The organism is Paenibacillus xylanexedens (genome assembly GCF_007676705.1).
GTDB classification, from domain to species: Bacteria; Bacillota; Bacilli; order Paenibacillales; family Paenibacillaceae; genus Paenibacillus; species Paenibacillus xylanexedens_C.
On sequence record NZ_VEBF01000002.1, the window covers coordinates 1,557,127 to 1,787,812 of the forward strand.

Here is a 230,686-nt window from a genome sequence, read left to right on the forward strand (position 1 = left end):
GGTATTGATCTGCTGGATCACGTCCAGCGTATCCTGATCATAGAGATTAAAATTGAATACCGTCTCATCAATGCTGTTATCATCTGCGGCACTGATGACCGTTCCGTCCAGCCCTTTGCTTTGAAGGGAAGCGGCCACTTTCTTGATAATCTCGGCCTGTTTCTCATTCGTAAAATGACTGCCTTCCTGCATATTGCCCTTCTTCCACCAGTCGGAGGAAGGTTCATTGAGCGGATTCAGTGTGCGGAAGGTGATCCCCCATTCGTCCCGATAATGCTTCACGACTTCGGTCAGATAATCGGCAAACGCATCATACTGATCATCACGCAGATTATTACTGCCATCCACGGCTCCGGTAACCGATCCACTGATCGTCATCCAGTAAGGTGGTGAATTGGAGAATGCTTCAGCAATGTTCACACCTCGCTCCATCGAGCCTTGTAATACAGCCCGCTGACCTGCATCGGCATCCCAGTCCCACTCTCCAGGTTCAGGCTGGAAGCCAGGTACATCCCCGCCGGGACGAAGAGCTTTCATCTCCGGATTTTCCTCACCGCCAATATTGTAACGAACGATGTTCAGACCTAACCCTTTCTCCGGATCAAAGACCAGATCCATCACTTCACTAACCTTCGTCTGATCCTTCCATCCGCCAAGATCGTTGGCCCACCAGGCAAGTGACGTGCCCCAGCCTTCAAAATGATCATAGGACTGGTCCAGCTTCAGACGTACCGGCTCCCCTTGGAACTCAAGTGTTTTGGATGATTCATTGGCATAATGATTGATAACAATTCCTCCTCCTGCCAGCAGGGCAATCAGGGCGACACCCATGAGGATATAGCTCCGTTTGCCTCTGCTGCGTTGTTCTTTATGCGCCATGGGCTAAAACAATCCTTTCTCCATGTACGTTGATTACTCCGTTGTCCTTGAACGTCAGGTTCAATATATAAACACATTACAGACACCTTCTGTTACTTGATTCCACTGCTTCCGCCGCTAATGTTGGCCTCATAGACATAACGCTGTCCGAACAGGTATACCAGCACCATCGGAATGGTGAGGAACAGGGAAGCGATCATCACAAGGTTCCACGGTGGCATCTGACCGCCACCTACCGTAGTCAACAGCTGCACCCCGAGTGCCAGCGGCATTTTCTCCGGATCATTGATATAGATGAGCGGCCCCATGAAGTTCCCCCAGTTATAGGAGAAAGAGAAGATCGCAATGGCCGCAAGTATCGGATAAGTCAGTGGCATGATGATCTTCCAGTAGATTCCTGGATGTCCCATACCATCGATCATGGCGGCTTCATCCAGTGATTTGGGAATACTCATGACGAACTGCCGAATCAGGAATACGTTGAACGCTCCGGCGAAGAAGCTCGGTACGATCAGCGGGTAAAATGTATTAATCCAGTCCAGATGGCGGAAGATGATGAACTGCGGTACCATCGTCACCTCACCCGGAATCATCATCGTACTAAGCAACACAATAAACAGGAAACGGCTGCCTTTCGCCTTGATTCGGGCAAAGCCGTAGGACACGATCGAAGCTGACAATACCGATCCGACAATCGTAAAGACGGTAATGATGACCGAGTTTTTGAGATACGTGCCAAGATTGTTATTCGTAAAAATCGTATAAAAGTTCGACCATTGGAACTCCAGCGGTACGAAGGTAAAGGCTGACTTGACGGTTGTTGCGTCACTTGCCAGTGCAATGGAGATCATGTACAGGAAAGGCGAAGCAAGCAGCACCCCGACCAGAATCAGAAAAATATAGGATATCGTCTTCTCCACAGTCGATGGATTACTCATTGGCTTTTCCCTCCTCGTAGTGCACCCATAGCGCCGATGAACGGAATACAACCAGTGTCAACGCCATGATGATGATGAATAGTACCCAGGCAATCGCCGATGCATATCCCATTTTGTAGAATTGGAACGCATTCTGGAACAAGTAGGGCACAACCATCTGACTTGAATTGTCAGGTCCCCCGGCAGTAACAATGAATACCTGCGCGAAGGTCTGGAGCGCTCCAATCATGCCAGTCACGAGATTGAAGAAAATGACGGGCGTCAGCATTGGGAATGTAATATGGAAGAACGACTGTGTACTCTTCGCCCCATCGATGGCAGCGGCCTCGTACAGTTCCTGCGGTATTCCTTTCATACCTGCAAGCAGTAATACCACGCCACCACCCACACCCCATAGCGACATGAGGATCAATGCAGGCTTAACCCAGTTCGGATCAAGAAGCCAGGCAGGACCCTGAATTCCAAAGATCGCAAGTGCCTGGTTGATCAATCCTTCCGTCGGTGCAAGCAAGTGGATGAAGAGCAATGAACTCGCAACTACCGGAACGACGGAAGGCAGATAGAACAGAATACGGAAGAAAGTGATCCCTTTGATCTTCTTGTTCAGGTAATAGGCAATCCAGAGCGAGATCGACATGCCCAGCGGAATGGATATCAGCGCATAGAAGAATGTATTGCCGACGGACTTCCAGAAGATCGGATCATCGGTCAGTAGTGTTTTATAATTGTCGATGCCAATAAATTCAGGGGACTGGAACAGATCCCAATTCGTGAAGCTCATATAGATGGAAAACAGGATCGGCCCCAGGGTCAGCCCCAGAAACCCGATCAGCCAAGGCGAGATGAAGATGTAGAACCATTTCCCGTCCTTTTTTCTCACGTTAAGCCCTCCCATGACGCAGAGAGCAGATGGAACCCGCATTCACGCCGAATTCCACCTGTCCTCCTGTCGATGCTATTTGAACAACCTCTATTTGTAGAGTCTTTCCAGTCCACTCTGGATCTCAGTTACGGTATCATCAAGCGAAGCTTTGTTGTTGAAGTACACACCCAACTTATCGTTAATGAGCTTCATCATTTCGTTCCACTGCGGGTTGAACGGTTCTGCATAGATGGTCGATTCACTGAACGCAGCCATGTTGATTTTCTTGCCGCCATATTCGGCATTCAGGAATTCATCACTGGACAGACCTGCTTTGGTTGCAGGAGCATCCTGACCGGCTTTGACCATTGGCATCTGTGCTTCAGGTGTGGTCAATTCTTCAATCACTTTGAATGCTTCTTCCTTGTGTTTGGAAGCGTTGGTAATCGTTAACCCGTTGAAGAATGCGTTCGTTTCGCCCCATACCGGAGAGATATCCCAGTTAATGCCTTCCACCTTGGCAAGCGAACCAATGTTCCAGAACCCTGTCGTTTCCATGGCGATCTTGCCTTGAGCGAACAGCGGATCAGCTCCGATATTACCCATGTCGGCAATCTCGGTTGGCGTTGGTCCCGCACCGTGTGTGAAGGTCAAGTCGTTCATGAATTGCAATGCTTTACGCACAGGCTCTGTATTGAAGGTCGGTTTACCGCTCTCATCGAACAGTGAGCCACCGTTCTGGTAGATAAGCTGCATCCATTGCGGCCACCAGCTGCCTGGGTAGTAACCCCATTGCACCGTTTTGCCATTCTCCTTCACCGTCAGCTTCTGAGCTGCCGCCATCAGATCGTCTTGCGTCCAATCTTTGGTTGGATATTCCACTCCAGCCTTGTCGAACAGATCTTTGTTATAGAAGAGGACCATCGCTCCTGCACGATCCGGCAAACCGAATTGCTTGCCATCATACTTCATCAGGTTTGCAATATCATCGGAATAACGTTCGGACATGTTCACATTGTTAGCCTGAATCATGTCGTCCAGCGGTATTATCTGATTCTTGGAGGCGTAAGCCTGATAGTTCTCGGCAATCATCATGATATCCGGCGCTGTTCCCCCGGCGATCATCGTCTGTACCTTTTGGTCATAATCCCCTGCAACCACATTGAGCTTCACGTTAATATCGGGATACTTCTGCTTCACAATGTCGAGTCGCTCCTGATAAATCTTCTTCTCATCCTCTGAGCCCCAGATCGTCATGCTCAGATCAACCTTGCCACCGGACTCGCCGGAAGACCCGTTGTTACTCCCGCTGCTACAGGCTGTCAGACCCATTACCATGACCAGCATCAATAACGAAATGACCTTAAAACTTCTTCTCATACGTTACGCCCCCTTGAACTAATGAATGGATGACTACACTGAAACCCGTTTCATGAAATGGGTTTCATTAAGCTGAAACATAAAACCCGTTCCACTTTATGAAAGGGGTTTCATTCACGCACTCATTATATTTCACCCTTCAAGGAAATGTCAACGCTTTCTTTTCCAATTACAGGCCCCCTTATCTTGCAGCAGGTCCTGTACTTTGACGCACAATCAGCTCCGGTTGCAGAATGATCTGCTTCTTCGGTTTACCTTGGTTAATCAGCTCATGAAGTACATCCACAGCCTGTTTGCCAAGCTGATACGTGTTCTGGGATACGGTTGTCAGTTCCGGTATGACGGCACTGGCGAGCGGTGTGTCATCGAAACCCACAATGGAGATATCCTTCGGAATGGAGAGCCCATGCTCAATCGTCGACTTGATGGCACCAATCGCCGTGTTGTCATTAACGCAGATGACTGCGGTTGGTGGATTGTCACGATCCAGCAGTTTTGACATCTCGCGTTTGCCGTCGTCGATGGAGAAACTACCGAGGAGCTGACGATCTTTCGGGATTTCGAGCCCATGCTCGCGAAGTTTTTTCTGCACAGCTCTGACCTTGACCATGGTGGTGGACAACTCTTTCAGACCGCCGACAAAGGCGATATCGCGATGTCCCAGTTCAAGCAAATGCTCAGCTACCAGGGCTGCCCCTGCCCCTTCATCTGTGTACACCCGGTGGAACCCGCCTTTGGCAATATTGCCATTGACCAACACGATCGGCATACGTTTGCCCATATCAATCAATTCCTGAGCCATGTCATCCGGACAGACCTGCATATTGATTCGCCCGCCGAGAAAGATAATCCCGTCTACCCGCTTCTCTCTCAGGATGGACAAATATTCAGATTCCCTGTTATAGTCGCCTGCAGTATTGCAGAGAAAAAACGTGTACCCCAATCCGCGAGCCTCATTCTCCGCACCCCAGAAGACTTCCGGGAAGAAGGGGTTTGTAATGTCCGGCAGGATAATGGCAATGGTGCCCGTCTCTTTCTTGATCAGACTGCGCGCCTGCGCGTTGGGCTGAAACTGGTGTTTTTCAATGATGGACATAATCTTCTCCCTTGTGCTTGCACGCACAGGTGCCGTATCATTCAGCACCCGGGAGACTGTCGCGACAGATACATTTGCTTCCTTGGCGATGTCGTATATGGTGATCGGTGTCATAGCGGAACCTTCCTTTTTCTCTAATTTTCCCTAATTTCCCTGCTTATCATACCAGATAAGGAATGGCGATGAAATGGGTTTCATTGATGGGCGAATAATTTCACACTGGACCAACAGAAGTTCGGGTATGACATTCATACGTGAATTGTTCGATGCATTACTCATTAGTGTCATTATTTTCACAGGACATGTTTGCTTTTCTTTATTTCTCCTTCTAATCTGCGTTTATGGTCCATATATTAAATTGTAAGCGAATTCATTGGAGATTAGAGGAGTGTGAACGACGTCATGATCATTCAAGTCAGTCCGCTGGCAGAAGCAAGACTTACTGAAAAGCTGGGAGATCGACCGGGCTATTTCAAATTGTTTTATGATACCGATGGATGCGGTTGTGACGGAATTGCGGTACTTCTGATCTTGAACGACCTGGATAGCGATGATGTTACTGTAGAAGCAGGTTCGCTTCCGTTTGTAATCAACAAACAGCAGCAGATTTACTTTGAACCCTCTCTGCGTCTGCAATCCGAGCACAGTTTCCCCTCGTTCCGACTGAGCAGTGATTCCATGATCTATGGCAGCAACGTCAAAGTCCATGATTTACGAGATACCGCAGACTTAGCCCCTCAGCCCACCGGATGGTTTGTACGATAAACGTTGAATCAGCACTATAATCAAAACCTCCCAACCCCAGATATTATGCGGGACGGGAGGTTTTTTATCATTTCAATGTGTTCATTAGCCACTATTTTCTTAAACATTTCATTTGAGCTATCGTTTCTTTTATTTCAATTTTACTAAGATTACTTCACAAGAATTTCAATCGGATTCATGGTTATAGAGATATCCGCGGTCATATCCACAAAGAGATTTTGTTTCCCTTTTTTGGTTACTATAAACTCATCTTCAACCTCAACCACTTGACCTGACTTAAACTCAGTTACATATCCCACATCCGCATAATTACGCTCCTCGTTACTACCGGAGAAGAAAAAACGAATAATTGGTTCTCCATGAGATACTTCAACAGGTTTAATACCTGTATATTTTAGAGTTCCTTTTACTTTCAGTGCCTCGCCAGTATCTAAAACTGTTGGTGTTGTTACTTCAAGAACGAAATCAGATGCTACTACACGTTCAGTAATTGTATCTTCATTTTTTTCTTTTGGTGAACACCCCGCAAATATCATGGATACCGCTAACACCAACATTATGACACTACTACTCATTTTATTAATTTCATACCACCTCTTATACTCTAACGAATGATACATAGAAAGGGTTGCTCCATTTGTTCCTTGATTCCCCTGAACTATCGTTTACTGTTAGTTCAATCATGTATCACACGAATTCAATTAACCTCCTATCTATTTCTGCGATATCACCAATCTCCGATGTACCATCCCAAAGGATAATTGAAGAAGCTTCATCGTTTTCAACAAAATCATCAAGTTGGCACAGTTCACCCATGAACAGAGCTCCATATTCTGTCCGTTCAGGTCCATGAAAACTTGGCTGGAGTCTAAACTTCATTAGTCCTTTGAATTCCGCCGTATCCATATTTTGATTGGTTTCCTCAAACAATTCTCTAATTACACATTGCTCCGCATTCTCTCCAGCTTCAATAATACCACCTGGAAGTTCCCAGTTGTTTCTCCACTTATTCTGCATGAATAGATACTTTCCTTGGCACTTCACCACAATTAGAGCATGTGTTAGTGGAGCATCCAGTGTGCTTGTAATGACCTTATCGTACTCGATACGAATAAATTCCAAAAAAATGTTACCTCTTGAATCTGTCATGATTGCCACTTTTACTCCTCCATTTCTTTTGTAACCAAAATAAAAAAAGCGCTAGACCTAAGTCCTGCGCGTTCATATCTCACAGGATGGGGAGCCGAATAGCGTTAACCCACCCCAAATTTTTTAGGAATGGATTAACGCTTTTCATGATGGTGAGATTGTTTTAATTCTTGAATTAACATCGGCCATTCTCCTAATCATCAATATATGGAAATAATACCCACTATAGTACTTTAGAGTCAAGTATATAATTTTGCTCATTTACCAATAACGTAATCTTGCCGTTAGTTGAACAAAAACAGCCGATCACATTGATCAGCTGCTTTCTTTGTATTATTGAGCTATCGTTTCCCGTTAGCGTAATGAGCATAAAGCCTTTGAAGAAAATTTCGACTCAGCTACAAGAATTACTGGATAAAGTATGATAATAATTCCGGTGAAAAAAAACGATAGTTTAAAAGTATTCAAAAACAAATCATGAGACCAACCATCTTCACCTATTATCCAGTAAGCTATCTGGTTAGATATGGCTATTCCATCGTTAGCTACGGGAATTAAACTCTGAGTGTAGTTTTGGGCAAGACAAGCAACAGCTAACAAGGATATACCAGTAGCCAATGCGAATCCCTTAGAGAAAGGGTATAGCACACCAGCTTTTCTTAGAACGACGATCGCGATAGTAACGAATATTATGCAAATAGACAAAAATATCATCTTACAACCTCCGTACTCGTTTTTCTTTAGACGTTTCCAATAATTGTTATGTTGCGTAACCTGCCCGATAGTTGAACAAAAGCAGCTGATCACATTGGTCAGCTGCTTTGTTGGTTTTATTGAGCTATCTTTTCCCGTTAGTTGATTAATTATCTAACCCTTGCCCCAAATAAGTCTTTTGAGGTAAATCCATATTGTTGTATGATTTAGAAATTTCCAAACAAGAAATATCCTGTGTTTTAATAGTGAGTATATATCCATTTATTGTGTTAGCAATCATCTCAATTTCAGATGTATTGTATGAAGTCATATCCATTTTCGAAATGATCACTTGCTTACCCAGTACTTTGGATAAAGAAAAGATAATTTGTTTCTTTACATCGTCATTTAAACCTTCAAACAGGAGTACAAGGTTTTCAAGGTCATCTTTGCTACCTCTCATCAAACTGGGGGATTGTATAGAAATATGTCCAGGAGATGAAGACTTGATAGCATAAATCTCAATGATGTCATCCATTTCAATTTTTATGTTTATGCCTTCTTCTGTTTCAACAAATAGACAGCCCTCATTTAATTCTTTAGAAACACCACGGAAAAATTCATCTTGATTATTATCTTTAAATACTACTGAACGTTGTTCTTTAACTGTCATCTCAATAAATTGTCTCTTATTCAACATATTGTTCCCCTCCCTATTAGAAATAAAGTGTTCTATATGAGGTATGTAGTTCCCTTTTGTACTTAAAGTATCCTGCCCGTTGGCTGAAAAAAAGCAACCGATCACATTGGTCGGCTGCTCTTTGTTTCATATCGCTATCGTTTCCTGATAGTTTAATCCATGCTTGTTGAAGCTATTCAAGACTAAAGACAATCTTTGTTCCCGTCTCCTTTTCACTGAATGGCTTAAAATATTCTATGAACGTTAACTCAAGTCCTGGAGTTTTATCAGGTAATGGCGGTGATACTACATAATTAGTAAAAGCATGACCTGAATGACCACCACCTTTTAGCATTCGGCAATCATATTCTTCTCCAATTTGCAATTCAAAATGGTGGTGATTATTAGCAAATGAGGGTACCTCAGTCTCATCCCAATCAATATTAAAAGTCACTACACTTGCATTATTATATTGCTTTATTGAATTTAAAGTATAAAAGAAATTCCCTTTTTCGACTGATTTTAATACGGGTATATGTTTTCTGAAATCCGATGGATCAACCATTGGTTTATAATGCTCTTCACTTCTCAATGTTCCAAAAACGGCTTTCAGAAAATCCTCGTAAAGTTCAAAAGTTTCTGCCCATTTAGAGATATATTCAAATGGTGGGAAACCAGGATTGTTGTTTGAAAGCTGCTTCCGAAGTTTCAACATTTCACAAATTTGTTCGTCAATTTTATAAATTCGTTCGTCATAATGCTCCGTTGGGCGTTCAAAAGGCATTCGTTTCAACATTGATCTCCCCTCTACAATTGTAAAATTATAAAGTTACCTTGGCTTTGTTATCGAGTTCTATCAGATATTATTCTCCGCCTTCAATAAACTATCCTGCCCGTTAGTTGAACAAAAGCAGCCGATCACGATAGTCAGCTGCTTCCTTGGGTTTATTGAACTAACGTTTCCCGTTAGCTTAATACATCAGGTGCAAAGTTTCATTTATTATTGAACAGTTTCATTTACTAATTCATCATTCCAATGATTATCGCTATACCCACGGCTGTTGTTCCATTCTGCTAACATTTTTCTTTGTCTCAATTCTAAATCTCTGTAAGGGGCTGCAACAAACTGAATTTTTTAAATCACCTATATCCTTATCATTTGCAGCCCAAACCACTTTTCTAATCAAATACTGCTCTAAAAAACATATTCTCCAACCCCTTAGGATACCTTTGGATTTTACAGGAGAAGGAAATTCAAAATCAAAATAATATAGCTGACTTCTTTAAGGAGAGACTGAAAAATAATTAAAAACCAGAGTAGTTAATATACTATCCAATCACGCCAAGAGAATGTGTACTATTTGTCATCTTATTTACTGTTGATAAAAAGCTTATCACTTGTTGTCACCCATTTATCTTTTGTGAAATATTGAAAATAATGAAGAATAAAGAAGCCTAATTCCTCCTTCTTTTAGAGAGAAATTAGGCTTTCGTATCTGATCTGTAGATTTATAACTTTTTAAGTTTACATCCTTAAAAAGGGAAAGATTACTTATACGGAATATTAAATTCAATACGTGCCCCCGATAACACTAAGGGATCTACAACTTCAATATTTCCGTATAGTTCATCAACAAGTTTTTTAGTAATAAACAAACCTAAACCAGCGTTACCCAACGAATTAGATCTTGATCTATCTTCCCTAAATTGTTTGGAAAACACCAAATCACGGTGTTCCTTTTCTATTCCCACTCCCGAATCCTCAATGGCGAAATGAATGTTATTGCCTTTTTCCTTAACAAAAAAACGAATTTTACCATTTTCCGGCGTATATTGAATAGCATTGGCAAAAAGATTCTCTAAGATTCGATTGACCTTTAGGTAAGGAATTTCCACGTGATTATTTATTTTCAAATTATGCTCATATTGAATATTTTTCTTTTCCATTAAGTGAATAAAATCATTTTCCACGTCTTTGATTAATTCATCAATAGATGTAACATCATAAATCAATGTTGGATCCTTGATGTTACTTGCTTGTCCCATACTTTCTAATATATTATTTACCTTTAAGATGTTTCTATTTATAATGTCTATCTGTAATTGTTGATTAGGTGTTAAATCGTCCACATTATTTAACATTTCAGTACTTAAAGCAATGAGTGTAGCAGGTGTTTTTAGATCGTGTGACAAGCTAGACATCATAACTGCCCACTCTGAGTCGTGTTGCCAATTTTTATATAAAGACTTCTTTAGTTCTCCTTGCATTTGTCTAAATGACTGTGTTAATTCGCCAATTTCATTATTACTATTATAACTAAGGTTAAATTCCAAATTTTTATTTTTAATCATAATCGACGCATTTAATAACTCCTCCAAAGGAGCTTTTACGGAATAATAAAGCTTATTAATAAAGGATCTCGAAAATATAATGAAATAAATAATCGGTGATATTAAAGGGATAATTATTAACCCAAACATAATATAGCCAGAAACAGAATGCCGACTTTTTATCTGATAAGAATAAACCCAAAGTCCTTTAATTTGATTTTCAATTACTATTGGCTGGACGAGATGATAGTAATCTTTGTAAAAATGAGCACTATTAAACGTATTAACAACATTTACTCCCCGAAATAAACCACTGAATTTTTCACTACCATCAATGAACTCACCAATGGGGCTAAATTTGTTTAGGATGATATCATTCTTTTTCAGATTCCTTTTCATCTCATTGAATTTAGAAGACTTCATATATTCGGATGGATGATCCGTCATGCTTTTGCTCTGTTTATGGACTAGTTTTTCACTATGATTAGCCGTCCGTTCAATAGTTGCAAAAATAACCAAAATTGAAATAATAATTGTAAATACACTCATTATAATAGTCCATATTATGCTTTTGATATATAACCTTCTTATATCCTTGATTATTGACTGTTCCATTGGTACCCTATTCCCCAAACGGTTTGTAGATAATTTTCAGGAAAACCGGCAAACGATAATTTACTTCTTATATTTTTAATATGCTCCACTACAGAACTTGCATCTCCTTGTCCATCAATTCCACTTATACGCTCATATATATGTTCTTTGGTAAAAACCTGCTTTGGCGATGAAAGTAACAAGACCAATAAATCAAATTCTTTTTTAGTAAAGGGGATCACCTTTTTATTATACATAATCTCTCGTGAAGTTATATCAACAACTAGATCGTCAATCAATATTTTTTTTCGTTTACTTTCATCATGATTTTGCAGAAGACGTTCTCTCATTTTAAATAAGGCTTCAACCTTATATGTTAACAGCTTCAAGGAGAAAGGTTTAGATATAAAATCATCACCTCCTAAAGAAAATGCCTTCATCTTATTCATATAATCTGAAGCGGCACTAATGAATATTATTGGGCAAATTACTTGATTACGAATTTGTTTGCACACTTCTAATCCATCATACCCTGGCATCATGATATCCAGCAGAATTAAGTCAACATCTGCTTCTGCCTTATCAATCGCTTCTATGCCATCTTTTGCTTCCGAAACTATATACCCCTTGGAAGTCAGATGAAGCGAGAGTATCTGTCTCATATCTTCTTCGTCTTCCGCAATCAATATTTTCTTATTCACTAATTGTCCTCCCCTCCCATTTATTAAACCATATTACAAATGCTACGAATAAAATCACACTCACACTAGTGTATAGCCCCCACACCAAAGTGGAATATCCATAGTCACCAATGGTTAGCAGATGTAAATATCTTGTGCCATACAGTAAAGGAATGTACTGCCATATGGAATCCCCTAAACTGTTTGCACCAAAATAGATAAGAAATATACTGAAAAAGATTCCCATACCGAGACATACACTTGTATTTATTTTTAATGCTGTGAAACATAAAATAATTATAACGGGTAAAGAAAATATCGTTGTTAAAATAGAATATAATAAAATATCCCCTGTGAAATGATTACCAATAAGCATCCATAATGGTATGCAACTAACTAATGTACTGAACATAACTGAACCTAAACTTACCAAGATTAAATCCGTACTCCACTCTTTTCTGCTTCGCAACTGTAAAAGGTGATTGAAGTGTCCTATCTGTTCTTCGTATCTAACATACAGACTTATCATAAGCGAAATACCAAATGGTATTGCACTATTAAAATAGACCGTATAGTCAACGAATATATGCTTTAGAGAATCATACCTCTCAAGATATAAAAATAAGCTAACACCATATATAATAGGAGCTAAAATCATTATAAGAAACCAAAAGGATTTTGCCATTTTATAAAGCATAACATTTAAATATTTCATATATACATCTTCCTTTTAAAAATCTTATTGGATAACCACATTAAAATTAGGAAATATACCACACTAACTCCCATAGCTATAGCTAAAACATGAAAGTCTGGTACTAAATTGAAGTTTTCAATGGGGGTACCATTAGGATGGATTCCCATTGTTTCCGCTGGTACCCTTAACATACTTCCCCAAGGAAGAACCCAAAAATAAGATTTTAAAGCGATAAACACTGAGCCGACGGCACCAATCAGGTTTATTAAAGTCGTCATAAGTACACCGATATACTTGCTTACAATTAAACTGAAAGGAATTAATGGTAAAGCAACAATTACTATGAACGCTGTTGTCATAATTACTTGGGGTATGATTGGCAATTCATTATATATTAGCAATGAACCCAATATAGACGCAGCAGCTATCAATACTGCCGAGACACATTGGTAAATTAAAATTACAACAACTTTAGAAAAAAACATTTTGGATAAAGATATGTTGTTTGACAAAACGTTTTTATAATCACCAATTTTTTTCTCTTGATTAATATTCATCCCACATGCCATAGCCAAACCCACAGGCAGGAAAAATATAGGCCAAAGATTAAAAACAATTGTTAAAAAAACATTTGTAGACGACTGTTGCTCCGCATATATATTTGAAAAAATAGCAAAGGCTAGAAAGAAAATTGGAATAGCTAAAAGTAATTTCTTCGATAAAGATGATTTCATTTTTAATAATTCAGCTTGAATAAAATTAGACATACTTATACGTCCTTTCTATTGCCTGAAGTAATTTCAAAGAACAAGTCTTCAAGGCTATCTTGGTGATTAAATTTATTTTGATACTCCAACTTGCCATTATGAATAATACCAATGGTATCTGATAAGATTTGTATTTCATTTAAAATATGACTAGAAATCATGGTTGTAACACCATCTTTCTTTAACTCGTTCAAAAGGTTTCTTAATTCTCTTATTCCTGCCGGATCTAATCCATTTGCTGGTTCATCCAAAACTAGAAATATTGGTTTTTTTATTAAAGCTAGAGCAATTCCTAACCTTTGTTTCATTCCTAAAGAGAACTCTTTTGTCTTTTTCTTACCTGTATTAGAGAGATTTACTTTTTTTAAAACTTCATTAATTTCCTCAGAAGGAATACCTTCCTGTAAACAAAAGATTTTTAAATTGTCGTACGCACTTAGATTGCCATATATAGCAGGACCTTCTATGAGTGATCCAATCTTTTTTAAATCATCTCTTTTCCACTTATCACCCTCAAATAGCACTTCGCCATTTGTTTCTTGGAAAATTCCACTTATTATTTTCATTAGTGTGGATTTACCAGCTCCGTTTAGTCCGAGAAGACCATAAATTTCTCCATAATTCACATGCAGGTTTATGTCTGACAGCACTTTTCCGTTTTTGAATTTCTTTTCTAAATGTCTTGTTTCTAAAATGTAATTAGCCATTATTACAACCCCTTATCTTTATTTAATACAAGTATAGAAAATAAATATCAAGAAACTATAAGGAATGTATTTTTAATATGAACAAATAAGAATTGACTTATCATTTTTCAGTTAAACTTATATTTCAGCATGAAAAAAATCCATCTTGAAAAGATTGATCAAAATGGATTTTAATTCTGAAATTATATATGACTTTAAATAAGTTCTATTTTCGAGTATGTTATTCAGATTCTGCAATACAGAACGCATTTCTCAGATATCCGCCCTTTAACGGAATAAGCAACTCTATCCATTTGTTAAAATCACCTTGCCTTGATGTCCATCCGAAGATTCAACTGGCCTTGGCATCCATGATGGTGTGGCTTGCTTGAGTTTGAACATGCTTAAAAAACCGATATCCTTTAGCCTCTTTATCCAAACTCTTCTTTACGTCCACCTAACTTAATGTTAGATTTTATAACATATCAATATGAAAGTGAGTGGGTTGAAGATGGATCTGCAACAGTTATTGACTATCCCCATTCTCTCCAAAGCAAAGGTTATTGCTGGACATCGCGGACTAGATCGCTTGGTGCAATCGATTAATATTATGGATGCGCCAGATATTGTCCAATTCCTGAAGCCGGGAGATATGCTGCTGACTAACGGCTATATCCTGAAAGACCGCCCCGATGCTCATCTTGCATTCATTACAGATATGCACGCGATTGGTTGTGCGGCCCTTGCTGTCAAGACACAGCGCTTCTCTCTTGAATTATCCCCGCAACTGCTCGAGACAGCCGATAAGCTGGGGTTCCCCATCATCGAACTATCTGAGATAGACAATACACTCGGTGAAATATTTCAACAATCGATCAGCGCCATTCTTCAGAATAAAACCCATGAGCTCCACTACGCCTTATCTATTCACAAACAATTTTCCACGATGGTTATGCAGGGAAAAGGTATACCCTCCATCGTAGATACGCTGTCTCAGTTGCTATCCTCACCTGTACTTCTGCTTGGTTCGAAGAAGCAGATTACGGCAAGCTCCCATTATGCACAACAGATGGATCGCCAGTCTCTCGCCGCGCCCATACTGACATTTATAGATGATCACCCTTCCTTCCATACCGCAATCTCGATCTGCCTGCTTACTGCCGATAAATATCGACATGCTGAGCTACATCCCATCTTTACTGATCGGCACGAGGGCTATTTGATCGCACTATTCGACGATTCCGCAAACTTTAAGCTCTCCACTCTGGCACTGGAACAAGCCGTCAATGTGATCGGTCTGGAGTTAACCAAGAAGCAAGCGGTCAAGGAACGTTCCCGCCGTTACAAAAATGAATATTTCTCCGATCTCATTCAGGGTTTCATTCGTTCTGAACAAGAAGCGCTGCATCGTGGCAAGAAATATGGGCTGCAAGCAAAAGGGAGTTCCGTTCTCATCATTGCTAAAAAGGATGAATCCTTATCGAGCATGCCTAACCAGAGCCTCACTCCCACTGGAGAAGAGCGGTTCATCTCGGAACGAGACGCTTATTACGAACTGATTAAACAGGAGTTCGCCAGACTGGATCTCTCCTTTGTCATGTTCACAAAGAACGACCAGTTCGGCATACTCGTCTTTTTGGCCGAATCGTCTTGGGACGAACATACCGTTGTTCAGCAACTTGAGCGGATCGCGAGCAATCTGTATAAGGAGTCACAACTCAGCCTATCCTTCGGAATAGGTAATCCCTACACGAATGTATTGGATATCGGACTCTCCTATAAGGAGGCAGTCAAGGCCCTCCAATCCGGCTATCAGATGCGAAAAACCCGCTTCGCTCACTCCTATCAAACCATGGATATAAGCCGTCTGCTGCGTATGATTCCTTACGATGAGATGCTGCAATTCCATCAAGAAACCTTTAAACCCTTCGAAGGCCGAGATCAGACCGAGCGCAGTGAACTTATGAAAACCCTGTCCTCTTTCTATGAGAATCATTGCCAGATCGTCGATACAGCGAAAGAGCTGTTCGTACATCGCAATACAGTGATCTATAGGTTGGAGAAATGCGAGAAACTAACCGGCAGGAACATCAAGGATCCGAGTGAGAGTCTGCGCTTCCGCCTCGCCTTCGCACTGGAGTCGCTGCTGAATGTCAATCCAGCCCCTAGCGAAGCTAATCATACGCCTTAAACCGAGAACGTGTCATGTATAATGACACGTTCTTTTATTTTCTTTTCCAAACCCTATCTCTTTTGTACATTTTAACTGATTCATTTCTATTTTTATGTTCATAGTAACTAATGACAATTGGGCAAACAGTCTATATGATTAGGAATATAATCATCAATGTCATATTAATTAACACAAACTCACACCAAGAAACAACAACCAACAGGCTGTAGGAAAGGGGCTACTTATCATGGCTATACAGATACAAGGCGTATCCAAATCATTTGTCAGTGCAACCGGAGAAGATATTCAGGTCCTGGCTGAGGTTTCGATGCAAATCAAGAAGCAGGAATTCTTCAGTATCGTGGGACCGAGCGGTTGCGGCAAGAGTACGATCTTCAATATTATCGCGGGTCTGCTTAAGCCAACGAATGGCAAAGTTATCGTCTGTGGCGAAGAGATCGACCAGACTACCGGGCATGTTGGCTATATGATGCAGAAGGATCTACTGCTTCCTTGGAGAAGCATCCTGGATAATGTCACGTTAGGCTTGGAAGTGAAGGGCATGTCCAAAAAGGATCGCGGCGATATTGCCATGGATTATCTGGATCGCTACGGTCTGGCTTCATTCGCAGAAGCCTATCCCTCCACACTATCAGGCGGTATGCGCCAACGTGTAGCCCTCATTCGTACCCTCGTTACCCAGCCCGATATTATATTACTGGATGAACCCTTCTCAGCACTTGATTATCAGACCAGACTCATTCTGGAAGATGAAATCTTATCCATTCTAAAATCCGAGGGCAAGACAGGCGTCCTGATCACGCATGACATCGAGGAAGCGATTGCCATCTCCGACCGCATTGCCGTTATGAGCAAAAGACCAACAACCGTGAAGCAGGTGTATGACATTGGTCTCGCCTCGCAATATGGCTCAGCACTGAAAGCCCGCTCCGACCAGAAGTTCAAGCAGTATTTTGAATCGATCTGGGCAGAGCTTGATATCCAGATGGGGAGGATCAGCTAATGAAGAGCACATCACCTAAAATCACCCTTACCGGGAAGCCTGCTGGAGTTACGAAGAGCAAGAGCAGACGTAGACAGTCTACCTTCTCCAAAGAATGGCTGGTAACGATGCTGTGGCGGTTCATTATCGTTGCAGTCATCCTAGTGATATGGGAATCCGCCGTACGCTTGAAACTGGTTAACGGTTTCCTCATGGGGTCACCGAGCGCCATTTTCGATGCCGCCATCACAATGGCCAGCTCAGGGCAACTGCTTACAGACGCGTTTGCAACGGTGAATGCCACCGTTATCGGCTTTGTAGCCGGAAGCTTAATCGGCTCATTGGCAGGACTGCTCATGTGGTATTCCAAGTCCGTTGCCCGTGTGCTCGATCCATTCATCGTAGCGCTGAACGGCATTCCGAAAATTGCGCTCGCTCCCATGATTATCATCTGGTTCGGTTCAGGCATCTTCTCCAAGATTGCTCTTGCCTCCGTGGCAACATTTATCGTAGCGCTGTTATCCGCCTACCAAGCGACTCATCAGATCGACGAATCCCAGATTAATCTGATGAAATCCTTCGGTGCGAAGAAGTCACAAATTTTCCGCAAAATTATCGTTCCATCCTCTCTGCCATGGATTATCTCGGCCTTCCGTATCAATATCGGATTAGCATTGGTGTCTGTCGTAGGCGGAGAATTCATCTCTTCAGATAAAGGGCTCGGACATATGGTATTCGTCGAAGGTAACCTGTTCAACCTTCCGGCCGTATGGGTTGGCGTGTTCATGCTTATGCTGGTCGCCATGCTCCTCTACACCTGTGTCGGGTATATCGAATCCCGTCTCCTCCCATGGAATGACAACAAGACCAGCAGCAAATCCACTTCTGTATAGCTGACCTACAACCATAAAAGGGGCCTGATGACTAATGCGTACATTCAAAAAGATAGCTATTCTAGCAGCGATGACACTTCTATTGACTACACTGCTCAGCGGGTGTGGCGGCAATGCCACAACACCTGTTAACGGCGCAGGTGCATCTAATAGCGAGGGGCAAGAAAATACACAGGTAGACAAAATTATGGTGTCTGAGGTTTATCACAATCTGCTCTACCTTCCCTTGTATGTAGCGAACAACCAAGGTTTTCTAAAAGAGAATCGCATTGAGCTATCTTCCATCCGTGCTGCCGGAAGCGGGCCAACAGCATTGTCGTCGGTCATCTCAGGTGAGTCCGCATTCTCCTTCCATGGTCCTGAACATGTCGCATTCGCTAATGCGAAGGGCGGAGATGCTCGCTCACTGGTCCTTCTATCCGGCAGCGCTCCAGTATGGGCAGTCGCGAGAGAAGGAGTAACGGTAAACACCACAGAGGACTTCAAGGGGAAGACCATCGTAGTGGGCTTGGCGCCTACAAGCTCCAACAGTTTACTACGGAAGTTGTTCGCTGATAATAACATCGATATCGACAAGGATGTGACGATCACTGAGGTTCAAAATGGCTCCGAGCTTGGTGCTGTATTAGCCGGCAAAGCCGACATTGCTATCGTTTACGAACCTCAACTGGATCAAGGCATTGCAGAGGGGCTGCATATTGTCCATGATTTCACGAAGGATTATCCAGACTTCGCCTTTGCAACGATGAACACAACCGCAAGCTTCATTGAGAAGAATCCCGATCTCACCCAGCGCTTCGTGACCTCAATCGAGCAAGCCCTGGACTACATTCAATCGAATCCTGAAGGCGCCAAAGCAGTCGCAGTGAAGGAATTCCCGAATCTAGACAAGAACGTCGTGGAGCAAGCGGTACAACGCATGATCGACAGCAAGGTATATCCTGCAGAGGGACTCATCAATGAATCAGCATTCGAGACCGCAATTGGCATGCAGCGCTTCATCGGCAACCTGAAGGAAGACCTCGCTTACGAGGACATTATCGATTCAAGCTTCACCAAATAGAGAGAGAAAGGTTGATTACTCTGAAGCAGGACGACTATCTCACACACCGACGTACAGAAAGTGCCAGATATGCGAACGGAGTTATTACCAGCGAGGAGCTTGCCCTATTTACAGCCGACTTGAAGCTGATTCGAAGCTTCAAGCTGCCAGAAGAAGTAGGGCCCAATCCCCCGCATAGGAGAGTGCCTCTGCGATGATTACGAAACCACTTAACGAGCTGACGATTGCTGAAGCCGCAAAACTGATCAAAAACAAGACGGTATCTCCTGTCGAGCTTACGAAATCCTATTTGGATCGCATTGAGAAAGTAGAACCTGCTGTGCAAGCCTTCGTTACAGTCACCGCAGAACAAGCCTTGCAGGCTGCAAAAGAGTCTGAGCGCAAACTGATGAATGGCGAATATCTCGGTCCTCTGCATGGCATTCCATATGGAGCCAAAGACATTATCCATACCGCTGGCATACGCACCTCGGCAGGATCAAGTACCTATCCTGACTTTGTACCCGAGACGAATGCTACTGTAATTCATAAGTTGCAGGCAGCAGGTGCTATCCTGCTCGGCAAGACGACAACGACGGAATATGCCTTCCAGGGAGGAGAACCGCCAACCCGCAATCCGTGGAATCTAGAGCATACCCCGGGCGGTTCCAGTTCCGGCTCCGCCGCCGCAGTAGCGGCTGGCATGGCTTCCTTCACACTCGGAACACAGACCTTCGGATCTCTGCTAAGACCCGCAGCTTACAACGGATTAACCTGTATGAAGCCCACTTACGGCAGGGTTAGCCGTAACGGTGTCATCACAGCCAGCTGGAGCCTGGATCATATTGGCGCCTTCACTCGATCCGCACAAGATAACGCGATCGTTCTTGAAGCGATGGCCGGGCAAGATGAGATGGACTCCTTCACGCTTCCTCACGGCAAGCCAGACTTAACAAGCGCTCTTGAGCATCCTATCTCAGGAATGGTCATCGGTCTGCCGAGCAACTTCTTCCAGACTGATGAACCAGCGATCTTGTTAGCCGTAGAGTCGGCAATCACCGTACTCGAGAAGCTGGGCATGCAATGGAAGAAGGTAGACCTGCCTTCTTATATGGAAGAGACATTTGCTGCTCATCGTATGGTAATGCGGGCAGAAGCTGCCGCCTTCCATCAAGAACGCTTCGCAGAAGCCTCTGATCGTTACGGACATACGATGCGGGAGCAGCTTGAGCTTGGCTACCAGACGAGTGCCGTTGATTACTTGCAGGCACAGCGCATCCGAACGATATTCCGGAGTGAGATGATGATGTTGTTCGATGAAGTGGATGTGTTATTGACTCCATCAACACCATATGCGGCCCCATATGGCTACAAGACAGGTAGCCCTATTTTCAACGGACCCTTTACCAATACAGGACTACCTTCCATCACCGTTCCCATCGGATTCGATACCACCTCAGGGAAGCCATTGCCTATCGGCATGCAGCTTGCTGGTCCACTTATGCGAGAAGACCGCTTATTGTCCATCGCTCATCATTATCAGCAGGCTACGATCTGGCATCAGTTAACAACAAACATTCACACTCATTAGGAAAGGAATGACAACCACTATGTCTACCATCATACACGCAAGTGCTGCACCCCAATTTCCGCTTCCTTTCTCCCATGCTGTCCGTGCAGGAGATATGGTCTACGTCGCAGGTCAAGTAGGTGTCGATCCACAGACGCTTGAGCCCATTGGCGGCATTAAGGAACAGACCGAACAGTGCATTCGCAATATTGAGGTTATTCTGCAAGAAGCCGGACTTACACTTGATCATATTGTGAAGGTAACCACGCATCTGGCCCGAGTAGAGGATCAGCCCGAATACAACGAAGTATATGCGCGAATGATTAAGCAACCATACCCTGCCCGTATTACTGTATTCAGCGGTTTAGGCCCTTATTTAATTGAGATGGAAGTGCTGGCGTATGCACCATCCGTTCGTGGAGAGTAGCACATCACACAAAAACACCTGTACCCGTAGATGGGTACAGATGCTCACATTTTCGAGAAATCCGGTCTCTTTGGAGAAGCGGGTTTCTTCGTGTTTCTATTTTGTTTTGAAGCGGGATGATTCTTCGGCAAGTTGCTTGGATAATCCATCGATTCTTTGAACCATATCTGCCAAATGTTCTGTCATGCCGGATTGCTCCTGCATTGTTGCTGTGACTTCCTCTACAGAAGCAGACACCTCTTCACCTGAAGCAGACAAGTTCTGTGCAGCTCCAATGACGTCATCCTTATCACGTTCAATGGATTGGATCTCCGTGGCAATGGCCTGCACCTGGTTCATCATCTCATTCATATTCTCGGTGACAAAATTGAATGTCTCCTTGGTCTGGCTAACACTGCTCTTATGCTGTGCCGCAATCTTCTCAATGGCTTGTACACTTCGGTTATTTTGCTCCACATGTTCAATCGTCTGCGTCACAATTCGGTTGATGTCCTCTGATTGCGCCGTTGTCTGCTCAGCCAGCTTGCGGATCTCGGAAGCAACGACTGCGAAGCCACGTCCCTGATCACCAGCTCTCGCCGCCTCGATCGAAGCATTCAATGCCAGTAACTTCGTCTGATTTGCGATTTCAGCAATCGTACCCGTGATTTGGTGAATACCAGATGAACTCTCAGCGAGTTGCACCGTAGTTTTGGAGATGTTACCAACTTCAATCTCGTTCCGTCCGTTCACCGCAATAAGTGCATCAATAACTTCATGATTATTCTTGAATGCATCCGTAATCTCATCTGCCTTGAACCTCACCGCCTGCGACATTCCATTCACGTTAGCAATCTTATTACCAACATTCATGAATTTGTCCACAATGGCTTCCGTATCGTTTGCCTGGGATTCCATGGCTCTTGAAATCTCAAATGCTGTTGTCGTTGTTTCGGCAATCGTGGTCGAGGTTTGCTGAGTGGACTTTTCCAGCTCAGATGTACTAGTTTTCAAGATGCCGATGGAATGGTTCATGCTGGAGATCAGTTGCTTGTTCCCTTCGGCCATCGTGTTGAAGCTGTCTGCAAGCTCCTTGAATTCCCCGCTGTACTTGCCTTGTGCCTGAACGGTCAGATCTCCGCCGGCCAACTGTTTGAACAACAGCGTTATTCGGCTAATCGGTCTGGTAACCAGCAAAGATATCAGAATACCGGCTATGACGGAAACCGCAATAGCACTAAACAGAACAATATACATCTGTTTTGCCATCGCACGTAAAGGCTTCTGCACATCGCTCAGTTTATCTTCAACAACGACGGTCCAGTCGGATCTTGGGATTTTGGAGTAATACGCCACTTTCTCATCTGTGCTAACATCCCCTTGCTGCAGTTCAGCACTTGGTGCAAGATCAATCAATGATTGGTATTCACCGGACTCCATCTTCTGGCCTGCCATCTTCTCATCCGCTGAGTCGTAGATGACCGTACCTACACGGTCCAGAATGATAACTTTTCCCTCATCATTAATATTGATGTTTTGTAGCTGATTAACGAAGAACGAGGTGGATGCCGCAGATACGAGCACTCCCTGTACTTCTTGATTCTCATTGTAGATCGGCATGGCGAAAGCTGTACCGAGTTGTCCGGAGGACTTGGCTACAATCCCTTCACTGATCACGTCTTTACCCTGAATCGCTTCTTGGAAGTATGCCCGATCCCCACGTTCCGCCTTGATAACTGCCGGATCATTCGCTGCAACAATAATGCCATTCCGATCCAACAAAATTAGACTGTTGTTACCTTCCATACCTGCCAGACTGTCCACCAGTATGCCATTTGCCTTATCTAGCAGTTCATTGTTTTCCGAGAAAAAGTTCTCACCTTCCTGTCCATCCGTATTCCGAATCTCTAGCAGATCCCGGAAGGTCCGATGTGTCGTAATGAGAAAGGTAGATTGTTCTTCCAAACTTAGTGAAGCATACAACCCTGCACCCACCCGGTCCGAGGTTGCCTTAATTTCATCTTTGCTTTTGTCGAGCGTAATGACTGCTGCTACGCTGTAACATACTACCGCAGTTGCCGCCAGTACGATACACACCAGCAGACTGATCATAAGCGGCAATTTGATTCTGAACGACATGTTGAGCATGCGTTCTCTAGCCTTGCTAAATACCATAATTACATCCACCATCCATTTTCATTTTCGTCATTATAAGTCCAATTCTATGTATCTACTTTATATCGGTCGATATCAAATAATCTGTAAGCTGTTGCCCAGTTATTCTAGGCCAAAGGCCACTGCAGACAATTGGAAAATGTAGACTTTGGGTTAATACAAAATATGACATCAACATCGTATAATGTATGAAATACATATCGTGCAGGAAGAGGGACGACTTATTGAATACAAAAATGCCCACTTTATTAAACGTCATCCGTGCCCTGTTAGGGGTACAATCCATCTTCATTGGGATTTCCATGACATTCCTTATTGCAGATCTATTCCGTAATAGTGCGGATTACTCCGCGTTTCCGCTATCTGATCAGGTCGCCTATTTTACAAGTATCGGGTTCCGGGTCCTCATGGTTCTGGTTCCGCCGATTCTGACCATCGTATTTATCTCAAGACGAAGCTATAAACTAACAATTACATTCATGAGCCTGGCCCTATTTTTTGGCGTTGTGTTCTTTCAGAACTTCCTCGTCTTGCTGCACATCTTCATGTTGCTCTGTCTGTTGCTTCATAAGCCCAGCAAGGTGTATCTTAAGCAGGAAGGCCCTCCGCGAGAATACAACCAGGAGAATCTGCGGTTATAGATTCGAAGTAGAATAGGAGAAGTGGTATGGTAAAAACAGCATTACCCACGCTATTAAATGTCGTGCGCATTTTATTGAGTGTAAAACTGATCTACGTGATCGTGTCCTTTATCGTGTTCCTCATTGACTTCAACCCGAACATGGAGGCCTATCTTGCTTTCTCACGCAAAGGAAATGATCTGGCTTATGCCTCTGGCGTAATCATAGCCAGAATGTTGTTTATCATCGGTCCCAGCCTGCTCGCTGTTATATTCATCACCAAGAGAAAGTTCAAGCTCACCGTGACGTTTCTGAGTCTGGCGCTATTCGTTGCCATTCCGAATGAGAGTAACCTGTTCACCCTGATTCATCTCTTCGCCCTGCTCGTCGTACTCTTGCACCGTCCAAGCAAGTTGTATCTGAAACGAAACGATACCCGTGTCAATGAAGCAGTAGTTGAAGCGAAGGCTTAACTCGAAAACGTGATAAAATGATATTGAAGTCCAGAAAAAACGTGACGTTGATAACTACGACTGTCATTGTGATCATTGCAGCACCCTTGCTGTACTCGCAAGATATGATCTGGAATAAACAGATGAGCGCACAAGAAATTATGTAATAATAAAAAAACAAGGACGTTCCTTAGTATTACAGGAAGGTCCTTGTTTGATAGGATTCACTATACAAAGTGAATGTGAAATTTACACTTACAGTGCAGCTTGATAAATTTGTACTACATCTTCACGCTGCAATTTTTTGAAGAATCCGAACGGACCGAATCGCATCGCTTTATCAGCCATCGCATCAATCTGACTGTCGTCGATGTCATAGTCAGCCAAACGGCTAGGGGCACCAATCGAAGTCCAGAAGTTGCGCAAGGCTTCAATGCCTTCTTCAGCGACTTGTTTGTCCGACTTTCCAGTAGGATTAATATCAAATACATTGACGGCCATACGTTTGAATCGATCTACATCCACATCCAGATTATGCTTCATCCAGTGTGGGAAGAGGATTGCAAGACCTCCCCCATGAGGAATGTCATACACAGCCGATACGGCATGTTCTATATTGTGAGAAGCCCAATCTCCGGCAAGGCCCATATTCAGCACATCGTTAAGCGCCATTGTTCCACAGTAGAGAATGGTTTCACGCAGTTCATAGTTTTCTGGATCTTTAATCAGACGATGGGCCGTATCAATAACGGTACGAAGAATCGTCTCACAGAATCCAAGCTGAACCGGTGTATTCGTATCCAGATGGAAATAATGTTCAAACACATGAGACATCATGTCCACCATGCCGTATACAGTCTGATCCAGAGGTACGGTGTATGTGTACACCGGGTCGAGAATGGAGAACGCTGGGAAAGAATACTCGCTGAACCATGCCCATTTTTCCTGCGTGTCCTGATTGGTTATTACTGAACCGTTGTTCATCTCGGAGCCTGTCGCTGCCATCGTCAGAATTGTACCCAGTGGAAGTCCGCCTTCCGGGGTTGCTTCGCGCACAACAACATCCCACATGTCTCCATCGTATTTGGCTCCTACTGCGATGGCTTTCCCGCAGTCAAGTACACTGCCACCGCCAACCGCAAGAACCAGATCAATGTTATGTGTTCTGCATAGTTCTACACCCTTATGAACCGTAGACAGACGAGGGTTCGGTTCCACACCTGCCAGTTCCGTAACCTCTGCTCCGATTTCATTCAACTGGCTGATTACTTGATCGTACAGCCCGCTACGTTTGATGCTTCCACCACCATATACAAGCAAAATACGCTTTCCGTATTTTGGAACTTCGGTTTGTAGTGCTTGAAGTTGCCCTTTGCCAAAAATCAGCCGGGTCGGATTATAAAACTGAAAAGATCTCATAACGTATGTTCCTCCAAAGAAGTCTGAAATTTTGTGCATCCATCATTATAGTTCTCTTTATTCGTAAAAACAAATACAGGCAAGAAGGAGATAACAGATGAGTATGGAGTCTAACACATTACAACAATTATTAAAACAAACCATTAATCAATATGTATCCTCGGATATTCACATTCTAAGTATCAAAAGTAACCCTATGGGTGCGGGATCTCAAGCCGTTGAATTGCTTCGACATCATATTGAATACCTTATAAATGGAGTGAAAAGAGATATTTCTTTCGTAACAAAGAAGGCCACATTCATTGAACACTCTGCCTTGTCCAGATTATTTTTACAGGGAGCCAATGTACCCTATAGTCTATCAAATGAAGTTCATACTCAAGATCGCAGTTTGATCTGCATTCAGGATGTGGACTACCAAACCGATTATAGTCATCTGGATATAGACTTGCTTCAGAATAAAGAATTACGAGCACTGGCTTACATACATGGAACGAATATGGGGTCGAAAAAAGAACTGCCATGGATACCTATTGTGGATCGATCTCATATCATCGAAATGATGGAAAGACGCTGGAGACCTTTGTGGAACACCGCCATAGAAAGTCCATCATTCATTGAGGAATTCGGATCACCGCTCATTTCGGAAATTGAAACTGTAGCAAGTAATATTGTAGATGATCTTGAAATTCTCATCGAGGATGAAAACTCACATACGATGATTCATAATGATCTGAATCCTGGCAATGTATTGGTACACAACAATGAGGATGTTTATTTTATCGATTGGGAGGAAGCAAGGTATGGCTCCCTGTTCTTCGATATCCCTCTGCGCTGTACACATTTGAAACAAGTTGAGATCTATCGGGAGTCCCTAAGTTCTCACGGATACGATATTCCACAACATCAATTCGAAAAGTACTTCTCTCTGGCATCCCGCTATCTCGGGATCCGTTATATGAGTTGGAACCTTGGGGTTTGGGAACAATACCCACATGCAAAAGACGACTTAAAAAAGTATATGAAAATGGTTATTCAACCTTTGTTCTCCTGATCCCTCATTCCACATAGTAAGACGAATTCACTGTTCTCCTGAACAAAAAAAGCTCCTGCCAGCAAAGCGGCAGGAGCGTACATCACAGGGATTCAATATAACCATCGCATGCTTCCATAACATCCCTGGTATACATCCCCTCAGATATTATTAATTCGGGACTTAGGTTCTACCCCAGATCGGCAATACGCTGTCCAATACGTGGAAACAGCCCAAAAGCATTCTCGTAGAACACTTTATCATGATGCTGCTCCGGTACAAGCCGGCGGACGAATTCGGCGTACAGATCGATGGGCGCAAGCGGCCAGTCAGTGCCAAACAGCATTTTCTCGTAATGATCCGAATAGACCAAGGCCCGGCGGAAATGATCCATGAACAAAGGCTCGTTCATGAACCGTTCAAAATGAGGCCGATCCCCCACCACAAGACCAGACAAATCCGCATACACGTTAGGATTCTTCGCCACCACTTCAGCTGCATCCATCACCCAGGGATCACCCAAATGACAGATCATGAAGTTCACACCGCGTTGCTGCAAGGCTAATTCATCCACCGTCAGTGGATGCGAGTACTTAAGCAACCCGTTCATGGAGTACGTGTCTCCTGTATGAATCACGACAGGCAAGTTATACTTGGCTGCGAGTTCATAGACCGGAGTATAGATTTTGTCATACACATAGTGATGATAGTATCCGGCATAGAGTTTAATTCCGGCTACCTCCGGGGATTGCAGTCTTGCTTCAATCCGGTCAAGCTCGTCCTGAGCGTGTTTACCGTCTAGCGCATTAGGATTGATGCCCACGCATTCCATGAGGAATGATGGAACCTTCTCTTCCAAATCAAGTCCCATCGGATTAGGGGAACTGGAATCCGGGAACGCTCCCTTCGTCTGCTCCGTAACCCCCATTCCAATGCCAAGAATGACGTCGTTCTTATCAAACTCCGCTTTAAGACCAGCGGCAGAGTAATCCACTTTAGACAGATCGATTGCTGTTCGGTGAAAGCTGTCGATGTCCGACAGATGAATGTGAATATCAATGATCGGCATGTGAAGCCTCCTTTTCATCGGTAGAAGTTGCAAAATTCAGTTTGAGAAGGTCATGCACATCCGCTGAACTCAGCGGGATTGGTCCCAGAACCAGATATGTCGGCTCCGTCCAGACCGTTTCCCCCTGATGGATTGTCAGATGATGATTCACGGTCAGACCTGTCACCTGATTATTGGCAAACCCCCATGCACTCTGATTCGGGTAACGATGGACCGCATGCAGCATGTTCTCACGTGAAACCGATCCTACTCGCAAAAGGTCTTCAAGTGGCAGGCCCACATCCACTTTGCCCAGCGGGAATCGATCTTTACCCGGTTGCTCTATCCAACCTTCCGCAAATACAGATGAAGGCTGGAGGAAACGTTCCTCCGCAAGCGAGTAATTCGTCAACGTCAGGCCGCTCTCGTTTGTCACGGCAAGCAGCGTGCATAGCACAGGAACACCCGGCAGCATCAGATAATGCTGGTGGACCGTGATTCCCCGATTCGCTTCATGCTTCTCAATCCGGGTGGTCAGTTTCACACCCTTCCAGACGTTACCGTATTGATCCTTCTGCTCTGTCCAGGAAGCGGCTCTCTGTTCCAACTGACGGCTGAAACCATTCATGCCCGGAATCCCGATACCCAGTCCGCCGTACCACGGATTCCACCACGAGCGTGGAGCCGGTTCAGGGTACGAGCTATCCAGCCATTCTTCTCCTGCGTACTTCAGAGAGTGTACTACACTCCCGAATTCAGGAGCAACGGAGATCGACAATACTCCATTGTCTACGGTGTACACTGGTCCAGACGAACCTTCTTCAATCTTCTGCTTCACCTCTGTTCCGCTCTGCGGGAACCAAAGGGCCGTTCGCTCCTGAACCCGATCTTCGCCCCGGTATAGCCCACGAACTTTCCAACCACTCACGTGTTGGTCAAGGCGGTCCGCTTCGTCTGGTGAAAATGTCAGCTTGGCGGAGTTTAGATTCTGCTCCGGATTGAATTCCTTCACATTTGCCATAACCTCCGGTTCTCCACCCTGCTGTACATACAGCTCCAGCTTGCCCGCAAGCGGAACCAGTTTATGCTCAGTCAACGCTGCTTGCAGCACATCCGGGGCAAATGGATTCCCCTCACTCAGTGTCAGATCCAGATGACTGTCCAGCAACGGAATAATTGGGTTACGCTGTTTCCGGGCAAACGCACGGAAATCCGACCATTTGGCAAACGTGTTCAGGGCAAACACCGTTTCCTTGGTTCGTGCTACAGCCCCTGCCTCCAAACGTCCAAGCTCATGCTGCAACCCCAGCGTGTATTCCGGACGAAGCAGCTTCAGAGAAGGGTCCCAATAGATGCCGCACGCACCATACTCTTCCTTGCAAAACAGCCAGTTTTCCGTAATCTGCGCACTGTCCCAATGGTTCGGATCACCTGCATAATCATCGCCCATATCCACAAAACGGTCTTGGTACGGAAGAATTAGCCCATTTCCGTAGAAACCGAAGTTATTCATCAGAAACAGGTCTTCTTCCCAGGCGGTGTCTCGTGTATTCTCAACCTCGTGGTGGAATTCGGCGATTCCATTCGCAGACAGCTTGACCACGGACTTGATCTGCAAGCCAGGGAAATCCTCCGAGTCATACAGTGCTTCAAGAACCTGACGTTCCCCTTCGGGATAGATCTTCACTTCTTTTGCTTGTTTCTTGGATAACTCTTCGGCAAACGGCTTACCCAGCTTCGGATAAGTCCACCAGAACGAATGACGGGAGCCCGGGTATTCAATCCACATGATGTTATCCTGCTTGCTCATATGAAGGGAAAACGCGCCATTGACAGACACCCATTGATCCTCAATCTGCCCGCCATATCTCCCTTCGATTCCCTTCATCAGTACAGAAATTTTGCTTGTAAAAGAAATCGCATGGTTCCCCACTGGGACAGCCGTCACTTCTACTTCTTCGGAATAGAGACCATATGAACGCAAGGTGAAAGGCACTGGCACAGACACTTTGCCTTTGGCAGGTACCGTAAAGCGCACCGAACGCTCCACCCATTCAAGGAATTCATCCTCAGGCAGGTCCAAGCTGAACTCCGTTTCTGCATCCACATTATTTTCCACGTTCAGAACCAACTCCGCCGGAATGCCTGGATAGAGCTCCTTCACCGGCAAGACGGTCTTGATCTTGGCCGGGAATTTCGGGGCGATACCCAACCTGAACTCCGCTTTCTTACCGCCGATCAACCAGGTGCTGGCAACCACGGGATGGGTCTTATTGTTATTCTGTTCCTCTGTAATCGGATCAAGGTGAAACTCACTTTCCACGATGATGGTTTCTCCCGGAGCGACTGCTCGTGCAACGTCCAGCGCAAATCGAATGTTTTTGTTATCTTCACCCTTGATCTCGACTGCCAATTCGGACGCAGAAGTGTTTTTAATACGATAGCGAACCTTATAGCTGGAACCGAATACCAGATCATGATCATCGACTTCTGTAGAGATTTCGTAATCCGGTGTTTCGAGGGCAGTCAGCCCGCGACCCGACTTTTCAAATTCAGCCCGCAGGGAGATATCTCCCTTTTTCCACGTGTAGTCAAAGAAATCAAAACCACGCTCCCGTCGGCCATCCGGCTCGATCACGAGTTCACGCGTGCTGTCTGCATACCAATCCAACTCCTCAAAATAAGGAGCAAGTGCTTCGGTCTGCAAGATCGTGGGGATGAAATTCATCAGATGCACATGTTCATCTTTTTTCTCCCAGAAGAATCCACATTTCTTGTACATCGGTACAGCCTTTGTATTGCCTGCCCACGTGAACAGATCCAGGCGGGGCCATCCGGCCTCTACGGTCTTGCGCACAGCATTCAGGATCAGATTACGTCCCACCTTGTAACCGTGATAGTCAGGGCGTACGTTAAGCAAAGGTACATATAGCGCTCTCTCGTCATAGCGGTAATGAGCAAAACTGCAGAAGCCAACCACCTCTTTCTCATGAACAGCTAGAAATGCATGAAGATTGGACGAATTCTCTATCTCCCGGCGAACCGTTTCCTCTGTTCTAAGGTTGGTGCCACCTCCCCAGCTTTCATTACTACGGTTCCACATATCCGCGAGTGCGGCAGCGTAAGAGGGATCGTATTCAATAATATGAATTTGTTCGATAATCGAAGTTACGGTCATGTGCTGATCTCCTTCTCTTTATGTATAGGATGGTGAAGAAGCTAGTGATAGTCTTATCATACTATATTTGGAAACATTTTCAGAGAGTTATATCCTTGCTTCGGTACGAAGTTCTGTATTAGCCATCCGTTGAATCCATGTCAAACCTTATGTACAGGTAAACATATTGCCTCAGTGTGTCCTGAAATGGAGATACATGTGAACTTTGACAAGCTCTATTGGCTATTGTTACTCTTTGTACAGGAGTGTTTCTTTTATATATAAAAAAGATAGATTCATGGAGGGAAAGCATGACAGAATGGATCACGCAATTTATACTCTTTTTTAAAGATTTGTCATACGCAGGTCTGGTCATTGCCTTGTCGTTTGAATTTGTACCCGCTGAACTTGTGCTGCCCATGGCAGGATACTGGGTGTATCTTGGAGATATGAAGCTTTGGCTGGCGATTCTGGCTGGTACCGTAGGTGGAACGTTTGGGCCTCTGACGTTGTATGCCCTGGGACGATACGGCGGCAGACCGATGGTTGAAAAATACGGAAAGTATTTCTTGATTCGCCCCCACCATCTGGACGCTTCCGATAAGTTCTTCGAGAAATATGGCAGCGGGGTAGCTTTCTATGGACGTTTTGTACCCGGCATTCGGACCGTGATCTCCATCCCATGTGGTATGGCGAAGATGAATGTGTTTAAATTCAGTATCTTTACATTCTTGGCCATGCTTCCGATCACCTCATTGTACATCTACTTAGGCTTCAAATTGGGCTCTCAATGGGAGCACGTGGATGAGATTGTTAAGCCTTATATCATTCCGGCAGCGGTGATTTTCTTAGGCGCTTTTGGATTGTACGTGCTTTTGAAACGTTGGAAAAGAAGAGTGGCTTTAAACAAGTCATAGACTTGCTGAGGAAATGCAGACTGTATAGTAGAGTAGCTGGTATATGATGAAAAAAAGTCCTTACTCTACATGACCTGTGGTTATGATTTGTTAAGATTCTAGTGATAGATGATATACCGTACTAATCTACTCGTATATTCATATGCAAAGCCCCACCGATCATGGCGATCAGTGGGGCTTTATCGTTTCAATTGATTTCTAAATCAGTTCCTGCCTTCTTTTCAAATACACATACAACACTACTCCCGATGCCGCACAGATCACAGCACATAAACCGATGAATCCATATCCCGCCTGAAGTCCGCGCAGCAGTCCCAACTGAGTCGTTGAACCGTACAAATTCTTCACGCCCTCAATCACCCAGCCAATCACATAGTTACCAATGACACTACCAACCCCCATCAGGGTAACCGTGAATGTAATCGCGGTGTCACTGCCGTTCGGATATCTGCGTGCGATAAACGCCATTACTGTTGGATAGATCATCGCTATTCCCGCGCCAGATATTGCAAAGAAAATCGCAAGACGCTCTCCCCCTGCAAGCGCTACGAACGTACATACTCCCGAGAACGCCGAGAACAGAATCAGTGACAATACAAATCCGATCCGGTCCGTCAATGGTCCAAGCAGCAGGCGTCCCAGCGAGAACGTGAGGAAGAACGCAGATAACAGCCCGGATGCTTTGACCGTGTCCCACGTGTAGGCTTTTTCCAGGAAATTAACCAGCCAACCCCCAACCGCCAGCTCCGATACCACGCCAAAAGAAAGAATAAGCACCATCAGCCATAGGGCTGGATCACGTGTTAACGTCTTCAGTGATGTCCGATCTTCATGCGGAAGATCGTCCCCCGGGAATTTGCTTCGTAGCGCCGCAATGATCGGCAGCAGACAGAGTGACAACATGACCAGATACATGCCGCGCCAGTCCAGTTCGTGTCCAAACACCTTCAAGGACATGACACCCGTCGCCAGCAAAGGTGCTACCGTTGAGCTCAGTCCATAGAAGAAATGGGACAGGTTCATCATCGTACCTGTGTTTTTCACAAAAATCCGCGCACCCAGAATCGCCAAAGCAATCTCCAGCATGCCGTTACCGATGTACATGAAGAAGTACGATGAAGCAAAAAGTGGATAGGTATGAGACACATAAATGAACACACCCGAGAGGATCATCGATGCAAATGATATGATGCTAACCGCCCGGATGCCCCATTTACGAACCAGAATAGCTGTGAACGAGCAGGCGATCAGGTACCCCAGTGCATTCAGGGACAATAACGTCCCAAGCTGTTTCTCATCCAGATTGAAGTCGAATTGAATGCGCGGAATGGCTGGTCCCTTAATATTTTCCGATATGCCAAATACGATAAATCCAAGAAAGATCGTTGCCAGCTGCATCGCGTACAGCTTGTTAAACTTTCGTTTGTTCCCTTGTGTACCTGCTTGCTCATTCAAAATAAGTTCCTCCATTGTGTCTATATAAGTTGAAACAAGGGTCATAAACTGGACTCTCCAATGACAGAATAACCTTCCAATCGCTGTTATCCCCAGATTTTTTGAATTCCCTTCTCCAAAGGGAAAATCCGGTGATAAGCGTATGCTTCCGATGTAGCTTTCTTTCAGAAAGCTTTTAGGCGACCGCTTTGCTTTTTTAGGTTTTTTCTGTCCTCTCCGTCCTGTTTAATCGATTAGTTCATTTTATATAAAAGGATTGTTAGCTTACTGATCTGTTGAGAGATCCTTTTGATCATTGTTCATTTACCACTGCTTCTCAATCACCTGGATTCGATAGGTCAGGCTCTCCAGCGTCACCGCGACCAGCCCAGTCACATATTCGTGTCGGGTGTCTCTCTGGATAATCAACTCAGGCATATGCTCCAGTGGAATCATTCGATCCAGACAACCTTGCGTCAGACCATCCCGCATGGCCGGGTCCATCGTATCCCCTGTAACCACAATCGTCGCCGGGTTAATGATCGCAATAATGGATGCCAGCGTCTGTACCACCAGTTCCTGCAACCCTTCAGTCGTTTTCAACATCCGCAGCTGCTCTTCTCGTGACACGCCAAAAGGTAAGAAGGACACCTCACCTCCAAATTGCGTATTCCCCGTCAGCGGACGACCATCAATGATAAAGCCCGCACCCGGAAAATGGTTCTCGGGAAATGTCACGACTGCGAAATTCTTCTCTTCTTCAAATTGCTGCTGGTTATATAGTCCGTACACCGTCAGATTCATGTCATTGCCAATGACCACTTCCACGTCATCATATTGCTCCTTGAGCCTTAGCCCTAAAGGTTGACCCGCCAGTTCGGGTACGTCACAAATGCCAATAACACCGTTGTGTGCTACACCAGGTATACCGATACCAATCGCCTGCACATTGTGGTGTTGTTCGATCAGGTTTGCAATTAGATCCTCTACCACCGGGACATTGATCTCATCCAAAATGAGTGTCTGTTCGTCCGCCATCTCTCCGTTCAGATTGGCATATGTATGTGTGATCGAGTGAATGCCGCCCTCCGTTCGAATAATCAGGCACAGTACACTGGCGTAGTCCGCATTGAATTGATATCGACTCGCCGGTCTTCCCCCACTCGATTCATCCGGGCCCAGATCAATAATCTCACCAGTTTGGAGTAATTCGTTAAGGATCGTGCCGCATGTCGCTACGCTGAGTTTTGTTAGGTTTGCAATGGAAGCCTTGGTGCCTACGCCCATTGATCGGAGCGTATTCTTCACAAGTTCAACGTTAATGCGCTTCACCTGTTGGGTGTTGTGTGATGTGGGTAACATAGTTAGTTGTATGCCTCCTTTCGTTCATTATGAACCATTCAACGAATGTTTTTAAAAGTATTTTAATAATTGAAGTGTAGGGGGATTTGGAAGGAAAGTCAATGCTAAATTGGGAGTGGGAAACGTTCGGATGGAAACGCAAAAGACAGTGCAAGATCATCTTGTATGATCCTGCACTGTCTTTTAGTGAAGGTGACTTTATGTAGACTGGCTCATTTGATTTGCCAAGATGCTCTTCTCCAGTCGGACTTTAAATAACTTTCGGTTCAGATCCTGTTCCATGGCGTGAAGGTGATATGCTGCTTGTTTCACTGTATCCATGTGCAACACACCTGCCCGCCTCGCGATAATGTCCATGGCGTCCAGAATGAGTTTGTTACATGTGACCAGTTGGTTAACGTAATCATCTTCCTGTTGGACTAGTTGTGCGTACTGCGAAGAGAGTTCTTCGCTGTTGGTACTTGTCATGTCACCACCCCTAAAATTGGTACGCATAAGGGTACCGGATATACAAAAAGTATATGGTACGCTCATGCGTAACGTAAAGACCATATGGAAAATTTAGGAGTGATACTCATGGCTAAGAAAGTCGTTGTCAATATTCATAAACTCACGGAAAAACATAATATCTCGCTGCGCGAACTGGCAAGATTGTCTGATATCCGACACGCTGCGTTAAGTGAGTTGCAGTCTGGGAAACGTGAGAATATCAACTTTGCTCATATTGAGCGGATTGCAGAAGCATTGGATATTGATGATATTAGAGAAATTATTGAGATTCGGGATATTTAAAATATCTTATCATTACATTTTCTTTTGGATGGTAAACGAAAAATTCCTTCTCAATTTTCTTCACATCGTTTTCTTTAGCTAGTATATGTCTTTCATTATCGTACATGAACAGAAAATAAAGCCTCTCTAATTCTTCAATGATTCTATCATTAGTAATCTTTTCGATCTTATATTGTTGTTTAATAGGTTTCTTAAAATAACGAAGAATAGAAAGCCACATTTTCAGAACGATAAAATTATAAAAAATAAGAGACATTAAAATTGCGACAGTCATCAAGTAGTTCTGATTGATATAATTAGGTATTATTTGTTTAACTGAATCTAAATAAACATATGGAATTACTAACATAACCAAATAGGACGTAAGTATGATATTAGTTAAATATCGGTTCCCTACACCTCTGAATATTTGATTTTAACCAGAAATATAACAATGTCAGAAAGCAGAAAATGGACAAACCCAACCAAAACAAAATAAAAAATATATTTGAGATAATGTGTATATCAAATAGAAATATAATTAACATAATTGCCATCATCATAATAGATGAAAGAAAGATTGTACTTTGAAAACGATCCCACAGGTTAATTACTCTTAAATCTAACAGCTCATCTATCAAGGTTCTGCTCTCTGATTTAATAAACCATTTTACAATATAATAAATAATGTGATAAGCGGAACTATACCAACTATGGTTGGTATGCCTTTATCAACAAAATTGTTCATTCCTGTTGCCCTCCACGCGATAATTTAAATAAACTAAGATGATTATTTCAACTTCACCTGAATATATCTTTCCTTTAAATACTTAATCATTCGATCTTCTGTAACAAGACAACTGATTTCGTCCCGTTTATGCTTGCCAAGCTTAGAAAGCCAGTTATGTGATCCGAGGAAGAGATAACAATCATCAACCAATAAAATCTTGGAATGAATTGGAGGGATATAATTAAGGGATTCTCCCATCACGTCTTTAAGAGCGGAAACGGATTTGATATTTTCATCATTATTCCCATAAGAGTTATCTCGTTTCACAATTCCAGGGATATTGTTAAGGTCAATTCCTTTTCCACCTTGAAATCCAAAACCAATTCTTACTTCCACTTGTCTGTTCATCGCAGCTTGAACTAAACTCACAAATTCTTCATTGACTATATACGACATAATCCACGGTGAAAAAATAACAACTGACTTAGTAGCGTGACGTAAAGCTTCAAGCAACAATAAGTAATGATCTCTCGGATTGAGAATAAGACGTTCAGGCAAGTGCTCACGAATGTACATCGTAAACGGATCAAGCACCTCTTTAGAATCTTCTGAAGCATCGACATATAGACTAAAAGCCAGCGCATCCATATCTTCGGCAACCGTATGATACTTCTCCTCGAGTGGACTTATACATGCTCCGTTTTCTCTGATAATATCTAACACATGCTTAAGGTTGTTCTGTTTGAGCTCAGAAATGACTTCAAGATTACCTACTAACACAAATTGTTCTTTGGCCCGAGACAGTGCAACATTAAGCAAATTAGTTCTCCCACCGACAAATGAAGCAATTCCCGCTTGCTTGGAATGATCAATAACCGAGCTGAAAATAATAATCTTTTTTTCCTGTCCCTGAAACGCATGAACTGTTCCTATATCTACATCAGTAATTTCTCTCTGCAACTTATCTTTTTGCTTCGAAAAAGGTGTAATAATGCCTATATCCTTCTTGATGTCTAACCCAAATTGCTGTACATAAGTCTCAACCAACCTCTGACAGACATTAACTTCCGACATATTAATATGTGTCCTGTTGTTCTTTAAGCCCCTTACATCTACCGCAACTAGATTTTTGCCGAACAGTTTCTCGTGGTTATCCTGACTAACAATAGTCAGAATTCCCCCATATACATGTTGATTAGAAAATTGCATAATGCTTTTTTCGCATCTGCGATGTTCCGTAAGGATTAATCCTTTTCTCGTGCCACGATGATCCCACTCATAAATATCTGAATTTCGATCAATGTAACTCTGTGCACTATTACGCTGTACACATACTTCCTCATGATATTTCTCTGGAACTGCTGGTATTTCTTCAATTACGTTGGTTTTCAGAATCCTCACTGGTTCTAATTGTTCAATATCGCCTACAATCACAGCTCTTTGAGATCGATATAGAGGACTGCTTAAATAATGCGGCATAATTTGACCTGCCTCATCCACAAGTAGTGTATCTATTAATCCAGGTAACAATTGAAACGTTCTTTCACCAAATGAATGTAGCGTTGACGTAACCACCGGAAAACACAAAAACACCGTATTCCATAGTGCCTTGATCCCTTTGCTGAATTCCCTGTCCCTCTTATTTCCTTCATTATAAAATGGTTGAAACCACGTCGTTGGACAGACCATTTTAAGATTGTGCAAAACTTCTTCCGCATGTAACTTCACGTACTGCTCAGTTACTTTCAACGAGTACTGAAAGAGTTCGTGTCTTTTCTCCAGAACAACTCGATCCGATGCAAAATCAAACATGCTATATTTTGAAACATCCTGAAATCCCCATTGAATAGCAAACTCTCGCTCCAACGACAAAAATTCATCCAGTTTTCCTATGAACTCACCAAGAAGCTGGATCTTTTGTTTACATATTAGTCGTTGTTGCTCCAGTTCTTGTAATTCCCCCTTCAGGACTAAGATCTCTGCTGTCTGGTAATCTTGCTCTGATTGTTTGAGACGTAATGTTGTTCTTAGCTCCTCTTCTTCTTTCTCATTCTTCTTAATTAATTGGTCCTCAATATAACTCTCGGAAACATGCTCTTTGAGAAACGCTCTACGTTTAGGTAAAAACCATCTTAGCCAAGCATTCTTGTTCCATGATCGAAACTTTTCCAACGTCTGATATCCTTCTTTAATCCATGTAACATGTTCAGTTAGGTCCGACTCTGTAGCTTCAATCTGAACGTTCAAGTCTCTAATTGTATGGTTTCGTTCATGAACCGTCTTTCTTAAATTATCCATAGTATTGACAAGATCGTTTAATTTTCCATTTGTAGTTTCTATGTCCATGATATATACAGACAGTTCACTCTCTGGGTCATTTAATACTCTGCCCTGATCTGCAAAATAACGATTTAATTCCTCTTTAGCCGCGCCCCACTTCTCAATATGTTTATGTAGGTGTTCCAATTCTTGATACGCTGCGATAAAATGCTCTTTTGCAGTCACATCCATTGTCCAAGCTTCAGCCGCTTCTAACCCTTCAACGAAATCGGGAATAAATTCTTTCATGAATGCCGTCTTATTCGTGGTGTTGCCTAACCTTGCACAAAAGAAGCCTTTTGTTTCTTCGTCATCCGTTTTCTTTTTAACAAACTCTTCAAAGTAGGACACTTCCTTAAGCAACTCTAGTCCAATATTATCTACAGCTTTATTATTGGTACTTGTGAGCACCATAGAGAATGTTCTATCATCTATCTCAAATGGAATCCGATATAGCTCTTTACTTCTCTCTTTGAACTTCTCCCATGGCTTTTCCCACAGATCTGTCAGCGTTTTTGCCTTCATCACCATATTATTTGCAAATATTTCTTTAAGTAATGTACTTTTCCCAGTCCCCGGTGGTCCGTTCACTGATAACAAAGTGTGGTTATTAGCAGCCTCAATAATATGCCACTGTTTCTCGTTAATTGAATAGGTCTTCGTGTAACTACCGCGATGGAAATATCGACCTGTTTTTTCTTTAAGGTATGCTGTGGTGCTCTGTCCACCAGTTAAATATGTATTAAGAAGTTCAGGCAGTGGAGATTCGTTTGTTGTAAGTTCAAGAATACGTTCTATTTCTTTTTGGAAGATCGGTCTGATCATTTCCTCCAACATCTCAAATGTAATAAAGGCTTGATTGAGCATCTGCCAACCTTCATAACTTTTAAAGTCTCTTAGGTTTTTATAATATCTTTCGTATAGCTCATCATTTAAAATCTTAATAATTTCATGTATGTCTTGTTGTTGATTGTACGTATTTGCGTCCATTAACTCCATTAAATTTTCTTTCTCGATTTCCTCTACCTCAAATGCAGAACTGTTTGTCAATTTTGCAACAATAATCCCCAAGCTTTCACGATTAATATAAAATTGATCTACCTTTAATTTCTGTTCTTCTATACGTCCAATAAACGTGATTAAGGGTTTGGTTGAAGTCTCTTTGTATGTCGCCTTTTTCAAAAGTGGATAACAAATCGTTATAGAGCTATCTAACAAGTTAGAAATAAAATTTTCCGTATTTGTCCTGTTATCCTTATATTTAAAAGGGACGCCTGACAGAAACTCCTCTACGGGCTTCGTACCAGAAACAGCAAGTTCAATCTCACTGTTCAGCTCATCTTCTGTATATGTTCCTTTATTCAAATGATCTTTAATATCAGGGTAAGATGATATTTTTTTAAATATATCTCCCTTCCGTTTATCCTGAACAATTTGCTCCATTCGGTCAGAATCATTGAGAATCTCACTGCTGAATAGTTCTCCTTCTACTTGGCTCAATGAGTTTCCCATCAGCGCTGTTTTCTTTTCATATTCAACAAAATACCGAAGTACATTCCTACTATCTAACACTTAATCGCCTCCATCAATAACCATATACCTTCATTACCTCACTTATTATATACGATTTGTTAAATATAGGACATAAGACTCTTATCTTTTCTGGATTACATCTAATATATCTATATTACACGTCTTTTTGAGCCTTATATTATCCAAGACAAATACCTAATTAGATGTTACGCATTCATACTCTATAACGTATTTCATCCTTAGTTAATTAAGTAATTAATGAGCGACTATGATACGAGGATTTTAAATGGAAACGTACTCTTGTTATTTTCATGTTTTTTGATAAAGTAACATTCAGGGAAGGAGGATATTAAAATTAGGGATCAATGTATCTCAGTAACACTAAATTAGGAGTGAACAACTTGAATATCAAAAAATTAGTAAGCTTCGTCAGCTTAAGTATTTTATTTATTCTTTTTTTTAATCCAGTACAAGCAGCAGCAAAGCCTTATGTCATTCCTGAAAATGCTTATGTAGGGTTCGAATACTCTATTTTTGTAGATGGAAAGCTGATCGTATTGCGTGAGAAAAGTTATACTATTGACAAGATTAAAAATCCTGATCTGTATGTGCCACTTAAGTTATTAAGTAAGCTGAAAGACGTCAAGATTAATTATAATGCTCCCATCACTGTTAGCTCGGATCATGGTACCTTTAAGATCGACTCAACAAACTCTGTTCTCTACGAAAACAATACATATTTAAGTCTAGCAAATTTCCAGAAACTAACCGGATACGAAGCAAAGAGTGATTTTGAATCACAATCTCTTTTTCTCTGGAGTGGATCTGAAGGAGAAAAAGAATCAAAACGGTTAATGCAACAATTAGACAAAGTCACTTATGATTTGAAATCCTTTATGGGGAAAAAGGTCTATATTTACGAAGGTGAAAAAATCGGCTGGGTAAAGGAACTATCTAACTATTCATCTAGCAGTACTATCGTGAAAGCTGTTATTCAATTAAATAACGGTACCATATATGAAGAACTTATACTCAATGGTACTCCAGATTCCTTTATAGATTATTGGCATTATGAAACAATAGGTTATAACTATACTGGAAAATATTATTGGGCAGACAAAAATTATTTACCATCTTCAAACCCTCTAGGACATTTAGAGAAAGTATACTTCACTTCAGTAAAATTAAAAGGAAAAAACCTGATTATTAAAGCTAAGCGTTCTAGTGGAGCCAATCAGACTTTTAAACTGTCTTTCTATGATGACTATACATCAACAATACAAAATGGATTCTATACAGTTAATCCTAAAACTACTTACCCTGGTTGGTCATCTAACATCTGGAATAAGATAATACAACAGAAAATATCCATTGGAATGAACACACAACAGGCTCGATTATCTTGGGGATCACCAGAAAGGATAAACTCTTATAACAGTAATAACTTAAGAATTGAACAATGGGTGTACGGAAGAACATACCTATACTTCTACAATGGCAAATTAGAATCTTGGACTGATTGATTAATTTAAAAATCTCCATGGTTATTTTCTAATATCTTTGGTCCATGAAGCCCCGCTATCAGTTGAATGATATATAATTATCTGTTGCCCGCTCAAACCTTGAGTGGGCTTTCATTTACACTAATTAAAGAAGGATTAATTTATAATCTTTAAGCTCTTAATATTGACAAACTCTAAAAAAAACTCTAACCTAATAACGAATAACCCATTCACTATTAAGGAGTCGTTCCCGATGGTGCAAGCCAAGAAAGACGAAGTCAGGAAAGAGATTGAATATGCGGCGCTCAAGGTCTTTTTTGAAAAAGGCTATGTGGATGCCAAGATGAGCGATATCGCGGATGAGATCAATATTTCCGTGGGCAATATCTATACTTATTTTAAGAACAAGAAAGAACTATTCTACGCCGTCGTGCCTCCAGATCTGGTGGATTATTTGAAAAATGTGCTGGTGGAGACCATTCACTTCGACAACCAGACCTTGTTCGAGGAAACGGATAGCGAGCGAAAGTCGGCGCTGTTGCAGGAACAGGTGGATGTGTTACGTAAATACCGGAATCAAATCGTCATCATATTTGAAAAAAATAAAGGCACCATCTACACCAACGCCAAGAATGAGCTTGTTGAGCTGATGATCGAAACCAAGAAGGCCTATCTAAAGAATCAATATAAACGATATGAGATCGGAACCGAAGAGAATTTGATCTTACTGAACATCCTCGCGCATAATGTGATCGACATGAACCTGGATCTATTGAAGCGGGATATGAGTGAGGACAGTCGGAAGCAAATATTCGAAGCGTTGTATGTCTACAGACTATACGGTATGAAGAGTCTCAACGAATAACGCTCCATCTCATCACTAATGCCGTGTTAACAAAGCGTGCAGATCAGATCAAATTGGTTTGCACGCAAAAAAACTTCATCATAGATCAGCCTATTTTTTTAACCTAAAAATGAATTGATTATTCATTATTTAAAAAAGCATCATTTTTACCCTAACCACTTACCTCACCCATATCCTAAGGAGGAACACAAAATGAACACCGCTTACGCATTGAAAAACGTCAATCTGATCCACGGCGACTCAAGCCGCAATCTGCAAAAAAACATGACCATTCTCATCAATGAGCAAGGCCTCATTCAGGATATCGGCCAAGATAACGAACTGCTTATCCCTAGTCACTACACAACAATTGACCTCTCAGGAAAATACGTAATGCCTGGATTGATCAATGCCCACGTGCACCTCTTTGCAGACGGTAAACCGTTCAGTCTCTCGGTCAGTGAAGGATTGTTGCAGTTTGCCTATGATCGGATATTGAACACGAAATTCGGCAGAAACATTTTGAAAAAACGTATGAAACGCAACGCGCTGACCGCACTCCATGCGGGTGTAACCACGATGCGCAGTGTGGGGGAATTCTTTTACACGGACGTCCAGCTGCGGGATGAGATTAATAACGGCGACTTTGTCGGACCTAATCTGCTTGTCTCTGGGTTTTTCCTAAGTGTCACGGGCGGACATGGTGCCCCATTCCTCGCTCTGGTGGGCGATTCGCCGTGGGAAGCACGAAAAAATGTACGGATCAATGTGAAACACGGCGTGGATCTGATCAAAATCTGTGTGACGGGTGGCGTGACGGATGCGAAAATGGTGGGCGAAGCTGGCCGTTTACAGATGACGGTGGACGAAGTTGCAGCGATCTGCGATGAAGCGCATAAGATTGGTTTGCGGGTGGCAGCACATGTTGAGAGCACGGAAGGCGTACGGGTTGCGTTACAAGGTGGCGTCGATACCATCGAGCACGGTTCGGAGATGGATGACGAAATCATTCGTTTGTACAAGAATAATCCCAATGCCCTGAATGGCTACACCGCACTCATCCCCACCCTGCAAGCCGCTTATCCCTCCGCTTCACTGGATACGAGCGTAACGAAGGTAAGTGCAACGGTAAAAGAGAATTCCAGACTCGTCTACGATTCAATGCTCAAGGGCGTAATACAAGCGATCGAAAACGACATCACCATCGGGATTGGCACCGATGCCGCTATGCCTTACGTGACTCACTATGATATGTGGAGAGAGATGGACCACTACATGAGACAGGCCAACCTGAACAACAAACAGGTCATCGACATGGTGACTCGAACCAATGCGAAGATCCTCGGCGTTGACGATGTTACAGGGACGGTGGATATCGGGAAACATGCCGATCTGATTATCATGAAGCAAAATCCGCTGGAACATATCGAGGCCTTGTCAGACATCTCTATGGTCATGGTCAAAGGAAATCTAATTCAAACGCCATCTGTCACAAGAATCAAAGAAGTCGACGATGTTCTAAACTCAGTTTGGTGAATTCAGGAGTTAATATTAATGAACAAAATCATTCTTCCAGTATAACAAAAGCACCTACGAAGGCAGGATACCCTGAAACCGTAGGTACTTTTGGTTAAGCATAACTTCAATTTATCCCTCTTCATGCTTACTTTTGTGAACGGAAGGTGAGTTCTTCGTTAAATGTAGTGTATGTGGAGTTCAAATCATTTCAAGCTCTGTCTTTTTCTTACCCACATGTACACTACTATTGAGCCTACTAAAGCAATAACCAAACTTATTATTGTTATACTCATATAATTATTCGCAGATGTACCGGAGTTAATGACCGGATAGCCACCCGCACCGTCTACTTCTGGATCAACTCTTTGGGATTGCACATCTTTTAAGAAATCAATCGTCTTGGAGGAATCCCATAGCTGATTATTATCCATACCACCCATAAGTGATTTTTTCTCAGTAGGTACATCTGGTATATTTACTTCTTTACCATCGATCTTCACGGCCAAATAACGGATATTTCCGTCCTTGATTAATACCGGATTAAGCGTGTCTACGTCAGTAGATAAGGATTTTGTCATCGTATTTAAGGACGCATCCAACCTTGAGGCATCTCCTCCTGCAAGAACTACTCTGAACTCACCTTCAAATTGTTCTATACTAAGAAATGACTTTCCAACACCGCCCGATTGCACAATAAAGTCATACTGTCCTGTCGGCTTAGACACATCAATCAGACTGTCAGATACTTTTTCAAATTTCTCAGAGTCAAATAAGTATACTTCGAAGCCAGGGCCTAAAGTGACAGACTTAACTTCTTCTTCATTCTCATAGCCATATCCCACAGGATCGTCTAATACCATTTTTTTGAATTCATCCAATCCTTGTCCTTTGGCAAAGGTCTGTACATCTTCAGGTACATTGCTGGCATAACTACTTGGAGCCATAATGTAACTGACCATTAGACCTATCCCTATCATCATTAAAATTCTAATATATTTCATGATTATAGACCTCCTCAGCTAATCCTTATTGATAATGCCAAAAGTCTTTAAGTCCCCATCTCCACGTTCTTTCTGCTCCCGTACCTCCGTTAAATTTCGAGAATTCCATTGAAGTTTTCACACCATCCCAAGGATCTAGATAATGCATATAATAAGTATAGGTTGGAGTATTACTATAGCCATAAATAGCAACTGCATGACCAATAAGAGCCGTAGGACTATTCCATTTCCAGCTTACATACACGGGGCGTCCTCCATCAATCTGACTTTTTACTTGGGCAACATTCAGATTACCTGAGTAATAATTAGAAGATACTCCATAGTCATGCATTCCACTTTGGGCTTCTACTGTGGATGCCGATACATTAGCACAAGAACTGGTTGACTTCACTTTCTTAACGAAATCGCATTGATAGACATTTTTGTTAGCCATGAATTTAAGAACACTTGAACTAACTGCTGCCCAACACCATTCACTCTTCTCTTGCTTTGCAATAGGATATGATGGCAAATCAGTAGAAGCAGCATATGCTTGTGACACAAAAGAGAGTGTGAATATTAGTGCAAATACGGAGAATAAAAAAGTTCTTCGAGATTTCATTTTAAACCTGCCCCCTCATTTCATTAGATTTGAATAAATTTGTTAAACTGCGCTTATCTACCTCAATCTTTTTTTGTTTCCCTCCAATCCAAACCTTCCATATTCATGTCACCCACACTGTATACAACGAGTAATTTATCATAAATGTTTCCTTTTTTTAAAATACTTTAATCTAAGTCCAAAAAAAAGTAGCGCAAAGCATATCCACCATTTGAGGCTTGTTGCAGTGTGCCTATGATCGGATATTGGATACCAAGTTCGGAAAAAAAAGAGTGAAACGCACTGACCGTACTCCATGCAGGTGTGACGACGAGGCGTCGTGTGGGAGAATTCTTTTACACTGACGTGCAGCTGCGGGATGAGATTAACAACGATGATTTGTCAGACCCAATCTGCTCGTCTCCGGTTTTTTCCTAAATGTACGGATGGACATGGGGCTCCTTATCTGGCACTGGTGAGCAACTTCCCATGGGAAGCATGAAGAATAAGGGTCGCTTTACAAGGTGGTGTGGATACCATTGGGTACGGTTCCGAAATGGACGACGAAATCATTCGTTGGTACCAAATTAAACCTAACGTCGTTCTTCTTCCTGACGATAGGCGGGATAATTGGGCAACTCATTGATTTCGAGAACATCTTGTCCAACATCAGGACCAAATTCTCGTCCAATGGTTTAAATGAAGGATTAACGGTTGCCATCTCATTGTTGTGCGTGGGATCGATCCCGATTCTAGGGCCACTACAAAGTGCGTTACAGGGGGATAATACCTTTTTGCAAATTAATACGATTTTCTCGGGCATTACGTCATTAATTCTGGCATCCACCTTTGGGATCGGCATCATCTTCTCAGCATTCATTTTATTGGTCATCGAAGTCCTGGTCTTCTTCTCAGCTGATTTCTTATCCGTCTTCATAACAACGAACATAATGAACGAAATTACCCTGATTGGTGGCATCCTGGCACTTTGTACGGGGTTAAATATTTTGAAGATTACGAAGATCAAGGTATTGAATCTGCTGCCTGCTTTATTTATTCCGATCTTTCTGCTGTAGCTTCAGCATACTGAGGTCTTTTCATAAACATAAAAAGATAGTTAAGCGGCGGCCTTGGTCCTGAATTCTTCAGGACTGAGGTCTTTTATGTCCAACCTGAGACTGAGAACAAATTCAATCTGGCGTACGATTTGAATCAATGACGAGTAACGTAAGATAGAATTATGAGTTTATGAACAATAATTACATCAAGACATTGAACCAGAGGAGACATATCCTATGAACAAAATGAAGAAAACAGGTTTGTGGCTAGGCGTCACGACCCTAACACTATCACTCGCAGTTCTTTACTTTCCAACATGGACGCCAAAAATAAAAGGCACAAACCCTATTCATGTATTGGAACAAGTTAAAATCAACGGCACGGGACATGAAATCATGATCAGAGGACAGGATCTGGACAACCCAGTTATCCTTTATTTACACGGTGGACCGGGTGCATCTGAACTTCCGTACGCGAAAAAGTACCAAGATTTATTAGAATCTCAGTTTACGATTGTGAACTATGATCAGAGAGCAAGCGGCAAATCCTATCATTTTTTCGAGGACTATTCCAATCTCTCAGCTGATGTGCTGGTTGAGGATGCACTGGCCGTCACCGATTATATTACTCAACGTCTGGGGAAGAAAAAGGTAATATTAATTGGTCATTCATATGGAACATACATAGGAACTCTTGCTGCGCATCGAGCACCCGATAAATATGAAGCCTACATTGGAATCGGGCAGATGGCAGATACACAACTGAGCGAGATCGACGGATGGAATTACGTTATGGAGCAAGCCCAACTGGCCGATAATCATGAAGACATAAACCAGTTGGAGCAGATCTATGAACCGATCAAACAAGGACAGGCATTCACGCCGCGAGATCTCGTTAAACGTTATGGTGGCGCATCAAGGTTGATGGACAGCCCTGACACCAGCTTTCTGGGAATGACGTTCAGCCAAGAATATAATATGCTGGATGCCATTCGTTTTAATAAAGGGATCATTTATTCGCAAGAAATACTGATAAGTGAAGCCCTGAGCCGTCCTTTGCCATCCTTGATTACGAAGCTGGACCTCCCCTTTTATTTTGTCATGGGAGATTACGACTTAATGACTTCATCCCATGCCGCCAAGGTGTTTTTTGACCAGATTGAAGGAAATCAAAAGGAATTCATTGCCTATAAGAACTCGGCTCATTACCCACATTATGAAGAGAAACAAAGATTCTTTGATTGGATGGTAGATACCTTTATCAAGCAAACACCTTAATCATTCAAACCTTTGCCCTCCAGGATCGGCTGCATGTACTTCTCGATTCGTGACACTTTTGTTTTGGATTGCTTCGGTTGTGAGAAATAATAGAGATATGCCCGCTGCCGTCCGGGTGTCAGTGCTTCAAATGCATCTCGGAAAGCAGGATTTTCATTGAACTGCTGCTGAAGTTCCTCGGGAACGCTATATTCGGCAGTTTTTTTCATTTCCACTTGCAATCCAGCCTGTTCCACTTCAATCGCTTGCTGGATATAGGCTTTGATCATAGACTCCTGCTCCACAATCTGCTCCAGACTGGTGAAGCGAAGCTGGCGTTCTGCCTGTACATTCTCCGTTTGCTGGACTAAAATGCCGTGTGTATCCTTCAGCAGAGCACCTTTGAAGAACAGAATGGCCACGTATTCTTTGAATCCATGAATTAGTACGATGTTTTTCCCATCGAGCATGTAACAAGGATGCATCCACTTCATATCCTCTGTCAGTTCAAAATCCCGAATAATCTCTCTCAGCTTTGTGGACTCTTCCTTCCACGTTTTGAGTTTCTTTAGATAGCCGTCAACTTTGCGATTCCCACTTGTATCGGTCATGGAGAAATACCTCTCTTTATCTCATGGTTTTATAGGTTCAATTGTACTGGTTTTCTGTGGATTGTACAGCGCTTGCTTACAGAGCTTTTATTGACTTTTCCACTACGAATTAAACCTTACCAGCAACTAAGACAAGCGTCTTAATAAATGTAATATCAACGTTGGCGGATATGATTAACCGTAAAACCAAAAGACCCATAGACATTCTATGGGTTTTTGGTTTGGTTAACATTTCTGACTTAAGCTAATATCCAGTAGTGACTGTGTCTCTTCTTCCAACATGGAGGAAGCTATCATCATGAAGTCTTCAACCCCTATCTCAAAATGGCCTTTACGAAATGGAAACCCCCAATTGCGATTTCCGCGCGTAAAACTGAGTTGGTCTAACAATGTTGCAATCTTTACTTCTCGACATGGAATATAACGAAGGTCTCGGCGAAAGGGTACAAATGATTCCGACATCTGATATTGGTATATCCTATCGTCGGTAATTTGACCAATAGCGGTAAACGCCTGAAGTGGCTTGCCAGTTGATAAGTCTGTGCGTGGAGAATAGTATATCAGCCAATCACCCGCGGACATCTGTCGCAACAGTGCTGACTTGCCATGACACAGCTGCGCAAACCCTCCCTCTACGGCTACATTCACATGAGAAGCAGATACAACGCCAATCCAATATCTGCTGTCCTGATTTGGTTTCATGGATACATCCCATTCCCTTCTCTCATTTACATTTCCAGATTCGATTTCAATCGGTCTAATTGCAAAAAATGATGTCTGTAGTGCATCTCTATCAACAAAAACCACTCCTGAGCGTTTAGAGCGCCAAGCCTTGGATGACGTATTTTGTTGTTTACGGACGCTTGGTGTAGAACAGCTGCCGTGCTTCTCATCCGGTCCACTACCTCGTGAAGCCCATCGATCAAGGACTCCATGCTCTCGGGTGGTTGCGGGGTGTACTGCGGGGAAGCAGGAACCTTAATTGGAACGGGAGGGAATTGTCCTAATTCGAACACTTTCCTACCCGGTTCTGTTTTTTCCTCACCCGAGTTTAACGTTGAATCCCCGCTGCTCAAACACTGCTCAATATTATGCAGATGCAAGAAAAGCGCTGATTGAATCAAATGTACATACATCTGTCCAATGGACCAATCCTCTTCACTCTGTTTTTTATGTAAGCTAGACTGATCCAAATTTTTCAGTTCTGCCAAATATCGTTCTACTGCCGTTTCAAATGATTTCAACACTTCCGTTGTACTTCTCATCCTTCAACCCACTCCTCTTGATCTGTGATATACCAAAGTATAAAAAAACACTACTGACAGGTGTATGTCAGTAGTGTTTTAAGATGTTTTTGGCTACTTCCTGCATTCGGAAGCGCAAAGACTCCGGTTCCAAGACCTCGATATCTCCACCCCAGCCAAGTAAATAATGCAAGATTTCCTCCGGATAGCGGACACGAAATTGAAAAATGATACCTTCCTCTCGCTCCTCAAATGCATCCATATAAAAATGAAGTGCCTCCATAATTTTGTCAGCAATTTCCGGTTCCGCCCTAATTAATACCTGTTCGTTACGGTCTTCAGGAGGTCGATAACTGTTCAGATCAAAATCCAGCGGCAACAGGAATTGATCCTCCAGCACGGAAAGTTCAGTCATGCGTGACAAACGAAAATGACGAATGTCTTGCCGCATATCACAACGTGCGATCAACACCCAATTCTCCTGAACAAGTGAAAGCCCATAAGGAGAAACTTCTCTCATGTTATACCGATTACCATCCGTTCCCGGCATTTTTTTCAGGTACATAAAGCTGATTTTACGTTGTTCCAAAATGGCATTACGTATTTGGTTAAGGTATGTTTTCACTCTAGCTTTAGTTAAAGGTTCCACCGTATGAAGCAGTCGCATCGTTTCCCGAACACGTGTTGATTCGTTACGAACGGATTCTGGTAAAATCGCTTCAATTTTTCGTTGAGCCGACTTAGCCTGCATCGCGTATTCTGTATCCAATCTCTGTTCGATAAAATCAGCTCCCATGAGCAGGGATACGGCTTCTTCTGCTGTGAAGCTTACCGGGGGCAGGAAATATCCTTCCATGAGGGAATAACCATGACCCGGAGCTCCCATAATTGGAACGCCAGCTTCACTTAAGGCCTGAATATCTCGATATATCGTCCGTACACTTGTCTCAAATTGAGCAGCTAAATCTTCTGCTCTTAGCATCTTTCTTCGCTGCAATTCAAGCGTAATCGCAAGCTGCCGCTCCGTTTTGTTCATTTTCCAAGCCCCCACCGTTTCATCGTTCAAACCTAACTCATTCTATCACAGTAACTTGCCCTTTCGTTTCGTGAATTAGATCAATGGAACGTCTTACATTCCATCTGAAGATGAGAATGTTTTAATCCAAAAAAACTGATACCCAAAAGGATATCAGTTTTTTATCTACTTTATATCTACTTTATATGCGGTTATTTCTCTTCTTTACTTCTTACACGTACATGGCGAGCAACAAGTTATAGATCATCGTCGCAGCTTCCGCTCGTGTCGTTTCACTTCCTGCACGAACGGTATGGTCTGTATATCCGCTCACAATCTTGGCCTGCACCGCTACATCCAGTGCCTCTTGTGCCCATGATGGCGTCTGTGATGCATCGGTGAAACTTGGTTTAACGGATGTATTACCAGACATTCCGGCTTGTGCATCTGAACTTACTTTCAGCGCATTCGCCATCATGACAGCCATCTCGGCACGCGTAATCGTCCGATCGGGCTTAAATGTGTTATCACCGTAGCCTTTCACAATTCCGGCTTGCACGGCTGCGGCAATATCACCTTTTGCCCAGTCTGGCAGACTACCTTGATCTGCAAATGTCAGATCCGACTCCACGGACTTCAATGCCAGCGCCTTACTGAGCAACGTAACAAACTCTGCCCGTGTGATCTTCTTCGATGGTTGGAACGTACCATCTGTGTAACCTTGAATCACGTTCATGCCCAACAAACGATCTGCGTAGTCGGAAGCCCAGTGTCCATTCAGGTCAGACAGATTCACCGGTGTGTAACTGGACACAACGAATGTACCCAGATGATTCACATTGGCCGTTATGCTTCCTGTTGCATTCATCTTGCCACCGATAAATATCCAGCTCTGACGAGCTTCATTATAATAGTAAATCGCAGGTTGGGTGCCGTTAGGCAGATCTGCCGAATCCACATTCAGGCTCAATGCCGCCTGATCATTCAACGTTCTTCCGCCACTGCGGCTGATCTGTACAGCTTGTCCAAGTACATTCAGTGAAGCTGTATTCAGCAACTTGTCCTTGGCAACCACAGACACTTGCAGTGTATCCTTGGAACCAATGGCTCCCGATGGAACATTGAATTGCACGATGTCTTTCAAACCCGTTTGGACCGGCTGATTCGCTTCCACCTCAACCTTCACTTCAGTGGATGAATCTGACCCCGTTTCCGGGTTGGTTGGTGTGGTTGGAACGGTAGGCTTTGTTGGCACACTTGGTGTACTTCCTCCAGAATTCCCACCAGAGTTGCCTCCATTACCTCCACCTGAACCCCCGCCACCATTGTCTGAGCGGGCTTGTACAATAACGGTACGGATAACTTCCTGAGCTTCATTACCAGCGATATCCTTTACGTTATACCGAAGGGTGTAGATCCCTGCTGCTTGTGTGTTCACCGTGCCATCCACCTGCACGGAACCACGGATGCCGACATTATCGGAAGCCTGTGTTCCAGGCTCGTTGTATGTGTCTCCCACATTCAGCGTCATCTGGCTGCTACCTTGCAGGGTAATGACGGGAATCTCACGGTCTATTTTAATGACCAGAGGTAAAGTATACGTTTGTTCCAGATCATCTGTTGCTCGGAATAAAAGGTTGTGCTCTCCCGGCTCCGTTATCTCCAAAGGTGTATTCTCTGTATATAGTTCGTACGCCTGCCCTCCATCACGAGACAACTCGATGATCGCGGAAGTAGCAGGCGCGTATACTGCGCTGGTTACACTAACCGTTACGGACTGGTTCGTCCATGTATCCGTGTGATACGGCTGGCCGTCAGCGGTAGTTATGTTGCTTTTTAACACCAGCGCCTGATTATTCTTGCCTTCCACAATGACAGTGAACGTTTTGGGTTGTGACTCCGTGCCACGTTGCACAGTTGCCGTCAGTTCCAATCGCTCATTATTGTCCGGTTGGGCTAGCAGCTTGCCCTCGTTATTCATTAGTTCCAGGTTGGAGCTGGACCAGCTAATGGTTGCACCATGCTTCCCTTCAACAGGAAGGGTAAGATCGGAATGGACCGCGCTCAGATCGCCCAGATCGATTGCTTGAAGCGTATCGGTTACCGCCTGTGCATCACTGTAAGGTGTGGCACTCACGAAGATTGGGTTGGAGTAGAACCACAGATCGCGATAGTTGCTATCGTTAATTTGATTAAAACGGGTCGTTGCATCAGCTGTCGTATTTTTCGGATCAAGCTGTGGTTCACCATTTACAGTCTCACCTGTCACGTTCATGCCCAGATTCGTACCGCGCAGGCGGAAATACTTGTCCTGGTCTGTGGCTTTGATCTTGTACGTGATGACATTATAGCCCTCGGCATCTGTCGTCCAATCGTTGGATGTGAAGGTAGCCAGTACTTTGGTAGAGTCGTTGGTGTCTTTGGTATATGCGGCTGTACCCTTCTGGGCCTTGGCTGTCACATCCCCGGCGATGAGATCGACGTGATCCACCACGGGTACTTGTCCAGCGGACGTGCCGCTGTTGATTGGATTTTCATAGTTATTGCTCGTCGTTGGACTCTTGAAGCGAATCTTCAACTCTACTTCATCGCCTTGGGTCACATGAAGGTCTCCGCCCATCTCAACCTGAGCACCCGCACCGGAAGCTGTGAAGTCCAGTGCGTTGATCAGATCACCGAATACGGAAAATGATTTCCCTGAACGCAGTCCATCCAGAACAGCCTGCATGCCTGTGCCCTCAACCCACGAATAGGTCTTAGCATATTCGCCAGGAAAATAACCACTGGAATTCGTGCCAATCGTCTTGAAGTGGTAGTCCGAATTGCCATAGTTCCAGAAGTGACGTCCTTCTCCCAGCAATGCATCCCACAGACCGCCCACTTTGGCAACCATATAGTCTACACCGCCGTATGTACGGTATTTGTATCCATCATCTGCGGTTGGATTAGCTACATTGTAACTTGTGTTGTAACCTCCACGATCCGGTTCCATCTGGTTACCCAGCATGCCTTCGATACCAAATACCACTTGTGGAGCCAGATCGTTAAACTCACGGAAGTCCGCGACAGTATATTTGTTTTTGCCCCGTGAAGGATGATTGATCATCGCATAGCTTGTCGTTGGATAGTTCGTTGCGAGCCAGTTGATGGCGGTCAGCGCATCCTGATGATTCGTGTACGCACGCCCTCCGTTCTGATCCCATTTCGTTACGTCTGCCGCATTAAACAGGTTCGCTGCTCGATTCGTGAAACGGTATTCGAACTCCTTGGCAGCGTTCAGCGCTTCGGTTGAATTCGGCTCATCCGTGAGAATTCCTACCCCAACGTGTTCATGTGTAGGCATGTCCCATTCAAAACCGGAGAAGATCGTTTTACCTTCGTATTTGCCTGCATCCTGAAGTTTCTTGATCTGTGGTACCTGATATTCATTCATCCCTTGGGACATGGGTATTGGTCCACCCGAAATCTCGTTCCCGTTGTGATCTCGCTTGGATAACCGCAAGTGATCCGTAAGGGCGATCCAGTCCAACCCATATTTCGTTAAACCCGCGTCAAGCACGTTCTCCAGTGAAACCTGTGCATCATCGGACTCAAACGTATGTACATGCAAATCTCCCGTTTGCCAAGAACCTGTTGCCGAGCTGTTGATCGATGTGTTATCCCCCGCATCTGCATACGTTATCGCAGCAGGGAAAGCCCCCATGACCATCCCTGTAGCCAAGGGTATAAGTGTAAGCATAGCGAGCATTTTCTTGCCTTTATTATTGAACAAAATCATCCCACCACCCGTTCTGAGTTGTTGTGTCGGGAGTAAATATAAGAGACTTTCGGGGGCAGGGTCAACGGCCTGGAAGCATGTATTTAAAATTTTACATATACCTGCATTCTTTCATATTCCGTTAAAGGTTTCTCAAGCTTTTTCTAACAGAGTCATGCTCTGTACTGCTCCATATTGGGGGAGTGAATCTAGGGATAACGCTGCAAATAGGAGGTGATACAAAATTCAGAGATTGTTCACGATTCAGGAAAGTTCCACCACTGCTGTGGATCATTAGGAGGAGAACTGGCGTAGGAGAAATGATGAAGCGGAGTAAATAGTGGGGTTTGTAAAAAGATCAGGATCACGTATACGCTGAGTATAAAAAAAGTACCCACGAACTACAGACATAATATGCCATGAAGCCACAGGTACTTTGGGTTGAGCGGGATTTTGCTTCAGCATTTACATCTTTACTTTTGTGAACTGGGGACGAGTTGTTTGTGAAATCAAACCTATCTCCACTTTATATTCAAACTGGAAAAGTACGATATATAAACCGATAATGTTGAAGATAGCTAACAACGCAAAGATCATTCTCATTGAAGGAGTTGCAACTTTTGAAAAGATTCTATCTAGGTTTTGGATTAACGATCACCATTATCATTGTACTATTATCAAGCTCTACTCCAACAGAAGCAGCATCGAAGAAAGTAAACTTAAAATTGTCAGATGGAGCGACGTACTATGGTGAAGTTTTAAACGGGAAACCTCATGGTAAAGGAACCGCGAGATGGGGAGAAACCGAAGTTTACTCTGGAGATTGGGTGAGTGGTAAGCGGCAAGGAAAAGGCAAGTATACATATACATTAGTTGAAGGTGGAGGTGTCCCCTTTGAGGATTACGATGAATCTAATATGGGCCATGGTACAGGTGAATTCACTACAAAAACCTACACCGGATCGTGGAATAATGATACATATCATGGTAAAGGAAAAGAAATTACGCAATGGTTAGAAGTACAGTATCTGACTTCTTCTGATGGCAAGGTTCACCCTATACTTGGCAGCTACATCAACACCATTAACGATGGAACATTCAATCAGGGCAAGATGTCTCAGGGATATTACGCAATCCACTCTTCAGATACTGTCTCACTAGGATATACTGATCATACGACTACGATTGCTCTCAAAAATGATTATTTCAACGAAAAGTTAACCGGGGATAAGGACTTTTTTGACACGATTATCAATTATAAAAAGAAACACGGTTCTTCTGAAAAATATATTGGGGTTAAACCATCCGAATTCTCCAAAGGTACATTAACTAGTGGCAAATTCTCGGGGGTTACGCATCTAATCGATTATAGTAATTCAGTTAGTTATTCTAAACAAGTCATAATGAAAGATAACGTATTAAAAGAGAATCACATAACATCTGCCGTCTTTGATAAGGATCGCAAGAAAATCATTCATGAATTCCTTCAAGCTATTAAGTCCTATTCAGTCAAAATCAATACCATCTCTGACGAGATTATGTCATTGAAAGACATTAACTATGAGGAAATGATTCCCTAGGTAGTGGAGGTCACAAAATGAGAAAAAAGCGATGGATTGTGAGCATAGTCATTTTGATTATCATACTTTTCATGAGCGAATTGATGATGTTGTCCTCAGGAAAGGTTGGAGTTCTCAACATAACGCAGAGAATCATATCAGGTGCACCTCATGTTATCGTTCAAGGGCAGACACTGTCTTACCAAGGTAAGGTTCATTGGGAGGATATCCAAAGTAGTATCGAAGAATATTCCGCAAGCGATGAAGGAACGGTCTTGTATAAAGCACTAGGCACCCCTGTCCCACCACCTTGGATATATGTGAGAAAAGGAAACCATCAGGGTTTCCGATATAAAATCCCACAGCTTCCCTGGAAACTATAAAATGATCTGGGAACTTCACGAGCGGACATCACCAGATGTCCGCTTTTGCTATGAATTTATAGTCTCACTCGCTCAATGGTGACATGTCCTAGGGTTCGTGTATCGAATACAATCCACAATATAGGACCTCTCACTTACCATCCAATCCGTTAAACTGCCGGAGCATGACGGTGAAACGCTCCAGTTCCTTATCATCCCATCTGGATATACGGTCATAAAAAGCTGACTCCTTCTCCTTGAGGGCAGCGATCGTCGATTGTTGACCAAGTTCCGTAAGAGATAGTAACACCCCGCGCCGATCCTTGGGGTCTTGCTCTTTGCTAACATATCCTGACTTTTCGAGTTGTTTGATTAATCGGCTGACCGAGCTGCGGTCCATTGCATTCGCTTCTGCCAAAGCCGCGGCGCTTGTTGGGCCATAGGAGTAGAGCCACCGTACCAGTTGAAAAGCGGCAGGTTGCAGGTTCGCATCAAAACGCTCGGCAGAGCGAACGTTAAGCGCATGCGAAGCACTGATCAGTGCATGAATCTGCTCACCCAACGCTAGCTCCAAGGTTGCTCTATCTTTGGTTTTGACTGGATTTTCACTCATTATTGTTAACTCCCTCTCCTCGATACATGAAAGTAGGCTTCCAGAAATATAGTTGACAAATATCAATTAATATTTATAGTTGATTTATGTCCATTATATATTTTCGAATCTATTCGTGTCAAAAGGAGATCTTCTTATGAAAACTCAACATCCCAATATTGTAATTACCGGAGCAACAAGCGGTTTAGGGCAGCTTGCAGCCATGGAACTCGCCAAACGCGGGGCACATCTTATACTCACAGCCCGAAGCAAGGAACGTGCAGAGGCTACCAGGTACAAAATCAAGGAAATCATACCTTCTGCCAAAATCGAATTTTTCTATGGAGACTTGTCCTTACTGAGTGATGTAAAACGTGTTGGGCTTGAGATTGCAGCCGCTTATCCGCGTATAGACGTACTTTTGAATAATGCCGGACTTCATGCTTTTGAACAGAGAGTCACGTCCGAAGGATATGCCGAGATGATTGCCGTCAACTATTTGGCACCTTGGCTGTTAACGCACACATTGCAATCTTCCCTGATTCAGTCGGGCCATGCCCGTGTCGTCAATGTTGCATCTGAAGCTTCGCGGAATCACGGCACATTGGTGTTGCCAGATGACTTAACGGATATCACTCCTTTTACTGCACGCGGTTCCTCTCCAATCTATGGCAAAACCAAACTGCTCAATATTATGTTTACTGGTGAACTAGCCAGACAATGGCGCGGAACCGGAATTCGCGTAAATGCCTTGAACCCTGGCTTTAATGTTACGGGTCTTGGACGAGAGCTATGGTTTGCAAGTGTGCTTGAACGCTTGTTAACCTTTTTGCACATCGGCGACCCGCGCCGGGGTGCGGATATCATTACTCGGTTGGCTGTGGAATCGAGGTATGGCGAGGTTTCGGGAGGATATTTCAATGTGGGAACTGGAGCATCTATTGTTCCTATACATCCTGGCGGAGATGAGGCCATGCAAAACAGACTGTGGTTCGTTACGACACAAATAATGAAAGATCACGGATTGCTGGATTAATCAAAAAAAAGAACAGGGGTGTTCCATAAGCCATAAACACAGCTAGGAACCCCCCCCTCTTTTTTTCAGTAACTTAGATTGTGGCAAATACCTTGTCGAAACCTGCTTTCGACTTAGCCAATATTTCACTCGAACTCAGAGTTGGCGCTGGAGCCAGTACTTCCTGAGCCACCACACCATTATAACCAATCGCCTGCAGATTTCTCAGAAATCCACCCAGATCAATGACCCCTTCGCCGGGATACAAACGCTCATAATCCAGCAATTCTTCAATGGGCAGATCATAAGCATCATTAATATGAACATGAACAACCTGTTCTTTCTTCAGCTTCAACAGATCTTCCATCGGTAGACCATTCGTATGCCAGTGATAGGAATCTACGAGCAGGCCAACATTGGGCGCATGGATGGTCTCGATCCAGTCCAGCGTATCCTCCACACGCCAGATAAACGGATTCTTCCATTGCGTCCGCAAGTGATGGCAGCCCACAAACTCCAGACCCAACTTAATCCCGTAAGCATCCAAGATATCTGCGCAGAGTCTCAAGCGTTTCGTAGCCGCCGCCATAAATTGTGCTGCCGGTTGATCCGTTGAGGGTAAAATATACGTGCAACAGCTGTAACAGTCCAGCGAAGCAGAAGCTTCTGCCATAGCGACCAACGATTGCAATCCCTCACGGAATTGTTCATCTGTCGTCCGCCATTCCACCGTCAGACCCGATGAACCGATGATCACCTGATTACTCTCTAGCAGATGTTGTGCCTGTTCCTTGCCATACGTTTCAATCAATGAGAGCGGATTCAAATCTACAGATCCGAATCCGTGCTTGGCCGCTTCTGTGATATATTGTTCATCAGACTCGATATTGCCCAGTCCCGCATTCGTTAACCCTCTAATCATCCCAATCTCCTCCTGTGACTCGTCTGGAATTACAGATTGTCCAACACTTTCTTGTCCCCTTAACCAACACTCTGGCTTGAACAGGACATATTTTTATAATAACAGTACTCTCTCAAAAAGAAACCATAATGTCCCATTCTTGATAACACTAGTGCAAGCAGCTGCAACTTATGTCCAACTTTCACGTATTAAAATTAACATCTAATTAAGGAAGGGATTGGTAATCTTAAAAATGAACTCCATACCCAAAAAACATGTCCCTACCCTAATCTTTCTGGTATGCGTTGTCGTCGTGTCCTTACTTGTTGGGATATTATCCAGACCCTATTTTACTGAGCCCATATTCTATGTAGATCAGCATAAATACACTTACGATCACGAGCAAGGCAATCAAATTACGTATGAGAGCAGTACAGCAGACCCCATTCAGGTCACCGTCAATCAGCAGAAGCGTACGGTCAGCATCGACCAGCAGAACTATGTCATTACCCATATCGCATCCACCCCTATTGCAACGTATAACGTGGCATACCCTAACGACCACCAATATACAGTTGAACAACAATCCGAGCAATTATTAAGCTACGATGAAACCGGGAAGATGCTCTCTCCGGTCAACATGTATGTAGACAGCCAACGCGTCATGGAGGATGACGAAGAGCACTATACACCTGCCACGCTCGTGACCGCTGCCTATCCGGAGTATCATCATACGCCAGGTACACCTGTTCTCCTGTTCATTGCGCTTGCCGGACTCATCTATGGATGGTGCAGCTTCTATTATCCAAAGTTTCAGAAGTTTCAATTCCTGCTCTCCCTCCGCTGGATATGGTTAAAAGATCCCGAACCTAGCGAATTTTATTACCTCATGTGCAAAATTGGCGGTATAGCTTGCATGATCGTAGCCATCTGGGCCGCGTTTCAGGCATTTTAAGATATCTTCTTCTGAGTGGAGTATGCTCAGAAATGCTCTGCATCAGAAAAACGGTAATCACGTCCAATCCATGGATGTGATTACCGTTTTGTTTAATTTTATAAGGCTCTCATTTAAAATATATCTATCTCACACGCTCTAACGTATATCGATTACGCGGAATTTCAAGACCCAGATTACCACGGAGCGTATCCTGTTCATATTCAGTACGGAACAGCCCTCGTTCTTGCAGAACCGGGACAACCAGTTCCACGAAATCTTCCAGTCCATTGGGCACCACGGTACGAACATTGAATCCGTCTGCCGCTTCGCCTTCATACCACTCCTGAATCTGATCTGCGATCTGATCCGGTGTACCAATAAACGATGTGCGTGGAGTCGATGCCAGCAACGCCACTTGGCGCAGGGTCAGCCCCTGTTCCCGTGCCTGCTGCTTAATCTTGTCTGTTGTACTGCGGAAGCTGTTGCTGCCGATCTCCCCTATCTCGGGAAAAGGTTCGTCCAGCGGGAACTGGGAGAAGTCATAATGGTCGAAGTAACGCCCCAGATAATTCAGCGCTTGGTCAATGCTGACCAATTCAGCAATCTCCTGATACTTCCGCTCAGCCTCTTCCGCTGTTCTACCCACAATGGGACCGATGCCTGGGAAGATCAGAATATCCTCTGCCTGACGTCCATATGCCACTGCTCTTGCCTTCACATCCCGGTAGAACTCCCTTGCTTCCTCCAGCGTCTCATGTCCTGTGTATACGGCATCCGCCGATCGGGCAGCCAGATCTTTACCAGATTCGGACGAGCCCGCCTGGAAAATCACCGGATGACCCTGCTTCGAACGTCCCACATTAAGCGGACCCTGTACGGAGAAGTGCGCCCCCTTGTGATTCAGCGTATGCAGCTTTGCAGGATCGAAGAATATGCCCTGCTCCTTATCTCCGATAAAGGCATCGTCCTCCCAGGAATCCCACAGGCCTTTGACCACATTCAGATGTTCTTCCGCAATTTCGTAGCGCAGAGCATGGTTCGGATGTTCGCCTTTGCCGAAGTTCAGTGCCGAGCCTTCCAGAGGTGAAGTGACCACATTCCACCCGGCCCTCCCACCGCTTAATTGATCCAGTGAGGCAAATTGCCGCGCAACCGTGAAGGGTTCACTATATGAAGTAGACAATGTAGCAACCAACCCAATGTGAGAAGTTACACCGGCGAGTGCGGACAGAAGCGTCAGAGGTTCAAAGCGATTGAGAAAATGAGGATTGGACTTCTCGTTAATGAAGAGACCATCTGCAATAAAAAGCAGATCGAACTTCCCTTTCTCCGCGATACGTGCCTGCTTCTGGTAGAATTCCAGACTAACACTCGCGTTAACGGGAATGTCGGGGTGACGCCAAAAGGAAATGCTGTTCCCTACACCGTTCAGATTGGCTCCCAGTTTCAATCGTCGTTGTGACATATATATTCCTCCCTATGCTGTGGTGATGACCATTCAGTTCGATATCCTATTATCTCTGAGAGTCGTTTCGTCATTTCATCATTTCTTTATGCTGTTTCCGCTAACTTCAGCTGTTGCCATGCCTAATCCCGGTTTACCCGCCTGTTTCACATCACTTACGCGGACTGCCCAAGCCGCTCCCAGGAGTACAATCCCTGTAAATAGAAAAATAAACGGAATGCCGATCCATCCACCAAGAAAACCGCCGATTAACGGTCCCAGCACAATGCCGAACTGACTCGCCGTCTGACTCAAACTGACAGCCCTCCCGCGGAAATCGTGATCAGCATACTTGATGATGAGCGCATTGAGCGCCGGATAAACCGCGGCAAAGAACAGACCATAGACAAATCGCAGGCTGCCAAAATAAATCAGATTCGTTGCTGTCATCTGCAGCAGACTGCCAATTCCACCACCAATCAGTCCAATAAACAGTGTTTTCTCGTATCCGATCCTGCCACCAATCTTCCCCCACCGGGGCCCCATAATAACCGTTGCCACACCAATGGCTGAGAAGACGATACCAGCACTAAGTGTTGCACTGCCGATATCTCCGCCAATCTGTACGACATAGAGCGTCAGCACCGGTTCGATAATGAGCACTGACGTTGAAACCAGCAAAATCAGACCGTAGATTCGCATCAACCCTGGAGTAGAAGCGGCTCTCTTCAAATCCCCCATGATTCTTGTTGGAACCACCGTACGAGTAAGCCGTGACTCCTTCACACCCAGAACCATCAGAGCCGCGAGAAACGTAATCACAGCCGATGCAATGAAGCATCCCCGCAGTCCGATCCAGTGACTCAGCACCCCTCCGGCAAGAGGACCCAGTATCCCGCCCGCGGCGCTGGCCGTGGAGATCACGCCAAGTGCATAACCCACATGTTTCTCCGGAGTATTGGTGCCGATCAGTGTAATTGAGGCGGGATGAAAACCAGCCATGAGTCCCTGAAAGACCCTTACCGCGATAAACGTATACGGATCGTAAACAAAGAAATTAGCCAGATGCGCAATGCCTAGCCCAACGCCTGAACGGACCAGCATCAATTTGCTTCCATATCGATCAGCCAGCGATCCCCAGAAGGGTGCGCATAATCCACTGATCAGAAAGCTGATGGAGATGGAGATACCGGACCAGGCTTCCAGACCGGTATGGATCCCGAGATCATTTTGCAGGAATATAGGAAAGAACGGAACGGATAGCGAGTACGCCATATGATTGAAAAACAGACCGAACCACAGAATATACAGATTTCGTTTCCATTGTGGCATCTTGGGTTCTCCATACTATATAATTCCTATATAAAAAGTAGGTTATCACCCATATTAGGGTACGACCACTGGAAAGTATAATAGAAAAGTTCAATAGACCCATTCAAGAATTAAATGAATGGGTCTATGACTTTGTTTCATGTGGGTTTTCGATATGATTGGTGCATAGACAAAAATCCTCTGTTAAGTGGTACGTTTTTCACTTTCCTTCTGGTGAAACATTTTTGTGGAATTAGGATGTTTGGTACCAACATGGAAAATTTATGTTGAAACAACAAATAAGTTCGTATAATATAAAATCAATTACTTGTTCTATAAATATAGAACTAACTCAGAAAGGAACTATACTCTTATGAGCTACACAGTAGAAGTTGATTTTGCGCCAATTTATGAATGTGTAAGCACCCTGAACGCTTTTTTGAGTAAACAAAATCATACTAACCTGGATGCCGGGAAACGGTGGGTTCGTGATGTACAGGATCGATTCTCACCAGCCAAACTTCAACAAATGCGAGATACGATGAAAGCCACAGACAACTTCAGCCTTGCGCCATATATATGGAGCTGTTCAGGGGAACGTTCGGTGAATGGCTTTTTGAATTGGCTTGAAGAGTTGTCCTCGGGCCAATTGTATGACATCGCCGCGCGCTTTAAGTTATCTGTCCCCTCCAATCTGCCCGAATTGCGCAGTCGGACATCCGAAGTGCTACGAGAATGGGATGCTCAGTATTTTGGGCAGATCGATCCGACAATTATTGAGGGACTCTTTTTGGAAGCTGAATCGAGACGTTCCAGTCTGAACGGGATGAATGACCAAGAAGTCTACGAACATGCTACACAGGGCATGAGGATATATCCCAACAATACGTTAAAACAAATAATCCTCATCCCTCAATATCATGCACGTCCATTTGTCACCTCAGCAATCTTTGACGAGATGATTTTCACTAATTACTCTTGCGATATTCTTCCAACAGAACCGGGACGACCAGACCCTGGGTTACTGCGTCTAACGCGGGCACTCTCCGATGAAACCAGACTGTTCATCTTACGACTACTGGCTGGTAAACAGCTGACCTTCACTGAAATTGTCCGTGAGGTTGGACTGTCCAAGAGCACGGTGCATTACCATCTAATAGCCTTGCGAGCAGCCGGGCTGATTATCGTGCATTATGATTACAAAAACACCGAATATAGCCTGCGCTTGGAAGCTCTGAACAACTTTCCACGGCAGATTGGAGCTTATATTGAAGGTTGAGTTCAAGCATTTGCTTCTCCACAAAGTGCACTATTCAAACATACGGAGGAACCTTAATGCTGAAGCGAAGTTACTACGGTTTATTGGCTACTGTTACTCTTAGTTCTCTCGGTGATGTGTTTGGTCTTTTGGCCATGGAATGGCTTGTTTATGAATTAACTGCCTCTAAGCTAGCCATGGGTGCTATGGCACTAAGCTTCAGCATTCCTGAAGTAGCCTTCCGCCTACTTGGATCACCGCTGTCCGACCGACTGCATCGTGGACAGTTCATGGCCGGACTGGCTGCAGTACGACTGTTGGCTCTTTTGTTGCCACTGAGTATGGGTATCGCGGGCCAATTACAGCTTTGGCACCTATTTCTCGCCGCAGCACTCAGCGGAGCCTGCTCCGCCCTCTTCATGCCAACGGCCATAGCTGTTGTACCAGGCGTAGCTGGCAAACATAAACTACTGCGGGCATTCGCAGTGATTGATGGTTGTCGAAATGCCGCTGCTTTGCTGGGACCTGCCTTTGCCGGAGCTCTAACGGCTGCATCCGGAACGTTACCAACACTTGGAATAAATGCTATTTGTTACATTGCAGCCATCGCCGCACTGCTCTATCTGCCCACAATGCAGAAACCAGTAGCACAAACATCTTTTTCTCTTAAAGCTTATATCCGAGATATTGGAGAGGGCTTCTCTTTTTATCGGCGATTCCCAGCCATGCTCTCGATTATGATAATGGTTTCGATCAGCAATATGTCCTCTGTAGCTATCTGGAGCATGATGATTCCTTTTGTCCGCGAAGTGCTGCACCGGGATGCCGCCGCCATGGGCACTCTGACCACGGCTTCGGCATTTGGCACACTAGCAGGACTAGCTATTATCTCGTGGATGGGTGAAATCAAGAGAAGACGCAAGGTCATGCTGTGCAGCTTAGCTGTGATTGGGCTTTTCAACGCTTTATTGGGACTATTTCCGAGTTACCCATTTGCACTTATTGCCTTATGTGCTGCAGGAGCAGCCGGACCTTTCTTCGGTTCTCTAAGCTCTTCGTTACATGGTACGCTTGTGCCCAGTGCTCTACAAGGCCGGGTTAATTCGATCCGATTCCTGATTGGTGGAGGATTACAGCCCGTAGGCGCTTTTGCAGGTGCAGCGGTTGCAGAAGTCTATGGCCTTCCCTTCCTCTTTCTGTCTTTAGGTCTTCTTCCTTTCATCTGTTCGATAGCTGCTTCATTTCTCCCGAACCTGAGAGATTTGAATGGCGATCTCGATACTCTACTACATAAGCCATCCAATAAAGTTCGTATTACAAGCAGTTAATAACACTAAAAGCGCCGTCCTTTTTTATAGGAACGACGCTTTTGACGTGTGACAACGATAGCAGTTTACCTCAAACATGCCAGAATACAACATCTGTCCCCCACTTCCCAAACATACGGGATCGGTATCCTGACATAGGTAATCCGGAGATAAAAGCCAAATCTTCGCTTCTAAAGATTTTTCTATACTCTCCATTATCGTGTAAGTATGAAATCAACTTTACACTACATATCGCGATCATACTATTCCTTCAATTGAACTGACATAAACACATCGACCTCATCTTCAGTGTCCAGGATAAACCCAAACCGTTCATACAATCGGCGAGCAGGACTTCCCTGCAACACATTTAAAATAACCCGTTTCCCCTGAACTTCATCCTGTTCCAGCAGCAATTTCAGTACCTGAGTTCCTATTTTCTGGCCATGATAATCGGGATGTATGTAGAAATGTTCCAATAGAAATGCCTCAGACTTGGGCTTCAAGGCGACACAACCTACCATTGAACCCTCCACTTCAATAATATGGGTGTGGGCAGGGTCGAATGTATTCCGGAAACGTTCACGTACCTTCACATCATCGTACCTTCCCAGTCTGGTTAAATCATCGTATAATACCAACGCTCGCAAATCGGCCAGTTGCTCTTGGTCTGTCTGTACGGCTTGACGCATCGTTATTTGGTTCATTGGTTGGATTCCTTTCATTTTGAGACACGTTAAATTTAAATTTGGAATGTCTTATCGCACGATAGGGATAGGACACTAAAAATCATACCTTTGGCAGCTCACTTGAGCAACATCGAATTTTAGAACGTACTATATTTTCAAACTACTTAACTCTTCAAAAAAATAAAAAAGCCCAAAAAGGACAGTGCGTCGTTGGCTTATACCAATAAGCGAACCCGCGGCCGTCCCTTCTGGGATGTATATTATTTTAGAGAACTACGAAGCATGTGAAGCTTGAGCCGCTTGTTGCAATGCTTCCAGACCCAAAGCGAGTGCACCACACAGGCCTGCATGCTGGCCCAATCCGGGTTGGACAATATATTGATCGATATGTTGCGTAATTGAAGCTGCATTCACATAACCATTGAGATTCCGTACTACCTGTTCCCGGATCATAGGAAACAGATGATCTTGCTGCATCACACCACCGCCCAAGATGATCTTCTGCGGCGAATGAATCAGAATGGCAGTTGTAATCGACTCCGCAATGTAAAAGGATTCAATCTCCCACGCCAGATGGTCTGCCGGCAGTTCACTGCCAGGGCTCTGCCACCGTGCTTCTATGGCTGGTCCTGCAGCCATCCCCTCCAGGCAATCACCATGGTACGGGCATAATCCGGCAAAGTGATCATCCGGATGGCGTCTTGTGCGAATATGTCCACCCTCGGGATGCAACAATCCGTGTACTCGTTGGCCCCCTGCCACGAGTCCAACACCAACGCCTGTGCCAATCGTGTAATATACACAGTTGTCCAGTCCTTGCGCTGCTCCCCACGTCACTTCACCGAGCGCAGCAGCATTCACATCCGTATCCCATCCAAAGGGAACCGGAAATTCATGCTTCAAAGTTCCAATCACATTACAGTTTTCCCACCCAGGCTTAGGCGTGGTCGTAATATACCCATAAGTGGGACTATCCGGTTGCAGATCAATCGGACCAAAAGAGCCTATCCCGATTGCTTCCACACCTTTATCCTTGAAATAGTCGATCACCTTGGAAAGTGTTGTCTCAGGATGCTCTGTTGGAAAACTGATCCGATCTTCAATCTGTCCATGCTCATTACCTACACCACATACAAACTTCGTTCCCCCTGCTTCAATGGCTCCAATACGCATCGTTCTGCACTCCTTCCCTTCATTACAATTGACCTTTAGCATTGGTCGGTGATATTTCATAGATATGAAGTGAAGAGAATGCCAGATCGGTATTTTCAGCATGAACAGAGATGCCTTGGCAATCCGCATCCGGATAGATCAGATCCGTAATAACCGCCTGACCATCATTTGCGAATACCTCCACAGATGAATGATCTACGAAGATACGCAACCGTTGATTCCCATTCACCTCTTTTAACTCAGCTGTATGACGACTCAGGAAAAGTTCATGAAAATGGCCGATGCCTGATCGACTACGATCAACATATACCTCACTTCGGGTCGAGTCTACGCCAACGACCGTCTCGTGATCTGCGCCGCTTCTTAGCGCAAAATGGAACGACTGATCCTGAGCCCACTCTGCATGGATCTCATAGCTCACTAGTTGCAAAGCGTTCAACTGCTCACTCACTTGCTGAATCGAAGCATCCTGTAGGGACAATATCGGCGTACGGGCTTGCTCAAGTTCACGTGCAGGACGTTGAATCAGTATAACTTCTCCCGCTCTTGTCTCCAGTGTCAACTCCCGGGCAATCGTCATTGCTCCACGGTAATTATTGGTTGGCGTCTGGTTGGCATACATCCAGTTGCTCATCCAGCCGATAATGAGGCGTCTTCCATCTTCCTCAGGAACGTCAGACCAACTAACTCCTGCGTAGTTATCCCGACCATGATCAATCCAGCGAACCGTATGGGATGCCTCGTCTGGGACAAATGTAGTTCCATCAAAATCTCCGGTAAAATATTGTGTTCTGGAGCCTTCAATAAAAGCAGGATCTGCACCGATGCTAACGAGCATCACCCATTTCTCCTGCCCTGAATCTCCATCCACTGCAAGGGGGAACAGGTCGGGGCATTCCCACACGCCATCGTGTGAACCAATCCCGGCGCCGAATTCACTACCTAGCGTCCAATCCTTCAGATTGGGAGAACGATACAGACATACCGTCTGACCACAAGCGATAATCATAATCCACTCCTTGGATTGCTCATGCCAGAACACTTTGGGATCACGGAAATCAACAAAGGACTCATGCTTTAATACCGGATTACCCTCGTACTTAGTCCAAGTTCTGCCGCTGTCTTTGCTATACGCCAGACTCTGGGTTTGTATGGCATTATGGTTTTTAACTTCAAGATGATGGGTGAAAATAGCAACCAATCCTGGCTCACCCTCAAAGAATCCGGTCGTATTATTCCAATCCACTACGGCGCTTCCCGAGAATATAGTGCCATTCTCATCGGGGAGTAAGGCTATCGGAAGTTCCTCCCAGGAGATCAGGTCCCTGCTCACTGCATGGCCCCAATGCATGGGGCCCCATGTGGTTCCATGTGGATGATGCTGATAGAACAAGTGATACTCCCCATTGAAAAACACCATGCCGTTCGGGTCGTTCATCCACTTCTCTTTCGGTGAAAAATGGTATTCATTTCTGTAATCTTGTTTAAGAATTGTCGACATTATGGTTTCTCCTCCGTACTTTTCTTTATTTGTTATTACGGTCATATCCCGCTTGTTTAATCTGTAGCCATTCTTGCAGCCCAAGGCGATCCAGCTCTTTCAAGTAAGCATCCCATTCCTGATCTATTTTCCCGTTCTGATACCATTCTGTACGCAGACGTAACACGTAGGCGAAGAGATCGGTCTGAATCGTGGACAATCGATCCAGTTCATCAATGGAGAAGAACACACTTGGATATACGTTCTCCGCTTTCATATGCGGAACCATAACCTTGTCGAGAAGTTCCATCCGCCAAGCCGCATCTTCCGGTTTGGTTGTGTATTTGTCATAATAACTGTCGAGAATGGCCAATGGTCCTGCGATACTGGTTTTTTGTCTAAGTTCCACAGGTGCAGAGCCTTCCAGTGGAAGATGCTTCAGCATCCCTTTGGCTTCATCGAATTCAAAAATATTTTGCTGACTCTCATCTCCATAGGTACCCCAGTTGTTTTGTACGGATTGGAGCGGATCGTACAATTGGTCTACCCACTTGGCTGTGGATTCCAGGTTTTTATTGCTGCTGGTAATGACCATGCGACCACGATCAAGTCCTATTCCGTTTGTTCTTGTGACATTGACCTCTCCGTTAGGCCCGGCAACCGGAGGCAGAACATCATACGTATCATTCATGCCTGTAATGTTAGCCTTATCCCAGGTGAAGTACATGCCGTACTTATTATCCTTGCCTTTCGCCAGGTACGTGTTCCAATCCTGCTGGTACGATTCGACATCCACGAGACCTTCCTGAACCAACTCATGAATGTATTTAACCGCTTCCTTGTAGCCTTCATCAGCTGCCGTGAAGACCACTTTCCCATCATTGGTTACCACGGTATGATCCCAGTTCTCCCCGAGTCCAAATGCCGCAAAAAGAAATGTCAGATCTTCTCCGCCCGGCTTGTTAATGAAAGAAAGCGGAATTTCGTCAGCCTTGCCATTACCGTTCGGGTCTTGAGTTTTGAACGCGATCAGTACTTCTTTTAATTCCTCGGTTGTCTTCGGCATCTCCAGCCCGAGCTTGTTCAGCCATTCCACATTAATCCATGGCAAGTTATCCACCGACTGAATGCGTTGTTTGCCACTGCCGAGTTCTTCAATCCACGGGAATGAATATATATGTCCGTCTGGAGCCGTGATCATACTCTTGTATTCGGGAGCTTCCTCCAGTACTTTTTGCAGATTCGGCATGTACTGTTCAATCATGTCTTCGAGCGGAATAATCGCCCCATCCTTCGCCAGTTTCAGAAGATCATAATCCCCGTAACCTGCATCAAAAATGGCATCCGGTAAATCACCGCTAGCTACCGCCAGATTTCTTTTTTCCGCAAACACATCACTCGTATAGTTCTTCCAGTTGATATGCACATTGGTTTTCTCTTCGAGCCGCTTGTTGATCAGCTTGTCGTTCGGATCAGCAGGAGCCAGAGGGGAACTCTGTGTGATAAAATTCAATGTCACTTTACCATCAGGTGATTGCGCTTCACTTGCTGCTCCGCCTCCACCCCCTCCACAAGCAGTTAGAAGGAGCACCGCAGACAGCATGGAAATGGACGCCGTTGTAACGGCTTTTCTGGACTTATTCACTTTTTTCATAATCATGACCTCCATGAGTTGGATTGGACCGAACTTGCTGTATCGCAGGCTGTTCACTATTTGAGGGAACCGACCATGACACCTTTTTCGAAATACTTCTGGAAGAACGGGTACATAATGATGAGTGGCAGACTCGAAATGACAATCGCTGAGTATTTAATCATCTCGGAGAGCCGTTTCAGTTCTGCCATCGCAAGCTGATCACTGATCATGCCTGGTGCAGCCTGATTCTGAATCAGAATGGAACGCAGAACGAGCTGTAACGGATGCAGGTTTGGATTATCGAGATAGATCATTGCATCAAAATAGGAATTCCATTGCCCAACGAAAGCATAGAGTGCGAGTACAAAAATGATCGGTTTCGACAACGGAATGACGATCTGGAAGAAAATCTTCATCTCGGAGGCGCCATCCACATTTGCAGCTTCTTTCAGTTCCCGAGGGACTCCTTTGAAAAAGGTTCTGGAGAGAATAATGTTCCAGACGTTGACGGCTCCAGGAATGATGATCGCCCACACCGTATCCAACATGCCGAGATTACGTATGAGTAGATACGTAGGGATTAATCCCCCGCCGAAGAACATCGTAATGATAAAGATAATCATGAAAAATCCGCGTCCCGCTAGCCTATCATCTGACAATGCATAGCCTGCAAATATGGAAACGGTCACGGTGATCAGTGCAAAGGAAACCGAGTACAATACCGCATTCGCAAAACCTCGGATCATGGCTGGATTGGATAATATCATCTGATAACCATCCAGACTCCAGTCGGATACATTGAAGGATAGTCCACGGTTCAATAGCACTGTGGGGTCCATGAATGAGGCGATAACAATGTAAATCAAGGGAACAACGACAACCAGTACAGCGCAGGTGAGAAAGATGGCATTGAGTGTGAGAATCAATCGATCCATCCCCGTATGTTTAACAACCATGGGTAATACTCCTTTCCTAGTAGAGGCCTTCGCCTTCATTCAATTTCTTCACGATCAGATTCACCGTCACCAGCAGAATCACATTGATAACCGAGTTGAACAATCCGACTGCCGCTGAATAAGCGTAATCTCCCGATTGCAGTCCCACCTTGTAAACATACGTGGCAATGATCTCAGAGGATGGCAGATTCATGGATGTCTGCATCAGATAGGCCTTCTCAAATCCAATGGACATAATGCCACCAGCTGCCAGGATAAAGACGATAGCCATAATCGGACGAATGGTTGGAAGGTCGATGTGCCGAATACGTTGAAGGAGGTTCGCTCCATCCAGATTGGCCGCATTGTGAAGCTCTGGATCAACATTGGCCAACGCCGCGACGTATATGATGGAAGCCCAACCCGCTCCGGTCCAGATATCGGACAAAATGTAGATCCAGCGGAAATATTCCGGTTCAGACATGAACATGATCGGCTGACCTGTAATCCATGTGGCTAATTGATTAATTGGCCCTGTCGGTGAGAGGAAGATGAACAGCATTCCCACAACGACAACAACGGATATGAAGTTGGGTGCGTACAGAAACAATTGAATATTTTTCTTGACGCCAGCTTTACGTACCTGATTCAGCATCAGTGCCAATATAATGGGCACCGGGAAACTGAATATCAATCCCAAAAAGCTGAGTTTAAGCGTATTCATTAAAATGATATCGAAATTGGGTGAAGCTATAAATTTCTCAAAATGCTTCAGACCTACCCAATCACTGCCCATGATGCCTTTGATCGGACTGAAATCCTTAAATGCAATGATGGCTCCGTACATTGGGATGTACTTGAAGATAAGAGTCAAGATCAAGGCTGGTGCAAGCAACATATATAAAAAGTAATTTTTTTTGAGCTGCTGCAACTTATGACCGCTGGTCGTCCTCACTTTCAGTACCCTTCCTCTGCCCTTTTTGCTGTCTGCTATGTTATCCAACATGCTACCCCCGTTTCATTCTTGAAGTTGACAATTGTTTTCAGTAAGGGCTTTCATTTTTTTTACAATTGCCTATTTAATAATTTACAATTTATCAGGTTTCAAAGGATTTAGTCAATACGTTTTGTAAAAATAATTTGTGCATTTGAAATATATTTCTGTGCATCAATGTGACTACACATTACTGAAGTTGCATATAGACAGTATTGATTTTATAAATTAAACCCAGGAATTCCCACGTTATCACCGTAATTGGTCTATCATTATTACTAATGAGAAAAGAACCTTATGAATAAAACCAAAAAACAGGGTACTTATTCCAGAATGTAAACAGAATTGTGCATTTGTAAAATTAAGATTGCTATTTCTCCCGTTCTATTATACATTTGACGTAGAGAAGAATATGGATGACTATTGATTAATTAGAGGTGAGGTATTAGATGGCAAAGGAAAAAGTCACGATACAAGACATCGCTGATGCTTTGGGGATCTCCAGGAATACGGCTTCCAAAGCATTGAACGATAGCGGAAACATTCCGGATGAGACTAGAAACCGTGTAATTAAAAAAGCAATTGAACTTAAATATAAACAATTCGCCTATATGGAAAATGAGCATGTTCTAACCAAGGCTCCAAGCAATATTGCCTTGTTAACTGAAAACTTGCCTAGTACATCTCACTTTGGATCATTGCTGATTAGTGGGTTGGAGAAAAGAATTAGTGCGGAGGGATACAATCTCTCGATTCATATCGTACGTGAAGACGATCAAGATGCGCTTACACTGCCCAATAATTTTGATATTGCCAAAGTCGACGGTATCATTTGCATTGAATTATTTGATCTGGAATACACTCGGCTTATTACTGATCTCGGCATCCCAACGATCTTTATCGACTGCGCTTCCAACATATGTTATCCCGAATTCCAAGCAGATTTGTTACTTATGGAGAATGAACATAGCATCTACCAGTTAACCAAAAAGTTAATTGAGAGCGGCTACACAAGTATCGGATTTGCGGGAGATTACAATCATTGCAAGAGCTTTAATGAGCGATGGACTGGATATCACCGTGCTATGCTGGAAGCGGGCTTGCAGATCGACCTGTCCCATTGCATCGTAGATAATGATCGCTTGTTCTTCTCCAAGCCAGGATGGTTGAACCAGCGAGTGGCAGAGATGACATCCTTACCTTCCGCTTACGTATGTGCTAATGATTTTATTGCGGTCGATCTGATGCGGGCTTTGAAAGCCAGAAATGTCGCTGTTCCACAGGATGTTGCGATATGCGGATTCGATAACGCACCCCAATCGCGAATTATTGAACCACCGCTAACGACGGTTCATATTTACAGCAATGAAATGGGCATTAAGGCTGCAGAGATGCTATTATCCCGAATTAAAAACCCGACACAGCCCTATCAGGTCTCGCATATAGTGACCAAACCCATCATCAGAGAGTCCACGCCAGCAATCATGGCCGCTAATTCTCAGATGATTCATAGTTCTGTAAAATAAAAAAACCGTATGTCTCACGAGTGACAGCTCGTGAAGCATACGGTTATTTCAGTTTTCGACTGGCTTGTATGGAAATTCTATACTTCACGCTTCTCCTCAGGTGCATATAGGATACGCTGATAATCCGCGTCTCTGGTGTCCATATCGCCCAAGTACATTCGTTGATGTTCAGGCACACGTTCATAAGCCTCTTTTAGTCGGGTTCGATTGAACTCACTCGGGTCCTCCAGGCGATTAGATCTCTTTCAAGATGCCTTTTACCAGCCCGATAAAGGTTGTTTTCACTTGGGCAGCCACTTCAATGACTTCATCATGACTTAACGGCTGATCCAGAATGCCACAGGCCATGTTCGTCAGACAGGAAATACCCAGCACCTTCATCCCGCCATGAATAGCGACAATGGCTTCAGGTACCGTGGACATACCTACAGCATCCGCACCCATCGTACGAATCATGCGTATCTCGGCTGGTGTCTCATATGCCGGACCACTCCACCACGCATAGACACCTTGCTGCAGGCCAACGTTCTGCTCTTCTGCAACCTTCAGAGCGATGCTGCGCAGTTCGCGATTGTACACCTGGGACACATCAGGGAAGCGTACTCCCAGTTCAGCGTTATTCGGTCCCATCAACGGGTTATTGCCTACCAGGTTAATATGATCTGTAATGAGCATCAGTTGGCCCGGCTCAAAGCTTGTGTTGATCGCTCCGCAGGCATTCGTGATGAGTAATTGTTCAACACCCAGTGCCTTCATGATGCGAACCGGGAACGTCACTTCATCCAGTGTGAAACCTTCATAATAGTGAAGGCGTCCCTTCATTGCTACAACCGTTTTGCCCATCAGTTCACCAATCACCAGTTCATTGGCATGGCCGATGGCCTCGGATTGCGCAAAATACGGAATTTCTGTGTAGGGAATAACGGTGGCATTTTCGATCTCGTCCGCGAGTGCTCCCAGCCCCGAACCCAGAATCATGCCTACGGCAGGCTTGGTATGGATTCGGTTTAATATGTAATCTCTTGCTTCCTGAATATATGCGGATTGATGCATAATGATATCCTCCTGATGATCTGAATTGAATTAACGAGGTACTACCAATCAAGTGTAATGAACAATGGTCATGATGTAAATGGAAGCTGTTCTATATACAATAAAAAAAAACGACCCTATGCTCCAGAATCGTTTAAAAACATGGACATACCCTAATCCAATGTATATTTGTTTCTACTTTTCATGTAATCGATTGTCATGATCAGCAACAGCATGAATGTAGCAAACATCAGCGGTTTGGCAAAAGTACCTTCTTCAAAGATATAATAGGCAGCGACCAAGTTTCCTGCAAATATCAACAGGTAATTGCGGGTGCGATCCATCTTCTCAACTCATTTCGGAAAAAAATATTGTTTCGAGATTGCCTTTCTTTTACCTTATCACAATTTTCCATAAAAATCCATATACCTACACACATACAAGCGTAGTGTTCAATCATGCACCGAGATAGCCGTACTGTATAATCTATATTGAGTACAGCAAAAAATCGGCCACATCGTGACCGATTCTCTCCACTTCCCTGATGTTCAGGACATAGGGTTAATGATACGCCAAAATGATTCCTTTGGCTGCAACTGCTGATCAAAAACAAAGGGCCAATTTTTGCGTCCACGAACCGGGAAATGGTCCAGCCATGTATAATTGTCCGCTACTCCCCAGAACGTCACAGAGGTAATGGATGATTTATACTCACGGAACAAATTAAAGATTTCTTCATATCGACGCTCCTGTAGCTCAGCCATCTCCGAAGTTGGCGCGGTGAGGTCCGTTCGACGATCCTCATAACGAAACACGGACATATCCAGCTCCGTAACATGCAACTGCACATCCAGTAAAGCATAACACTCAATAGCCATTCGGATCTCCTCAATCGAAGGACCATGAATATTCCAATGCCCCTGCAACCCAATCCCGTGTACAGGTGCTCCCTTGTCCAGCAAAGACCGAACCAGATTGTAGATCTTCTCCCGTTTGACCGGATCCGTCTCATTGTAGTCATTATAGAAAAGAAGGGCATTTGGATCAGCTTCATGAGCCATACTGAACGCTTGCAGCAAATAATCTTCTCCCACCAGCTCTAACCACTTCGTGTCCCGCATGAACAGATCGGTCTTATCTTCAACAGCTTCATTGACGACATCCCACGCATATATTTGCCCCTTATACCGACCTACTACCGTATCAATATGTTGCTTCAAGCGAGATAATAGCAACTCTCTGGAAGCGGGAGCACCTGAGGTATCCTCAAAGACCCATTTCGATGTTTGATTATGCCAGACCAAAGTATGTCCGCGAACCCCAATCCCTCGGGCAACAGCAAAATCAACAATTTTATCCGCCGCCTCAAAAGTATAACGATTCTCTTCTGGGTGGATTTCTTCGAATTTCATCTGATTTTCAGCGGTGATGCTATTGAAGTGCTTGGCGATAAACTCCCCTTCGGACTGCAACATTCGGGTATGTACAGCAGCACCTATTTTGAACTTGTTGGCATAAGCAGCATGTAGTGATGGAATTTCTGATGACATTTACAATTCCTCCCTGCCTGTTTTTATCCATCATACCGCTTTATGAATGCGCTTACCATGAACAGATTAAACATCTTTCCCCTCATATTTAACTATTATTGGTCCCTATCCCTGTTCGTAAAACAAAAACACCCCCATGTTCCACTGCCCAGGGCAACAGAACTATTTTCATGGAAGGTGCTTTGTAATAGTGATATTCCGTTGATTCAACTCAGGTTTGGAAATGGTATTAAGCGTTATAGCTTGTCGACCTGTAATAAAGTCACCTGTTTCAGTGTACATGCCGGGTTAATCTGCTCCTCGGACAGAATGTTAAGCTTGATCAGACTTTTCAGCTTATGGCTGTCCACCTTGGACAACAATCGCCAGATATCTGGGTCAGGCAGAGCAGCATACAACTTCTGATCATCGTATTCTTTACGTTGCTGAAGCACCGTCTTCACCGTGTAATTCCCAACCTGTGTCTCATAGACACCTTGTTCCGCGCAATACGCGACAATCTCATCTCGTAGCACAGACAACTGTTGCTCAATATTTTTTTGCTGTTGCTTTAATTCAAAGTAGGTTTGCACTTTCTCTTCCATAACGATCACGCTCCTCTACTACCATAGGTATGCAAGGAACGCTGGTTTAGGACAGGCTGTTTATTTTATTTGCAAAAATGTCGTCTTACTATTCCTAATCACAGCAGATATTCATTCAAATATGGATTATGGACAGCCATGCTGTGAACCCGTTCCATTACATTTGGCCCCATGGGTACATCCACAACGCGCTTTAACAGAATCCAGCGAAGACAAGCTACAGCTTCAAAAACCTGCTCCTCTTCCAGCGTGTACGTATAACTTGCAGAACGTGCAAATTGAGCGCGATATATCTCGCCGTAACTTCCCCCATTATAGATGGTGATCAGAAAAACAGACCATGCCATATCGTACCTCGGATCGCCGTATTGCCCATTGGTCCAATCGATAATAGTGTAATAGTCGTCCATTTCAAGAATATTTCCCAGATTATAATCGCCATGAATCAAATGGTCCTGCCTGATCTGAACAAGCTGGATCAAGTTTGCGAGAAGATCATGAATATCTTTATGTAATTCAATTTGAGGAAAAAAGTATTCAACAAAATTATATCTGGATATGTATTCTCCATCTTCTCCAGCACACACTTTGTTCACCGGATAACGGTGGACATCCATTAATCGCTCAGCCAACCGTGTCAGTTTAACTTGCGTTAATTGGGTAACCGGCTCGCCATCATAGCTTGTTAACAGCACTGGATTTTGTTGTTCGTCTAATCCCCAACCGTAGGGCTTGGAAACACGAATTCCACTTTGATGAAGCTTGGATAATAACCGATATTGTTTGGCGATATCCGGTTTTGAATCCCTGTTCCATACCTTCAACGCGTACCGATGATCACCCATTTCGATTCTCATCACACTCGCTTCCAGTCCAGGTACCAAGGGGATGATCCGATGCTCCTGTTCAATCACCTGCTGGACACGTTCATCCAGTTGCATCCAATCTATCTGGTTAAGTTGAATGGTCATCGTTCTCCTCCGTTCATTCATGCCATACCCCTCTCTCCCTGTTAGTCAGGTATAATCAGGCCTTTGCCAATGACATTGGCGGATACCGGCTGCTTGCCCAATTCTCTGGACCATACGGACAGCTGTCCCATATGGTGAATCTCATGGGCGATCACATGTCGCATGACTTCTCCCCATGAATCTGTACCGACCTTGCCAGCTGAGCGATGATCAATATAAGCTCTTTTTTCCATACTCGGCTCCCAAGCTGTAACAAATGCCTCCACATCAGGACGTAACTTGCGATCCAATCGCCTTACCGCCTCAAGATTCTGATAGTTTGCAAAATCTTCTGCATCATCCGGTTTGCCCTGAAGCAACTGAAGCCAGCTCCACTCTACATCAATGATATGAAAAAACGTTTGTAATATGTTGCCTACTCCGCCTGTGCGAGGCCGAATCAATTCTTCAAGCGATACATCTTCACACCACGCATACCATTGCTCACGTACCATCCAGTTATAACGAAAGAATGTTTCCATTGGTATATTCCCCTTATCGGCTATATTTTTCAGAGAGCTTTGATCAATTCTGTATTGGCAAAGGTTTCATCCGAATGTTCAAGATCACCATAAATTCCGCTGACCTGATTGAATCCGGATTTGATCCAAAAGCGTAAAGCAGGCCAATTTTTGAGCGCTACGTTGATTCGAATTTCCTTGTAACCAAGTTCGGAAAAGTAACGAGTCAACGCCTGAATTAATTCTTGTCCATACCCCTGCTTCTGGATCTCGCTCTGGATATATAGAAATTCAAGATAGATTGATTCTTCCGAGGGGTAACCATGATATATACTTAACAAACCAATATAGCGGTCATCCTCATTCGTGCGAATGGATTGAATTCGATAATTCTCCAGCCTCCCTCCCGGCGGAAGGTGGCCTTCTTCAAAACATTCTTTCACATAATTCCGATCATGCTCTTGTCCATCCCATTGATGTAAGTACCGACTGGTCTCATATATGGACTCAAGTTCAGGAATATCGGATTCTTCCACATTCGAGATAATAAGTCGGTCTGACTTCCATTCTACTGGAAGTTGTTTCATCGTAATCACTCCATTTTTACGTTCTATATAAGTTAAACTATTGAATATTTACACTGGACTCTCCGATGACAGAACAACCTTCCGATCGCTGTTATCCCCAGATTTTTTTGATTCCTTTTCTAAAGGAAAAATCCGGGGATAAAGGCGAGGTATATGCTTCCGAAGTAGCTTTCTTGCAGAAAGCTTTTAGCTCCGCTTCTTCAGGTCCTTTCTGTCCTCTTCGTTACGTGTAAATATTCAGTTCAATTTATTTAGTTAATTTCTTTTTTATATACAAGATTACATGAATCCCCGCATAAATAAACAGGACATTGAACAAGTATAGAAGTACGTTTAAATGGATGCCAGATATAAACCAGATTGTTCCATCCGAGTTGGCATAATGATAATCCGTAAAGAATCGGATCGGGAAACCATACTCTGTTCGAAGCGGTCCATCTTCAGTATGTAAGGTGCCAGGAATACATATGATGGCTAACACAGCAAGCCAGGCTGATAGATTCATTATTCTTTTGTTTATTGTCAAAACATCTCCCCCTTATTCAACACTAACGGTATCTTTACCAAAATACGTCCCTTCCAACTTTTGATCCATAAAGTCTCTTAAGTCCTTCTGATCAAGTATATATTTCGAATCTCTATTAAATCTGCTTTTTCTGGATACAATGATCTGTTTCCGATTGTATTGAATTGTAACTTCAGCGTTATGCTTTAATCTCAAAGCAATTCCTGCACTAATGCTTCCTGTGACATCATCTACTGGTATTTTGGCTGATTCCGGGGCTGCATTCAGCCAGCCGACTATACGGCTAATGTCTTCTTTACTTAACGTAACATTGTCAATACTAACGTGTCCTCCACCGTCGCCTGTCCTGGTGTACACGACTATGCTCATCTCTGAGCTTATCACTTGATTTCTCGAAATCGGCTTATTTGGATCAGGGTTACTCGTGATTAGAAAATACAAAAACATGATTGCCGCACCTATGAAAAACCAGAATCGCCTACGTTTTCCTAGCATTACAGCGCATTCTCCGAATCCACCACGTTGGCAAACAGTCTCAGTACCGTATTGTGATGTTCAATAATCTGCTCCGCTTGAAGCGTCTTTGAATTCCATGTGCTGTGCGCATCTTGAACCAGATTGACCGTGTAACCCAGACTGTACGCTCTGCGGCAAGTCGTGTCTACACATACCTCGGTCTGTATACCCGCGAGAATCAACTCCGTCACGCCATCTTCTTGCAATTTCAGATGCAGATTGGTTTCGTGAAACGAATCCGGTGTCTTTTTTTCGATAACGAGGTCACCAGCTATAGGTGCAATGGACGGATGGATGTCCCACCCCGGTGTTCCTCGTTCCAGTGGACTGCCTGCCCCTTCGCTGTGCTGGATATATATGATGGAATGCCCTGCTTCACGGGCCTTGGCCATTAACATCTGGATCTTTTGAAGCAATCGTTCCCCTTGATATACGGGATCTGCTTCATCAAACATCGCTACCTGTACGTCAATAATTAGAAGTGCACAATGCGTTGTCATCTTTCTTTCCTCCTGACCAATCAATTTAATTCAGCTCTTTCTTCTTTGCATTTTTAACAAAACTTCCATTCCCATATCAATCAGTACAAATAGGATAGCAGCAAGAACGCCAAATAAGGTCAGAACTAACGTCTCTTTGAAATCCAAGATTGCTTCTCCTGCGCCCATGACCACGTAATAAATATACATGCCTAAAACTCCAGCACATGCATAACTCAATATCCTAGTACTTAGATACAATACATGATTGTCGAATTGTATTCGGCTGAGCAGATAGTCCACCAGTATCGATAAAGGTAGCCCGATCAATACGATCAGGGGAGTCGCGTATACCAAATAAATAACAATGTAAAAATCAAAACTGTAGGATTCATTCATCGATATGATACTTGCAGCCAAAGTAAAACAAATAATGGTTAGAACGGATGTCATCAGCTTTCTTCCCATGTTCATCTCATCACTCCAAGTAAGTTATCTCTATTCATTGGATGTGCTCATGCGTCAGATTTTGCCGGTTGCCATCCGATTTCTTGAGACCAACTATGTGCTCTCTGTAATATGCTCCACACCGTTGGCCCTTTTCCTTCAACATATTTGGGACGCTCATCTTTATACAATGACATGAGTCTGTGCTTTTCTTCCGCATAGTTCAAACAATCTTCTGGATGCTCCCTTAAATAGTCTCTGAACAGCAAGGTCATCTGCTCGGAGAAACTGCCTGCCTGTCTAACGTGTATATGTATCCTTCTGCTTCCGGGCTCTTCACGAAAGTAACGTTTAGTCTTGTCCGGATTTTCTGCTCTGAATACAAATCCGACTGTTTCGATCTCACGTTTGTAGTCCAACAAATTTTCATACTGGGAAACAGAAATTTGTATATCTATGATGGGTTTGGCATCTATTCCAACAATTGAAGTGGACCCAACATGGTCAATCCGCACGGCCTTTTCTCCCAACGCTTCTCTTAATTTCGAACCCGTTTCGAGAAACAAAATAGGCCATGCCGGATCATACTTTGCGATTCTCCATTGATCCTCCATGCAACTCCTCCTTGGTTATTCAATCAAGCTATATAATTAATAACAAGTTCTTTTAACCTTTTGTTACATATAAATTATTTAAGGGATGCCATAAAGATAACAGGGGCACCTTCCGAATCTAAATACCTCTCTTCTATTGGCGTGTATTAATATATCTATATTTTGACACAAATCAAAAAAAAGAGAAGGACCATTAGGCCCTCCCCTTCACTTCTTAATGATATTCACATTTGAAATTTGTAAACTCAGCGGAAGCATCTTGCCCACTCGCGTACAAACCAATAAGTACGCCTGTAAAACCTCCTGCCACCTCCGAGGAAAGGTATCTCGTCTGTGCCGTGCCCAGCAGAATCTCTTCACCATCTGCTTGAAGCAGGAAGCTGTAGCGTTCCTGATTTGAACGGATGACTAGCGTTGCATGCTGTTTATTTCCCAGATCCACTTCATGTTCAATCGATTTGATATCACCGATATTCAGACGCTCGATCACCTTATAGTCGTTCTGCTCCTGACGAATTGCCACTTCATAATGATGATTCTCATCCATGTAGATCGTGATACCAGCTTCGCCGTTCGTTAGACTGACATCGACAGAGATTGTAGCATTAAAGTCTTTTTGACGTAACCCAATGAACGTCGGGGATGCCGGAACGTCCAGCGTCACTTCAGTTCCTCTTAGCGTAAGTTTGTCTGACTCAAGTTGATAATGCTCTGTATTCGGATGACGAAGATAACACCAGTCGAGGTTCCAATCGGTATTTTCAAACGTATAATTCTTCTTATCCTGCTGGATCACCGTGCCCGGGATACGATTGGTCTCAAAACTCGTCAGCGTCGTGCCTTCATGCCCAGCTGTAAACCATCCGTCTTCACCAAACGTAATCGGAGTCAGGAACACCTCCCGGCCCAGATGATGGTACGTAGCCCATCTGCCAATCTGTCGGAATCCCAAGTGAAAGAGCCACCAGTTCCCCAGATCATCCTCAACCAAGTCACCATGACCCACACCCTGTAACTCATATCCACCCAGATTGCGGTTGGTTAGAACCGGATTGCGCGCATAGGCTTCGAACGGTCCCGAAGAAGAAGTTCCCCGAGCATACGTAACCATGTGACCATACTCCGTGCCACCCTCAGCAGCAAGCAGGTAGTAGTATCCGTTTATTTTATACAGATGTGGGCTTTCCAGATATCGCCCACCTGTTCCGTTCCATATCGAACGACTCGGGGTCAGTTTGCGGCCAGTTTCAATCTCAAGCTCACACTGAACAATTCCGCCAACGCCTTCATCATCCACCCCGTTACTCATAAACAAGGTCTTTCCATCTTCAAAATACAAATCCGGATCAATCCCGCCTTGATCCACATAGATAGGCTCAGACCATTCTCCGTAGATATCGTCCGTCCAGACATAGAAATTCTGATGTGTCGTATCATTCGTTGTCACCATATAAAAACGTCCGTCATTGTGCCTGATAGTGGGGGCAAATACGCCACCGGAACTGTTCACGGTTTCCAAATCAATCTGACTTTTACGAGTGAGGCAATGACCAATCTGCTTCCAATTCAGCAGATCCTTGCTTTCAAAGAGCGGTACGCCGGGAAAGTATTGAAAAGAACTGCACACCATATAGTACGTATCATTGACTTTGATTACACTAGGGTCTGGATAGAAACCTTTAACAACAGGATTATTGTATTTCACTATACTCCACCTCTTATGCTAAAATTCATAAATATAAGAATCCAACTTCGTAGCAACTAAAAAAATTAAACACCATTGGATATAAACTTGCAATGAATCTGGATTGTATCTTGGATCTAATTTTATTAAATTAATATATATATGATTTTAGAAGAGTGAAGGTAGGGAGTTGTACAGATGATCAAAGCAAATGGAGAACCTCAGTTCCTTCCTTTATATGAGGCGCTGGCAAGCGAAGTCAGATGGAGAATCATGGATATGATTGCAGATCGCGAAAAGAATGTGAAGGATATTGCAGCAAAGCTAGAGCTTAGCCCCTCCATTGTCACGATGCATATTCGCAAACTGGAGGATGCGGGTCTAATTGGGAGCAGACGAGTTCGGATCAACGGAGGAACACACAAATTATGTTACCTCAAGCAAAATCACATTGAGATCGAGCTGCCATCCGCAAGCCAAACTTCACGAACCAAAGAGCAGACGATAGCCGTCGGACACTACACTGCTTTTGATATTCACCCAACCTGTGGGCTAGGAACTCTTGAGAAGGAAATCGGCGTATGGGACGATCCCCGTTACTTCCTTGATCCCGAACGTGTACACGCTGCTATCTTGTGGTTTGGGAAGGGCTATGTTGAATATAAAACACCAAATTTTGTCCTTCCTGACCAGACAACCGATGCTATTGAAATTTCGATGGAACTGGCGTCTGAAGCTCCGGGATTGAGAGATCATTGGCCTTCCGATATTCGTTTCACCTTCAATGGGGTTTCTCTCGGAACGTGGACAAGCCCTGCCGACTTTGGAAGAGCAGCGCGCGGCAAATATACACCAGAATGGTGGCATCGCAATGTGAATCAGTATGGATTATTGAAGACCATCCGTATTGATGCGTCCGGTACGTATATGGATGGTGAGCGGATGTCGGACATCACACTCGCGGATATTAAGCTTAGCGAGCCGTTCTGGACGCTACGTTTCACAGTTGACGAGGAAAGCCCCAACGTTGGGGGATTAACGATCTATGGTGCCGGTTTCGGTAACCATGATCAGGATATTGTCATCCGTGTGTTAGGTTAATTTTTAGTTACAATAGGATATAACTCTCATACTAGAGAGGCGAAAATCCAGAGCTAGCCTATACAACAAAATGTAGCACATACTTTTATCACCGACCAACTAGACACCTCAATACGGCTGTCTAGTTGGTCACTATGGAACCAATCGCTGTACTATCTCGGCTAGATTCTCTAGTTAGACTTAATTTCGTCGTAAAATAGATTAAATTCCTCCAACGTATTTATTAGAAAAAGCTTTGGAGCAATCTCTTCAAGGGTTTGTTTGCTATATCCTTCGAATATTTTTCCTATATTTGAAGACTTCTCAAATCTTTTTTCAATGTATAGTAGCAACATATCTCTGATAGCCCTTGCCTCGGATTGATATCTCGTAATTTCAGTCGTTATATCTGTGAAGGATAAGATGTCTGTGTAAAAACCATTAACGTTCATATTGACGTATTTTTTAACCTGCTCCAGATCGTTAATTGTATGCAGTACAACTTCCACACCGAGTGATTTTAATTTTAACCCAAAATCAGAACTGTATCGCTCTGGATATGTAGTCACTACACCAATGGATTTGTCTTGAACAAATTGAATCACCTGTTCATCAGTAGAGTTCGTTGCATATAGTGTGTATATATAACTTGAAAATGGGAATAACTCCTCCAGAATTGAATACATTTCTTCCGAGTAGATCTGCGGCACGATGCGCATAAGTAAATCATAACCATAAGGTTCAACTGCTGTTATGATTCTCTTGAATTGAGCCTTTATAATGTCAGCTTCCAGATATTTAGTATCCGTTACGATATATAAATCGGGATAATTAGCCATCAGCTCGTAGATATCTGTAATTGTAAGTGGTGTATACCTATTTAAAACTCTAAGTTCCTTAAATTGCTCCAGAGAAAGAGGCTCATCTTCTTCTATTTCTTCGGGGCGTTTCTGCTGTAAGTGATCATACAGATATTCTTGCCAACTGTGCCTAGCAACCATTTCGCCATCAGAGGTTAACTCAAAATCGATTTCAAAAATACGATGCCCTTTGACCCTGTAATTCCATTCAATCGCTTCTCTACAGTTCGTATAATTAACACCCTGAAACATACCAGCAGCATGACTAACTACACTAAACTGGACGTCATCACCTATTAAGGAAGAAGGTGTAGCCTTGAATAAACTTCCTTGAATATAAATTGTAGAGAAAGTGTCAAAATTAGTTGTGTTTACCTGATGGGATTCTGTCCAACTTACAATGTTCATCCCTCGGGAATTTAGACTTCTCTCAACACCACTCAGTATTACGCTACTATAATTCCCCGAAGTGGCTCCGCTACTTTTTATGAGTAAATGATTACCGTCTAAATATCCTTCCCAACTTAATTCTTTAACTGAACAATCTTGATGTATCACTTCATAACTATTTTCATCTGTTTTGCGTGCCAGCCAAATATAACTATAACGGAGTTTACTTCTATCCAACATTGTAATACCGAGATTCTTGACTGCTCCCAAGATGTCATCCTTGATTTGTTGACTTCCATCATCTTTAATGGAGATCACAACATAAGATCCTACTTCCATTTCCACAAGATACTGATCCAGCGATTCCCCCTGTGCAAGTTCCACAGTATAATTATATCTACTAAATTGAGGAATATAGATGCTCGGATGAAAATATACTATTCTTCGATTTAATTCTAAGTTCAGCTTAGTAAAGTCTCCAATTCGTACCTTGTTTTCTCGATAAAAATTACTGCAATAAGCAGCATAAGCCAAGCCAATCTGACTTTTAGGAAAACTAGAAAGCGGAATGTAAATTGCTCCACGATCCAATAGTGTGAGATCTAGTTCGGCATTCACATTTGTTCCTCCTCAGGATATGCACAATATATTGTATTATCTTCAAAAATACTCACAAACGTATCCACTCTGTGGACACTTTTCACTTTTGATTCCATTAAATCATACAGCACAATATTCATGCCTCGTAAATTAGGAGAATATTCTTCTCCTCCTATTTTCACACTCGAAATATTGCCACTGTTATAGCCTGCGCTCTTCATTTCCAGATGAATGGGCATGACAAAATCATTAATTTTATAACCCGATTTAATCTCCTTAGATAACGCTTTGTCAGAAACGTCTTCATACAGGCTAATATACTCTCGTTGCCCCTTTTTCCAAATTACATTCATGTAACTTGAACGCAAATATTCACGAGTCAACTTCTGCACACCATAATCTGCAAGTTTCTCTTGCCATTTATGATTTAGTGCTTGAGAACCATCATCCTTCACAGAAAGAAAAATTAATGTAAATGGATTGACTTCATTTAATAAATCCGCAAAACTTTTCCCTTGTACAACTTTGATATTGTATCCTTTGTTCCATAATAATGGCATGAGGAGCGGATCATCAAAATGTACTACAGGTCGTTCTACTTGAAAATCAAGATTTCGTTCCTTAACCAAAGTTACAGCTTTACTTCTATAAAAGTCCTTGAATTTATTGTACTCCTCCGATGCTCGATACCACTGTGGGTTATAGACAATCTTAATAGGCGTCTCCAGATCATTTTCCAATAATTTGTACCACTCCGAAAAAATAACAGAATTGGATTGCTCAGGTTTGTCTTGCACAATGAACGACTTTACCACTTCTACTTCTTCTTCCTCTGACTGTATCTTAATATGCCCTTGTTCTCTCTTTAGTGAAAAAGAAGAAAGTATGGAAATCCACAAGAGAGCAAGTGTTGTTGCAGCTATATTTAAACTAAGCACAAACACAGTACTTACCCCCCATTTATAGCATCACTTTTTACAGCTTTATACATTCCATTATTGACAATTGTACTAATATACGTATCTGTCCAAGCCGATTGCAATACCTTTGATGTCTTCATATCGACGACAACAATATTAAGCCCACGATGATTTAAACTATGGGAAGAATCATTAATATTGATCTCAGAGTGATTCCCGACAAGTGCACCCATGCTCATCGCACTGAGTTTAAACGGAATGTACACTCCATTAAAGAACTGGTTTTTGTCCAAGTGAAGTTCGATCGGCTCAGTTGAAACCATTTCATAAAATGAAGCAAATCCCTTATTTTTATAAATTAAATTAATATAACTACAGCGGTAATTAGATCCTGCCTTCAGTTGGCTAAATCCATACGTTTGAATTATATTATAGTATAAATCGTCAATCTTGCTTGACGCATCGTCCTTGGCAGTAACTACAATACATACATCATCTGGCAAACGATTCAGGAAATTTTCTAGTGAGTCAGCTATCGCATCAGAAACAAGATAGCCTCTATCACGAATACCATCGATATATTGTGGATCTTCAAAATAAATCATTTGTTGATTCATATCAAAATCAATTAAAGAATAAAATTGGATATTCCGGTTCGTCTGCAAACAATAGAATCTCTGAAGATTTTCTAAAATCAAAGGATTATTAAGTGTCTGTTTCCTATACACCTCTTCAAAACTCTTCCCTATTGGTATGATGATAGCATCATGTTCAGCAACAGAAATGAGTTCTTCCAACTTTGGATTAATATTTATTAGTTCGGGGTAGTTATTTGCTTTCTCTTCTCTACTATTGATAAGATGATTACCTGTAATTAAATACTCCGATTTAGTAATTTGTTGCTTGCTGTAATTAAAACGGTGCTTGTTTTCTCCAGATATGGGTAGTATAATCCTGTTTTTTTCGCGATCGAAAAAAGTACTCTCGCTATAATTCCCCGTCACAGAGGCATAACAAAACATATCATTGGACACAAATGAACCTGATGGATACTGCGTTAGAGGTACAGTTCTATTCGGAGAGGATGTAAATAAACTTTCCCCCATCGCATAAGAAACACCTGGAATACCCATTAAATGCAGTAAAGTTTCACTTATATCTAATGTACTGCCAACATGAGACGAGGAGAAATGAACAGCCTGTTCCCCATCAGCCGCAGCCAAAATAAATGGAATTTTTGCTACTCTCTGCTGATTAATGGATTTGAGAATATTGGCTTGTTCAAGACCTAAAGTATCGAACAACTTCGGCAGATTCTCCAGTGTGACTCCTTCATGATCTCCGTAGAATGCAAGAACCGTGTTTTGGTGCAAACCTTCTTCTACCAATTGGTTATAAAAGTACTCCAGTGCACGGTCAGTATAGTTAGCACTTTGATAATACCCAGACATAAAGTCAGTCTGTTCCTTCTCTAAGTCCAGCCCCCAGTGCTTCTGTTCCAATTCAAATGGAAAGTGCGATGTCAGGGTTATCATAAATGAGAAAAACGGCTCTTTCATATTTTTAATTTTTTTAATAGCTTGCTCGAAGAAGGATCGATCTGACATCCAGTTGGAAGCCCGCTCGGAGGAATTGAAATCTTCCTCTGCATAGAAGGAATCGAATCCGTGAGACTTCATCATGATTCTCCGATTATAGAAATCACCTTTAAACCCGTGAAATGCTGCGGTCTCATAATTATTCTCTTTGAAAATATGTGCTAAACCACGAAAATGCTTATCAAAATGTTTAAAATTGATAATTTCATTCTTTAATGGATACAGCGAATGTAATGCCGCAAACTCTGCATCGACAGTATGTCCCATAGCGAACTGGCTATAAATTTCTGTAAATTCAATATTTTCACGAGCCATACGATTAAGAAACGGCGTCACCTCTTGACCGTTAACTTTGTGTCCAATTAGAAATTGTTGGAATGACTCTAATTGAATAAGAATCACATTCTTACCCTTCCATTTCTCGAAAAACTCATCGTTTGGTCTACTCTTTTTGTCAGACTCTTCTCTTTCTTTATTGTCACTCAGTTCTTCCTCAAGTCGTTCAAATAGTTCTTTATTTTGTTTTTTTCTCAACAGATCACTCATATATATAAAATAATAAGAAATGAAAATTCCAAATAAATAAGGGTTGGCACTGCCTGCTTTGATCGCATTATACTTTATGCATGTGACGAGGATTAGTGAAACCAACACCAAATTTAGTAGTATACTAGCCATCGCTACATTAGGCTCCTCTACTTTAACAAGCAGGATACCTGCAGAAGTGAACATGTAAATGAATAAAAGAATTAAATCAGCAGGTCTAACTAGTCCCTTAAGCGCCTGCATTAACATATCTCCGCCTGCGGCAGTAGTCTTCTTCTTCGAGAAAAATTCTTTGATCTGTACCCAAGGTACCAAATATCCGAAAAATCGAATATGAATTAAACTGATATAATAAAGTAAACTAAAAAATGTAATCATCATAACAAGAAACACCGTATTTAGATGATATAGCTTTTCAGATAAAAGCCCTACCAACAGGCTCATAAGTAGTATATGAGCCATAGGTAGAGTTTTGCCACCAAACGCTTTATTTATCGCTATGTTCCATGAAAAGTGCCAAATCAATACAAAAACAGAAATGATCAAAGAGGACATATGCATTCCCTTTCTTTAAACAAACTTCTTCACTGTGTCCGGGGCAAAATAAACTTCTGCATCTAATGACAACCACTGAACTCTTGCAAAACTAAGATCAATATCTGGTTCTTGTTCCGATCTTATAAAGATTGTCATGCCTTTCTTCAGGCAACTTGATACATAAGGTAACCATTTACTTTTTTCTGCATTTGACCCAACTATAATTTCAATGGTCTCCGTTTTTGAGTGGTGTACAGAATTAGGATTGCTTACCCCTGCAATTCCTTGTTCCTGAAGCAACGTTTTGATGACATGTTTCCATCTTTCTTTCCAAATATTTTTATTGAATGCCTTAGAGACTTCGATCGCATTCTCACCAAACTTCTTCATCAGTTCCGGATCATTCAAGCAAGTTCTTACCGCTTTCTCTAGTGAAGCTTCATCCGGGTGGATTAACAATCCATTGTGATTGTCAATGATGATATCAGTAAGTCCACCTACCCGGGTGGCAATTACAGCATTTCCCGTAGCACAAGCTTCTAAACAAGAGAGACTGGTGCCTTCACTGTAAAGTGTTGGAATCAGTACGATATCTGCATTTTTATACACAGCGTGCATATCTTCTGGCTCACTGTGGTAACAATATATTCTTCCTTTCCATTTCTCCATCTTGTCATAAATGGCTTGCAGATCCTCTGGGAATCCCTTTCCCACGAAATGGAATTCTGCATTAGGATAATCATTTAATATGCTATCAACTATTGCAAGAGTAATATATAATCCCCGAGGCCTATACAATCTTCGCGGGTACACAATTCTTATTTTTCCGTCTTCTTCTCTCTTCACTGGGAAAAATTCAGTCCCATCCACATAATTAGGAATAGTTTCTATTTTTAATGATGTACTATAGGATACGGTTTGAAACCAATTGGCGGTGTTCGTGTCTACGGATACAACCCTTTGGAGATCATTTGCACTCTGGATGTATCTCTCGTTAACATTCCAGAACTGATCACCATTCTCAAACTGACTATGTGGCGAATCCCATGCTACTCCATGACTTATTCCTATACTAGGGTGTGCTACATTAGGATAGGATTGGAAAAATGCAGAATAGATATTCAGCATAGAGTGCCCTTTAACCATGTAATCAAACCTCCGACTAAAAGATAAGAGATTCTCCATGGTGAATTCTTCCATATCAAGTTTCTCATGACCTAAACTGTAGACATCTATATCTCTATATTTGCGATACCAGGAATAATGACCGTATTGGTAAATATTCAGGTTCATCCCCAAGTCCGCACATACCTCATGAAGATCTACAAGATAGCGCTCTGCACCACCAGAATAATAATTCTCCCCTTTATAATCTAAGAAGGTAGCTGCAAATACATTGACTTGTGTTTGATCATGAGCTTTATTAGCAAGAACAGGTAAAAATGAAGGGATACTCTCAGAAAGTTCCAGAATGGTAGATGTTCTACGACTCCACTGATTTTCATTAGCAATTTTATGAAGATGTTGAGTTGCTCTAGTATCCATTCGCCAAAACGATGAATCTAAGGATGTAAACTCATCAGTATTGACTAAAGTGATACCAGGACCGCTATACTTCAACACTTCTGCTATACGAGTAGTTATAATTGGTTTACCTATTGCACAGTATTCAAAGAACTTTACAGGAGAAACTGCGTTTGTTAGATCATTTACCAAAAAAGGTATAATCATAGCATCAAAAAATGCAGTATAATTCTTCAACTCTGAATATGGTTTAGGTCCTAACAAATGTACATTTTCTGGAAATTTTATATCAGTAAGACCACAATGGCCTATCAAAATAATTATTATACCTTTCTGATTTGCCAATTTTGTAATAAGTTCCACGTCGAACCATTCTTCAATCGCTCCATAGTACCCAATCGTCTTGTTGCCTCGCTTTATGAAAGGAGATAGATCCTCTGGCATACTGATTTTTTGGTTATTCAAATCAAAATCTTCAATTTTCACAGCGTTCGGCAAGTACACTGCATCTTTACGTTTTGAGACATATTCTGATAATGCTTGTGCGGAATACGTAACAAGATCGGCTTCATATAAATTTTGATAATGTGCCGCTAACATACCTTTATCATAGAACGAGAAAAAATCAACTCGATCTAGAACATCATACCAAATTGTTTTATGTGGTAAGTGTTCAATCCAGGCATTTTGCATTAACCAAGAATTCAGAACTAACACATGATACGTCTGAAGTGCTTGGAGTAGATGACTCTGATTGGATATGACATACATTCGATCTTGTTCCTTATGTATATTCATACTTTGTGATGTATCGCAAAAGAAACAAAGGTATCCTCTTTTAGCCAAATCTAACATCATTTGTTGGGGCCTTTGTACTGGATTCCAATGTACAGCATTTGGATACACTACAATCCCAATATATTCATTTTCCTGAATAATGTTCACAATACGGATTGCTTCTTCAGTGATAGGAGACTCCACAACCATTTTATAATATTTATTCTGGGCGCTATACTCTGTAAAATATAACAAATCATATTTAGCTAACTCATAGTTTTGAGTAACCACTCTTTCATTAAGCTGCTTTATAGCTTCATTTTTTTCGATAGCCACTATCTCACGGTTAGAAAATTCTGCATTCAAGCTCTCCAACTTCATTTGCAAATCTTCTTTAATCAGTTGTATCTGATTTGTTGCCGCTCGTATATTTTTAATTTCCTGAGGAACAATTGAATATGATTTAGATGTGTTGTTAGTTATCGTCATTGAGAGACTCCCCAAAAATCATTTTAATTAATGCTTCATAACATCCTTCATAGGGTTTCCATATCATTGAATCATGTCTTAAAAGCGTATACCTCTTCCACTTCCGATCGGAATAAGTAACTAGATCCGCAGCTTCGAGCAACTCAAAATGCTTTAATTTTGAGGCTGCCTGCTCTCCCCACAGTAGGTCGCTATTATTGCACACATCATACCAAATATACTTTTCTTCAATTAAATCTAGAAGTGCTGTTTGTTGTACAGAATTCACCAATATTAGAGGTACGATATTTACAGACTTTAACCAACTTAATAGTTGAACTTCGCTTTTATACACATAGTTGTTTTCTGAAATACACTCAACATCTTTTTCTATATCCCTTTCAAAATGAAAACATACATAATCTCTATTAGCCAAATCACCCAATAATTCATTAGCCCGCTTAATTTGAAAATCCATCCCATCTAATGAGATGATCACCTGCTTGAGTTGTCCGTTTTCTAATGGGATACGACGAAAGCATTGAGTATCAACAGAATCATACGTTGCTTGGTAATAATGTTTCCTATTTGTATAATCATTTTCATAAGGAACCTGTAATCTAGCATTATTCAAAGATATTTCCAAACTCTCAACCTGAATTTGTAATATTTGTAAGTTTTCCGCACGATCATTAATTTGAAGATCCATATTTGTTAATTTCTTTAAGATGGTTTCTGTTTCTTTTTCTAAGTTAATAATTTCAAGTGTCTTTTTTTTATATACCGACTTCAACTTATCTAATTGAATTTCCAAATGTTCCTGATCTAAACGTTTATCTCCGCTGGAATCCATATTTATTTGATTAATCAAGCTACCCTACCCCCTGGTTAAACAAAACTTAAATACATCCATTTTTTCTTCAATTTCCCATGCAACTCATTCCAACCACCATGACTGCCCAACTCAATTTTTGACGAAAGTGATTTTTCATGAATCCGATAGTAATAGAGAGGTTCCGAATGATAAACGATCTTACCTTGCAGTGCAATCCGAATGGCAAAATCTCTATCCTCTATTCCAAATAATGATTCGTCAAATGCTCCCGATTTACGCAATATGTTCGTTCTCCAAAAAAATGAAGGTCCACTGTTCTGTAATCCATTAAGTTTGTAGTTGAGTTCTTTTTTTGTACCTATGATAATCCCGTCTTCATCCACATGATAATATGATGAATATGCAGCTACCGCTGTTGGGTCACTTTCCAGTTTCAAAACCATTTTCTCTATCCATTTGGAGTGAGTAAAATTGTCGGCTGATGTCCAGGCCATAATGGACCCTGTAGCTTTAGTAATCCCAAAATTCAATGCACTAGGAATCCCCGAATTTTCCTTGGTTCTAAAATATTTAATTCTACTATCAAATTTGTATCTATCCACATATTGCTTGATATCAACGGTTGAACCATCATCAATAATGATTAATTCCAAATTAACATAACTTTGCGCGAGGATACTTCTAATACTCTCAGACAAATATTGGGTATCATTGTAGACAGGTAGAATGATACTCACCAAGTTATCTTTTTCTACAGCGGAGATTTCCAGATCAGCTGTAATATCCTCCCTCTTAAACAATAAAGCCCAATCTTGTAGATTCAAATGTTCAAACATCAGACCCAAAATTGATTTACCATTAGGTGAATCCTGGAATATACTCAGTATGGTACGTATTACCTTATCTACACCCTCATCTTTGTATTGAGCCTGAATGATCTCAACTAAACGAAAAGCACATTCCAAATTTTTATATGAAGATACTTCCAGACTTTGACGCATACTTCTAATAGCTTGATCCGCATCCCCTAGTTGCCACTGTAACTCTCCGATCTGCGCCCACCAGTGAGTCTCCAGAATTTTCAGGTGCTTTGTTTCAATAATTGGATTTGCTTCAAGCACTTCGTTCAATAATTGTATGGACTCGTTTTTCATTTCATCAACAGTTACATTCTGTGCAAGCTTGCTGTGTACGTAAATAAAATCAAAAATATCTTTGTCAGTTAAATCACTATCTATCATGTCATAAACAATATTAGCTGCTTCGTCAATTTTCTCGAGGCAAATATAAGCAAGTGCTTTGAAAAATTGAGATGTTTGCCAGAAGGTATCTTCAATCGAAGTCGATTGTTTAATTACTTCTTCATATCTCTGACACCCAAAATTCGTTAACATCTTATTGAACTCTGGAAAAAATGAGATTCTCTTCATATGATCCTTCTGTCGCTCATTCGGAACCATAAGAGGTTTTTCTAACGTAATCATGTTCTCTTGATAGTTATCACCACTGTTCAAGTAGTTAATTTCCATCTTGGAATCATTATATGCTGCATGTCGTACATCCCAAATCCGTGTTTCATGCCACGAATAGCCCACCCGTTCAGAAAATCTGTTAATAACAATTTCATTTTGGAAATGATTAATAAAATTAGTGAACGTGTCCACACCAAATTCTGAAGTTAAACGTTCGTTAGCTTCCCATTTCCATAGGTAATCGGTTTTATTTTGCTTTGTGAAACTGAGAGCTGCTTTTTGCCAATCTGCTTCATAAATAGGTTGTATTTTATTTTTTTTCCACAATATTTTAAGCTGTTGCTCAACTGGAAAGTTCTTGTCACACCATACTCCAATATTGTAGTTTATATCTTTTAAGTTCTCTTTAATGTGAAGGACTAACTCTTCCCAATCAGATTCAAGATCAGGATAAGTAACCAGAATTGCCAGATTCATCTCTTTTACCTCTTTCATTGAAATGTTCCCATGTAAATTTTTATATGATTCTTGTCTTCGATTATAAATTTGTTTCCTTGAGGATATGAAATAATCAGGAAAGAATCCATTTTCCTTCCTTAATGAATCAAACCATGCATCAAACCATCTTAGCGATTCTTCCCAAAGCGATTGACTAAAGCATAATTCCCCAGCGATGCAATATGGATCTGAGTAATAAGGTAATTCTGCCACAGAACGCTGTATCAGTGATTGAGCCGCATCGATTTTTTCCAGTTGTACATTGGACATGATGCTATAATAATAAGATTGCGCCCTACTATATCTTCCAGTCAATGGTATATTCTCCAAGGCTTTCACAGCGTTCAGGAGACTCTCATTGTAATCACCACAATTGTAAGCCTCATTGGCTATGTATCTGAAAGTTAATGGGTTAGAGGGGGTCACCGTTAATTCCTTAGTTAAAAGTTCCATGTTTCTTCGATGCTTGTGTTCTTGAAATTCGGGGGAGTATCCAGAATGTATTATCCAAGCAAATGGACAGCTTTGAATTGTTTTCTGAAAATCACTAGTAGAAGAATCACTTAAAGTCTCATGAACGATTCCTGTGTATCGAAAAAATTTAGGGGTAAACAATCTTTCCGCATGTGTAAGAGCGATCAGTTCCTTGGGCTCTCCAGTTCTTATATGTCTTACTTCAAGCATAAGCACATCGGTATGATTAAAGTTTTTTTTCTGTAACCAGTCTCTAAAACTAACTTCATTTGACCAAACAAACGCTTCATCGGAGTCCAACCACAAGACCCAGTTGTCATTTTGAACGATTTCAAGACAAAAATTTCTCGCCTTCGAAAAATCGTCACACCAAGAAAATGAATGAATCTCTGCTCCCAACTCTGAAGCAATTAAAACCGTAGAGTCATCTGATCCTGTATCTACGACAATTACTCTGTCTACATGATTTTTCAAACTACTTATAGCTAAGCCTATTGTATCTTCGTTATTTTTCGTAAGTATACACGCAGAAATAAACATCTGTTCCCCCTAAATTTCAGGACACCCCAAAGTCACTACATGTTGTAGCAACTTTGGGGTGGATTAAATTAAATAGACGGGTCACTATTGGAGATTTTTTCACCTTTGTCGAGTAAATTATTAGCCGCTTGTTTGAAAGTTTCATATTTTTCATTTTTAATGAAACTATCTGTAACTATTGCTACTTCTTTACGAGTCACCTGATTTTTCGGGTTGAATTGACCATTATCTGAAGACAGCAATTTAGCATCGATTGCTGCTTGAACGTATGGTTTTGCCCAAGCGCTGACACTATCTTTATCCGAGATCGTCAGATTGTCTCCTTTACCAATAATGCTTGTTTGAGTAACACGAACCAAAATTACTGCAAGTTCTTCTTTGGTAATTACATCATTTGGTCTGAACTTACCAGCAGAACCTGTAATTACTCCTAGTTTTTCCAGAGCATCGATATACTTCAATCCCCAACTATCAGTACTTACATCCTTGAAATTAACGCTGGGGTTATCCGCCAATTTAAGATTTAAAGATCTAGCTAAAATCGCTGCTACCTGAATCCGTGTCAGTTTGCCATCCAGATTCATATCTCCATTTTGGTTACCTGTTAAAACACCCTTCTCCATGAGTTCCTTAACTATAGCCTGAGTTGCATCAGGTGTTACTTTCTCATCTGCAGCATATACAGATGCTTGCCCGGCGAGAGAAGTCGCCAAAAGAGTTGATGATAGTACATATTTAGTGATTTTATCCTTTTTTCTTTCCAAAATGCCATCCTCCTAGTATTTACTATGTATGCTTATTGAAACACCTTCAACATATTATCATACTAATCCAATTAATTCCTGTAAATTAAGATTATAAAAATATATTTATTTCCATATTTTAAAAAGAAAATGATTTATCAAGTCAAGTGCTACATTTTCTCTGTAAAAGAATCGTGAACGGCTCTGAAATGAACGTGCAGCAAACTAGGACGTGTCTGAGAACTAAAAGGTTTGCCATGTGATATGATTTGAGAAAAAACGATTGGAGCATGAGTCATGATTCAAAGACGGTATTAACTAAGCGATGAACAATGGTTGTTCTGCTTGGCGTGACCTACCATAAGAACGTTATGGTTCGTGGAGAACGGCCTACAGTCGTTTCTGCAAATGGAGAGATACAGAATTAATTACTGGTCACTATCTTCCAAACGCTTCAACTATTATAGTAATAGTATAAGGAAACACTATATTTGAAATGGTACACGAGTCATAAGTAATTCACTCCCTTCCTGAACAAGAGAACGCGACCTAGATCGCCACTCTCATCCAGATTCCTTTTCCAACTGATTTCCATGGAATGCCTTCAAAATAAAAGCCCGATCTGGAACGTTCAATCGTTCATACGATTTCAGATACTCCCTATTGTCATATGGAACGCCAATGAATTTCACATCCAGTTTGCCCTCTTGGAGATCTACGATCCCATATCTGGCAATGGAAAGATCGTTACAGCCTAAAGCGCCCGGATTCAGATAAATTCGTTGATCTGTCTTATAATAATGAAGAATGTGATGATGACCAAAACAAACCAAATCATAGTTCGTATCCTGATACCTTGCATCCAATTTGGTTCCGGATGATTCTTTATCGATAACATCCAGCTTGTCGTTGTTCATATGATAGTGAGTCAAAAGGAACTGATGTCCTTCTACCTCTTTTTCAACGAATTTTGGTAGAGCTTGTATTCTCTTGATCGATTCTGCACTCAAATGCTGACCAATCCATTCGTGATGCTCGGCCATGCCTTTGTGCCCTTCTAATGGACCCTTATTTTGAAGCAAACTCAATACGGCCTCTTCGTGATTCCCTGAGATCGCTATCATATTTTCACGGCTGTATAACATCTCAATCACTTCATTGGAGTAAGGGCCAATACCGATCATATCCCCCAAACAAAATGTATGCTCAACATCCACTCTGGAATCGATATCAGCCAATACCGCTTGAAGCGCAGGAACATTCCCATGAATATCGGTTAAGATGGCAACCTTCATTGTGATTCCTCCTCTGGAATATACATTGTCTGAATCTCCTGTACGCCCGGAATAAATCCCATATTCAGATATACGGACTCGGCATCATTGCCCTGCATCACATACAATCGCAGAACGGGATACTCACCCTTAAGCGCATTCAATGCTCTCTGTAACATCTGTGTAGCAAGCCCTCTTCCTCTATATGCCGGGCGAACACCTATGCTATATACGGCAGCCTGATTATCTTGCAGACAAAGACGACAGTTGGCAATAAGCTGTCCCGTTTCCTTGTCATATACAAGCGTGGACGCTTGGGTCAGAATTTCATTGGTATAATTAGGGTCATCGCTTGGTATGAAATCTGTAAGCGTTGTATGTTTTCTTCGTGTAGCTTCAAGACTTCCTGCAAAACTATCCAGATCACATTGAGCAATCTCAGCCTCATTCACATACTTTCGAGTACCCGCTTCATCTTCGATAATTTCCAGACTCTTTACAGTTACCCTGCTGTCCCACTCGATCTCAAAATGATCTGTAGGCCGCTGCATCCAGCGACATCTAAACTCCACTGGCCAGAATCCTGCTCTTGCGTATAGATCGACTTGGTCTGGAAGAATCTCAAAGGTCAGAATGCGTTTCGTGCGATCCGACCACTGTAATAATTTATGCTTCAGAAGCTTCAATACCTCAAAGCACTGCTGGAATGGCGGGATAAAAAACAAATGATACATCCGGTTAGGCTCCATTCTCACGCCACCTATTTTGCTTTCCCCTTTGTAAATCCAGTACGCACTGATCTTGGAAGAACTGAACTCTTCTTCCCTGAAAAATCCGACATAACGCATATCATAATAAACCGTGCAATATAATCCCCATTCGGCAAAATCAGCTTTGCGAATCGAATATTCATCCGACAGATCATATTGAAGAATATCTGTAGACCACTCAGTTAAACCCATACGTAATTCCTCCTCAGTTTTAATTAAATGGCAAGCAAGCAAATCATTTTTCTATACGCCACCCCGTGAACATGAATTAACACATGCTGTGCCTCCATACGTTCGAAGAAATCCAACATGTCCTTAAACGGATTCTCGAAATACGAAGTCAGGTATGCAAGCTCTGGCGTTGTTTTTATAAAATTGTAAAAAAAGTAGGGATCCATGTTGCCCACATCCGCTGGACTACCAAGGAAAACCTCTAATGTCTGCCCTGTTTCTGTATTCTTGAACATACAGTGCTCGCCGTGAACATCAAAATACCAGTTTCCCGTTAATTCTTCTTCTCCGTGGATTACATCCGCATTGATCAGCAGATGGTACGCACCTGCGAGAATTGCCGTCCGATCAGGCTGATCGGTTTCCAATATCAATTGGTCGATCAATTGCCGCGCGATTCTTTGGTACATATCCATCACAGCCAACAATTCTTCCGTAATTTCCTGCGTTATCGCCTTCATAATTTCAGATCCTTTGCCCTTTCAAATGAAGATGAACTGCTAGACCTTGAGGTTAGCAAAGATAAAATAACGTATCCAAAAAGTTGAACCGCAAATACAATGGCGACAAACTCAACCATTATGCTGTTCGTTGCATTAAAATCATTCACAAGATCCACGAAGATCTTCCCAGGTCGGGATAATACATCCCACGAATTCCACCGATTAAATCTACCAATGTAGACCCCTATACTGCTCAATAGCAAAATAACACCAACAACCATCATACTAATGTACTTATTTACTAATTTGTTTAACATGCAGTGGATTTGAATGATCGAACAAGTCGAGAGCAGCAATCCAATGATCGCTACGGCAAACGTCAGGGTGAGTCCATACCAAAAATCAATATTAACCCAAAATCTAACCTCCCCTTGAGCATCAAAATATCTGAATGAATGCAGAATCTCCGTAAAAAGGTAGGCCGCATTGGGCAGAAAAAAGAGCCATACTCCACACATCAGCCCCATACATATCATGCTCGTTGTGGTTAATTTCTTATTGAATATGTATCTAATGCAGGATGAGATGATGAATGGTACCCATGCCAGGAACATGTCCCAACTTAAAAATCGATACATATTCCTATCTGTTTGGGCACGTAAATACATCACAACACCTAGACAACAAAGAGTAGCCACGAGCAATGTACCGATAAGTCGGAGATCTTGAACCGGATGTTTGTTATCTTTCATTTCTTTGCTTCTACTTCCTTTTCCTTGATGAATGTCATAAGTTATAAATACTTTTTAAATGCCTTGCTGGATTCTCCGTTGTACCCCAATTTCGTATAAAAGTGATGTGCTTCATGTCTGGATGATCCGCTCGTTAGAAACACCTTTACACAATTTTTCTGCACACATACATGCTCTATATGTTTCATCAATTCAGATCCATATCCCTTGCTCTGCACATGTTCCGTAATGATAACCCGCTCAACTACGCCGAATGGTCTATTTTCCACCAAAGCATCCAGACAAATATGTAAATGAGCCGTGCCGATCACCTGATCACCCATTTCATACACAAACAAGAAACTGTTTGGGTTATTCCGAACCTCTTCAATCCGTTCTGCCAGTACCTTCGTGTTTAAGTTGTTCGGCAATAATTCTTTATACAGTCTTTCGATAACCGCTGCATCTCTAGCTTCTGCCTCTCTTATCATCAAGCTTCCCCTCCTTGAGGTTTATCCACTAGATTTTCTTGATCAATATAATCTCCAAAGGCTGTGTATCCAGCAACAGAGCCCCTGCATCAACATACCCCAGCTTTCGATAGAAATGTTGGGCATGTTCGTCTGATTGCGTTGAAGTCATCACTGTATCAAAGCCTTGTTGCTTCATTAAATTTTCCCAGTGATGCACGACTTTTTTGCCATATCCGCCGTTTCGATAGGGTTCATCAATCCAGATCATATTCATGAAGGGAAGGTTGTCCCAAAAGTAACCGTACCTCATCCATCCAACTCTTGATCCCTCTTCCTCGTCCCATAGGATGAATATTTCTTTCTCACTCATCTTCGTTTTCACAAGTGGCTGATGGATATGCCGATCTCTTTCAATGATATAGTCGTAGTCAGCTTCCGTTGCATATTCAATCTTCATTTGTATTACTCCCTTCATTAACTACGTCCATCATAACCCAAAATGTGGTATATGCGAACAGTTCTTTCCTCTTTTTCTCCCATGCAAAAAAACCACGGTTTCCCGTGGCTACAGCCTCTCTACTTTCCTCAATCCGATGTCGATCCGCTGACCATTTGCCCCTTGTACCATACGGCCTGCCGCGCAGATCGTCTCGCAACGGCTTCCGCTGAACAACTCGCATGCACCAATACAAAGTTCGCGGTATCTCCTACCTTCGGCCATACCTGCTGCCCTTGTGAATCCAGCGGTGTGATACCACCTGTTACCCATGCCAAAGATTGAGACAAGGACCATTCGTCACTATATCCGTACAGTTCTGCGAAGCGTCCTGCTTTCTCTAACAGATCTCCATTGCCAAAAGGAGACCAATGATCCGTCAGGCTGTCTGTTGCCAGCTTCACGTTCACGCCTATACGGTGGAGCATGGGAAGAGGCATCATCGTTCTGCCCATGGGCACCGTGGAAGCAATGCTCATCCCAAGCGAGGCCATTCGCTGCGCCATATCTTCTGCTTCCTGCTGCTCCGCGCGGGCGAACCAGAACGCATGACTTACCGTAACTTTACCCTGAAGCCCTGCTGCTTCGGTCAGATTCGCGAGTTCCAGCAGCGTTTGTTTGCCAGCCTGCCCTCCATCATGCAGATGTATGTCTATACCCGCCTGGTGCTGAACAGCCAGTTCAACCATGGCGTTCAGTGATTTCTCAATCTGTTCATCCACCGTATGAGGATCAAGTCCGCCCACATGCGTTGCACCTTCCTGCATAGCTTGGCCCATAAGCTCAACTGAATTCGAGCGAAGCAGTCCATGCTGCGGAAAAGCCACGATCTCCGAAGAGGTTTTACCCGAAAATGAATCCAGAGCCTGCCTTGTCGCTTCCAGTCTTTTCAATCCACTGACAGGTTCTATATTACAATGACTACGTACATGAGTGGAGCCGTATCCCTGGATCAAGGTCAGAATACTCTCCGCTTGACGCTTGGCATCTGGTAACAACTTGGGCAACAGAACCTTCTCTTCTTCAATACGTTCGAAAATACTGGAGATACGTTTAACGGCTGTCCATGGCCCATCGTAGTAGGTTTTATCCAGATGAATATGTGCCTCCTCGAACGAAGGCAACAGCAGAAGTCCCTTGCCATCTACTTGTGGTAGATCGCTAGACAGCCGGTTGTTTCCTTCCACAATCTCCGCGATCACTCCATCTTCAATCCGCAGATGACCAAGGCTTGTCCGTGTCCCCGTCACCTGTTCTCCCTCCCGAACATACCCCCGCTCCACAGTCACGTTTGTTAACCAATAAGCCTGCTTCATCATATCATCCCTCTTTTCTTACCCGGCATTACGTCCCCCGGATACCGATTAATCTATGATCCATGGTACCATACGGTTTCACAAGGCAAAAATACGTAAAACGTTGGTGTTCCATATGCGGAACGTTTGTATTACGCTACATTAATACATGCAAAAAAACAGGCACAATAAAGTGCCTGCCCTGTCCAATCACCTTAATCTTCTTGATTACGCGAGTCTATTAAAAATGAAATCGAGCATGCCCTCCATCGGTCACACCTTCAATCCGTTCGATATCCAGTAGTCTGCGCTTCATCTCCAGGCCTCCACGGAATCCGGTCAGCTTGCGATTCGCCCCGATAATACGGTGGCATGGTAACAGAACCGGAATCGGATTGGCTCCATTTGCAGCACCAACTGCTCGCACAGCCGAAGGTCTTCCAATCGCAGTGGCGATGTCACCATAGGTCCGAATTTCACCGTAAGGCACACGCCCTAGCTCTCTCCATACCTCCTGCTGGAAGTTCGTTCCGATCAAGTCCAGTGGGACTGCATCTGTATAAGCCATGGGTTCTCCTGCAAAATAGGACTGCAGCCAGTCCATCATACCTGTTCGTTTCAGAGCATCCTCGTTCTCTTCCAGTTCCACACCAGGTGCAACTTTTTGTATCCAGCCGCTCCAGTCCTCCATCGTTTCATTGGGCATGACCACTCGGCACAATCCTTGTTCCGTAGCGAGCAGCACCCATGGACGACCGTCCAACTGCATCGTGGTGTACATCAACTTTTTTCTCATCCGTTTATCGCCCTCTCCCCGGTGGAATGCTTAATGCTAGGATGTAGCCCGCTTCTTCACCTTTCGTTTCATACTGCGGATGATCTGCTTGTTCTCCAGATCCACGCGATAAGATTCCGTGATTTTCTGAAGTGCCTTATTATACGTAAAATCATCCAGGGTATTATGCTTCAGATAACGCATGGTCACTTCAGGTTGTTTCACATAAGCCATCGAGATGGCCCAGGCGACTGCCATTTTCACATAATACGCCTCGTGCCGGATCTGATCCAATGCAGTTAGAACCTGATCGATATATCGCTCATCCAGATAAAAATTCAACAGCATCACCACGCCAAACCGGATTTCATATTCCTGATCTGATCTCAGATAGGGCTGCAAGAATGCCCAGATTGACTCCGAATGCACCTTCGTATATTTCAGTCCTGCACAGAAGCTGTCGCACACCGACCAATTGTCGATCTTCGGTACAAATGCTTCAATGGCCTTCAGCAGCTCGTCCAGATCGGCCTGTACATGTCCAATCACCATCGCTTGCAGCATCACTTCTTCAAAGTATTCATCGTCTGCCGTCTCCAGATACGTGCGCCAGTCCCCGGCAGCAATCTGTTTGGCAATCTTCCGTAAAGCTGGCAATCTCACACCTAGTACATTGGTGATATTGGGAATGAGCGCAGCTGAAAATTTCTGATATTCCGGCTCAGCCAGACTGAGCAATTGTGATCTGATATCTGCTTCCACTCGCACATGTCCTCCTCTTTTGTTGCTGTACAACAAGTATATCCTTGCAGCGACTGTTTGTAAGCCCATATCGAATGTTTGAGCAAGATTACAATATCATTTTTGATACTCTCTTTCCCCTTCATTGTTTAACCGCCAACCCATTCCGTTTAAAAATATGAAGCTAACCGTTTAGAAAGGAGTGTCAATATGAACGGACCTCATACCAAGAAAGATTTCTCTGTTGAAGAGATCAGCGAACAACTCGTACAACATGTGCAATCGCGGAACCTGCCCGATTTCTATAAATTGGTGAAAGAACTGCATCCCTACGACCTATCACTTGTATATAAAAAGTTCCCTGAAGAAGAAACCAATCGGTTTCTTCTCCTGTTCAAACCCGATGCCCTTGCAGATCTCGCCGAGACCTTGAAGCTGCACGAACAGATTCAGCTGTTTGAACGACTCGGGCCGGAACGAACACTTGAAGTCATGCAGCAGATGGACAAAAGTGATCTGATCCGATTCATGCACGATTTGCCTGCCAAACGCAGAGAAGAATTACTGTCCAATATGAACCTGGATCACTCTGCCATTATCCGATCCGTGCTTAGTTATCCACCAGAGACAGCAGGGCGCATCATGACAGATCGGTACCGGACCCTGCTCTCCCACGAGACAGCAAAGGAAGCCCTACGGCAATCGCAAGGCACCATGCATATCTCCCCCTCCAGTTACCTCTATGTGACCGATGATGAAGGCAAACTGGTCGGTGTCGTGAGTTATCGATCTCTTGCCTTGGCTGACGACAAGACCCAGGTTGAAGAACTGATGACCCGGCGGGTAATCCATGCAACAGTGGATATGGACCAGGAAGAAGCGGCACAGCTTCTGCAGCGTTATGAGTTCATTGCGCTTCCGGTAGTGGATGAGAATCACAGGCTATGCGGTATCATTCAGATGGATGATGTCATTGATATTATTATGGATGAAGCCAGTGAAGATTTGGCCAAGATGGGTGGTGGCGGTAAAGATATCGACTTTGATACCAAACCACTCGTTGCCGTCAGACGCAGGCTTCCCTGGCTCATATTGCTACTATTGATTGGATTAATCTCGGGAAGTATCGTGGATTTTTTCGAAGATACATTGAATCAGGTTGTAGCACTGGCATTCTTCATGCCGATGATTGCGGGTATGACGGGGAACACAGGGACGCAGTCTCTGGCTGTTGTGGTACGTGGATTAATCGGGCGCAAGCTCGACAAAGCCACCGTACTCGCACTGATTGGTCGGGAGATCAAAGTAGGCACGATGATTGGCTTGGTATGCGGATTACTGATCACCGTCATTGCTTATTTCTGGCAAGGGGACTGGCTGCTGGGTGCCATTATTGGGGTATCTCTGTTCCTCACTCTTGTCATTGGTACACTGACCGGTACATGCATCCCGCTTCTACTTAGTCGTTTCAAAGTCGACCCGGCTGTCGCCTCTGGCCCGTTAATCACTACATTGAATGATATCTTGTCCCTGTTTATCTATTTTGGCATCGCCACACGTTTCCTCGATGCCTTGATGTAAATAAGCTATGCATACAGCAAAACAGACCTGATCCTGAGATCATGGTCTGTTTTTTCATTTTATTAAGTGTTACGCCGATCTTTTATTTTTATTATAGATATCAAATGCTACAGCCAGCAGCAAAACCAATCCCTTAATCCCCTGCTGCCAGTCTATGCCGAGACCAATCAAGGACATCCCGTTATTCAGCACACCCATTACCAAACCACCGATAATAGCACCAAATACCGTACCTATACCCCCTGAAGCGGAAGCACCACCGATGAAACAGGCCGCAATGGCATCCAACTCGAAGTTGGTACCCGCCCTTGGCGTAGCCGCATTCAGACGTGCGGCGAAGATCAAACCGGATACTGCGGCAAGCGTACCCATGTTAACGAACACCCAGAAGGTTACCTTTTTCGTTTTGACTCCGGACAGACCAGCAGCCTTCTCATTACCTCCAAGCGCATACACATGACGTCCCATGACGGTACGATTCATCACGAAGGAGTACACAACGATCAAGACAAACAGCAGGACCAGGATATTCGGAATACCCGCATAACTTGCGAGGACAAACGTAAACAGATTCGTCACGACAGCTACCACAATCAGCTTGAGTAGAAACAGTCCCTGTGAAACGACCTCAAACCCATATTTTCGCTGGGAGCGGCGTTCCCGCAGTTCATTAACGATGTACCAGACGGTGAGCACAAGACCCACAATAATGGATACCAGACCGAAACCTGAGAATTGAATGTCTGCCAGGAAGCCCGAGCTTATTTTCTGGAATCCACCCGGAAAAGGAGAGATGGACTGCCCCTCCAGCACGATCATCGTCAAGCCGCGGAACAGCAACATCCCTGCCAGCGTCACGATAAATGCCGGAATTCGCACATAGGCGATCCAGAAGCCTTGCCATGCACCGATCAAAGCGCCAACCAGCAAGGAAGCGATGACCGCAAGCCAAGCCGGAAGCTGCCAATCAACCATCATAATCGCGGCAACGGCACCGACAAAGGCTGCAATGGAACCGACAGATAGGTCAATATGCCCGGTAATGATGACCAGCACCATTCCGATCGCCAGCACCAAAATGTAGCTGTTCTGCAAGATCAGATTCGTAATATTAATCGGCTTGAGCAACAGCCCGCCTGTCAGTACCTCGAACAAGAGCATAATCACTACCAAGGCAATAATCATGCCGTATTGACGGATATTATTTTTGAACAGTTTTGTTATCATTTCCATGCTTGCCGCCTCCAGACTTGGTCATATATCTCATCAACGTTTCCTGCGATGCTTGCTCCCGGCTGACTTCACCGGTGATTCGCCCGGCATTCATCACATAGATCCGGTCACACAGGCCAAGAACCTCCGGAAGCTCGGATGAGATTACCAGTACGCCCTTGCCCTCAGCAGCAAGCCGATGAATGATCGTATAGATTTCGAATTTCGCTCCCACATCAATACCGCGGGTGGGTTCATCCAGGATAAGAATATCCGGTCCGGCAAAAATCCATTTGCTGAGCACCACTTTTTGCTGGTTACCCCCACTCAGATTGCCGGTCTTCTGCAAAATACTTGGTGCTTTGATATTCATGCTTTTCTTCATCTCTTCCGCTACCAGCACTTCTTCGCGCTCGTTCACTACTGCATTTCGCGTCAGCTTGCTCAGACCCGTTAAGGAAATATTGCGCTTGATGTCATCCATCAGAATGAGTCCGTATTCCTTGCGGTCTTCTGTCACATAAGCAAACCCGTTCTGAATAGCCTCTGTGACGGTATTGTTGTGGATCGGTTTACCATCCTTAATGAGCTGTCCCGAAATATTCCGGCCATAGGATTTACCAAAGATACTCATGGCAAGCTCGGTACGCCCAGCGCCCATCAGCCCGGCAATGCCTACAATCTCACCACGTCTGATATTCATGTGGATCTGATCCAGTACTTTTCGCTCGGCATGATGTTCGTGATATACCGTCCAGTCCTTTACCTCAAGGATGACTTCCCCTATGGTGGCATGACGCTCCGGATAACGGCTGGTGAGATCACGTCCTACCATTCCGCTAATAATCCGGTCCTCCGTCACTTTTTCCTTCTTCATATCCAACGTCTCAATCGTCTTGCCATCCCGTAAAATGGTCACCGAATCGGATACCTTGGATACCTCATTCAGCTTGTGTGAGATCAGGATACAGGCGATGCCCTGTTTCTTGAATTCCAGCATCAATTGCAGCAGATTTTCACTGTCGTCCTCATTCAGCGCAGCGGTTGGCTCATCCAGAATAAGCAGCCGTACCTTTTTGGAGAGCGCTTTCGCAATTTCGACCAGTTGCTGCTTGCCTACCCCGATGCTGGATACCAGCGTGTTCGGATTTTCGCTCAGTCCCACCTTCAAGAGTAGCTCCCGTGTACCCACAAAAGTTTCCTTCCAGTCGATGATTCCTCTGCTGGCACGTTCATTACCCAGGTATATATTTTCCGCGATTGAAAGGTAGGGAATCAGCGCCAGCTCCTGATGGATAATGACGATTCCCAGATCCTCGCTCTGCTTAATATCCTTGAACTCACAATTTTTGCCCTGAAATAAAATGTCGCCTTCATACGTGCCATGTGGATATACACCACTCAGTACCTTCATCAACGTAGATTTACCTGCGCCATTTTCACCGCATATGGAATGAATTTCGCCTTCACGGACTTTCAGATTGACATTTTCCAGCGCTTTGACGCCAGGAAAGGTTTTGGTGATGTTTTTCATTTCCAGAATGATTCCGGCCATGGGATGTGCTCCTTTCATTTATTATTTCAGTCCGATTTCTTCCTTCGTGTAATACTGTGTACCAACGATATCCTGCTCCACATTTGTACGGTCCACCGAGATGGGATCCAAGAGATACGCCGAAACAACCTCAATTCCGTTGTTATATGATGTTTTATCATTGACTTCCGCCTGTTTTCCTTGCAAAATACTATTGGCCATCTCTACCGTCTTCTCGGCTAGCTTCCGTGTATCCTTGAACACCGTCTGCGTCTGTTCCCCGGCCACAATGGACTTGATCGAGGCAAGTTCGGCATCCTGTCCTGTAATAACGGGCAGCGGTTTGTTCGAAGTACCGTAACCAATCCCTTTCAAGGATGAGATGATACCAATACTGATTCCATCATAAGGAGATAATACTGCATCCAGATTATCACTCGAGTAATACGCACTCAGCAGGTTATCCATCCGTGACTGGGCCAGTGCTCCGTCCCAGCGCAAGGTCGCAATCTGAGCCATCGTCATCTGCTTGCTCCGTACCACCAGTTTGCCGGAATCGATGTACGGCTTCAGCACAGACATCGCACCGTCGAAGAAGAAATAGGCGTTATTATCATCAGGAGAGCCACCAAACAGCTCAATGTTATACGGTCCTTTTCCATCCTTGAGTCCAAGTTTTTGTTCGATGTAGGAGGCTTGAAGCACACCCACCTTAAAATTGTCGAACGTGGCGTAATAGGTTAGATATGGCGTATTGCGAATGAGCCGGTCATACGAGATTACTTGTATCCCTTCGTCATGCGCTTTCTTGATTACATCCGTTAATGTGTTGCCATCCACGGACGCGATGACCATCACATCCACGCCTTTGGTGATCATGTTCTCAATCTGGGAAATCTGATTTTCGACCACATCCTCAGCATACTGAAGATCGGTTTTGTACCCCTGCTCCTGAAACAGACGGACCATGTTCTCCCCGTCGCCTACCCATCGCTCTGATGATTTGGTTGGCATCGAGATACCGACATATCCCTTCTCCTTGCTGCCTGGACCACTCTCTGCCAGATTGCAGGCCGAGAGCATCAAAGTCATCACCAGAAATAAGATGAGCATTGCTCCTTTTTTCATATGAAGTTCCCCTTTCCTCACGTCATACGGTTCTGAATGAGTTTTAAGATAACGCTTACAATGCATGTAGTGCATCCTGTTGCTTGCCTTTCCTATCTGAGACCAATGGTAGCATTCGAGATGCTGCAAGGTCTTTGCACGTTTTGAACCTTTTTTATAAAAATTTAACTTTTGATGGAAACATAATTATGAGGGTAATCCGTAAGGGATCATTTCAGGACAAAAAAAGGACATGCTCCGCTTCGCTTCACACGAAGTAGAACACATCCATCTCATTCATCACACGTCTTAATAATCAAGTGTAATACTATATTCGATTCGCTGAAGGATGATGAGCCGTCCCTCCGTTCTTTCGATACTGCGCAGGCGAAATGCCCATTGTTTTTTTGAACGCGGTGCTGAAATAATGCTGGGTGTCATAACCTACACGCTCGGATATGGTGTGAATTGGCAGTGTTGTTGAGTCCAGCAACTGTATAGCCTTTCGAATACGAGCATGTGTGACGAGCGTGACGAAGGAATCGTTCAGCTCCTTCTTCAGTACACGGCTAAGGTATACGGCTGATACTTGTAGACGGGAAGCGAGCGATTCCAAGGTGAGTTCCCGCTCGGTATACTCTTCGTGAATAAGTTGTCTTGCCCGCCGAACCAGAGGGGACAACTGCACTTCCCCGTATACCAGTTCACGACAATGACGGTACGTATCCGGCGTTTCCTCCAGTGTTCCCGCATGTGTCTCCACATGAGCATGAATGGCAATATTCAGGCAAGAACTGATCTGCTGTTCCAGAAGGGACTCTATTTCTTCGGGGGCTTCCTGCCACAGACACATGCCAATCAATCCGCTTGCGTCCCGAAACAGGACATGCGGCAGGTCTCCCAGCAGTTCACTGATTATATTTTCCACTGCAAACAGAAATAATTGACGATCATTCTCTCTCATAATCGTCTGACGTGCTTCAGCGGCAGGCCAGCGCACGATCCCAATCTGCACAGGTGGGATGGTGGGCAAACGCAAAAACACAAGCTGCTCGGTCAGATTTCTCCCCTCAGCCTGCCCTTCCAGCCACTCCAGCATAAATCGCTGGCGAAGCAGCGGGATATTGCGCTCAATCTGATGAGCAGCCTGTTGTACATATGACATCCTCTGATGCTCTTCAGTAAGCCGCTGATGCAATCGTTCAAGCGCAGCATATAATTGATCTGCTTGTACAGGCTTTAAGATGTAATCTTCTACGCCAAGACGAACCGCCTCCTGCGCATATGCAAATTCATCATGTCCCGAAATGATCAGGTAACGACAGCCCGGGCACTTCTGCTGCAGAGCACGAATTAGTTCAATTCCGTTCAGGAATGGCATATTCATATCGACGAGAACAATATCCACACCCAAGTCAGCAGCCCGTTCCAGTGCTTCTTCACCATCTTCTGCTTCACCCGCAACCTCCATCCCAAGAGCCTCCCAGTCGATTGCATCCCGAATTCCCTCACGAATGATAGGCTCATCATCGGCGATGAGTACGCGGTACTTCTTGGCCATATGGCTATCAGGAGAAATTTCAATTACGTTGGTTGATGCGGATATATCATCTGTTTCAGTGAAAGTCATCGCTGTCGGTTTTATGAATTTTTCCATTCACTCTCCTCCTGTCTCTCTTCGTTATTGACTTGCTGCGTTGGCGGAAGCTCTCGCATCAACGGATGAATGACGGTTACACTAGTTCCTTCACCTTCGTCGCTCTCCAGCACAATACCGTACTCATCGCCAAAGGACAGTCGGATACGGGCCTGCACGTTCAACATTCCATAGCTTTTGCCTGTTATACCAGGCGAGGACGCTTCCAGACTTGCCAAAGGAGCTTCGAGCAGATGCTGCATCTCGGCAAGCCGTTCTTTGGACATCCCCGCTCCATCATCCTGAACGGTCAGCAGCAGTCTGCTATGTTCTAATCTGGCCTCCACACGAATGTGTCCCGGCCCACGCCTGCCCTTGATTCCATGATAGATTGCATTCTCTACCAGAGGCTGAAGCAGCAGCTTTAACACGAAAAGATCCCGCAGCTCCTCTGGAATATTCAATGTATACTGAAGACGATCACGGTATCGTGTCTGCTGAATTTGCAGATAGCTGGTCATATGCTCAATCTCGGAGTGCAGCGGAATGTAATCCTGTCCTTTACTAAGCCCTATGCGAAATAATCGAGATAACGCACTAACCATGCCGGATACATCTTCTGCACCCTCTTTGCGTGCCATCCAATGAATCGTATCCAGGGTATTGTACAAAAAGTGAGGTTTGATATGCTCCTGCAAACTTCGCATTTCAGCGTCGCGCTTCTGCCGCTCCCGCAATTCATTTAGTGATATCAGCTGTCGAATCTGTGCCAGCATTCGGTTATAACTGTTGCCAAGCATGCCAATCTCATCAGCGCGATCACTCCATCGTCCTGCTCTGAGATTACCAGTCTCCGCCCTGCGCATATAGGACATGAGCCGAAAAATGGGCTGAGCAATGGAACGCGAGAACCATAACGAAGCGCTCAGGCCGAACAAACACACTACAAATACAAAGCTAACCACGTAAAACTGGATTTGACGCACTTCGGATATCGATTCTCTTGTGGGAAATACCCCTACCGTTCTCCACCCCGTAAACGTTGAAGACTGGTACATGAATAATAAAGCTCCACCCTCTGTTTCGGCGGTAAACGTTCCACGCTCACCGGAGGGGAACCAGTCTGTGGGAATGTGTTCTATTAGCGGATGTTCCGGCTTGTATACACTTTGGCCCTCTGCATCTGTCACCATGACATAACCAGATTTCCCCAAGGTTACATTACGGGCAGCCTGAGAGACAGATCTTAGTTTAAGATCAATCATAATAACTCCACGTACACGTCCTGACGCTTCATCCGTTATGGAACGCGCAACCGATACAATCTCATCATCCTTGTAACGTACATGTGTCGTGAGATTACGCTCTTTTGGCTGACCCAATACCATGAAAATGCCCGGGTTGGCCGAAGCTGTTTGGTACCAACTTTCCTGGATAAGACTCTGTTCATCTCGGGGATACATCTCGTTGCTAATATAATCACCATTTCCATTGACGAGAACAATTCCGGCGATTTCAGGATACAACGTTGTGAACCCCTGCAAGGTTTGCTTGATGCCATATAACCGATTTTGCTCCGTTTCGGCATTTGCGTCCATGGTCATCGGCTGGATGCCTGCATCATCATTCGGCGGCATTTTGTCGTCCATAAAAGCATCAACTTCCGGGTCAAATGCAATCAGGTACGTCATGTTTTGCAAATTCTCCATCTTGCTGTTCAGAGCTTCATTCACTTTGCCAATCAGTTGCATGGTATGCCCCTCAACCTGCCGCTCAACTACCCGCTCCACCGTCCAGTTCACAAGCAACCCGAGTCCTACGGAAGGTACAATGGCGAATAGCAGAAAAAGCAGCATCAGCTGGTAGCGAAGGGGCATATTACGCAAGCGTAAACGCCGAATCCTGTTCCTGAAAGTTGAGCGAATAGCTCTCCTGCTCCAAGGCCTTGGACTCTTGAAATATTCCTTGTTATTTGGCATAGTAATCATCCACATCCGAGCGTGTCACCACAGAGATCCCTGTGTCCACCATCACGGGAAGCGGTGCATTTTCACCGGAGGAGGATGGGGCAGGAACCGTTAACTGGTGATGCAGATGGAACAAATATTGGAGTGACCAATATCCCATATTCCAGGTTCCCTGTGCAATCGTAGCCGAGATCGTACCGTTCTTGATCATATCCAATGTAGCCTTATTCGTATCAAACGAAATAATCTGCAATGGATGTCTGTCCCCTGCAGTTTGAACGGCTTCACCCGCTCCTGCTCCCCCGGTGGCTTCAGTCACAAAAATGCCCGCCAGCTCCGGACGTTCCTTCATCATTCTCTGTGTTTCGTCTCTGGATACCATCGCATCACCATGTCCGTCTGCAACTTCAACGACCTGCATAGAGGGGTATCTCTCCTCAATCGTATCGCGGAAGCCCTTCGTCCGTTCTTCATGATTTTGTTGTCCAGGCAAGGTTAATACCGCGACCTCTCCCTCACGTCCCAGCAGTTCAGCCATTTTATCGGCAGCCATTACACCCGACTTATAATTATCTGTCCCAAGAAAAGAATAGGCCTGGCTACCAGGTGCATCCGCGTCGAATAATACAACAGGGACATCTGCGTCGATTGCCTTGTTAATCGCTGGAATTAGCGATTGGGGATCGATCGCAGATATGGCAATGCCTGCGGGTTTACGAGCGATGGCCTGCTCAATCACCATGGTCTGTTCCTTCGCATCATACCGGGTAGCCCCGCGATATTCTACGGTCACGCCAAGCGCATCCGCGGCATCTTCGAAGCCTTTGAGCGGGCTCTTCCAATACTCCAGCCCGGACTGGAATGTAATCATGATATACGTCTCCCCGATATCGCCGCGCAGCCCCCGGTCCTCCCATGAACTGTTTACCTGGCTGGTGTATTCGAATCTCAATACATACAGCGCAAATGCTGAGATTAGCAAAATATAAACCAGCAGCATTTTTTTCATTCTGTTCACTTCCTCAAGTCGTCTGATCACCTTGTACTTCGTTTAAATTGTAAACGCAATCATTCAAAAAGAAAACTCCCCCTTATCTTTTAAAAGGAAGCTCCTGTTGCTAACCGTGTACCTGCTGCAATAATGTACTATATGGTTTCTCCCTCTGGACGTATGATCATGGAACTAAACTACAACCTGAGGAGAGCATCATCATTATGAATCTTGCATCTTTTTTAATCTACTGCATCGTCGTTACATTCACCCCCGGCCCCAGCAATATCGTAATTCTTTCTTCCGTACAACATGTTGGAGCACGTCAAACGATGCAATATGTATGGGGAGCTACGCTGGCATTTGGTCTGCTGCTCACCGCTTCAGCTTTTCTTAATCAGCTTCTTGCCGGAGTGTTGCCCGGAATCCTGAAGGTGATGCAGATTGTCGGCGGCCTGTACATGGTGTATCTGGCGTACCAGATCTACAAGATGGGTACCACCGAGGATGCACCGAAACAAGTTACCGGATTCTGGAATGGTTTCATCATGCAATTTGTGAATCCAAAGGTCGTCTTGTTTACTTTCACTGTCATTCCAAGCTACGTATTGCCCTTTTATCAAAGTTCATTTTCTTCGTTCCTGTTCGTGCTGCTCATTACCTTCATTGGTTTTCTGGCCTATTCCAGTTGGGTTGTGTTTGGTACGGTCTTCAAGACATTACTGAATCGCCACCAGAAAATACTAAGTATTCTCATGGCCCTTTTTTTGTTATACTCAGCCATTATAGTATCCGGATTAATCTAAAGCTTGGGAGGTGTGCTGCATGGAACGGTTTAACTATAAAAAGTCGCAAGACGTGCTGGCACTATCCGCCAGCTTTACTGATTTTGCATACAAAAAACATTGCCACGAAGAGTATGCGGTTGGCGTAACGCTGCGCGGCATTCAACAATACAACCTGGACGGACAATATCAGGCTTCACACCAAAATGGTGTCATGTTGTTCAACCGTGAACAGTCTCATGATGGAAGCTCCTATGATAAGGCTGGCATTGACTATGTGATGCTGTATTTGAAGCCGGATTTGGTAGAGGAGATTATAGGCAAAAAGGAATTGCGTTTTGTAAACCCCATCGTCTATGATCCCGAGCTTGCACGTCACATCCTGATGCTGAACGACGCTGTTCAACTCAGACAGGACGAAGCCGAGTGCAGCGAACGGCTCTTCGATCTGGTTCATCTTCTGGCTCAGAAGGAGATGGATACCAAGCTCTGGTTGCCTCAGGACAGCCTGGTTAGAAAAGCGAAGGAAATCATGTTTTGCAGTACCGAAGATGTGCTCAAGCTGGACAACCTGAGCTCCGAGTTTGGCATGTCCAAGTTTCAATTTATCCGTGAATTCAAGTCACATGCGGGCATATCCCCCTACCAGTTTTTCTTGAACTGCAAGGTTGAGCGTGCCCGTCAATCTATCGAAAAGCAGAAGGACGTCTATGCTGCTGTTGCCGATTGCGGATTTGTCGATCTGACCCATCTGAACCGACATTTCAAACGGGTATTCGGTATCACGGCTTATGAATACATGTTGCAGCTGAACTAGTTCCATCGGATCGATAATCTCGACTCCAATCAGATAAAATATGTCGCCAATCCTGAAAATCCCCGTACAGAACGTTAATGTACCTTAACGCTCTGTACGGGGATTGGCTTCTTTTTTCGTTGTGCAATCAGATTCTTTTCTTTCGTTTCCATATCCAAACGATTGCCAACGCTGCCAATAGAATGACTGTGCCGTATAAGATGAGTTGGAAATATTCACCTCTCCCATCGGTGATTTCTCCAAAATCTTCTTTACTTACAACCTTGCCCGCGCCCAGTAATTTCAGATCATCTCCGGCTTGTTCGACAGGAACATTGCCACTGCACAGATTCGTATGCAGCCTGTTGTCTCGTTCATCCAGACTGGCAAAGATCAGGTAGGACTGATTCTTTTCAAATTGAATGCCACAGGAGTCAGACCCTCCGTCCTTCCCCACAATTTTCATCTTTTTGGCACTGACTCCCTTCCATGCAGTATCTACATCAAAGGTATACTCTCTTAAGATGCCATCATGCTTCGATTGCTGAGAATCGCCTTTCTTCACTACTTTTCCTGTAAATACCGTGGTATACGTTTCCAATCTCTCTTGAACATCACTCTCGACACAACTGCAAGCATACACTTTCTCTCCGGGAAATAGAGCTAACCCTGACATAACCAACAGTAAGACCAACATGCACATCATCAACCGTCGTTTCATTCCGCCCACTCCCCTATAAGATTCTCTGCTCGAACAACCGTGTTAAGGTTATATATTTTTATTGCTGCAATATTTATTGTAAAATTATAGCACAATACCAATATGGCTATGATCGCATTCGCAGACACAACCTACAAAATCAAACATCGCGGAGGAACTGAACATTTGATGCAAAACTGGAAAAGGAACATCTCATTCCCGCTGCTCGTGGCAGCGTTATGCATGATCGCTTTTGTAAGCATCGCCCTGTCCATCAGTGATAACCAGATTCATCGATTTGATGATACCCTAATTGGATGGATTCAGGGTTTGGAATCCGCCAGTATGACGCAATTCATGCAGTTGTTCACCTGGATTGGCGGCGGGAAACCCGTGGTTATCATTACAATCATCGCCATGATTGTGTTATACGTGTGCCTTCGACACAAACGCGAACTGCTTTTCCTGGCTTGCGTACTCGTCGGTTCAACCCTGTTAAATGCATTGCTCAAGCTGGTATTCCAACGTGCCAGACCTACCATTAACCGGATTATCGAAGTGAGTGGATACAGTTTCCCCAGCGGACATTCCATGGCAGCGTTCAGCCTATATGGTGGACTGGCCTTTCTGATCTGGAAACATGTACCCACCGTCACCGGTCGTGTGCTGATGATCATTGCCAGTGCCGTCTTTATAGTGACCATCGGGATAAGTCGTATTTACTTGGGTGTTCACTATCCAAGTGATATCGTTGGCGGATACTTCTTAAGTGGTTGCTGGCTCTCCACATGCATATGGTTTTATCAGCGTCATTTGGAGCGCATGTCCCCATTGCATTCCAGAAGACTGGCATAGGCTAGCTATTGTACTGCACAAAGAAATACCCGGCTTTCCTTAACTGAAGGATCGCCGGGTATTTCTACATTCATATATCGTAGTTCTGAACTCGTTCAGGACCATATGAACCCGCCTGTCCCATTTAAGGGAACAGGCATGTCTTGTATTTTTACGCCAAATTATAATTCTTCACCATTGGATTCAATGACTTTTTTGTACCAGTGGAAACTCTTCTTCGGTGTTCTGCTAAGGTCCCCATTACCGTCGTTGTCCTTATTGACATGAATGAAGCCATAACGCTTCTTCATCTCTCCAGTTGAAGCACTAACCAGGTCGATACATCCCCACATCGTGTAGGCAATGAGATCTACGCCGTCAGCTACCGCTTCTTTCATCTGTTCAATGTGACCTTTCAGATAATCAATGCGATAGTCATCCTGAATGGAGCCGTCTTCCTCTACCACATCAACAGCACCCAGACCGTTCTCAACCACCATCAATGGAATCTGATAACGATCATACAGATGATTCAACGTGTAACGCAGTCCTTTCGGATCGATCTGCCAACCCCAGTCGGAGGCTTCGAGATATGGATTTTTGATACCGCCAAGCAGATTACCTTCTGCTCTCTCGAGGGACTCGTCTGCACTTTCAACCAAAGACATGTAATAACTGAAGGAGTAAAAGTCTACGCAACCTTCACGCAGAGTCTTCTCGTCTCCCGGTTGCATCTCGATCTGGATACCCTGCTCCGCGAAGAAACGTTTGGCGAATCCAGGGTATGCACCACGAACCTGAACATCACCGCAGATCATATTGGAGATTTGGTCTTTTTTCTGTGCGAGCAACATGTCGTCCGGGTTACATGTGTTTGGATAGGTTGTCATGAAAGCGACCATACAGCCGATCTGGAAATCAGGGTTGATCTCATGTCCCAGCTTCACTGCTTTGGCACTCGCGACGAATTGATGATGCAATGCCTGGAAACGAGTCTGTGGATCATCTACTCCGTCAACCAGCGTCTCTTTGCCTTCAAATAGAATACCTGCCGCCATATAAGCACCCATCGGCATTGTCAGACAGTTGATCTCGTTGAATGTCAGCCAGTATTTCACTTGATCCTTGTAACGGTTGAAAAGGGTTGTACAGTAACGGATATAACAGTCGATGACTTCACGGGAAGCCCAACCGTTATACTTCTGTGTCAGACCGAATGGCGTTTCATAATGGGAGATCGTTACGAGCGGCTCAATATTGTACTTTTTCAACTCGGCAAAAACATTATCGTAGAACTGCAATCCCTCTTCGTTTGGTTCCAGATCGTAACCATTTGGATAGATACGGGACCAGTTGATGGACATGCGGAACATTTTGAAACCCATCTCTGCCATCATGGCAATATCTTCTTTGTAATGTCCGTAAAAATCAACCGCCTCATGGCTCGGATAATACGTGCCCTCTTCCAATACAGGCGTAATCCGGCGTGGGATCGTGTGGGTCCCCCCTGTCATCATGTCAGACGTGCTTGGCCCTTTGCCACCTTGATTCCATCCACCCTCGAATTGATTGGCAGCCGTTGCGCCACCCCAGTAAAATCCTTCTTTCATTGTCATGATCAGTTCCTCCTTCTTATCTCAACAAAGACTATGTAACCAGTGTACCATCCATACCCTGACACCTATTGTCATGGTATAATCATGGCATGGAAAATAACCGATTATTTCGAATGTTGCTTTTGTTATTGGAGAAAAAGAAAGCTACTGCCCCCGAACTCGCCCGTTTGTTCGAGATTTCTGTACGCACGGTATACCGTGATATCGACCGGCTGAGCGCTGCGGGTATTCCCGTCTATACCACGACCGGCAAGCATGGCGGTATTCATCTGATGGACAACTATGTCATGGACAAGTCGCTGCTGTCGGAAGAAGACCAAAATGAAATTTTGATGGGTCTCTATAGCGTCAGTGCGATTCCCCATCTGAACAGTGCCCATATGCTTCAACGGTTAACCGCCTTGTTTGATCACAAACTGGATTGGATCGAATTCAATTTCTCACCATGGGGCAGCATCCCCCTGCAAGAGAGAGAACTGTTCAATCAGGTGAAACAGGCTATATTAACGAATCAACTGATTACGTTTCATTATGTTAATTCGGATGGTGAGAAAAGCATCCCGACTGTGGAGCCACAAAAGCTTATATTCAAGAATAGTACGTGGTACTTCAAAGGATATATTCATGATGATCCTGATCGGAGAGAATTCGAGACATTCAAGATGAAACGGATCACCCAGTTGACTTTTCTGACGCGAAAACATGATCATCCCGTCACTGCAGAATCAACCCATCCTGAATCAGAGGCTGCCACCGCCATGACGCCTCTGACACTCTCATTCTCTAGCACTATCGCATACCGAGTTCATGATTTTTTTGAACCGTCTCTCATTACAAATGAGCCGGATGGCAGACTGCGTGTGTCTCTCGAACTGAATGTAGGGGAATGGCTATACTCCTTTCTGCTATCGTTTGGTTCCGAGTTGACCGTAATCGAGCCCGCTCATGTTGGACAAGAGTTGCTCAGGCGCCACATCAAAGCCGTTGAACATTTGCAGAACGTCATGAACAAACAACCCGACAATGAATGATATAATATAGGCCTATACAACTTTTGATATCAGGTGACTCTCAATCTACATCTGACCGAAGGAGGTTTATCCATGCAAGACATCAGACGCAACAATGTGGAACGTTTCAAAGGTTTCGGTACGTTATACGATCAGAATCGACCCGCCGCTCCCACTGAAGTGGTGGATATTCTAACGACATATCTTGGCAGAACACCACGTATGGTCGCAGATGTTGGCTGTGGCACCGGCTTATCCTCGTGGATTTGGCTTAATAAGGCAGAACGCATTATTGGCTTCGAACCCAGCGATGACATGAGGTCTGTAGCGGAGTCCAAGTGGGAATCTGCGGGCAAGCCGGATAACCTCCGGTTTGTGTCCGGCTTGTCTCATGACCTCGGGCTTCCGGATGGCAGTGTCGATGTGTTGACCTGCTCCCAATCGTTTCACTGGATGGAACCCCAACCCACACTGCGCGAGTTCGCCCGTGTGTTGCGACCAGGAGGCATCTTCGCCGCTTATGACTGTGACTGGCCTCCAATGCTGAATTGGCAGCTTGAACAAGCCTACCAACAATTAGTCTCTATAGCAGATGACCGTGCTTCACAACTTTCTAGCCAAGAGAACCAGGCACATAAATGGAGCAAGGATGGACATCTGCAGCAGATTCAGCAATCTGGCTTGTTCCGCTATGTTCGGGAAATTGTGTTTCATCACCACGAGACATTCACGGCCGATCGTTACGTCAATCTGGCCTTGAGTCAAGGCGGGCTGCAAACGGCATTGAAGCTCGGAGCTGACGATCTATTAACAGCTGCCGACGAGTTCAGAGCGCTGGCTAATCGTGTATTTGACGGAGAATCCAGAACAGTACTCTTTTCTTATCGAATGCGCCTAGGCATTGTCTGATTGCTTGCTAACGCCCCCAAGAAGCCGACTCCTCCAGGAATCGGCTTCTTTAGAGTTAACTTCCTCAAAATACAAGGCTTTCGGGTTCACAGGTTCAAGGCTTCATTTCTACTGGAATTCCACTAATTGCGGTCTAGTTGTTTAAGTAATCATCATCTGGCTGATGAGTAGGTCTTTTAAAATAAGAGTATATTTGTACGAATACTACAGCAAATCCTACAATCAGTAGTCCCAACACTTCAACAACCGAAAAATTACGATGTAAAATGAGAATATCCAATGCAGCTACCTCCAATAGCATCAAATTGTTGATTAGACTGTTTTCATAGGCTCGCAAGTGCTTTTGACTCCAAGTCCATAAGGAGAATGCAAATGAACCATTAATGATCCCTAACCAAAGTATGATCCCGACAAGTGGCCAAGAGAAGCTTGGTAAACCTTCAAAAATCAGACCGATTGCTAACATCCCAAAGGCACCAATCGCCATGGGCATGAGAACTAAATCACCTGGACTTGCTTTTCCGTTTTTAAGTAAGTGCCTTGTTAGTCCCAGATGGATAGCATATCCAGCACAAGAAGCGAGTATTAGAACAATTCCAGTAAAATGGCTTCCCCCAAAATCCCAAGGAAAATAGAAAATGATAACACCAGCCATTGCTGCCAATATCCCTAAAAATGATGAGCGACAACGTAACTCTCTGAGCCAACAAACGTCTAGTACAATTAAAGCTGCAGTGTTACCAACGGAGAGCATCATGCTCGTTTGTGTTGGTGTAATTAGTATCTGTCCTGCGTACTGCAGTCCCTGTGCCATTAGATACCCAGTTACTCCTAGAACAATTATATAATATGGTCGTAATTGGATACGTACTCTTTCCTTCTGAACATGCTTGTTTGGTGCTATACTATTTCGATTTACCAGAATCAACCGAACGAGCACCAATGTTACTGCTGAAACGCTGTATCGTAATCCAGCTAGTGTAAAAGGTCCAATATGATGTTGAAATGCAATCTTGTTTAGGATGTAAGAAGTCGACCACAGCAAGGTGACTAATACGGCTGCACCAATGGCGAGGAAATAATGATCTTTGACTTTACCAAAATGACTTACTCTATCCTTAGTCAAGAGAATCACCTCTTGCTTCGTGAGCAATGATCCATTCTTTAATACGCTCCGTTGCCATTGCTAAAGCCTGCGAATGATGATCATTGACTTCAACTCCATTTTCAGCGATGGTTAGCCCGTTGGGTAACTCAAAGATGCGAGAATACCCGCTCGCTAGTTTACCACGTTGACTGAACGCAATTCTTCCTTCTAACTCTCCATATGTAAAAGAACTACTACCATCCGGAAAACGGATTGCGATTACACTTTTAAATCGTGCTGCACGAAGTAAAGGGTTGGTTACATGTTTTAACTCCTCAAGCAATTTTAAACTTCGATCATCATCCGTACCTGGAGCCCACCGGGCAGTACGAACACCTGGGTCTCCGTCTAAAACATGTACACATAATCCTGAGTCTTCCGCAACGATTATCCTATTTAATGCTATCTGAACTGCGTTGGCTTTTAAAAGTGCATTTTCCTCAAAGGTATTTCCATTCTCATCAACTTCGTCCACTTCACCTGCAAACAACGCCCTTATTGGAATCGGTAATTTCAATAGTCCTTCCTTTATCCATTGAGTTTTTCTTGGATTCCAAGTGGCAAAAATAATTTCCATAATATGAGCCTCCCATCCAGCTAAGTTTATGGTTCGTATGCTATGATTGTAGTTGAAAAAAGGGATATAAAAAGAGTATACTTTTCGATTTAAAACTTCCCCTTTTATTTGGAGGTGAATCTTCTGCAGTTATCGGAGCATTTCTTCAATCTCAAAAAATTATTTGGCAAGCTAGAACCACAGATTTCACAGAAGACGACTTTACAAGAGCTGGGCACAGTATGGAACTGTACACCACGTAATGTAAAGTGGATCGTACGTCGTTTGTCTACGATTGGGTGGATCGCTTGGTCCCCAGGGCGCGGAAGAGGTAATCGTTCAACACTGACGATATTAACTTCTGAAGCGGAGGTAGTGCTTACACTCGCCCAGGAAGCAACGAGTAAAGGAAGGTTTCATGATGGAATAAGATTACTTGAAGAGCATGACGCGGATGATATAACACGTGGTCGTTTTGTACATTGGCTAGAGGGACAGTATGGTTACCGAGTCGATAAGACTGAGAATTATCAACTAGACACCCTGCGTCTGCCCTTTTACCGAAGTATGCCTAATCTAGATCCTATATTTACCCTTCGACGCACAGAGTGGCATATGGCTAGGCAACTCTTTGATACGCTTCTTACTATGAGTGATGACAACAACGAAATCATTCCTCATGTGGCTTATTACTGGGAAACGGATAACATGGAAACCACATGGACTTTTTACATACGAAAAGGGATACTCTTTCACGATAATTCCGAATTGCATGCGAAGGATGTTGTCTATACCCTTAAGCGTTTAACATCTACTGATTTTGGACGAACGGAATGGACTGAGCTTCCATTGGATCGTATTCGAGCATTAGGCCCTTACTGTGTAGAGATTAAGCTTAAACGACCTTATCATCTTCTTCCCCAACTGTTTGCTTCTCCGCGTGCTTCAATCCTTCCCCTTTCTTCCTCAAAACTATCGCCTGGGGAATTTGCACGTTTTCCTATTGGAAGTGGCCCGTTCCGGGTGATTGAGAACGATAACTTCCAGATTATCCTTGAGGCCTTCCCTGCTTATTTTTCGGGACGAGCTCAGCTCGACCGAGTGGAACTGTGGATCATACCGGAAACTCGTTATCGTCCATTGCCGATAAAGGAAATGGCAGGGGATACGCTCCCTTATATTCATCCTTTTCAACTTCACACACGAAACAATCGTCCACCTGACATTGAAAAAGTTGAAGCGGGATGCACGTATATGACATTTCAGTTGAACAAGCCAGGACCTCTCAAATCTAGCGATTTTCGTCGCTGGCTTTGTCTTGCAGCTAATCCGCAACGCATGAATGCTGGTCTCAACGATCATACCTATAGTGCAGCGTACAGTTTTCTCCCAGAATGGAGCCTAATAGCGGACCGAATGCTAGAGCATGAATGTATGAATGATGATCATAGCTACTTGAAAACAGAACCTACTTTTCTAGTGCCACCTCCCTTTCAACCAGAACAATCACTATCGCTTCTGACCTATCATATCTTGGGGGATTCCTTGGAGCGTAATGCTCGCTGGTTTAGCGAACAATGCGCTGAATATGGAATAAAAATCAACGTAGAGGTTCGAGATTATGAAGAGTTTATACGGCCAGAGATAATCGATGCCGCAGACCTTGTATTAGCTAACGCTGTTGTTGATGATAATTCAGTTATTTCTTTCTTACGTCTTATGTTTGATGATCGTCACGTCGTACGTAGGCACCTATCCCCTGAGATTTATGAGCATCTACACATTAGATTACGTATGATCGAAAGCGAGCCCGATGTGAACAAACGGATCCAAAAGACCCAGGAAACGGAACAATGGCTCAGAAATACACGGGCTGTATTCTTTTTGTACCACCTAAACCAGACCACATACTACGACAATCGACTAATAGGAATGCAAACAAACGCTTATGGTTGGGCGGATTTTTATAGACTTGCCTTACGACCGTACTTAATTTGAACAAGTTCTCATCACAGTCGTGATAGAAGCATGTTCAAATAGCTTAACGAAAGGTGGTCGGAAATGTACTGTTCTAATCTTAATCGGTACCAGTCCTTATACTTGACTCGACTCGGGAAAAACTTCTACCGAAAAACCAAAAAAGTCGCTATTTTAGCGACTTTAAGAGGTACTATGTTTTCTGGGCCCATGATATCAATAATGACAACCATAAACTATGCAAATCCATTAAACAATTGCTTAATCCAATTGGGTTCGTTATGACTGCATGTAGTCAAGCAGACTCTGCTTCACAAAAAAGAGGGTAGCCAATACGATTGCCGAAATAGCACCAACATTTCCCGCTTTGAATTGGACTTCTGATTATATAGGTTCTTATCCTCGTTTTCTTTCCTGCTTTTCGACAATATTTCATCTTTGTTGATGTGAAATTCCTCCCAACGAATTGCCAAGTTTTCTTGTCAATGATCTTGTCAGTATTGGTGTGTAATACGGCACCCCAAAGAAAAGAAGGTTACAAATCTAGCTAAGTAATATTGCGAGTCAATGTTCAGTTGAGCTTAAAAATAACTGTGTAGGCTTTGATAAATTTCAATACTTCAAGGTCTTTTTGTTTGACTAAAGATAAAATGATCATCAGTATCCCAAACGTGCAGATGATCAGCACGTATCCACGCAGCCACAACACGCCCTTAATCAGTCTAAGGCAAAACCAAGATCGATTACTTCGACAATGACGAAGTTGCATTTCTACAAAAAGCATTACCGAATCAGAAGAAGGCTACAACATTGCCTGTGAGTTAATAAAGTTATAACGCCACCCTTCCGGCAAAATCAACCGAAACAGTTTCCGTTTCCCAGATAATTGTTTTACAATAAGAAAGTATGTGTAAGAGCATTTTATCGAAATGCTGAAACATGAGCTGAATATGAAAGGATGCAAATAAATGATTATTAAACCAAGAACACGTGGTTTTATTTGTACCACTTCCCACCCTGTAGGTTGCGCTGCGCAAGTGCAGGAACAGATTGATTATGTAAAATCCCAGCCGGAGCTGAAAGGCCCCCGTAATGTGCTCGTCATCGGTGCTTCCACCGGATACGGACTGGCGTCACGCGTTGTTTCTGCTTTTGGAGCAGGAGCGAATACGGTCGGCATTTATCGTCCAAGCAGTTCCACAGAGAAACGTACGGCTTCTGCAGGCTGGTACAACTCCGCTGCATTTGAAAAAGCCGCTGAAGAAGCAGGTCTGAAATCGTACAGCATTACAGGTGATGCATTCGCAAACGAAACAAGAGACAAAGCCGTTGAACTGATTCGCAGTGAACTCGGTCAGGTGGATCTGGTCGTATACAGCGTAGCCTCGGCACGCCGTACCGATCCGAACACGGGTGAAGTATTCAACTCTGTGCTGAAGCCAATCGGACAATCCTATACGAACAAAACGGTAAACTTCCACACAGGCGAAATCAGCTCCGTTACTCTGGAACCGGCAAACGAAGAAGAAATTCGTCAGACGGTAACCGTAATGGGTGGAGACGATTGGGAACTATGGATGGATGCCCTGCAACAAGGCGGCGTGCTTGCTGATGATGCAACAACGATCGCTTTCTCCTACATCGGTCCTGAACTTACCCATGCCATCTATCGTGATGGTTCCATCGGTCAGGCCAAGAATCATCTGGAAGCGACTGCACACAAGCTGAATGATCGTCTGAGTGCAAAAGGTGGACGTGCATACGTAACTGTAGCCAAAGCGCTGGTGACTCAATCCAGCTCCGCGATTCCAGTTGTACCGCTGTACATCTCAGCATTGTACAAAGTCATGAAAGAAAAAGGCTTGCACGAAGGCTGCATTGAGCAATTGCAACGTCTGTTCGCTGATCGCCTGTATGCGGGGGGAGAAGTTCCAACCGATGCAGAAGGTCGCATTCGCATTGACGATTGGGAGATGAGAGCTGACGTTCAGGAAGAAGTGGCGAAGCTCTGGAATGAATTGACCACAGAAAACATCTACGATCTGTCCGATCTTGAAGGTTACCGGCGCGAATTCTTCCAGCTGTTTGGTTTTGAAACCGATGGTGTGGATTATGAAGCAGACGTTGATCCGAACGTTGAAGTGCCCCATCTGGTGAATTAGAGAATTCTTGTGCGGTCATGAGCTTAGGCTCTCTTTAGCACTGCGGATGTATTGCTAAAGATATGATTTTAAAATCATTGAAGGAGGAGCCGTCTGGCTCCCCCTTTTTTTTTGCCCTTCTTAGATCCTTTTATCCATTATAATTCCAATTCCCATGCCCTTACTGTCCTCGCATATTCCCTAATCAAATTGATTTAAGCAGCTTTTTCAGCTCTTTTGGTACCGTCTTCTCGATAGTAATGGAACGTGCTCCATGCATGGACGCAAAGAATTGAAGTCCCTCCCGAAAATCCGTGATCCATTCCTCCACAGGTGGAGCAGTCTCTTCCATCGATAACAAACGAACGGTAAGTACTCCAGTTTTGCGATCCAGTCTGGGGTCCATACGTCCAATCAACCGATCACCGTGAAGAATAGGCATGGCATAATAACCGTAGGTTCTTTTCACCTCTGGCGTATAAATCTCCCATTTATAATGAAAATCAAATAAATCCACGATTCGTTCTCTTCTCCATAACAGGTTGTCCAGCGGCGGCAAGAATCGTACCGGACCTGACGGATCATAGTGTGGCTCTTCCCTTTCCATATGCAGTAGCAAATCCTCATCTTCAGCACGAATATAATAAGGCGTCGCCACATCCTCCACCTCAAGCGGGATCATTCGCCCATCTGACACACGGGCAGCGATATCAGCCCGACGTTCAGCCGCTGTAGATTTGAGCCAGCCCAGACGGGGATCACGGGCATCTACAACCCGATATGCATGAATGTATTTATCCAGCAGAGCCTGTCTCTGGGCAAACACATCCATGTCTTCTTTCATCGGAAGTCCCTGTTGCTGCAATTCGGATTCGGTAATATGAAAATAACGTTCATTCCCCTGCCTCGCCACCACACGAATCACAGCGGAGTCCAACAGTAGATTCAGAGCAAGTGTTGTATCCTTGGTCTTTGGCACATCCGCACTGTCCCAATAACCACTTACCCTTTCTACAGCACGAAAAGCTCTTGAAGGCAAAGGACCCTCTTCCTTCAAACGCTGTAACACATGCTGCACTGTTTTCTCCAGACCTTGTAAGGACGGAGCCAGACGCTCCCTTAACCGAGCACGCACAGGTTCAAAAAGAGCATAGTCTTCGATTGGAATGACACAGGCGGCATTTGCAAAATATTCAAACACTTTGTGATCACTCAGCAGCGCATTTAAACTGTTAGAAGTATAACCAGGGTCGCGAGCACCCAGCACCAAATGCTGGTTCCCGGTTACAGCAGCCACAGGATCGATCTGCACACAGCCAAGGGAGCGGATCAGACTCATCACTTGGTCGGGTCCCGAAGGTGAGGAAACTGCGGGCCAACGTCCCAGTAAAGCTTGTGTGCGCAGCAAAAAACGCCGAACGATTTTCTTATTCATGTGCAGCGCTGTTGTCATATGTATAGGTTCTTCCCTTCATTTATATATCCAAGGATTAATAGTCCAATTCATAACGATACATTGATTTTAACAGTCCACATCATTACTTTCCAACCAAAGAAAGAATTCTATCGTATCGTATTACTTATCCCGCAACCTCATAGACAAAATAAAAAGAAGCACCACCATCCTGGATGATCTGCTTCTTGTGTTTGACCTTTTGCAATTTTTCCTGCTTTGTAGGCATGAGGCGTACATGCTGGGATAGTGCACCATAATCTCCGTTGACTCTCCGACTCTGTTCTGTGCACCACTTACCTGACCGTTCTGCTTTGCGTAATGCTTTTTGTGTTTGTGTACGTGCCATAATGGATTACACACTCCTTTGGTTGATATACACTCAATATATCATGTGCAGCTACGCAAGTGAAGGTGCATCCTACTGGAATGGGCATATACACCATTAAAAAGGCTTCCACCCAAGTACTTAGCGGGATTGCCGCTTTCGCCTGGACTGCCACGTCTCAATCGGTTCGTGATCATCTTCCTCAATCAGTTCCAGTGCTTCTGCCATTCTTTTCGCTTTGAATAACAGAATTAACTCCATCAGGTCTTCCCGGTCCAGCAACTTCACTCCATTGACCGCTGCAAGTGTCCGGCAGGCTTCGGTGTAACGGGCAGACGTCAATACAATCGATCGGTCGGCTTCATAATAACGCATGGATGTATAGATTTCCTGCACAGCACTCAACCCTACGGGATGGTTCGCACCATATCGCTTTGCTTGTACAACACTTCGTCTGCCGAGTCGATCAACAAATACAAGATCAGCCCCGAAGTCCCGGCTGCTTGTCGTTTTATGAACCTCATCGTACCCGAGCTCTTCAAATAGATGATAGAGATATAATTCAAATTCCGAACCGTCCTCCATCTTGTCGATGTCCTTTATCGTAATCTTACGAGGATTGGCTTCACTTCGGATCCGCTGCCCGCGCCCGATAACACGCCGAATAATCCAGGTCAATATCAACAATATGATGATACATCCAATGACCCATAGGGTCACATTTTCACTCCAATTCATAGCTCTTCTCCTTGTTCATTCCTATGTTGTATCCAACGTCTTATGCAGATATGGCTTGTCACCGCACTAAATATATCAGACTTCCACCTTCATCGAAAGAAGATGAAATCCCTGTAACCGTCCCACTTCATCAAACAAAGTTAATACGATATATGAATGATAAAAGGTTACAGTACGTTCGGTTGAATTCAATGTGACATCAATGGTAAAATTCAACAATCGGTTCTATTTTGAACCGAAGAAGAAAGGTGGTTTATCACTTGCATACATTGACCAAACACAAGTCCAAAACATGGGCTGCCCTCATTCTTAGCGGCATGCTCCTCTTCACCATGAATACAACGAGTTACGCTGCCGCCTCACCCGAATCCATGCCCAAACCGGCGTGGACATCATCTTCTCTGTTGCTGTCTGAGGCCAATACAGAGAAAGATGTTTTGATCAAGGAAATCTATGCCGTGCCTTCGAAAAATCTCGTATATGTGCATGCTGCCCAGCCTGTGACCAAAACAAGCAGCAAAACGACACTGGACTGGCAACTGGACTCCCTTCAGGCATTCGATGCTACAACTGGACAATTGAAGTGGAATACGATATTCCATGAGAAAAGCGGCCCTTACACAACCTACTCCGATTCGGTATATGCAAGCAACGGTACAGCATATGTGTATATAGAGTATTCGGACAAAACCAAAAAATTGTACTCATTCAATACATCGGGCAAGACCAACTGGGTCAAAACGGTGAATTCACCTGCAAGCATTTCCCTACTGGATAACGATACGCTGATGGTTGCTTCAAGTCAGGGTGTACAATCGAATGGTTCGGTTCGCTCAGCCATCTCGTTATATGACAAGAAGGGCAAGCTGATTACCGAAAAGACGATTAACGGTGCTGTGCTTAAGGCTGATCATGGTCGAATTGTAGTGGATGCCAGTAAACAAACCAAGGTAGGCAACTTCTGGCAACAAGCCGCGAATCCCAAAGTGGAGATCTATGATCGTACGTTGAATCGTCTGTCCTTCTACCAATTCCCTTCCAGTGCGAATACACTAGGAGATGGCGGCGGTGAATCACTGGCTATTCTGAGCGATGGTTCTATTATTATGCGCGCCAATTTCGAGAACACGGGTAACCGACTGATTGGCTTTGGCATCGATGGCAAGCTCGCTTGGGGACGTGCCATTGCTGGTGATGCCTACATTCAGACAGCTGGTAACAGCTATACAGTCCTGACAGGGCAGAAGCTGGAACTGTACACGATGAAAGGTAAAGTGACCGAGCGTACATTCAAGGACGCACAGCCTGCACTTATGCGTGTGGACCAGACACAGGATGGACAGTACCAGCTTGATTTTGCCAAAACAGGATACATTCTTGATCCACAGAAGCTGGAAGATGTACATGTCTACACCACTAGTGCTTCAGTTCCTTCATTAGAAGGTATCTCTACTTATATGGATGATATCATCTATTCCATGAACAAAGAGACATTGTCCAAATATGTACTGAAGCCCACTCCTGCAAAATAAAAAAGAGTCTTTCTGGCTCTTTATCGTATGCCTATGATTCTAGTTCCATACACTAGCCAAAAAGCCGGAAAAGTTCTATAAAGAACTCTCCGGCTTTTCACATGTCAGGATATACTTATCCTATTTCCAATTCTCTTCTATAAACTCGTCCCGTCCGGATAACGCACGGTCTTCCTTATAGTGTTTCTCGTTTTTCTTGTGATAATCCTGATGATAGTCTTCAGCCGGATAAAATACGACAGCATCACGAATTTCCGTAACAATGGGTTGATCGAATCGTCCACTAGCTGCAAGGTCCTGCTTGGACTGTTCAGCAAGCTCACGCTGACGTTCATTATGCACAAAGATCGCTGTACGATACTGTGTACCCCGATCCTGGAACTGGCCTCCGTCATCCGTCGGATCAATCTGGGGCCAGTACAGCTCCAGCAGTCGTTCATAAGGGAATACATCTGGATCAAATGTAATTTCAACGACTTCGATATGACCAGTCTCTCCGGTTTTGACCTGCTCATATGTTGGATTCTCGACGTGACCGCCGGCATAACCCGATACAATACCATGAATGCCCGGTTGTTCTTCAAACGGTGTAACCATACACCAGAAACATCCGCCGGCGAATGTAGCTTTTTCCATTCCGTTCATCCCCTCTTATCGAAACTACCCTTTACACTTACCACTCCGATGACAGAACAACCCTCTGATCGCTGTTATCCCCAGATTTTTTATATTTGGCTTTACAAGGGGAAATCTGGTGATAAAGGCGAGTGTATGCTTTCGAAGCAGCTTTCTTGCAGAAAGCTTTTAGCTCCACTTCTTCAGGTTATTTCTGTCCTCTACTTTCTCGTGTAAAAGTTAGTTCAATTTATATAGATAGCTTAATATGCATATCTTCATATATTTTAAAACAACAAGAGGTTGATTGAAAGCCATCGTTATGGCTCTCAATCAACCTCTTCATTTTGTAATGCATATGGCTGACAACTTATTCAAAAATTATTTTGAATACGTTACCCGCGACTACGACCCATCGAACGGAAGATCAAGCTTACGATCGCTACAAGAACAATCGCACCAATCAATGCAGGTACAATGTGGAATCCGCCCATCTCAGGACCCATATCTCCCAAGATGACTCCACCTAACCATCCACCGATGAAACCAGCAATGATGTTACCAATAACACCACCCGGAATGTCACGACCAACGATCAGACCTGCCAACCAACCAATGATACCACCGATAATTAATGACCATAACCAACCCATATCATTCACCTCTAATTAAAGTTTTTGTTGTTGTCTGTCTACTATTAACCGCTACAGAAGCATTTAAACAATTGGCATAAAAATTTTTGCATATTCCCGTTTGTCCCTATGCATCCTTCTCTGCAAAACAGGCCTTGGCCCAGTATGGAAACAGATCGCGTCACTTTCCGGCATCTCACCAGCTCAGGGCTGCGTTATGTACCTCCCGAAAGTCATTGTATGTTAGAGCAGACAAGGTTAGTATCACCAATTGAGGTAGGATTATTTATAGTCTCATACTAAAAGTTACTGTACGTCACAGTGGCCATGTTCCGATTACGAAGCGGTCTTACCCATCAATAAAATCCTGCACGTCCCTTACCTGGCTGCGCTAGCCAGGTATGTTTGTGGCTCTTGTCGAATTCGCCACGCATCGACTGAATGACTTTCACAATGTCTGTCTGACCATTCTGATGCCATTCCAGCGCAGCGCTGACATACAACTCACCCAGCTGCGCAAGAGAGAAGGTGTCGGTCAGGCGAGCTGCCTCTACCGTGCCATCTTCACCCGCGAATATGGTGAAGCCTCTTTGCCGCAAATATTGCAGGCGAAGCTCTTCATCTGGCAAAGGGATTTCATAAGCCCGGTCGAACCGTCCAGCACGGTTCATCAGGCCTGGGTCTATTTTCTCCGGATAATTCGTTGTCCCGATCAGGAAAATGCCTTCTTTCGACGTAGCTCCATCCAGTGTATTCAGGAAAAAGGAACGGACTTCATCCGGCATCGAATCGATGTCCTCAATGATCAGTACCATCGGTGCAAGCCGTTTGGCAGCCTCGAACACTTCACGCACCGATTCACTATTGGTATACTCCGTAATCTGCCAATACGCTGCCGGTCCCGGGATACTTCCAGCAATGGATTTCACCAATGTGGTCTTGCCGTTTCCAGGGTGTCCATACAATAGAATTCCCCGTTTGTACGGGATATCATAATCTCGGTAAAAGGAACGATCCGCTTCGAAGAACTGATCCAGCGAGCGGAAAATATCCTGTTTGATCTGGGCCGAGAGAACGACATCTTCTCTTCCCACGGAACGAGTGATGGATTCGACATGTCGATCGCTGCCATTTCGGGCATCGGTATAAACCGTCACTTTTTTCATATTTTGCTGACGTTCCCGTTCACGGACACTTCCAAGAAACTGCTTCATCTCCTCATCACCGACAGCAAAGACAAAGTCTTCACTGTAGATTCCGTTCTCTCGGAAAAATGGAACACGCACAAGCGCAACGCCCCATTTCGGATAGGCAAATACGTTATTACGAATGGAGTAGTGCACACCATAAGTAGGCACATCTCCATCATCGTCGTAATGCAACGTCTGAAGCTCCAGATCCTCGAATATGCGGGCTACCAATTCCACTTCGTCACTACCATTCTGCAAGTCTTCCCGGAGCAACTCCCAATATTCATTGTTCGGGTCAGAACTGGCATAGAGCTTGTATTCAACCCCATAGCGCTGATGGAGCGCCTCACTGATACCACGGATCAGCCTTGAATAGATGGCATACCCTTCCACTCGAATTCGTGTATCATGTTGTTCGTCATAGGTATAGATCGCTTGGGTTGGATCCGTTTGTTTTTCGTTTATTGTCATTATTTCGCTCCCTTGACCGCTACAAGCGGTTTGCATTTGGCTACAACTTCAGCCAGGCCTGCGCCGGTGACACTGTCTATAATTTCATCTACATTTTTATAAGCCTGAGGTGACTCATCAATAATGGATTCAAGCGATCGCTGGTTTACTACAATCTCCTCTTCTGTCCCCACGCCCAGTGCCGAAGCAAAATCTTCCACCGAAACCAGTCGTTTCGTTGCTGTCCGTGAACGGATCCGACCCGCACCGTGACATATTGAATAATAATTATCGGCACCTTGCGGCTGACCCACCATGATATACGAAGCAGTTCCCATGGAACCGGGAATAAGCGCCGGATGTCCTGTTGCCAGATAAGGCTTCGGATTATCCGGGTGCCCTGCTGGCAACGCACGTGTCGCACCTTTCCGATGCACAAAAACGGAACCCTGGTCTGCGTGGGATTCCTCCCAAGCATAGTTGTGCATCAGATCGTACAATGTACGAAATTCACATTTGGAGCCAAACACATCCCGGAAAGCCTCGCGAATAGCATACGCAATCAGATGACGATTGACAACGGCGTAATTCAAAGCAGAATACATCATATTCACATAATGACGACCTTCCGCATGCTCAAGTGGGGCAAAGACCAGTCTCGGATCGGATGTTCCCAGGTTAAGGCGCTTCATGACTTTAGCAATGGCCGACGAACTCGTCTGACTTACATAACCACCCCATGCACGCGAGCCGGAATGAATCATGACCACGACCTGTCCATCGTACAATCCCCAAGCTTCTGCGATTTCGCGATTCTCTTCTGCAATTTCGATCGCCTGGATCTCGGCAAAATGATTTCCCCCACCCAGTGTACCGAGCTGACGATGCGAACGATGCCACGTCATATCAGGGATGTGGTTTAACACATCCTCATCGTAACTGAACTTACTACTCTCCACATGTGTCATTGAGGTTGATTTTTTCGGGGTATAGCTGTCCGGAATATACTTTTTCGGTAACCCATGCAGCCCTTTACGAACAATATGTTCCAGTCTGATATCTGAGTAATGGCCTCGCTGGTTTGCCTCCATCGGTAGTACTTTCTCAATGGCCTTAACGAGTTTGCGGCGAAGTTTGATATCTTTCAATTCGTCTTTGTGCAGGTTCGTCATATGCACTCGCATACCACAGCCAATATCACTGCCTACGATCGAGGGAGATACATATCCACTCTGCGCATCCCACACAGCTGTCGTTCCAATGCAGGTACCTACACCGACATGTACGTCTGGTGTGTAACTCATATAAGAGATTCCCGGAATCTGCAGATTATTGTTCGCCATCTCGAACACCTTGTAATCCAGCGAGGAGAAGAGCTGTTGCGCCGCATATACGGTCAGATCGCCTGCAGGCAATTTCACTTCATGCCGATAGTCACCTGCGAATTCGTTCTGCTTGGTCAATAAATTAAACTCTGTATTCATAAATGTGTTTTATTCCTTCCTGTACGTTCAGCAAATTCGGTTTGCTGATTCCTTGTATAAAATAAACATAAAAAAGCCATAGGCTATTCGCCCATGACTTCTACTGAATGACAATAACGGAGAACAGAGCAGCATGAATATGCTGTGTCTGTCATCCATCGCTATAATATAAGCGAAGAACGCATATCGATTATAAACCTGCTAAACGATATGCCTATCTCCTATGTCGACCGTATGAGGCCAATGAAACGATGAGCCGGATATGCTATTGTGTCTACATTGCGCCCTGTTTGAATCAAATCATAACCAAGCATCATGTCTCTCGGCCTCCCTTCGTTAATGTTAGTCTTATATTAAGGGGACTAGAATTCATGTGTCAACCCTTTTCTTGGAAAATGGACCATGCGCATATTTCATATTCAAACAAAAACAGGAGACTGTCCTAGGACAGTCTCCTGTTTTGCAGCTAATAATGATGTTGTTAGCGTAACATGATTATTACAATCCTGCTTGTTTTTCCAATTCTTCAACCGGATTTTCGTCTTCTTTTTCAGGAGCTTTGGAAGACAGGAACCAACCACATACCGCAATGGTGATCAGTACAATATAGAATCCGAATTTCCAAATTTTATTTTCCGGGAAATGCTCATCCAGAACACCCAACGAAGGGTGTGCAAGTGTTATAACTGCCAGCTTAACCCCTACCCAACCTACGATGACAAAAGCCGCAACTTCAAGCCCTGGACGGGCATGAAGCAATTTCACAAAGTATGTGGCTGCAAAACGCATAATCACAAGCCCGATGAATCCACCGAGGAAGATAACGATAAACTGTCCACCGTCAAGTCCCCCAATTGGAGGCAATCCACTTGGTGGCAACGCCACGGCCAAAGCAACAGCAGCCAGAATGGAATCGACTGCAAACGCGATATCCGCTACTTCGACTTTGAATACAGTCATCCAGAAACCGGATTGTTTTTTCGGTTTCTTCGGAGTCGAATCAGCTGCTTCATCTGTTTTATTTCGACTGCCAAGTATCTTTTTAACGATGTGGTTAATTGAAATATACAGGAGATACAGGGCACCAATCGCTTGTACCTGCCATACATCGACCAGGAAAGAGATCAGGAACAACGAACCTAAACGGAAAACAAATGCACCCATCAGACCATAGAACAACGCTTTTTTGCGCTTATCTTCAGGCAAGTGTTTAACCATAATTGCGAGTACCAATGCATTATCTGCTGCGAGTAATCCTTCAAGGACCACTAAGACAGCCAGCACCCACCCATATTCTAATAATAATGAAACATCCAAAATTGACTCCTCCTTAATATTCTTATGATGTACAAAAAAAAGGACCTTTACCATCGCTGGTAAGATCCTTTTATATCCACAAAAAGAGACCTTTACCGAGCATGAAAACTTGGTAAAGGTCTCGCTAACAACAAAATTGCTGCCAATAAAGCCGGGGATATGATCCCGAATTGACGACTTTACTGTAAAAGCTACTCCCCTTTAACAGGAATATGTAGTTTTAGTTGGAACGGGTTGTTTAACCTGTACTCATCATATTTCATAACGTTAAATAAAGTCAAGCTTTATTTAGTTGACGAGACAACTTACGGAATACAACTACATCGTAGATCATGTTCCCCAGTGGAATGAAGGAAACGAAGAACAGAGCAATTGGACGGCGCAAACGCCATTTCTGTGAAGTGTACAAACTCACCATAAACAACAAGTACATTAAAAACAAAAAACCGTACAAATTTCCAAACCATGTGACAGCCTGCGGCATAATCCCGGCATCTCTCAACGGAAAAGCAACAAACAGAAGCAACACATACGAAATGCCCTGCAACCACAACATCAGCCGGAAGCGCCCCAGCATAGAATGTAACATCATTTTCCTCCTGCTTCTATACATGTAACGAACTCAATAGTTCCCGTACAGTATATCACAAAAGCCGCAGATTTCCGCTCCAATACATGCAGCAGATTATTCCTGCACACTCATATGGGTGATTCACCAGCCTGTTCACAGGAGCCAAATGCTTCAGCTGCTCATAGGATATATGACGAAGATTGTTACAGATGTCGGACAAGGAGGAGCCTGATCATGAAAATAGCTATGGTTGCACCCGAAAAATTGCCTTTGCCCGGTAATGGTTCAGTGGAAATCTGCATTCTGGGCATCGCTCGCGAACTTGCCCATCGCCATCAGGTGACCATCATAAGTCGTCAAATGGCAGGTCTCGCCGTCATGGAGCAGATCGACGGCATCACCATTCAGCGTGTTCCTGCATCGAGTACTGTCGGGTACATCAAAGCAGTAATACGTCTGTTATCCAAACAACCTTACGATGTGATTCAAGTGGATAACAGGCCCCGAAGCATGGCTGCCATTAAACAAGCTTTTCCACACACGCCCGTTGTACTCTATCTCCACTCGTTGACGTTCGCGCAACCCGGACCATCCAGACTCGCATTGATGAAAAAGGCCGATTGGATTGCCGTCAACAGCCAATCCTTGAGACAAAGGCTGGGCCGCAGATTTCCGCTTGTAAAACGCCGGATGAGTGTTGTTCCACTTGGTGCGGATCTGAGTCGCTTCAGGCCTGCTGAGTCCAGTGAAGAACAGCTTCGTCTGCGTACACAATTTGGAATCACTAAACCATTCTCTATTCTATATGTCGGTAGGCTCATCCCCGGCAAAGGCGTAGACATATTAATTCGGGCAACTGCTCTCCTTCAGCAACAGATGCCTGTTCAACTGGTTGTGGCAGGCAAAGGGCCTCCACTCTACGTGCGTAAACTTCGCGAACTTGCCCGAAAACAAAAAATCCACATCTCTTTTCGGGGCCAGATCAACCATGAGCATATCGATCAGTTATACCGGGCAGTCGATTGTCTCGTCTGTCCATCCCAAGAACATGAAGCCTTTGGCTTGGTTAATGTGGAGGCCATGGCTTCGGGATTGCCTGTTATTGCTTCTGATAACGGAGGTATTCGTGAGATTATTGAATCAGGTATCAATGGATACCTTGTGACGTCTTATAAGCGCCCTCAACGTTTTGCCTCTTGCCTGTATAAACTTGCAAGCAGTCCGAATTCTGCCGAAATATTGGGGAAGGCTGGTCGGGATAGCGCAGTAGCACATTTCAGTTGGACCCGAACAGCCATGCATCTGGAAGCCACCTATACCAGGCTCATCCGTGAATGAGCCTCCTTCTGTTTTGATAATCATCTTGACCCCTAATAGAGGCAGATATCATTTAAGAAGATCAAGCTTTTTCACGAGATTGCCATCCGGTAATAAAAGAATCCATCTGCGGAACGGGAATATGGCTCATTTCAATCAACTCCATAATCACCATATCTTTCATCATGAATCGTACTTTGGCACACGTTAGTTGATGAAATACATCATAGAATGCCGCCCCTGTCCAACAGCCATGAGGAACCACAACCGGATCATTAACGATATAACCTACGGCTCCAATGGGGGGAATGACAACCTTAATGGCTTGGTGATCCAAGCGATTATCTGGATCTTTGACGAGGTACACGGTATCCCCCACATGTAAAACCTGTACTCCATGGTAATGGTCCATCCCATACATAGCTGCGAATAATTTGGTACTCATATCACCTGCTCCTTTTCCTGCATTCTCCATGATTAACATTACAAAGATTCATTGTTGTCATAATGCTCCAACCACGCCACGAGTTGCTTCCGTATCTCTCTACGAAACTCAAGAGGTTCAAGTACTTCTGCCTCGGGCCCAAATTGATACAACCATTTCAAAAATTCTCGGCCGCTATTCAGTGTCACTTCAAATAACAATCCCCCATCCGACATATCTGTCATTCGCGGGCGAACAAACATCTCTTCTTCTTTTATGTAGGGGGCCACTTTCTCAGAGAATCTTACTTTGAAATGGATATTTTCATCGCCACGGTCAATGGACCATGTGTTCTTCATGTACTGCGTTATGTTGAAATCACCCTTGTCGAATTCGACATGTGTTCTCTCCACATCCAGAAAACGGCTAATCCGAAACAATCGGACTTTTTGCAGCAAATGACAGTATCCAATCAGATAAAAACGTTGATCCCGCGGAATGAGATAATAAGGATCAATATCCCGGACCGTGATCTCATTTTTGGTCAGCGTATGATATTGAGTACGAATCGTTTGCCGACTTAGGATCGCTTCAATGATGGGAATGAGCAAATTGGGGTCTTTTCCTTCCTCCCGATAAGCCGGCGTACCCATCCGAATAATTCCCGCAATGTTCTCTACAATGTCACTGTTTCTTGATTTTAATTTGGTATGAGCCGACATGACCTTGTCAAAAGCTGAGTCAAATTCAGCAGGTAACTTAGAAGTATCGACTACGGATGGAAGCATGGAGAAGACCATGGCTTCCTGTTCAGTAAAGTCTAACGGATACATCGCAAACTCACCAATAAATCGGTAACCCTTGCCATATCCTTCGTTCATAATAGGGGCGACCCTGTCCAAAATCCGGAGATCACGATATATTGTGCGTACAGTCGTACCGCATTTCATCGCCAACTCCTTGGCCGAAATTCCGGGATTTGCTTGTATAGCTTGAAGTATACGCAGCAGACGAATTAATTTCTCTGTCATGTAGTTTCTCCCCTTCGATATTTTATCGGCAAGGAAAACTAGTTCCTTTAGTACAGAACTAAATCTTTAGTCCCAATATTATTTTCGCAATTTCACGTTTGTATATAGTTCAATTGCACTTTCTCCCTTCTTTTAATATACATTCTCTTACTTGCTTGCGTAAATTATTAACCATAAATCCCTTGTACCTAAGTCTGAAAGCCTATACAAATTTCTAAAATTAATACAAAAAAAGCCTAATCTCTTCAAAGAGACAAGGCTTTTCCTGGGAATTACTGGTTATTGAACTGTATTCAGTTGCTTCATCACATTCGCCATATGCTCACAGAGTTCAGGAATATCTCCCATCTGGTCTTCATTCACACTGCGGTCAAAATATACGTGTGCCGTAACGTTATACGTAATTGGCTGTTCATCAAAGATATACTGGATAGTCTGGCATATCCGCTGCTCAGGCCAGCTTTGTTGCAATATCGAACGAATAGCTGGGCACTGCCTCTCAGGCTCTTTCATAACCATGCCAAACCGGATTTCCAAACGGCAACCTGGATGAGCGCCAGGCGTCTCCAGAATCTCCCCTGCGAGCTCCTCAAGGGAACTGCTTAATATAACTTCCCCTGTTACTTCCAGGCGATCACTGAGACAGAATTGTAATGTGAACTCTCTGGACATCACTGCCATCTCCAGCCGATCTTTACGCCCCGTAATCTGAATACGTTCATCCAGGTTATCCATATCATAGAGATAATTCTCAAACCCGACTTTCAGATTGTCATACACCGTTGGATCAAACATTGAAATAAACCTACTTTCTTACCCTTTAACATGTATTGTAGTACATTCTCATTTTTCATGCGAACGATGTGCCTATTGAACTTTCTTGCCTGGAAAATAAAAAAAGCCCAGTCACTAGGACTGGGCTTTGGTTAAGCATGCGATCTGATGAGATCCCTGAGCTTCGCTTATTCTTCTGTAGCTTTTTCTTCAGCTGCCGGTTCAGCTTCCTCAGCAGAAGCCGTTGGCTCTTCCTCAGCAGCTTGTGGCGGCATGACGGAAGCGATGATGGACTCAGGTGATGTTATGAGTGTCAAACCTTTATCCAGTTTGATATCCGCAGCAGTCAAGCGATCGCCAATATCCAATCCGCTAACATCCACTTCAATGGAAGTTGGCAGATCCGCAGGCAATCCTTCTACTTCCAGCTGTGTCTCCTGTGTCTGGAATACACCGCCAGCTTTCGAGCCGGCCGCTGTACCCTGGAAGTCGATCGATACACTTACGCTGATCGGCTTGTTCTTGGAAATTTGCAAAAAGTCTACGTGCAGCAAACGTCCGTTACGCTCTTGCTGATCCTTGATCAGCACCGGAACCGTTTTACCGCCCTCCACATTCAGGTTGAACATTTCGGAGCGGCCTGTGCGCGCCACTTTCAGCATTTCTTTTTCATCTACATGTATTGAAGCACCTTCAAGTCCCGGGCCGTAAACGACTGCGGGAACTCGTCCGCCTTGTCTTAACAGGCGCAGTGCTGCACCTTTCTTTTCCGTTCTTGGCGTTGCTGTAAGTTGAGCCATTTTTCCGTTGGATTTCATGATTGAACATCCTCCTTCAAGGGATCACTACATTATATTTGTTGGAAAGCGCTGAGGCTTATCTCATAGACCATGATGGTCTTTTTTCCTTTGGCCGAATCGTGGGCCATATCTATATTTACCCCAATGATAGAGGATCTCAAACACACAACAGGACAATTCTTTTTTGGAATCAACCAGCGCTTCATGTAATCAGACCCAAAAAAGCAGTCGGAATCTCTTCCAACTGCTGGTGTATCAAGCGTTAACCGAACGTCTATATGAGATTATAAAAAAAGAAATTATGCGCTGTTACGATCCTCTCTCAGATCGCTTTCGCGAATGACCTGCATCTCATCGGACCCACTGCGAACAATAATGTGCACATCACCGTCTTCAGGTACAATATCCACGTAACGGTCTCCACATGTGTCTTTGGCTTCCCACTCGTTCAATCGAATGATCAATCCCAAGTGATGCAGACCCGGAGCAACACGGAAGCGGGCTTCAGCGGCATTTCCGACTTGTTCCAGCGGGACTGCTCCATCCTCCATGCCAGTGCCCCAGACCCAGACATCCCAGCCTTCATAGTGCTGGTCCTCCCGTTCATATCGAAGCGTGACGGTTCGCGAAACCTGTTTAAGAATGGTTACGACAAGTGTTGCCCGGATTCCTCCAGCTTCAGCAATGATCTGCGTTGCTCCAGGTGATATAGCCCGCACGATCCCCGCTGAACTTACGGCTGCCATTTCCGAATGAGACGAGCTCCAACGTATAGTAGAATCCTGAAGCGGCTGACCGAATTGATCCAGAACCAAAGCACGGAAACGGCTGATTCGAGTCATATACATGACAGGTTCGCCCACAATTTCAATTCGCTCGGCATGACGATGATCCACCTGTAACATACAAGTTGCCGTTATGTCCCCACAGTGGACTGTAATTGAGGTTTCTCCGCGTTCCAGTGCATGGATTGTTCCATCAGGCTGTATCCGAATAATATCCGGCTCAGAAGAAGTCCAGGTAACAGGGGCATTCTCTACGACATTGCCAATGCTGTCCCTTACGATCGCTCGGAGTTGAACGGTCTCTTTCGGACTATATACCTGTCTTGGAAAACTAATCTCCAGGGTGGCCGGATCAGCGCCTCCAGCACGCTCTGTATCGTACAAAACCATCAATGACCACCGTTCTACCCGAACAGTGCCACGAACGGTCTCAATCAGATCCGTACCTGCCTGATGATCATTGACCACGACATGCCAGTCACCTTCCCCCAGGTCCACATGCTGCTGATGTTCGGTTCCGTTATAGATCACCATAATCTGATTCCAGGTGTCCTGATTCGCGCCATCCTGAAGCATAAATACAACTACATTGCCTTCGGCACGAATTATACGAAGGTGATTCCGTACCTGTTCGGCATCTATCATACGAAAGGCGGGATGTGTACGTCGCAGATGGATCAGACCACGATAGTAGTCAAACACCGGTCTGAACCGCGATTTGTTGGCCCATGTGATGGTATTCACCGCATCGCCGCTCCGATAGCTGTTATGATCACCGGCTTTGGATCTAAGCATCTCATCACCTGCATGCAGAAACGGAATGCCTTGGGAGGTGAGCAAAATACCGGACGACAGTAACGAACGACGAACCATCTCATGATCCAGTACATCATCTGCATCTACATACCGATATGGATCTGCTGCTTTTACCGCCGACTCAGCACTTCCGCCTCCCACCGGCTGTCCGTCCTTCCATACGGGAAAACCTAATTCATGTCTGAGATTCATCGTTGTTGCGATTTTATCCCACAGATTCAGATTGTCATGGGCAGTTACATAATTGACGGTTTCCACAGGTGAAGATGTAAAATCATCCAGTGCCCCGGCTAATCCCCTAGAGAGCTCATATTCCTGCCCCCCGGCACCTGTGACAAACCCTTTTCCATCCCCATCACTGTCTCCCTTGATTGCACTGCGAAAATGATCATTAAATACAGCAAATCCCTGACCTCGCTGTGTTCCTTTTAACGTTTTGCGGTCCAATGGCGAATCTCCACCCGTCCAGGGTTCCCCATAGACCAGAAACGCCGGATCGATCTGTTCCCGTAGTTCGCGCGTTAATTCATTCATCGTTTCCGTATCAATCAGGGCCATGAGGTCAAATCGAAATCCGTCCACATGATATTCTTCTGCCCAGTATCGGAGAGAATCGAGAATATATTTTCGCACCATTGGGCGTTCTGTCGCCAATTCATTGCCTACACCAGAACCATTACTGAGGGTGCCATCCTCCCGATAACGGTAATAATACCCTGGTACAATTCGATCAAAAGGTCCTTCTTCCACGCTATACGTATGATTATAGACAACGTCAAGCACAACACGAATGCCTTGTCTGTGCAGTGATAGAACAAGTGATTTGAACTCCCGAATGCGAACCGCAGGATCACGAGGATCAGTCGCATACGAACCCTCGGGAACGTTATAATGCTGGGGATCATACCCCCAGTTGTATGGTACTCTGACATTTGAACCCACATCCGCCGCAGCGAGTTCATTCACTGTCTGATAATCCGCTACAGGCAAAAGATGCACATGAGTAACTCCCAGTTCGGCAAGATGGTCTACCCCAATGCTATTCCCCGCTCTATCGGTGAGTCCAGATGCTGTGAACGCCAAATATTTTCCCTTATACGGAATGTCCGCATGGGGGTCGGAGGAGAAATCACGTACATGCAACTCATATAGGACAGCATCCACCGGACGCAGAAAAGCAGGTTTGACATCCAGGTCCCAATCGACCGGATGGGTCGTTTCAGGATCTATAATGGCCGTTCGTTGCCCATTAGCTGTGACCGCTCTGGCATAAGGGTCAGCAACCACTTCCATTCGCTGTTCATCATGTATAATTCGGTACATATAAAAGTGTCCTGCCCAATCGCCGTTAAGCTCCAGACTCCATATCCCGTCCGCATCGCGCGTCAGAGAATATTCCTGCCCACCTTCGTGATCCTGTACTTTGCCACTATCGTTGTAATGCCCTTCATCTTCAAAAACCAATATATAAACCTGTTGTGCCGTAGGTGCCCACAATTTAAAAGTACTTGCTGCACGAGTATATGTTAAGCCAAGATCGTTGCCTTCGTAACGAAAAGAAGTCCATTCCGGCATCGTTCCCACCGCCTTTATATCCATTGATTTCGTGTTGTCCCGATGTTACGGAGCGGGACGTTGTTTGTCAACCCGGGGTTGTCTGTACTCATCATATCGGTTCGATTCGAATATTCAATTAGCAATCGCTTTCAAAATATAGATATGTAAACAAGCGCCATAGATTGACAGCATTTGTACCTGTCCCGACAAAAAAAGTTTGAAATATATAGGAATAATTGCAGGATGAACGTGGTTTGAACAAAAATCATACTAAATTACGCACTAAACTGGCGGGCATTATATTAAAGGTCCAGCATGACGAAGTCCTCCTGCGACAAAGACACTGCCTTTTCACCTCAACACAAAATCCCCCTTTCCGAACGGAAAGGAGGATTAGTTTTATTTTTTGTGACAATCAGGACTTCGAATACATCACCGTCATGGATAGAGCATTCACAGTTACCTGTCCGTCCTGTATCACACGGATCGCATCAACACCGGCCTGCCCTTCCTCTACGACCACATTCCATGTGCCTGTGGGAACAGAGACGGAACAGTTTTCTTTTCCAGCATTATAGATGACGACAATGCGTTCCCATGAATCGCTGACGGCCGCACCTTCCAATTCATAGGCTAACATACCATTACCTTTTTCAAGAAGACGAATATGCTTCTCGATCTCTTCCCGTGTACGAAGCCGAAAGGCCGGATGCTCTCGCCGAAGACGGATCAGCCCGCAATAATAGTCAAACACCGGCTTGAACCGCTGCTTTTGCCCCCAATGAATGGCATTGACCACGTCTCCACTCTGATGGCTGTTGGCATCCCCATATTTGGTGCGAAGCAGTTCATCTCCGGCTGCAATCAGGGGGACACCCTGGGAGGTGAGAACAATACCATTGGCAAGCAGACAACGCCTAACCGTCTCGTTCTCCAGGATATGATTCGGATCAATCTGTAAGTAAGGCTTAGCCTTCTCTACAGCCTCTTCCACACTTTGGCATCCCCGAATGCTTCCATCCTCGTTATAGGTGAGGAAATTCAGCATATCGTGTAGTCCTTGTGTCCGTGCGACTTTGTCCCACAGGTTGAGATTATCATGTACCGTCACATAATTAATGGTTTCGGATGGACTATTGGTAAAATCATGGATGGCTCCCCGGACGCCTGTCCACAACTCGTCTTCTTTCCCGTCCGCGCCCGTCGCAAAACCCGTGCCCATCCCATCACTGTCTCCCTTAATCACCCCACGGAAATTATCGTTAAACACGGCAAATCCCGCTCCGCGCTGTGCTCCTTTTAGGGTCATATCATCCCCAAGCGGTGAATCCAGTGCACCCCATGGCTCACCATATAGCAATATGGATGGGGATACTTCGACGTGCAACTCCGCTGCAAGCTGCTTCATCGTAGTTGTGTCGATCAGGCCCATCAGGTCAAATCGAAAACCATCCACATGATACTCCTCTGCCCAGTAACGGACCGAGTCGATGATAAACTTACGTACCATGGTACGTTCCGTAGCCACCTCATTGCCTGTACCTGAACCATTGCTATACGTCCCATCGGCATTCTGGCGATAGTAGTACCCGGGTACAATTTTTTCAAACGAGCTGCCCGCCGTATCAAACGTATGATTATATACCACATCCATAATGACACCTATGCCCTTGTTATGGAGAGCAAGTACCATCGATTTGAATTCACGAATTCGTGTCTTCGGTTCATCCGCACGTGAGGCATAGGAACCTTCCGGGACATTGTAATGAAGTGGATCATATCCCCAGTTATAGTTGGAGGCATCAGACGTATCCCCATCCACCCCGGACTCATCCACTGTCGCAAAATCAAATACAGGCAGCAGATGCACATGGGTGATCCCCAGTTCAACCAAATGATCGATTCCCAGCGTGTTGCCCTCTGAATCCCGCAGCCCGGTCTCGGTAAAAGCCAGGTATTTTCCTTTATGCGTGATTCCAGATGATGGGTGTATGGAAAAATCACGTACATGCAGTTCGTACAAAACCGCATCTACAGGACTAGTCAATTCAGGGCGAATATCCTCACTCCACCCATGGGGATGCGTCTGCCCCAGTCTGATGATTACACCCATTTCTCCGTTCATGGTGACTGCTCGTGCGAATGGATCAACAGCAGTCGTTGATTGTCCATCTTCGAAAGTAGGCTTGTACATGTATCGGTAGTTATCTAACTCCCCTTCCAACTCCAGAGCCCAAATGCCTTGTTCTTTCTTGTGCATGGGTAACGCCCTCTGTTTCAATTGATTGGGCTCTTCCTCCGGGCTCCCACCTGTCAAAGGCGGGTACAGGAGTAGTTCCATCTGAACGGCTAACGGTGACCAGACTTTGAAGTGACAGGCATGTAATTCTACTGTGACACCCAGATCTCTTCCTTCGTATGTATCTTCTGAAATGAATAGTTCCTGCTTATCCTCTTCAATCATGTCTGTTGTTCCCCTCTCGTTGAGAAATTAATGAATACAGATGTAACGAGTACTCCTTACCCTTTATACCCGTTCTGTTGACCAACCATAATCCGAATTAAGCAAAAGAAGACAAACGCCATGTGGATTCACATCACGCCTGCCTTCTTTAAGGGTAAAACGATGTCTATCTAATGCGGTACCTGGGATTGGAAATCATTGCGGCTAGATTGATCGGCGTGGTAGAAAACCACATCTCCATCTTGCATCGCCCAACTTCTACCCTGACCATCTACCGGGCTATTATCAAAACCCTCCATCTGCCATTGGTTCATCAACGGGGCATGAATATATTGCAGGTGCGGCGCATCTGTATTGCCGCTGCGCAATGTTTCAATATTGAAGTTAACCACGATATAACCGTCTCTCAGGAATACGGTTGCCTTCTCATCCAACTGGTTTTGTCTGGAAAGCAATTCGAGATCGGTTCCTTTGGACACAGCATATACATCCGCTGGCAAGCTATATTCGCCATACCAGCGCTGAATCGCTGCATTTGCCCGATCTACATTAACACCGGAAGGTATATCTGTTTTTGGACCAATGAGTGTACGGATCTGTGAAGGAAGAATCATCCAGTTATAACGACCTACCCACGTTTTATGATGAGAGGTCTGATCCACGAAACGAACCATATGTTCCGCCAGTGTACCCTGATTGCGTTCCTCCTCAGACAGTTCATAAGTGTACTGATAACGTGCTGTATCACCTAATTCCGTACCGGGTACATTCCTCAATCGTGAGTTCAGGACAACAAAGCGTTTTTCTAAGTCTTGAGCCGATCCGATACGAATGAGTCGTTCCTGTCCTCGGTGGTAGTATAGATCCACTTCTTGCCGGGTGGTGCCATCTTTACTCACAAAAGAGAACATCGGGGTGATTCGGATACCATCCTGTTTCCCAAACATATTACCCTTGGTCTTGAGATCGAACTTGAAATGGTACCCTGTTTTCACCGCTGCATTTCGGAAACCCTGTACCGGATGACTGCCGGGACGTATAGGCAGTACATAGGGTGCCAGATTACCTCGGGGATCTCCGTCTATACTGTTTCCCCCGGTCCAATAGCTCACACCCGTTGGTTCCGGGCTGCCCATCCGCTTGCGGAATACATTCTCCCAGTTGTAGTCTGAAATATCGGTGATGTGAAAATCATACAATCGTCCGATGACCTCCACAGCAACGGTATCTGCTGCGACATGATGGGTCAGATTTGTATTGGCATCCTGTTGTTCCGTAAAATTTACGGGTGCATTCTCTGCAATATTACGGAACTCGATCTGGTAATTCCCTTCATCTACCCATACAGGGAGATAAAAAGGGGTGTCCAACTGATTTACCGGAATATCAACCCATGTCATAGCCGGTATAAACTGACTTCTGGCACCGTTATAGACATCGAATGGGAAACGAACCTGTTTGATCCGAAAATATTTTGCGTAATCACGGTTTCCATAACCAGGGTAACTCGCTACATCCAGATGTTGACCTGAGGTTGGTATCCGCACAAGGAATGGACGCTCTAGAATAAGTGCAGCTCTGGTCGGATCAGGCGTGGTCTTCTGGTTATGCGGCTGATCATCTGACACCCAGGCATAGTTCACAACCGGAGTATGTACTGTCACCGAGTTGATGCCCGGAATGGGGAACTTCTGATCCTGGCCACCGTTAACATTGCCAGGGATCAGTCCATACGTAATCTCACCCGTGGTTGGCTGGTTAGCTTTGTTCATCAATGTGTTCTTGATTGTCAGTCGGTTCTGGTATAGAATATCGTCTCCGATCATGCCAGGCTGCGGGATCGTCCCAGGTCTTGGAGCTGTTTTCTCCACGGGAGCAGGGTCCATAATCGTCGCTCCATTAAAGGTTACCTTGTCATTATTGACGGTATTCTCTCTAACCTCCGCTTCAGCTTTGGATTGAAACAATGATGTTTCATCTGGCGTAGGCGGTTCAACCGAACCACCCGGAACCCCTTCGGTGCCAAGATCAATCTCTCGGCATGGCGCAGGTTTTACATGAGTAGTAACCGCAGGATCCATAGCCGATTGCAAAGTCGGTGGTGTATATGCATTGGGCGTCAAGGTCACGGTGTCACCATAACCACCTAGCGCATAGTTAGATACCTTGGCTTCATTTAACTTGTATACCTCCAGGTTATCGATCTGCCAATAGCTATAAGTCCTTGTTACTTGCATAGTCTTGTCTCCAGGAACATCAAGTTCTCTCGGCTCAGGAGGTGTTCCTGGATCACCCTCACCACTAGAGGGTCTTCCCGGGATCGTCCAGGTTTTATGGTAAACCTTCTTCACATTCACAGTATAAGTTACCGTTCCAGTCATATTAACCCACCGGTGCTGGAACAAATACTCTTTAGCTAAGACATTGGCATAAAGGTCTTCTGAAGTTGGAATGCCGCGAGTGACATCAAACTTCTCAGCTCCTCGATCGTCTGCCTTCAGCACGCCTTGAACAGCTGGGCCCATGACCGCTGCTTCAATAACTGTACCTCTACTAGGCGGGCTGATGGTCACAGGGCATGCGTTCGCAGGGTCTCCACCCGGATCACCACCATTACCGCCTCCTCCATTATCTGTGCAGTCCTTCACTTCCAGCACCTGAGTCCCTTGTTCATCCAACTGCTGGGTTGGATCAAGAAAATGAGCTTTTATAGTCGTGCTACCCACGAGACCTTTGGTCGTGATTTTGCCATCTGCGCCGATCGTGGCCACAGCCGGATTCGAGCTCTGCCACGTCAATTTAGGATGAGCTGTCAGTTTATGAACAGATCGATCAGGTTTGGTTAGAACCGCTTCTGCCTGTAGTGGTGTTGTATTGGCTTTACAAGCGTTCGGCAAATTCACCACGAGTCCTGGCTCAGACGTAACGGTTATGGTGGCTGTATCCGAGATGAGATATGTACCATTGTTCCAGATGGCACGCACAGTGACCGTGCCTGGACTTTCGGCCTTTAACATTCCTGTTTTCAGTTCAATGCTCGCGATCGTCTCGTCAGAGGAAAACCATTTGATCTCCGCTTCTCTTCGCGATACATCGATGCCCTCATTAAAATCTGTTTCGCCATAGTTTTTGGTCTTCACCTTGGCTATCATCTGCTGAGTTTGACCTAGGGTAAGGGTAGAATCCTCTTCGACAGTTATCTCTTTTTCTTCTTCCAAATCACCTTCCCAGATGATGTCCATGGGCGTAAAATAAGAGACATTGTATTTAGGACAACCCGCCGTTGTTTGCCCACCATTTGCGAATGGACTCTTGTCGGTTGGTGTGTGGTACCCTCCAGTAATCGTTCTTATTGCAACAATTGTTGAAGGAAAAGGTGGGGTAGGGTCTCCCACACCAGTATATGAATCTTGATCTGCTCTCCCCTGATAATTAACATCATGGATTCGGACATTAAGGATGCTTGAGACTTCGACTCGTCTTGAATTATAATCAGGCCAGTTTTCTGCAGGCCATCTACTGAAATCTACACTATCCGGAACTTCTGTAGCAGCAGGAAATGGACTGGAGCAACTCCCTGCATTATTCGCATAAGTTGGTCCTCCAGCATGATCAGCTCTAAATTGTCCGCTATCCACTTGGTACCAATAAACCCCTGGCCTCCCTACAGTAGGAGTGGCTAGTATTGTTACCTTCCGAGGGTTTTTCATAGATTTAGGTCCATACTCATCTGTAGCAGCATGAACAACGTTCAGAGGTAGGTATAATACTAACAATAATAAAATTTGTAAAATAAATATACTCACTAAAATAATAGCAGAAAAATATTTAAGCTTTTTCATTACAACTTGCTCACCATCCTGATAAGGCTACTTTTGAATTTTAAATTCTCCTTCTGTATCTGATTTCAAAAAATAAGACCAAGATTTATTCCTTAAAGTCGATGTAGTCCAAAATCTTTTCTGTAATCCTTTTTTTATAAGCTCGCCTGAGTCCATAGGAATTGTCACATTACTTTGTTTCTTAGCCAAGTCTAAATCAAGACGATTGAATTGTATTAACGAATCCGAAAGCCCCTGGTTAAATGTAATTAAATTCGAGGTTTCTAAGTTAGATGTAAATGACACATCTGCAAAAGTTCTATAGGAGCCACTTGCGTACTTATCCGGAAGAAAAAGCTTCGCGTAAATACCCTTCGGCTTATTTTGAGTAGCGTCTACAACGATAAAACGATGAATTTTTAATACACCCGATTTATTACTTAAATTGATATTCCCTTTCGATAAATCAGATATCATGACCGAACCTGAACTATATTTATAATTACTAATCGTCGTTAAATTCGTCCCTGTCGTGCCGACCTCTCTCATCTCATTCAGGTCACTATACTTCCCGGCATCCGTGCCCTCCACGTCCATATAACGTAGCAAAATGGCTGACACTTCTGCACGAGTGGTGGAATCTGCAGGTTTCAATGTGCCATCCTGAAATCCACCGACAATGCCTGTCCCCCGAACGAGAGCAAGATACGGAATCTGCTCGGCACGAATGGTACCCCGGTTCACTTCCGGTGTGGGAAGCAGCGTATTTTTTGTATCATTAAAAGCATCCTGGAAGCTGGTTCCGGACTTGATCAGTCCATTGGCAATCCATTTCATCATCTCGTAACGCGTTAGCTCCGCATTCGGATTGAACCCTTTGGCGTAATCGCTAGTGTTAATGAATCCTTGTCCTACAAGCTGGCTAACCGCCGCTTCAGACCAATGTCCCTTGAGATCAGCAAAGGGATTCTGCCCCTCTACCTTCTCCAGTCCAGTCGCACGGGCAAGTATGGTTGCATATTCCCCACGCGTGATTTTGCCATTGGGACGAAACGTTCCGTCCTGGTAACCGGAGATTAATTTTTTTTCATAAGCTTTGGCAATCGTTGCTTGAGCCCAGTGGCCTTTAATATCCTTGAACTTGCTAAGGGCAGTGTCACTCGTCCCCGATGCAGCACTCGCTGTTGACGTCAAATGTACCGGACCAACAGGTAATATTGTTCCTGCCAATGCAGTTGTCAACAACCCGATGATCCAAGCGTTCCTTTTTTTCTTCTTCTCGTGTCCTTTGATCTGCTTCTTCAATCTACTCACGCTCCTATGTACCTTAGTATGGGGGTGCTTTGCTTGGTCAGCCTACATTACTTCTCTTCATAACAAAAACCTAAATTTGCCATAATAATCAATATTCTACCATGTTGTACTAGGTTATTGGTATTAATTTTCGTCCTTCCCCATTACTTTAAGGCATGCGTCCCTCCTTCCATAGACCCACTTCATTCGCTTAGAACACAAAAAAAGGCCATGAATCCGCAGATTCATAGCCTTATGCTTTAAGGGTGTGGTCTTTCTTATGATATTGGAGAAATAAATCTACTCCTAGAATAAACCATATCATTCCATTTAATCAACCACTTTTTTACTCGAGAGCTCTTTATTTTCCGTTGAGCTCCTTGTAGGATGCTTCCAGTTCCGTGATCAATTGATCACCACCGGCTTTTCTCCAGCTTGCGATTTCCTGCTCCCAACCATCATCATCGATTTTACCCATAATGTACTTGGTCTGCGCATCCCATATCATCTGATCCAGCTCCTGACCACGCTCGGTATAGATTGCCGAAGACAACGTGAGTGCCGGATTGGCAATGGCGTACTGCTCATTCTCACGTGCCATTTTCGTTCCTTTCATGCCGATCGGAACATCGACCAGTTCAGCTACGTTATACCCTTCGATACTTAACAGGTTATCACGATATGGCTTCACTTCACGCTGATAGGCGTCAAAATCCTTAAGTTCGGTTTTGCCATCCGCAGTCTTGGTGTAGTGCACATCAAGCAATCCACGGAGCTGCAACGTACTCAATTCCTCATCCATTAACTGATCCAGGAATGTGAGAACCTGCTTCAATTGCTCCTCGTCCGGTACGGACGCCTTCGGGATGACCAACATTCCGTAGTTCCCCGGTTCCCCGGCGATTCGAATGCCATCGGTTCCCTGGAACGGAGCCACGTCAATCTCTCCATCTGGAGCGTTAGGTGTAAGCCGCTGCTGAGACGACTTTCCGTTCTGAGCCACACCGTTAAGCTTCATGCCAACCAAGCCGGAATCCATTTTTTTGTCCGCATCGGAAGGATCAAGAGCTGGGAAATCACTGTTAATCAGTCCCTCGCTAAACAGACGCTTGAAGAGCTTCATCGTATCCACATATTCAGTGGTCAGGAACTCCGGGGTCAATTTCCCGGCATCGTCCACTCCCCATTTATTAACACCACCGATACTTACAGCGATCCGAGTCAGAGGGGAAGAAACACCTTCGTTATATTTTTTGAATAACAATGCACCATACGTATCCTCTTTGCCATTCCCGTCCGGATCGTTCTTGCGTATGGAGCGCATCACTTCATACCAATCATCCAGCGTTTTGGGTATATCCACCTTTAATGTATCAAACCAGTCCTTACGATATACAATAGCGGTTCGTCCAATATCCCTGAAGTTGGGAATGCCGTAGACCTTACCTTCAATTTTGATATTGTTAAAATAAGCCTCGGATTGGGCAGACAGGTTCTTATAATCCTTCAGGTACGGCCCCAGTTCCCAGAACAGTCCCGTTTTGGCAGCATTAAACGTTGTCGGCACATAATTCACACGCATAATGGTAGGCATCTCGCCTGAAGCAACCATAACGTTCACTTTATCATCAAAAGCAGACTGTGGAATCCACTGTACGTTGACATCCGTATTCGTGTATTCTTCAATCTTCTGTTCAATCCCGTTCTCCTTGGCGGGTATATCACCTACCTGCATTAAAGAGATGGAAATGGGAAGTTTACCTTCCCCTGCAGCAGGTGCTTTCTCTCCCCCGCAACCTGCAAGCAGCCCAGCGGACATTGCACCAATTACAACGATTCCGCCTAAACGGGACATTGGACCTTTTGGACTCATGAACCATCTCTCCTTTGGATGAGGTTATGTACACAGATCACTCCGATGACAGAACAACCTTCCGACCGCTGTTATCCCCAGATTTTTTGATTCCCTTCTAAAAAAGGGGACAATCCGGGGATAAAGGCGAACGCTTCGCTTCCTCAAGTTATTTCTGCCCTCTCCGTTCTCGTGTACATGTTAGTTGGACTTGTAAAGTTCAATCTCCACTCCTGCCAAAATGAACGGAGCAACCGATTTCGGATCATTGATCCGAATGGACTCGGTAACATAATACTCGTATGACCCATCACGATACGGGCTTCCTCCGAGGCCGGCTCCGCCGTTACACTGCGTCAGGGACAGTACGCCTTCACGATCCGTTTGCAGCAGATTCTGCAGCAGGCCCTGATATCCTTTTTCCGCTACCGCTTTGAACTTGCCACTCAGATATCCTTTACGCACACCTTTGGCCAATGCATAGACAAACATTGAAGTACCGGAAGCTTCCAGATAGTTCCGCTCACGTCCCGGCTGATCTAACAGATGTGGCCATAGTCCAGTCTGTTGATCCTGCACATGTACAAGCGCATTCGCCACCCGTTCGAAGATGCCCACAATTTGTCCGCGCTGCGGATGATCTACCGGAAGGTAATCCAATGTGTCCACAACCGCCATCACATACCAGCCCATTGCCCGGCTCCACACATGTGGAGAACATCCCGTTTCTCCGGAACTCCAGCGTTGCTCTTTGCTCTCATCCCAGGCATGGTACAAGAGACCGCTACGCGGATCACGCGTGCGCTGTTCCACCAGCAAGAGCTGCAGGGCAGCCTTGTCGAACCACTTCTCTTCTCCTGTCACTGCGCCATACTGGGTCAGGTACGGAGTCGCCATGTACAACCCATCCAGCCACATCTGGAAGGGGTAAATCTTCTTGTGCCAGAACCCGCCTTCACTCGTGTGTGGCTGTCCCTTAAGCTGAGTGATAAGCAACTCCGCAGCTTTGCGGTATTTCTCTTCCCCTGTTTTCTCGAGCAATAGGAATAGCGACTTCCCCTGATTAATCTGATCCAGATTATATTCCTCAACCGTATAGGAGCGAATGGAGCCATCTTCCTGAACAAAATGATCCATCAGCTCACGGATGTAGTCAAAATACTTCTGCTCCCCTGTGTGCGTGTACAGCTCCTCCAGTGCTTTCAGGAAGCAGCCGTTCTCATAATGCCAAGTGGAGTACAACTCATGGTTGCGATAACTTTCCATGAACTGCTGTGCCATGCGCACCGATGTGAATTGTAATGTTTCCTTCATGATCAAGCCTCCGCTTCCGGCTCTTTATTGAGCCTGTTTTTTGTAATCTTCGGCATATTCCTCACGAATCTTGTTTCCACCAGCATTGCCCCAATTCTCGATTTCCTTTTCCCAGCCACTTTGATCGATTTTGCCCATGATGTATTTGGTCTGCGCATCGGCAATCATCTGATCCAGATCCGCCCCACGGTCACCATACGTTGGAGAATATAACGTCAGCGCAGGGTTTGGCACAGCGTGCTCCGCCAGTTCCTTAGCAAGTGCCGTACCTTTTTCACCCAGTTCAGTATCCTTCAATTTCGGTACGTTATATCCTTCCACATAAGGAAGGTTATCACGGTAAGGCTTCACTTCACGCTGGAATGCATCGAAGTCACTCATCTCCACCTGATCTTCGCCCACTTTGGTGTAATGTTTATCTTCCATACCACGCATCAACAGAGTAGCCATCTCAGGGTCCATCAGTTTATCCAGGAAAGAGAGCAGATTCTTGAGTTCTTCTTCCGATTTCACCGTCGATTTAGGGAATGCCAGAATTCCGGAGTTACCCGTCTGTCCTGCAACACGATCTCCGTTCGGTCCAAGCAAACCAGCGATGTCTACCACACCATCCGGATTGTTTTTGGACAGACGCTCTTGCTGACTTTTTCCGTTCTGAGCAACACCAACACGTATACCGACAACACCAGAATCATACTTTTTCTCCGCTTCTGTAGAGTCGAATACGGCAAAGTCCTGGTTCAGCAGTTTCTCATCGTACAAACGTTTCAGCAGATCCAGCACCTGCATATATTCCGGTGTCATGAATTCCGGCGTGAAGCTGCCATCATCCTCGACCTTCCATTTGTTAGGTGCACCAAAACTTACGCCAAGGCGAGTCGTGAAGGAATATTGGTCCTCATTGTATTTTTTGAAAAGCATCAGTCCAAACGTATTATCCTGACCATCTCCATCCGGATCGGAGGTTGCCAGTGTTTTGATCGTTTCATACCATTCATCCGGTGTCGTTGGCACCTTCAGATTCAGCTTCTCGAACCAGTCCTTGCGATAGATCACTGTAGCCCGCGCAATATCCGAGAATACGGGAACCCCATAGATTTTGCCCTCGACCTTGATGTTGTCAAAGAAACGCTCGTTCTGTGCCGAAAGATTTTTGTAATCTTTCAGCAAAGGCCCCACTTCCCAGAACACGTCATTACGCATTGCGCTGGTCACCGTTGGATTATATTGCACCTTCACAATTTTCGGCATATCGCTTGAAGCGATCATCACGTTAATTTTGTCATTGTAGGCCGAAGCCGGAATCCACTGGATATCCAGTTTGGTATTGGTATACGCTTCAATCTTCTGCTGAACTTCATTGCCTTTGCTTGGCACATCACCCACCTGTGCAATGGCTATGGACACATTTTGTACGCCGCCCTCGGCAGCCTGACCCTCATCTGATCCGCATCCTGCCAGCAAACCTGTCACCAGTGCCAGTGTGCTCAAGACAGCTACGGCTTTCTTTTTTGTTGCTTTCATAACATGAAAACCTCCCTTTTTTATGCAGTCATACTGAACTGACTTTGAACCATCTGCCGACTCAACCTTTCACCGAACCCAGCATCACTCCTTTGGCAAAGTGCTTTTGCAGGAATGGGTACACCAGCATAATCGGGATCGTGGAGAATACGATGACCGCCATGCGAATGGTAAGCGGCTGGATCTCGGTCTCTTCAATACTCGTGTCTCCGATTCGGCTCTGTGCCAGAATGACAATCTCACGCAGCCAGACCTGGACAGGCCACTTCTCACTATCGTTGATATAGATAACAGCGCTGAAGAAACTGTTCCAGTGGGCCACCGCATAAAAGAGTGAAAATGTCGCCATCGCTGGCATGGACAACGGTAATACAATCCGGAACAATACGCTGACATCGTTACATCCATCAATTTTGGCTGCATCCTCCAATTCATCGGGAATGGCCTGGAAGAAGTTTTTGAGTACGATCAAGTTAAATGCACTAATAGCGGTAGGTAACATCAGTGACCACAACGTATCCGTCAGGTGCAAGGATTTCACGACAAAGTAGGTTGGAATCATCCCGCCACTGAAGAGCATCGTGAACAATACACCCAGCAAAATGGGCTGGCGTCCACGCAAATATCTTCTGGAGAGCGGATACGCCATAAGTGACGTAAACAGCAGGTTAATGAAGGTACCAATCACCGTAATATAGATCGATACGCCCAGACTGCGAATCAAGGTATCTGTCGAGAAAATGTAACGATACGCAGCCAGCGAGAACTCTTTAGGAAAAAGAATGAATCCTCCCTTAGCCACTTCATGCGGACTGGTAAACGAAACCGCCAAAATATAAATGAACGGAATGACCGTCACGATTCCAATCAACAGCAGCAAGCCATGATTGATAAAATCAAAGATCCGGTTGCCCCACGTTTTATCCTGTTGCATTTTAATGTTCACTCCTGTCTGGTGAAGAACGTCTGCTCCCAAAGGTTAGTAGACGCCTTCCTCCCCGAATTTTTTGGCCATCGTATTGGCACCAAGAACAAGCGCCAGCCCGACAACCGATTTGAACAACCCGACAGCAGCACTATAACTGTACTGTGCCTGAGTAAGACCCTTCGTGTACACGTAGGTATCGAATACCTCGCCCACATCCCGGTTCGTCGGAGTCAGCATCAGGAAGATCTGTTCAAAGCCTGTATCCAGGAAATTGCCCAGACGCAGAATGAGCAAAATGACGATTGTACTGCGAATGGCAGGCAACGTAATATGCCAGGTTTGACGCCAGCGGTTGGCACCATCAATCCGTGCAGCTTCGTAGAGTTGTGTATCTACACCCGAAAGTGCCGCCAGGAAGATAATCGTGCCCCAACCGACCTCTTTCCAGATGGATTGTCCGACAATCATGGTTCGGAACCATCCCGGTTCAAGCAAGAAAGCCACCTTTTGCCCCGTCAGGTTATAGAGCAATTCGTTAATGGCGCCGCCCTCGGTTGTAAACAACATGTAGAACACACCGACAACAACAACCCAGGATACAAAGTGTGGAACATAGACTAGCGTTTGTACAAATCGTTTGAAGCGTTCACGCCGAACCTCATTCATCATGAGGGCCAATACAATCGGCAGTGGGAAAAAGAACACAATGTTATAAATGGCAAGCAAAAACGTATTTCGAAATAATGTCCAGAACTGCGGTTCTCCGAAGAAACGCTGGAAATGTTTGAACCCTACCCACTCACTCCCCAAGATGCCCTTGTAAGGCGTGTAATCCTGAAAAGCCATTGTGATGCCATACATGGGTATGTATTTGAAGATAACAAAGTAAAGCACACCCGGTATTAACATGATATACAGCCACCGGTTTTTGATAATGTCCCTCCACAGCAGGTTTTTGTCACTGCGGGTAGCGGGCCGTGTCCGAGCCGCCGTTTCGGCTTTCATATTGTCTTCCTCCCCACATTGGAAACGATTACAAAATATCACTTCCTGAATTCATGTCTTCATTGTGGCGGATAAACCAATGACTGGCTATCGTCTCCTTTTAGCCTCTTGTTTTCCCTTGTGTAGCAAGGGATCAGGCCATTTTTGTCACAGAATTAAAAGGCGTAATGAACTGCTTTCAACCTCAATATTCCTGTCTTAACTCCATGGTTTGAATCGGCCTGCTTCCTTCATCCGGACATGAAAAAGCCTGCCTGCCATGGCAGGCAGAGCAGGTTTGTTTTATCGCTGCTGCTCCCGGTATTTGCCGGGGGTCGTTCCTGTGATTTTGCGAAACGTACGGATAAATGCAGTTGGATTGGTATAGTTTAATTTCTCGGCAATCTCCGATATTTTGAGATTCGTCGTTTGCAGCCATGTTTTGGCTTTTTCCATACGGTACTCTGCGAGATATTCAGTAAAATTAACTCCAGCTTCCTTCTTGAATACCCGACTTAGGTAGACAGGATGGAAATTAAGCTCTGCGGCACAGGCCTCCAGCGACAATTCACGATCATAACGTTCCTCGATTAATCGAATCATGCGCCTTGCAATGTTCATGTATTGGGATTCTTCCTGTTCTCGCCAGAAACGGATGACGGGCAGGAACAGCCGCTTGCGGAACCAATTGGTCATTTCATCCAACGTGGACAACTTCAGCAAATGTGCCATGGATGCTTTTTCACCCAATACTTCAGCCACATCTCCACCTTGCTCCTGCACAAGCTGATATACACGAGACAATAACTGAACCATAATGACAGGGTATTCACTGAAATGAAGCTTCTTGTCTGCAAGCAGCCCCAAATATTGCTTGAAGTACGCATCCGTCTTCTCCTCATCTCCTTGCTTGAGGGCAGAAGCGAGCTGATCTTCAATCATGCGCAGTTGGGTATACAATGCGGCCTCCATCTGACCACGCGGCTGAATATCCTCGTAATGCAAAATTATACGGCTGCCCAGACTTACCCGGCCTTGCAGAGCCTCTCGACTCTCCTGAACCGCTCTTGGGGTATCTCCAATGCAGGAATATGAACGACTGATGCCGATGCTTACAGGCAGATTCAGATAAGTCACGACACGTTCCCGAATCCAGTCTGCCTGTGTATGCATCCATTCCTTCAGCTTCACCTCATCCGTCAGTTCGGAAGCAAGTACGGTGACCTGAGCATCATCCAGCATAACGGGGGTGAACCGAACTGACGAAGGAAGAAGCTCACCTACCATATTGTTGACAGCAAACAGCAGCAGGTCCCGATCCTGTTCCTCATATCTGGTCCCTTCCAATGTATCAATCTGGAGCATAAGCACGCCAAGACTGGCCCACCCCGTCGGAAAATCGTACAATTCTCCCTGATATCTGAAATCTTCTTCCGAGATTTTGCCTGTTAACAGTTTGGTCATAAAAAACTCCTGGAGGTGCACATGCTGCCCCTTCATCTGCTCACGCATCGTTTTCTCTGAACTGAACAACGTTGACAACTGTTCCTCGATATAGATAAATTCATCCTGACGACGTCCTGACGGAGCCACTGGAGCATCCAGTCCCTTTGTAAACTGCAGCAATCTCGAGATCGGTGAATACATCCGCCGACTGCCGTATATGGCGACAAGTCCCGTTACACATAACATCACCAGTGTAGCAACGCCGGTAACCAGGGCAATTTTCTGCGACTGGGCCGTGATCTGCCCTAGAGATACGACAGATACGTACAACCAACCATTGAGCGGAGATTGCCTGTAACTGACTGCTACCTGGTTACCCTCCACCTCTGCACTGAAGAATCCCTCTGGCTCCCCCGTCGTCTGAACAATCTCATGGATTTCCTTATTTAAAGCGTCATATTTCGCACCTTGCCTTGTATCATTCAAAAAATATTTCTGATCCCTATCCAAGACGTACAGGTCACCTGAATTCGGATTGCGACTCAGAAATGTACTTAGCTCCGTATCGGCAATATCGATAACCAGAAAACCTTTTGGTTTCACATTGGTGGGTACCATCGGAATCTTGAATACCATGCTGACCACATTATCAGATGATATAAGCGTAGGTGCCTGTTCGGGTGTTAGTTCACCCATACCAGCTGATACGGGTACACTTTCTTTGGCTGAACTGGCATTCTGGGTGACCCAGAACAAGCTGTTGGTATAGGTGAGATACGAACCAATCCGGTCTCGTATACTGAAATCATCCAATTTGCCAAAAGAACGCATCGACACGACCCAATCTTCGTCCAGATTAACCAGATAGGCTTGGTCAATGTTCGTAACCGCTTGCAAGTTGTTAAAGCCGGATGTCAGATCACGAATCTCCTGGAATTCGCTACTGTCCAGTGGTTTCTTCATCGCTTGTAATACCAAAGGCGAATTCACATACTGGATGGATGACAATTGCAGACTGCGTAGTACTTGCTCTACCCGCATTTGGGTCTGATGCAATATCTGAAGATTACTCTCACGCACTTTCTGTTCAATGTCACGCGAAGCAATCGTATACGATACGGAACCAATAACAATAACCGGAAGGGCTCCGAGGATCAGGGTAAAGCAAAGCAAACGCAATAAATATTTAGGCAAGAAGAGCATCCTCCTTCTCATAAAATCGCTTTCATTGGATTATTTTACTATTGTTATTTTAAAACCCATTCTTATTCAAGTCCACTCATTTATTCTTAAGGTTGACTTCAAACCAATTTCCAGTTTATATTGGTTGCATATTCCTCAATCAAAGGAGAGATTTTTAATGTCGGTGAATGTTCTTAACTAACCAAGTTTCATATTCAGGAGTTTGGCCTTTCATTGCGCTTGTGCCCTTATGGCATACGTGTATTTCATGATGCGCCAGATCCCTGTACTTAGTTAAGAACAGCGGATATCATAAATCGCCTCCGGGATTGTAGTTGTCCGGGTCTATTTCCGCGCTGTGTTCAGCGCGGATTTTTTAATATAGACCTGTAGTGGACTCTGCTTTCCCATACGTTTAGGGCGGAGAATGACGTTTGTTCATTCTCTGCCCTTTTTGCGTTTTCAGGAATACGTTGTACCGCTTTAACTGAAATTCCATTTGAAATCCAAGGAGAGATTACGCATGAATGAAAACACATTACACAGTTTGGGCTATCCACAAATTCAAAAAAACGTTGCAGACTGCGCCCTTTCTTATCTGGGCAAGCGTTATGCCAGAGAACTGAAACCAATGGTTGACGCTCACCTGATTCAGATTCGCCTAGAGGAAACTGCCGAAGCAGCTGCATTGATTCGTTTTGGCGCCAGTATCCCCCTCCCTTCACTGGATGGAATGGAAACCATTATGGATCTGCTCGGTACCGGTTATCTATTCAGTGAACGTGACTTCAGTCATCTCGCTCAGTTCCTGCGGAGCTGTGCGCAACTTATGAAATACATGGAGGGTAAATCTGGGGCAGCTCCCACCGTCAGTCGTTATGCAGCATCCATGATTATGATCGAACCTTTGCTGAGTGAGATCGAGCGTTGCATCCATAGTGGACGCATTCAGGATCAGGCAAGCAAGGAACTGATTCGAATTCGTAAAAAAATGACCGTAAATGAGGAGCGAATGAAACGAAAGCTTGATTCTCTGGTAAGCAAACATCGCTCCATTATGCAGGAACATGTCATCAGTCAACGCGGAGGAAGAACGGTTCTGCCCATTAAGAAAGAGTTCCGCAAACAGGTGAAAGGCAGTGTGCTGGATGAATCCGGGAGCGGGCAAACCGTATATATTGAACCTGTTGAGTTAGTGGGCCTGCAGATGGAGTTGGCCGCTCTGCAAGCGGAGGAGTCCCGAGAGGAGATGAGAATTCTCGGTGATTTAACCTCCCTGGCCGAATCGTACAGCCGTGAAATCGCCCTGAATACCGAAACGGTAGGCGTGTTGGACTTCCTGTTTGCCAAAGCAAAATATGCGGCCACCATGGACGGACGTACCGTTCGAGTCAATACACAGGGCCACATCAGCCTTCAACGTGCACGTCATCCCTTCATGGGTTCTTCCATGGTCCCACTTGATTTTGCTATCGGCAGAACGTACTCGTCGCTCATTATTACCGGCCCGAATACCGGTGGTAAAACGGTCGCACTCAAAACGCTAGGTTTGCTCACCCTGATGATGCAATCCGGTTTGCTTATTCCGGTGGAGGAAGGTGGCGAGATGGCTGTTTATAACGAGGTAGCGGTCGATATTGGTGACGGACAGAGTATGGAACAAGCACTCAGTACATTCTCTGCACACATTCGCAATATGATCGGCATACTGGAACAGGCCAATACTTCGACTCTGGTGCTCATTGATGAGATGGCTTCCGGCACAGATCCCGGTGAAGGTGTTGGACTTTCTATCGCCATGCTGGAGGAACTTCACAGCCGCGGAGCAACCGTTGTAGCGACAACGCATTTCGGTGAGATCAAACATTTTGCAGCTGCCACGCCAGGATTTGAAAATGCCCGTATGGAATTTGATACCTTATCTCTCCAGCCTCTTTATCGATTGCGTATCGGTGAAGCCGGCGAAAGTTACGCCTATTCCATTGCATTGAAGCTAGGCATGCCACAGCGTATTATCGAGCGTTCCAAGTCTCTGTCGGATCAAAGTAGCTCGAGAGATCGTACATTCGTGTTTACGTCACCTCCTTTGGAAACTCCGGTCCTAAAGCCTGATCGTCCCGTTACAGAAGCAAGCGACCCAGCAGAGTTGTCCAAGCGGAATACGTCTAACCAATCAAAGGATTCCGCCAGTTTCCACAAAAAGACAACAACCAGAGCGTCAGATTCTCCTGCCCCTGCCAAACCTTTTCGCAAAGGGGATCGGGTGTATGCGGCCTATCTTAATCAGTCGGGCATCGTCTGTGATGTGGAGGATAGCCGTGGAAATATCGGAGTCATGTTGAGAGGGCGCAAGGTCAAAATCCATAAAAAACGCCTGACCCTGCATATATCTGCTGATGAACTTTATCCGGGCGACGACTACGATCTGGACATCGTGTTTGAGACAAAAGAAAACCGCAAGAAGCGTAAACTAATGGGACGCAAGCATGTGGAAGGCCTACAGATCGAATTACCGCCTGAAGAATAGCCAAGTGGAAAAAACAGATATAGTGAAATGGAATTCATATGTACATTTAAGCACAGTGAATTCCATAATCCCCAGCACAGTTCTGTTATACTGAGATCAGTGTGTTCGTCTTCAACTCGCAGCTATTCCACAGGGAGGGAAGAACCGAATGTCTGTAGAACAAGACGATCAAGAGCGCATCCATATCGATGTTCTTGTCTGCCCTTTATGCGGGGAAGCTAATCGCTGTTCCTATGCCGCAGGGCATCCTCATTCGGAATGCTGGTGTAACCGGGCTACTTTCCCCGAAGGTGTATTTGACCGCATTCCGCCAGAGCAGCGCCGAAAATCGTGTATATGTCAACGCTGTTTGGATGACTATGCCGATAAACTCCAACAAAAAGAAGAGCCACACAGTTAACAACTGTATGGCTCTTCTTCTATTGTGCATTATCTAAGACCGTTAGCCACGCTACCACTGCTCTTACATTTGGTTATACTGAGCAACAGCCTGTTGAAGCACCGGATGATGCTCATCCATGGACGTATAATGATGCAGTGCAGCCGCAATCCCCTTCTGGCGGATCATGTCCTGCAGTTCAACTGCTTCCGGATCATCGGAGACATCGAATTTGCAGGCAGCTGCCATGCCCATAGCCAGATAGGTCGTTTCAGTTCCATCCGCATAGGCCTGAAGAGCCGGGCGAACCAGACGATCATTCGGAGACAGCTTGCGCAGCGGAGAACGACCCACACGAGTGACCTCATCGGTGAGATACGGGTTGACGAACCGTCCCAGTATTTTGACAATATACTGCTCATGCTCGTCAGGATTAAATCCAAACCGTTTCACCAGAACTGCCCCGGTTTCCTGCAAAGCGCTGTATACAATGGATTTTACCTTTTCGTCGGCAATAGCCTTCTGAATCGTGTCATACCCATGCACATTACCGATATACGCTGCAACACAATGCCCTGTATTTACAGTGAACAGCTTCCGTTCAATATACGGCTCCAGATCATCGACATATACAATGCCCTCAACCGGTTTGAATGCAGGAGCCATCTGGGAGCGATCCACCACCCACTCGTAAAAAGGCTCTACCTGTACATGCAGAGGATCTTCATGATGCTGAATAGGCACAATCCGGTCTACTGCTGAATCGGGGAAATAAATGTACTGATCCGCAAGGGAACGTACGTCTTCATTGAGCAGAGCATATACATGCTCTTTCAATTGCGTACTGGCTCCAATTGCGTTCTCACAAGCAATAATGTGGAGAGGGTTTTGAGCAGGACCTGAATTCAGTCTCTTCTCAAGTCCTTTCGCAATGCCCGGTGCAATATGCTTTAGTACGCCTACACCCACTGCGGTTGTAATCAGATCCGCTTCCACCACAGTTTGGGCAACCTTTTCTAACTGAGTCCCATCGATTGCGTTTACACCCATGACGGTCTCCTGATCCTTGCTCTCGTTAGCCAGTTCTACCGTGTACTGTCCCCGTTGCTGGAGAGCCGTTACCAAGTCCTGATTCACGTCGGAGAAAATCACCTCATACCCTGCACGGGAGAGAATCAATCCAATGAACCCGCGTCCAATGTTACCTGCGCCAAAGTGTAGGGCCTTCATAGTTCCATTTCACTTTCCAGAATAGCAATAACTTCTTCGGCTGTTTTCGCCAGTCGCAGTGCCTCCATATTCTCATCTTCAGCACAGATCACCGCGATGCTAGTCAAGATCTCCATATGCTCCCCGCCTTGAGCCGCGATACCAATCACCATATAGGCTTTTTCTTCGCCAAAATCAACACCCTGTGGATACTGAATGACAGAGATACCTGTGGATAAAATGAAAGATTTGGATTCCTTCGTACCGTGCGGGATCGCAAGTCCGTTCCCTACATAGGTCGACACAATCTCTTCGCGTTCAATCATCTTCTCAATGTAATCAGCAGTAATATGTCCCGCATCCTTCAGAATCTGTCCTGCCATACGAATCGCTTCATATTTGTCCTGAGCCGTCGCATTCAAGATGACTTTATCTGTTGTTAACATACTCATCATTTTTGGCCTCCAATTTCGGTTTTACTGCGATAAAATCCAACCAGTTCCTGGGACAGGTAATGAATGAGTTCATCCCTGATTCCCTTTTCCAGCAATGCAATCATTTCTTCCTGCAATAACAGTGCGCTAATCTCACTGAGAACCTCCAGGCTTTCCTTGGATAATTCTCTGGGACCGAGCATCAAGAGGATATGGGTAACTCCTGCCGGATCATCCGGCGTACGAAGGAGTGGCTCAGTGAGCTGAAATAGGCTGATAGACGGCCTGTAGATGCCCTCACTGCGTGTATGGAACAGCGCAAGTCTTGTGCCGGGAATCTTTTGACTCCCCACTGCTTCACGTGCCTCCAACCGTTTCGCAATCTCCTCCGGTTCCTTCAAAACACCCGATTCATGGAGTACGTTGCACATCGCATATACGGTTTTATAGAAACCAATATCCTGGTTATCCAGCGAGTACACCTGAAACTTCCCAATAATCCGGACGATTTCAACCAGAATAGCTTCCATTCCGTCAGGGTTCGAGTAACGACTTGTCGTCTGAACCTCTGTTTCACGCGGGTTGTTATGCTGTCGTTGTAACGTTGTTGTCCTGATAAAATGACGCAGCTGCTCACTCTCTTCTGCCGTGAGCAGTGGGCTCACTTTGTAATACTGATGCTCATCCATCGGCAGATCGACAGTGGATAACACCAGGTCATATTCATCTGTAGGGATTCGAGTAGCTTCATACCAGGACACGCTGTCCATGATCCGAATCTCGGGAATCTCCTTCGTCAGTCGACTGGAAAGCATACGTGATGATCCGATTCCGCTTGTACACACAATGATCGCCCTGATTTCCCGTTTCAATGCACGCAACCTCTCAATGGAAGCTCCAAAATGCATGACCAAGAAACCAATTTCCTCATCCGGAACTTCCACACTCGGCCAAGCTTGATGCACGGATTTTTTGACATCTTCGAAGAGTGAATCATAATCCTTGCGAATCTGCTGCAGCAACGGATTACGAATGATCTGCTGTTCTTCAATTCGCTCCATTACAGGTTGCATATGACCAATCAGGCCCTCACGAAGCAAACGATCCTCATGAAAGGCATAATGAGTTCTAGCCTGCATCTGATCAATCAGTGAATGTACCCTGTCCAGTAAAATCAAGTCGTCTATCGGCAACAGCCGTGAAGAGTGAATCCGTTGTTCTGTCTCAATTAATAGTCTGTGAAAATAAGCTTGCTCATCTTGGGAGAATGTCAGCCCCAGCTGGGTGGATAGAACACTGCACAAGCGGGAAGCCAGATAAGGTGGAACCTTTATCTCACCCTGCTCTGCAATTTCATCTCCCTTCTTCTCCCGGGGAGATACACGGCCAATGCCAAAGCCTTTACGAATACGTACAACTGCTACGGATAATTGAATCAGCAGCTTCATGTATTGCCGTTCCGGGATGTTCTCCAGCCATTCGATATCCGGCTGCCATAACGCATTTTCGACCGTTAGCACATCACCATGTCCAATCATATCCAGCAGTTTTTGGTTTACGATGGAGCCTCCTTGTTCTGGCTGTCTTCCGAACAGGTCAGACTCATCCAGAAATTCGAGGGCAAGTGCAGCTATCGCTGTGCGATGAAACGTCTCACTTCCGTTAATTTTGACACCATATCCACGCCTGCGAACCAGCTTCAGTCCAGCCTGAAGAATCCGTGACTCCAGATCGTCCAGATCAGTGGTTACCGTGGACACAGTCACCTTCAGATCCGAAGCAAGAGCAAGCAACTTCACAGGCTCCGACTCATCAAGCAGGATGCAAAGCATGAAGAGCTTACGCTCTTCTGGCGTAAACTCTACATATTCTTTACCCTCCAGTTGCTGTCGCAATGCAGTCAGATCATCCGAACCGGAATCAATTCGAATACCGGTTCCTGATTTTTTTTCCAGTCTCATCCCCAAAGGTTCAAGCCATTGTTCAATCATTTGAAGCTCGCGATGAACCGTTCGGGTACTGACTTTTACTTCAACGGCGATTTCGCCGGCAGTGACTTCATGTGGATGCTCCAGCAGAAACTCCACGATTTCACGTTGTCTTTTGGTAATACTCATATCTCAGCCTCCGGCTCAGGGAAAACGAATGCGTGCAATTACTTCAGACGTTCAACGAGCGCATCATATTCCGGGCTTTTTAGGAAGTTGTCGATGGATATATGTTCTGCATTCGGCGCCACAGAGCGGGCACGATCGGTTAATACTTGTTGTGTGATCACCACATCTGCATCCGGCGGGATATCACTGATGGCCGTATTGGTCACCGTAACGTCAATCCCCTCGGCCTTCATCTTCTTGCGTAGAATGGAAGCGCCCATGGCACTCGATCCCATACCTGCATCACAGGAGAAGACGATCTTCTTCACATCTGTTTTCACTGTAGAAAAGGCCATATCCGCAGCTCTGTCTGCTTCACGTTGATTAGCCGTAATGCCAGCGTTTGGCACGGTTCCTTGACTCTTCATGTCTTTCATCCGACTGGATGCAGACTCCAGATCTTCGTCCTTTTGTTTACCCGTTTTCAGCAACAATGCTGCCACAAGGAAGGAAACGACCGCTGCTACAAGAACCCCTGCAAGCATTGGGAGGTATCCACCTCTTGGTGTTAAAAGGAAATACGCGATAATACTACCCGGTGATGGTGCTGAGACAAGCCCTGCGCCTGTAAGCATGAATGTTAATGTACCTGCAACACCGCCTGCGATTGCGGCAAGGATCAGAATCGGTCTCATCAGAATGTAAGGGAAGTAGATCTCATGAATTCCCCCGAAGAAATGAATGATAACGGCACCTGGTGCAGAAGATTTGGCCATTCCGCGTCCGAAGAAACAGTAAGCAAGCAAGATACCAAGTCCCGGACCCGGGTTGGATTCAAGCATGTATAATACGGATTGCCCTAATTCTCTTGCTTGATCTGTTGCAATAGGCGTAAGAATACCGTGGTTAATTGCATTGTTCAGGAACAATACTTTACCCGGTTCGATAATCAGGTTAACCAGCGGCAGCAAGCCCAGATTCATTAAGCCTTGCACCCCGGCAGACAATACTTTGCTAATCGCTTCTACAGCCGGCCCGATGCCCAGTAGCGCAAAAATCCCCAAGATTCCGCCAATAATACCAGCTGAGAAGTTGTTAACCAGCATTTCAAATCCGGCTCTAATTTTACCTTCGATCGATTTATCGAATTTTTTGATGATCCATGCTGCCAGAGGTCCAGCGATCATGGCCCCGAGGAACATCGGAATATCGCTACCCACGATGACCCCAATGGTCATAATGGCACCCACGACACCACCACGCTGGCCATGCACCATCGTACCCCCGGTGTAACCGATTAACAGTGGCAGCAAATATTTGATCATCGGATCTACTAGCTGGGCAAGCGTCTCGTTAGGGAACCAGCCTGTTGGAATGAACAGAGCCGTAATTAATCCCCAGGCGATAAATGCGCCCATATTCGGCATGACCATACCACTCAGGAATCGGCCGAAGCGCTGAACCCCTACCCGTAGCCCACCTTTGGAATTGGACGTTTGGTCCAAATTACTCATTGTATTATCCTCCTTGGATCAAGTGATTATGATTATGAAAGGGGTATCATTTCTCCCCTGCTGTAATCCTAAGCGAGAATGCTCTCCTGTTCAATGAAATGAAAGCGTACTTTCGTCATGAACAATGATGACAACATTAGGTTATGTAATCGTTTTTATCTATGCATAATGGCTGAACTTATTGGTACATAAGGCTTTTCTTGCCTATGACTTTTATCATTTCCAAAATCATTTTCTAACCTACAGCTTGGTCTAATCAGACAATTTGCATCCACAAGCTGCTTCAATCAGTATTCACAACGTTCCTTGGAAAGCACAAAAAAACCTGTGCAAGCATCAAGCTCACACAGGTCGCAATAACATGAAGCACATCTCATTTTTCTATAAAAACATATGTTAATAAGTACAAGTTCATTGATTCTATTCTTCGGTATGTTTGCGATACGCATCTGCATTCATCAATGTGGACAATGCTGCAGACAGATCTCCCTCAACACGAATCTCGATCATCCAGCCTTCCTCGTAAGGAGAGCTGTTTACCAGTTCAGGTGAGTCCTGCAACGAATCATTCACCGCAATGATTGAACCAGTGACTGGAGAAAACAAGTCCGACACCGTTTTGACCGATTCGATCGTTCCAATGCTGTCTTCTGCTTTTACATTGGTTTCAAGGTCAGGCAATTCCACAAACACAATGTCACCCAGCTGATGCTGCGCGAACTCGGTAATGCCAATACGTACAGTATCCTCCCCTACGGTTTGCACCCATTCGTGCTCTTCACTGTACAGGAAATCACTTTTCAATTCGCTCATCGATATCCGCCTCGCTTTTCATTAATGAGTGCATGCGTTCTTTGACCTTAACCTTTTTCCCAGAACATAGCGTATGATATTTATGAATCAAATGTCAAGATACCTTACAATTTATTTGCTAATCCCTTCCTCAAACCGTAACCTGAATACACTCTTTCTACATATACTGGTGAATATTAGAATAGTAAGCGTAGTCTTTTTAAATACACGAACGATTATATTAAAACTATATTAAATATTCGGTTTTTAATCATTTTCTATGATATCGTTCTTGACATCGATAGTGGATTCACGTTTTAATGAGAGGAGTAAAAGTGTTTATTGGACTATGTTATACCCGCGGATGAATGTAAAGGGAGAGATTACCCGTGACACCCGACTCGGGATGTACATGAGGTAACGCCGAAGGAGTAAACCACCGATAAGCGGGGGTGAATCTCTCAGGCAAAAGGACTTTTACGGGACGCAACTCTGGAGAGCATCTATTCGCCCTGTGCGGGCGTCATGATCACCCAAGGGGAAACCTGCTGTTCGACGCGGCGGGGTAACTCTCAGGTACAAGGGACAGAGCCTTAGAATACAGTGTGCTACTTGGCATGCCGGTTCTTTGGCCTGTCCTTTTCCTTTTTCCCAAAAAAACGAAAAACAGGATTCAGATCGGCGCTGTCATAGCTGCCTTATCATACTTACCCACTAAAGGTCTCTAGATGAAAATTTAAAAATACCTGGTTCATTGATCCACGATTGCATATTCGGCCGGCTGACGGCCCATGACGAGGTGATTTGATGTCCGATTTGCTTAGAACACCACTCTTCCCACTATATCAGCAATATGAAGGCGTACGGTGCATTGATTTTGGAGGCTGGGAGCTTCCGGTACAATTTAGCGGAATCCAGAAAGAACATGAAGCGGTACGCGAGCGCGCTGGACTGTTCGATGTATCCCATATGGGCGAATTCACAGTACAGGGTGAGCAGGCTGAAGCATTTTTGCAACAAATGATGACCAATGATGTGACCACGCTGGTTCCCGGTCAAGCCCAGTACACCCTGATGTGTTATCCAGATGGCGGTGTGGTGGATGATCTGCTCGTGTATAAGCTGGAAGAGCAGCATTATATGCTCGTTGTTAACGCCTCCAACATCGACAAGGATTGGGCGTGGCTGCAAGAGCACTTGATCCCTGGCGTAAGCATGACCAACGATTCGGAGCAGACAGCACTACTCGCCCTGCAAGGTCCACTGGCTGTAGACATTATCGGGAAAGTTACAGATACGGATGTATCCTCGATTGAACCGTTTCGTTTTGTGCAGGATGCTGAAGTATGCGGAGTAAAATTACTGATGTCCCGTACCGGTTATACCGGTGAAGATGGCTTTGAGCTATATGTACCTTCGGACCAGGCTGCTGTGGTCTGGAATGGATTAATGCAAGCCGGTGAAGGTCACGGACTCGTACCAACCGGACTTGGTGCCCGAGATACACTGCGCTTTGAAGCGAGGCTCCCTCTGTATGGACAGGAATTGTCGGCAACCATCTCTCCACTCGAAGCTGGCGTAGGTATGTTTGTGAAGCTGAATGCTGGACCCTTTATTGGACACGAAGCCTTGTTACAACAAAAAAATGACGGTCCCGCCCGCAAACTGATCGGCATCGAAGTGCTGGAGCGCGGTATCCCCCGCCCCCACTATCCGATTTACGCCGAAGGCGTACAGATTGGCGAAGTGACGACAGGTACACAATCACCTACATTGAAGCGTAATCTGGGGCTTGCCCTCATCGACAGCAAATACGCTGTGCTGGGAACCCCGCTTGAGATTGAGATCCGCGGCAAGAAACTGAAAGCCGAGGTTGTGAAGACCCCTTTTCATAAACGGACACGTACGTCAAAGACACCTACTCAAGGAGCTGATCAAGCATGAGCAAGCACCGTTACATTCCCATGACCGAGCAAGATCAGAGCGCCATGCTCGCAACCATCGGTGTGGATACGCTGGATGATCTGTTTCAGGACATTCCCAAAGAGATTCGTTATCAGGGCGAGCTGCCCGTATCCTCCAAACTTGATGAATACGGGCTGACACGTCACATGTCCAAACAGGCTGGTGCCAACGCCAATTTCGAAACACACGCCAGTTTCCTCGGCGCAGGCATATACGATCATCATGTTCCTTCCGTCATCAATCATGTCATTTCCCGTTCAGAGTTTTACACCGCCTACACACCTTATCAGCCTGAGATCAGCCAAGGTGAACTACAAGCCATTTTCGAGTTTCAATCTTACATCTGTGAATTAACCGGTATGGCTTTAGCCAATGCCAGCATGTATGACGGTGCAACTGCCTTTGCGGAAGCAGGAAACTTGGCCGCAGCGGCAACTCGTCGCAAACAGCTCATCGTATCCCGTACCGTTCATCCGGAAGCCCGTCAGGTATTGCAGGCGTATGCGCACGGATTGAGTCTGGAGATTGTTGAGATTGGCTATAAGGATGGCGTCACTGACTGGGATGCCCTGCAAGCCGCCATTTCAGACGATACCGCTGCTGTCATGATCCAGAGTCCGAACTTCTTCGGTGCCGTGGAAAATGTGAAGCAAGCCGCTGACCTCGTGCATGCGCACAAGGGTCTGCTCGTCGTAAGTGCTAACCCGCTATCGCTGGGTCTGCTGGAAGCTCCAGGCAAGCTGGGTGCCGACATCGTAGTAGGCGATGCGCAGCCCCTCGGTATCGCCGCTTCACTCGGCGGCCCGACATGTGGATATTTCGCCGTATCCCAGCCTCATATGCGCCGAATTCCTGGCCGAATTGTAGGCCAGACCACGGATCGCAACGGCAAGCGCGGTTTTGTACTGACACTGCAAGCACGTGAACAGCATATCCGCCGCGAAAAGGCGACATCCAACATCTGTTCCAACCAGGCTTTGCTTGCACTCAGCGCATCTGTCTATATGTCCATCATGGGGAAACAAGGAATGATCGATGTAGCGGATCTAAATCTGCAAAAGAGCAATTACACCCTGAATACATTAACTGCGATTCCTGGTGTTAGCCTGACGTTTAATGCACCAACATTCAATGAGTTTGTGATTAAACTTCCTGAAGGAACAGACGTGGATGCACTTCAGCTGAAACTGCTTGATGAGGGCTTCATTGGTGGCTACGAACTCGGACGTGATTATCCGGAGCTTGCCGGACATATGCTGATTGCTGTTACCGAACGACGCAGTAAGGAAGAGATTGACGAATTCGCACGAGCATTGGAGGGATCGCTGTGACTCAGGAAACGACGACAACACCGGCACAAGGACAATCGGAAACGGGTACCTCTGTCTCCACTTCGGCTCAATTTGTGACAGAAAAATTCAACGCACAAACCTTATCCCCTGCACCGGAGCAAGCATTGATCTTTGAACTCAGCAGCCCTGGACGTGTCGCTTATTCCCTGCCAGAATGTGACGTTCCTCGTCAGACTGCCGATACGTTGATTCCCCGGGAAATGCTCCGTTCAGAAGCAGCGGCACTGCCGGAAGTGTTCGAGGTAGATGTTATTCGACACTATACTGCTCTGTCCCGCCGCAACTTCGGCGTAGATAACGGATTCTATCCACTGGGCTCTTGTACGATGAAATACAATCCAAAGATTAATGAGGATGTTGCACGTTATAACGGTTTCGCCAAAATCCATCCGTACCAGCATGAATCCAGCATTCAAGGTGCACTTGAACTGTTATATACGTTGCAAAACGATCTAGCAGGTCTGACAGGTATGGATGCGGTGACCCTACAACCCGCCGCGGGTGCCCATGGAGAATGGACAGGACTCATGATGATTCGTGCCTACCACGAAGGTCGTGGCGAACAACGTACCAAAGTCATCGTGCCCGATTCTTCGCATGGTACCAACCCGGCAAGTGCAACCGTTGCAGGATTTGAAACTGTAACGATTCCATCCCGCGCAGACGGACTGGTTGATCTGGACGCACTCCGTGCAGCCGTCGGTTCGGATACGGCAGCATTGATGCTGACAAACCCGAATACACTTGGTTTGTTCGAGAAAGACATTCAGGAGATTGCATCCATCGTACACCAGGCTGGTGGTTTGCTATACTACGATGGCGCGAACTCCAATGCAATTATGGGCATTACCCGTCCGGGTGATATGGGCTTTGACGTGGTGCATCTGAACTTGCACAAAACAATGAGTACGCCTCATGGCGGTGGTGGACCCGGCGCCGGGCCAGTCGGCGTGAAGAGCCGTCTGGTTCCGTTCCTGCCTAAGCCGACGGTGATCAAAAATGATGACGGTATGTATGCATTCGATCGTGAAGGCGATCAATCCATTGGCCGGGTGAAAGCCTACTACGGTAACTTCGGTATATTGGTACGTGCCTATGCTTACATTCGCACCTATGGACCGGAAGGCTTACGCCGTGTATCTGAATGCGCGGTACTGAATGCCAACTATATGATGGCCCGTCTCGCCCCTTACTACGAGATTCCATATCCTGGCGTATGTAAACATGAATTTGTCATGTCTGGACGGGGGTTGAAGCAATATGGTGTACGCACACTTGACGTTGCCAAACGATTGCTTGATTTTGGATATCACCCACCTACGGTGTACTTCCCGCTCAACGTCGAAGAATGCATTATGATCGAGCCGACAGAAACCGAAAGTAAAGAAACTTTGGATGGATTCATTGATACGTTGATACGGATTGCCAAAGAAGCGGAAGAGACACCTGAATTGGTACTGAACGCACCTTATGGCACACCGGTTACTCGACTCGATGAGACTACCGCGGCCCGCAAACCTGTACTAAACTGCGCTTGCAGTTAAAACTAAGTGAGTTTCTACCCCATGCTCTTGCTGATGTTAACTACACCAGTAAGAGCATTTTTTTGCCCAGACATTACAGGGTCCTTCTCCTCGTACTCCCCTTTATTTCCTATACATTTGCGCAACAAAAAAAGCCGATATCCACATGATTCGCGGATACCGGCAAAATCGCTGCATGAATGCAGCTCATTATCGGAAAAAGAAAAACCTCAAATCCGGAGGAAACCCCGGCAAAATTACGCTTGAATGCTTTGAACCAATTCAACAACTTGTTCAGCCGTTTGCATATCCAGAGCTTTGGCAGCCAGTTCCTGCATGTCCGCACGGGACAACTTGGTGATCTGACTACGAGCTGGCAGAATGGATGTTGCGCTCATGCTGAACTCATCCAATCCAAGACCGAGCAACAATGGAATTGCTGTTTCGTCTCCTGCCATCTCACCACACATGCCAACCCATTTGCCTTCACGATGCGCTGCATCGATAACCATTTTAACCAAACGCAAAATGGCCGGGTTGTAAGGTTGGTACAGATAAGCCACTCGTTCGTTCATACGGTCAGCAGCCATTGTGTATTGAATCAGATCGTTTGTTCCGATACTGAAGAAATCCACTTCTTTGGCAAATTGATCCGCCAGAACTGCAGTCGAAGGAATTTCGACCATGATTCCGAGTTGAATGCTGTCAGAAACAGCAATCCCTTCAGCAACCAGCTTCTCTTTCTCTTCGAGCAAGACAGCTTTTGCTTCACGGAATTCACCCAGTGTTGCGATCATTGGGAACATGACACGCAGGTTACCATGCACGCTTGCACGCAGCAATGCACGCAATTGTGTACGGAAGATATCCAGACGGTCCAGACACAGACGAACTGCGCGGAAGCCGAGGAATGGATTCATTTCTTTTGGCAGATCCAGGTATGGAAGCTCTTTGTCTCCACCGATGTCGAGTGTACGAACAACGACAGGTTTGCCTTCCATTTTTTCCAGTACCGCTTTATAAGCATTATACTGAATGTCTTCGGAAGGAAGCTTGTCTCTGCCCATGTACAGGAACTCGGTACGGTACAGGCCTACAGCCTCTCCGCCGTTCTCCAGAACACCCGTTACATCATTCGGTGTACCGATGTTGGCCGCAAGTTCAACATGAACGTTGTCCACTGTTACCGTTGGCTCATCACGAAGTTTTCTCCACTCTGCACGTTGTGCATCATACTGTTCCTGTTTGGCACGGTATTCAGCAATAACTTCATCAGTAGGGTTAACCAGTACGTGACCATCCAGACCGTCAACAATGATCATATCGCCTTGTTTCGCTTGAGCCAAGATGTCCTTGGTTCCAACGACAGCCGGAATTTCAAGTGAGCGAGCCATAATCGCCGAGTGAGAAGTACGACCACCAATGTTGGTTGCAAAACCTTTAACAAATTGGCGGTTCAGTTGAGCCGTGTCGGAAGGCGTCAGATCCTCCGCAAGCACGATCACTTCTTCATTGATCTCAGCAGGACTCATGAAGTCGATACCAAGCAAGTGATTTAGCACACGTTTAGTAACGTCACGCATATCTGCAGCACGTTCCTGCAGGTAAGCACTCTTCATGTTCTCAAACATGGAGATAAATTGCGATGCGGTTTCGTTCAAAGCAAATTCTGCATTGATCTTATCATCCGCAATTCTAGCTTTAACCGGATCAATCAGTTCCGGGTCATTCAAAATGAGCAAATGCGAAGCAAAAATCTCTGCTTTTTTCTCGCCAAGCTCTTGTAAAGTGCGCTCTTTGATCGCCTCAAGCTCAGCCTGGGATTTACCCAGAGCTGAGTCGAGTTTCGCGATCTCTGCGTCAACGTCGTTAATTTGGCGTTTTTCTACAGAGTAATCAGGATGCTCCAAGATAAACGCCTTGGCGATAGCAATACCCGCCGAAGCCGCGATCCCGGAGACATTAAGCATTAATTTCGCCCAACCCTTCGTTAACCATAACGTCAGTCAAAGCTTGAAGAGCTTCAGCTTCGCCTTCGCCTTCAACGATGATGCTGATGGTGTCGCCTTGTTCCAATCCGAGGGAAAGAACACCCAGGATGGATTTCAAAGTTACTTTTTTACCGTTAGCTTCTGCAAAGGATTCTGCACCTTTGAATTTGTTAGCTGTATTAACCAGGGCTGTCGCCGGACGTGCGTGGATACCATCTTCGTCTGTAATTCTGAATGTTTGTTGCATTACAATCATCTCACTTTCAGTAATTTGGTTTAGGCATTGCATATATTTACACTTGCTTGCCATCGTCGTAACACTTCTTATTTTATCTCAATGATTGGCTGATCGCCAACTTTGAGCACTCCACTCTTCTTCAAGGTCACTGTGGAGCCTTCTGGCAGGTTAGTGAAAATAACGGGTGAAATAATCGATGGAGCGTTTGCTTTGACATACTCCAGATCCACTTCCATAATCGGCTGACCCGCCGATACCAGATCACCTTCCTGCACGAGTACGTTAAAGCCTTGACCTTTCAGCTTCACCGTATTGACACCTATATGAACAAGCACTTCCTTGCCTCCGTCGGACATGATGCCCACGGCGTGTTTGCTTGGAAATACATTAAACACTTTACCATACACAGGAGATGTTATTGTGCCATCATGTGGCAAAATAGCGAATCCGTCACCTGTCATTTTCTCAGCAAAGACCGGATCAGGGACGTTCGAAATGTCCATCAACTCACCATTGACTGGCATTACGATATCCTCATCAACGATACGCTCGCCTTGTTCACCTTGAGCCTTCTCCTCTTCTGGAGTCGGTTTAGCAGCTGCTGGCGTTGGTGCTGGTGTTCGCCCTGCAATGATATCCTGCATTTGAGTTTTAATCGTATCGGAACGTGTTCCGAAGATGGCTTGAACGTTATTACCCACTTCAAGCACACCGGATGCACCCAATTGTTTCAAACGATCTTTTTTCACATTGGATTTCTCATTGACTTCAATCCGCAAACGAGTAATACAAGCATCCAGATGTTTGATATTCTCCTTACCACCAAAAGCTTCGAGAATGTTATGCGGCAGATCATCCGTTGAACCGGAGCCTCCGCCAGACTCAGTTTCAGGCGTTGCCTCTTCGCGTCCTGGTGTTTTGAGATTGAATTTGCGAATGATTAATCGGAATCCGAAGTAGTAGATCACCGCAAGAATCAAACCGACGATAATCACGTCCCACCATGGTGTACGGTTCGGAATAATACCGAAGATCAGGAAGTCAATGAACCCACCGGAGAAGGTCATACCGATCTTGACACCCAGAATTTGCATGGTCATGAAAGACAAACCTGCAAAGATACAGTGTACTGCAAACAGGATTGGCGCTACAAACAGGAACGAGAATTCAAGTGGTTCTGTGATCCCTGTCAGGAACGAAGTCAGCGCAGCCGAACCCATGATACCTGCTACATACTTTTTGTGTTCCGGTCTTGCTTCATGGTACATCGCAAGAGCGGCCGCTGGCAAACCGAACATCATGAACGGGAATTTACCAACTTGGAACGTTCCCGCTGTGAGGTTCACACCATCACGCAATTGATTGAAGAAGATCTGCTGGTCACCACGAATGACGTCTCCAGCTTTGTTAACGTACTCACCGAACTCAAACCAGAATGGGGAGTAGAAAATGTGGTGAAGACCGAACGGAATTAATGACCGTTCCACGACTCCGAAGATGAATGCCGACAATGTCGGGCTTGTATCTACCATGAAGTGAGACACAGCATTCAATCCATTTTGAATCGGTGGCCAGATAATCACCAGAAGCAACCCGATTAAGAGGGAAACAACCGAAGTGATAATCGGAACAAATCGTTTACCTGCAAAGAAACCCAGGTAAGACGGCAGTTCGATTTTGAAGAATCGATTGTAACACAGCGCGGCGGCAATACCTATGATAATACCTCCGAACACGCCTGTACTTAATGTTGGGATACCCAGGATGCTGGCATAACCCGGTACTTCGCCGATCATTGCCGGGGTAACCCCTACTGCGGTACCCAGTGTGACGTTCATGACCAGATAACCGATGATGGCTGCTAGACCCGCAACCCCTTCGCCACCGGCCAATCCAACGGCTACACCAACGGCGAACAGCAATGCCAGATTATCGAATACGATCTGACCTGCGTTCATCATAATTGTTGCGATCGAATTCACCCAAGGGGTGTCGAGCGCCGTTACATATTGCAAGAAATCCGGATTAACCAGCATGTTACCGATTCCGAGCAGCAAACCTGCCGCTGGCAGAATGGCTACAGGTAACATGAGAGCTTTACCTACTCTTTGCAATACACCAAAAAGCTTTTTAAACATCGCTTCGTTTACACCCTTTCGTCTAAGTTGTATGTTTGTATGCAAGCAAGGGAACACAAAAAAGGCATGAATTAACAAAGTGAAATGTGCCAACCTTGGGGTATAGCATACCCTGTATAAGGTAAGAACAATCACACTCTAATTAACTCATGCCTGATCGAGTCAGTAACACGTCGCTTATGTTTATTCAGTTGCTTGATTACGGAGACCATTGTAGCACCAGTTCTAATCCATTGCAAGCCTTTACACCAAAAAAATTATTCCCGCATTCCATCACTGGAATGATTTCACTTGTTCTCTTCTTCCTTCCGTTGATTCAGCCGTTGCAGATGAATGGTCAGGTACCCTACTTCCGCAGGATAAACTGGCAGATTCAACCTTTTTTCCATCACCTTGGTCAGCTTCCATGCAAGCGAGTACATTTCCGGATACTCCAACTTGAGCAACGAATCCAATTTATGAAGCTCTTCGACTTTATCCCCCCGGCGTACACGCTCAAGGGCGAAACGAAGATGAGTCAGCAAACGGGAGTAGTCCAGTGATTCCGTTTCAAACGAATAATCGAGTTGGTCGGACACCAAGTTCACCAGATCAGTGATCAATTGTGAATGTTCACGTACCTGAGATATATTTTGGTTGGTCATAGCGCTATAGATATGAAGGGCAACAAAACCAATCTCGTCCATCCCCAAGTCTACTCCCATTCTCTCCTTGATCAGACGAACAGCGTATTCTCCCATCCGATATTCTTCAGGATAAATCTCGCGGGTCTCATATAGAAATGGATTTTGTATGACAATTCCCTGTTCCTTGCGTTTTAACGCGAAAGAAATATGATCGGTTAATGCAATATGAATATGTTCATTCAGAGGAACGTCCGTACGCTCTGCGATATACGTAATGACTTCGTTAATAATCTCGATCAAGGCTTCATCCACCTGTGGAAGAAGCTGCTTATACTGCTCTTGCTCCTGCTGGTTTTTCAAAATGAACATTTTCTCCACAGCCATCAGTGGAATGTGATCACTCGGTTTTCGGTTAAAACCAATGCCCTTACCAATGACAACGACTTCCCCATGATCAGGATGCTGTGCAATGATTACATTATTGTTTAGCGCTTTATCTACATGCAGGCTGCTCATTGTTTGCACCTCATTTTTCACACCATCTTAGGTGTGATAAGTCACACCCTGTTACGAACGAAAAGACATCCGGAGCGGGCAAACCGCGCCGGACGTCTCGCTTAAAAAGTAACAAAAATTCGCCTTAAGGTCAATAGAGCATACATACAACATTCGAGGTGTTTCTTACTCGTCTACTCCAGCTCTTTCCACAATCTTGTCGATTATAGAAGGAGTTGTCACGGCCTCGCTCTGTTGAATAGCAACCGGCGCAGGTGTTTTGGACTTGGTAAGGCCTTTAATCAGCTGCTCTACATCGATGCCGGATACGCTCTTAAGCATCTCTGGAGCCGTCGCCATAAGTTCCGTAACATAGTTACTTACCCGCGCTGCACCTTCTCCTTTACCTGTATCTACCACAGTCAGTTTATCAATGGATGCAATCGGCTCGGCAATTTTGCCAGCCAGTTCAGGCAGCATTTTGACAATGATATCGAGGACAGCTGCTTCGCCAAACTTCTGGAACGCCTCGGCCAGTTTTTCCTTTGCTTCTGCTTCGGCAAGACCACGCAAACGAATAACTTCTGCATCGGCTGTACCTTTGGCAAGTTCCGCATCCGCCATGGCCTGACCTTCAAGCCGCTTCTGTTCAGCTGTTGCTTTGGCGTGTGTTTCGATGGAGTACTGTACTGCATCGGCTTCACGCATTCTTTTCGCTTTATCCGCTTCAGCAGCCTGCTCCACCGCATAACGATCCGCTTCTGCCTTTTTCTTCACTTCGGCATCATATTGCTTCTCACGTACGACGATTTCTTTTTCCTGCAGATCGATCTCACGTTCTTTACGAACGAGTTCAACCTTCATTTCTTCTTCTACCACGGTCTGTCTCGCACGCGCTTCATGGATATGATATGCCTGATCGGCTTCCGCTTTTGCTGTATCCTGATCCCGCTTAAACGTGGCTACTTTCAGTTCCTTCTCTTTGGCTGCCTCGGCGATATTGGTATCCCGCAGCAACTCTGCTTTTTGGCCCTGTTCTTCCGCATTAGCCTTCTGAATACGCGCATCACGCATTGCTTCCGCTTCAGCAATCTCGGCATCACGCTTCACTGCCGCAATTCTCGGTTTACCGAGAGCGTCCAGGTAGCCCTGTTTGTCACGAACATCCTTGATGGTAAATGAGACAATTTGCAGACCCATTTTTTTCAAATCTCTGGCTGCTACGCCTTGAACCTCTTGGGCAAAACGATCCCGGTTCCGATATACTTCTTCCACCGTCATCGTACCGAGGATGGCCCGCAAATGCCCCTCCAGTACCTCCTGTGCTTCGCTTCTCAGCGCTTCTACAGGTTTACCGATGAATTGTTCAGCTGCGGTAGCAACGTCCTCTACGGCGCCCCCAACCTTGATAATAGCGACACCGTCCGCAATAACCGGAACGCCTTGCTCCGTGTACACTTCAGGTGTGGAGACATCCAGCTTGTGAGACAACAAAGAGATAAACTCCGATTGCTGGAACACTGGCAGGATAAATGCACCGCCACCACGAACAATTTTGATTTTTCGGCCAGAATCATCATCGGAAATATTTTTGCTACCCAGGAATGACCCCGTAACGATCATCGCTTCATCCGGTCCAACCGTTTTGTATCTCGCCCAGAAAGCCAAACCCAGAATCAGAATGACACCAACCACAACTATAGGAATCAACAAAACATCCCAGTTCAGATTTAAATCCATTCCACATCTCTCCCCTTATTCATTCATGAGTGCTTAAACTACTTAGGTGATTAGGCTACTTTATAAATCTTTAAGTACATTTTTCATCCCATTCTGACACTCGCAGTACGCCATCTACGACATCCACCACGACAACACGTGCTCCCGCCGCAATGGGGAGGTGTTCAAAGCTGGATGCTGTTTGAATCGTACTTCCGGATGCAAAGCGGATCATCACTTCGCCAAAACCTTTTTCCGGCACGGGAATGGTAATTTCCCCAATTTTCCCTGATAACTCTTTCATTGAAAATGCAATAGAGACATCGCTGTTACGCATCGGTTTGATATATGCGAAGAATACCAGCATGGCTGCAGCAATACCTATAAGCAGGGATAGTATTAGACCGGACATCGCACTTGATGAACTATAACGTGTCAGCATAATGCCTGCACCACCAAAGGTTGTAATGGAACCAGCTAACACAACGGGTTTGAAAAAATCAAGGCCTGGCATTTCAAAAGCTCCGTCCAGCAAGCCATCAATCAAGTCACCCAGCACAAGGCTGACAACCGCAAATATCGCCCCTCCGATTAGACACCCCCAATAAATTGTTTCCATCCCCTGTTCCTCCTCTCTCTGCCGCAAATTCATCCTAACTGAGCATTCCACATGTAAATAAATACGTAGCTAACATCAAAATGTTTCAAAATCTTTCCTCAAATGTATTCTGGAACCGATATTGGGTATTATCATGACATTCTGTTCTTCTTGCTTCATGTTTCTCCATCATTCTCGTGTATAGCCGAATACATGAAAAAACCGCAAGCCCCCATAAAGGAGACTTGCGGTTTTTGGACAACAGAATATGTCCGTTCACTTGTCAGTGATTATAAAAGAATTAAAGAGAAGCCTTGTAGATGGATACAACATCTTCCCGTTGCAGTTTCTTGAAGTTACCGAATGGACCAAACAACATCGCTTTGTCAGCCATTACGTCGATCTGGCTGTCATCGATATCGTAATCTGCCAAACGGTTAGGTGCACCAATGGATGTCCAGAATTTGCTGAGCGCATCGATACCTTCTTCAGCAATCTGTCTGTCCGACTTGCCTTCAGGATTCACTTCGAACACATTGATCGCCAGACGTTTGAATCGATCCACATTGACATCCAAGTTATGTTTCATCCAGTGCGGGAACAAGATCGCAAGTCCACCGCCGTGTGGGATATCATACACTGCGGATACCGCGTGTTCGATATTATGTGTTGCCCAGTCTCCTGCAAGACCCATATTCAGTACGCCATTCAATGCCATCGTTCCGCAATACAGAATGGTTTCGCGCAGCTCATAGTTCTCCAGATCTTCAACCAGACGCGGCGCTGCTTCCATTACGGTGCGCAGAATCGTCTCACAGAAGCCCAGTTGAACTGGTGTGTTCGCGTCCAGATGGAAGTAATGCTCCAATACGTGAGACATCATATCCACCATGCCGTATACCGTTTGGTCCAGTGGAACAGTGTATGTATTCACCGGATCCAGGATAGAGAATGCAGGGAATGAGTATGCGCTGCCCCACCCCAGTTTTTCTTGAGTATCCTGATTCGTAATAACCGAACCGGAGTTCATCTCCGAACCAGTTGCTGCCATGGTCAATACAGTACCAAGTGGAAGAGCGTCTTGTGCAACGGCTTTGCGCTGAGCAAAATCCCACATATCACCATCATACTTGGCACCTACAGCAATCGCTTTGGAACAATCCAGTACACTGCCGCCACCTACAGCGAGGATCAGGTCGATGTTATTTGTTTTGCAGAGGTCTACCCCTTTGTGCACGGTAGAAAGACGCGGGTTAGGTTCCACGCCAGCAAGTTCAGTCACTTCTGCTCCAGCTTCCTTAAGCAAACCGATCACTTGATCATACAGCCCACTGCGTTTGATACTGCCGCCACCATATACAAGCAGAACCCGTTTACCGTATTTCGGCACTTCTGTTTTTAATGCTTCCAGTTGTCCTTTGCCGAAAATCAGCCGGGTTGGATTATAGAATTGGAAAGATCTCATATCTATTGTCGCCTCCAATGGAGTTTAGAATTTTTGTGCAACTCCAATTATAGTACCCTGTTTATAGAAAAACAAATCGATAGTCACTCACTTTATAACAACCCGTTAATCTCCAAATGTGCTCTAAACATCTCGCTTGTTGAAGGCAAATTCTCAGCGTCCACCCATGTTTCGGTGGCCCATAACCCAGCCTGTTTGAATGCCCGAGGACAATGAATAAAGCACTCTTCCACATCCACAATGACAGCTGCACCTATGGTTTTACCACTCCAGCCCATACTGGCGATGAATTCCTCATCCTTGGTAATGGATGCTCTACCATTAATACGCAGCACTTCATTCAGACCCGGAATCAAAAAAAGCATACCAATACCAGGGTTAGACAACATGTTCAACAACGAGTCTATCCGCCGATTGCCTGGGCGCTCGGGATAAACGAGCCGATATGTATCATAGACTTTCACAAATCCCGCTCCATCGCCCCGTGGCGATACATCGCTATTTCCATCCCGATCGGATGTTGAGAGGAAAAACAAAGGTGACATGGATAGAAAATTCTGAACATGTGAATCCACAAATGAGATTGCCTTGTTACGCACATGTTCATGGGGTTCCCCCACCATGCTTTGCAGTTCCTCCGCATCTGTAATCAATGGAATATTCAATGCCTTCTTTTCCAATTCTTTAACCCCATTCCCTCAATTCATTGTGTTACTCTAGGACTTCTCTCCATTATAACTGGCTCGGAGGTTCATTCCAATGCGTACCCATGACAAGAACACCCGCTCCTGATTGGGCGGGTGTTCTGGATTTGTTGATTATATTGATTATTATTCAGTGTATCCCATGCTGCTCACAAAACGACGGAAAGCCTGGCGTCCTGCTTCATCATGTTTGTAGACACCTGCATGCTCCAGAATCTCGGCGAATTTCAAGCCGACTTCCTGCTGTACAATGGCAACGGCTTGTTCTTTGTCCAGCTTAGGACCAAACCGTTCAATCAATTCTTCCGCCCAGCCCAGATGCTTGTTCAAGACATGATCGGAAGCTTTAGCCGCTTCAGCAAGCTTGGCATCTCCAGCGAGGATATCCGCGATACTGTCCAGTTCTTCTTTCAAGCGACCTGGCAGAATGGCAAGTCCCATCACTTCGATCAGACCAATGTTCTCTTTTTTCAAATGGTGCATCTCACGGTGCGGATGGAAAATCCCTTCAGGATGCACATCATTCGTGCGGTTGTTACGTAAGACGAGATCCATCTCATACCCACCGTCTGCAATGCGACGAACGATTGGTGTTACCGTATTGTGTGGTACCTGTTCCCCATCCACTTCACTGAATGCCTCGATATCCACAGCAGAATCACTGTAGAGCTTCCACGCTTCATATACAGCATTACCTGCTTCAAGCAACTCTGCAGGATCGTGTGAAGCTAAACGCATTACAGACATCGGCCATTTTACGAGACTCAGTGTAAGCCCAGGTGCATCCGCATGGCGGAAGACAGCCTCAGGCTGTGCATTTTGAATCGCGAACGTATGACGTCCGCCCTGGAAATGGTCATGTGTCAGAATGGATCCACCTACGATAGGCAAATCAGCGTTAGATCCGATAAAGTAATGCGGGTACTCCCCGACAAAGGCAAGCAGTCTGCGCAGCGTATCCTTTGTCAGCTTCATCGGCACATGATCATGATGGAAAATGATGCAGTGCTCGTTGTAGTACACATACGGCGAGTATTGGAACAACCAAGGCTCGTTGTTAAGCTCCAACGGAATGACTCTCAGATTCTGGCGGGCCGGGTGATTCACCCGACCAGCGTAGCCTACATTTTCACGACACAGCTGGCACTTTGGATATACCGGAGGCGGAAGCAATTTCGCCATGGCAATTTCCTTTGGACTTTTCTCCGGCTTCGACAGGTTAATGGTAATCTCCATGTCTCCATAGGCCGTGTCCTGTGTCCAGTAGACGTTCTTCGAGATCCGATCCATCCGGATATAGTTGGAGTTAATTGACAAGTCATAGAACTGAGAGGTGGCTGCTTCAATGCCTTCCGTTTGCTCCGTGTGGCGGAATGCGCGTACCACTTCGGATGGGCGAGCCATTAGATGGCCCATGATTTTGGCATCCAGCAAATCACGGAACGTATCGCTATTTTCAGGAATGAGTCCAATAGTGAATCCATAGTCAATCAACGTATCCAGCATAGCTTGTGGACCATCGGGCACAGTGGTGTCCAACTCTCCGGCATAAGGCTCTGAGAATCCGAATTGTTCAAGCAGTAGGTTGCGGCTATAATCCCAATCCGCTTCCTCGATTAATTGTTTCTGCAAGGCAAATGCAACCAGACGTTCAATGGCATGCAGTGCTTCCTGCTGCTCCGGTGTCCGCTCTGTGGCACCTGCTGCAATATGAGTCTGTGACATAAGGTATTCGCCTCCTAGTTTTTTCCGTAGCCGTCAGGACGTGATTGGTGCCAGCTCCAAGCGCTTTGAATAACATCTTCCAGATTGGTCCATTTCGGATTCCAGCCCAGGACAGATCTCGCTTTTGCAGATGAAGCTACCAGCACAGCCGGGTCACCTGCACGACGTGGCTCCTGCACAACCGGGATATCGAGGCCAGTCACTTTTTTGGCTGTTTCGATCACTTGTTTTACCGAGAATCCTGTACCATTACCAAGGTTGAACACATTACTGTTCTCACCTTTGCGAAGATAATCTACTGCACGCAGATGCGCATCAGCCAAGTCGCTCACGTGGATGTAGTCACGGATACATGTTCCATCTTCTGTTGCATAGTCGTCACCAAACACGGCGATGTGCGGGCGTTGTTTCAAAGCTGTTTGCAGTACGAGTGGAATCAAGTGACTCTCTGGCTGGTGATCTTCACCAATTTTACCACTGTCATGAGCACCAGCTGCATTGAAGTAACGCAGGGAAACGTATTTGATATCCTGAACTTTATCGAACCATGACATCATGCGTTCCATCATCAGCTTCGTTTCTCCGTATACGTTGGTTGGCTCTGTACGATCGCTCTCTTCGATTGGCACTTTCTCAGGCTCACCGTAGGTAGCTGCTGTAGAGGAGAAGACGATGCGGCGTACGTTCGCTGCATTCATCGCTTCCAACAGACAGAGTGTACCAAACACGTTGTTGTCATAATATTTAACCGGGTCTTTCATACTCTCGCCTACGAGTGAGTTGGCTGCAAAGTGAATGACTGCATCGATTGAATTCTCAGCGAACAGCTTCGCCAGAATTTCTTTGTCACGCAGATCCCCTTCATACAACTTACCGCCAAGCAACGCCTCACGATGCCCTGTCTGTAGGTTATCCAGTACCACAACCTCTTCTCCACGTTCCAACAATGCTGCTACCGTATGAGACCCAATATACCCTGCTCCACCTGTCACCAAAATTGCCATTTTACTTCGCCTCCTTCAATTCTTTAACACCGTCGCCTACGCCGCATACATAGAAATCACCTTTGAGACGGGTACGCGCTTCATACGCCGCGCCCACTTCGCTTACAAAACGCTCGACATCGTCTTCATGTACAAGCGATACGGTACAACCGCCAAATCCTGCGCCAGTCATCCGAGCACCGAGCGTGCCTGGAATCCGCTGAGCTTCTTCAACCATAACGTCCAGCTCATCACAGCTTACTTCGTACAAGTCGCGAAGCGATTCATGTGAAGCATTCATCAGCTTGCCGAAGGATTCCAGATCATTGATCCGCAATGCCTCCACCGATGCGAGAACACGTGCGTTCTCTTCCACGACATGTTGTGCACGCTGTCTTACTTTCTCATCCTTGATCTGATCCTGTAGTGTTACGAACTGCTCTGGCGTCAATTGAGCCAGGTAATTCAGTGCAGGCAGCTGTTCCTTTAAGATGGCAAGTGCCTGCTCGCATTGGGAGCGACGTTCATTGTAAGCTGAATCCACCAGACCGCGACGTTTGTTCGTGTTCCCGATCACCAATTTGTAGGAGCCTGTACGGAAAGGAACCTTTTCGTACTCCAGTGTGTCACACATCAGCAGGATCGCGTGATCCTGAGCACCGTTTGCAACAGCGAACTGATCCATGATTCCACAGTTGACGCCGACGAACTCATTCTCTGCCTTTTGGGACAGAAGCGCCAGTTGAACCGTATCAATATCCGACACACCCTCCAGAGACTGAATCGCGAATCCGGTAAGTACCTCCAGAGATGCAGATGATGAAAGTCCTGCCCCGTTCGGAATCTCCCCATGGTACAGGAAGTCGTACCCTTTCGTTACATTCACGCCTTTGCCTTGCAGTTCAACCATGACGCCAACTGGATAGTCGATCCATTCTCCGGTTTTCTCCTTACCTATTGTGGAGGTAACCAGTGCCCCTTCATAGGACATGTTCGTGGAAGCCAGTTGCAATTGGTTGTCTTGACGCTCACGAATAATCAATGTTGTCCCGAATTCCAATGCTGCCGGAAGCACGTATCCACCGTTATAGTCAATGTGCTCACCGATCAGATTCACACGCCCCGGGGCATGAAACACACGGATGTCCGCTCCACTCTCTCCGTACTTCTCAATAAACTTTTGTTTCAATTCAGTTACGTTCACTGCTGGTGCACCTCGCCTCGTTGTTGTGGTTTTCTTAATGTTATTATATAAGAAAGCGGTGCCTCTTGTAATGCAACCATGTGTGTTTCATATGGATAAATGTGACCTTAAGGCGTATAATGATCGGAGCATCCCAGAAAGAAGGAAATGACCATGGCAGATCACTCAAACTCGAAGAAAGACTCCCTTGCACCTTCTATAGCCAAAATTCAGGAACCACCTTCCGGTAAAAGCGGAGCACTCAGTTATTCGGTTGCCTCCAATCCCGTCTATTATGAACAAGGAGCACTGCATGTCCTGTTTGCCGGGGCAAGCCAGACACTTCCGGGTCACGCCCTCGGACCCAAACTGTATGATTATTATCTGCTGCATTATGTAGAAAAAGGGGCGGGTACGTTCCGTACCGAACTGCACACCTACGAGTTATCCGCAGGGGATTGTTTCCTCATTCATCCCGGGCAACTGGTAAGTTACCAGTCTCATGCCCGCAACCCATGGCAATACCGCTGGATCGCCTTCACGGGCAGCCAGGCTGGCCAACATACCGAAGAAGCCGGATTCCGCCCGGAAAAGTCCGTTTTTCATGCCGGACCATCCTGTGGAATATCCGATTGGCTATCCGTGATGCAGGATGCTTTTGCCGAGCGCAAAGAAAGCTCTCATTTCACATCATTGGGTACGCTATATATGATTCTAGCTGAAGCACAGAATCACCTTTCGCAGGGCCAAACCTTAATTCCAGGTGAATCCTCCATCCGGCGTACGGTGAAACAGATGATTCAATATATGTCCACCCAGTATGCCTATCCTGTCTCCATTGAACAAATGTCTGCGAGTCTTGGATACAACCGTGCCTATCTATCCCGTATATTCAAACAGGAAACCGGGCTTTCCCCAGTTACCTATCTGCTAAAACTGCGGATCGACAAGTCGCGTCAACTGCTCCGAGAACGCCCAGATCTGTCCATTGAACAGGTTTCTGCATCGGTTGGACTACCTGACGCACTGTATTTCTCCAAACAGTTCAAACGATTTCATGGTGAAGCACCCAGCTTGTATCGAGAGAAAATACTGTCCCGTCCGGCACAGGGGTTACAGAAGAACGCCCTACAAAATAAACGGTGAACAATATATCACAACGAAAAAAGGTGCATTCCGCCATTATGGCTAAGATGCACCTTTTACACTTTATTTATTTGTCATCAGGCTCCGGAGAGAGAATGGATTCAATACGTTCCAATTCCTCTGTAGAGAAATCCAATTGGCTAAGTGCAGCCACATTCTCTTCAATCTGGGAAGGACGGCTTGCCCCAATCAGCGCAGAAGTTACCCTGCCATTGCGCAGAACCCAGGAGAGTGCAAATTGGGCCAAACTCTGACCGCGGGCCGCTGCAATCTGGTTTAGCGCACGCACTTTGCGGAGTGTCTCTGGAGAGATGTTGTTCTCATTCAGGAATACTGACGGCCCTTTGGCGCGTGAATCTTCCGGGATGCCATTCAAATATTTGTTCGTAAGCACACCCTGTGCCAATGGACAGAACGCAATACTGCCTGTTCCATACTCATCCAGCACATCCTGCAACCCGCCTTCAATCCAACGCTCCAACAGCGAGTATTTCGGTTGATGGATTAGTAGCGGTGTTCCCAGACTTTTCAGAATTTCGGCAGCCTCTCTCGTCTGCTCTGCGGGATAATTAGATATCCCTACATAGAGTGCTTTGCCCGAACGAACAATATGATCCAGTGCCATCATCGTTTCTTCCAAAGGCGTTTCGGGATCATAACGATGAGAATAGAAAATATCCACATAATCCAGGCCCATACGTTTCAAGCTCTGATTCAGACTGGATACCAGATTTTTGCGTGAACCCCACTCGCCATACGGCCCGGGCCACATATAATATCCCGCTTTGGTGGAGATCACCAGTTCATCACGATAAGGTTTCAGATCCTGGGCCAGTACTTGTCCAAATAGCTGCTCTGCAGAACCTGCCGGCGGGCCATAATTGTTGGCAAGGTCAAAATGGGTAATGCCCAGATCAAATGAACGGGTAATCATATTACGGCCATTCTCAGCGTTATTAATACCGCCAAAATTATGCCACAACCCCAGTGAAATCGCTGGTAGTTTCAAACCTGAACGCCCAACACGGTTATATTTCATCGTTTCATAGCGAGTATCGCTTGCTACGTAGACCATTATGAATCCCTTCTTTCCCCAGGTTCCGCCTCTTGTGTCCGGTCTATGCCGGAGAATGCGGTTATTCAGTCCATACGTTTAACCAAGAAGCTGGTCCACATTATTCATTACCTCACCAATCGGCTCTGTAATCAGCAAATCCGCCCTGCGGTCGTAAGCGGTAGGTGTAGCGTTGAGCAGAACGGTATGTTTTCCCTGAAAATACGTAATTAACTGAGCCGCTGGATATACCGTCAGTGACGTGCCTCCCACGAGTAACAGATCTGCAGAAGACAGTGCATCAATGGAGCGGTACAATGTCGTCTGATCCAGTTCCTCTTCGTAAAGAACCACATCCGGCTTGATTACACCACCACATGCGGTACAGCGAGGTACGGTATCTTGGGATTGCATAATATCATTCAGCGTATAAAACTGCTTGCAATCCATGCAGGCATTACGATGAACTGAGCCGTGAAGCTCAAAAACATTGCTGTTGCCTGCCTTCTGATGCAGTCCATCGATATTTTGCGTGATGACTGCCTGAAGTTTTCCCTCCTGCTCCAGACGGGCTAATAGCCGATGGCACCCATTAGGTTCTGCATCTGGATGAAGCATTTTGCCTCGATAAAAATCATAAAAGATATCGGCATGTTGATCAAAAAAATGTCGGCTTAACAATTCTTCCGGTGGATAAGGTGAATGCTGCTCCGTCTGATACAGACCCGCAGCCGAGCGGAAGTCGGGAATCCCGCTTTCCGTTGAAGTCCCGGCCCCTCCAAAAAAAACAATACGGGAGCTTTCCTGAATCCAGGCAGCCAGTTGTTCTGTTGCGTTCATCCTCTCTCCTCCTTTTGTTTACTATATAAAACCAAGCCAGGGTGACTTATATAATCACGCTTAGCTCATTATAATGACGAATAATGGCATGGGCATCAACCAGATGAGATCCTTGATCTGACTGTGGACAGTAACCGAGCGTATAAGATACGCCTGCGTGCCGCCCCATCTGCATATCCCCATTGCTGTCTCCAATTACGATGGCCTCCGCAGGATCGATATGTAATTCACGGCAAGCCAAAAGTGCTGCTTCTCCATCCGGTTTGCCCTTAGTCACCCGATCACAGCCCACAATGGATGTGAAAAGGGAACGGATTCCCATCCAGTCCAGATGTGTTTCTGCTGCCGCTGTACTGTCAGAAGTGACGACCGCCAGTGGTATGCCTGCTGCCCTGCAACTCTGCAAGAAAGCTAGCAATCCTGGCATCGGTTCAGCCAGTTTCCTCTGCCTAACCTCTCGCATGGCCACACTTGAAAATTGGCGTATCGTTGTGATCGCTTCATTCCATGGCATGCCTGCCGCATATAGCTGCCCAGCAAGCAATCCCGTGCACTCATCAACAGTCGCAATGGCCAGCGGGCCTTGCGGATCATAGCCAACAATATGACCTTCTGGATTATGGATGGTGCCCAGAACATGCTCCAGTTCAACCGTAAATGAAGCTCCAAGCTCATTCATACGTGCTTGTAACTGACTCAGCAACGTCTCTGCCCACGGCCCCCATAGCTGGAGGAATTCCAGTAATGTACCATCTTTATCGAACAGGATAGCTTTACATGGGATCTGCGCTCCATGCACTTGAAGCATAGTCATCCGTATCACCTCCATCAAGTTATGCTATACATGCATACAGCCCTTAATGCAAAATAATCAAAATCTACTTAATACTACTTAACCAGCCCAGAACTGTCTTGACGGTCTGATTCAGCTGTTCTTCTCCGCTCACTTCTGGCTCGCCATCCCCTTTTTGAGGACCATAATCACCGAACTGGGCGTGGTTTCCACCTTCAATGGTGTAATATACCGTGTCTTCTGGAAGATACATGCGTCCACTCTGATACTTGGTCATATTCACAACCTCATCTTTAGTACCCAGAATGGATAAAGCAGAGATTCCCAGTGACTTTACGCTTCCTTTTTCATCCGGGTAGGATGCCAGAAAGAAGATGCCCTGAAGTGCATCAGGATGTGCGGCTACATAACGTGCAGCCATCGACCCGCCGAGAGAGTGTCCACCCATAACAAATTGTTCGTCCGGATAGGCGGCTAGAATCTCATCTGCCAAGTTTTGCTTGAGCACTGCCAGGTTGACCGGCATTTTGGCAATAATGGTGTGATGACCAGCAGCGGCCAACTCATGCGCAAGTGGTGCGTAACTTTCCGGTTTCACCAGTCCACCAGGATAGAAAAGTACACTTTTCCCAGTCGGTTTGTCTGGCACAAAATCAATCCAGTTCTCTTGTTCGCTCACCGTCACCTGATTGGCTGTTTCCATGGCTGTTTGAGCTGTTTCCTGTGGACCGTATGGTGTGAATAATTTCCACGCAACAAATCCACAACCAATGACAATGAGCGCCAGAAGTACGAGCAGGAATTTCCCGATGCCCCTCTTCTTGCGCCCTGTGTTATACCGATTTCTCAACGTTAATCACCTTTCTTCACTTCCGCAGGTGCCGCGGCTCACAGAATTGGGAGCCTTCGTTCATCAGGCTCCCCTTCTACGAATTGAAAAAATATTATTCAGCCTTGGCCTTGCGGTAAGCATCCATATATTGTTCCGCTCTGCGACGGACATGACTCAGGTCACCCGTCTTCACAGCTTCCGATGTCAAGTCGGAGCCTATCCCTACAGCGACTGCTCCACCCTTGATCCAATCCCCCAGATTAGACAAGGATACCCCGCCAGTTGGCATAAAATTCGCCTGCGGCATAGGGCCCTTCATCGTTTTGATAATCGAAGGATCATACAGGTTGCCCGGGAACAACTTCACAATGTCCACACCAAGCTCCAATGCTCGCTGAACGTCAGCAATCGTCATCACACCAGGCAGAATCGGAATTCGATACAGGTTGCAGATCTGAACGGTATCCGGGTTCAGGGAAGGTCCGACTACAAACTCGGCACCCGACATGATCGCTGCTCTCGCAGTCTGCGGTTCAAGCACTGTTCCCGCACCAATGATCGCAAATTTCTCTGGATCTTGTGTGTTCCAATGGTATACACGGCTTAATTTTTCAATGGCTTTAAGGGCGCTGGGTACCGTCATCGTAATCTCGATAACTTTAATGCCACCCGCAATCGCTTGCTCGGCCATGGCAATGACTTGATCAGCAGAATCTGCACGCAGAACCGCCACAACCCCATTGTCCGTAATCTTTTGCAACAGCTGAAGCTTCTTCATTTCATTCTCTCCCTTGTCAATGTGGTGGTTGTGTATACAAGCCTTACATTTCAGAACGAAGATGAGACATATATGATTTCAGCAGCGACTAGCGCTCAACATGGGCAACGTTGTTCAGCTTGGCCTCGACCTGCTCCCACGTCGGAAGCGCCTCCCAATCGCCAACAGCCTGTATTACCATGGAACCGGTCAAATTACCGAGACGGGTTGCTTCCTGCGGGGAGTATCCTTTAAGTAAACCAGATAAAAATCCCGCGCAGAATCCATCTCCTGCCCCCACCGTATCCAGAACATGATCCGCCTTAAAGTACGGAACTTCCGTTAGGGTACCATTCGCCAATACGTAGGTCAAATCAGGGCCACCCTTCACGATGCACACGGCCTTCATGACAGATAGACGCTCAAGTACTTTTTGATCATTTTCTTCGTTATATAGAAGTTTCATCTCATCCAGACCCGGTAAAAAGTAGTCCGCCAGTTCAGCCAGACGCAGTATGACTGGACGCGCCTCATCTGCTGACCATAGTTTGAGACGCAGATTCGGATCAAAGCTTACTTTCACACCTGCCTGTTTGGCAATATGTATTGCGGCTTCCACCGTAGCAAGTCCGGACGGGCTTATCGCTGCGGTAATACCTGTAACGTGCAATATCTTTGCACCGGCAATATAATCGGGATCCAGATCATCAGGTGTAATCGCACTTGCAGCGGATAGCTTCCTATAATAATGCACCGAGGCTTTCCCGGAAGCGTTCTCACGAATCATCAAACCGGTGGGCTCGTGATCACTTAACCGTACTCGGGATACATCTACACCTTCACCGCGAATGGCTTTCAGAATCATACTGCCGATCGGATCATTGCCCAAGCGTCCAAACCAACCACTGGTATGACCCAGGCGGGATACGCCAATAGCCAGATTGCTCTCAGCACCCCCGAACGACTTATCCAGTGTGGCTGCATATTCCAGCCCTCTTGTATCCTTGGCAGTCAGCAAACCCATACTTTCCCCAAATGTAATAATCTCCGGGCTTGGATAGGGACTCGTTGACATGATTTCTTCCCTCCTTATATTTACATTTCCTCATCTTCTTTTACTATTGTCATCCTCTATGCAACCGTTGTCAATCCCGTTGCGTTCATTTTGTTGTCACAGCTTTTAGAAAAGATAACGCTTACTAATGTGAATTAAATCACAATAGAGAATGTACATCCATATTACCCTTATTACAGATGCAAACGGCCTTTGCAATAAGGGTCTACAAGGGGGCTACACCATGAAAAATCAGACACTGATCCGGGATGATCAGGAATCTTTCTTTTACAATCTGCGCTTTATGCTTATCGTCTGTGTCCTTGCAGGTAATGCACTTGAACCACTCATCACACGCTTTGCAGGCGCGGAAGCTCTGTTCCTGTGGATATATACGTTTCACATGCCACTCTTTGTATGGGTAACCGGGTATTTTGCGACCCACTCACTCCAAGGTGCGCCTGGACGAAACGTCCTGAAGCAGATTGCCTTACAATATGTACTGTTTCAGTCCTTGTACGCATTGATGGACTTTACCGTGTTCCACACACCCCATATGCGGCTATCCTTCTTCGCACCTTACTTGCTGTTATGGTTTCTTGCGAGTCATTTCTGTTGGCGATTGTTGCTACGTCTTACGATCTCATGGAAACCGATGTATCGGTTGATCGGTTCGATTGTGCTCGGTGTAATTGCCGGGTATTTGCCTATCGACGGGTTCTGGCTCAGCTTCAGTCGTACGTTTGTGTTCTTGCCGTTTTTTATCATCGGTTATGACTATGGAGCATCCATCCGTTCTCGCTTACTATCCGGTTGGGGGCGAAAAACTGCAGCCGTCCTCTCCGCTGCACTGTTGGTATGGATCGGATATGGCGGTTTAAATATTTCATCAGGATGGTTACTCGGCAGCATGACGTACGCTGAACTGGGCCATCACGAATGGTATGCCGGCATCTTCCGACTTGGTATCTACCTGCTGGAGATCGCATCAGCAGCACTGTTCTTGGCATGGGTACCTTCCTTAACTTCCAGACTGACGGACCTTGGACGACGCACGCTCTATGTATTCCTGCTGCATGGGTTTCTCGTTCGTCTCGCGATCTGGTCTGGAGTCTACAGTTATATGGGAAGCTCGGCGTATATTCCAGTCATACTTCTCATCGCCGTACTATTCGCAGTCACACTGGCTCTACCGGTTGTACGTCACGCGTTCAAACCCTTAATAGAACCGGATATATCCCGCTTTTCTCTCAATCGGCATGAGGTGTTCAAACGGTCGGCCTAACACGCTGACGGATCTCATTCTCATCGGTTCCAATCTGGTGATGTTGTTTCAGGCTGGAAATGATGTGGTAAATTAGGGATACGCGCTACAAAAAACAACTTATCGTTGTAAGGAGTGATTTGTAATGGCACGTCAACCGACGTCAGAACGCAAAATGAGTCGTGAAGAAGCCGGCAGATTAGGTGGCAAAGCGACTTCCAAGAACCATGATCGAAGTTTCTATCAGATGATTGGAAAAAAAGGCGGAGAAGCGACTTCGGATGCCCATGACACTGACTTTTACAAGCAGATTGGACGCAAAGGCGGAGAAGCAACCTCAGAAACCCATAATAAGGAATTCTATCGTGAGATTGGACGCAAAGGCGGAAGTAACTAACAGAATCCCGCTCGCCACATAAAAACGTAATCATAGCTTTCCCGCAAATCAAGAAGTCTAATTCCATGAAAATGGTTTGAGGCTTCTTTCTATTGATTGTAGAAATATGACGACGGTTGTGATAGACTCAATAGAAAAACCGGGTGTTCACGGGTTTAAAGCAGCAAAGAATTTCACAAACTACGGGGAGCTCGACACCGGCTTGCCGATCTTTTTTTAGAGTACGGATGAAATTAAACGACAGATGCACTGCCATTTACTTTTCCATTCATGTTGCTCAATATTATATATTTGGGGGGAAACACACCATGTCAGCCAAGAAGATGCGTTCCGATATGATCAAAAAAGGTTTTGACCGTGCACCGCACCGGAGTTTGCTCCGCGCAGCGGGCGTTAAAGAAGAGGATTTCGGCAAGCCATTTATTGCCGTATGTAACTCTTACATCGATATCGTGCCCGGCCACGTTCACCTGCAGGAATTCGGTAAAATTGTAAAGGATGCTATTCGTGAAGCCGGTGGCGTTCCATTCGAATTCAACACCATCGGTGTAGATGACGGAATTGCCATGGGACACATTGGTATGCGTTACTCGCTGCCAAGCCGTGACATTATCGCGGATTCCGTGGAAACCGTTGTATCTGCACACTGGTTCGACGGCATGGTATGTATCCCGAACTGCGATAAAATTACACCCGGCATGATGATGGGTGCACTCCGCTGTAATATCCCTACCGTGTTTGTCAGCGGTGGACCGATGAAAGCCGGTCGTGACAGCAATGGTAAAGCTCTCTCCCTGACCTCTGTATTTGAAGGCGTAGGTGCTTACCAAGCCGGTAAAATCGATGATAAGAGCTTGCTTGAACTTGAACAGTTCGGCTGTCCAACATGTGGATCATGTTCCGGTATGTTTACTGCAAACTCCATGAACTGTCTGGCTGAAGCGATGGGACTGGCTATGCCAGGTAACGGAACCATCCTGGCTGTTGCTCCTGAGCGTCGTGAGTTTGTTAAACAATCTGCTAAACAACTGATGGAACTTATTAAAATGGATCTAAAACCACGTGATATCGTTACTGTAGAAGCGATCGATAATGCGTTTGCACTGGATATGGCGATGGGCGGATCTACGAATACAGTACTGCACACGCTGGCACTGGCTCATGAAGCGGGCATCGAGTATCCAATCGAGCGCATCAATGAAGTAGCTAACCGCGTTCCGCATCTGGCGAAACTTGCACCTGCTTCCGATCTTCACATCGAAGACGTTCACAATGCAGGCGGCGTAAGCGCAGTGCTGAACGAATTGCTCAAGAAACCAGGCGCTATTCATGGTGACTGCATTACGGTAACGGGTAAAACGATCCGTGAGAACGTTGAAGGAAAAGAAATTCAGGATACAAATGTCATTCACCACCTGGATAACCCGCATTCCGAAAAAGGCGGCCTGGCTGTATTGTTTGGTAACCTTGCACCACAAGGCGCTATCATCAAAGTTGGTGCAGTTGATGCTTCGGTTGGTGGATACCACAAAGGTCCTGCCATCTGCTTTGACTCCCAAGAGCAAGCGCTCGAAGGCATTGCTAACGGCAAAGTAAAAGAAGGACATGTTGTCGTTATCCGCTATGAAGGACCAAAAGGCGGACCAGGTATGCCTGAGATGCTGGCTCCAACTTCCCAGATCGTAGGTATGGGATTGGGTGCCAAAGTTGGTCTGATCACCGATGGACGCTTCTCCGGCGCATCCCGCGGAATCAGTATCGGACATATCTCTCCGGAAGCAGCTGAAGGTGGTCCAATCGCCTTTGTTGAAGAAGGGGACATCATCGAGCTGGATCTGAACAACCGTATCATCGAATTGCACATCAGTGACGAAGAGTTTGAACGTCGTCGCGCTGGTTGGAAAGGCTTTGAACCGAAAGTGAAAACCGGTTACCTGGCTCGTTATTCCAAACTGGTTACCAATGCAAGCAACGGTGGCGTACTGAGTATCTAATTCACGCGATCCTTTACTTGAACCTAAAGGAAACTGGCAAATTAATAAAGGGTTGCTCTTCTGCCAAATTTGGCGAAGGGCAACCCTTTTCTTTTATTAGTTCCGCTCTGGAATTATTTCTTTTTCGATCACAAGTGAACCTTCTCTGGACTCTTCTGCCGTTGCTGCCACCATCATCGTATGCTGACCATAACGTTCCAACAGTATCTCCAGCGGCATGGCAATCATCTTGGGTACCAACTGTTCTGTACGTTGTTTCAGACGTTTAGTCCCCGCCGGATGAATTACACTTAATAATAGCTTCAAGTATACTTTGGAAGCCGCACTGAAAGGTCCGGGAGGCAACTCCCGAATGGTAAATCCGAACTTTTCCGGACCTCTGTTAATCATGCTCACACCATATATAGCCTTGGCAGAACGTAGTTCAGGGTCAAGTGTTACCATACGCGCCAAATCCGGCAATTGTTGTTCCATGGTGCGGATCATGCGAATAGCCAAATGCATACTAGAGCGTGATGTCACTCCAAGTTCGAACAATTTCTGATTGTCAAAATGCAGTTCAATTACCGGATCTCCGTTTTGAATGACATGGCCGTCATTCATCTCCACTCGCGCTCCGTGATATACACGAGATCGGAAGTGCAGCATCGGATCTTCTGGCGAAGCCGTCCGTAGATGGTATACCCAGTGGAACAACTTCTCCCAACCCAACCACAAGGCAACAACGATTCGTTTCCATCGCTTCAACGGTGTCTGTGGTTGATTCTTGTTCTGAGCTTCGCTCACTGTAACACCTCCCATCAACGTATCGACGCGTACACTTTGCAGACCTAACCGTTCGGCCTCCTGCAAGACGACATCCAGCGCCTGAAGCATCTGCTCCGGCGCGTGTGCATCAGCACCGAGGGTTGTTCCTCGATCATGCAGCAGCATGACCTCTCCGCCTCTTAGTTCCTTCAGCATCCGTTCGGTCAATCTTTGGGCACCCACTCGGCTTCTCCAGTCCTCAAACATGGAAGACCACAGTACAATCTTTCGCTCTTTCTTACTGAAAAAATCAAACAGATTCATAATTCCCCAAGGTGGACGATAATAACAAGTCTTCACTCCGGTTACTTCATGGATAATCTGACCTGTTCGCTGGATCTGGTTACGAACAGTACGAGGCCGCATGAGCCAGTTCGTTTTGTGAATATAATTATGAATGCCAATAAGATGACCTTCCTCATGTATCCGCTGAATGAGTTCCGGATGACTCGCCGCATGCTCTCCAACGACGAAGAATGTTGCTTTCGCTCGATGCTGACGGAGCAGATCAAGCAGTCGTGGTGTATAGTACGGATCAGGCCCATCGTCAAAGGTTAAGGCAAACTGTGTATCACTTCTCCCCCGTCTGAACACACGAAAACCGAAAAGCCTGCTAATCAAACTTGGAATAAAGGCGTAAAAAGATGATAGATACAATAACCACAGTAAAATACTATGAAGTATCGTTGTCATGTTGCGAGCTCCCCACTTCTCATGCTGAATTACGGTGCACAATGGCACTATCTAAAATAAACCGCCTTTAATTTTATCATAATTCAGACTTTTCTTGAATCCTGTTTTCCCAAAAAGTTAGCTATCGTGTACAATAAATACATTCTAATGATTGCCTTCAAAGGAGCCATGTCCATGCTGCCGCTTTACAAAAAATACGGGCGCACCGTCTTCGATATCGCGTTACTCGTATTAACCGTGTATGTGATAATGTACAGTTTCAGTCAATTATATCAATTGGCTGCGCCAGTTTTTCTCTCATTCATCGTATATTGGATGATCGAACCACTTGCCAAATTTTTACATCGCAAAGGATTACCCAAGACGCTTGGAGCAGCCATCTCCGTCTTGTTGTTTCTTGCATTGATTGTCGCTGCATTTTTTGGGGTAGGCTTAATTATCATTTCACAAATTTCCAATCTTCAAGATAATTTCCCCGTGTACATTGAAATGATACAGCGTGAATTCACCAATCTGGTGCTGTTCATTCAAGACAAGTCAGATGCTCTCCCTGATGGGATTATGGAAAAAGTGAACGAATATTTTGCAACACTTACCGGCTTCCTGTCCAAATGGGTAACCAGTGGAGCACAGTTCGTCGTCGGCTTCCTCAGTTCATTCTCTTCGTTTATTACGAACTTCGGAATTGCGATTATTTTGGCATTCTTTCTCAGTATCGAGATCGAATCCTGGCGCAAGTTTGCCCGTGCAAAAACGCCAAAAACATTAAAGTTAGCTATCGAATTCATGCGAAATCACGTGTTCAAGACGATCCGCTCGTATCTGAAGGCACAGATGATCATGATGCTCATTACGTTCGTATTGATTTATGCAGGTTTGTTGATTTTGGGAACCTCCAACGCATTTACGATTGCAGCCATCTGCGCGGTCTTCGATCTGGTACCGTTGCTTGGCGTTCCTGTTGTATTCATTCCATGGATCGTCTACTTGTTCATTATAGGCAATAGTAGCCTGGCCATCGGCCTGATTGTAATTCTGGTAGTCACGATGTTGACACGACAATTGCTGGAACCTAAAATATCGGGGAACTCGATCGGTGTATCTTCGGCATACTTGATGCTTTCGTTTATGCTGATTTCCCTTTCGATCTTCGGTCTCGCCGGTGTTGTGTTATCCCCAGTGCTCCTGATCCTTCTGAAAGAACTGTTACAACAAGGGTACCTGCAAAAGTGGATTCACCTGCCCAAAGATGAATTTGAGTCTTCTCCACTAGTCATGGACCCACCCGTAAATACAGCCTCAGCCCATTCTGCCGAGTCAACGGTACAACCTCCCGTTCCTGGGAAGAATCACGAAGACTCAGCCAAATAGTCCATGACTTTCCTGAATACAGCCGTAGCCTGATGATGGCTGTCAGGCGAGACGTTCTGGACAAGCACAGCCACTGCATACTTGGGGTGTTCTATCGGTCCATAACCAATGAACCATTGGTTGTTGCGTTTTTCCCCATTTTTCTGTACCTGGGCGGTACCCGATTTCCCTGCAACATGCCATCGTGCACGCTGCAGGGATTTTCCTGTGCCCTCACGAACTACCTTATCCATCCAGGACAGCAGTGTATGTGCCGTTGCGGGAGCAATCTGTCCTGATGCTGAAGGCGAATCATGCAAAGGCATCTTCAGCATGGTGCCACCATCGGCATACCGGATTCGCTCAACAAGACGCGGGGCACTAACCTTCCCATCATGCAACAATGTCACGATCAGATTCGCGGCTTGTAAAGGTGTGACCAAGACATCTCGCTGACCGATTGCTGTCTGTATTTTGGCGCCTTCATCCGTCGATGAAACTGCTTCTGTTCTGACTCGCCCGTGATCTTCATGATCAAAGTGCCGCAGCACCGGCATTCCTGCCAGCTGCTCACCCTCCCAGCCAATCGGACGCGCGAGTCCCAGACGATCTGCCGTCTGCTCCAGTTGCTCCATACTAAGCCTGCGTGCCGTTTCTGCAAATACGATGTTACAAGACTCTGCGAATCCTTGCTCCAGATTCAAGTCCCCATGCCCATGCTCCTTCCAGCAGGACAGTCCATACTTTCTATATTCGCCACCACAATGGAACTCTTCTCCATTAGCAACCGCATGATACTCCAAAGCGGCAGCGGCAGTGACAATTTTAAAAATGGAACCTGGTACGGCTCCCTGTACTGCACGATTCCCCCAGGCTGATTGTATGGGGTCCACATGTTGCGGCTGATAGAAAGGGCGGGATATCATGGCACGAACATCTGCGTTAGCGACATCCAGTACAACAACAGCCCCTTCTTGTAATCCAGACTCTTCTGTCAGCTGCTCCAACCCACGCTGTAACTTGCCATCCACAGTAGTTTCCACACGTAAAGGATAATGACTATTGGCTGGTGCGATGACGCGCGGCTGGATCTCGGGAATAATCTCTCCACCGCCCGAGACCATACGGGACACAAGCGTAGGGCCAATTCCTCTTAACAAGGGTTCAAGTGTTCTCTCCAGGCCAGCTGCCCCTGATTTCATGGCAAAAGGCTGTCTTACCTCATCCTGATGTCCAGATTGTCCTTCGGAAGGTTCAGGCTGTTCTGCCACATAACCAAGCCACTGCATTCCCGTGTGCCCATGGAGGTACCTTGTCATCATCGGATATATACCCACGCCTTGCAGATGCAGACCACGTAAACGCTTAATCTGAGCCTCGGACAAATGAACAGGCTGATGTGAACCTGCTGTCCAGAAATGAGGTGTATTCTCCTGATTCCATTCCTTCTTCAATTGATCCAGATCTGTATGTAATATAGCGGTCAACTCTGTCAACTCGGAGCCTTCTAATGCCCCATACTTGCGTAATTTCTCTAATGGACCTGCTTGTGGAAAAAGAATCAATCCCCATTGCAGCTTACCGGTCAATGCCTCGCCGTTGTAATCCGTAAATTGTCCCCGCCCTGAATCAAGCATCACACCGCGTTCACGCTGCAATACAGACATTTCACGTACTGTTCGGTGAAATCCAGGCATCGTCTGATTCACCTGAACGATCTGAACCCATCCCAATCGCAATATAAGCAACCCAAAGATAAGGGTTAGAACAATACAAGCTATATAAATCCGCCGTTTTGCAAGGAGATGCATCCAAATCTCACCTTTTGTCGTTTTGACATATTATTGCTGATAAGGCTTGGAATTATCCGGTAAACCTAAAGAAAACCTGTCCCATGTGCGGGACAGGTTCTCCTCATTTCAGCCTTGGCTTGTTACACCGTAAAGCGTGACAATGTTTCTTTCAGTTCAGTGGACACGTTCTCCAGTTTGCCAGACAGATTAACCAGCTGGTTACTGATATTTTGCTGTTCACTGCTCAGTGAAGCTACTTCTTGGGACGTTGCAGAAGATTCTTCAGCTACTGCGCTGACGTTGCTCATGGCTTCGGACAATGTACTCTGAGATTTGTTCAAATCTCCAATCGATCCCGTCACCATACCTAGACGTTCCACAAATGCACCCATCTGCTCCTGTACGGAAGCAAATATGACGTTGGTATCTTTAACAGCATCCATTTGTTCCTTGAATAATGGGTACGCTGCCGACAAAGCATCAACCGTCTCATTCATTTCCGTCATGATTTTGTCTGTAATCTCTCCAACCATCTCAATGGATTGTCTGGATTGAGCCGCCAGCTGACGTACCTCATCAGCCACCACCATGAAACCGCGTCCAGCCGCACCAGCACGTGCTGCCTCAATGGTCGCATTGAGGGATAGGATATTGGTTTGTTTCGTTATGTTTTGCAGCACTTCAAGCACTTTCAGAACAGAAGATGTACTCTCTTTCAGCGAATCAACCTTATTCACCAGTGCACCAATCATTTCTTCTGTCTTCTGGGTTTTGGTCATTAACTGATTCAGATGTTGTGTTCCTGTCTGACTGGACTTCTCTACGTGACGAGCAGAATCACCCATCTGTTCATTGGCAGCGATTACACTCTCCATCTGACGAGAGATATTATCCGTCAATTCATTGCCACGTTCTGCTTCAGTTGCCAGACTGCCTGCACCACCTGCAATCTCTTCTGTGGCTACGGCGATCTCAGAAGCAGATACGGCTGTTTTCTTGGATGCACTGCTCAGTTCGGAGGCCGTATCCAATACTTCCTGTGCAGAACGATTGGTTTGTTCAACCAGCTTCGTGATCTGCTCCATCATCAGATTGAATGCCGATGAGAGCTGACCAATTTCATCTTTGGAGCTATACGGGGTACGAACTTTAAGATTACCTTTCGCACCTTCCTGCATCAGATCTTTCAATTTGCCGAGTGGACGAGCGATCATACGCACCATCCAGATCCCGATCAATACTGCAATACCTGCATCAATCAGCGCCATCCACAGTGTCAGGGTCAGAATACCTTTCGCATCCTGAACCAAAACAGAGGTAGGTATCATACCAACCAGTTTCCAATTGGATGTATCCATCGTGCTGTATACAGCCAGCATTTCAGTAGATTCATCATCCACCGTATACTCCGTATTCGTGCTACCCGCTGGTTCAGTCAGCTCTTTAACAAATGCAAGCTCTGTATCTTGTCCGGTACGATCCGGGATGGAGGATGCAACCACTTTATTATCCGGAGCAATCAGTTGAAGAACAGCTCCTGGACCCAGATCAAGCGATTTCAATTGTTCCTCCAGCACTTCCAGTTTCAGTTCAATAACCAGAACATACGACTGGGTCGTTCCCTGCAGGTTTTTCATTGAACGTGCAATTTTAAACGTTGGGGTTGAGCCATCTTCCTTGACCTCTGTTGGAAGCCAGCGATAACCGCCCGCCTCAATCAACTCACTGTACCATGCTTCCTGGCGAATGTTGCCCATGGATGAACTGTTGCTACCTGTACCCATAATGGACTTTGTATCGTCCGTAGGTACCAAATAAATCGCTTCCATAGATTTATTTGTAAATGCAACATTGGACAGTTGCTTGTTGATTGAACTTGAGTTTATGAATGTATCATACGCAGTCAGATTTTGATCTGACATTTTTTGTAGCAAGGACTGCATTTCCGGATCAAAGAAAATCTGTGTGGATGTGTCCACAAATCTCTCCAAAATGATGTCCATTTTTTGTTTGGTCTGATCAATCGTCTCCTGATTGGCTCGTGAGGCATTGGTCTCAATCGTACCCTTGGCTTTCGAATAGGATAATAGACCCAAACTCACTACAAAAATCATTATTCCCGCAAAGAAGATCAAGAACAGTTTAACCCCTACGGATTTAACCGGATTTGCCTTCTTAATCTGTTCAAAAGAAGCCCCCCCAAAGTTTTTCCAATCCCGGTTTTTCAATTGTTTCTTCACCCAATCGGTCTTGATCCAGCCCAACTTGAGCTTACTGCGGTCAATCTTAAACAATCTTTTGCCACTACCTGTCGTTCCACTTTTAGCTACTTTTTCTTTCTTCACTTTCTGAACCTTCTCAGGGTTAACCTGCTCGGCTTTTGTCACTTGTTCCCCACTGTCTTTCTGCTTCTTTTGAACCAATCCCATTCACCTGCCAGTAATTTACTTGTTGGATTTTCTTTCTCTCCCCTATAAATATGTAGTATTCGACAGCTTTCCTCTTTCCCCTTTCACTTCCCAGAAATATTTTACAACTTTATTCCTATTTTTCTATAAAAAAAAGACCCCCTTATGCCGATAAACGGAGGTCCAAATGTAAATTTTATAACACTATTTTGTTAAATCATAATACAATATTGACACATTGTAGGTATTTAAGCCTACTTCTTTTTTCTCATCATATCGAAGTACGAAACCGGTTGATCTACCTTCATTTTAATCAGTTGCAACGGGTGACGGGCAGCATCGAGAACATTGCCTTCCTCATCCTGTATTTCACCGACGACCTGTTTGAAAAAGTGACCTCCCGGACCGAAAAATTCAATTTCCTGTCCTGGTTTGAAGTGATTGCGCTGTTGAATGGTCGCCATTCCTGTTTCAGCATCATACCCCATGACCAAGCCAGCGAAGTCAAAAGGTACGGCCTTTTCTTCCGGTTCATAGATATGATCTTCATGGTCTGGTGTATCATAGAAAAATCCGGTATTGAGCGGACGATTTGCCGCTTTGTTCATTTCTTCAACCCACTCAGGCTTCAGAACATAATTTTCCGGGTCAGCCATATAGGCATCAATCGCTTGACGGTATACGTTAACCACGGTAGCCACGTAGTGGATCGATTTCATACGGCCTTCGATCTTGAAACTGTCCACGCCCACATCAATTAACTCTGGGATATGACCAATCATACACAGATCCTTCGATCCCATGGAGAATGAATTATCCTGTTCCTGGAACAGGGGAAGCTGGTTCTCACCCAGTTTGAAAGGCGCAGGTGCCTGCATCTGCATGTCCTCTTCGCTGACCCACACAGTATCTTCTCTCGCATCCTCGAACAGATCGTACTTCCAGCGACAAGACTGGCAACAGCCACCCCGGTTGGAGTCCCGATCCGTAAAGTGATTGGAGAGCACACAACGTCCGGAATACGATGAACACATCGCTCCGTGAATAAAGGCTTCAATTTCGATATCCACATTCGCCTTGATCTCTTCAATCTCTTCGAAGCTGGTTTCACGTCCGAGAACCACACGCGGAAGGCCTTCATCTTTCCAGAACTTCACAGCTTGCCAGTTGAGTGTGGATTGTTGGGTACTCAGATGTACCTCAAGGCCCGGCACAGCACGAAGAGCTACTTCAATAATAGCTGGATCGGCTACAATAATCGCGGAGATTCCCGCATTGTACAGGTTTTGCAGGTACGTTTCGATACCTTCAACATCCTCATTATGTGCATAGATGTTCGTTGCTACGAACACTTTGGCTCCATACTTTTTGGCAAACTCCACACCTTCACGCATCTCTTCAAAGCTAAAGTTATCTGCGTTGGAACGCAGTCCATAGGCCTGTCCACCGATATATACGGCATCTGCACCGTAATGGATCGCAAATTTCAGTTTTTCCAGATTACCCGCCGGAGCTAGCAGCTCCGGTTTGTCCAGACGGTTACGTTTACCCGAGAACTTCCGCTGTACCGCCACTGTTTCCATTCTGTTCACCTCGTCTATTAATACACTTGTTCTTTATAGAAAAATCCAAACGACAATTCCCGTTCAGGGTCCTGTAATTTCCGTACTTCATCCAACCACTCTTCAGAGAACGCATATGCATCGGCATCAGCTACATAACTGTCAATCGCTGCCCGGTATGCACGCACAACCGCTTCATTGTAGGCAAGCGATTTTAACATGCCTTCAATTTTGAAACTGTGCACGCCCGCCTCCATCAACAGATGAAGATCTTCGAGGATACATATGTCTTCCGAGCTCATAATGTGCGTGCCGTTAATGTCCTCATAGATCGGGAATTTTTCATCCCGACGTTCAGCCTCGATCAGGAACAATCCACGTTCTTTACCCAGATGTCCCTCGACTGGCCGTCCTTGATGGGCCATATAACTTTGCACCAGACTGCGCTTGGAATGATAAATATTCGTCATGCCGTGCACCTGAACCTGAGCTTCCACCTTCAAAAAAGGAACCATTTCCGTCAACTCGTCCATATTCAGCTCACGGGCAAGCACAACACGACTAGCTCCCTTGGTTCCCCAATAGTTGGCTGTCGCATAGTTCGTTGAAGTCATCTCCGCGTTCCAGTGCAGCTTCACATGTGGCGCGTATTCCTTCATGGTAGCCAGCACAGATGGGTCATTAAACTCCACACCATCAACACCGATTTTGCCCAAAGCCTGAACATATTCAGGCAATTCTTTCAACAGCTCGTTGGACATCAGATTAGTCATGGATACATAAACACGCGCTTGGTATTTGGCAGCGATGTTTACCACCTCTGCTGTCTCTTCCACGCTGAAGCTGCCTGGAAGACGCATGCCGAATCGATCATCTCCAATAACCAGAGCATCTGCTCCAGCCTGGAGCAGCACTTCTGCCTCTTTCACATTCGCTGCTGTAACGAGCAGTTCATGTTTCTTACTCATATAATCCCCTCCGCTTATTGCGCAGCCTTACTTTTGGCTATATTTTGCTGATGTTCCTTATACGTTTTGGCAAACAGATGTCCAGACGAACCATCCTTTTTCGTCACATAGAACAGATACTCCGAAGCCTCCGGATTAAGCGCTGCCTCGATGGACGGAAGACTTGGACTGGCTATTGGACCTGGTGGTAAGCCTTTGTTCAGATACGTATTGTAGGGACTTTGCACCTTCAGATCTTTGAAAAACAATCGCTCCTTCGGCTTGTCGAGCAGATATTGCACGGTAGCATCAATCTCCAGCTTCATATCCTGATTGATCCGATTGTAGATTACACCTGCAACCAGAGCACGTTCCTCGTCCACTACAACTTCTTTCTCCACGAGTGACGCAATCGTCAGCAGTTCATGCAGGGAAAGGTTCTTTTCCTGGAGCTTGGCTTCCAAATCAGGAATGGAATTAATCTTAGTCTGGAATTCTTCCAGCATCCGTTGCATCACATCATGCGTGGAACTTCCCTTTTTCAGCTCGTACGTCTCCGGGAATAGATACCCTTCCAATACGTAGCGAAGTTCTTCATCCACTGGAATATCTTTGATGATATCTACATCAAAGGCCGAAGGATCATTGGCCAGCTTGATGAATTCATCCCGATCTACAACATGCTCATAAGAAAGCTTACCCGCCATTTGCAGAACGTTATAACCCTCCGGAATCGTAAATTTCACCATTTCCTCCGGTACAACTTCGCCACTACTCAGCTTGCTAACAATCTCATCATATGTCACGCCAGGATTCATAGAATATGTACCCGCCATGAAATTAGAACCTAGTTTTTTCCACTTTAAATACCCTTTAAACGTTAACCCGCTTCGAATGAGGCCTTCTTCTTGAAGCTGATCCGCGATTTTCGAAGTTCCCGATCCGCTCTTAATCTCGAATACGACCGGTTCTGTAGAAGCTTCCACGGGACGCATCATACTCCATACGTAACCGCCTGCGCCTCCGGCAAGAACTACAATGATAAGCAGTATGACTACTATTGCTTTCCCTTTCAAAAAAGAAACAACTCCTTTACACAACCAAAAAGAGCGGACTTCTCCGCCCTCCCGGTTTCTTCAATTTGAAGCTGATTAATCTTCGTCAATGGGGAGTGTACATTCATCATACAGTTCCGAAATGTTCTCCCACTCATCATCATCGTCGATCGTAACTAACTCTGGCATGATCTGGTCTTCACTTCCAGGTGATACCCGCAGAAGTTCAACCTCGTCATAAGGTCGCAACGAACTGCGGAGCACCGCGTACTGCTGACCGTTCACTTCGAACTCAGCCAACAAGTCATACGGTTGTGATTTACCGTTCTCTTCCTCGAGCTCAACATGAGCACCGAATGCCAGACGCAGTGAATCTGTCCATTTCAGGTCTTTGCGGCTATATTCCGTCATTTAGTTCGCTTCCTCTTCATCTTCTGCAAGAAATGTATTAAACGTCTCCTCGACGATATCCCACTCGGCATCATCTTGGATGACGAAAAGTTTGATATCGTCGCCCTCTTCTTCATAACGGAATGCATATACATCCGTTTCGCCATCTTCAGGTTCAACCGGAGCAACCATCATGTACTTGGCCTCCGAACCGTCTACTTCGAACTTCATGATGACTTCGAATTCCTCTTCATTACCCTCGTCATCCGCAATGTAAATAATTTCCGCTTCTTCTTCCATACCCAGTTGATCTTCAGCCATTGTTGATCCCCCTCACCTTCTACTATTGGCATCCAAATAATTTTGCAAAATCAAGCTTGCGGCCATTTTGTCCACAACCTGCTTGCGTTTTTTCCGACTGACATCCGCTTCAATCAGCGTACGTTCTGCTGCCATGGTTGTCAGCCGTTCATCCCAAAGGTGAACAGGTAAATTCAGTTCGCCCCGCAGGCGTTCGGCAAAAGCAATACATATCTCACCGCGCGGTCCTACGGTGCCGTTCATGTTTTTGGGAAGTCCGACTACGATCTCACTAATCTCGTGCTCACGCACAAGATCGGCAATCCGAGCGAACTCGCCTTCATCACGGCGGCGTTCAAGCACTTCCAATCCCTGGGCAGTCCAACCGAAGGCGTCACTCGCGGCAACCCCGATTCTTCGGTCCCCATAGTCCAAACCTAATATTTTCATCCATGCTCTCCCATCCTCAAGCCTGCTCAGGTCGATGATTAATCGCCTTCTCAAGCTTCAGGCTGTCTTCTGTCGGTTCATTTCCCGCTGCCTGCATAGCTGCAACACAGCGGAAGCGGCGTACATTACCGGTGATTGGCCAGATAGGAACGTACAAGCTCTTCAATCAGCTCATCGCGCTCCTTTTTACGGACCAGACTACGTGCGTTGTTGTGACGAGGAATGTATGCCGGGTCTCCGGAAATCAGATACCCAACAATCTGGTTGATCGGATTATAATCCTTATCGACCAATGCATCATAAACCGTGAGAAGAATCTCTTTGGATGATGCTTCCTGTTCGTCACCTTTCACATTAAATTTAACCGTCTTATCCATGGAGTCCATTGATGACACCTCGCTCCTGCATGAACATGGGGACCATGTCCTGCCGAATTGATTTCTGTTTATATAATAACATATTCTGACTGCCACAAGTAAACAAAGGATAAGGCAATTGTGTTTTTTGCTTGTCCTTTACTGGCTAACCAGTGAAACCGCCAGTTTCAGTGCTTCATCCAGCTTGGATGCGTCCTTACCACCGGCTTGTGCCATATCTGGACGTCCACCACCGCCACCGCCGCATACTGCCGCGACTTCCTTGACGATTTTGCCTGCGTGCAGACCTTGTTTTACTTGTTCAGCAGGTACAGCTACTACAAAATTCACTTTGCCATCGGCTGCGGCACCCAATACGAGTACAGCATTAGGCAATTTGATTTTCAACTCATCTGCCACCGTGCGAAGCGCGTCCATGTTCGGAGCATCTACGCGTGCTGCCAGCAATTGTGTATTTCCTGCTTGTACCACTTGATCGGTCAGTTGACCTGCTTCCATGGCACTGAGTTTGCTTTGCAGGGATTCGGTCTCTCTGGCTGCTTCTTTCAGTTGTTGGTTCAGTCCTTCAATCCGTTTAGGCACATCAGCAACATTCGCTTTGAGCAACGTTGCTGATTGCTTGAGCAGTTCCAACTGGCTTTCCACATACAGATATGCGCCACGACCAGTTACAGCTTCGATCCGGCGCACGCCGGAGCCAATTCCGCTCTCGCTCACCAGTTTGAAGATTCCGATCTCTGAAGTATTATTTACGTGACAGCCGCCACAAAGTTCCAAACTGTAGTCTCCAACTTGAACGACACGCACAATATCTCCATATTTTTCACCAAACAGGGCCATCGCACCCATTTCTTTCGCTTCATCAATAGCTTTCAGCTCGATGTTCACATTCAGACGATTCCAGATCTGTTCATTCACCTGGCGCTCAATCTCTGTCAACTCTTCCGGCGTAATGCTGCCGAAGTGAGAGAAGTCAAACCGCAGACGCTGTGGCTCAACGAGCGATCCCGCCTGATTTACGTGAGTTCCGAGCACATCTTTGAGTGCTTTGTGCAGCAAGTGGGTAGCTGTATGGTTTTTGATAATGTCACCACGTTTGGCTGCATCTACTTCAGCACGGATAACTTCACCCACACGCAATTCACCGGACTCTACCGTCACCAGATGAACGTGTTGTCCCTGCGGAGCTTTGAACAAACCTTGTACTTTCGCTGTCACACCAGCTCCAAGCAGCAAGCCCTGGTCACTCACTTGACCGCCACTTTCTGCGTAGAACGGAGTCTTGTCCAGAACAACCTGGCACGTCTGTCCTTCGCCTACAGTATCAACAAGGGCGTCACCTGCAACGATGGCTACCACTTTTGCTTCCGTCAACAGGTCAGTATAACCAACAAACTCACTTTTAACCTCCAGATCGGCAAGTGGCCCGCCTTGAACTTTCATGCTCTCGTTCTCTTGACGCCCAGCACGTCCAAGCTCACGTTGTTTCTGCATGGAAGCGTCAAAACCTTCACGATCCACAGTCAGACCATGCTCTGCGGCATAATCTTCTGTCAGGTCAAACGGGAAACCGTACGTATCATACAGTTTGAAAGCTTCAGGTCCGCTAATAACCGTGCGTCCTTCGGATTTGGCAGTGCCGCTGATATCAGCCAGAATAGCCAGACCATCCGTGAGTGTTTCGTGGAAACGCTCTTCCTCGGTTTTGATCACTTTAGCGATGAACTCTTGCTTTTCTACTACCTCAGGGTAGTACATGCCCATTACTTCACCAACGGTTGTTGTCAGTTCATACAAGAATGGACGGTCAAGTCCAAGTACTTTTCCATAACGAACTGCACGACGGAGCAAACGACGGATGACATATCCACGTCCTTCATTACTTGGCAGAACGCCATCACCCACTGCAAAAGCAACCGTACGGATATGATCGGCAATGACTTTCAGTGCAACATCAATCTCGACGCTGTCGTTATATTTCACACCCGCAAGAGCGGCTGTTCTCTGAATCATCGGTTGGAACAAGTCTGTGTCGAAGTTGGAATCCACATTTTGCAGAATGGAAGCAAAACGTTCCAAACCAGCACCTGTATCAATATTTTTGTTAGGAAGCGGTGTGTAGCTACCATCTTTGTTATGGTTGAACTGGGAGAATACCAGGTTCCACACTTCCAGATAACGTTCGTTTTCCCCACCTGGGTACATCTCGGGATCACTCATGTCGTTTCCATAAGCTTCGCCGCGGTCATAGAAGATCTCGGTACAAGGTCCACATGGGCCTTCGCCGATATCCCAGAAGTTCTCATCCAATTTGATGATACGCTCCGCAGGCAGTCCCACTTTTTCATTCCACAGTTTGAAAGCTTCTTCATCTTCCGGATATACCGTAACAGATAGGCGTTCCGGATCGAAACCGATCCACTCTTTGCTGGTCAGGAACTCCCATGCCCATGTAACGGTCTCTTCCTTGAAGTAATCTCCAATGGAGAAGTTGCCGAGCATTTCGAAGAACGTATGGTGACGGCGCGTTTTGCCGACATTTTCAATATCATTGGTACGGATACATTTTTGAGAGTTCGCAAGGCGCGGGTTCTCTGGTTTCTCACGTCCGTCAAAATATGGTTTTAGTGGTGCCATACCTGCATTGATCCACAGAAGAGAAGGATCGTTGTGAGGCACGAGCGATGCGCTCGGCTCAATTTTGTGACCTTTACTTGCAAAAAACTCTATCCATTTGGACCGGATTTCACTGGCTTTCATACTGGATGCCCCCATTAAATTATAATAGTCCGTTGCGTATTCGCTCCGGTTGGTCAACATTGCTTTTGTAAAAATAAACACAAAAAACGCCCCTGAATAATCAGGGACGATGTTATCGCGGTACCACCCTGGTTATTGCTGTTCATCCCTTGCTGCCCGGATCAACAAACAATCTCCTCGTTAATGCGAAATAACGGTCGCTCCCGGCAGGGTTGTCCTGCACTCCGAAATTAGCTTTCCGCCGCTTCATCTTTCAAGACTCTTCCAGCCTTCGATTCAGGCACACCCTGATCCGAAGAAGTCTATTCTCTGAGGAAAGGAACCCTCGGCGTACTTTATTTCATCATCGATTTCATGTTCTAAACATACACACTCATTATATCGGTAGCACAAGCGGGTGTCAACGCGGCCTCCTTGATGTTTTGACCCTACTATTTAGTCGGTCCTTCGTTTGATGTAATAGGCGAAAAAGTGCTGCACAATGACCTTCAGGACGGCAAAAACGGGCACCGCCAGAATCAGACCTACAATGCCTGCCAATTCGCCTCCGACGAGCAGCGCAAATATAATCGACAGTGGATGCAGATGCAACGTACGTCCCACCACCTGAGGAGAAATAACGTTGCTCTCCAGCACTTGGCACAGTGTATTCACAATGACAACGAGCAGCACCATTTTAAACGATACCGTCGATGCCATGACCACGGCGGGGGCAGCGCCAAGGAACGGCCCAAGATAGGGCACAATGTTAAATACAGCCACAATACTCGCAAGCAGCAAGGCATACGGCATATCAATGACGATATAACCAATGTAGGCAAAGATACCGACAATGACACAGACAATAAACTGTCCTCGTATGTAGTTTCCCAGCGCAGTATCAATCTCTTTCATCACTGATACAATTGATTTACGACGTGAACGCGGAAGATACGCCACAATAGTGCGCTCAAATACCTCAAAATCTTTTAACATATAAAAGATCAGAAAAGGAACGATAAACACATTAAATAACACATTAATGGTCGCCCCGATATTGTCCATGAGCACGGCAATTCCCTGAGTTAGTCGATCCTCCATCTGAAAGAACCAGCTGTTCATGCCCGTTCGGACACTTGGCGGCATTAATTTGTGATCCATATTGTTCATCAGACTCTGGGCACGCATGGACAGCTCCGGCATATGTTCGTTGAGTTCTTCCAGCTGTTCAATCAATACCGGAATGACATTCATGAGAATGACACCGATACAGGTCAGGAAAAAGGCATATATGAGCAATACCGCGATCGTACGCGGCACCTTTCGCCCTCCCAGCATGCTGACAATCGGATTGAGTACATAGGATATGATAAGGGCTACGATAAAGGGGGCCAGCACTGTTTTCAGGAAAGCATATATGTGAAGCAGTAAAGGCCGCAGCAGCCATATAAAATACAGAATGATCAACCCGAGCAGCAGCCAGATCGCGTAACGGAACAGCTTGTGTTTAGTTAATTGCTCCACGTGCATCCCTCCTTTTGGACTGGCTCTGAGAGTCAGTATATGTAGGAAAGGTAATATTTATTAACACAACGCAGAAGTGGAAAGCAGCAACCCTCACATTTTCTCTTGAACCCAAAAAAACGCCTCCTTCATCAGAGAAGGAAGCGCATCTTGCGGTCCGGAGTAGCATATAATCAACCATGTCTCTCCCGAACCATTATGTAACCGCATCTATATACATCTGCCAACAATGGATGACAGCATTCCATGACAGACATTGTCAAGAAACCGCATATAGAGGAAGTTATCCTGCTTATTAAGAAGAAGCGTGAAGATGAGGGAAGTCTTGCGGCAGCTCGTCCCCGAAAAAGAGATCATCCAGGGAACTCAGCGTACCGTCTTCTTCCACCTGATATACAGACATTTTCTCACCGTTCACCGTTAATTCAATAAAGCATCCCCAGCAATAAAACTGGTGGGAACCAATTTTCCCGATATCTTTGGAACTACAGTTTGGACATTTCATATTCATTCACCTATCCATTAACAGAATGAATGGCATTTTCCAAGCGTTGTTCACTCAGCGGCGGCACCATAATGGCACTTTCCCCGATGGACATATCACTTGTACATGGCAGCCATTTACGGCCCTCGATCAGATCGGACACAAAACCGTCCGTAATTTCAATCCCTATTATTGTATTTCCCAACTCTTGGTCAAAATAAACATCAGAGACACGTCCAAGCAGCAAACCTTCTTCGGTGAGCACGGACATCTCCTTCAATTTAGACCGACCGAGGAGGTACGTGTATTTTATGTCGTCGGCTCCCGTCTTGCGGACAGCCTGTTGATTACGGATCATGACGGCATCCTCGCCGTAGGCAACGATGTCTTGCCACTGCACGATTTTGACATGATTGGTAAACAGGCCTTTGTTCTCAAGTTCAATGCCTTCAATCTGCCAATCATCATTCACAATGAAATCCTGGATTTTACCGACCTGCTTCCCGTCCTCAACATCAAAAACGGCAAGTCCGATCATTTCCTGAAGCTTCATCGTTGGGTCCCCCTCATCTTCTTATCATTAAATAGGCGCGGCGCTATTGCTAGGTATGCCCAAAGTTGATGAGTGGCAATCAGACGCCGATCATCAAAACCGCTTCTATCCAACCGATGAAATGGAACTTCTTCCCTCCTTCTGTTCCATGTGTAAAGTTCCCCTTAGGGTCTATTACGCAGTCGTCCAAGAATGGTTCCAATTTTTTCGGCGGTTATCATGATTTCTTCCGTAGTATTACCCAATCCCCAGCTGAATCGAATCGCAGAGTGTAAAAAAGTCTCAGGCAGATCCATCGCTTTGAGTACATGAGATACTTCAAGCGAACCGGAAGTGCAGGCCGAACCGCTTGCAACAGCGATCCCTTCCATATCCAGATTCATTAACATCGTCTCTGTGGATACTTCCGGAAAGCTGATATTCAGGATGTTAGGCAGCGTATACTCCGGATGCCCGTTCACATGAAAGTGCTCCGTCCCCACATGAATTTTGAGCTGTTCCAACAGAAGTTTCCGTAATTCCAGATCATGCTGACGATGCGCTTCCGTATGTGCTGAAGCAATTTTGAGGGCCTCGGCAAATCCGACAATGCCAGCTATATTCTCTGTACCCGCGCGCCGCTGACGCTCTTGCAGCCCACCATGAGCTCTAGCTTCCAGCACAATCCCTCGCCGTACATAGAGTGCACCCACGCCCTGAGGTCCATTGATTTTATGTGCAGAGAAGCTGATCAGATCCACAGGCAGTTCTTTACAGGAAATATTCTGACTGCCCAGAGCCTGAACCGCGTCGGTATGGAACAGAATATCATGCTGACGGGCAAGCTCACCCACCTCGCGTATAGGCTGAATCGTGCCCACTTCGTTGTTGGCATACATCATGGTAATCAGCACCGTATCCGGTCGAATAGCCTCTCGCAGCTCATCCAGACTTATTCGTCCATAACGATCAACAGATAGATAAGTTACTTCGTAGCCTTGACGCTCCAATTCCTGACACGTATGCAAAACAGCATGGTGCTCAATTGCTGTCGTAATGACGTGTTTCCCTTTGTGCTGTCTTGTTGAGACTGCTCCAAAGATTGCCAGATTATCGCTCTCCGTGCCTCCTCCGGTAAATACCAATTCGTCCGGGAAACAGCCCAAAGACGCCGCAATGACATCCCTTGCTCCGCTGACGGTCCGTTTGGCTTCACGCCCAAAGGCATGGATACTTGATGCGTTGCCATATTGCCCTGTCATGACGTTCATCATCGCTTCTGCGACTTGTGGATGCATAGGTGTCGATGCGGCGTGATCCAAATAAATTCGTTTCATTTATCTTCACCCCGTTATATGTTAAATTATCTTATTGTTACGGAATATGTTTCAAAGTCTCATATGCTAATCAACCGCAAGCCATCGTGTAAACATATGTTAAGTCATGGATAAAGCCCCCAAATGGGGGCTCAAGTATGTTACCATGTCATGCTCATCGCAGTCATTGTTAGATATAAAACATGTAGCTATCTTTTTTGTCCTGATCCTGGAAGGTAATCAGGTCTTTCAGTGTTGTGGAATCCAACACTTCGGCAATGCCGTCACGAATACGCAACCACAGATCACGCTTCGCCGGATCATCTTCCTCTGTGAAGTCTACTGGAGAGATGGGCCCTTCCAGTACACGGATCACATCGCCTGCAGTCACGGTTGCAGGATCACCTGCAAGGATATAACCGCCGTAAGCACCTCTAATGCTCTTAACCAGTCCTGCATTGCGCAGTGGAGCGATCAATTGCTCCAGGTAATGTTCAGAGAGCTGGTTGCGCTCAGCAATGCTTTTAAGTGATGTAGGGCCTTCGCCTGTTCTGGCAGCCAGCTCCATCATGATCGTGAGGCCGTAACGGCCTTTTGTCGATATTTTCAAAGGAGTCACCTCTTTCAATTTTCAGAAACGATTGGAAACTTTATATTTTATCCTGTGGTCCATAACCGTCTGGTTCACAGTCTGTCCACAGCAGAGATTCATAGAACTAAGCTTTAACCTTCTAATCCTCCGTATTCCGATCATAACCCTCAGCTAATGTTAACATATCTGCATGCTTTATGGTAAAGAAAGATTGACGATATTCCAAAATGTGCGTCTGTGGTGGACACTATCCAAAATTGGCCGGGTGTATCGTATCTTGAGTCCGGTTATGCTAGAATAAGAAACGAAACACATTTATATATAGAAATGGTGATAACGATGTCCAAAACAATTGAAAATACACGGGTCGTCGTTGGCATGTCCGGAGGTGTCGATTCTTCCGTTACCGCACTGCTGCTGAAAGAGCAGGGGTACGATGTCATCGGCATTTTCATGAAAAACTGGGATGACACTGACGAGTTCGGCCACTGTACCGCTGAAGAAGATTCAGAGGATGTACGCCGCGTGTGTGAACAGATCGGCATTCCTTACTACACTGTCAACTTCGAGAAAGAATATTTTGATAAAGTATTTACCTATTTCCTTGATGAATATAAGTCGGGTCGTACGCCAAATCCAGATGTCATGTGTAATCGTGAGATCAAATTTGGTGAATTCCTGAACAAAGCTCTGGATCTCGGCGCAGATTATGTAGCTACAGGACACTACGCTCGTCTGATTGAAGAAGATGGTACGTTCAAGCTGCTGCGCGGCGTGGACAGCAACAAGGATCAGACGTATTTCCTTAATGCACTCAATCAGAACCAGTTGTCCAAAGCCATGTTCCCGATTGGTCACCTGCCCAAACCGGAAGTACGCAAAATTGCAGAAGCCGCTGGCTTGTATACCGCAAAGAAAAAAGACAGTACAGGTGTCTGCTTCATCGGCGAACGCAACTTCAAAGAGTTCCTGAGTAACTATCTGCCTGCCAAAGGCGGAGACATGGTTGATATCGCGACTGGTGAAGTCAAAGGCCGCCATGACGGTCTGATGTACTACACACTTGGACAGCGTCAAGGTCTTGGCATTGGTGGTTCCGGCAATGGTGAGCCCTGGTTCGTTGCAGACAAGAATCTGGAGAAGAACCAACTGCTTGTTGTTCAGGGTGATGCCCACGCAAGTCTGTACTCCACAGGTCTAACCGCAACGGGTGTGAACTGGATTGCTGGTGCAGAGCACATGCCTAATGTGCCATTCCGTTGTACAGCCAAATTCCGCTATCGTCAGCCGGATCAAGGTGTTACATTGACCTGGCAGGAAGATGGAAGTGTGGATGTACAATTTGATCAGCAACAAAAAGCCATTACGCCAGGACAAGCCGTTGTTTTCTACGACGGAGAGGTATGCCTCGGCGGAGGTACGATCGATCAAGTGCAAAAAGTACCTGTACCCGCAATGCAGTAATAGAGCTTGTCCATTAAAATGCGGATTATACACAATACCGTGTATCCCTATTAAAAAAGCCGTCTTTCATGTATACCATGAAGGATGGCTTTTTTCCTGCTTTTCTTTGCAAAAAAAATAAAATTAGTTCGTTATGCAGTCAACCAGACTCCTGCCAAGGAGGCCAGCACCCCGACTACAACGGAACTTACAACGTAGAGCGCCGCTCTGGCGTATCGTTGTCGACCCATAAGTCCTACCGTCTCATAGCCAAAGGTCGAAAATGTGGTGTATGCACCACAGAATCCGGTTCCCCAGATCACCCAGACCCCATCTGAGACCATTGCTGATTGATGCCACCCATATAACAGCCCAAGCAGAAGTGAACCACTGATATTGATAATCCATGTTCCCCACGGAAAAGCCGTTCCCAGTAAGCCAGAGACCCATTTTCCCAGACTATAACGCAGAACCGCGCCCAACACACCTGCAAAACCAATCCATAGGATCATAAGGCATCACCCTCTTGGCTTCGTGATCCCAACGTACGCTGTCCAAGACTCATTCCCAGCGCACAGAGCAACAACCCTGCCAACAGACTTACGATCATATAAATCGCGGCTTTGACCCATTCTCCACTTTCGGATAAACGAACAATATCCAGTGTAAACGTGGAGAATGTCGTAAATGCGCCAGTAAAACCTGTGCCAATCGCAAGTCGAAGTTGTGGTGATATTTTTCCTGGAACAGCGATGGTAAAGAACCAACCCAAAAAAAGGCTGCCAATCGCATTGATTAGCAGCACCGCCCAAGGAAAGCCTACATGAGCAGCTGGTATCCCTAACTGTATGGCATATCGGGTCAATGTGCCGAGAAATCCACCTGCTCCTATATATATAATCTCTTTCATGTCATGTGCATCTCCCGAGTGATCTATCTGATCTTACAATTCCCTGCGTCGTTGTTGGTTCAGCCTAATCTTCGATTCGTTCCCCTGCTCCGTGGCCTCATAGAATACTCTGCGTGAGAGCTGCTTTGGTAAGTATTCCTGTTTCACATAATGCCCTGGATAGTTATGTGGATATTGATAGCCCTCATGTCCCAGTTTTACGGCACCTGAGTAATGTGTATCTCGCAAGTGAAGCGGAACTTCTGCCGATTTCACCTCATCAATGGCGTTCATGGCTTTGGATATGGCGGTGTACACCGCATTGGATTTTGGACTTTCCACTGCGAACAGAATCGCTTGTGCGATGTTCAGCTTGGCTTCGGGCCAGCCGTTATTCCGATAAGCATCAAGTGCTCCAATCGCCTGAGTCATGGCTTGCGGGTTCGCAAGTCCAATATCTTCACTGCTCGCTGCAATCAGACGCCGAATAAAGGTCATCGGGTCCATGCCGAGCTTCTCCACCGCGTATAGAAACCAGAACAGCGCAGCATCACTGGAACCCCGGATACTCTTGTGAAATGCAGACAGCACATCATACTGTGTGGATTCATCCGCCTTCACAATCGGTCGCCGAATAGACTCTTCTGCCACACCAAGCGTAATATGAATGGATCCATCCTTCTCCGGTGGCGTGGTCAACGCAGCCAGTTCAAGCGCGTTAAGCGCACGCCGAATATCCCCGTTGGCCATCGTAGCAATATGTTCAAGCGCCTCATCGTCCGCCTGCAGCTCCATGAACCCCAGACCTTTGTCCGCATCGCTCAATGCTCTGCGCATTGCAATAAGGGAATGCTCCTTGTTCAACGATTCCAGCTGGAACAGGGTGGAGCGACTCATCAAGGCTCCATTGACATAATGAAAGGGATTCTCTGTTGTCGCGCCGATAAAAATAATCGTGCCCTTCTCTACCGCTGGCAATAACGCGTCCTGACGTGAACTGTTAAACCGATGTACCTCATCGAGGAACAGAATAGTTTTCGTTCCATACAGCTGTTTGTTCGTTTGGGCCTGTTCAATGACTTCACGCACATCCTTGACGGAAGCTTCCACTGCATTCAGGCGAACGAACTGTCCTTGTGTTTGCTGAGAAATAATATGTGCCAGGGTTGTCTTGCCGCATCCAGGAGGGCCGTATAACAAAATGGACGAGATCTGATCAGCCTCGATGGCGCGCCGCAGTAATTTTCCCGGTCCAATGATATGTTCCTGTCCAATATATTCATCCAGGTGCTCTGGCCGCATGCGGTCCGCAAGCAATCTAGCTTGTGGCTTTGAATCCTGTTGAAACGAAAATAAATCCATTGCTCATCACTTCCTTAACGGATTGCCTTGACTTGTGTACAATTAAGCTTCTGATGGTTCTCCACTCTCTATCTTATCATACTCCCGCGGTAACATAGCCATAAATGCACCAAGCGCACTGCTGACAAACGCATCCTTGCGTGTAATAAAACGAGTCATCATGTGGCTGATGCCGGAAGGGAGCGAATGTTTGCGAAGGCTGCCATTTTCAATTTGCTGCCGAATTACAATCTCCGGTAACAGAGAAATCCCCATACCCGATGCTACGCCACTGATAATCGCTTCCAATGTACCGAATTCCATAATCACCGGACGGTTTACCCCACTTAAGAGCAGCCACTCCTCTAACGTTTGTCGGTAGGAGCATCCCATGCTGTAGACAAGGATCGGCTTACGGGTAAGTTCATCTTCTGATCCCACACCCGAGGAAACTACAAATAGCTCTTCATCAAATACATCGATAGACTCGATATCAGGATGATCACAGGCACAGCCAATAAATGCTCCTTCCAATTCATACCCAATCACTTGATCAATAAGCATCTGCGAGTTGCCAGTAGCCAGTGACAAGGACACGTCGGGATACTGTTTATAGTATTTTGCAAAAAGCTCAGGTAAACGTACCGCTGCGGCAGTCTGTGTAGACCCTATTCGCAACGGCCCTGATGGTGTACTCGTCGCCCGAAGCGCCTTGGAAGCATCATTCAGCAAACCAATGATTTTATCCGCATAGGTCAGCAGCATCTCTCCGGCTGGAGATAACGTCATGCCTCGGTTATGACGAATGAACAACGTTGTACCCACTTCAGCTTCCAGATGCCGGATTCGTGCCGTTACGTTCGATTGCACATACCCCAGTTTAGAAGCAGCTTTGGTCAGGTTTCCTTCCTGTGCAACACACTGAAATATTCTAAGATCCCCGCTCTCCATGGTCCCTCCACTCTGACATCATTCAAAATGATATCCACTTCATTACCAATCATTATACTTCATGTGTAAACCGGACTACAATTCATGTAGATCCCAAACCAGTCAGCTGACTGGATGATGATAAGGAGTGTTCAGCATGACATACTGGAAAAATAGAGTTGCTTTGATCACTGGTGGTGGAACAGGTATAGGTCGTGCTGTAAGTCTGATGCTGGCTGAGCGCGGAGCGTTGGTTGCCGTTAACTATTCCCGCTCACGAGATGCAGCAAACGACACAGTTCAACATATTTTGGATGCAGGAGGTCATGCATTGGCCGTTCAAGCCAACGTTGCCGATGACCTTGATGTGCGGCGGATGGTCACTACAATAACTGAAACCCATGGCCCAATCACTGCGCTTGTGAATAACGCCGGAATCACTCATCATATCCCCCTGCACGATCTGGAATCAGTTACAGATGACGTCTGGGATGAACTAATTGATGTAAATGTGAAAGGCATGTTTCATTGTGCTCGTGCAGTGACGGAAGATATGAAGCGGGCTGGCGGTGGTTCTATCGTAAATCTGGGCAGCATCGCAGGCAGTACGGGTTCAGGCTCCTCCCTTCCTTACGCTGTCTCCAAAGCAGCCGTGCACGGTCTGACCTTATCACTTGCGCACGCTCTCTCACCACATATTCGGGTGAATGCTATCGTCCCTGGTGCAGTTGCTACAAGGTGGTGGGCTGGAAATGAGGATCGAATGCATCGTCTCGGTGGAGAGCTGTTGTTACAGAAAATTGCCTCGCCTGAGGACATCGCACACATGATCTGTGCCGCGCTAGAACAGCAATCCATGACCGGACAGCTGATTACTGTAGATAGCGGACAGACGTTATGAGCTCCAGTCATGATAGAGATACCCGGATCATCAAACCACTGAAATATACACTATTGATCATTTTGACAACGTTAATCATGGGAACTTCTTTTCCAGTTGGCAAGATCGGCATGGTATATGCCCCACCTTTCCTGCTCATGGGCATACGTTATGTACTGGCTGGTGGATTGATGGCCTGGTTCCTGCGTAAACGTCCTTTACCTACCGAGTGGCAGTCTTGGTTGAAAATAATCCTCATTGGCCTGTTCCAATCCGCAGGAGTGATGGGCTGCGCCTATTACAGCATGAACTGGATTACATCCGGTGAATCGGCCATTATTACGTTTACCAATCCGTTGCTGGTCATTATCCTCAGTGCTCTCTTATATAGAGTGACCTACCGTTACAGTCAGTGGATCGGTGTTCTGCTCGGTTTCGTGGGGATTATATTAACCTTTGGATGGCATGTGAGCTTTAGCCCTGGAACCTGGATTGGATTTGGCGGTGCGATCTCCTTTGCAGTATCGACATTGCTCATCAAACGCTGGGGCGATGGCTACGATACTTTTGTCTTAACCTCTTATCAGATGCTCGCGGGAGGGGCAGCGCTGCTTCTGCTGAGCGTATGGACTGAACAGCCTCACTTTATAGTGAATACCACCTCGGTTATGGTGCTGCTCTGGTTAACACTTGTTTGCTCCATCATCCAGTTCTCACTCTGGTTTTATCTGCTGCAGAATAGTGACCCCGCCCAAACCAGTTCGTATCTGTTTCTGGCACCGTTCTTTGGTGTATTGTCGAGTTGGATTTTGCTGGGAGAGCACGTTCAGTGGTTTGCATTGGCAGGAGGTTTACTCATTGGTGTCGGTATATTCCTGGTGAACCGTCGCTCGTCCAGAATGCGAAATAGCGTAACATAACTTGAACTTCCTCATCGTTCTTCCTTAGAAGATTAATCAATTCTCGCACAAAAACAAAAAAGGCATACGCTTATGAGACTTTCCCATAAACGTCATGCCTTTTGTTGTATAAGCATACTTTATCTAACCAAGCTCTGGCCAACCCTGAATGGTTACCGGCTCGCCGTCGGGATTATGTGTTGCAGCCGCATAGATCGGCAGTTCACCATCATGGAACAACCACAATTCATGCAAGGCCCGTGTACAACCAACGTACAACAGTTTCGCGTCACCCGCATTTGGCAAATAATGCTTCTGATCTACGTCTGCCACAATAACGGCATCAAACTCCAACCCTTTGGATAGATAGACAGGTAAAACGGAGTGTCCACCTGTGTACTGCTTTTTCCCACCATCGATCAGGTTTAGATCCCAGCCTGCGTCCTGAAGTTCACGATGAAGTTCCTCTGCTTCATGCAGTGTGCGGGTCAGGATGGAAACAGTTCGGTAGTCTTTGACCGTTAACACCTTCAAAGCCTCTTCAAGACTCGCGGTCCGACCTTCGCCTCCATAAGCTAATGTTCGAACCGGATCACCGCTCCTGAAAACAGGTATCGCCGTAATCCCACTCTTGACGCCACGTTCCAGAATCGTGTTCGCATAGTCGATAATTTCCATCGTCGAACGATAACTTCGGGTCAATGCAAAGTATGCATTCTGTTCCTCAGGAAATAGAGAACTCATCTCTTCCCACGCATGAACACCACGGTACTCATGAATCCCTTGGGACAAGTCACCCAGTATGGTGAAGGAATGTCCTTTGACGAACTGATCCAATAACGCCACATGGAATGGTGAAAAGTCCTGTGCTTCATCGATCACGACATGATCGAACCGCTCCGAACCCTCAATATCATGAACCAGTGTATGAATGTATACCAATGCAGGCAGATCCTCTTCACGGACGATATCCTGCTTCAGATCTGCTGCCGTTTGTTTCATGACTAGTTTTGGAATAAGCCCGCTGAGTGACGCTGGCACAGAACCACCCTTTGCAGCTTTAAACAGCTGTTTGTATAGCGTAAGCGGCTCATATTGAGGCCACTTTTTGGCATAGGCCTTCTCACGAGTGGATGCTTTTTTCTTGCGTTCTTTGCGCACAGCTTCTGGCATCGGTTTCTTGAGTTCCATCTCAATCCAGCGGTGAACTCGCGCCATGACCCGTTCTTTGCGTTTGGCTAGTGGATAATGCTTATATTCCTGACCGAACCAGTTCTCGATCTCCGTCTTGCTGAGCACCTTACCATCCCATGGATTGAAGTCCATATCCGGTACGGAATCTTCTTCCATGCCCGACAGCCATTCTCGAATAAGCTCCATAAAGCGGATGGATCCTTTGTAACGTCCAGGTACATCATCATTCAATTCAGGCCGAGCATCTGGAGTTTCAAACCATGTGTTCAATGTATCCGACGTATTCGCCAAAGGCATCTCCAGCCCCAGCAGGTTCATTGCCCAATCCGGGAATGTCCGCTGCTGAATGTCTCCTACACCGAGTTCCGGGAGCACATCCGAGATGTAATCCAGAAACATGTGGTTGGGTGCAAAAATAACCATTTTCTCCGCAGATACCTGCTCCTTGTACTGATACAGCAAAAAGGCAAGCCGATGCAGGGCAACCGTTGTTTTTCCGGATCCGGCCACACCCTGAATGATCAATGCGGTGTTTCTCGCCGCACGAATGATCAGATCCTGCTCCGCCTGAATTGTAGATACGATGTCACGGAGTTTGTTGTCCTTGTTCTCTCCCAGACGATAGACGAGAAATTCATCGGATACCGCTGGCTGGTCGCTGTCACGGTTATATGTATCCGCCACACGTTCCAATATCCGCTGCCGAATGACAACGTTTCGTTTCAGATATACGAGACCTTCAATAAGCCCTTCTGGGGCTTCATACGTAGCGGAGGCTTCGCCTCCCGTAAATGAGTAAAACAGGCTTGCGACAGGAGCACGCCAATCGATGACGAGCGGATGCTCTCCCACCTCTTCGCGGTCTACGCCGATTTTGCCAATATACAGCGGTTTCCGTGCACCACTGCCCTGCTCTTCGAAATCCAAGCGTCCGAAATAGGGTTGCTGCGCGCTCTTGGACAAGGCGGTGCGGCGCTCTTCGCGTCCAGCTTCCAGCACTTGTTCTGTGAAGTCGTGGCCGGTATACACCGGAATGTTCTGCAGCCGTTCCAGCTGACTGTCCACTTCCTCCATCGTTCGCTCTAACCTGTACTCTTCTTCTTGATAGGCACTTTGAAAGCTGTCTGACATGTTTCAGTTACCTCCTAAGAATATGTTTGCTCTGCATCGCCTAGATCTGGCAATACAAAAGGATACTTAATATATCACATAGGGCAATTGAAAGCCACATCCGTTTTGAAGGCTTACTTTTGTAAGGCATGAAGCTTATCTGAATTGATAATTAATGATGGCACTGACAAGCGCACAACAACCGAACAAAATAAACCACAAGGCCCACTTTTTTCTGGCCTGCCTGCGCCTGCTGTTCAATGCGCCGTAAATCCCGATTAGCAGTACGATGGTGGAAAAGCTAATTCCTACGATCCAACCAGCCATTATATCTGCCCCTTTGTTTTCAGTAAACACGATTAGTCTCACTTTTCCTGGCTTTTAGAAGAAAAGCTCCCCCTCTAATATCTATTTTGAATTCACTTTTTCCGATTTTGTGTATTAAATAGTTGCTGTCTCCATGAAGGGGAGTCAAATCAAAATCACTTTTTAATATTCCCGATCTTTTTTTAAGCAAAATTTCGAAACCTTCGTTATCCGGAATGGAAACCGCTACTTTTGCTCCTGTGGATACGGAATGCAAGCTCTCCGGCATCGTGAGACAATCCAGGTTCAATCCTCTGCCTGTAGTTGTATATTGCAAGTGACGGAATTCCCCCGTAATATCGATCTTGGCTGAAGTGGACTGAAGAATGAGTCTATCTGCACTAAGATGTTGTCCTTTTACTACGGATGCTACTGCGTGCAGTTCAAGCTCCTCCATCCTTCCTGCTAGATCTACATGACCTGAGGTGATGTTGCATCGACAGCGATTGGCCTGAAACGGATTCAACTGGAGTTGTCCTCCCGTGGAGTTTAAAAAAATAGTATCAAAGACCCGAGCGGGTAGATATATCTCCAATGCTGTTCTACCGGTATTTATTCCAACGAGGGCTCTCCTTTTTCTCCCGTCCGCAATGCTTAAGGTATTCCCTCGTATGTTAACTTGCATCAGTCTTCGCTTGGAAAACCACGCATCCGCATATTGCATGACGTGAATCAGTTCATCTACACTCGGAAGAACTCTGATATCTCCTGACAACCAATTTACCTGTATATCACAAATGGATTGATCAATGTCTATGCTCTTGCATAGGGTAAGCTCGCTACTTTTCATCATTTTTCCCTCTCTATTTCAAACAATCAGGTGTATCTTTATTCCGCCTCCGCATAGCCTCCCGTGCTGGCATGCCGATTCGAAATTCGCTGAATGAGCTGTTCACTTACGATATCCGCGCCCAAGAGCTTCATCATGTGCTGTAGAAACTTGAGTCTCTCCAATGTCTGTTCCTGATCTCTACCAAAAAGAAGGGGGTTAATCCAAATGTTGACGAGCAACATGAATATTTCTGCACATTCCAAAGGAAATTCGACTGATATGGATCCGTCCTCCTTGCCCTGTTCCATGATACCAGCAATAATTCGTGCATCCTTCAGAACACCTTTTCTGATCCCGCCAAGAACAAACTGCGGATTCTTGATCTGTGTGCTAAGAACCTGATCAATCGAATTGGACTGGATTTCAGGATCAACAATGATATTTTCCAAAATGCTGATGAGCTTCTGTCTGGCATTCGGAGCATGCGTGTTCTGGATGAGTTCCATGAACATATCCTCAGCCCGCCCAAGCTCCTTCTCCATCACTGCACTAAGGATATCCTCCTTGGACTTGAAATGATGATATATCGCACCTTTGGACATACCTAATTCATCTATAATGTCCTGAATACTCGTCTTTTCATATCCTTTTTCGGTAAACATCTGCGTTGAAACGGCCAATATCTGATCCAGTGTCTGTTCAGGGTATTTATTTCTAGCCATAAAATCCTCCTTATACATACCAACGGTCGGTATATATAATATAGAGTATGGTGGTCTTATTGTAAATATTATGAATTTAACAGAACGAGAAAAAGGATCTCCGTTGAAATACCTCATGGGTATAACGGAGACCCTGCATTAATGGGAATTACTCTTCGTTTTGCACTCTAGCTGCATTGCCTTCCTGTGCCACAAACTGCTTCTGTGCTAATTCACGGTATACCGGATGATTACTAATTAATTCCGCATGTGTTCCCGTTCCGGTAACGTGTCCATGCTCCAGTACAACAATCTGATCGGAATCCACAACTGTGGACAATCGGTGCGCGATCACGATTGTGGTTCTGCCCTCCATCAGATTGGACAAAGCCTGTTGTACTTCATACTCCGAGGTGCTGTCCAAACTGGATGTCGCTTCATCCAACATAAGAATATCCGGACTGCGCAGTAAAGCACGAGCAATAGCAATCCGCTGACGTTGGCCCCCAGATAACTTGATTCCCCTCTCGCCTACTTCCGTGTCATATCCCTGTGGCAGCTTGTCGATGAAGTCGGCAGAATAGGCCATCTCAGCAGCTCGTCGGATCTCATCCATCGTGGCCTCACGATCCAATCCGTACGTGATGTTGTCTTTGATCGTGCCCGCCATAAGCGGACTCTCCTGAGAGACATACCCGATCTTGCTGCGCCAGGAGGCCAAAGAATAATCCGTTATCGCTTGTCCTCCATATGAAATATGGCCTGAATCCGGCATATAGAACTGCTCCATCAAAGAGAACAGCGTTGATTTGCCGCTACCGCTTGGACCGACAATCGCCGTCACTTTGCGTGTAGGTACCGTCAGATTGATTCCGTGCAACACTTCCTCACCTGTAACATAGGAAAAGTGTACATCATGGAATGCAATCGTCTCATTTCCTTTTGGAGCTACCTTGGTACTGTCATGCGGCTCTTCCTCATCGGCAAGGATAGCTTGTATGCGCTCCGTTGCACCTACAACTTTTTGCAAACGGGAGTATAGCGTCGTGAATTGTCCCATTGGCATAATGACCTGGAACAACAGTAAAATGAACGCAACCAGTTCACCAGGCGACAGCAGTCCAGACGCTACGCGCATTCCCCCCACACCCAGAATAACGACCAACACCGCAGTCATGACAAATGTAAACAAGGGACCGATCAGAGCAAGGATGCGTGCTTCCTGCAAGCCAAAAGCAAACATTTTACGAATCCGGGAATCTCCTGCTTCCACTTCCTGTTTCTCCGTACCGTAGGCTTTGACTAATCGGATCTCGCCAATAACCTGACTAAGTACGGACGTAAGACCTGCCATCTCGTCCTGTTGCTTCTTGGAGATCTTGTACATTTTCTTACCGACTGGTAACAGAATCAACAGCGTAAGTGGCACCAGACTCAGAATAATGAGCGACATCACCCAATCCAAATAGAACAGTAACGCCACACCACCCACAACGGCAACGATGTTGGACACAAAGGAAACCAGATAGTCTGCGATCAATGTCATGATCTGGCTTGTATCATTCGTAATTCGGCTCATGGTATCGCCAGTGCG

At 45.2% G+C, this 230,686-nt stretch carries 196 protein-coding genes, 2 pseudogenes and 2 riboswitches (2 of these 200 running past the window's edge); of the genes and pseudogenes, 48 read left to right on the forward strand and 150 right to left on the reverse strand.

Annotated elements, in window-relative coordinates:
- The 5 genes from FS628_RS16930 to FS628_RS16950 all read right to left on the reverse strand — a co-directional run.
- Positions 1-879, reverse strand: partial view of a glycoside hydrolase family 30 protein gene (locus tag FS628_RS16930; RefSeq protein WP_145323690.1) — the 5' portion only. Its footprint begins 618 nt before the window's first position; 879 of the gene's 1,497 nt are visible here — the first part of the coding sequence; its start codon is at positions 877-879; its stop codon lies beyond the left edge, outside the window.
- Between the two features lie 92 nt (positions 880-971).
- A complete protein-coding gene (locus FS628_RS16935; RefSeq protein WP_145323692.1) occupies positions 972-1,817 on the reverse strand; it encodes a carbohydrate ABC transporter permease in 846 nt (281 codons plus the stop codon).
- Positions 1,810-2,697 carry a carbohydrate ABC transporter permease gene (locus FS628_RS16940; RefSeq protein WP_036668619.1) on the reverse strand — a complete coding sequence of 296 codons (888 nt, stop codon included), beginning with the start codon at positions 2,695-2,697 and terminating at the stop codon, positions 1,810-1,812. The genes FS628_RS16935 and FS628_RS16940 overlap by 8 nt, the downstream gene beginning before the upstream one ends.
- 90 nt (positions 2,698-2,787) lie before the next feature.
- On the reverse strand, positions 2,788-4,059 hold the full coding sequence (locus FS628_RS16945) for an ABC transporter substrate-binding protein (protein WP_145323694.1): 1,272 nt from the start codon (positions 4,057-4,059) through the stop codon (positions 2,788-2,790).
- Between the two features lie 181 nt (positions 4,060-4,240).
- On the reverse strand, positions 4,241-5,269 hold the full coding sequence (locus FS628_RS16950; RefSeq protein WP_145323696.1) for a LacI family DNA-binding transcriptional regulator: 1,029 nt from the start codon (positions 5,267-5,269) through the stop codon (positions 4,241-4,243).
- A 276-nt stretch (positions 5,270-5,545) separates the two neighbouring features.
- Between FS628_RS16950 and FS628_RS16955 the strand changes: the two genes are divergently transcribed.
- Entirely contained in the window at positions 5,546-5,920 is a 375-nt protein-coding gene (locus tag FS628_RS16955; RefSeq protein WP_260871068.1) for an iron-sulfur cluster biosynthesis family protein, read from the forward strand.
- 149 nt (positions 5,921-6,069) lie between these two features.
- Here FS628_RS16955 and FS628_RS16960 read toward each other — a convergent pair whose 3' ends face one another.
- The 9 genes from FS628_RS16960 to FS628_RS17005 form a co-directional block, all read right to left on the reverse strand.
- Positions 6,070-6,477 (reverse strand): hypothetical protein, encoded by a 408-nt coding sequence (locus FS628_RS16960; protein WP_222125245.1) that lies wholly within the window; start codon positions 6,475-6,477, stop codon positions 6,070-6,072.
- 130 nt (positions 6,478-6,607) lie between these two features.
- Entirely contained in the window at positions 6,608-7,069 is a 462-nt protein-coding gene (locus FS628_RS16965) for an NUDIX domain-containing protein (RefSeq protein WP_145323700.1), read from the reverse strand.
- Positions 7,070-7,928: 859 nt separating this feature from the next.
- A complete protein-coding gene (locus FS628_RS16975) occupies positions 7,929-8,462 on the reverse strand; it encodes a hypothetical protein (protein ID WP_145323702.1) in 534 nt (177 codons plus the stop codon).
- A 172-nt stretch (positions 8,463-8,634) separates the two neighbouring features.
- Entirely contained in the window at positions 8,635-9,237 is a 603-nt protein-coding gene (locus FS628_RS16980) for a hypothetical protein (protein WP_260871069.1), read from the reverse strand.
- A gap of 752 nt (positions 9,238-9,989) precedes the next feature.
- Entirely contained in the window at positions 9,990-11,321 is a 1,332-nt protein-coding gene (locus tag FS628_RS16985) for a HAMP domain-containing sensor histidine kinase (protein WP_222125246.1), read from the reverse strand.
- 50 nt (positions 11,322-11,371) lie between these two features.
- Entirely contained in the window at positions 11,372-12,067 is a 696-nt protein-coding gene (locus FS628_RS16990; protein ID WP_145323707.1) for a response regulator transcription factor, read from the reverse strand.
- Positions 12,060-12,761 (reverse strand): BsaG family lantibiotic immunity ABC transporter permease subunit, encoded by a 702-nt coding sequence (locus FS628_RS16995; protein WP_145323709.1) that lies wholly within the window; start codon positions 12,759-12,761, stop codon positions 12,060-12,062. The genes FS628_RS16990 and FS628_RS16995 overlap by 8 nt, the downstream gene beginning before the upstream one ends.
- Positions 12,758-13,510, reverse strand: a complete 753-nt coding sequence (locus tag FS628_RS17000) for a lantibiotic immunity ABC transporter MutE/EpiE family permease subunit (RefSeq protein ID WP_145323711.1) — start codon at positions 13,508-13,510, stop codon at positions 12,758-12,760. The genes FS628_RS16995 and FS628_RS17000 overlap by 4 nt, the downstream gene beginning before the upstream one ends.
- Positions 13,511-13,512: 2 nt before the next feature.
- The gene (locus FS628_RS17005; protein ID WP_145323713.1) at positions 13,513-14,217 is read right to left on the reverse strand and encodes a lantibiotic protection ABC transporter ATP-binding subunit; all 705 of its coding nucleotides are present in this window, start codon (positions 14,215-14,217) and stop codon (positions 13,513-13,515) included.
- Positions 14,218-14,707: 490 nt separating this feature from the next.
- Here FS628_RS17005 and FS628_RS17010 point away from each other — a divergent pair, with 490 nt between their 5' ends.
- The 7 genes from FS628_RS17010 to FS628_RS17040 all read left to right on the forward strand — a co-directional run bounded on the left by FS628_RS17010 (position 14,708) and on the right by FS628_RS17040 (position 21,304).
- Positions 14,708-16,387: a PucR family transcriptional regulator gene (locus tag FS628_RS17010; RefSeq protein WP_186327836.1), complete on the forward strand. Its 1,680-nt coding sequence runs from the start codon at positions 14,708-14,710 to the stop codon at positions 16,385-16,387.
- A gap of 229 nt (positions 16,388-16,616) precedes the next feature.
- Positions 16,617-17,393: an ABC transporter ATP-binding protein gene (locus tag FS628_RS17015; RefSeq protein WP_145323717.1), complete on the forward strand. Its 777-nt coding sequence runs from the start codon at positions 16,617-16,619 to the stop codon at positions 17,391-17,393.
- Positions 17,393-18,265, forward strand: a complete 873-nt coding sequence (locus FS628_RS17020; protein WP_145323718.1) for an ABC transporter permease — start codon at positions 17,393-17,395, stop codon at positions 18,263-18,265. Before FS628_RS17015 ends, FS628_RS17020 begins: the two co-directional genes overlap by 1 nt.
- Positions 18,266-18,299: 34 nt before the next feature.
- Entirely contained in the window at positions 18,300-19,328 is a 1,029-nt protein-coding gene (locus FS628_RS17025) for an ABC transporter substrate-binding protein (protein WP_145323720.1), read from the forward strand.
- A gap of 11 nt (positions 19,329-19,339) precedes the next feature.
- Complete coding sequence (locus tag FS628_RS17030; protein WP_145323722.1) at positions 19,340-19,525, forward strand: hypothetical protein; 186 nt, start codon at positions 19,340-19,342, stop codon at positions 19,523-19,525.
- Positions 19,522-20,898: an amidase gene (locus FS628_RS17035; RefSeq protein WP_145323724.1), complete on the forward strand. Its 1,377-nt coding sequence runs from the start codon at positions 19,522-19,524 to the stop codon at positions 20,896-20,898. The genes FS628_RS17030 and FS628_RS17035 overlap by 4 nt, the downstream gene beginning before the upstream one ends.
- Positions 20,899-20,917: 19 nt before the next feature.
- The gene (locus tag FS628_RS17040; protein WP_145323726.1) at positions 20,918-21,304 is read left to right on the forward strand and encodes a RidA family protein; all 387 of its coding nucleotides are present in this window, start codon (positions 20,918-20,920) and stop codon (positions 21,302-21,304) included.
- Positions 21,305-21,400: 96 nt separating this feature from the next.
- Here FS628_RS17040 and FS628_RS17045 read toward each other — a convergent pair whose 3' ends face one another.
- Positions 21,401-23,458 carry a methyl-accepting chemotaxis protein gene (locus FS628_RS17045; protein WP_186327837.1) on the reverse strand — a complete coding sequence of 686 codons (2,058 nt, stop codon included), beginning with the start codon at positions 23,456-23,458 and terminating at the stop codon, positions 21,401-21,403.
- A gap of 236 nt (positions 23,459-23,694) precedes the next feature.
- Between FS628_RS17045 and FS628_RS17050 the strand changes: the two genes are divergently transcribed.
- Together FS628_RS17050 and FS628_RS17055 are read left to right on the forward strand one after the other, a co-directional pair.
- The gene (locus FS628_RS17050) at positions 23,695-24,099 is read left to right on the forward strand and encodes a hypothetical protein (RefSeq protein WP_222125247.1); all 405 of its coding nucleotides are present in this window, start codon (positions 23,695-23,697) and stop codon (positions 24,097-24,099) included.
- Between the two features lie 26 nt (positions 24,100-24,125).
- The gene (locus FS628_RS17055; protein ID WP_145323731.1) at positions 24,126-24,551 is read left to right on the forward strand and encodes a hypothetical protein; all 426 of its coding nucleotides are present in this window, start codon (positions 24,126-24,128) and stop codon (positions 24,549-24,551) included.
- A 234-nt stretch (positions 24,552-24,785) separates the two neighbouring features.
- Here the strand turns inward: FS628_RS17055 and FS628_RS17060 are convergent, their stop codons facing one another.
- Complete coding sequence (locus FS628_RS17060; protein WP_145323733.1) at positions 24,786-25,949, reverse strand: iron-containing alcohol dehydrogenase; 1,164 nt, start codon at positions 25,947-25,949, stop codon at positions 24,786-24,788.
- A gap of 97 nt (positions 25,950-26,046) precedes the next feature.
- Here FS628_RS17060 and FS628_RS17065 point away from each other — a divergent pair, with 97 nt between their 5' ends.
- Entirely contained in the window at positions 26,047-27,003 is a 957-nt protein-coding gene (locus tag FS628_RS17065; protein WP_145323735.1) for a phosphotransferase family protein, read from the forward strand.
- Between the two features lie 169 nt (positions 27,004-27,172).
- Here FS628_RS17065 and FS628_RS17070 read toward each other — a convergent pair whose 3' ends face one another.
- Positions 27,173-28,051 (reverse strand): amidohydrolase family protein, encoded by an 879-nt coding sequence (locus FS628_RS17070; protein ID WP_145323737.1) that lies wholly within the window; start codon positions 28,049-28,051, stop codon positions 27,173-27,175.
- Complete coding sequence (locus FS628_RS17075; protein WP_145323739.1) at positions 28,038-31,208, reverse strand: GNAT family N-acetyltransferase; 3,171 nt, start codon at positions 31,206-31,208, stop codon at positions 28,038-28,040. The genes FS628_RS17070 and FS628_RS17075 overlap by 14 nt, the downstream gene beginning before the upstream one ends.
- A 290-nt stretch (positions 31,209-31,498) precedes the next feature.
- Here FS628_RS17075 and FS628_RS17080 point away from each other — a divergent pair, with 290 nt between their 5' ends.
- The gene (locus FS628_RS17080) at positions 31,499-32,104 is read left to right on the forward strand and encodes a DedA family protein (RefSeq protein WP_145323741.1); all 606 of its coding nucleotides are present in this window, start codon (positions 31,499-31,501) and stop codon (positions 32,102-32,104) included.
- A 198-nt stretch (positions 32,105-32,302) separates the two neighbouring features.
- Here the strand turns inward: FS628_RS17080 and FS628_RS17085 are convergent, their stop codons facing one another.
- The 3 genes from FS628_RS17085 to FS628_RS17095 all read right to left on the reverse strand — a co-directional run bounded on the left by FS628_RS17085 (position 32,303) and on the right by FS628_RS17095 (position 35,368).
- Positions 32,303-33,502: an MFS transporter gene (locus FS628_RS17085; RefSeq protein WP_145324220.1), complete on the reverse strand. Its 1,200-nt coding sequence runs from the start codon at positions 33,500-33,502 to the stop codon at positions 32,303-32,305.
- 360 nt (positions 33,503-33,862) lie between these two features.
- Complete coding sequence (locus FS628_RS17090) at positions 33,863-34,900, reverse strand: ROK family protein (protein ID WP_145323742.1); 1,038 nt, start codon at positions 34,898-34,900, stop codon at positions 33,863-33,865.
- Between the two features lie 198 nt (positions 34,901-35,098).
- A complete protein-coding gene (locus FS628_RS17095; RefSeq protein WP_145323744.1) occupies positions 35,099-35,368 on the reverse strand; it encodes a hypothetical protein in 270 nt (89 codons plus the stop codon).
- A gap of 108 nt (positions 35,369-35,476) precedes the next feature.
- Here FS628_RS17095 and FS628_RS17100 point away from each other — a divergent pair, with 108 nt between their 5' ends.
- On the forward strand, positions 35,477-35,692 hold the full coding sequence (locus FS628_RS17100; protein ID WP_074096084.1) for a helix-turn-helix domain-containing protein: 216 nt from the start codon (positions 35,477-35,479) through the stop codon (positions 35,690-35,692).
- A 769-nt stretch (positions 35,693-36,461) separates the two neighbouring features.
- Here FS628_RS17100 and FS628_RS17105 read toward each other — a convergent pair.
- Positions 36,462-40,292, reverse strand: coding sequence for an AAA domain-containing protein (locus FS628_RS17105; RefSeq protein WP_145323746.1), 3,831 nt, complete (start codon positions 40,290-40,292; stop codon positions 36,462-36,464).
- A gap of 353 nt (positions 40,293-40,645) precedes the next feature.
- Between FS628_RS17105 and FS628_RS17110 the strand changes: the two genes are divergently transcribed.
- From FS628_RS17110 to FS628_RS17120, 3 genes are all read left to right on the forward strand, one after another.
- On the forward strand, positions 40,646-41,776 hold the full coding sequence (locus tag FS628_RS17110) for a hypothetical protein (RefSeq protein WP_145324222.1): 1,131 nt from the start codon (positions 40,646-40,648) through the stop codon (positions 41,774-41,776).
- A gap of 232 nt (positions 41,777-42,008) precedes the next feature.
- On the forward strand, positions 42,009-42,620 hold the full coding sequence (locus FS628_RS17115) for a TetR/AcrR family transcriptional regulator (protein ID WP_090809647.1): 612 nt from the start codon (positions 42,009-42,011) through the stop codon (positions 42,618-42,620).
- Between the two features lie 192 nt (positions 42,621-42,812).
- A complete protein-coding gene (locus FS628_RS17120) occupies positions 42,813-44,135 on the forward strand; it encodes an amidohydrolase family protein (RefSeq protein WP_145323749.1) in 1,323 nt (440 codons plus the stop codon).
- Between the two features lie 185 nt (positions 44,136-44,320).
- On the opposite strand, the gene FS628_RS17125 is transcribed toward FS628_RS17120, so the two are convergent.
- Together FS628_RS17125 and FS628_RS17130 are read right to left on the reverse strand one after the other, a co-directional pair.
- Positions 44,321-45,118, reverse strand: coding sequence for a hypothetical protein (locus FS628_RS17125; RefSeq protein WP_145323750.1), 798 nt, complete (start codon positions 45,116-45,118; stop codon positions 44,321-44,323).
- A gap of 25 nt (positions 45,119-45,143) precedes the next feature.
- Positions 45,144-45,719, reverse strand: a complete 576-nt coding sequence (locus FS628_RS17130; protein WP_145323752.1) for a papain-like cysteine protease family protein — start codon at positions 45,717-45,719, stop codon at positions 45,144-45,146.
- 518 nt (positions 45,720-46,237) lie between these two features.
- Here FS628_RS17130 and FS628_RS17135 point away from each other — a divergent pair.
- Together FS628_RS17135 and FS628_RS17140 are read left to right on the forward strand one after the other, a co-directional pair.
- On the forward strand, positions 46,238-46,774 hold the full coding sequence (locus FS628_RS17135; protein WP_186327838.1) for a DUF554 family protein: 537 nt from the start codon (positions 46,238-46,240) through the stop codon (positions 46,772-46,774).
- A 219-nt stretch (positions 46,775-46,993) separates the two neighbouring features.
- Positions 46,994-48,034 (forward strand): alpha/beta fold hydrolase, encoded by a 1,041-nt coding sequence (locus FS628_RS17140; protein ID WP_145323756.1) that lies wholly within the window; start codon positions 46,994-46,996, stop codon positions 48,032-48,034.
- On the opposite strand, the gene FS628_RS17145 is transcribed toward FS628_RS17140, so the two are convergent.
- From FS628_RS17145 to FS628_RS17165, 5 genes are all read right to left on the reverse strand, one after another.
- Positions 48,031-48,624: a YdeI/OmpD-associated family protein gene (locus FS628_RS17145; protein WP_145323758.1), complete on the reverse strand. Its 594-nt coding sequence runs from the start codon at positions 48,622-48,624 to the stop codon at positions 48,031-48,033. The two genes, FS628_RS17140 and FS628_RS17145, sit on opposite strands and share 4 nt — an antisense overlap.
- 225 nt (positions 48,625-48,849) lie before the next feature.
- Positions 48,850-49,326: an EVE domain-containing protein gene (locus FS628_RS17150; protein WP_145323760.1), complete on the reverse strand. Its 477-nt coding sequence runs from the start codon at positions 49,324-49,326 to the stop codon at positions 48,850-48,852.
- 26 nt (positions 49,327-49,352) lie between these two features.
- Positions 49,353-49,889, reverse strand: a complete 537-nt coding sequence (locus tag FS628_RS17155) for a DinB family protein (RefSeq protein WP_145323762.1) — start codon at positions 49,887-49,889, stop codon at positions 49,353-49,355.
- A gap of 67 nt (positions 49,890-49,956) precedes the next feature.
- Complete coding sequence (locus FS628_RS17160) at positions 49,957-50,904, reverse strand: helix-turn-helix transcriptional regulator (protein ID WP_145323764.1); 948 nt, start codon at positions 50,902-50,904, stop codon at positions 49,957-49,959.
- A 211-nt stretch (positions 50,905-51,115) separates the two neighbouring features.
- Complete coding sequence (locus FS628_RS17165) at positions 51,116-54,655, reverse strand: S-layer homology domain-containing protein (RefSeq protein ID WP_145323766.1); 3,540 nt, start codon at positions 54,653-54,655, stop codon at positions 51,116-51,118.
- Between the two features lie 605 nt (positions 54,656-55,260).
- On the opposite strand from FS628_RS17165, the gene FS628_RS17170 reads away from it, so the two are divergent.
- The gene (locus FS628_RS17170) at positions 55,261-56,220 is read left to right on the forward strand and encodes a hypothetical protein (protein ID WP_186327839.1); all 960 of its coding nucleotides are present in this window, start codon (positions 55,261-55,263) and stop codon (positions 56,218-56,220) included.
- Positions 56,221-56,712: 492 nt separating this feature from the next.
- On the opposite strand, the gene FS628_RS17175 is transcribed toward FS628_RS17170, so the two are convergent.
- Positions 56,713-57,174 carry a MarR family winged helix-turn-helix transcriptional regulator gene (locus FS628_RS17175; protein WP_145323770.1) on the reverse strand — a complete coding sequence of 154 codons (462 nt, stop codon included), beginning with the start codon at positions 57,172-57,174 and terminating at the stop codon, positions 56,713-56,715.
- Positions 57,175-57,310: 136 nt separating this feature from the next.
- Between FS628_RS17175 and FS628_RS17180 the strand changes: the two genes are divergently transcribed.
- On the forward strand, positions 57,311-58,189 hold the full coding sequence (locus FS628_RS17180) for an SDR family NAD(P)-dependent oxidoreductase (RefSeq protein ID WP_145323772.1): 879 nt from the start codon (positions 57,311-57,313) through the stop codon (positions 58,187-58,189).
- A 73-nt stretch (positions 58,190-58,262) separates the two neighbouring features.
- Here the strand turns inward: FS628_RS17180 and FS628_RS17185 are convergent, their stop codons facing one another.
- Complete coding sequence (locus FS628_RS17185; protein ID WP_145323774.1) at positions 58,263-59,090, reverse strand: sugar phosphate isomerase/epimerase family protein; 828 nt, start codon at positions 59,088-59,090, stop codon at positions 58,263-58,265.
- A gap of 232 nt (positions 59,091-59,322) precedes the next feature.
- Here FS628_RS17185 and FS628_RS17190 point away from each other — a divergent pair, with 232 nt between their 5' ends.
- The gene (locus FS628_RS17190) at positions 59,323-60,024 is read left to right on the forward strand and encodes a DUF6199 family natural product biosynthesis protein (RefSeq protein ID WP_222125248.1); all 702 of its coding nucleotides are present in this window, start codon (positions 59,323-59,325) and stop codon (positions 60,022-60,024) included.
- Positions 60,025-60,148: 124 nt separating this feature from the next.
- Here the strand turns inward: FS628_RS17190 and FS628_RS17195 are convergent, their stop codons facing one another.
- Positions 60,149-61,471, reverse strand: coding sequence for an LLM class flavin-dependent oxidoreductase (locus FS628_RS17195; RefSeq protein WP_145323778.1), 1,323 nt, complete (start codon positions 61,469-61,471; stop codon positions 60,149-60,151).
- 78 nt (positions 61,472-61,549) lie between these two features.
- Positions 61,550-62,782 carry an MFS transporter gene (locus tag FS628_RS17200; RefSeq protein WP_145323780.1) on the reverse strand — a complete coding sequence of 411 codons (1,233 nt, stop codon included), beginning with the start codon at positions 62,780-62,782 and terminating at the stop codon, positions 61,550-61,552.
- Between the two features lie 418 nt (positions 62,783-63,200).
- Between FS628_RS17200 and FS628_RS17205 the strand changes: the two genes are divergently transcribed.
- Both FS628_RS17205 and FS628_RS17210 read left to right on the forward strand, forming a co-directional pair.
- The gene (locus FS628_RS17205) at positions 63,201-64,040 is read left to right on the forward strand and encodes an ArsR/SmtB family transcription factor (RefSeq protein WP_222125249.1); all 840 of its coding nucleotides are present in this window, start codon (positions 63,201-63,203) and stop codon (positions 64,038-64,040) included.
- A gap of 56 nt (positions 64,041-64,096) precedes the next feature.
- Positions 64,097-65,347, forward strand: a complete 1,251-nt coding sequence (locus FS628_RS17210) for an MFS transporter (protein ID WP_145323784.1) — start codon at positions 64,097-64,099, stop codon at positions 65,345-65,347.
- 242 nt (positions 65,348-65,589) lie between these two features.
- Here the strand turns inward: FS628_RS17210 and FS628_RS17215 are convergent, their stop codons facing one another.
- The 6 genes from FS628_RS17215 to FS628_RS17240 all read right to left on the reverse strand — a co-directional run bounded on the left by FS628_RS17215 (position 65,590) and on the right by FS628_RS17240 (position 72,137).
- Positions 65,590-66,033: a GNAT family N-acetyltransferase gene (locus FS628_RS17215; protein WP_145323786.1), complete on the reverse strand. Its 444-nt coding sequence runs from the start codon at positions 66,031-66,033 to the stop codon at positions 65,590-65,592.
- Between the two features lie 255 nt (positions 66,034-66,288).
- The gene (locus FS628_RS17220) at positions 66,289-67,188 is read right to left on the reverse strand and encodes an ROK family protein (RefSeq protein ID WP_145323788.1); all 900 of its coding nucleotides are present in this window, start codon (positions 67,186-67,188) and stop codon (positions 66,289-66,291) included.
- A gap of 22 nt (positions 67,189-67,210) precedes the next feature.
- Positions 67,211-68,689 carry a glycoside hydrolase family 32 protein gene (locus FS628_RS17225; RefSeq protein ID WP_145323790.1) on the reverse strand — a complete coding sequence of 493 codons (1,479 nt, stop codon included), beginning with the start codon at positions 68,687-68,689 and terminating at the stop codon, positions 67,211-67,213.
- 25 nt (positions 68,690-68,714) lie between these two features.
- Positions 68,715-70,322, reverse strand: coding sequence for an ABC transporter substrate-binding protein (locus FS628_RS17230; RefSeq protein ID WP_145323792.1), 1,608 nt, complete (start codon positions 70,320-70,322; stop codon positions 68,715-68,717).
- Between the two features lie 56 nt (positions 70,323-70,378).
- Positions 70,379-71,260 (reverse strand): carbohydrate ABC transporter permease, encoded by an 882-nt coding sequence (locus FS628_RS17235; protein WP_036617174.1) that lies wholly within the window; start codon positions 71,258-71,260, stop codon positions 70,379-70,381.
- A 16-nt stretch (positions 71,261-71,276) separates the two neighbouring features.
- A complete protein-coding gene (locus FS628_RS17240) occupies positions 71,277-72,137 on the reverse strand; it encodes an ABC transporter permease (RefSeq protein WP_260871100.1) in 861 nt (286 codons plus the stop codon).
- A gap of 545 nt (positions 72,138-72,682) precedes the next feature.
- Between FS628_RS17240 and FS628_RS17245 the strand changes: the two genes are divergently transcribed.
- Complete coding sequence (locus FS628_RS17245; protein WP_145323795.1) at positions 72,683-73,759, forward strand: LacI family DNA-binding transcriptional regulator; 1,077 nt, start codon at positions 72,683-72,685, stop codon at positions 73,757-73,759.
- Between the two features lie 77 nt (positions 73,760-73,836).
- Here the strand turns inward: FS628_RS17245 and FS628_RS33475 are convergent.
- The 14 genes and pseudogenes from FS628_RS33475 to FS628_RS17305 form a co-directional block, all read right to left on the reverse strand.
- Positions 73,837-73,989 (reverse strand): annotated as a pseudogene (locus FS628_RS33475) (DUF7639 domain-containing protein); the annotation flags it as partial.
- A 4-nt stretch (positions 73,990-73,993) separates the two neighbouring features.
- On the reverse strand, positions 73,994-74,812 hold the full coding sequence (locus FS628_RS17250) for a purine-nucleoside phosphorylase (RefSeq protein ID WP_145323797.1): 819 nt from the start codon (positions 74,810-74,812) through the stop codon (positions 73,994-73,996).
- Between the two features lie 152 nt (positions 74,813-74,964).
- On the reverse strand, positions 74,965-75,135 hold the full coding sequence (locus tag FS628_RS31405; RefSeq protein WP_186327841.1) for a hypothetical protein: 171 nt from the start codon (positions 75,133-75,135) through the stop codon (positions 74,965-74,967).
- A 204-nt stretch (positions 75,136-75,339) separates the two neighbouring features.
- Positions 75,340-76,341 (reverse strand): endo-1,4-beta-xylanase, encoded by a 1,002-nt coding sequence (locus tag FS628_RS17255; RefSeq protein WP_145323799.1) that lies wholly within the window; start codon positions 76,339-76,341, stop codon positions 75,340-75,342.
- 236 nt (positions 76,342-76,577) lie between these two features.
- A complete protein-coding gene (locus tag FS628_RS17260) occupies positions 76,578-76,925 on the reverse strand; it encodes a hypothetical protein (RefSeq protein WP_145323801.1) in 348 nt (115 codons plus the stop codon).
- 98 nt (positions 76,926-77,023) lie between these two features.
- On the reverse strand, positions 77,024-77,917 hold the full coding sequence (locus FS628_RS17265; protein WP_145323803.1) for an aminoglycoside phosphotransferase family protein: 894 nt from the start codon (positions 77,915-77,917) through the stop codon (positions 77,024-77,026).
- Positions 77,918-77,937: 20 nt separating this feature from the next.
- Positions 77,938-78,417, reverse strand: coding sequence for a DinB family protein (locus FS628_RS17270; protein WP_145323805.1), 480 nt, complete (start codon positions 78,415-78,417; stop codon positions 77,938-77,940).
- Between the two features lie 29 nt (positions 78,418-78,446).
- On the reverse strand, positions 78,447-78,983 hold the full coding sequence (locus FS628_RS17275; protein ID WP_145323807.1) for a GNAT family N-acetyltransferase: 537 nt from the start codon (positions 78,981-78,983) through the stop codon (positions 78,447-78,449).
- Positions 78,984-79,230: 247 nt separating this feature from the next.
- Positions 79,231-79,488, reverse strand: a complete 258-nt coding sequence (locus FS628_RS17280) for a hypothetical protein (RefSeq protein WP_260871071.1) — start codon at positions 79,486-79,488, stop codon at positions 79,231-79,233.
- Positions 79,489-79,521: 33 nt separating this feature from the next.
- The gene (locus tag FS628_RS17285) at positions 79,522-79,878 is read right to left on the reverse strand and encodes a hypothetical protein (protein ID WP_222125250.1); all 357 of its coding nucleotides are present in this window, start codon (positions 79,876-79,878) and stop codon (positions 79,522-79,524) included.
- Positions 79,879-80,003: 125 nt separating this feature from the next.
- The gene (locus FS628_RS17290; RefSeq protein ID WP_145323813.1) at positions 80,004-80,525 is read right to left on the reverse strand and encodes a cysteine hydrolase family protein; all 522 of its coding nucleotides are present in this window, start codon (positions 80,523-80,525) and stop codon (positions 80,004-80,006) included.
- 30 nt (positions 80,526-80,555) lie between these two features.
- A complete protein-coding gene (locus FS628_RS17295; RefSeq protein WP_222125251.1) occupies positions 80,556-80,972 on the reverse strand; it encodes a hypothetical protein in 417 nt (138 codons plus the stop codon).
- 47 nt (positions 80,973-81,019) lie between these two features.
- Positions 81,020-81,565 (reverse strand): GrpB family protein, encoded by a 546-nt coding sequence (locus tag FS628_RS17300; protein ID WP_145323817.1) that lies wholly within the window; start codon positions 81,563-81,565, stop codon positions 81,020-81,022.
- Between the two features lie 214 nt (positions 81,566-81,779).
- Positions 81,780-83,270, reverse strand: coding sequence for a glycoside hydrolase family 43 protein (locus FS628_RS17305; RefSeq protein WP_145323819.1), 1,491 nt, complete (start codon positions 83,268-83,270; stop codon positions 81,780-81,782).
- A 177-nt stretch (positions 83,271-83,447) separates the two neighbouring features.
- Between FS628_RS17305 and FS628_RS17310 the strand changes: the two genes are divergently transcribed.
- Positions 83,448-84,350, forward strand: a complete 903-nt coding sequence (locus FS628_RS17310; protein WP_145323821.1) for an ArsR/SmtB family transcription factor — start codon at positions 83,448-83,450, stop codon at positions 84,348-84,350.
- Between the two features lie 170 nt (positions 84,351-84,520).
- On the opposite strand, the gene FS628_RS17315 is transcribed toward FS628_RS17310, so the two are convergent.
- From FS628_RS17315 to FS628_RS17390, 16 genes are all read right to left on the reverse strand, one after another.
- Entirely contained in the window at positions 84,521-86,197 is a 1,677-nt protein-coding gene (locus tag FS628_RS17315; protein WP_145323823.1) for an interleukin-like EMT inducer domain-containing protein, read from the reverse strand.
- Positions 86,194-87,123 (reverse strand): interleukin-like EMT inducer domain-containing protein, encoded by a 930-nt coding sequence (locus tag FS628_RS17320; RefSeq protein ID WP_145323825.1) that lies wholly within the window; start codon positions 87,121-87,123, stop codon positions 86,194-86,196. The genes FS628_RS17315 and FS628_RS17320 overlap by 4 nt, the downstream gene beginning before the upstream one ends.
- 5 nt (positions 87,124-87,128) lie before the next feature.
- Positions 87,129-89,798, reverse strand: coding sequence for a sulfatase-like hydrolase/transferase (locus tag FS628_RS17325; protein WP_186327842.1), 2,670 nt, complete (start codon positions 89,796-89,798; stop codon positions 87,129-87,131).
- 15 nt (positions 89,799-89,813) lie between these two features.
- The gene (locus FS628_RS17330) at positions 89,814-92,570 is read right to left on the reverse strand and encodes a glycosyltransferase (protein WP_145323829.1); all 2,757 of its coding nucleotides are present in this window, start codon (positions 92,568-92,570) and stop codon (positions 89,814-89,816) included.
- A complete protein-coding gene (locus tag FS628_RS17335; RefSeq protein ID WP_145323831.1) occupies positions 92,557-93,420 on the reverse strand; it encodes a hypothetical protein in 864 nt (287 codons plus the stop codon). Before FS628_RS17335 ends, FS628_RS17330 begins: the two co-directional genes overlap by 14 nt.
- A gap of 17 nt (positions 93,421-93,437) precedes the next feature.
- Complete coding sequence (locus FS628_RS17340) at positions 93,438-96,368, reverse strand: glycosyltransferase (RefSeq protein ID WP_145323833.1); 2,931 nt, start codon at positions 96,366-96,368, stop codon at positions 93,438-93,440.
- A gap of 68 nt (positions 96,369-96,436) precedes the next feature.
- The gene (locus FS628_RS17345) at positions 96,437-97,132 is read right to left on the reverse strand and encodes an S-layer homology domain-containing protein (RefSeq protein WP_145323836.1); all 696 of its coding nucleotides are present in this window, start codon (positions 97,130-97,132) and stop codon (positions 96,437-96,439) included.
- Between the two features lie 542 nt (positions 97,133-97,674).
- On the reverse strand, positions 97,675-98,406 hold the full coding sequence (locus tag FS628_RS17350) for a metallophosphoesterase family protein (protein WP_145323838.1): 732 nt from the start codon (positions 98,404-98,406) through the stop codon (positions 97,675-97,677).
- Positions 98,403-99,347, reverse strand: coding sequence for a GNAT family N-acetyltransferase (locus FS628_RS17355; protein WP_145323840.1), 945 nt, complete (start codon positions 99,345-99,347; stop codon positions 98,403-98,405). Before FS628_RS17355 ends, FS628_RS17350 begins: the two co-directional genes overlap by 4 nt.
- A 23-nt stretch (positions 99,348-99,370) precedes the next feature.
- Positions 99,371-99,847 (reverse strand): DUF6896 domain-containing protein, encoded by a 477-nt coding sequence (locus FS628_RS17360; RefSeq protein ID WP_145323841.1) that lies wholly within the window; start codon positions 99,845-99,847, stop codon positions 99,371-99,373.
- A complete protein-coding gene (locus FS628_RS17365) occupies positions 99,844-100,581 on the reverse strand; it encodes a DUF1361 domain-containing protein (protein WP_145323843.1) in 738 nt (245 codons plus the stop codon). The genes FS628_RS17360 and FS628_RS17365 overlap by 4 nt, the downstream gene beginning before the upstream one ends.
- A 41-nt stretch (positions 100,582-100,622) precedes the next feature.
- Positions 100,623-101,051 carry a GNAT family N-acetyltransferase gene (locus FS628_RS17370; protein WP_186327843.1) on the reverse strand — a complete coding sequence of 143 codons (429 nt, stop codon included), beginning with the start codon at positions 101,049-101,051 and terminating at the stop codon, positions 100,623-100,625.
- 28 nt (positions 101,052-101,079) lie between these two features.
- Complete coding sequence (locus FS628_RS17375) at positions 101,080-101,490, reverse strand: GNAT family N-acetyltransferase (RefSeq protein WP_145323847.1); 411 nt, start codon at positions 101,488-101,490, stop codon at positions 101,080-101,082.
- 128 nt (positions 101,491-101,618) lie between these two features.
- Entirely contained in the window at positions 101,619-102,845 is a 1,227-nt protein-coding gene (locus FS628_RS17380; RefSeq protein ID WP_145324224.1) for an amidohydrolase, read from the reverse strand.
- A gap of 220 nt (positions 102,846-103,065) precedes the next feature.
- Complete coding sequence (locus FS628_RS17385) at positions 103,066-103,620, reverse strand: methylated-DNA--[protein]-cysteine S-methyltransferase (RefSeq protein WP_145323849.1); 555 nt, start codon at positions 103,618-103,620, stop codon at positions 103,066-103,068.
- A gap of 36 nt (positions 103,621-103,656) precedes the next feature.
- On the reverse strand, positions 103,657-104,361 hold the full coding sequence (locus tag FS628_RS17390) for a DNA alkylation repair protein (protein ID WP_145323851.1): 705 nt from the start codon (positions 104,359-104,361) through the stop codon (positions 103,657-103,659).
- A gap of 189 nt (positions 104,362-104,550) precedes the next feature.
- Between FS628_RS17390 and mgtE the strand changes: the two genes are divergently transcribed.
- On the forward strand, positions 104,551-105,921 hold the full coding sequence (gene mgtE, locus FS628_RS17395; RefSeq protein WP_145323853.1) for a magnesium transporter: 1,371 nt from the start codon (positions 104,551-104,553) through the stop codon (positions 105,919-105,921).
- Positions 105,922-105,990: 69 nt separating this feature from the next.
- Here the strand turns inward: mgtE and mmsB are convergent, their stop codons facing one another.
- The 6 genes from mmsB to FS628_RS17425 all read right to left on the reverse strand — a co-directional run bounded on the left by mmsB (position 105,991) and on the right by FS628_RS17425 (position 114,386).
- Positions 105,991-107,154: a multiple monosaccharide ABC transporter permease gene (mmsB, locus tag FS628_RS17400; RefSeq protein WP_036674453.1), complete on the reverse strand. Its 1,164-nt coding sequence runs from the start codon at positions 107,152-107,154 to the stop codon at positions 105,991-105,993.
- Positions 107,123-108,688, reverse strand: coding sequence for a multiple monosaccharide ABC transporter ATP-binding protein (gene mmsA / locus FS628_RS17405; RefSeq protein ID WP_145323855.1), 1,566 nt, complete (start codon positions 108,686-108,688; stop codon positions 107,123-107,125). The genes mmsB and mmsA overlap by 32 nt, the downstream gene beginning before the upstream one ends.
- Before the next feature lie 21 nt (positions 108,689-108,709).
- The gene (chvE, locus tag FS628_RS17410) at positions 108,710-109,795 is read right to left on the reverse strand and encodes a multiple monosaccharide ABC transporter substrate-binding protein (protein WP_145323857.1); all 1,086 of its coding nucleotides are present in this window, start codon (positions 109,793-109,795) and stop codon (positions 108,710-108,712) included.
- A gap of 307 nt (positions 109,796-110,102) precedes the next feature.
- Entirely contained in the window at positions 110,103-111,335 is a 1,233-nt protein-coding gene (locus FS628_RS17415) for a response regulator transcription factor (protein ID WP_440131296.1), read from the reverse strand.
- A gap of 80 nt (positions 111,336-111,415) precedes the next feature.
- Entirely contained in the window at positions 111,416-113,287 is a 1,872-nt protein-coding gene (locus FS628_RS17420; RefSeq protein ID WP_145324228.1) for a cache domain-containing sensor histidine kinase, read from the reverse strand.
- 91 nt (positions 113,288-113,378) lie between these two features.
- Positions 113,379-114,386 carry a substrate-binding domain-containing protein gene (locus FS628_RS17425; protein ID WP_145323859.1) on the reverse strand — a complete coding sequence of 336 codons (1,008 nt, stop codon included), beginning with the start codon at positions 114,384-114,386 and terminating at the stop codon, positions 113,379-113,381.
- A gap of 206 nt (positions 114,387-114,592) precedes the next feature.
- Here FS628_RS17425 and FS628_RS17430 point away from each other — a divergent pair, with 206 nt between their 5' ends.
- Both FS628_RS17430 and FS628_RS17435 read left to right on the forward strand, forming a co-directional pair.
- The gene (locus FS628_RS17430; RefSeq protein ID WP_145323861.1) at positions 114,593-115,174 is read left to right on the forward strand and encodes a LysE family translocator; all 582 of its coding nucleotides are present in this window, start codon (positions 114,593-114,595) and stop codon (positions 115,172-115,174) included.
- A 19-nt stretch (positions 115,175-115,193) separates the two neighbouring features.
- On the forward strand, positions 115,194-115,970 hold the full coding sequence (locus tag FS628_RS17435; protein ID WP_145323863.1) for an AraC family transcriptional regulator: 777 nt from the start codon (positions 115,194-115,196) through the stop codon (positions 115,968-115,970).
- Positions 115,971-116,097: 127 nt separating this feature from the next.
- On the opposite strand, the gene FS628_RS17440 is transcribed toward FS628_RS17435, so the two are convergent.
- Positions 116,098-116,670: a hypothetical protein gene (locus FS628_RS17440; protein ID WP_145323865.1), complete on the reverse strand. Its 573-nt coding sequence runs from the start codon at positions 116,668-116,670 to the stop codon at positions 116,098-116,100.
- A 168-nt stretch (positions 116,671-116,838) separates the two neighbouring features.
- Here FS628_RS17440 and FS628_RS17445 point away from each other — a divergent pair, with 168 nt between their 5' ends.
- Positions 116,839-117,504, forward strand: coding sequence for a phosphatase PAP2 family protein (locus tag FS628_RS17445; RefSeq protein WP_145324230.1), 666 nt, complete (start codon positions 116,839-116,841; stop codon positions 117,502-117,504).
- A gap of 161 nt (positions 117,505-117,665) precedes the next feature.
- On the opposite strand, the gene FS628_RS17450 is transcribed toward FS628_RS17445, so the two are convergent.
- The gene (locus tag FS628_RS17450) at positions 117,666-119,099 is read right to left on the reverse strand and encodes a glycoside hydrolase family 1 protein (RefSeq protein ID WP_145323867.1); all 1,434 of its coding nucleotides are present in this window, start codon (positions 119,097-119,099) and stop codon (positions 117,666-117,668) included.
- A 113-nt stretch (positions 119,100-119,212) separates the two neighbouring features.
- Between FS628_RS17450 and FS628_RS17455 the strand changes: the two genes are divergently transcribed.
- Positions 119,213-120,130, forward strand: coding sequence for a helix-turn-helix transcriptional regulator (locus tag FS628_RS17455; protein ID WP_145324232.1), 918 nt, complete (start codon positions 119,213-119,215; stop codon positions 120,128-120,130).
- Between the two features lie 72 nt (positions 120,131-120,202).
- Positions 120,203-121,018 (forward strand): class I SAM-dependent methyltransferase, encoded by an 816-nt coding sequence (locus FS628_RS17460; RefSeq protein ID WP_145323869.1) that lies wholly within the window; start codon positions 120,203-120,205, stop codon positions 121,016-121,018.
- A gap of 133 nt (positions 121,019-121,151) precedes the next feature.
- Here FS628_RS17460 and FS628_RS17465 read toward each other — a convergent pair whose 3' ends face one another.
- Both FS628_RS17465 and FS628_RS17470 read right to left on the reverse strand, forming a co-directional pair.
- Positions 121,152-122,144 (reverse strand): DMT family transporter, encoded by a 993-nt coding sequence (locus tag FS628_RS17465; protein WP_260871072.1) that lies wholly within the window; start codon positions 122,142-122,144, stop codon positions 121,152-121,154.
- Positions 122,137-122,742 (reverse strand): non-canonical purine NTP pyrophosphatase, encoded by a 606-nt coding sequence (locus tag FS628_RS17470; protein ID WP_145323871.1) that lies wholly within the window; start codon positions 122,740-122,742, stop codon positions 122,137-122,139. Before FS628_RS17470 ends, FS628_RS17465 begins: the two co-directional genes overlap by 8 nt.
- Positions 122,743-122,856: 114 nt before the next feature.
- On the opposite strand from FS628_RS17470, the gene FS628_RS17475 reads away from it, so the two are divergent.
- Both FS628_RS17475 and fabV read left to right on the forward strand, forming a co-directional pair.
- Positions 122,857-124,719: an ABC transporter substrate-binding protein gene (locus tag FS628_RS17475; RefSeq protein WP_186327844.1), complete on the forward strand. Its 1,863-nt coding sequence runs from the start codon at positions 122,857-122,859 to the stop codon at positions 124,717-124,719.
- 947 nt (positions 124,720-125,666) lie between these two features.
- A complete protein-coding gene (fabV, locus tag FS628_RS17485; protein WP_145323875.1) occupies positions 125,667-126,860 on the forward strand; it encodes an enoyl-ACP reductase FabV in 1,194 nt (397 codons plus the stop codon).
- A 184-nt stretch (positions 126,861-127,044) separates the two neighbouring features.
- Here the strand turns inward: fabV and FS628_RS17490 are convergent, their stop codons facing one another.
- From FS628_RS17490 to FS628_RS17500, 3 genes are all read right to left on the reverse strand, one after another.
- A complete protein-coding gene (locus FS628_RS17490) occupies positions 127,045-128,274 on the reverse strand; it encodes a DNA glycosylase AlkZ-like family protein (RefSeq protein WP_145324236.1) in 1,230 nt (409 codons plus the stop codon).
- A 145-nt stretch (positions 128,275-128,419) separates the two neighbouring features.
- The gene (locus FS628_RS17495; RefSeq protein WP_145323877.1) at positions 128,420-128,641 is read right to left on the reverse strand and encodes a hypothetical protein; all 222 of its coding nucleotides are present in this window, start codon (positions 128,639-128,641) and stop codon (positions 128,420-128,422) included.
- 120 nt (positions 128,642-128,761) lie between these two features.
- Complete coding sequence (locus tag FS628_RS17500; RefSeq protein WP_145323879.1) at positions 128,762-129,358, reverse strand: restriction endonuclease; 597 nt, start codon at positions 129,356-129,358, stop codon at positions 128,762-128,764.
- A 260-nt stretch (positions 129,359-129,618) separates the two neighbouring features.
- On the opposite strand from FS628_RS17500, the gene FS628_RS17505 reads away from it, so the two are divergent.
- Complete coding sequence (locus tag FS628_RS17505; RefSeq protein WP_145323881.1) at positions 129,619-130,890, forward strand: PQQ-binding-like beta-propeller repeat protein; 1,272 nt, start codon at positions 129,619-129,621, stop codon at positions 130,888-130,890.
- A 120-nt stretch (positions 130,891-131,010) separates the two neighbouring features.
- Here FS628_RS17505 and msrA read toward each other — a convergent pair whose 3' ends face one another.
- The 6 genes from msrA to FS628_RS17535 all read right to left on the reverse strand — a co-directional run bounded on the left by msrA (position 131,011) and on the right by FS628_RS17535 (position 137,167).
- Entirely contained in the window at positions 131,011-131,526 is a 516-nt protein-coding gene (gene msrA / locus FS628_RS17510) for a peptide-methionine (S)-S-oxide reductase MsrA (protein WP_145323883.1), read from the reverse strand.
- Positions 131,527-131,900: 374 nt separating this feature from the next.
- Entirely contained in the window at positions 131,901-132,158 is a 258-nt protein-coding gene (locus FS628_RS17515) for a GlsB/YeaQ/YmgE family stress response membrane protein (protein WP_062835823.1), read from the reverse strand.
- A 335-nt stretch (positions 132,159-132,493) separates the two neighbouring features.
- The gene (locus tag FS628_RS17520) at positions 132,494-133,798 is read right to left on the reverse strand and encodes an AAA family ATPase (RefSeq protein ID WP_145323885.1); all 1,305 of its coding nucleotides are present in this window, start codon (positions 133,796-133,798) and stop codon (positions 132,494-132,496) included.
- Positions 133,798-135,261: an RtcB family protein gene (locus FS628_RS17525; RefSeq protein WP_260871073.1), complete on the reverse strand. Its 1,464-nt coding sequence runs from the start codon at positions 135,259-135,261 to the stop codon at positions 133,798-133,800. The genes FS628_RS17520 and FS628_RS17525 overlap by 1 nt, the downstream gene beginning before the upstream one ends.
- Positions 135,262-135,759: 498 nt before the next feature.
- Positions 135,760-136,578: a TerC family protein gene (locus FS628_RS17530; protein WP_145323887.1), complete on the reverse strand. Its 819-nt coding sequence runs from the start codon at positions 136,576-136,578 to the stop codon at positions 135,760-135,762.
- Positions 136,579-136,855: 277 nt separating this feature from the next.
- The gene (locus tag FS628_RS17535; protein WP_186327845.1) at positions 136,856-137,167 is read right to left on the reverse strand and encodes a DUF3817 domain-containing protein; all 312 of its coding nucleotides are present in this window, start codon (positions 137,165-137,167) and stop codon (positions 136,856-136,858) included.
- Positions 137,168-137,383: 216 nt separating this feature from the next.
- On the opposite strand from FS628_RS17535, the gene FS628_RS17540 reads away from it, so the two are divergent.
- On the forward strand, positions 137,384-138,487 hold the full coding sequence (locus FS628_RS17540) for a glycosyltransferase family 4 protein (protein WP_145323891.1): 1,104 nt from the start codon (positions 137,384-137,386) through the stop codon (positions 138,485-138,487).
- 61 nt (positions 138,488-138,548) lie between these two features.
- Here FS628_RS17540 and FS628_RS17545 read toward each other — a convergent pair whose 3' ends face one another.
- From FS628_RS17545 to FS628_RS17610, 14 genes are all read right to left on the reverse strand, one after another.
- Positions 138,549-138,911, reverse strand: coding sequence for an HIRAN domain-containing protein (locus FS628_RS17545; RefSeq protein WP_186327846.1), 363 nt, complete (start codon positions 138,909-138,911; stop codon positions 138,549-138,551).
- Positions 138,912-138,949: 38 nt separating this feature from the next.
- Complete coding sequence (locus tag FS628_RS17550) at positions 138,950-139,921, reverse strand: helix-turn-helix transcriptional regulator (RefSeq protein WP_145323895.1); 972 nt, start codon at positions 139,919-139,921, stop codon at positions 138,950-138,952.
- A 279-nt stretch (positions 139,922-140,200) separates the two neighbouring features.
- Positions 140,201-140,716, reverse strand: a complete 516-nt coding sequence (locus FS628_RS17555; RefSeq protein WP_145323897.1) for a hypothetical protein — start codon at positions 140,714-140,716, stop codon at positions 140,201-140,203.
- A 167-nt stretch (positions 140,717-140,883) separates the two neighbouring features.
- Complete coding sequence (locus tag FS628_RS17560) at positions 140,884-141,513, reverse strand: 50S ribosomal protein L25 (protein ID WP_076212356.1); 630 nt, start codon at positions 141,511-141,513, stop codon at positions 140,884-140,886.
- A gap of 281 nt (positions 141,514-141,794) precedes the next feature.
- Entirely contained in the window at positions 141,795-144,671 is a 2,877-nt protein-coding gene (gene pulA / locus FS628_RS17565) for a type I pullulanase (RefSeq protein ID WP_145323899.1), read from the reverse strand.
- Positions 144,672-145,068: 397 nt separating this feature from the next.
- A complete protein-coding gene (gene pulA, locus FS628_RS17570) occupies positions 145,069-147,117 on the reverse strand; it encodes a type I pullulanase (RefSeq protein WP_145323901.1) in 2,049 nt (682 codons plus the stop codon).
- 170 nt (positions 147,118-147,287) lie between these two features.
- The gene (locus FS628_RS17575; RefSeq protein WP_145323903.1) at positions 147,288-150,959 is read right to left on the reverse strand and encodes a DUF5704 domain-containing protein; all 3,672 of its coding nucleotides are present in this window, start codon (positions 150,957-150,959) and stop codon (positions 147,288-147,290) included.
- Between the two features lie 27 nt (positions 150,960-150,986).
- On the reverse strand, positions 150,987-152,243 hold the full coding sequence (locus tag FS628_RS17580; RefSeq protein WP_145323905.1) for an S-layer homology domain-containing protein: 1,257 nt from the start codon (positions 152,241-152,243) through the stop codon (positions 150,987-150,989).
- Positions 152,244-152,592: 349 nt separating this feature from the next.
- Positions 152,593-154,104, reverse strand: a complete 1,512-nt coding sequence (locus tag FS628_RS17585) for an extracellular solute-binding protein (RefSeq protein ID WP_145323907.1) — start codon at positions 154,102-154,104, stop codon at positions 152,593-152,595.
- Between the two features lie 180 nt (positions 154,105-154,284).
- Positions 154,285-155,397, reverse strand: coding sequence for a glycoside hydrolase family 88/105 protein (locus FS628_RS17590; protein ID WP_145323909.1), 1,113 nt, complete (start codon positions 155,395-155,397; stop codon positions 154,285-154,287).
- A gap of 24 nt (positions 155,398-155,421) precedes the next feature.
- Positions 155,422-156,921 carry an extracellular solute-binding protein gene (locus FS628_RS17595; protein WP_145323911.1) on the reverse strand — a complete coding sequence of 500 codons (1,500 nt, stop codon included), beginning with the start codon at positions 156,919-156,921 and terminating at the stop codon, positions 155,422-155,424.
- Positions 156,922-156,982: 61 nt separating this feature from the next.
- Positions 156,983-157,855: a carbohydrate ABC transporter permease gene (locus FS628_RS17600; protein WP_145323913.1), complete on the reverse strand. Its 873-nt coding sequence runs from the start codon at positions 157,853-157,855 to the stop codon at positions 156,983-156,985.
- A gap of 45 nt (positions 157,856-157,900) precedes the next feature.
- Positions 157,901-158,854, reverse strand: coding sequence for an ABC transporter permease (locus tag FS628_RS17605; protein WP_145323915.1), 954 nt, complete (start codon positions 158,852-158,854; stop codon positions 157,901-157,903).
- Positions 158,855-159,136: 282 nt separating this feature from the next.
- Positions 159,137-161,473: an AraC family transcriptional regulator gene (locus tag FS628_RS17610; RefSeq protein ID WP_186327847.1), complete on the reverse strand. Its 2,337-nt coding sequence runs from the start codon at positions 161,471-161,473 to the stop codon at positions 159,137-159,139.
- Positions 161,474-161,984: 511 nt separating this feature from the next.
- On the opposite strand from FS628_RS17610, the gene FS628_RS17615 reads away from it, so the two are divergent.
- Together FS628_RS17615 and FS628_RS17620 are read left to right on the forward strand one after the other, a co-directional pair.
- On the forward strand, positions 161,985-163,988 hold the full coding sequence (locus tag FS628_RS17615; RefSeq protein ID WP_145323919.1) for an endonuclease MutS2: 2,004 nt from the start codon (positions 161,985-161,987) through the stop codon (positions 163,986-163,988).
- A 148-nt stretch (positions 163,989-164,136) separates the two neighbouring features.
- Positions 164,137-164,388 carry a cysteine-rich CWC family protein gene (locus tag FS628_RS17620; RefSeq protein WP_145323921.1) on the forward strand — a complete coding sequence of 84 codons (252 nt, stop codon included), beginning with the start codon at positions 164,137-164,139 and terminating at the stop codon, positions 164,386-164,388.
- Between the two features lie 63 nt (positions 164,389-164,451).
- Here FS628_RS17620 and FS628_RS17625 read toward each other — a convergent pair whose 3' ends face one another.
- The 5 genes from FS628_RS17625 to gcvH all read right to left on the reverse strand — a co-directional run bounded on the left by FS628_RS17625 (position 164,452) and on the right by gcvH (position 170,433).
- The gene (locus FS628_RS17625; protein WP_145323923.1) at positions 164,452-165,597 is read right to left on the reverse strand and encodes a mannitol-1-phosphate 5-dehydrogenase; all 1,146 of its coding nucleotides are present in this window, start codon (positions 165,595-165,597) and stop codon (positions 164,452-164,454) included.
- Complete coding sequence (locus FS628_RS17630) at positions 165,594-166,028, reverse strand: PTS sugar transporter subunit IIA (RefSeq protein ID WP_145323925.1); 435 nt, start codon at positions 166,026-166,028, stop codon at positions 165,594-165,596. The genes FS628_RS17625 and FS628_RS17630 overlap by 4 nt, the downstream gene beginning before the upstream one ends.
- Positions 166,028-168,127: a BglG family transcription antiterminator gene (locus FS628_RS17635; protein ID WP_145323927.1), complete on the reverse strand. Its 2,100-nt coding sequence runs from the start codon at positions 168,125-168,127 to the stop codon at positions 166,028-166,030. The genes FS628_RS17630 and FS628_RS17635 overlap by 1 nt, the downstream gene beginning before the upstream one ends.
- Before the next feature lie 38 nt (positions 168,128-168,165).
- Complete coding sequence (locus FS628_RS17640) at positions 168,166-169,620, reverse strand: PTS mannitol transporter subunit IICB (protein WP_145323929.1); 1,455 nt, start codon at positions 169,618-169,620, stop codon at positions 168,166-168,168.
- A gap of 420 nt (positions 169,621-170,040) precedes the next feature.
- On the reverse strand, positions 170,041-170,433 hold the full coding sequence (gcvH, locus tag FS628_RS17645; RefSeq protein WP_145323932.1) for a glycine cleavage system protein GcvH: 393 nt from the start codon (positions 170,431-170,433) through the stop codon (positions 170,041-170,043).
- A 343-nt stretch (positions 170,434-170,776) separates the two neighbouring features.
- Positions 170,777-170,899, forward strand: a riboswitch (glycine riboswitch).
- 3 nt (positions 170,900-170,902) lie between these two features.
- Positions 170,903-171,003: riboswitch (glycine riboswitch) on the forward strand.
- Between the two features lie 216 nt (positions 171,004-171,219).
- Between gcvH and gcvT the strand changes: the two genes are divergently transcribed.
- From gcvT to gcvPB, 3 genes are all read left to right on the forward strand, one after another.
- Positions 171,220-172,356 carry a glycine cleavage system aminomethyltransferase GcvT gene (gene gcvT, locus FS628_RS17650; RefSeq protein WP_145323934.1) on the forward strand — a complete coding sequence of 379 codons (1,137 nt, stop codon included), beginning with the start codon at positions 171,220-171,222 and terminating at the stop codon, positions 172,354-172,356.
- Positions 172,353-173,708 carry an aminomethyl-transferring glycine dehydrogenase subunit GcvPA gene (gene gcvPA / locus FS628_RS17655; RefSeq protein WP_145323935.1) on the forward strand — a complete coding sequence of 452 codons (1,356 nt, stop codon included), beginning with the start codon at positions 172,353-172,355 and terminating at the stop codon, positions 173,706-173,708. Before gcvT ends, gcvPA begins: the two co-directional genes overlap by 4 nt.
- A gap of 74 nt (positions 173,709-173,782) precedes the next feature.
- The gene (gene gcvPB / locus FS628_RS17660; protein WP_145324239.1) at positions 173,783-175,273 is read left to right on the forward strand and encodes an aminomethyl-transferring glycine dehydrogenase subunit GcvPB; all 1,491 of its coding nucleotides are present in this window, start codon (positions 173,783-173,785) and stop codon (positions 175,271-175,273) included.
- Positions 175,274-175,509: 236 nt separating this feature from the next.
- On the opposite strand, the gene ptsP is transcribed toward gcvPB, so the two are convergent.
- The 11 genes from ptsP to FS628_RS17715 form a co-directional block, all read right to left on the reverse strand.
- Positions 175,510-177,222: a phosphoenolpyruvate--protein phosphotransferase gene (gene ptsP, locus FS628_RS17665; RefSeq protein WP_145323937.1), complete on the reverse strand. Its 1,713-nt coding sequence runs from the start codon at positions 177,220-177,222 to the stop codon at positions 175,510-175,512.
- A complete protein-coding gene (locus FS628_RS17670; protein ID WP_036617010.1) occupies positions 177,215-177,490 on the reverse strand; it encodes an HPr family phosphocarrier protein in 276 nt (91 codons plus the stop codon). The genes ptsP and FS628_RS17670 overlap by 8 nt, the downstream gene beginning before the upstream one ends.
- A 77-nt stretch (positions 177,491-177,567) precedes the next feature.
- Entirely contained in the window at positions 177,568-179,619 is a 2,052-nt protein-coding gene (gene ptsG / locus FS628_RS17675) for a glucose-specific PTS transporter subunit IIBC (protein ID WP_145323939.1), read from the reverse strand.
- 287 nt (positions 179,620-179,906) lie between these two features.
- Positions 179,907-180,761: a glucose PTS transporter transcription antiterminator GlcT gene (gene glcT / locus FS628_RS17680; RefSeq protein ID WP_145323941.1), complete on the reverse strand. Its 855-nt coding sequence runs from the start codon at positions 180,759-180,761 to the stop codon at positions 179,907-179,909.
- 165 nt (positions 180,762-180,926) lie between these two features.
- Positions 180,927-182,480: a flotillin family protein gene (locus tag FS628_RS17685; protein WP_145323943.1), complete on the reverse strand. Its 1,554-nt coding sequence runs from the start codon at positions 182,478-182,480 to the stop codon at positions 180,927-180,929.
- 70 nt (positions 182,481-182,550) lie between these two features.
- Positions 182,551-183,078, reverse strand: coding sequence for a protease (locus FS628_RS17690; protein ID WP_145323945.1), 528 nt, complete (start codon positions 183,076-183,078; stop codon positions 182,551-182,553).
- A gap of 280 nt (positions 183,079-183,358) precedes the next feature.
- Positions 183,359-184,522 carry an iron-containing alcohol dehydrogenase gene (locus tag FS628_RS17695; RefSeq protein WP_047844049.1) on the reverse strand — a complete coding sequence of 388 codons (1,164 nt, stop codon included), beginning with the start codon at positions 184,520-184,522 and terminating at the stop codon, positions 183,359-183,361.
- A gap of 92 nt (positions 184,523-184,614) precedes the next feature.
- Positions 184,615-185,202 (reverse strand): MSMEG_1061 family FMN-dependent PPOX-type flavoprotein, encoded by a 588-nt coding sequence (locus FS628_RS17700; RefSeq protein ID WP_260871075.1) that lies wholly within the window; start codon positions 185,200-185,202, stop codon positions 184,615-184,617.
- Between the two features lie 150 nt (positions 185,203-185,352).
- On the reverse strand, positions 185,353-186,951 hold the full coding sequence (locus tag FS628_RS17705) for a UDP-glucose--hexose-1-phosphate uridylyltransferase (protein ID WP_145323947.1): 1,599 nt from the start codon (positions 186,949-186,951) through the stop codon (positions 185,353-185,355).
- A 14-nt stretch (positions 186,952-186,965) separates the two neighbouring features.
- Entirely contained in the window at positions 186,966-187,955 is a 990-nt protein-coding gene (gene galE / locus FS628_RS17710) for a UDP-glucose 4-epimerase GalE (protein ID WP_017686840.1), read from the reverse strand.
- A 1-nt stretch (position 187,956) separates the two neighbouring features.
- Positions 187,957-189,138, reverse strand: coding sequence for a galactokinase (locus tag FS628_RS17715; RefSeq protein WP_145323949.1), 1,182 nt, complete (start codon positions 189,136-189,138; stop codon positions 187,957-187,959).
- 153 nt (positions 189,139-189,291) lie between these two features.
- On the opposite strand from FS628_RS17715, the gene FS628_RS17720 reads away from it, so the two are divergent.
- A complete protein-coding gene (locus FS628_RS17720) occupies positions 189,292-190,263 on the forward strand; it encodes an AraC family transcriptional regulator (protein ID WP_260871076.1) in 972 nt (323 codons plus the stop codon).
- A gap of 67 nt (positions 190,264-190,330) precedes the next feature.
- Here FS628_RS17720 and mgrA read toward each other — a convergent pair whose 3' ends face one another.
- The 6 genes from mgrA to FS628_RS17750 all read right to left on the reverse strand — a co-directional run bounded on the left by mgrA (position 190,331) and on the right by FS628_RS17750 (position 195,614).
- On the reverse strand, positions 190,331-191,338 hold the full coding sequence (gene mgrA / locus FS628_RS17725; protein ID WP_145323951.1) for an L-glyceraldehyde 3-phosphate reductase: 1,008 nt from the start codon (positions 191,336-191,338) through the stop codon (positions 190,331-190,333).
- Between the two features lie 78 nt (positions 191,339-191,416).
- Positions 191,417-192,157, reverse strand: a complete 741-nt coding sequence (locus FS628_RS17730) for an NAD-dependent protein deacylase (RefSeq protein ID WP_145323953.1) — start codon at positions 192,155-192,157, stop codon at positions 191,417-191,419.
- Positions 192,158-192,203: 46 nt separating this feature from the next.
- Positions 192,204-192,971, reverse strand: a complete 768-nt coding sequence (locus tag FS628_RS17735) for an HAD family hydrolase (protein WP_145323955.1) — start codon at positions 192,969-192,971, stop codon at positions 192,204-192,206.
- 64 nt (positions 192,972-193,035) lie between these two features.
- Complete coding sequence (locus tag FS628_RS17740) at positions 193,036-193,800, reverse strand: alpha/beta fold hydrolase (protein ID WP_145323957.1); 765 nt, start codon at positions 193,798-193,800, stop codon at positions 193,036-193,038.
- Between the two features lie 94 nt (positions 193,801-193,894).
- Positions 193,895-194,560, reverse strand: a complete 666-nt coding sequence (locus tag FS628_RS17745) for a bifunctional 2-keto-4-hydroxyglutarate aldolase/2-keto-3-deoxy-6-phosphogluconate aldolase (RefSeq protein WP_105407210.1) — start codon at positions 194,558-194,560, stop codon at positions 193,895-193,897.
- A gap of 88 nt (positions 194,561-194,648) precedes the next feature.
- On the reverse strand, positions 194,649-195,614 hold the full coding sequence (locus tag FS628_RS17750) for a sugar kinase (protein WP_145323959.1): 966 nt from the start codon (positions 195,612-195,614) through the stop codon (positions 194,649-194,651).
- Between the two features lie 223 nt (positions 195,615-195,837).
- On the opposite strand from FS628_RS17750, the gene FS628_RS17755 reads away from it, so the two are divergent.
- The 3 genes and pseudogenes from FS628_RS17755 to ilvD all read left to right on the forward strand — a co-directional run bounded on the left by FS628_RS17755 (position 195,838) and on the right by ilvD (position 199,248).
- The gene (locus FS628_RS17755; protein ID WP_145323961.1) at positions 195,838-196,878 is read left to right on the forward strand and encodes an acyltransferase family protein; all 1,041 of its coding nucleotides are present in this window, start codon (positions 195,838-195,840) and stop codon (positions 196,876-196,878) included.
- Positions 196,879-197,002: 124 nt separating this feature from the next.
- Positions 197,003-197,245, forward strand: a pseudogene (locus FS628_RS17760) (KGG domain-containing protein); the annotation flags it as partial.
- Positions 197,246-197,562: 317 nt separating this feature from the next.
- The gene (gene ilvD / locus FS628_RS17765; RefSeq protein ID WP_074096200.1) at positions 197,563-199,248 is read left to right on the forward strand and encodes a dihydroxy-acid dehydratase; all 1,686 of its coding nucleotides are present in this window, start codon (positions 197,563-197,565) and stop codon (positions 199,246-199,248) included.
- 96 nt (positions 199,249-199,344) lie between these two features.
- Here the strand turns inward: ilvD and FS628_RS17770 are convergent, their stop codons facing one another.
- Entirely contained in the window at positions 199,345-200,748 is a 1,404-nt protein-coding gene (locus FS628_RS17770; RefSeq protein ID WP_145323963.1) for a polysaccharide deacetylase family protein, read from the reverse strand.
- A gap of 174 nt (positions 200,749-200,922) precedes the next feature.
- Here FS628_RS17770 and FS628_RS17775 point away from each other — a divergent pair, with 174 nt between their 5' ends.
- Positions 200,923-202,119 carry an AI-2E family transporter gene (locus FS628_RS17775; protein ID WP_145323965.1) on the forward strand — a complete coding sequence of 399 codons (1,197 nt, stop codon included), beginning with the start codon at positions 200,923-200,925 and terminating at the stop codon, positions 202,117-202,119.
- On the opposite strand, the gene FS628_RS17780 is transcribed toward FS628_RS17775, so the two are convergent.
- The 16 genes from FS628_RS17780 to cymR all read right to left on the reverse strand — a co-directional run bounded on the left by FS628_RS17780 (position 202,098) and on the right by cymR (position 218,585).
- The gene (locus FS628_RS17780; protein WP_313958615.1) at positions 202,098-203,837 is read right to left on the reverse strand and encodes a peptidoglycan D,D-transpeptidase FtsI family protein; all 1,740 of its coding nucleotides are present in this window, start codon (positions 203,835-203,837) and stop codon (positions 202,098-202,100) included. The two genes, FS628_RS17775 and FS628_RS17780, sit on opposite strands and share 22 nt — an antisense overlap.
- A gap of 194 nt (positions 203,838-204,031) precedes the next feature.
- Positions 204,032-206,320 (reverse strand): methyl-accepting chemotaxis protein, encoded by a 2,289-nt coding sequence (locus FS628_RS17785; RefSeq protein ID WP_260871077.1) that lies wholly within the window; start codon positions 206,318-206,320, stop codon positions 204,032-204,034.
- A 233-nt stretch (positions 206,321-206,553) separates the two neighbouring features.
- Positions 206,554-207,882, reverse strand: a complete 1,329-nt coding sequence (locus tag FS628_RS17790) for a peptidase U32 family protein (protein WP_145323969.1) — start codon at positions 207,880-207,882, stop codon at positions 206,554-206,556.
- 17 nt (positions 207,883-207,899) lie between these two features.
- Positions 207,900-208,829, reverse strand: a complete 930-nt coding sequence (locus FS628_RS17795; protein ID WP_145323971.1) for a peptidase U32 family protein — start codon at positions 208,827-208,829, stop codon at positions 207,900-207,902.
- Positions 208,830-208,843: 14 nt separating this feature from the next.
- A complete protein-coding gene (gene mltG, locus FS628_RS17800; protein WP_260871078.1) occupies positions 208,844-209,884 on the reverse strand; it encodes an endolytic transglycosylase MltG in 1,041 nt (346 codons plus the stop codon).
- Positions 209,885-209,959: 75 nt separating this feature from the next.
- Positions 209,960-210,274, reverse strand: coding sequence for a DUF1292 domain-containing protein (locus FS628_RS17805; protein ID WP_047844066.1), 315 nt, complete (start codon positions 210,272-210,274; stop codon positions 209,960-209,962).
- Entirely contained in the window at positions 210,275-210,574 is a 300-nt protein-coding gene (locus tag FS628_RS17810) for a DUF1292 domain-containing protein (RefSeq protein ID WP_017686820.1), read from the reverse strand.
- Between the two features lie 12 nt (positions 210,575-210,586).
- The gene (gene ruvX / locus FS628_RS17815; RefSeq protein WP_145323974.1) at positions 210,587-211,003 is read right to left on the reverse strand and encodes a Holliday junction resolvase RuvX; all 417 of its coding nucleotides are present in this window, start codon (positions 211,001-211,003) and stop codon (positions 210,587-210,589) included.
- A gap of 16 nt (positions 211,004-211,019) precedes the next feature.
- A complete protein-coding gene (locus FS628_RS31410) occupies positions 211,020-211,160 on the reverse strand; it encodes a hypothetical protein (RefSeq protein WP_222125252.1) in 141 nt (46 codons plus the stop codon).
- Positions 211,129-211,389 carry an IreB family regulatory phosphoprotein gene (locus FS628_RS17820; RefSeq protein WP_017686818.1) on the reverse strand — a complete coding sequence of 87 codons (261 nt, stop codon included), beginning with the start codon at positions 211,387-211,389 and terminating at the stop codon, positions 211,129-211,131. The genes FS628_RS31410 and FS628_RS17820 overlap by 32 nt, the downstream gene beginning before the upstream one ends.
- Before the next feature lie 129 nt (positions 211,390-211,518).
- Complete coding sequence (gene alaS / locus FS628_RS17825) at positions 211,519-214,140, reverse strand: alanine--tRNA ligase (RefSeq protein WP_145323976.1); 2,622 nt, start codon at positions 214,138-214,140, stop codon at positions 211,519-211,521.
- 435 nt (positions 214,141-214,575) lie between these two features.
- Positions 214,576-215,643, reverse strand: a complete 1,068-nt coding sequence (locus FS628_RS17830; protein WP_145323978.1) for an AI-2E family transporter — start codon at positions 215,641-215,643, stop codon at positions 214,576-214,578.
- A gap of 295 nt (positions 215,644-215,938) precedes the next feature.
- Entirely contained in the window at positions 215,939-216,148 is a 210-nt protein-coding gene (locus FS628_RS17835) for a hypothetical protein (RefSeq protein WP_017686815.1), read from the reverse strand.
- Positions 216,149-216,158: 10 nt separating this feature from the next.
- Positions 216,159-216,680, reverse strand: a complete 522-nt coding sequence (locus tag FS628_RS17840; RefSeq protein WP_145323979.1) for a PRC-barrel domain-containing protein — start codon at positions 216,678-216,680, stop codon at positions 216,159-216,161.
- Between the two features lie 164 nt (positions 216,681-216,844).
- Positions 216,845-217,996, reverse strand: coding sequence for a cysteine desulfurase family protein (locus FS628_RS17845; RefSeq protein ID WP_145323981.1), 1,152 nt, complete (start codon positions 217,994-217,996; stop codon positions 216,845-216,847).
- Positions 217,997-218,165: 169 nt separating this feature from the next.
- Entirely contained in the window at positions 218,166-218,585 is a 420-nt protein-coding gene (cymR, locus tag FS628_RS17850; protein WP_076212458.1) for a cysteine metabolism transcriptional regulator CymR, read from the reverse strand.
- 321 nt (positions 218,586-218,906) lie between these two features.
- On the opposite strand from cymR, the gene mnmA reads away from it, so the two are divergent.
- Positions 218,907-220,031 carry a tRNA 2-thiouridine(34) synthase MnmA gene (gene mnmA, locus FS628_RS17855; protein ID WP_145323983.1) on the forward strand — a complete coding sequence of 375 codons (1,125 nt, stop codon included), beginning with the start codon at positions 218,907-218,909 and terminating at the stop codon, positions 220,029-220,031.
- A gap of 131 nt (positions 220,032-220,162) precedes the next feature.
- Here the strand turns inward: mnmA and crcB (FS628_RS17860) are convergent, their stop codons facing one another.
- The 4 genes from crcB (FS628_RS17860) to FS628_RS17875 are packed head-to-tail and all read right to left on the reverse strand — an operon-like array spanning position 220,163 to position 223,191.
- Positions 220,163-220,522 carry a fluoride efflux transporter CrcB gene (gene crcB, locus FS628_RS17860; RefSeq protein WP_145323985.1) on the reverse strand — a complete coding sequence of 120 codons (360 nt, stop codon included), beginning with the start codon at positions 220,520-220,522 and terminating at the stop codon, positions 220,163-220,165.
- Positions 220,519-220,920 carry a fluoride efflux transporter CrcB gene (gene crcB / locus FS628_RS17865; RefSeq protein WP_145323987.1) on the reverse strand — a complete coding sequence of 134 codons (402 nt, stop codon included), beginning with the start codon at positions 220,918-220,920 and terminating at the stop codon, positions 220,519-220,521. Before crcB (FS628_RS17865) ends, crcB (FS628_RS17860) begins: the two co-directional genes overlap by 4 nt.
- Before the next feature lie 33 nt (positions 220,921-220,953).
- Positions 220,954-222,261, reverse strand: coding sequence for a replication-associated recombination protein A (locus FS628_RS17870; protein WP_145323989.1), 1,308 nt, complete (start codon positions 222,259-222,261; stop codon positions 220,954-220,956).
- Between the two features lie 42 nt (positions 222,262-222,303).
- Positions 222,304-223,191, reverse strand: coding sequence for a LysR family transcriptional regulator (locus FS628_RS17875; protein WP_145323991.1), 888 nt, complete (start codon positions 223,189-223,191; stop codon positions 222,304-222,306).
- Positions 223,192-223,327: 136 nt separating this feature from the next.
- Here FS628_RS17875 and FS628_RS17880 point away from each other — a divergent pair, with 136 nt between their 5' ends.
- A complete protein-coding gene (locus tag FS628_RS17880) occupies positions 223,328-224,071 on the forward strand; it encodes an SDR family NAD(P)-dependent oxidoreductase (RefSeq protein WP_145323993.1) in 744 nt (247 codons plus the stop codon).
- Positions 224,068-224,970: a DMT family transporter gene (locus FS628_RS17885; RefSeq protein WP_145323995.1), complete on the forward strand. Its 903-nt coding sequence runs from the start codon at positions 224,068-224,070 to the stop codon at positions 224,968-224,970. The genes FS628_RS17880 and FS628_RS17885 overlap by 4 nt, the downstream gene beginning before the upstream one ends.
- Before the next feature lie 123 nt (positions 224,971-225,093).
- Here FS628_RS17885 and FS628_RS17890 read toward each other — a convergent pair whose 3' ends face one another.
- From FS628_RS17890 to FS628_RS17905, 5 genes are all read right to left on the reverse strand, one after another.
- Positions 225,094-227,274, reverse strand: a complete 2,181-nt coding sequence (locus FS628_RS17890) for a HelD family protein (protein WP_145323997.1) — start codon at positions 227,272-227,274, stop codon at positions 225,094-225,096.
- Positions 227,275-227,409: 135 nt separating this feature from the next.
- A complete protein-coding gene (locus FS628_RS31415) occupies positions 227,410-227,580 on the reverse strand; it encodes a hypothetical protein (RefSeq protein WP_186327850.1) in 171 nt (56 codons plus the stop codon).
- Between the two features lie 19 nt (positions 227,581-227,599).
- Complete coding sequence (locus FS628_RS17895) at positions 227,600-228,412, reverse strand: DUF4097 family beta strand repeat-containing protein (RefSeq protein WP_145323999.1); 813 nt, start codon at positions 228,410-228,412, stop codon at positions 227,600-227,602.
- Between the two features lie 35 nt (positions 228,413-228,447).
- The gene (locus FS628_RS17900) at positions 228,448-229,113 is read right to left on the reverse strand and encodes a TetR/AcrR family transcriptional regulator (RefSeq protein ID WP_145324001.1); all 666 of its coding nucleotides are present in this window, start codon (positions 229,111-229,113) and stop codon (positions 228,448-228,450) included.
- 148 nt (positions 229,114-229,261) lie between these two features.
- Positions 229,262-230,686 carry the 3' portion of an ABC transporter ATP-binding protein gene (locus FS628_RS17905; RefSeq protein WP_145324003.1) on the reverse strand. The gene runs 375 nt beyond the window's last position, so 1,425 of the gene's 1,800 nt are visible here — the last part of the coding sequence; its start codon lies off the right edge, out of view; its stop codon occupies positions 229,262-229,264.

Coding starts and splice junctions, on each gene's coding strand:
- FS628_RS16935 (WP_145323692.1), bottom strand. CDS start 1,817: ATGAGTAATCCATCGACTGTGGAGAAGACGATATCCTATATTTTTCTG.
- FS628_RS16945 (WP_145323694.1), bottom strand. CDS start 4,059: ATGAGAAGAAGTTTTAAGGTCATTTCGTTATTGATGCTGGTCATGGTA.
- FS628_RS16950 (WP_145323696.1), bottom strand. CDS start 5,269: ATGACACCGATCACCATATACGACATCGCCAAGGAAGCAAATGTATCT.
- FS628_RS16960 (WP_222125245.1), bottom strand. CDS start 6,477: ATGTTGGTGTTAGCGGTATCCATGATATTTGCGGGGTGTTCACCAAAA.
- FS628_RS16965 (WP_145323700.1), bottom strand. CDS start 7,069: ATGACAGATTCAAGAGGTAACATTTTTTTGGAATTTATTCGTATCGAG.
- FS628_RS16975 (WP_145323702.1), bottom strand. CDS start 8,462: ATGTTGAATAAGAGACAATTTATTGAGATGACAGTTAAAGAACAACGT.
- FS628_RS16980 (WP_260871069.1), bottom strand. CDS start 9,237: ATGTTGAAACGAATGCCTTTTGAACGCCCAACGGAGCATTATGACGAA.
- FS628_RS16985 (WP_222125246.1), bottom strand. CDS start 11,321: ATGAGTGTATTTACAATTATTATTTCAATTTTGGTTATTTTTGCAACT.
- FS628_RS16995 (WP_145323709.1), bottom strand. CDS start 12,761: ATGAAATATTTAAATGTTATGCTTTATAAAATGGCAAAATCCTTTTGG.
- FS628_RS17000 (WP_145323711.1), bottom strand. CDS start 13,510: ATGTCTAATTTTATTCAAGCTGAATTATTAAAAATGAAATCATCTTTA.
- FS628_RS17005 (WP_145323713.1), bottom strand. CDS start 14,217: ATGGCTAATTACATTTTAGAAACAAGACATTTAGAAAAGAAATTCAAA.
- FS628_RS17010 (WP_186327836.1), top strand. CDS start 14,708: ATGGATCTGCAACAGTTATTGACTATCCCCATTCTCTCCAAAGCAAAG.
- FS628_RS17015 (WP_145323717.1), top strand. CDS start 16,617: ATGGCTATACAGATACAAGGCGTATCCAAATCATTTGTCAGTGCAACC.
- FS628_RS17020 (WP_145323718.1), top strand. CDS start 17,393: ATGAAGAGCACATCACCTAAAATCACCCTTACCGGGAAGCCTGCTGGA.
- FS628_RS17025 (WP_145323720.1), top strand. CDS start 18,300: ATGCGTACATTCAAAAAGATAGCTATTCTAGCAGCGATGACACTTCTA.
- FS628_RS17035 (WP_145323724.1), top strand. CDS start 19,522: ATGATTACGAAACCACTTAACGAGCTGACGATTGCTGAAGCCGCAAAA.
- FS628_RS17040 (WP_145323726.1), top strand. CDS start 20,918: ATGTCTACCATCATACACGCAAGTGCTGCACCCCAATTTCCGCTTCCT.
- FS628_RS17045 (WP_186327837.1), bottom strand. CDS start 23,458: ATGGTATTTAGCAAGGCTAGAGAACGCATGCTCAACATGTCGTTCAGA.
- FS628_RS17050 (WP_222125247.1), top strand. CDS start 23,695: ATGCCCACTTTATTAAACGTCATCCGTGCCCTGTTAGGGGTACAATCC.
- FS628_RS17055 (WP_145323731.1), top strand. CDS start 24,126: ATGGTAAAAACAGCATTACCCACGCTATTAAATGTCGTGCGCATTTTA.
- FS628_RS17060 (WP_145323733.1), bottom strand. CDS start 25,949: ATGAGATCTTTTCAGTTTTATAATCCGACCCGGCTGATTTTTGGCAAA.
- FS628_RS17065 (WP_145323735.1), top strand. CDS start 26,047: ATGAGTATGGAGTCTAACACATTACAACAATTATTAAAACAAACCATT.
- FS628_RS17070 (WP_145323737.1), bottom strand. CDS start 28,051: ATGCCGATCATTGATATTCACATTCATCTGTCGGACATCGACAGCTTT.
- FS628_RS17075 (WP_145323739.1), bottom strand. CDS start 31,208: ATGACCGTAACTTCGATTATCGAACAAATTCATATTATTGAATACGAT.
- FS628_RS17080 (WP_145323741.1), top strand. CDS start 31,499: ATGACAGAATGGATCACGCAATTTATACTCTTTTTTAAAGATTTGTCA.
- FS628_RS17085 (WP_145324220.1), bottom strand. CDS start 33,502: ATGCAGCTGGCAACGATCTTTCTTGGATTTATCGTATTTGGCATATCG.
- FS628_RS17090 (WP_145323742.1), bottom strand. CDS start 34,900: ATGTTACCCACATCACACAACACCCAACAGGTGAAGCGCATTAACGTT.
- FS628_RS17095 (WP_145323744.1), bottom strand. CDS start 35,368: ATGACAAGTACCAACAGCGAAGAACTCTCTTCGCAGTACGCACAACTA.
- FS628_RS17100 (WP_074096084.1), top strand. CDS start 35,477: ATGGCTAAGAAAGTCGTTGTCAATATTCATAAACTCACGGAAAAACAT.
- FS628_RS17115 (WP_090809647.1), top strand. CDS start 42,009: ATGGTGCAAGCCAAGAAAGACGAAGTCAGGAAAGAGATTGAATATGCG.
- FS628_RS17120 (WP_145323749.1), top strand. CDS start 42,813: ATGAACACCGCTTACGCATTGAAAAACGTCAATCTGATCCACGGCGAC.
- FS628_RS17125 (WP_145323750.1), bottom strand. CDS start 45,118: ATGAAATATATTAGAATTTTAATGATGATAGGGATAGGTCTAATGGTC.
- FS628_RS17130 (WP_145323752.1), bottom strand. CDS start 45,719: ATGAAATCTCGAAGAACTTTTTTATTCTCCGTATTTGCACTAATATTC.
- FS628_RS17140 (WP_145323756.1), top strand. CDS start 46,994: ATGAACAAAATGAAGAAAACAGGTTTGTGGCTAGGCGTCACGACCCTA.
- FS628_RS17145 (WP_145323758.1), bottom strand. CDS start 48,624: ATGACCGATACAAGTGGGAATCGCAAAGTTGACGGCTATCTAAAGAAA.
- FS628_RS17150 (WP_145323760.1), bottom strand. CDS start 49,326: ATGAAACCAAATCAGGACAGCAGATATTGGATTGGCGTTGTATCTGCT.
- FS628_RS17155 (WP_145323762.1), bottom strand. CDS start 49,889: ATGAGAAGTACAACGGAAGTGTTGAAATCATTTGAAACGGCAGTAGAA.
- FS628_RS17160 (WP_145323764.1), bottom strand. CDS start 50,904: ATGAACAAAACGGAGCGGCAGCTTGCGATTACGCTTGAATTGCAGCGA.
- FS628_RS17175 (WP_145323770.1), bottom strand. CDS start 57,174: ATGAGTGAAAATCCAGTCAAAACCAAAGATAGAGCAACCTTGGAGCTA.
- FS628_RS17180 (WP_145323772.1), top strand. CDS start 57,311: ATGAAAACTCAACATCCCAATATTGTAATTACCGGAGCAACAAGCGGT.
- FS628_RS17185 (WP_145323774.1), bottom strand. CDS start 59,090: ATGATTAGAGGGTTAACGAATGCGGGACTGGGCAATATCGAGTCTGAT.
- FS628_RS17190 (WP_222125248.1), top strand. CDS start 59,323: ATGAACTCCATACCCAAAAAACATGTCCCTACCCTAATCTTTCTGGTA.
- FS628_RS17195 (WP_145323778.1), bottom strand. CDS start 61,471: ATGTCACAACGACGATTGAAACTGGGAGCCAATCTGAACGGTGTAGGG.
- FS628_RS17200 (WP_145323780.1), bottom strand. CDS start 62,782: ATGCCACAATGGAAACGAAATCTGTATATTCTGTGGTTCGGTCTGTTT.
- FS628_RS17210 (WP_145323784.1), top strand. CDS start 64,097: ATGCTGAAGCGAAGTTACTACGGTTTATTGGCTACTGTTACTCTTAGT.
- FS628_RS17215 (WP_145323786.1), bottom strand. CDS start 66,033: ATGAACCAAATAACGATGCGTCAAGCCGTACAGACAGACCAAGAGCAA.
- FS628_RS17220 (WP_145323788.1), bottom strand. CDS start 67,188: ATGCGTATTGGAGCCATTGAAGCAGGGGGAACGAAGTTTGTATGTGGT.
- FS628_RS17225 (WP_145323790.1), bottom strand. CDS start 68,689: ATGTCGACAATTCTTAAACAAGATTACAGAAATGAATACCATTTTTCA.
- FS628_RS17230 (WP_145323792.1), bottom strand. CDS start 70,322: ATGAAAAAAGTGAATAAGTCCAGAAAAGCCGTTACAACGGCGTCCATT.
- FS628_RS17235 (WP_036617174.1), bottom strand. CDS start 71,260: ATGGTTGTTAAACATACGGGGATGGATCGATTGATTCTCACACTCAAT.
- FS628_RS17240 (WP_260871100.1), bottom strand. CDS start 72,137: ATGTTGCTTGCACCAGCCTTGATCTTGACTCTTATCTTCAAGTACATC.
- FS628_RS17245 (WP_145323795.1), top strand. CDS start 72,683: ATGGCAAAGGAAAAAGTCACGATACAAGACATCGCTGATGCTTTGGGG.
- FS628_RS17250 (WP_145323797.1), bottom strand. CDS start 74,812: ATGCATCAATCCGCATATATTCAGGAAGCAAGAGATTACATATTAAAC.
- FS628_RS31405 (WP_186327841.1), bottom strand. CDS start 75,135: ATGGATCGCACCCGCAATTACCTGTTGATATTTGCAGGAAACTTGGTC.
- FS628_RS17255 (WP_145323799.1), bottom strand. CDS start 76,341: ATGTCATCAGAAATTCCATCACTACATGCTGCTTATGCCAACAAGTTC.
- FS628_RS17260 (WP_145323801.1), bottom strand. CDS start 76,925: ATGGAAGAGAAAGTGCAAACCTACTTTGAATTAAAGCAACAGCAAAAA.
- FS628_RS17265 (WP_145323803.1), bottom strand. CDS start 77,917: ATGAATGAACGGAGGAGAACGATGACCATTCAACTTAACCAGATAGAT.
- FS628_RS17270 (WP_145323805.1), bottom strand. CDS start 78,417: ATGGAAACATTCTTTCGTTATAACTGGATGGTACGTGAGCAATGGTAT.
- FS628_RS17275 (WP_145323807.1), bottom strand. CDS start 78,983: ATGAAACAACTTCCAGTAGAATGGAAGTCAGACCGACTTATTATCTCG.
- FS628_RS17280 (WP_260871071.1), bottom strand. CDS start 79,488: ATGAATCTATCAGCCTGGCTTGCTGTGTTAGCCATCATATGTATTCCT.
- FS628_RS17285 (WP_222125250.1), bottom strand. CDS start 79,878: ATGAGCATAGTCGTGTACACCAGGACAGGCGACGGTGGAGGACACGTT.
- FS628_RS17290 (WP_145323813.1), bottom strand. CDS start 80,525: ATGACAACGCATTGTGCACTTCTAATTATTGACGTACAGGTAGCGATG.
- FS628_RS17295 (WP_222125251.1), bottom strand. CDS start 80,972: ATGGGAAGAAAGCTGATGACATCCGTTCTAACCATTATTTGTTTTACT.
- FS628_RS17300 (WP_145323817.1), bottom strand. CDS start 81,565: ATGGAGGATCAATGGAGAATCGCAAAGTATGATCCGGCATGGCCTATT.
- FS628_RS17310 (WP_145323821.1), top strand. CDS start 83,448: ATGATCAAAGCAAATGGAGAACCTCAGTTCCTTCCTTTATATGAGGCG.
- FS628_RS17325 (WP_186327842.1), bottom strand. CDS start 89,798: ATGTCCTCTTTGATCATTTCTGTTTTTGTATTGATTTGGCACTTTTCA.
- FS628_RS17330 (WP_145323829.1), bottom strand. CDS start 92,570: ATGACGATAACTAACAACACATCTAAATCATATTCAATTGTTCCTCAG.
- FS628_RS17340 (WP_145323833.1), bottom strand. CDS start 96,368: ATGTTTATTTCTGCGTGTATACTTACGAAAAATAACGAAGATACAATA.
- FS628_RS17350 (WP_145323838.1), bottom strand. CDS start 98,406: ATGAAGGTTGCCATCTTAACCGATATTCATGGGAATGTTCCTGCGCTT.
- FS628_RS17355 (WP_145323840.1), bottom strand. CDS start 99,347: ATGGGTTTAACTGAGTGGTCTACAGATATTCTTCAATATGATCTGTCG.
- FS628_RS17360 (WP_145323841.1), bottom strand. CDS start 99,847: ATGAAGGCGATAACGCAGGAAATTACGGAAGAATTGTTGGCTGTGATG.
- FS628_RS17365 (WP_145323843.1), bottom strand. CDS start 100,581: ATGAAAGATAACAAACATCCGGTTCAAGATCTCCGACTTATCGGTACA.
- FS628_RS17370 (WP_186327843.1), bottom strand. CDS start 101,051: ATGATAAGAGAGGCAGAAGCTAGAGATGCAGCGGTTATCGAAAGACTG.
- FS628_RS17375 (WP_145323847.1), bottom strand. CDS start 101,490: ATGAAGATTGAATATGCAACGGAAGCTGACTACGACTATATCATTGAA.
- FS628_RS17380 (WP_145324224.1), bottom strand. CDS start 102,845: ATGAAGCAGGCTTATTGGTTAACAAACGTGACTGTGGAGCGGGGGTAT.
- FS628_RS17385 (WP_145323849.1), bottom strand. CDS start 103,620: ATGAGAAAAAAGTTGATGTACACCACGATGCAGTTGGACGGTCGTCCA.
- mgtE (WP_145323853.1), top strand. CDS start 104,551: ATGAACGGACCTCATACCAAGAAAGATTTCTCTGTTGAAGAGATCAGC.
- mmsB (WP_036674453.1), bottom strand. CDS start 107,154: ATGGAAATGATAACAAAACTGTTCAAAAATAATATCCGTCAATACGGC.
- mmsA (WP_145323855.1), bottom strand. CDS start 108,688: ATGGCCGGAATCATTCTGGAAATGAAAAACATCACCAAAACCTTTCCT.
- chvE (WP_145323857.1), bottom strand. CDS start 109,795: ATGAAAAAAGGAGCAATGCTCATCTTATTTCTGGTGATGACTTTGATG.
- FS628_RS17415 (WP_440131296.1), bottom strand. CDS start 111,335: ATGGCCAAGAAGTACCGCGTACTCATCGCCGATGATGAGCCTATCATT.
- FS628_RS17420 (WP_145324228.1), bottom strand. CDS start 113,287: ATGCCCCTTCGCTACCAGCTGATGCTGCTTTTTCTGCTATTCGCCATT.
- FS628_RS17425 (WP_145323859.1), bottom strand. CDS start 114,386: ATGAAAAAAATGCTGCTGGTTTATATTTTGCTAATCTCAGCATTTGCG.
- FS628_RS17430 (WP_145323861.1), top strand. CDS start 114,593: ATGAATCTTGCATCTTTTTTAATCTACTGCATCGTCGTTACATTCACC.
- FS628_RS17435 (WP_145323863.1), top strand. CDS start 115,194: ATGGAACGGTTTAACTATAAAAAGTCGCAAGACGTGCTGGCACTATCC.
- FS628_RS17440 (WP_145323865.1), bottom strand. CDS start 116,670: ATGAAACGACGGTTGATGATGTGCATGTTGGTCTTACTGTTGGTTATG.
- FS628_RS17445 (WP_145324230.1), top strand. CDS start 116,839: ATGCAAAACTGGAAAAGGAACATCTCATTCCCGCTGCTCGTGGCAGCG.
- FS628_RS17450 (WP_145323867.1), bottom strand. CDS start 119,099: ATGACAATGAAAGAAGGATTTTACTGGGGTGGCGCAACGGCTGCCAAT.
- FS628_RS17455 (WP_145324232.1), top strand. CDS start 119,213: ATGTTGCTTTTGTTATTGGAGAAAAAGAAAGCTACTGCCCCCGAACTC.
- FS628_RS17460 (WP_145323869.1), top strand. CDS start 120,203: ATGCAAGACATCAGACGCAACAATGTGGAACGTTTCAAAGGTTTCGGT.
- FS628_RS17470 (WP_145323871.1), bottom strand. CDS start 122,742: ATGGAAATTATTTTTGCCACTTGGAATCCAAGAAAAACTCAATGGATA.
- fabV (WP_145323875.1), top strand. CDS start 125,667: ATGATTATTAAACCAAGAACACGTGGTTTTATTTGTACCACTTCCCAC.
- FS628_RS17490 (WP_145324236.1), bottom strand. CDS start 128,274: ATGAATAAGAAAATCGTTCGGCGTTTTTTGCTGCGCACACAAGCTTTA.
- FS628_RS17495 (WP_145323877.1), bottom strand. CDS start 128,641: ATGGCACGTACACAAACACAAAAAGCATTACGCAAAGCAGAACGGTCA.
- FS628_RS17500 (WP_145323879.1), bottom strand. CDS start 129,358: ATGAATTGGAGTGAAAATGTGACCCTATGGGTCATTGGATGTATCATC.
- msrA (WP_145323883.1), bottom strand. CDS start 131,526: ATGGAAAAAGCTACATTCGCCGGCGGATGTTTCTGGTGTATGGTTACA.
- FS628_RS17515 (WP_062835823.1), bottom strand. CDS start 132,158: ATGGGTTGGTTATGGTCATTAATTATCGGTGGTATCATTGGTTGGTTG.
- FS628_RS17520 (WP_145323885.1), bottom strand. CDS start 133,798: ATGACAATAAACGAAAAACAAACGGATCCAACCCAAGCGATCTATACC.
- FS628_RS17525 (WP_260871073.1), bottom strand. CDS start 135,261: ATGAATACAGAGTTTAATTTATTGACCAAGCAGAACGAATTCGCAGGT.
- FS628_RS17535 (WP_186327845.1), bottom strand. CDS start 137,167: ATGTTACATTCTATGCTGGGGCGCTTCCGGCTGATGTTGTGGTTGCAG.
- FS628_RS17540 (WP_145323891.1), top strand. CDS start 137,384: ATGAAAATAGCTATGGTTGCACCCGAAAAATTGCCTTTGCCCGGTAAT.
- FS628_RS17545 (WP_186327846.1), bottom strand. CDS start 138,911: ATGAGTACCAAATTATTCGCAGCTATGTATGGGATGGACCATTACCAT.
- FS628_RS17550 (WP_145323895.1), bottom strand. CDS start 139,921: ATGACAGAGAAATTAATTCGTCTGCTGCGTATACTTCAAGCTATACAA.
- FS628_RS17555 (WP_145323897.1), bottom strand. CDS start 140,716: ATGTTTGATCCAACGGTGTATGACAATCTGAAAGTCGGGTTTGAGAAT.
- FS628_RS17560 (WP_076212356.1), bottom strand. CDS start 141,513: ATGAAATCCAACGGAAAAATGGCTCAACTTACAGCAACGCCAAGAACG.
- pulA (WP_145323899.1), bottom strand. CDS start 144,671: ATGCCGGAATGGACTTCTTTTCGTTACGAAGGCAACGATCTTGGCTTA.
- pulA (WP_145323901.1), bottom strand. CDS start 147,117: ATGATTGAAGAGGATAAGCAGGAACTATTCATTTCAGAAGATACATAC.
- FS628_RS17575 (WP_145323903.1), bottom strand. CDS start 150,959: ATGAAAAAGCTTAAATATTTTTCTGCTATTATTTTAGTGAGTATATTT.
- FS628_RS17585 (WP_145323907.1), bottom strand. CDS start 154,104: ATGAGTCCAAAAGGTCCAATGTCCCGTTTAGGCGGAATCGTTGTAATT.
- FS628_RS17590 (WP_145323909.1), bottom strand. CDS start 155,397: ATGAAGGAAACATTACAATTCACATCGGTGCGCATGGCACAGCAGTTC.
- FS628_RS17595 (WP_145323911.1), bottom strand. CDS start 156,921: ATGAAAGCAACAAAAAAGAAAGCCGTAGCTGTCTTGAGCACACTGGCA.
- FS628_RS17600 (WP_145323913.1), bottom strand. CDS start 157,855: ATGCAACAGGATAAAACGTGGGGCAACCGGATCTTTGATTTTATCAAT.
- FS628_RS17605 (WP_145323915.1), bottom strand. CDS start 158,854: ATGAAAGCCGAAACGGCGGCTCGGACACGGCCCGCTACCCGCAGTGAC.
- FS628_RS17615 (WP_145323919.1), top strand. CDS start 161,985: ATGAATGAAAACACATTACACAGTTTGGGCTATCCACAAATTCAAAAA.
- FS628_RS17620 (WP_145323921.1), top strand. CDS start 164,137: ATGTCTGTAGAACAAGACGATCAAGAGCGCATCCATATCGATGTTCTT.
- FS628_RS17625 (WP_145323923.1), bottom strand. CDS start 165,597: ATGAAGGCCCTACACTTTGGCGCAGGTAACATTGGACGCGGGTTCATT.
- FS628_RS17630 (WP_145323925.1), bottom strand. CDS start 166,028: ATGAGTATGTTAACAACAGATAAAGTCATCTTGAATGCGACGGCTCAG.
- FS628_RS17635 (WP_145323927.1), bottom strand. CDS start 168,127: ATGAGTATTACCAAAAGACAACGTGAAATCGTGGAGTTTCTGCTGGAG.
- FS628_RS17640 (WP_145323929.1), bottom strand. CDS start 169,620: ATGAGTAATTTGGACCAAACGTCCAATTCCAAAGGTGGGCTACGGGTA.
- gcvH (WP_145323932.1), bottom strand. CDS start 170,433: ATGAGCGAATTGAAAAGTGATTTCCTGTACAGTGAAGAGCACGAATGG.
- gcvT (WP_145323934.1), top strand. CDS start 171,220: ATGTCCGATTTGCTTAGAACACCACTCTTCCCACTATATCAGCAATAT.
- gcvPA (WP_145323935.1), top strand. CDS start 172,353: ATGAGCAAGCACCGTTACATTCCCATGACCGAGCAAGATCAGAGCGCC.
- ptsP (WP_145323937.1), bottom strand. CDS start 177,222: ATGCTTAATGTCTCCGGGATCGCGGCTTCGGCGGGTATTGCTATCGCC.
- FS628_RS17670 (WP_036617010.1), bottom strand. CDS start 177,490: ATGCAACAAACATTCAGAATTACAGACGAAGATGGTATCCACGCACGT.
- ptsG (WP_145323939.1), bottom strand. CDS start 179,619: ATGTTTAAAAAGCTTTTTGGTGTATTGCAAAGAGTAGGTAAAGCTCTC.
- glcT (WP_145323941.1), bottom strand. CDS start 180,761: ATGAGCAGCCTGCATGTAGATAAAGCGCTAAACAATAATGTAATCATT.
- FS628_RS17685 (WP_145323943.1), bottom strand. CDS start 182,480: ATGGATTTAAATCTGAACTGGGATGTTTTGTTGATTCCTATAGTTGTG.
- FS628_RS17690 (WP_145323945.1), bottom strand. CDS start 183,078: ATGGAAACAATTTATTGGGGGTGTCTAATCGGAGGGGCGATATTTGCG.
- FS628_RS17695 (WP_047844049.1), bottom strand. CDS start 184,522: ATGAGATCTTTCCAATTCTATAATCCAACCCGGCTGATTTTCGGCAAA.
- FS628_RS17705 (WP_145323947.1), bottom strand. CDS start 186,951: ATGTCACAGACTCATATTGCAGCAGGTGCCACAGAGCGGACACCGGAG.
- galE (WP_017686840.1), bottom strand. CDS start 187,955: ATGGCAATTTTGGTGACAGGTGGAGCAGGGTATATTGGGTCTCATACG.
- FS628_RS17720 (WP_260871076.1), top strand. CDS start 189,292: ATGGCAGATCACTCAAACTCGAAGAAAGACTCCCTTGCACCTTCTATA.
- mgrA (WP_145323951.1), bottom strand. CDS start 191,338: ATGGTCTACGTAGCAAGCGATACTCGCTATGAAACGATGAAATATAAC.
- FS628_RS17730 (WP_145323953.1), bottom strand. CDS start 192,157: ATGAACGCAACAGAACAACTGGCTGCCTGGATTCAGGAAAGCTCCCGT.
- FS628_RS17735 (WP_145323955.1), bottom strand. CDS start 192,971: ATGACTATGCTTCAAGTGCATGGAGCGCAGATCCCATGTAAAGCTATC.
- FS628_RS17745 (WP_105407210.1), bottom strand. CDS start 194,560: ATGAAGAAGCTTCAGCTGTTGCAAAAGATTACGGACAATGGGGTTGTG.
- FS628_RS17750 (WP_145323959.1), bottom strand. CDS start 195,614: ATGTCAACGAGTCCCTATCCAAGCCCGGAGATTATTACATTTGGGGAA.
- FS628_RS17755 (WP_145323961.1), top strand. CDS start 195,838: ATGAAAAATCAGACACTGATCCGGGATGATCAGGAATCTTTCTTTTAC.
- ilvD (WP_074096200.1), top strand. CDS start 197,563: ATGTCAGCCAAGAAGATGCGTTCCGATATGATCAAAAAAGGTTTTGAC.
- FS628_RS17770 (WP_145323963.1), bottom strand. CDS start 200,748: ATGACAACGATACTTCATAGTATTTTACTGTGGTTATTGTATCTATCA.
- FS628_RS17775 (WP_145323965.1), top strand. CDS start 200,923: ATGCTGCCGCTTTACAAAAAATACGGGCGCACCGTCTTCGATATCGCG.
- FS628_RS17785 (WP_260871077.1), bottom strand. CDS start 206,320: ATGGGATTGGTTCAAAAGAAGCAGAAAGACAGTGGGGAACAAGTGACA.
- FS628_RS17790 (WP_145323969.1), bottom strand. CDS start 207,882: ATGGAAACAGTGGCGGTACAGCGGAAGTTCTCGGGTAAACGTAACCGT.
- FS628_RS17795 (WP_145323971.1), bottom strand. CDS start 208,829: ATGAGTAAGAAACATGAACTGCTCGTTACAGCAGCGAATGTGAAAGAG.
- FS628_RS17805 (WP_047844066.1), bottom strand. CDS start 210,274: ATGACGGAATATAGCCGCAAAGACCTGAAATGGACAGATTCACTGCGT.
- FS628_RS17810 (WP_017686820.1), bottom strand. CDS start 210,574: ATGGCTGAAGATCAACTGGGTATGGAAGAAGAAGCGGAAATTATTTAC.
- ruvX (WP_145323974.1), bottom strand. CDS start 211,003: ATGAAAATATTAGGTTTGGACTATGGGGACCGAAGAATCGGGGTTGCC.
- FS628_RS17820 (WP_017686818.1), bottom strand. CDS start 211,389: ATGGACTCCATGGATAAGACGGTTAAATTTAATGTGAAAGGTGACGAA.
- alaS (WP_145323976.1), bottom strand. CDS start 214,140: ATGAAAGCCAGTGAAATCCGGTCCAAATGGATAGAGTTTTTTGCAAGT.
- FS628_RS17835 (WP_017686815.1), bottom strand. CDS start 216,148: ATGAAATGTCCAAACTGTAGTTCCAAAGATATCGGGAAAATTGGTTCC.
- FS628_RS17840 (WP_145323979.1), bottom strand. CDS start 216,680: ATGAAGCTTCAGGAAATGATCGGACTTGCCGTTTTTGATGTTGAGGAC.
- FS628_RS17845 (WP_145323981.1), bottom strand. CDS start 217,996: ATGAAACGAATTTATTTGGATCACGCCGCATCGACACCTATGCATCCA.
- mnmA (WP_145323983.1), top strand. CDS start 218,907: ATGTCCAAAACAATTGAAAATACACGGGTCGTCGTTGGCATGTCCGGA.
- crcB (WP_145323985.1), bottom strand. CDS start 220,522: ATGATCCTATGGATTGGTTTTGCAGGTGTGTTGGGCGCGGTTCTGCGT.
- crcB (WP_145323987.1), bottom strand. CDS start 220,920: ATGAAAGAGATTATATATATAGGAGCAGGTGGATTTCTCGGCACATTG.
- FS628_RS17870 (WP_145323989.1), bottom strand. CDS start 222,261: ATGGATTTATTTTCGTTTCAACAGGATTCAAAGCCACAAGCTAGATTG.
- FS628_RS17875 (WP_145323991.1), bottom strand. CDS start 223,191: ATGGAGAGCGGGGATCTTAGAATATTTCAGTGTGTTGCACAGGAAGGA.
- FS628_RS17880 (WP_145323993.1), top strand. CDS start 223,328: ATGACATACTGGAAAAATAGAGTTGCTTTGATCACTGGTGGTGGAACA.
- FS628_RS17885 (WP_145323995.1), top strand. CDS start 224,068: ATGAGCTCCAGTCATGATAGAGATACCCGGATCATCAAACCACTGAAA.
- FS628_RS17890 (WP_145323997.1), bottom strand. CDS start 227,274: ATGTCAGACAGCTTTCAAAGTGCCTATCAAGAAGAAGAGTACAGGTTA.
- FS628_RS31415 (WP_186327850.1), bottom strand. CDS start 227,580: ATGGCTGGTTGGATCGTAGGAATTAGCTTTTCCACCATCGTACTGCTA.
- FS628_RS17895 (WP_145323999.1), bottom strand. CDS start 228,412: ATGATGAAAAGTAGCGAGCTTACCCTATGCAAGAGCATAGACATTGAT.
- FS628_RS17900 (WP_145324001.1), bottom strand. CDS start 229,113: ATGGCTAGAAATAAATACCCTGAACAGACACTGGATCAGATATTGGCC.